Here is a 224,036-nt window from a genome sequence, read left to right as displayed (position 1 = left end):
AAAGCCCAGCCCCTGCCGGAACGGCGGAAGCTGGGCTTTGTATGCATACGCAAACTTAGCCGGCAGATGCATGAAGCATCTGCCGGCTATACATATTTACTGGTTGCGCTCTTCAGCCTCGGCGGCGCGCTTGGCTTCAAGCCAGGCAGCGACTTCGGCTTCCTGCGCGGCCGCGCTGGCGGCTTGTACCTGGGCCTGACGCTCTGCGCGCAGTTCCTCGATCAGGGCGTCGCGGTCGTCGGTCAGACGCTCGTTGGTCGCGTTCTCGTCTTCCTGAATGCCGGCCTTCTTGGCTGCCTTGGCAACCAGGGCGTCCAGTTCGCGCTGCGAGCACAGACCCAGCGTTACCGGGTCCTTTGGCGTGATGTTGTTAATGTTCCAGTGCGAACGGTCGCGAATCGCCGCGATCGTGTTGCGCGTGGTGCCGATCAGCTTGCCGATCTGAGCGTCCGAAACCTCGGCGTGGTTACGCAGGATCCAGGCGATACCGTCCGGCTTGTCCTGGCGCTTGGATACCGGCGTGTAGCGCGGACCCTTGGTACGGCTCGCGTTGACCGGCACCTTGTGCATGCGCAACTTGTATTCGGGGTTGGCCTGCCCCTTTTCGATCTCTTCCATCGTCAGCTCCCCAGAGCGAACAGGGTCGCGTCCGGTGTACTTGCTGGAGGCCAGATCGTCGGCCATGGCCTGAACTTCAAGCATGTGGAGACCGCAGAACTCTGCAATCTGCTCAAAAGTCAAAGAAGTGATGTCGACCAACCACGAGGCGGTTGCGTGCGGCATCAGCGGAGTGGGCTGGCTCATGTCTCTATCCCCGGCGGAAACAATAAGGGCCACCCCTGCGGAGTGGCCGTACCATGCCGATTTAGGGAAATTTTGCGCAATGGGCAAGCGAAAGCCTAGGTTTTTTGCAGGATAGCGCCGGAGGTTCCAGGTGGGACCGCCCAGCGGACTTCCGGCCCGGCCTGCCGCAGTTCAAACCTCCAGAACGATTTTGCCGATATGGTCGCCCGCTTCCATCCGTGTATGGGCTGCTGCGGCCTCCGCCAACGGAAAGCGCGTGTCCATTACCGGGCGCAGCAGGCCTTCCTCCACCAGGGGCCACGCACATTCGACGATTTCCTGTGCGAGCAGCGTCTTGAAATCATCCGAGCGCGGCCGCAGCGTCGATCCGGTAAGCGTGTAGCGGCGGCTCATGACGACAGCCATGTTGATCTCTGCCTTCGCCCCGCCCTGTACCGCGATGGTGACGTGGCGCCCGTCCGGCGCCAGGCACTTGAGATTGCGCGGAACATAACTGCCCGCGACCATGTCGAGCACGAGATCGACCCCCTTGCCGCCGGTGATACGCGCCACTTCTTCGACGAAATCGCTCGTCTTGTAGTCGATCGCGTGGGTGGCGCCGATCTTCAGCGCGGCCTCGCACTTTTCGGCCGAACCGCAAGTGACGATTACCGTCAGCCCGAAATGGCGCCCGAGCATCGCCGCCATCGTGCCGATGCCACTGGTGCCGCCGTGGACCAGCAGCGTCTCGCCCTCACGCGCATGGCCGCGCTCGAATACATTGTGCCAGACGGTGAACAAAGTTTCGGGCAGTGCCGCCGCTTCAGCCATATCAAGGCCTTCCGGCACCGCCAGGCAGTGTCCAGCCTTGGCCAGGCAATATTGCGCATACCCCCCGCCCGACACGAGCGCACAGACCTGCTGGCCGGGAATGAACTCAGTCACCCCTTCACCCAGAGCCGCAATCGTGCCGGAGATCTCCAGCCCCGGAATCGGCGAAGCACCCGGCGGCGGCGGATAATTACCAGTGCGCTGTACGACGTCAGGCCGATTGACCCCGGCAAACGCCACCCGCACCAGCACTTCGCCGGGCCCGGGCTTTGGCACCGAAACGATTTCGGGACGGAGAACTTCGGGGCCGCCAGGCGAATCGTAGCCAACGGCGGTCATGACGACAGGAAGGTCAGCTAACATGAACTTCCCTGTGCCACAGGATGCAGGGAATGGGGAACAGGAAAACAACTAGGCCGAAAGAGGATATTCTTCCGGTCAATGCCGGGACCGCTGGCCGCCATGCTGAATATCGAAAATTTTCAGGGAGTGAGCACCGGCGCGATAGGACCATAGCGGTTCCGCCTTCGCCAGGATAAAGGCCAGGTATTGGCCATGGCTCGGGCCTTGCGACTCCAACATCCACAGCCAAACCAGCGACCCATTGACAGCACACCGTTCCAGTCCGATGCTGCATTGCAATGGACGATAATGATCGACCGCGGCGGCGGTCGTCCGAAGGTGACTTCGGCGCCGCCAGCCTCCTCGCCAGCGAAAGCCTGGAGCGCTATTCGCTGGACGAACTTGACGCACGTATCGTCCTGCTGGAAACCGAAATCGAACGCATCCGCGCGCACCGAACGGCATCCTCCGCGCACCGGCTTGCGGCCGATGCCCTGTTCAGGCCGCGATCATCTTGATCGGCGCAGCCTTCCTTTTACGCCCCGTGCTCAGGTGCCGCACGGACAACCTCGCAACCCTCCCGATCGTTCCTATATCGATCCTGAAACCTCTCACCGCCAAACTCCCTTATACGGAGAGTCGTCCCTCACAATGAAGGTCGCATAAATGCCAAGTTTCGCGCAAAGCCTTGAAAAGACCCTGCACTCGGCTCTGTCTCACGCGTCTGAGCGGAGCCACGAGTACGCGACGCTCGAGCACCTGCTGCTCGCGCTGATCGACGATACGGACGCGGCCCAGGTCATGCAGGCTTGCGGCGTGGACCTTGGCGATTTGGGCGACGTGGTACGCCAGTACCTCGACCAGGAATACCAATCGCTTAAGACCGAGGAAAAGGGCGATCCTGCCCCCACCGCCGGCTTCCAGCGGGTTATCCAGCGCGCCATCCTGCACGTCCAGTCGTCCGGCAAAGACACCGTGACCGGCGCCAACGTGCTGGTCGCCCTGTTCTCCGAGCGCGACAGCTATGCCGTCTATTTTCTGCAACAGCAGGACATGAGCCGCCTCGACGCCGTCAGCTTCATCAGCCACGGCATCGGCAAGGGCGGCAAGCGGATCGAAGACCGCAGCCCCAAGGGCGCGGCCGACGACAACACCCCCACGCCCGAGGACAAGAACGAATCCAAGCCGGCCGCCGGCAACAAGAAGGATTCCGCGCTCGACCAGTTCACCGTCAACCTCAATGAAAAGGCTCTGAACGGCAAGGTCGATCCGCTTATCGGCCGCGGCCCCGAAGTGGACCGCACGATCCAGATACTGTGCCGCCGATCCAAGAATAACCCGCTTTACGTAGGCGATCCTGGCGTGGGCAAGACCGCGATAGCGGAAGGCCTGGCGCGCAAGATCGTCGAGGGCGAAGTGCCCGAAGTGCTGACCGAAGCGGTGATCTACTCGCTCGACATGGGCAGTCTGCTGGCCGGAACCCGCTATCGCGGCGATTTCGAGGAACGCCTCAAGCAGGTCGTCTCGGAACTTGAAAAGATGCCACACGCGGTTCTGTTCATCGACGAAATCCACACTGTAATCGGCGCCGGCGCGACCAGCGGCGGTGCGATGGACGCCTCGAACCTGCTCAAGCCGGCTCTGTCGGGCGGCACGATCCGTTGCATCGGATCGACCACTTACAAGGAATTTCGCAACCACTTCGAAAAGGACCGCGCCCTGCTGCGCCGGTTCCAGAAGATCGACGTGAACGAGCCGACGATCGAGGACACCATCAAGATCCTGAAGGGCCTGCGTACCGCGTTCGAGGAACACCATAAGGTCAAGTACACCCCCGACGCCATCAAGACGGCAGTTGAGCTGTCGGCCCGCTACATCAACGACCGTAAGCTGCCCGACAAGGCGATCGACGTGATCGACGAAGTGGGCGCCATGCAGATGCTTGTGCCGCCTAGCCGCCGCAAGAAGACCATCACCGCGCGCGAGATCGAGCAGGTCATCGCGACGATGGCACGCATCCCGCCCAAGTCGGTCAGTTCGGATGACAAGAAGGCGCTCGGCACGCTTGAGCGTGATCTCAAGCGCGTCGTCTTCGGTCAGGATAAGGCGATCGAGCTGGTTTCGACCGCTATGAAGCTCAGCCGCGCAGGCCTGCGCGATCCCGAAAAGCCAATCGGCTCGTTCCTGTTCTCCGGTCCCACCGGCGTCGGCAAGACCGAAGTCGCCAAACAGCTGGCCCAGGTCATGGGCATCCCGATGCAGCGCTTCGACATGTCCGAATATATGGAGCGCCATTCGGTCAGCCGTCTGATCGGCGCGCCTCCGGGCTATGTCGGGTTCGACCAGGGCGGCCTCCTCACCGATGCGATCGACCAGCAGCCGCACTGCGTTCTGCTGCTCGACGAAATCGAGAAGGCCCACGCCGACCTGTTCAACATCCTGTTGCAGGTGATGGATAACGGCCGCCTGACCGACCACCACGGCAAGACCGTCGATTTCCGCAACGTGGTGCTCATCATGACCACCAATGCGGGCGCTTCGGACATGGCGAAGGTCGGCATCGGCTTTGGTGACGTATCCAAGCAGGATGCCGGCGAGGAAGCGGTGAAGCAGCTCTTCACGCCGGAATTCCGCAACCGCCTCGATGCGATCATTCCCTTCGCCTATCTCGCAAAGGACACGATCAGCCGGGTCGTGGACAAGTTCATCCTCCAGCTGGAACTCCAGCTGGCCGACCAGAACGTCCACATCCAGTTCGATTCGACCGCCCGCGAATGGCTGGGCGATCGCGGTTACGACAAACTCTACGGCGCTCGCCCGATGGCCCGCGTCATCCAGGAGAAGGTCAAGCAGCCGCTCGCCGAGGAACTGCTGTTCGGCAAGCTGGCTCACGGCGGCGAGGTCCATGTCTCGGTCAAGGAAGACGCGCTCAACTTCGAGCTGACGCCGTCCCCGCCCAAGGTGACCAAAGCCAAGAAGAAGGCGCCGGTAAAACGGACAGCGAAAAAGCCCGGTATCCAGCCGGAAACCAGCTCCGACGACTGATCGTTGTAACAAGCAATAAAGATGGGGTGGGAACCGCAGGGTTTCCGCCCCATTTCTTTTTCATGGCCCGCGAATTTTCCTGGATCAGACCCGAACCTTGGGGGATCCACGTCGTCCCTGCCGACTGCTGGATCGATCCGGCGCGGCCCGTCGACCGCGCGCTGGTAACCCACGGCCACGCTGACCATGCTCGCGGCGGCCATGGTCAGACTTTCGCCACCCCCGCCACCCTTGCCATCATGAAGCTGCGCTACGCCACCGAGGAAGGCGCAGTCCCGGTGCCTTACGGGGAGCGGATCGCCCTGCCCGGCGGCGTCCACGCCACCTGGATTCCCGCCGGCCACGTCCTCGGATCCGCGCAGATCCTCCTTGAACATGCGGGCGAGCGGATCGTCGTCACCGGTGATTTCAAGCGCCGCCCCGACCCGACCTGCCCGCCCTTCGAGGTCACCCCCTGCGACATCCTCGTCACCGAGGCGACCTTCGGCCTCCCCGTATTCCGCCATCCGCCGGTCGAGCAGGAAATCGGCAAGCTGCTCACCGCCCTTGTCGCCAATCCCCAGCGCTGCGTACTGGTCGGCGCCTACGCCCTGGGCAAGGCGCAGCGCCTGATCGCCGAACTGCGCCGCGCCGGGCACCGCGATACAATCTGGCTCCACGGCGCAATGGAACGCATGTGCCGCCTCTACGAAGAATGGGGCATCGATCTGGGCGACCTGCGGTTAATGTCGGACGCGAGCAAGGAGGAACTGACCGGAAGCGTGGTCCTTGCCCCGCCCTCTGCCCTGAACGACCGCTGGAGCCGCCGCCTGCCGGACCCGATCACTGCAATGGCCTCTGGCTGGATGCAGGTTCGCCAGCGGGCACGGCAACGGATGGTCGAACTGCCGCTCATCATTTCCGATCACGCGGATTGGGATGAGCTGACGCAGACGGTGGTGGACGTGAACCCGGCGGAAACGTGGATAACGCACGGGCGCGAAGAAGCGATGCTGCGATGGTGTGAGCTGAACCAGCGGAAGGCTCGGGCTTTGGCGCTTTTGGGGTATGAGGATGAAGATGATTGAGACCTGGGGCCATTGCCCCAGATCCCTTTACCGTTGTCCTCGAGCGTGCAGCAGCGCTGAGTTAAAGCCTCCTGCCAATCTCGGCATCGCGCCTACCGCATCGTTTGCCGCACGCAAAAAGCCTGCGGTGCCCAGCGACATAAACTCCGCGTCTCCACGCCGCCGCGTCCCGTCACTCCCACCATGCGCACAAGACCGAAGAACCGCGCACTTCGCTGCCGGTAAAGGGGTCTGGGGCGATGGCCCCCGGTCCTCTCTCCCCATCTAATGAAAGCTTTCGCCGCCCTTCTGGACGCTCTGGTCTACACCCGCAGCCGCAACGCCAAGCTCAAGCTTCTGGCCGATTACCTGCGCGAAACGCCCGACCCGGACCGAGGCTGGGCCCTCGCCGCGCTGACTGACGGGCTGGACTTCCCGGCGGTAAAAAGCGCCACGATCCGCAACCTGCTGACCGAGCGCATCGACCCCATCCTGTGGACCCTCAGCCGCGAATATGTCGGCGATTCGGCGGAGACCGCAAGCCTGCTCTGGCCCGAGCCTGCCGAGTCACCGTCTCCGCCCACGGTGTCCGAGGCAGTGGACGCCTTATCGCACATGACGCGCGCCAACGTCATGACGCAGCTGCCCCGGATGCTGGATCGGCTCGATGCCAACGGGCGCTATGCGCTGCTGAAACTGGCGACCGGGGCAATGCGGATCGGCATTTCAGCACGACTTGCCAAGACGGCCTTCGCGCAGGCTTTCGATGTCGCGGTGGAGGATGTGGAGGAGCATTGGCACGGACAGGCCCCGCCCTATGCCGCGCTGTTCGATTGGGCCGCGCACGGGGCGGAGCCGCCCAGTTCGGAAAACCTGCCGCTGTTTCGGCCCTTCATGCTGGCGCATGGGCTGGAGGACAGCGAGGTCGATCTGGCGGACTATGCGGCGGAATGGAAGTGGGACGGCATTCGGGTGCAGGTGGTCCATGCGGGCGGCGAAACGCGCGTTTATTCCCGGTCGGGCGACGACATATCCGCCACTTTCCCCGAGATCGCCGAGGCATTGGCGATCGACGCGGTGCTGGACGGCGAACTGCTGGTGCGCGGCGCACATCAAGGCGGAGAAACGGGCGGCGCGGCAAGTTTCAACGCCTTGCAGCAACGCCTTGGCCGCAAGACTGTCAGCAAGAAAATGCGCAAGGAATATCCCGCCTTCGTAAGACTTTATGATGCCCTGATCGTCGAGGGAGAAGACCTGCGGCCGCAGCCCTGGACAACGCGCCGCGCCGCGCTGGAGGAGTTGGTGCCCCGGCTCGACCCGCTGCGCTTCGACATCAGCGGCGTGATCCCGGCAGACGACTTTACGCAGCTTGCCGCCATCCGCGAGCGTGCCCGGGACGATGCCATCGAAGGGGTCATGCTCAAACGGCGCGACAGCCCTTATGTGGCGGGGCGCAAGACCGGGCTGTGGTACAAATGGAAGCGCGATCCGCTGCTGATCGACTGCGTGCTGATGTATGCGCAGCGCGGATCGGGAAAGCGCAGTTCATTTTATTCGGACTATACCTTCGGCTGCTGGGACGGCGATCCCGATGCGGGGGCGGAACTGCTGCCGGTGGGCAAAGCCTATTTCGGCTTTACCGACGAGGAGCTGAAATGGCTGGACCGCTACGTGCGTAATCACACTTTGAATCGCTTCGGGCCAGTGCGCGAGACCGATAAGTCATTGGTGTTCGAGGTGGCGTTCGACTCGGTCCATTCGAGCAAGCGCCACAAGTCGGGCGTCGCCATGCGCTTTCCCCGCATCAGCCGCATCCGCGCCGACAAGCCCGCTCATGAGGCAGACCGGATTGAAGCCCTTCGCGCCCTGATCCGCGATTGACCGCGATCACGTTCCACGTGAAACTTTTGGGATAGGACGGACGCGGAAGGAGCCGCGCTTTTAAGCCGAAATCCTGAACTGCTTCTCGCGCGACGTAGCCCCCCGCAGCAGTTCCAGGCGCGACGGTGCCAATCCCAGCGCACGGGCCAGCAAATCGCGCACGGCATCATTCGCCTTGCCATCCTCCGGCTTGGCCCGGACTTTCACCAGCAGGCGATCCTCCACAATTTCCAGCGCTTCGACTTTCGCGCCGGGCGTCACGCGCAGAGCGAGGCGCCCTTCCTGATCGATGAGAACGCGCAAGGCGTCGGCCGACGGCAGTTCGCCTTTCGGCCGCGCCATATCAGCCTTTCAGCCCAAGCGCCTCGGCATGCAGCCGGCCGTTGATGACATAGCCCTTTACACCGGCCTGGTTCGAGGCGACCGCCGCATCGTCAAGGTCACGCAGGTGCTTGGCAGGGCGGCCCATCCAAAGCTGCCGCGCGCCTATGCGCTTGCCGGTAAGCTGCGCCCCGGCGGCAAGCATGCCGTCCGATTCGATGTAACTGCCGTCCATCACGATCGCCCCGAGACCAACGAAGGCCCGGTCCTCCAGCGTGCAGCCATGGATCATCGCCAGATGACCGATCAGTACGTCGTCACCGATAATGGTAGGGAAACCGTCCGGGTTCGACGGTTTTGGACTGTCGCAGTGGACCACGGTGCCGTCCTGGATGTTGGTGCGCGCTCCGATCACCACGCGGTGAACGTCGGCGCGGATCACGCAGTTATACCAGATGCTGGCGTCCGGCCCGATCTCGACATTGCCGATAATCCGGCAGCCCGGCGCGATGAAGGCGCTGGAGTGGATCCTTGGCGCCTTGCCGTTGATCGCGGCCAGGGTGATGTCGGTGCGGTTCAGGCTCATGGGGTTCCCGTCAGATTTTCCCAGCGGACATGCGAGAGGATGGACGCATGGTCGTCCGTCCAAGGCTCCGCCGCCCGTTCTTCGAGCCTCTTCCATGGAGTATCGGGGTGCGCCCGCGCAAGGGCATTGAGCGGGCCCGCATCACGCGACAGGGCGATCCAGCGCGATGGGGTATAGCCCATACCATCCTTGGGGATATCCAGCCGGGACAGCGCGGAAAGTCCGCTGTCCTGCGCCGTGGTGCCGATCACAGGCGCCAGATCGATATAGCGGTTGGAGATGTGCAGCAGCAAAAGTCCGCGCGGGGCCAGCGACCGCAGGTAGACCTGCATCGCTTCCCGCGTGAGCAGGTGCATCGGGATCGCATCAGAGGAAAACGCGTCGATCACCAGAACGTCGAATGCGCCCGGCGAAAGCTCTCCCAGTTCGAGCCGCGCATCTCCGATAATCACCCGTGCGTCCGGCGTACAATCGTGCAGGAAGGTGAAACGGCCGCTGGTGGAGAATTGCAGCATTACCGGGTCGATCTCGAAAAACGTCCAGGTCTGCCCCGGGCGGGCGCGGCAGGCGAGAGAGCCGGTGCCCAGTCCCACAACGCCCACCCGCGCATGCGGACCTTCGATGGCCGGCACTGCACTGAGCGCCAGCCCCACTCCCGATGTCGGTCCGTAATAGGTCAAAGCCTCGTGCGAGCGGGCAGGATCCAGCGACTGTTCGCCGTGCAGGGTCGTGCCGTGAGCCAATGTCCGCATCTTGTCCTCGGCGTGATCGCGGACGGTATAGATACCGAAATAACTGCGGGTACGTTCACCGTCGACGGTCGCGCGGATCGTCCAGATGCCGCCTTGCCCCAGCATCGCCATCAGCACGATAGCCACGAAGGCTCCGCGCCACGCCATGACCATGATCCCGATGCCCATCAGGAAAACGGAAAGCAGCATCGCAGCAAGCGCGCCGCCCGGCTCGAGGAGGTTGCTGCCGATCCACCACGCAAGGAGCAGCGCCAGGGTGAGCAGCACGATGAGCACGGCGCGGGCCACGCCCGGCTCGATGCCATCCCGTTCACGCCAGCCCAGCAGCGGCCGTAGCGGAATGAGAGCGGCAGCAGCTAGGACGAGCAGAGGATGCTCCCAGGCCCAGTCGAATACCAGAGGCGCCAGCAATGCGGTGAACAGCCCGCCAAGGGCGCCGCCCGCCGACATCGTCAAGTAGAAACGGGTGAGATGGCCAGTGCCTGGCCGCAGGTCGTACAAGCGGCCGTGCAGCGCTGCAGCCACGCAGAACAGAAGCAGGCAGGTGCCTCCCACCATCCACAGCGTGCCCGAGCTGTTCGACATCATCGCGTAGCCGCCGGCAAAAAGCACGACTACTGGTGTCACGCAGCTGATGGACGTCACCGCGCCGCGCCGGTCCGAGAAGGCGACAACGAAGCTGAGAAGATAGAGGCCGAGCGGAATCACCCAGAGCAGCGGCATCGCGAAAATGTCGGTGGTAAGATGAGTTGTCGTCGACAGCATGAGGCCGGACGGAACCGCGGACAGCAGCAGCCAGAGCGTGACGGTGCGCCAACCGATCGGCGCCTCTGCGCCTGTGTCGGCAGCGGCGGTGGCAGCTGCTTCGGGAAGGCGCCGCCGGGCCAGCGCAGCGGCCACGACGAGCGCGATCAACACGCCGAAACCGGCGGTCCACGCCAGGCTTTGCTGGCGCAGGGTCAGCAGCGGTTCGGCAAGGAGCGGATAGGCGAGCAGCCCCGTGAAACTGCCGAGGTTCGATGCCGCATAAAGCGCCCAAGGCGCGCCTGACTGCGGATCGGCGGCGAACCAGCGCTGCATTAGCGGGGCCTGAGCGGAAACCACGAAGAAGACCGGCCCTATGCTAAGCCCCAACAGCAGCGGGACCCAAAGCGCTTCGGAAAGGCCGGCGATCGGCGCCAGAGAGACCAGCCCTACCGGCAAGGTTAGCCCGGCAAGGACCAATAGTGCGACGTGGATCATCACCTGCTTGTGCAGCGGCAAGCGGCCCAGCAGGTGCGCATAGGCGTAACCGGCCAGCAGCAGCGCCTGATAGACCAGCATTGCGCTGTTCCATACGTTAGGCGCCCCGCCCAGACGAGGCAGCGCCATGCGCGCGACCATCGGCTGTACAAGGAACAGCAGGAAGCTGCCGACCAGAATCGTGGCTACGAACAGCCCGCGCTGTCCACCGCCGGTTTTGCCGATCGGCGCCGGGCCGGCGGATTCTGAAACGGTCTCAGTCATTTTCGAATTCAGCCCCTGATGCCGATTTGCAGGGTGGCTACTTGCCGAACATGCCCAAGAACAGCCTAACCCGCACGCGGAACGCAGATTATATCGGCTGTTTGCGCCATTCTCCCGCAGAGATCGAATGAACGATTGTTTTGCCCGTGGGTGGGGCAAACCGGGTGTCGACGAAATCGAGATCCTCGCGGCGGACCATGCCGAGGCGGGTCATCAGGCCCCAGCTCGCCGTGTTCTCGATATTGGTGATGGCGAAGATTTCCGCTGCGCCGAAGCGGTCGAAACCGGCATCCAGCGATGCGGCGGCCGCTTCCTTCGCATAGCCCTGCCCCCAGGCGTCATCACGCATACGCCAGCCGATTTCCATCTCACCGGCGAAGGCGGCCCCAGGAGCGTCGATTACCTTGAGACCGCAGAAGCCGAGCATCTCGCCAGAAAGATCGCCGCCGTCTGCCTTGCGCTCCATAATCCAGAAGGTATGACCAAGCCGCTCCTGAAAGCCGATGACGCGTTCCTCGAAAAGCGCGACCTTGTCCGCATCCATTACCCCGCCCAGCCAGCGCATGACGGACGGGGTATTGGTGACCTGCGCAAAGCGGTCGATATCGCCCGCTCTCCAGTCACGCAGAACCAGCCGCGATGTTTCCACGTGAAACATCTCAGCCATTCAGCAGGCGCGCGGCATGGGCAGCGTGATAGGTTAGCACACCGGAGCAGCCCGCGCGCTTGAAGGCGAGCAGCGTTTCCAGGACCATCGTGTCACGATCGGCCGCGCCGGCGGCGACGGCATGCTCGATCATCGCGTACTCGCCCGAGACCTGATAGGCGAAGACCGGAACCTCGAAGCGTTCCTTCACGCGGCGCACGATGTCGAGGTAAGGCAAACCTGGCTTGACCATGACTGTGTCCGCGCCCTCGGCAAGGTCCATCGCCACCTCGCGCAGGGCTTCCTCGGTGTTGCCGGGGTCCATTTGGTAGCTTTTCTTGTCGCCCTTGAGCAGCCCGCGCGAGCCGACCGCATCGCGGAACGGGCCGTAGAAGGCCGAGGCATATTTGGCCGCGTAGCTCATGATCTGCACATTGATGTGGCCGGCGTCTTCCAACGCATCGCGGATCGCGCCGATGCGGCCGTCCATCATGTCGGACGGGGCGATGATGTCCGCGCCCGCGTTCGCCTGGTTGAGCGACTGACCCACAAGCGCTTCCACCGTCTCGTCGTTCAGGACATAGCCAGCATCGTCGATCAACCCGTCCTGCCCGTGACTGGTATAGGGATCGAGCGCGACGTCGGTAAGCAGGCCGATCTTGTCCCCCAGCGCATCGCGTACGCCGCGTATCGCCCGGCACATCAGGTTGTCGGGATTGAGCGCCTCGGCGCCGTCCTCGCTGCGGCGACCGGGCTGAGTGTGGGGGAACAGTGCGAGGCACGGGATGCCAAGCTCGACCGCTTCTTTCGCCCGCGCGACGATGCCGTCGACCGACCAGCGCGAAACGCCGGCCAGCGAGGCGATCGGATCTTCCACGCCCTCGCCCTCGGTGACGAACAGGGGCCAGATCAGGTCAGCGGGTGTCAGCAGCGTCTCGCGGTGGAGAGCGCGGCTCCAGGCCGTGGCGCGCACGCGGCGCAGGCGGGTATGGGGATATGTACCGGTCATAGACGGCTGCTTGCCGCAAAAAACCCTCGCGTTCAATTGTGCCAGGGTTGCGAAGGTCGACTAGGCACCGCCGCCTGGCGCAAGCTTGTCGATCTCGCGCTGGTCTTGCGCCACCTCGCTATGCACAGTGGCCACCGAACCAAGCGCGGCGCCGGGCGCAACATCCAGCACGGCGCGCAGCCTCGCCATGAAAGCGTCGCGCTCCTTGCCGTCGATCTGCGGGCGCGAGACGATGGCGATGCCGGATGGATTGATGGTGCGCCCGCCGCGATAAGCCTCGAAATGGAGGTGCGGTCCGGTGGAAAGCCCGGTCGAGCCGACATAGCCGATCACCTGCCCTGCCCGCACGCGGCTGCCATTGGCCACCGCGATGCGGCTCATGTGCCCGTACCCGGTGTCCAGCCCGCCGCCGTGCTGAAGGCGGACGTAGTTGCCGTGGCCGCCGTGTCGCCCCGCGAAGGTCACCGTGCCATCGGCCACCGCATAGATCGGCGAGCCATAGGGCGCGCCGAAGTCGATACCGGCGTGCATCCGCACATAGCCCAGGATCGGGTGCCTGCGCGCTCCATAGGGCGATGTGATCCGCCCGCCCGCCACCGGCTGGCCGATTTGAACGCTGCGCGCCTGGCCAACCGCGCCGGCAGAGAACATCTCGCCATCCTTGCCCCAGCGCAGCAGTTGCAGGCGGGGCTTTCCGGCGCGTTCGACCCCGGCGTAGAGGAGGTCGCCCGCCTGCCGTTCACCCTTCGCAGAGCGTTTGTAGGCGACGACGAAATCGAACTGGTCTTTCGCGTTCAGGTCGCTTTCGAGGCTGAGATACTTGTCCACTGCACGCAGATACGACTGGATTGCCGTGACCGGAGCGCCGGCGTTACGCGCCGAGCGATAGAGGCTGGAGCCTACCGTTCCGCGAATCCGCAGCGGGGTCTCATCCACGTGGATAGGGCGCCGCGCCAACGCTAGCCCGCCTCCACTGCGCTCTATCGACAGGTCGAGATCGAAACGGGCGCGGAAATCGAGGGAATCCAGGACGCGCGGCACCCCGGCCGCCGGACGCTTGCCCAGAGTTATGTCGAACTGCGTGCCTGCAGTGATGTCATCCACCGGCACCGCCTGCCCGACGAGCTGAGAGACCCGTGCAATGTCGCCGGCACCCAGTCCCGCACGTTCCAGCATCCGCCCAAGACTGTCGCCCTGCCCCAGTGTGGAGACGAGTTGGATTGCCGGACGCTCAGGAACGCTGGCAAGCGGGCGCACCAGCGGCGTTGCCCCCATGTGGCGGCCGCTGTCGGCGCCCAGCGCCAGCGGCGCGATCGACTGGCTGCGGAACTCATCGCGCTCCCGGGTTTGGAGCGGCATCGCGGTGGCTGCCTCCAGCGCCGAAAAGTCAGGGCTCAGGACAATCGCGGCGGCGCTGAGGCCCAGCATCGTGGCAAGGCCGCGCAGCCATGTTCGGCTGCCTATATCGTTAGCCAGGTCGGGGGCGAGGTCCGTGTCCGCGCACCATGTTTCCACCGCCTCGCGGTACTGCGTAAACCGCCCGAGCGACATCGCCGGCTGCTGCACCTGTTCTGCCTTGGCAGGCTGCGCGCGGGCGAACGGCGCGGGGAATGCAAGCACGACTGAAGCCTCGCGCACCTTTGCGGCGCACGCATGGGCGTGAATGACCGGGGCGACCTGCGCGCCCTCGTCACCATACTGGATTTCGGCCCGATCGCTGCTCTCATGCTTGCGCTCGTGCTTAAGCGGCCTGAACAAAATGCCCGGTCCCTATGCCATCACGGGGAGAGCCCCGGCAACCCAACTGCGGGTCTCTTGGTAAATCCCTTGCGCTTACAAGGTTAAGACCCGCCTAAGATTGTGGATTTGTAGGGATGGTTTCGGCGAGGTGACTCTTGCGAGCGGCGGGCCGCAGTGCCACATTCGCTCCAATGGCTAACGATCGGAATGCCTCTGCCCGAAACGATACCCCCACCGGGGTAAAGGCGGTGCTCGGGCCGACGAACACCGGCAAGACCCACCTCGCCATCGAACGCATGTGTGCCCATTCCAGCGGCATGATTGGCTTTCCATTGCGCCTGCTGGCGCGCGAGGTCTACGACCGCGTAGTCAAGATCAAGGGCGAAAACAGCGTCGCGCTGATCACCGGCGAAGAGCGGATCGAGCCGAAAAGCGCGCGCTATCTGATCTGCACGGCCGAGGCGATGCCGGTCATGGAACGCTCGATGGCCTTCGTCGCCATCGACGAGGCCCAGCTCGCCGCCGACCGGGAACGCGGCCACGTCTTCACCGATCGCCTGCTCCACGCGCGCGGCCGCGAGGAGACGATGATCCTTGGCTCCTCCACCATCGAGCCGCTGGTGCGTGCACTGGTGCCGGGGGTCGAGATCGTCACCCGTCCGCGCTTTTCCACGCTTACTCATGCCGGCGCAAAGAAGCTGAGCCGGGTGCCGCCGCGCAGCGCCATCGTCGCCTTCTCGTCCGAGCAGGTCTACGCCATTGCCGAGATGCTGCGCCGCTTCCGGGGCGGCGCTGCGGTGGTGATGGGCGCGCTCTCGCCCCAGACCCGCAATGCGCAGGTCGCGCTCTACCAGTCGGGCGAGGTCGACTACCTTGTCGCCACGGATGCCATCGGCATGGGCCTCAACCTGGATGTCGAGCATGTCGCTTTCGCCGGACTCTCCAAATACGACGGGCGGCGCCACCGCCGCCTCACCACCGCCGAGATGGCCCAGATCGCCGGACGCGCCGGTCGCCACCAGAAGGACGGCACTTTCGGCACCCTGACCGGATCGGGCGGCCACGATTCCGAATTCGAGCCGGACGAAGTCTACGCCATCGAGGAGCACCGCTTCACGCCCCTGACCAAGCTGTTCTGGCGCGAACCGGAACCGCGTTTCGACAGCCTGGGCACGCTCATCGCCGATCTCGAAGTCCGGCCCGACCGTCCCGAACTCGCCCCCGCGCCCGAGGCGATCGACCTTGCGGTGCTAAAACGCCTGGCCGACGAGGGGGACGTGGCGGACACAGTGCGCGGCTTTGGCCAGGTACGCCGTTTCTGGGAAGTGTGCCGCCTGCCGGACTTTCGCCAGCAGGGCATCGAGACTCATTCGCGCTTCGTCGCCCGGCTTTGGCAGGACCTGCGCAGCGGTGAACTCGGGGCCGATTTCGTCGCTGGGCAGATCGCCCAACTGGACCGCACCGGAGGCGATATCGATACCCTGCAGGGCCGCATCGCCGCGATCCGCTCCTGGGCCTATATCGCCCAGCGCCCCGACTGGGTCCTGGCCCGCGATGAAATGGCCGCCCGCGCCCGCGCGGTGGAGGCCCGCCTGTCCGACGCCCTGCACGGCAAGCTGACCGAACGTTTCATCAACCGCCGTACCGCCGTGCTCATGAAAAAGCTGGGCCCGGACGCCGGCCTGCTCTCGGTACGCCTCGAAGACGAGGAAGTGCTGGTCGAGGGTGAGCACATCGGCTCCCTGCGCGGCTTCGCCTTCCAGGTCGATCCGGGCGCGCGCCTGTCCGACCGCAAGCTGCTGCTCGCGGCGGCGGAAAAGCACCTCTCACGCCTGCTCCAGAAACGCGCCGATGCGCTGGTGGAGACGATTGCGGGCAAGGACGGAGCCGCTGCAATCACGCTGGAGGATGGCGCGCTTGTCTGGGATAGCCAGAAGCTGGCCAGCCTGGCGCCGGGCCGCTCGCTCCTGACCCCGCTGGTCGTACCCGACCGCACGCTCGATGCTGTGCCCGCGCCTTCGCGCAAAGCCCTCATCGCCGCCTTGGAAGGCTGGCTGGATACCGCGTTCAGCCCGCTCGCCCCGCTCATCAAGCTGGATGAGGCCAGCCGGGCGGCAGATGCCGGGCCGGATCTTCGCGCCCTGCTCATCACGCTGGTGGAACGCGGCGGCATGGCCCCGCGCGATGACACCGGGGTCGACCGGCTCGACAAGGGGCGCCGCACGATGCTGGCACGTCTCGGTGTGAAGGTCGGCGCGCTAGACCTTTTCGTACCTGCCATGCTGCGCCCTCAGGCTATCGCGCTTTGGCGACAAATGGCGCGGATCGCCGGAAAGCCCGCCGGTCCATTGCCCGAGCCGCATATGGCGCCCACCCTTCCGGCCGAAAACCACCGCGCTGCACCGGGCTACCGCAGCCTCGGCAACCAGCTTGTGCGCCTCGACATAGCCGAAAAGCTGCTGCGCGAGGCCCATGACCTGCGCGCTAGGACAGACCGCGCCGCAGCCGGTTTCCGGCTTGATCCGGCGCGCGCGGTGTCCATGGGGCTGACCACTGCCAGCTATGCCCGGCTGCTGCGCCTTGCCGGCTTTCAGCCCCTCATGCCCCGTTCCCTCGCGGCAGAAGCGCACGGTGCCCCCGCCCCGGTCCGCTGGCGCTGGCGCCCACCGCGCCGTCAGATCGAACCGGAACGCCCTGCACCGCCGCGCCGCGACGGCGCCTTCGCCGCTTTGGCGGAAATGGTGCGATGATGCCTGCAAGAGCGGCCCCATGAGAGTGGACAAGCTACTTTGGTTCCTGCGGCTCGTGAAGAGCCGTCCGCTGGCCTTGGCGATGGCGGAAGAAGGCCACATCCGCCTCAACGGCCGCCGAATTGACCGCGCTCACCAGAAGATCGGCACGGGCGACATATTGACACTGCCGATAGCTACAGGTGTCCTTGTGATAGAAGTCCTTTCCCTGCCAGTCCGCCGCGGGCCTTCAAGCGAAGCGCTGGCCTGCTATAGAGTGCTTGACGGGAGGCCCGCTGATCTCATAGCAGCGCGGCAATCGAATGACGCCTGAAGGAAGGATTGCGCACTCATGACGTATGTCGTCACCGACGCCTGCATCAGGTGCAAGTACATGGACTGCGTGGAAGTCTGCCCCGTGGATTGCTTCTACGAGGGCGAGAACATGCTCGTCATCAATCCCAGCGAGTGCATCGACTGCGGCGTGTGCGAGCCTGAGTGCCCGGCAGAAGCAATCCTGCCAGACACAGACAGCGGCCTTGAGCAATGGATGGAACTGAACGCCAAGTATTCGGCGGAATGGCCTAATATCACCACGAAAAAGGACGCGCCCGACGACGCGGACGAGATGAAGGACGTCGAAGGAAAGTTCGAAAAGTTCTTCTCGCCCGAACCGGGCGAAGGCGACTGATTTTTGTGATACCGCAGCCGGGCACCTACCCGGCTGCGTTGAAATAGCGCGATTTTCACGCGGAAATGCGCCATTCCGGCCGTGAGCGGCCAAGTGCGGAGGCGGAAAACGAAATCGTTTTCGCGCCTCTGGCAATTTTACCAAATCGGTGCTATATAATCGTTCAACTGCCCGGGCCCTCTGCTCGTTCGGCAGGCATTCTTTATTGCGAGGCAGGGTTCGAAAGCAGACGGTTGGGAGAGTAATCTGACCGGGCGGTAGAGGCGTTGACGCGCCTCCGGAGTCGCATCCTTCCGGTTTTTCTCCCAATTCAGAACAATCGGGAACCCTGCAGGTGAAAGGACGATACATGGCAACCAGGGCCGATGCCTTCGATGTTGGAGATTACGTCGTTTACCCTAAGCACGGCGTGGGTCGTGTCATCGAGCTGCAGAAGCAGGAAATTGCCGGGATGCAACTCGAGCTTTACGTTTTGAGGTTCGAAAAAGAGCGTATGACGCTCCGTGTTCCTGTCAACAAAGTCGAATCCATCGGCATGCGCAAGCTGTCGTCGGATAAGACCCTGCGCGAAGCACTCGCTACGCTTACGGGTAAGCCCAAGGTAAAGCGCACCATGTGGTCGCGCCGCGCCCAGGAATACGAAGCCAAGATCAACTCCGGCGACCTCGTGTCTATCGCCGAGGTGACGCGCGACCTGTTCCGCGCCGACGATCAACCCGAGCAAAGCTATTCAGAGCGCCAGATTTTCGAGGCTGCTTCATCGCGCCTCGCCCGCGAACTCGCGGCGATGGAAAAGACGGACGAGCCGGCTGCACTCAAGAAGATCCTCTCGATCCTCAACGAGCACGCACCGAAGTATTACGACACGCCTGAAACCGCCTGATCGGCGTTTCACGTGAAACAATTTGAGGCCGCTTCCGCAAGGAGGCGGCCTTTCACGTTTCAGAACAGAAGCTTTTGCGGTGAGCCGTGCACTGATCACTCGATCATTCGTTGCGCCGTTACCAACCGCGTGTGAACGTGCGCACATGATGAACCGTCCTGCCCTGCTACTGGCAATCGCTGCCCTTCCGATGCTTTCCGGCTGCGTCCGCACCGTTGCCAGCGTCGTGACCGCGCCCGTCCGCGTCGCCAGCAAGGCAGTCGACTGGACCACCACCAGCCAATCGGAGTCCGACGAAAAGCGCGGCCGCCAACTGCGCAAGCAAGAGGAAGAACGCGGTAAGCTGGACCGCCAATACCAGAAGCACCTGCGCGAATGCCGGGCAGGCACGGAATCCTCCTGCGCCAAGGCCCGCGACGATTATTCCGATATCCAGGCGATTAGCCCAAGAGCATACCAGCCCCGCTGAGTTCGTCCTACGCGGCCGCGCGGCGGAGGCGATCGTTAATGGCCGTTCCGATGTCGCTGTCGGGGATCGGGGCGATGGCGATGCGGACGTGCGGCGCAGCGGCCGCTTCATGCAGCAGAGAATAGAGCCGCGCCGCCGCCTCTGCCAGATCGCCGCTGGCTGACAGCGTGGTATGCCCCGCCACGGCGCCGAACCCGATATGGAACTCATCCGCCTCGGCAGAAACGGCTTCGAGCCGTACCGGCTTACCCGGCGCATAGTGGCTCGCGAGTTGCCCCGGCGCCTCGACTTCATGCGAGGTAACCGGCTCGCTCGGCGTGCCCAGGATGGCTTCGATCCGTGTCTCGGTTATCGGGCCCGGCCGCAAGACCTGCCACCGGCCATCCTCGCGCAGCGCCACGATCGTCGATTCCAGCCCCGCTTCGCAGGCCCCGCCATCGACAACAGCATCCACGTTCGCGCCCAGGGAGGCCACGACATGGACGGCATCAGTCGGACTGACCCCGCCGCTGCGGTTGGCCGAGGGACCGGCAAGTGCCAGCCCCGCCGCCTCGATCACCGCCCGCATGACCGGATGGGCCGGGCAGCGCAGCGCCAATGTCGGCAGGCCGGCCGTCACCGCCTGCGCAACGGCGGCGCCTTCACGCAGGGGCAGCACCAAGGTCAACGCCCCCGGCCAGAACGCCTCCGCCAGCTGCAAGGACCTTGCATCGAAACGCGCCAGTTCCTGCGCGGCGGCAAGATCGGAGACATGAACGATCAACGGATTGAAACTGGGGCGCCCCTTGGCACGGTAGATCGCCGCGACGGACGCATCCCGGTCCGCCCGCGCCATCAGCCCGTAGACCGTCTCCGAAGGCACCGCGACCAGCCTGCCATCACGCAGAATGTCGGCCGCCGCCGAAATACCTTCCGGGGACGTATCGAGCATGGCGGGTCGACTGGCGTGGTCCATCCCTCGCCGCTATAGCCGCGCGCGACGATTGCCAAGGAAAAGCGCGCAGATGACCACCGCAACACCCGACGCCGCCCTGCTGACCCGAATCGCCGAAGCCCTCGAACGCCTCGCCCCGCACACCGCAGACCAGACCGACTGGCTTGCCCACCCCGCGTACGTATGGGCCGGAAGCAGCGCGCGCGGCGTCGAGCGGCTCGACGCTCCCGCCCTCACCCTGCTGCGCGGGATCGACAACCAGAAGGACCGCGTCGTCACCAATGTCGAGCGTCTTGCAGCAGGGTACGCCGCCCACGACATGCTGCTCTGGGGTTCACGCGGGATGGGCAAATCCGCCCTGCTGCGTGCTGCCATCTGCGCTGCCGATGCTGCTCACCGGGGCCGCATCGCGCTTGTTCAGGTAGCGCAGGAAGCGCTCTCAGGCGTCTCCGCCCTGTTCGCCGCTCTGGGCAGAGTAGACCGCAGCTTCCTCGTGTTCATCGACGATCTCGGTTTTGAGGAAGGCGACGGCTCAGGCCCGCGCGTCCTGCGCTCCTGGCTCGAAGGCGGCGTCGAGGCGCGCCCTGCGAACGTGCGCCTTGCCGTAACCTCCAACCGCCGCGCTATCGTGGGCCGCTCGATGGCCGAGCAGGACGATCCCATCAATCCGCGCGATATCGTCGACGAACGCCTCGCGCTGGCGGACCGCTTCGGGTTGTCGGTTGGCTTCCACAACTGCGATCAGGACGCATATCTTGCGATTATCGGCGGGTACGCAGGCGCGTTCGGGCTTGAATGGGAACAGGGCGACGCGCTGGAATGGTCCCGCCGCAGGGGCGCGCGCTCGGGACGAGTGGCGTGGCAGTACGTGAATGAACTGGCCGGACGGGCTGGCAAGACGATCTAAGGACATGGCAGGGGAGCATAGCCCCCCTGCGCCCCTTACCCCCTTCAGGGCAGCAGCTTGTCGTCTTCCTTACGGAACCCGCCGGTCATCTCCGGCGCTGCGGTGGGATCCTTGATTTCCTCAAGCGGTTTCATATGCTCCGTGACCACCGGCTTGATCGCCGCCGATGGCTGGGCACCCGGAGCGATCACGCGCCAGACGATTCCAGCCGTATCGTCGCTCACCAGCAGGGCGCCGCCCTTGTCCCAGGCCACCCAGGTCGGGCGGCCGTGGGTATCGCCATTGTCCTTGAGGAAGCCTGTCAACACAGGCTGCGGCTTCACGTCCTTCGGGTTTCCGTTTGCATCGAAGGGTACGAAGACCACATCGTAGCCCGCTGCCGGGCGGCGATTCCAGGAACCGTGGCGGGCGATGAAGACGCCGTTTTCGTAGCCCTTGCCCATGCGGTTGCCGCCGTTTGCGAAGGTGAGGCCCAGCGAGGATACGTGGGCGCCCATCGCGTATTCGGGCTTGCGGGTATATTCGAGCATGTAGGTCTGCATCGGCCATTCGACGCGCTCGTCGAAGGTCGTCTTCCAATAGACCCAAGGCCAGCCGTACTGGGCCCCTACGGGCACGTTGGTGAGGTAATCGGGCACGAGGTCAGGGCCGAGCATGTCGCGCTCCTGCACGGTCGCCCACAGCTCGCCGGTGGAGGGGTTCCAGCCAAGGCCGTTGGGGTTGCGCATACCGGCGGCGAACTGGCGGCGGCGGGCCGTTTCGATATCGATTTCCCAGATCATGGCGCGCCCGGTTTCGGCTTCCATGCCGTTATCGGCGATATTGGTGGCTGATCCCACGGCGACGTACAGGTGCTTGCCATCCTCGCTCATCAGCAGGTTGCGCATCCAGTGGTTACCGGCGGGCGGCAGGTCCATCATCGTGCGCAGTGGCTTGCCTTCGAGCTTGGTCTGGCCCGGCGTGAAGGCGAATTCGAGCACCTTGTCGTGGTTGGCGATGTAGAGCTTGCCGTCGCGATAGGCCATGCCGGAGGGCGAATGCATGTCGGCGGTGCGGAAGGTTTCGCGGGTCTCCGCCTTGCCGTCGCCGTCGCCATCGCGCAGCAGGACGATGCGGTCGGGCGAAGGCGCACCGGCGCCGACGCGGCTCATCATCATGCCCATTATCGTGCCGACCAACCCGCTCGGCTTGTTGCCCGCAGGGGCGTTCGTTTCTGCCACCAGCACATCGCCGTTCGGCAGCGTGAGCATCGTGCGCGGATGATCGAGCCCTTCGGCAAAGCGCGCAACGGCGAGGCCCTTGGCGGCCTTTGGCGCTTCTCCGGCGGCCCAACCCACCGGCTTTGCCAGCGCGATGCTGGGAATCCATTGCTTGGCAGGCTCGACCAGCTGCGGGTCCTTGCCTGCCGTCGCATCGCTGGGCAGGTCGGAACTGTTGGCGTGCAGGCCCCAGTAGACCAGCCCGGCAGCAGCCAGGACGATTACGGTGGAGGCGATGGCGGTCTTCTTGACGATCGGGTGCATGACAACGGGATAAGGCCACGCCGCCTATGCGACAACAAAGAGTTGCGCTAACAGGCATCTATGTACGACTTTGCCGCCCAGACCGACCTCCCCAAGCCCGAACTCTACAGCAGCCTTGCCCGCGCCGCCGATGCGCTGGTGCGCGGTGAGCCCGATCCGGTCGCCAACATGGCGAACCTGGCGGCGACGATCTGGCAGTTCTTGCCCGATCTCAACTGGGCCGGCTTTTACCGGGTGATCGGTGACGAACTGGTGCTGGGGCCTTTTATCGGCAAGCCGGCCTGCATCCGCATTCCCATGGGCGCGGGCGTCTGCGGAACCGCCGCCGCACTGGGATCGACCCAAGTGGTGCCGGACGTCCACGCCTTTCCCGGCCATATTGCCTGTGATGCCGATAGCCGTTCGGAACTGGTCGTGCCCGTTCTGCGCGATGGCCGCGTGATTGCGGTGATCGATCTCGATAGCCCCTCCCCCGGGCGCTTCGACGCCGAAGATGCCGCCGGCATGCAGCTTATCGCGCAGGTTGCCTCACTAACGATCTGAGGTGGGCGCTTCGCCCGCCTGCACCGATTCGGGACATTCATCGATTGCCTGTGCAAGATCCTTGGTCTTGTGCGCCTTACGATGCTAAATTTCGCGTTAACTGACGGGACTAATTGGTCTCTGACACCGCGAAAGGGTTCTCCCGATGCGTCATCTTCTGCGTGTTACCGCCGTTGCGGCAATATCCCTTGCCGCTGCCCCGGCCTTGGCCCAGCAGGCCCCGGCCTATCCGGGCGGGCTGTACCCGGGGGAAGTCTATGACGAAGCGCCCGGATATCAGGACAACGAAGGCTATGAGCAAACCGCCGAGGCTCAGCGTTACGGCGGATACGAACCTGCCGCGCGCGATGCCTGGCTGGCCGATTGCCGCCAGCGTTTGTCCGCACGGGACGCTGGTTTGGGCGGCGCACTGATCGGCGGCGCGGTCGGCGGATTTGCCGGGAACCGCATCGCAGGACGCGGTAACCGGACGGTCGGCACCCTCGCCGGCGTGGCCGTGGGCGCGGCTGCCGGGGCGGTGATCGACAAGGCGGAAGACACCGGCCGTAACCGGGACGAGTGCGAGGCCTACCTCGACGATTACTATGCCCGCTACACCCAGAGCGGGGGCCATCCCGGCTACGGCGGCTATGGGCAGCAAGGCTACTATCCGGCGCAGCCGCAGCCGCGCTGCACCGAGACGGTGGAATACGTCTACGAAGATGCTCCGGTTCGCCCCGCTTTCCGCGCAATCCCGAAACGCCCCAGGGCAGTGCCGGACAAGCGCGTCAGGATAGTTCCCGACAAGCGCATTCAGACGCAGTAGGGCAAACGAAATGGTGGCCGACGAGAAGCGGCCGCCCAGTTCGTTACACGCGTAGGTAATGCGGCAGAGTCAGATGGCGCCGCCGGTCAGCCGCTGGCAAACCAGATCGAGCTGATCCAGGGTTGAATAGCGGATCGTCACCGTGCCCGAAGCCGGGTCTACATCGGCGCTGATCTTCACCGGCAGGCCGAGGAACTCCTCAAGGTGGTTCTGCACCGCCATGATATCCGCATCCGCCGTGGCATTGCGGGCGGCGCGCGCACGGCGCGGGGCAGTATCGCCGCGCTGCTTTTTACGCACCAGCTTCTCGATCTCGCGAACCGACATCTGCTTGGTGACGGCAGCTTCGGCGATATCCTCGGCGTCATCGCAGCCGATCAGTGCACGGGCATGGCCCATGGAAAGCTGGTTCTTTTCGACCAGCGTGATCACGCCTTCCGGGAGTGCGAGCAAGCGCTGGAAGTTGGCGACGTGACTGCGGCTCTTGTCGACCATGCGGGCGATTTCGGCCTGGGTCATTCCTTCCAGTTCGGAAAGGCGGTTGTAGGCGCGCGCCTCCTCGATCGGGTTGAGGTCTTCGCGCTGGAGGTTTTCGATCAGGGCCAGCGCCATGACTTCCCGGTCGGTCAGTTCGCGTACCAGCGCGGGGATTTCGTGCAGCTGGGCCTTCTGCGCGGCGCGCCAACGACGCTCACCGGCGACGAGCTGGTAGCGGCCATTATCACGCGGGCGCACGATGATGGGTTGGATCACTCCGCGCTGCGCGATCGAGGCGGCCAGTTCCTCCAGCGCGGCTTCATCGAAGATGCGGCGCGGCTGCTGAGGATCGGGCGTGATGTCGGCGATCGAGAGGACAGCCAGTCCGCCAACCCGTAGCGGCGCCCTGCCCTCGCCCTCGACATTACCGGCCACCGGTTCCTCGCGCCGAGTCTCGCCCAGCAGAGCGCCCAGGCCCCGGCCGAGGCCCTTGGGCTTCTGCTTGCTGGCGCCGCCTGCGGCACTGGCGGCCGCGGCATTGCCCGGCAGGCTGAAGCGGATGATGGGGTCGTCGTTCATGCCGCAATCCTCTTTTCGGGCAGTCGGGTAATCAGTTCGCGGGCGAGCGCCATGTAGGCGCGGCTGCCGGCGCAGGCGTGGTCATAGATGAGCGCCGGAACGCCGTGGCTGGGCGCTTCCGACAGGCGCACGTTGCGCGGGATCGTCGTTTCGAAGACCAGCTTGCCCAGCACCGAGCGCACGTCTTCGGAAACCTGTTCGGTCAGGCGGTTGCGGCGGTCGAACATGGTAAGGGCGATGCCGATGATGCCGAGGTCCGGGTTGAATCGCTGCTGAACCCGCTCCACCGTCTGGAGCAACTGGCTCAGCCCTTCCAGCGCGAAGAACTCACACTGCAGCGGCACCAAGAGGGTATCGGCCGCGGTGAGTGCGTTGAGCGTCAGCAGGCCCAGCGAAGGGGGGCAGTCGATAAGGCAGACATCATATCCCAGCTCCGGCCCCAACGTGCGTTGAAGGCGGTGGGCTCGGTCCTCTGCATTGACCAGTTCGATCTCGGCGCCGGACAGGTCGACGGTCGCAGGCAGCAAATCGAGGCCGGGTATCTTGGTGGGCATCACACACTGCGATACCGGCACCCGGTCCACCAGAACGTCATAGCAGGAGGCGCCTCGTTCAGAGGCAGACACACCGATACCAGTCGATGCATTGCCTTGCGGATCGATGTCGATCAGCAGCGTCTTCCAACCAGTGGCGGCGAATGCGGTAGCGACATTTATCGCGGTCGTCGTCTTTCCGACGCCGCCCTTCTGGTTGGCAATGGCAATGCGGATCACGCGGTCTTACCCTTCCCGCCGGCAAGTTTGCCGACAATGATGCCTGCCTGCGGATCCGTTAAGGACTGTTCCACGTGGAACACATGCCGCCAGTTGCGAAGGTCGTCCAATTCTTGGCTGGCCGACCGCCCTTTGGGCAACAGCCAAATCGTGTCACTTGTGGAAAATCGCGAAGATAACGCGAGCAATTTGTCCAAAGGCGCAAAAGCACGCGCGGAGATGACGCTGCACGGCTGCGATTCGACAAGTTCGAGACGGCTGCCCACAATTCGCGCGCGCTCAAGGCCCATCTCGATTCGAGCGCAATCGAGCCATTCGATCCTTCGATTGCGCGATTCGACCATGATCACTTCACATTCCGGTCGCAATGCCGCGATGACCAGACCGGGGAAGCCCGCACCGGTGCCGAGGTCCATCCAGGGCAGCGTTGTTTCACGTGGAACATGCGGAAGTAGCTGGGCGCTGTCCACAATGTGCCGCTTCCATACCTGATCGAGACTCGCGGCAGAAACCAGGTTCTGGCGCTGGTTCTCTTGGGCCAGCATCTCCACGAGCAGGCCCAAACGCGCCATCGCCGCATCGTCGCATTCCGGAAGCCCACGCAGCCAGTCGCGTGCTTCGTCTTCATTGGTGATCATGCAGCTTCCCTGCGGGCATGGACCAGCAACGCGGCAAGCGCAGCCGGCGTGATGCCCGGAATGCGGCCAGCGGCCGCGAGTGTGGTGGGCCTTGCCCGGGTAAGCCGCTCAACCATCTCGCGCGAGAGGCCGGGCGTCCGGTCATAAGGAAATTCATCGCCGAGCAGCAATGCCTCGCTCGCCCGCAAATCGCGCAGCTCCCGCTCCTGCCTTTCGAGGTAAGGCGCGTACGCCGCGTCTTCTGCCATCTCCTCGACAAGCGCGGCATCCTCAAGCAGCGCCGACGCGATCCAGGGTGAGAGACCTGCCATGTCGACCCCGCCGAAGCGCAGCCATTCGCGCAGCGGCAGTCGCCCCGCATCGCTGCGCACCGGCAGGCCTGCCGCCGCCATCTCTGTCGCTGGGACGATCGCGTCGAAAGCCTGCGACAGTGCCGCCTGAGATTTCTCGCGCCGAGCGAACCATTCGCGCCTTGCGGGGCTTGCTGCACCGGCAGCGACGGCCAAAGGGGTCAGCCGCGTGGTCGCATTGTTGGCGCGGAGGCGTAGGCGATATTCCGCGCGCGCAGTGAGCATGCGGTAAGGTTCGCTTACGCCGTGCAGCGTCAGGTCATCGATCATCACCGCCATATAGCTGTTGGCCCGGTCAAGCGGCGGCGCCTCGCGGCCCATCACCTTAGCTGCGGCATGAAGGCCTGCCACCAGACCCTGGGCCGCGGCTTCCTCGTATCCCGTGGTGCCATTGATCTGCCCCGCGCAATAGAGCCCGGGAATATCGCGCAGCTCCAGACTGGTGCGCAGTGCGCGAGGGTCGATGTGATCGTATTCGACTGCATAACCCGGCACCGCCATTTCGACCGACTCTAGCCCCTCCATGGTGCGCAGCATCGCCAGTTGGACATCCGCCGGCAGCGAGGTGCTGATCCCGTTGGGGTAGACCAGATGGGTGCTCAAGCCTTCTGGCTCCAGGAATACCTGGTGCCCATCCCGGTCTGCGAAGCGGTGAATCTTGTCCTCGATCGAAGGGCAGTAGCGCGGCCCCTGCGCACCGATCGCGCCGGAGAACAGCGGCGATCGGTGAAGGTTCGCACGGATGACTTCGTGGCTGCGCTCATTGGTGCGGGTGATGGCACAGAAGACCTGAGGCACGGCGCGGACCGAGCCCATGGCAGACATTGTCCAACTCTCACCGTCTGAAGGCTGCTCGCCAAGTCGCGCCCAGTCGATGGTTCGACCATCTAGACGCGGCGGTGTGCCAGTCTTCAGACGCGCCATCGGCAACGCCGCTTCGCGCATCTGGGCAGCAAGGCGCTGCGCCGAATCCTCGCCGATCCGGCCGCCGACAAGACGTTCCTCACCTCGAAACAGCGTGCCGCCAAGGAAAGTGCCCGTGCACAAGACCACCGCCCGCGCATCGAGCCGGGTGCCATCGGCAAGGTCGATGCCCACTGCCTTGCCCCCATCGAGGACAAGCGCCGCCGCCTCTCCGGCAATCAGGGTCAGGTCACCCTGCTCTGCCAACATCCGGTGTATCGCGGCCTTGAACAGTTTGCGGTCAGCCTGGACACGCGGCCCCTGCACCGCGCTGCCCTTGGAACGATTAAGCATCCGGTAGTGGATCGCAGACGCATCGGCGGCGCGGGCAATCAGGCCGTCGAACGCATCGACCTCACGCACGAGGTGGCCTTTGCCCAGTCCGCCGATCGCCGGGTTGCAGCTCATTGCCCCGACCGCGTCCAGATCGAAACTGACGAGCGCGACCCGTGCCCCCATGCGGGCAGCCACAGCTGCCGCTTCGCAGCCGGCATGGCCGCCGCCGATTACGATCACATCGAAGAAATGCATATTCGCGCCTGTACCGCAGTGCGGGATTCGCGTCAAAGTGCGTATGTATGTTTCACGTGAAACATCGGCTTATTTTCCGATGCAGAAGCGTCCAAACAGGGTATCGAGCATATCTTCCGTCGTCGCACGGCCGACCAGACCATCGAACGAGACCCTCACCCGTCGCAGGCGCTCCGCCACCAGCAGAGGATCACGCTCTGCCAATCCGGCTCGTAAGGAAATCTCCGCATCCGCCAGAAGGCCATGCTGCCTGGTATTGAGCGCGACATCACCGGGACGCGGCATCGCGCGGCGCGCCGTCTCAACCAGATCGCGGCGCAATTCGTCGATCCCCTCACCCGTCAACGCTGACACGGCATGACGGGGCGCAGCCTTATCAGCCCCATCGCCCCTGTCGACCTGAGCGGCAATTTCCCAAACACCGGCCGGGCCATCTCCCTCGGCGCCGAGCCAGAGGACAAGGTCAGCCCGGTCCAGTGCAGCACGAGCGCGGTCTATACCGATAGCCTCGATGACGTCGGTCGTCTCATCGCGAAGCCCTGCTGTGTCGGCAAAGAGGAAAGGCACGCCTTCGATCGCCACAGCCCGCGTCAAGACATCGCGAGTGGTGCCCGCAAGCGGCGCCGTGATTGCCGCCTCGTCTTCGACCAATGCGTTGAACAGGGTGCTCTTGCCCGCATTGGGTGGACCCGCCAGCACCACCCGGTAACCTTCGCGCAGCGCTTCGGCGCGGGGCCGAGACAGCCAGGCAGACAGCTCATCGGCAAGCGCTGCGATCCGCTGCCCGAACTCGGGCGGGAGATCGGACACATCATCTTCGTCCCCGAAATCGAGCACGGCCTCTACCGCCGCTGATGATGTTAGAACCCGGTCGCGCCAGTCCTCCACCTGCTTGGAAAAGGCACCGCTCGCCATCGCGATCGCGCTACGCCGCTGAAGCTCTGTCTCGGCGGAAAGAAGATCGGCAAGGCCTTCCGCTTCGGCAAGGTCGATCTGGCCATTGGCGAAAGCACGGCGGGTAAACTCCCCCGGTTCCGCGCGGCGCATTCCAGGTAAATCGCAAAGCGCCGATTCCACGGCCGCGATCACCGCCCTGCCCCCGTGCAAATGCAATTCTGCCAGATCCTCACCGGTTGCGGTGCGCGGCCCGGGAAACCACAAGACCAGTGCCCGATCGAGCACTGTTTCACGTGAAACACGCAAGGTCCGGTAACTGGCGCGTCGCGGCTCCGGCAGGCTCCCTGCAAGGGCGGATAGACACGCGCCCGCACGGGGTCCGCTCAACCGGACAACGGCGATGGCAGCAGGCGGCGAGCCGCTGGAGAGCGCAAAGATCGTATCAGTCATCGGAGGGTCAATAGGGCCGCTGCGCTGAGCGGGCCAGGTGTGATCAGTCGCCGGTCTTCTTGCCGGGCTTGCCGGCCCCGCTCATGGCCATGCCCATGCCGCTTTCCATCAGCTGCTGGAACATCTTGAGCCCAAACTGGCCCATCGGTGCAATCTGTTTGGTCAGTTCGTTGAGCTGATCGAAGTTACCGGCGCCCTGCATCGCCTTGGTCAGGGCGTCGACGTAAACGTCGTTGGCCCGGGTGACGTCGGGTAGACCGAGAAAACGTCGGGCTTCCTCAGGGGAGCATTCGACCTCGACATTGACCTTCATCCCGGCCTCCTCCCGCTAGTTTTCGCAGCATAGCTGACACATGCGCTTGGCAAAGTCCATTGCAACTGCCTAACTCCCGCCACGAGAAACATGGAGAGTCCGATGACCACCAACACCGAAATCGCCACGCTCGACGGCAACGCCATGATCCCGGCCTACGTGGCCCGCCCCGAAGGCACGCCGCGCGGCGCAATCATTGTCCAGCAGGAAGTGTTCGGCGTCGATGCAGGCATCCGCAAAAAAGCTGACGACTGGGCCGCCAAGGGCTACCTCGCGGTCGCTCCGGACAGCTTCTGGCGCCAGAAGCCGGGCATCGAACTCAGCCCCTATATCGAAGCGGAGATGCAGCAGGCACTGGATCACATGATGGCCCACGATTTCGATCTGGGTATCCGCGATATCGAGGCAGTGATCCACTGGATCCGCCGTGAGGAATCGGTCGCGAAGGTCGGTTTCGTCGGCTTCTGCATGGGCGGCAAGGTCGCTTACATGGCCGCCGCGCGCACTGACATCGACGCCTCGGTCGGCTATTACGGGGTGATGATCGACCAGATGCTAGGCGAGAAGCATGCGATTTCCCGCCCCCTCATGCTGCACATTCCCACCGCCGACCACTTCGTCGACGCTGCAGCGCAGAAGGCCATGCATGAAGGTCTGGACGATCATCCGCGCGTCACCTTGCATGATTACGAAGGCCTCGACCACGGCTTCGCTGCCGAGATCGGTGCCCGCCGCGACGAAGCCGGCGCCGCCCTGGCAGATGAACGCACCGAGGCATTCTTCGCCAAGAACATCGGTTGAAGGACCGCACGATGACCAGCGGATACCGCATGATCGTGCGCGCTCACGGCGGGCCGGAAGTAATCGAACGCGACGATTTCCCGGTGCCCTCACCCGGTGCCGGCGAAGTCGTGATCGAAACTGAGGCCGTCGGTCTCAACTTCATCGACACCTACTATCGCAAGGGCCTGTACCCCGACGCGCTGCCGATCAGCCTCGGCTCGGAGAGCGTGGGGCGGATCGTCGCTCTCGGCGAAGGCGTGGACACGTTCGCCATAGGAGACCGCGTCGGCACCACGCAGAACGGCGGCGCCTATGCCACCCACCGCGTGATCCCCGCCGCCAAGGCCATGCGCATCCCAGAAGGCATCGCAGCCGAAATAGCCGCTGCCGTGATGCTCAAGGGTCTGACCGCCTGCTACCTTGCCGAAGATACCTTCCCGGCGAAGGCAGGCGACGTAGCGCTGGTCCACTCGGCCGCAGGCGGCGTCGGTTCGTTGCTGGTACCGTGGCTGCTCGACAAGGGCGTGACGGTGATCGCTCACTCCGGCTCGCCGGAAAAGGCCGCGCAGGTTCCCGGCGAACATTCGCTGTACTGCTCGTTCGAAGATCTGCCCGCAACAGTGCGGGAAATCACCGGCGGAGCCATGTGCCACGTCGCCTTTGACGGCGTTGGCGCAGCGTCATGGGACGCCTCGGTGGCATGCCTGGCAAAGCGTGGGGTCATGGTGAGCTACGGCAATGCTTCGGGCGCTGTGCCGCCGATAACAGTGCTGGACCTGATGCGCGGAGGCTCGCTTTACGCAACGCGGCCTACGCTGGCGGATTACATCGCCACGCCGGAAATGCTGGCGACGAATGCGAAGAAGCTGTTCGACCGAATTGCCTCGGGCGTGCTCGATCCGAAGATCGGACAGACGTTTGCCTTGTCGGATGCGGCTGAAGCGCACCGGGCGTTGGAGGGGCGGGCCACTACCGGGTCTACGGTGTTGTTGCCCTGAAGATGTTGAAGGGGGAGACCTGGGGCCATCGCCCCAGACCCCTCTAACGTCGAGGTAACGCGTGCAGCCTCGACATCGCACGTACTTATCGCCGGAAGACATTTATAGCCTCCGGCGGCAGGACGTCGTCCGGAACGACACGGCATAAAGATACGTCGCTGCACGCGCGGCGACGACAGTTTCGGGGTCTGGGGCAATGGCCCCAGATCTTCCCTTCCTACCAAAAAAGAAACGCCGGCATTTCTGCCGGCGCCCCCTTTTGCGTCTATGCCGCCAGATCCAGCCTTACTGGTTCATGGTAGCGAAGAAATCCTCGTTGCTCTTGGAGTCCTTCATCTTGTCGAGCAGGAACTCCATCGCATCGACGGTGCCCATCTGCATGAGGATGCGGCGAAGGACCCACATCTTCGAGAGCTGATCGCGCGGTACGAGCAGTTCTTCCTTGCGGGTACCGGACTTGCCGACGTCCAGCGCGGGGAAGATGCGCTTGTCCGAAACCTTGCGATCAAGGACGATTTCCGAGTTACCGGTGCCCTTGAATTCTTCGAAGATGACTTCGTCCATGCGGCTGCCGGTATCGATCAGCGCGGTCGCGATGATGGAAAGCGACCCGCCTTCCTCGATGTTGCGCGCAGCGCCGAAGAAGCGCTTGGGGCGCTGCAGGGCGTTGGCATCGACACCGCCCGTCAGCACCTTGCCCGACGAAGGCACAACGGTGTTGTAGGCGCGGCCGAGGCGCGTGATCGAGTCCAGCAGGATGACCACGTCGCGCTTGTGCTCGACGAGGCGCTTGGCCTTTTCGATCACCATTTCGGCAACCTGGACGTGGCGCTGTGCGGGTTCGTCGAAGGTGGAGGAGATGACCTCACCCTTCACGCTGCGCTGCATGTCGGTGACTTCCTCGGGGCGCTCGTCGACGAGCAGGACGAGGAGGAAGACCTCGGGATGGTTGTCGGTAATGGCCTTGGCCATGTTCTGCAGCAGGACGGTTTTACCCGTGCGCGGCGGCGCGACGATCAGCGCGCGCTGGCCCTTGCCCTGCGGCGAGATGAGATCGATGACGCGGGCCGACTTGTCCTTGACCGTGGGGTCGAGGCAATCGAGCTTGAGGCGCTGGTCGGGATAGAGCGGGGTCAGGTTGTCGAAGTTGACGCGGTGGCGCACTGCATCGGGGTCGTCAAAGTTGACGGTGACCAGCTTGGTGATTGCGAAGTAGCGTTCGCCATCGCGCGGGGCGCGGATTTCGCCTTCGACAGTATCGCCGGTACGCAGGCCCCACTTGCGGACCTGGTTGGGCGAGACGTAAATGTCGTCCGGGCCGGCGAGATAGTTCGCCTCAGGGCTGCGCAGGAATCCGAAGCCGTCGGTCAGCACTTCAATGGTGCCCTGGCCAACGATTTCCTCGCCGTCCTCGGACACTTCCTTGAGGATGGCGAAGATGAGATCCTGGCGGCGCAGGGTGGATGCGCCTTCGACGCCCAGTTCCTCGGCCATTTCGACTAGCTCGGCCGACGATTTTTTCTTGAGTTCTTTAAGATGCATTTTGGTTTCCGAATGGAAATGGGAGTATCGGCCGGCGGATCAATGGGCTTGGGGAAAGCAGATCCGGGCACGCCAACGAAAGCAGCGTCCCCTGTGCCGGAACGGAATCGCGATAATCGTTGCCTGCGCAGCGGTCAACGAATCAATCTGCCGAATGGTTTGTGAGCGGGGCGGACGGAAAAACGGCGGCGTCTAGTCCCCCGGGCGCTATTCACCGCCCTCGTAACGCCCTCGCCACTCATCGAAGCGAGTGACGAGGGGATCGAGTTGAACGTGACAGCGCGCCTTGTCGGCCTGGTACGTTTGCGAGCCATAGCCCGGGGCGTGGAGGATTTTTTCCAGCTCCGCGCCGATATCCAGCTGCGGCGAGCGCGATTCAATCCGACCGAAGTAGTAGAGCGCCCCGCCATCGACCTTGCGCCGCTGGTCACCTTCCACCTTGCCCGCCGCAACGGAAAGATAGGCGAGGCACCGCAGATCGTCTTCGTCCGCCCTGGGAAGCCCTGTAAGAGCGGTGACGGCGACAAGTAGGAGGGACATCGCAGGACTCCTAAACGCGGTCTTAGAAGGGCTTAACGACCACTAGAATAACGATCACCGCCGCGGCAAGGCCGGGAACTTCGTTGAGTAGGCGCAGCTTCTTGCCGGTCAGCGGACGCTCACCCCTGGCCAACTTCTTCGAATAGGCCACAAGCCAGCCGTGATAGCCCGAAAGGCCAAGCACGAACAGCAGCTTGGCATGAAGCCAGCCCTCGCTCCAGGCTCCGATGGCGCTGGCGGTGAGCAGGCCCAGTACCCAGACGGCGATCATTGATGGCGTCAGGATGATCTTGCGCAGCTTAGCCTCGCGGTCGATCCAGCGCTGTTCCTCGGCCGAGCCGGGTTCGGATTCCTGATGGTAGACGAAATAGCGCGGCAGCATGAACAGCCCGGCCATCCAGAAGATCACGAAGATGACGTGACCAGCCTTCAGCCACAGATAGGTGGTGGACAAAATCTGCTCCATGAAACCTCTTCTAGCGTGCCTGTGGCCTACCGGTCAGCTACCAAATTGTCTCAGCCACGCCATCCGCGCACGGTGGCGAGCAATTGCTCGACATGGGCGATCGGCGTGAACTGGCCGATACCGTGGCCGAGGTTGAAGACGTGGGGACGGTCCGCGAAAGCCTCAAGTACCGCAAGCGCTCCGCTCTCCAGTTCCGCTCCGCCTGATAGCAGGAGAAGCGGATCAAGATTGCCCTGCACCGGTAGCCCTTCCGGAAGCTCGCGCATAGCCCAGAGGGGGTCGATCGTCTCATCGATGCCGACTGCATCCACGCCCGTCTCGCGGGCATAGGCAGGCAGTTTTTCGCCTGCACCCTTTGGAAAGCCGATGATCACAGTCTCGGGATGGCGCGCCTTCACCGCGGCGGCGATCTTCGCGTTGGGTGCGATGACCCAGCGCTCGAACTGGGAGGGGGAAAGACTGCCGGCCCACGAATCGAAAAGCTGCACCGCTTCCGCCCCCGCCTGAATCTGACCGCACAAGTATTCGATTGTAACCTCGGTCACGGCATCGATGATTGCCTGAAATGCGCCGGGATCGCGGTAGGCCATGGCGCGGGTGTCATGCTGATCGCGGCTGCCCTCGCCTGCGACCATGTACGTCGCGACTGTCCAGGGCGAGCCGGCGAATCCCAGCATCGTCTTGTCGGCCGCCAGCTGCGCGCGGACCTTCCGGACGGTTTCGTAGATGGGAGTCAGCCGTTCGGGCACTGCGACAAGGCTTTCCAGCGCGTGATCGACCAGTTTGGGACTGAGCCTGGGGCCTTCGCCGACAAGGAATTGAAGGTCCTGCCCCATCGCGTAAGGCACGATCAGGATGTCGGAGAACAGGATTGCGCCGTCAAAACCGAAACGGTGAATCGGCTGCATCGTAATCTCGGCCGCAGCGTCGGTATCGTAGACCAGCGCGAGAAATCCGCCCTTTTCCGCGCGCAGTTCGCGGTACTCGGGAAGATAGCGCCCAGCCTGGCGCATCAGCCAGATCGGGCGGCCGGCTGAATCGCCGTTTGAATCACTGCTGGAAACTGTTCTGCGCAGGGTGTCGAGAAGCAGGCCGGGCATCGCGTTTTCGTCCAATCAAAAAAATATAGAGAATTTATATAAGGTTGATGGGAGTAGTTGGTCCTGTGGATATCGGGGACGGCTGCGCATTGCCCGATTTGTACCCCGATGAACAGGCCCTAGCGCTTGATGCGACTCTGGGACTCAGTTGAGTCAACGAAAGCTTGTTCGCCTTCTCCACAGGGTGTTGATGGAATCGTTCGGTCTGTCCACATCCTGACTCGTTGAATCCCGTTAGCGGGCAGGAATTGGTGGCGGCGAGTTGTCACCGGATTGCTCCCGTGGTTTATGCCGGGACATATCCACAAGGCGCGGTGCTCTTCGACAGCATCCGCAAAAAGGGCCTGCGAAAGCCGACCATGGCGCGATTTCACCTACATCTACTGTCCGATTCCACCGGCGAAACGCTGGAGATGATCGCCAAGGCTGCGCTTGCGCAGTTCGACGATTCCGACGTTTTGCGCCATTTCTGGCCGATGGTCCGCTCTCAGCAACACCTCGACCGGATCATGGGCGAGATCGCCGCCAATCCGGGCCTCGTCTTCTTCACCTTGGTGAATGAGGAAACGCGCGGCCGATTGGAGGAACGCTGCCAGTCGCTGGGCCTGCCCGCCATCGCCGTGCTCGATGGCGTAACCGATGCGCTCGAAGCCCTGCTCGGCCAGGAAGCCAAGGGTCGCCCCGGCCGTCAGCACCGGCTCGACGATGCCTACTTCGCGCGCGTCGATGCGATCCAGTTCACGATCGCACACGACGACGGCATTCTGTGGGAGGAATGGGAGGAGGCGGACATCCTGCTGGCAGGCGTTTCACGTACCAGCAAGACACCGACTTCGATTTATCTCGCCAATCGCGGCTACAAGGTCGCCAATATCCCGATCGTGGTGGAAAGCCCGCCTCCGCCTTCGCTATTTGATTTGCGCCGCCCGCTAGTGGTTGGCCTGACCACCGCGCCCGACCGGCTGATTCAGATCAGGCGCAACCGCTTGTTGTCGCTCAGTCAGTCGCCCGACACCGACTATGTCGACAACGAAGCCGTCGACAGCGAACTCAAATATGCCCGGCGCATGTTCGCCGACAACTCGTGGCCGGTGATCGACGTCACCCGCCGGTCGATCGAGGAAACCGCGGCGGCGGTCATCAACCTCTACAACGAGCGCAAGGCCGCCGGTGAAACCGGACAAGTCGGCCCCAAACCGATCTGACGCGCATTTACGGAACAAGCCCCATGATCGTTCTCGCCTCCCAGAGCGCCTCTCGGCGCGCCATGCTCGAAGCCGCCGGGATCGCGTTCCGTGCGCAGCCTGCCCACATCGACGAGCGCGCGCTCGAGGCCACGATGGCCGATGCGCCCCCCGCGCAAGTGGCGCTGGCCCTTGCCTGCGCGAAGGCCGATGTTGTTTCACGTGAAACATCAGGCGAAATCGTGCTGGGCAGCGACTCGCTCGTTTCGGTGGAAGGCCGGCGGTTCGACAAGCCGGCAAGCCGCGCCGATGCCGCCGTGCATTTGCGCTTTTTCTCGGGTAAGGTGATGGAACTGCACAGCGCCGCCGCTCTGGTGCGAGACGGCGAAGTCCTTTGGGCCGACACGGCTTTGGCCCAGCTTCACGTTGCGCGGCTTTCGGATGATTTCATCGAGAGCTACCTCGATGCCGAATGGCCCGAAGTCGCTGCCTGCGTCGGGGTATTCCGCATCGAAGCGCGCGGCGTGCAATTGTTCGAACGCATCGATGGAGATTACTTCACCATCCTTGGCATGCCGCTGCTCATGGTGCAATCGGCGCTGCGTACCTTGGGAGTGATGGGACGATGACCATTTATGCCGAAGTGATCGGCGACCCGATCGCGCAGTCGAAATCGCCTGCGATTCACAATTTCTGGCTGGCGGAACTCGGGCTTCCCGGCCGTTACGACCACCATCTGGTCACCGTGGAAGCCCTGGGCGACTATCTTGCCCAGCGTCGCGGGGATCCGCACTGGCGCGGCTGCAACGTGACGATGCCGCACAAGCTGGCGATCATACCGCTGCTGGACCGGGTCGATCCACTGGCTGCGCGGATCGGCGCGGTGAACACCGTGGTGCGCGAAGCGGACGGCACCCTCACGGGATACAACACCGATGCGCCGGGCTTCCTCGAACCGATTCAGCAGGAAGTCGACAAGATCCACCTGTTCCGCATGGCGCGCGTGCTGGGCACGGGCGGCGCGGCGCGGGCGATCGTGGCGGCGCTGGCCGATGCTAAGTTCGTGATCGTCCTTGCCGGGCGCGATCCAGCCAAGGCGCGCGCGATGCTCGACGAACTCGCCCCGAACGGCGAGCACCACGCAATCGGCCTCGGCCATTTCGCCGATCCGACCGACTTCGCCTTCGATGACCGCGAGCAGTGCTTCGACCTCGTCATCAATGCCAGCCCGCTGGGGATGACCGGGCAGCCGCCCCTGCCCTTCGATTTCAGCCACGCGCCGCCGCGCAGCGTGGTCTATGATATCGTCACCAACCCGCTGGATACCGATTTCCTGCAAACCGCCCGGGCAGCCGGGTTCGAAACTGTGGACGGCCTGTCGATGCTGATCGGCCAGGCGGACAGTGCTTTCACCCGCTTCTTCGGCGCAAAACCCCCGCGTGAGCGGGACGCGGCGCTGCGCGAAATTCTTTTCGCATGAAGATAATGGGCCTCACCGGCTCGATCGGCATGGGCAAGTCCACGGTTGCCGCGATGTTTCGCGATCTGGGGGTGCCGGTGTTCGATGCCGATGCCGCCGTGCATCAGTTGCAAGGCCCGGACGGCCTGCTGCTGCCGCTCATCGAGGAAGCCTTCCCGGGCACCACCGGGCCAGCCGGTGTCGATCGGCCGAAACTGGGCGCCGCCGTCTTCGGCGACAGTGACAGACTCGCCCGGTTGGAGCGAATCGTCCACCCTGCGGTGGCGGCCATGCGCAGTAATTTTCTAAGGGATAATACTCTGGCGCCGTTGGTCGTATTCGATATCCCGCTGCTTTACGAAAAGGGCAGTGACCAGGGGCTGGACGCGGTTGTGGTGGTCTCCGCTCCGGCCGGCATCCAGCGCGCGCGGGTACTGGCCCGCCCAGCGATGACGACGGAAAAATTCGAGCAGATTCTGGGACTTCAATTGCCCGATGCGGAGAAACGCGCCCGCGCCGATTACGTCATCGACACCGGCGTCTCGCTTGAGGAAACGCGAGAACAGGTGGTCGGTATCGTGCGGACGCTGGCCCGAACGTAATAATCCCCCTCAGGCCCTTGCGCTCGGGTGAGACGAGGCAGATATGGAGAGGGATGAGAGAGATCATCTTCGATACCGAAACGACCGGATTTGACCCGAAAAACGGGGATCGAATGGTGGAGATCGGCTGCATCGAAATGATCAATCGCGTGGTTACGGACAAGACCTTCCACGCCTATTTCAACCCCCAGCGTTTGATGCCGGCAGAAGCCGAGGCGGTCCACGGACTGTCCGACGCCTTCCTGGCCGACAAGCCGCTGTTCGCAGATTCGGCACAGGATTTCCTCGATTTCATCGGGGACAGCCCGATGATCGCGCACAACGCCAATTTCGACTTCAACTTCATCAATGCCGAACTGGCGCTGTGCAGCATGCCCATCGTCAGCCGTGACCGGATGGTCGATACCGTGGCGCTGGCCAAGGTGCGCCATCCTGGCGCGAAGCTGTCGCTCGATGCGCTCTGTTCGCGCTACGGGATCGACCGTAGCCACCGCACCAAGCACGGCGCGCTGCTCGATGCCGAACTGCTGGCCCAAGTTTACGTCGAGCTTCGCGGAGGCCGCCAGATCGGCCTCGAGCTCGTCGCCGAAACCACCAAGATCGTGACGGAAATCAAGGTTCTCAACACGAAGGACCGTATATTCCGTCAGCCGCGTCCCCACGCGGCTTCCGAGGAGGAACTCATTGCTCACGCAGGGTTTCTCAAGTCGGTCGATACCCCACTCTGGGGTGCCTGAACTCTAAAAAGGAGAATACGCCCATGGATATCCGCGTCTCCGGTCACCAGGTCGAAACCGGCGAGGCCCTTCAGGTCCACGCCAACGAACGGCTTACGGCGATCATCGAGAAGTATTTCAGCCGGGCGCTGTCCTCGCACGTCACTTTCAGCAAGGCCCCCGCGGGCGCCTTCCGCTGTGACATCATCATGCATGTGATGCAGAACCTCGTCCTCAAGGGTACGGGCAGCGCGCAGGACGCGCACATCTCGTTCGACCAGTCGGCCGAAAAGATCGACAAGCAGCTTCGCCGCTACAAGCGCCGCCTCAAGGATCGCCACGAGCAGGCTGCACACACGGCTGCGGTCGAGGAAGCCGCCTACATCATTTTCGAGGAATCGCAGGCCGCGGAGGATGGCGACGTCGAACCTGACGCACCGATCGTCATTGCGGAAACACGTGTCGATGTTCCTGAAGCAACCGTTTCCGATGCGGTAATGATGCTCGACTTGCGTAATACTACAGCGTTGTTCTTCAAAAATGCTGGAACGGGACGCCATAATATGGTCTACCGCCGTGGCGACGGTTCGATTGGCTGGGTCGAACCACATTGAGGCTCCAGGATTGGTGCCCAGGATTTGCGTCTTTTTGGCGTAACCGCTTCTGATCTCTGAGGAGAAGAAGAAAAACCCCCGGTTCGCCGGGGGTTTTTAGGGGTATGAGGCTTTGGAAACCGGTCGAACGCTAGTATCAGAATCGAAATGAGTGGGCTTTTTGCATTGCTTCCCGACGCCGTGATTACGGCTGCCGCGGACAGCAAGACCGTAATTTTGGATAGGCTCGCGGCGCAGTTCGCGGCGGTTTATGGTCTTGACCATAAGGCCGTGCTGGCGCGCGTCACCGAGCGTGAACAGTTGGGCAGCACCGGCTTTGGGCGTCGTATCGCCATCCCGCATGCCCGTATGCCGGGACTGGGCCGTCCGGTTGCCGCATTCATACGCTTGGAATCCCCGGTCGAGTTCGACTCCGCCGATGGTATGCCGGTAGACCTTGTGTTCGGACTGCTATCGCCTGAGGGCGCCGGTGCCACGCACCTCCACGCCTTGGCGGCGATCTCGCGCATGATGCGGGACGAACGTATGCGCGAGGCCCTGATGGCCGCCCCCGGCCCCGAGGCGCTATACGGCCTCCTTAGCAATGTCATCGACCGCGATGCCGCATGACCTGACGGCTCCCGGTAGCCCTGAAGATATTCCGGGGACTGCCGGCGCGGGATTGCACTGGCGGGCTCTCGAAAGCCTCTATGCCTCTGCGCCGATCAACCATATGTTCCGATCCTCACTGGAAATCACTGGTGAGGGCCGTTCGCGCATCGTTTTCCTGGTCGAACCCGGCAGCTTCCACGCCGCTGGCGCGGCGCATGGCACAATCTACTTCAAAATGCTCGACGATGCGGCCTTCTATGCCGCAAACACTCATGTCACCGATCGTTTCCTCCTAACCACCTCGTTCAACATGCACCTTAGCAAACCCATAAAGGGCGGGCGCATCGTGGCTGAAGGCCGCTGGGTCAGCGGCCGCCGCCGGGTGCTGGTGGCCGAATCCTGGTTGGTCGACGAGGACGGAGACGAATGTGGTCGCGGCACCGGCACGTTCATGCGTTCGCGGATCGCGCTGTCCAGCCTGCCGGGATATTCGATCCCACCGGTTTCGGCCTGAGCCGATGGACGCGCGGCTTCCCGCCCACCTCGAAGTCGCCGCTTTGATCCGCCAGGTAAACGCCGAAGGCGGGTTCGCAGCGGTTCTGGCAAAGGGTGAGCGCGACGCCGGGACGATTCTTGTCGTCCTTGCCCACAACGGCGCAGCGCCCCGCCTGTTCGAACGGATGCCGGAACTGGACGGGACTCGCCCATGGCGCTGCTCCCGTACCCACGATTCGCGGGACCCTTTCGCCTTTCAGGACTACCTGGACCGGCGGAGGGCACAGGACCCCGATTTATGGATCCTGGAACTTGATGTCGCGAAGGGCGAACGCTTCATCGGCGCGTAGGTCGAACAAGGTTGACTTGCACGCCATGCAAGTTAATGGCCGCCCTCGCAAACGCGAAAGCGGCATGGGCGACACTTCGGTCGCCCGGCTAGCACGCAGACGGGGAATCGTCGGCAGGCTCAACGGAATCAGAACGCCCGAATACGGCATTTCGTTCCAGCCTGTGTCGGACCGGTTCACCGCCGTTGATATGATTAAATGCGAACCAAGGTTGAGTGGGCGGGCGTCATGGCGCTGGCCGCAACGGTTTTGACCGCACTGTTGAGCGCCCAGGGCTCGGGCGCAGCTGCATCGGACTTGATTCCGATTCTGACTGAACAGAAGCCCGCCGTGGAATTCGTTTCCCGGCCTATGGTCCAGGCCCTCCCCGCCGAAGACGGCGTCGAGGAGACAGACGGGACCGAGATTTCTCCCGACGCAGATTCGCTTCGAGAACTGGTATCGCAGCAGTCGATGCCGGATGACATGTCGAACGAAATGCGTTGCCTCGCCGGCGCGATCTACTTCGAAGCACGCGGCGAAACACTCGAAGGCCAACTGGCCGTGGGCCGCGTGATCGTCAATCGCTCGAAGTCGGGCCGTTTCCCAACCAGCTATTGCGGCGTAGTGTATCAGCCCTCGCAGTTCTCGTTCGTGCGCGGCCGTTCTATGCCGTCCGTGCGCGAAGGCTCGATGAGTTGGCGCGAAGCCGTCGCCGTGGCGCAGATCGCTGACGAAGGCACCTGGAAAAGCCCGGCAAAGGGCGCCCTGTTCTTCCACGCAACGCGGGTTTCGCCCAATTGGCGCCTGACCCGCTTGGCCCGGGTCGACAATCACGTTTTCTATCGCTGACTTGTTGGCGGCTTAAAGGAAGACCTGGGGCCATTGCCCCAGACCCCTTCGATGCAGAGGTCACGCGAGCGGCTTCGCAAGCGCTTGCAACTTGAGCCGGGCTTGACAGGCTACGGCGCGTGAATGGGTCGGAGCTAGACCCTTTCCTTTCGAATTACTGGCGAAGTTCGACCCAGACCGGAGCATGATCGCTGGCCTTTTCCCGACCGCGATGTTCCTTGTCTACGCCGCAGGCCACAAGCCGGTCGGCCAGTTCCGGCGAGAGCAGCGAGTGGTCGATGCGAAAGCCGTGGTCGCGCTGCCAGGCGCCTGCCTGATAGTCCCAGTACGTCCACACCCCGCCGCGCGGGTTGTGGGTGGCCAGAGCGTCCGTCCACCCATCGCCGAGCAGCCGAAAATACGCATCGCGCGATTGCGGCTGCATCAGGGCGTCTGCGGCCATTGCCGGCGGGGCCCAGATGTCGCGGTCGGTGGGGATGACGTTGTAGTCGCCAGTCACGATCGCGGGCACTTCCTCGGCTTTGATCGCGTCCATGCGGCGGCGCAGGCGCTCCATCCAGCGCAACTTGTAGTCGAACTTGGGGCCAGGCAGCGGATTGCCATTGGGCAGGTAAATGCAAACGACGCGCACCCCGAACACGTCCGCTTCGAGGTAGCGGGAATGTTCGTCCTCAGGCTCTCCCTCAAGGCCGCGCTGAATTTCTACCGGGGCTTCGCCGTCGGCCAGGATGGCGACGCCGTTGAAGCCCTTCTGGCCGTGCCAGATGCCTTTGTATCCCAGCTTCTCGAACTCGGCCATCGGGAAGCCTTCGTCCTGCGTCTTGATCTCCTGCAGGCAGGCGACAGCGGGACGGGTTTCTTCAAGCCATTCGAGCAGGCGGGGCAGGCGCGCCTTGACCCCGTTAATATTGTACGTCGAGATTCTCATACCGAGAAGCTGGACCCGCAGCCGCAGCCTGCCGCTGCATTGGGATTTTCGACCTTAAAGGCCGCGCCGCCCAGCGACTCGACGAAATCGACGACGCAACCCGCGACAAGGTCGAGGCTTACAGCATCGACGACCAGGCGCACGCCGTCCGTTTCGGTGACGCTATCGTCGCCTTCCGGGGCATCGGCGAGGCCGAATTTATACTGGAAGCCCGAGCAGCCGCCGCCTTCTACGGCGAGGCGCAGGATGGCGGGCTTGCCCTGCTTGCTGGCGATCGCGGCAACGCGCGCGGCCGCCGAGGGGCTGAGTGTCAGGCTGTGCTGTTCCATGCCAACGATGTAGGCGCGCACAGCCCCTGCGGCAAGCAGCGGCCGGGGCAATATAGACGGCGCGCAATCAGACGCCGTGAAATCGGGCGATTCAGGCCGTCTGGATATAGTCCCGCATAGCGGCGGCTTCGTGCTCGATCATGTCGATCCGGTGTTTCACCAGATCGCCGATCGAGACGAAACCGATCATGTCCGTGCCGCTCAGCACCGGAAGATGGCGGATGCGGCGGCGGGTCATCAGCGACAGCGCCGCGATTACCGAGGTATCAGTTTCCACCGTTACCGGCGAGGCGGTCATGATGTGGCCCAGCGGCATGTCCAGAACGCCGGCGCCGATCTCGCTGAGCCGGTAGATCACATCGCGTTCCGAGAAAATGCCGACGATCTCGCCGTTCTCCATCACCGGAACGGCGCCGATCCGCCGCTCTGCGAGAATCGCCACGGCTTCGCGCACCGTGGTGGTGATGTCGCAGGTAACGACATCGGTGCGGCCTTCGATAATACGACCAATGGTCATCGTCTTGCGCTCCCTATCTGCAAGGGGCCCCTGTTTTTACCGATTGCCCCGGGGTAAGAGTATCACAGGCCGGCGCCGCCGCCAGCCATGATTTGCTTGCGGGCGCGCTGCGGCGGGGCCAGATGGGGCGGCATGACACGGCGCTCTCCTCTCGACGATCCGGCCAGGGCTGCCTATGCCTGGGCGCGTTACCGGCGCATAATGGGCTGGATGATGACCATTACCGTGGGCCTTGTCGCGGGTTCGGCGATTCTGCTCTATCGGTCGAACGGGATGGTCTCGGTACATTTCTATATCGCGGCGGCGCTGGGAGTGGGCTTCACGATGCTGCTGGCCTCGGCGCTGATGGGGCTGGTATTCCTGTCGAGCGGAAGTGGCCACGACGAGGCGGTGGTCGATCCGCTGGAGGACGATAATGCCGGAGAGTAGGGCTTGTCAGCCTGGCTTCGGGTGCAGACGATATTCCTCCACCGGCTGGCCGCCGATGAGGTGCTGCTGGATGATCTTTTCCAGCGCTTCCTCGTTGCACGAGTGATACCAGACGCCGTCGGGCCATACGACCGCGACCGGGCCCGCGAAACAGATGCGGAGGCAATCTGCCTTGGTTCGGGCCACGCCGCCCCCGGTGCCCGACTTGGGGCCGTCGAGGCCTAGCTGTTTCAAACGCTTCTTCAGGTACTTCCACGCAGTCTGACCAGCCTCGGGTGAGCAGCACTCGCCCTTCTGCGGTTCGGCGCAGATGAAGATGTGGCGTTCGATGCTGTCGCCGCCGGTCTTGGCCAGCGCATTTTGCGCTTTTTCGATCTCGCGGTGTCCTGCAGCGTGGGTGCTCACGGCCTCAACCTCCATTGGTCTATCTGGTCTGCGAAGGAGCCGGGGAGCGGAACGGGTCCGTTCTTGCCGACAATGACCATGACGCTACGGGCAAAGGCGACCACACGTTCGTCCTGCATGAGCAACTGGACGAGGCGGTGGCTGGAGCGGCCGATATCTTCCACCGCGCTGTGGATTGTCACCGAATCAGGATAATGGCCCTCCCCCAGATATTCGATGGCGATGCTGGCGATCATCGAAGACTGGCCGCTCAGCGCATCGCGGTATCCGCTGGCACGGTGGAATCGCACGCGGCCGTCTTCGAGAAGACCGGCCATCGCCACGTTGTTGATGTGCAGGTTGATATCGAGATCGCCAAAGCGCGGCTCAATAGTGCAGGAGAACGGGTAGCGCGCGGGATCGAGCAGCGCGGGATCGGGCTTGGGCATACGCTGAAAGGTAGGGGGCGCGGGGGCCAAGGTCCAGCCCTGCCCCTAATTGAGCGCGACCCCGATCAGCCCTTTTTGCCGACGATCCGCGCGATTTCAGCGGCCACGAGGCGTTCGACCATCGGAGGCAGGTTTTTGTCCAGCCATTCGGCCAGCGCCGGACGCAGAAGTTCGCGGGTCAGGGCTTCGAGCGAGGTTTCGCCGGAGCGGACGATTTGCGGCTGGGCGCCGGGTTCGGACAGCATGGCGAGCGCGGCCAGCGATTCGCGCATGGAATTGCGCGCATCGGGCTGGAGCAGCGGAGATTCTTCACTGTCTTCCGGGGCCTGTGAAGGCAGCTGTGCGGCTTCCTGCAGTTCCAGCACGTCCTCATCGTCCGTGAAGGGGGCGGACCCGAGGAGGGCTTCGATTGCGTTATCACGCAAGGGACGGGCAGGACGCGGATCGGCAAGGGTATCGCGCGCGATGACCTGCTTGATCGACTGGAGAATCTCCTCGACCGAAGGTTCACCGTTTTGCCGCATTGCGAATTCGCCCCCATTGGCGCGCGGGCGCGCCGATTGATTTCAGTAGACTGGATTTCCTACGAAAACCCGGCGCGCACAAGCCTTTTTGCTGAATCAGGCCTTTTTCCTGAATACGGCTTTAAGGTTCCTGCGATCCCGGGATTTCGCCATCCTGCACCGGGGTGCCGGTGGTACGGGTGGAGCGGGCGACCGGGGCAGGATCGTTGTCCCAGTCGTTGAACCTGCTGCGTACGCGGCGGTAGTTGAGGTCCGGGTCGTAAAGCGCGCCGCCATCGAGGTTGAGGTCGCGCGCTTCGCCCCGGCCCATCGCGGCCAGCAGGGTAAAGCCGGCGACATAGGCGTTGCGCCGGGCGGTCACCAACTGGACCTGCGCGTTGAGCAGTTCCTGTTCGGCGTTGAGGATGTCGAGGATCGTGCGGTTGCCGACCGAATTCTCCGCCTTCACGCCTTCGAGGCTCAGCGCGGTCGCATCCACGGCCACCTGCGACGAGCGGATCAGGTCGTTCGAGGCGATATAGGAGGTATAGGCGGACCGCACCTGGGCGATGACGTCGCGTTCGGTGGCGATCTCCTGCTCCAGCGCAGCAGAGGCGGTGGCTGTCGCCTGCCGGCGCTGCGCGGCGGGAAGACCGCCCTGGAAGATCGGAATCGAAAGCTGAGCGCCAGCCTGCGCCGAGCTATCGCTTTGCGATACGGTGGAGTTGGCAACGCCGCGTGCCAGCGTGCCCAGATAGTTGTTGTAGGTGCCCTGCGCGAACAGCCGGACAGTGGGAAGGCGCCCTGCCCCTGCCACGTCGATGTCCTTGTCCGCCGCCTTGGTGCGTTCGCGAGCGCCAATCAGGTCCGGATTGGAATCGAGCGCGATGGCAGCCGCGTCATCGGCGGTTGCGGGAAGGTTGGGGAGCGGCGGCGGGGCTTCGAGTGCCTGGGGCGCTGTACCGACGAGGCGGATATAGGTTTCGCGCGCCGCGGCGAGGTTCGCCTCCGCGGTGCGCAGGTCGCTTTGCGCGACGGCAAGGCGTGACTGCGATTGGGCGACGTCGGTGCGGGTAAGGTTGCCGATCTCGAAACGGTCGCCGGTGGCCTGAAGATTGGTCTGCAGCACGCTGACGTTCTTGCGGTTCAGCCCGACGATCGCCTCGGTGCGGATTACGTCCATGTAGGCGGCGACCACGGAGGAGAAAAGCGAGCTTTCGGTCCCGCGCAGGTCGGCCTGGCCGGCTTCAACGCGAATCTTGGCAGCCTTGACCCGGTTCTTCACCGCGCCGCCGGAATAGATCGGCACGCCCAGGTCCGCGCCCGCGTTCACGGTGCGCGAAGGCGCGTTGAACGAATTCTCGCTCTGTTTCAGGAATTCCGTGTAGGTCCCGTTCGCGCTGGCCGATGGCAAGCCGGCGGCGCGCGCAATGGGGACGTTCTCGTCATTGGCGCGCTGCTGGGCGCGTGCCGATTCGAGCGTGGGGTTGGACCGATATGCAGTGACCAGCGCGTCGCGAAGGGTATCCGCCCACACAGGTGAGCCGGTCGTCAGTATCAGACATCCCCCTGCGAGCAGCCCGGCACGCTTTGCGAACCGGGCCATGCTCAGAAGCTCCAGCGTTTGGGCGCTGCAAACTCCGTCAGTAGCGGAATGCCTATTTCGGCCAACGGCAGCAGCGAAACCGCGCCGGCAGCCTTGCGGCCGGCGGCAAGGCGGGTGACGCCGCGTTCCACCAGGCCGGTGACGATCCGGCCACCGTCGACGAGCCGCGCCCCCAGGGCTTCGGGCAGGACTTCGGCCGCGCCGTCGACGATGACGAGCGAGTAACCGCCCTCACCGGCATTCCCGGCATCGGCCGGAGCAACGGCGTCGAGCGAACCGGCCAGCGGACGCAGCAACGCCGCGAGATAGCCTTCGCCGTCACCGACCAGCAGGACCTTGTCGGTCTTGGCAGGTTCCGCTTCGGCCAGCATCCGGCCGTGGACCAGCGGGGCGGCCAGGAAGCGGCCTTCGCCCAGCGGGATCGCACGGTCGATATAGGCGGCATCCCGCATGGAGGCAGGCACGAAGTCCTCACGCGCGATCCCGGCCATGGCTTCGAGCACCCAGGGCTCGTTCACGCCGCTGGTACGCAGCTGGCTGGAAATCATCGCGCGGCGCGCTACGGAGATGGCGGCGCCGGTCGGTGCCGACCGTTCCTCGGTCAAGGTCATCAGGTGCATTTCCCTAATTCGTTCGCAGGTCCGGCTGGCGCGTGGGGCAACGAAGCCTTGCGAAGACGGCACTAATAGGGCGCTTCTAGGCGAAGCCGCCGGTCAGGCCAAGCCATTTGCGTATACGCCGGTCGATCAGATCAAGCACTTTGACGATAGGCCCCTCGCGGCCTATGGCACCGGAAAATTCACGTTATCCGCCAGAACCGGGAGCGAAAATTCCATGACAGATATGGTAACCATCCGCGAAGACGACCTGATCGATTCCGTCGCCGACGCGCTGCAATACATCAGCTATTATCACCCGATGGATTATATTCGCGCCTTGGGCGATGCCTACGACGCAGAAGTCGGCCCGGCCGCCAAGGATGCCATCGCGCAGATACTGACCAACAGCCGCATGTGCGCGGAAGGCCACCGGCCGATCTGTCAGGACACCGGCATCGTCAACGTCTTCATCGAGTGGGGCCAGAACTGCCGCCTCGAATCCGACAAGTCGCTCCAGGACGTGGTCGATGAAGGCGTGCGCCGCGCCTACAACCACCCGGAAAACAAGCTGCGCGCCTCGGTGCTGGCCGACCCCGCCTTTACCCGCCGCAACACCAAGGACAACACGCCCTGCGTGCTCTCGGTGGAGATGGTGCCGGGGTCTAAGATTTCGGTAGACGTCGCGGCCAAGGGCGGCGGGTCCGAGAACAAGTCCAAGTTCAAGATGATGAATCCCAGCGATTCCATTGTTGACTGGGTGGTAGAGATGCTGCCGCAGATGGGGGCCGGCTGGTGTCCGCCGGGCATGCTGGGCATCGGCATCGGCGGCACCGCCGAACACTGCGTCAAGCTGGCCAAGCAGAGCCTGATGGAGCCGATCGACATGGCCCAGCTCAAGCTGCGCGGCCCCCAGAACGATATCGAAGCGCTGCGCATCGAAATCTTCGACAAGGTCAACGCACTGGGCATCGGCGCGCAGGGCCTGGGTGGCCTTGCCACTATCCTCGACGTCAAGATCCTTGACTGGCCGTGCCACGCTGCCGGCAAGCCCGTCGCGATGATCCCCAACTGCGCCGCGACCCGGCACGCGCACTTCACCCTTGACGGTTCGGGGCCGAGCTTCCTGGAAACCCCCAACCTCGACGAATGGCCCAAGGTCCACTGGGCGCCCAGCAAGGAAGCGAAGAAGGTCAACCTCGACACGCTGACCCCGGAAGAAGTGCAGAGCTGGAAGCAGGGCGACCGCCTCCTCCTCAACGGCAAGATGCTGACTGGCCGCGATGCCGCGCACAAGCGCATTGCCGACATGCTGGCGAAGGGCGAGGAACTGCCCGTCGATTTCAAGGGACGGGTGATCTACTACGTCGGCCCGGTCGACCCGGTTGGCGACGAGGTCGTCGGCCCCGCAGGTCCGACCACCGCGACGCGCATGGACAAGTTCTCCGATACGATGCTCGACCTTGGCTTGCTCGCCAGTGTCGGCAAGTCGGAGCGCGGACCGGCCGCCACGCAGTCGATCGCCAATCACAAGTCGGCCTATCTGATGGCCGTCGGGGGCGCGGCATACCTCGTTGCCCGCGCGATCAAGGAATCGAGGGTCGTGGGCTTCGCGGACCTTGGGATGGAGGCGATCTACGAGTTTACCGTGCAGGACATGCCGGTGACGGTCGCGGTCGACAGCGAAGGGGCCAACGTCCACACCCTCGCCCCGCAGCAGTGGAAGGCGAAGATCGCGGAAGAACATCTGCTGGCGAACTGAAGAATACGGTGAAGGGGAAGCGTAGGGGGCGCAGCTAGGACGTGCGCCCCCTGCCGCCGGCAGGCTATATGCAATGAAGTGTGCGCGGTGCCGGAGCTGCTCGTGCAACCTCCACATAAAAGGGGTCTGGGGCGATGGCCCCAGGTCTTCTACCCTTTTCGATAATGCTCTTTCAAAAGCCCGACGAACGGACTGGAAAGCCCCTGCGCTGCGGCCTCTTGGCCTGCGTGCAGTAACCCCACCTCCCGCGCCAGTTCGAAGTCCCGCACCGGCACGAACCGCTCGGGCCCAGCGGCGAAGCATTCGGGCATCATGCCGATCCCGGCACCGCTACGCACCACCGCCAGTACGCGTTCATCGCTGGTGGTCTTGAGGACGAAGCGGGGGCGCACGCCGCGTTCCACGAAGAAACGGTTGATCTCCGGCAGCGCTTCGCAATGACGGCGCAGGGCCATACGGTTACGCGCGAGGTCTTCGGCCTGCACCTCGCTTTCGCCGGCAAGCGGGTGCGCCGGGGGCAGCACCATCATGTAGCGTTCGCGGGCGAGAACCTCAGGATGGAAGCGAGCGTGATGCGGGCGGATTACCGTGAGGGCGATGTCTATGCGGCCGCGCTCCAGGCGTTCGGCAATGTCACGTTCGGTGCCGTCAAGGATCTCCAGCGCTTCGCCTGAACCCTGCGCGCGGTGGCGGGTGAGCCAGTCTTCCACGAAGCGGGCCGGGATGGTGTTCAGGACGCCGATACGCAGAAGGGTGGGGTCGGTAACCTCGCTCAGTTCGACCAGCGCGTGTTCGTATTCCGCCGCGATGCGCCTTGCCCGCACCAGAAAACGGCTGCCTGCGGGGGTCAGGGCCACGCCCTGGCGGTCCCGGTCGAACAGGCGCGCGCCCAGTTCGCGCTCCAGCTTGGCGATGCCGGAGGACAGTGTGGGCTGCGTAACGCTCACCCGTTTGGCAGCGCGGCTGAAGCTGCCGGTTTCCGCCACGGCCAGGAAATAACGCAGAAGGTACTGGTCGATCATAGACAGTGTCTATGCCAAGACGCGGAAACTTTCAATTTTCGCCCGCGTTGCAGCTGGGTTAGATAGACGTCGCAAATCCAGAGGTGGCCTTTCGCGCCGCCCGGAGTGAGAAGGAAGATGCATGAGCGCGCCGGTCCTGCAGACCCAGATCAACCTCGACAGTCCCGAGGCCAAGGCGCGTGATGCCCACAACCGCGCGCTCGCCAGTGAGCTTCGTGCGCGGGTTGCGGTAGCCGCGCTAGGCGGGGACGAGCGTTCGCGCGAAAGGCACCTGTCGCGCGGAAAGCTGCTTCCGCGTGACCGGGTGGAGCGGCTGCTGGATGCAGGCTCCGCCTTTCTCGAGATCGGCCAGCTTGCCGCCAACGGCCTTTACGGCGACGAAGTGCCGGGCGCGGGGCTGATCGCCGGGATCGGGCGGGTTTCGGGGCGCCAGTGCATGATCTTCGCCAACGACGCGACGGTGAAGGGCGGCACGTACTTTCCTCTGACCGTCAAGAAACACATACGCGCGCAGGAAATCGCCGCGGCCAACCGCCTGCCCTGCGTCTATCTTGTCGACAGCGGCGGCGCGAACCTGCCCAACCAGGCGGAAGTCTTTCCCGACCGCGACCATTTCGGCCGTTTCTTCTTCAACCAGGCGCAGATGAGCGCCGCGGGCATCCCGCAGATCGCCAGTGTCATGGGCAGTTGCACGGCCGGCGGCGCCTATGTCCCCGCCATGAGCGACGAGAGCGTGATCGTTAAGGAGCAGGGCACGATCTTCCTCGCCGGGCCGCCGCTGGTGCAGGCCGCGACGGGCGAGATCATCAGTGCCGAGGATCTCGGCGGCGGCGACCTGCATAGCCGCAAGTCCGGCGTCACCGACCACCTCGCCGAGGACGACGAGCATGCACTGACTATCGTGCGCGACATAGTCAGCCATCTCGGCCCGGCGCATCGCCACCAGTTGGACGTGCGCAATGCGCGGCCGCCGAAATATGCGGCGGAGGAGCTGTATTCCATCGTGCCCGAGGACGTGCGCGCGCCGTACGACGTGCACGAGGTGATCGCCCGCATCGTCGACGCCAGCGAATTCCATGAATTCAAGGCGCTTTACGGCGCCACGCTGGTCTGCGGTTTTGCGCATATCCATGGGATTCCGGTGGCGATCCTTGCCAACAACGGGGTGCTGTTTTCGGAGAGCGCGCAGAAGGGGGCGCACTTCATCGAACTGGCCTGCCAGCGCGGTATTCCGCTGCTGTTTTTGCAGAACATTTCCGGCTTCATGGTCGGCGGGAAATACGAGACGGAAGGTATCGCCAAACACGGCGCCAAGCTGGTCACAGCCGTCGCCACCGCGCAGGTGCCCAAGCTGACGGTGCTGATCGGCGGTTCGTTCGGCGCGGGCAACTACGGCATGTGCGGGCGCGCCTACGACCCGCGCTTTCTTTTCACCTGGCCCAACGCGCGCATTTCGGTGATGGGCGGCGAACAGGCGGCAAGCGTGCTGGCGACCGTCCACCGCGATGCCGCCAAATGGACGCCCGAGGACGCCGAAGCCTTCAAGGCGCCGATCCGCCAGAAGTACGAGGATGAGGGCAACCCCTATTACGCCACTGCCCGCCTGTGGGACGACGGCGTGATCGACCCGGTCCAGACGCGGGACGTGCTGGGGCTGGCGCTGTCGGCCTGTCTTGAGGCGCCGATTGCCGACAGGCCCCAGTTCGGCGTGTTCAGGATGTGATGGAGATGGCCGTGAAAGACCGACTGTTCGTTCTCGACCTCGACTACCCCGATCCCGATTTCGCGCCTCGCCGGTTCTACTGCAAGGATTGCGTGACGGTGGAGGGATTGCTGGCGCTGTTCCCCAAACGCGCCGCCAATATCGAGCTTGTGCGCGTTCCCTGGCCCCGCCCGCGCACCGCTGTCGTGGCTGCATTGGGCGAGGACAACCAGAACCTGCCCTCTCTGGCTTTCGCCGAGGGCGGCTTCGTCAACGAAATCGAGGCGCTGCTGGCCGCGCTGCACACCCGCCACGGATTTCCGGAGCGTCACCCATGATCACGTCCCTCCTCATCGCCAATCGCGGCGAGATCGCCTGCCGCATCATCCGCACCGCTCGCGAAATGGGTATCCGCACAATTGCGGTCTATTCCGATGCCGATGCGCAGGCCCTGCACGTGCGGCAGGCCGACGAGGCGGTTCACATTGGGTCCTCGCCCACGCGCGAGAGCTATCTGGTGGGCGAAAAGATCCTCGCCGCCGCGAAGGAGACGGGGGCCGAGGCCATTCACCCCGGCTATGGTTTCCTTTCCGAGAACGCCGAGTTCGCGCAGGCCGTGATCGACGCCGGGATCGTCTGGGTCGGGCCGAATCCTGGCTCGATCACCGCGATGGGGCTCAAGGATGCCGCCAAGACGCTGATGGCTGCGGCCGGCGTGCCGGTGACGCCCGGCTACATGGGCGCGGAGCAGGCCCCCGAATTTCTTGGCGCAGAGGCTGCGAAGATCGGGTATCCGGTGCTTATCAAGGCGGTCGCCGGCGGCGGCGGCAAGGGTATGCGGCTGGTCGAGGCCCCGGCCGATTTCGCCGATGCGCTCGCCTCGTGCAAGCGCGAGGCGGCGGCTTCGTTCGGTAACGACCATGTACTGATCGAAAAGTACATCGCCTCTCCCCGCCACATCGAAGTGCAGGTGTTCGGCGACAGGCACGGCAATGTCGTCCACTTGTTCGAGCGCGACTGCTCGCTCCAGCGCCGCCACCAGAAGGTGATCGAGGAAGCGCCTGCTCCCGGCATGGACGCCGCCACGCGCGAGGCGCTTTGCGGCGCGGCGGTGCGTGCGGCAAAGGCCGTTGATTACGTGGGCGCGGGCACCATCGAGTTCATCGCCGATGGCTCCGGTGCGCTGAGTGCGGACCGCATCTGGTTCATGGAAATGAACACCCGCCTGCAGGTGGAGCACCCCGTCACCGAGGCGATCACCGGCGTCGATCTGGTCGAATGGCAGCTGCGCGTCGCCAGCGGCGAGCCGCTCCCCTGCGCGCAGCATGACCTGACGATCGACGGCTGGGCGATGGAAGCGCGCCTCTATGCCGAAGACCCCGCGAAGGGCTTCCTGCCCAGCATCGGCCGGCTGGAACTCCTCCAGTTCGGCGAGGCCGAGTGTGGCCGCATCGATACCGGCGTTTACGAAGGCGGGGAAGTTTCCCCCTTCTACGACCCGATGATCGCCAAGGTGATCGCCTGGGGCGAGGACCGCGAGGAAGCCCGGACGCACCTTGGTGAAATGCTGGACGATACCGCCGTCTGGCCAGTCAGGACCAACGCCTCGTTTCTTGTGAAGGCGCTGCAGCATCCCGATTTTGCTGCGGGCAACGTCGATACCGGCCTGATCGGCCGCGACGGCGAGGCGCTGGCCCGGCCACCTGTGCCTTCCGCCGAATCCCTGCGTATTGCCGCGCGGTCGCTGGTCCCGGCCGCGCTGGCACAGGGCCTGCGCCTCAACGCTGCGCCGGTGCGCTCCGCATGGTTCCTTCTGGATGGCGAGAAGATCGAGATAGAGATCGACGCGCACGGCAGCGACGAGCCTGTGCCGGGTGTACTGGTGACCGAACAGGGGCAGGCCTGGCTGCTGTCCCCTTGGCGGCGCAACGGATCGCACGGCGCTGCGGCGGGATCGGGCGCGATCCTGGCGCCGATGCCGGGCAAGGTCATCGCGGTGGAAGTGACGCAGGGACAGGCGGTGACCAAGGGGCAGAAGCTGCTCACGCTGGAAGCCATGAAGATGGAGCACACGCTGACCGCTCCGTTCGACGGTATCGTCGCGGAACTGGGCGCTTCGGCAGGCCAGCAGGTGCAGGTCGAGGCCCTGCTCGCAAAGATCGAGGAAGCCGCGGCGCACTGACATGGCGCGATGATGTTTCGTTCTTCGCCGATGCTGGGGCTCGGCGGGGACACTACCAGAAGGAATGAACAGACGTGCCCGGACGCTTTTTCGACGAATGGCAGGTGGGGACACGGATCACCCACCAACCCAGCCGCACCGTAACCGAAACCGACAACCTGCTGTTTTCGGCAATGACGCACAACATGCAGCCGCTCCACCTTGATGCTGAAACGGCCAAGGCCAGCGAGTTCGGACAAATCCTGGTCAATTCGACCTTTACCTTCAGTCTAGCGGTAGGGCTGTCGATCGCGGATACGACGGTCGGCACGCTGGTGGCCAATCTGGGTTTCGACAAAGTGGTCACGCCAAAGCCGACCTTCATAGGCGATACCGTCACCTGTTCGAGCGAAGTGGTGGAGATGCGCGAAAGCAAGTCGCGGCCTGGCCAGGGCATCGTCGTATTCAAGCACGAATTGACCAACCAGCGCGGGGAAATTGCCCTGTCGATGCTGCGCACAGTGCTGCTGAAGAAGAAGGACGGGTAGAAGCAGGCGGCGGGGGGGGAACGGCGAATGCTCCACGTGGAACATTCCGCCCCCTGTCCTGCTCGACGAACTGCTGACTGCCACCGATCGGCGAACTGGCGCGGTCCGCCCGTTTCGCGCTATTCGTCAAGATAATGGCGCCTGACCTTTCCAACCCTCGTGTTCCCGCGCGGCTCGTCCTGCTTTCGCTTGCCGCGCTATGGGCCTGTTATTTCATCGTCGCGACCTTGCGCGGTGCGGTCATGGGGTTCGACCTCGCCTGGCCGATCATCTCGCGCAGGCTGACGATCTGTATCGTGTCGATGCTGGTGATGGCGGCGGTATGGCCGCTGTTGCAACTGCTCGACCGCAAGTCCGGGGGGATGCGCCTCGGTATCGTACTGGTGGGCGCCTTGCCGCTGTCGCTGGCGCTGAGCGTCATCAACGACGTCATCTTTGCCGATATCGACATGCCGGCCGCTTATGGCGACGAGGAGGACGCGGCCGCGATCAAATCGGGCAACGTGCGCATTTCGCGCGATGAGGCCGGCAATATCCTGGTTGACCTGCCCAAGATCGAGCCGCCTGCCCCGCCCGCTCCGCCTCAGCCCGGAGAGGCCGCGACCGAGAGCGTGCCCGCGGCCCCTGCTTCCCGCAGCGAGACGACGAGCAGCTCGGGCATCACCATCAACACCGGTGAGGCGCTGGGCGAAGGCCTGGGGCGCTGGGCGGCCATCGCCGACACTGCGTTCGGCCGCTACTTTCTGGTGCTGGCCTGGGTCGCACTCTATTTCGCGCTCGCCAAGGCCGAGGAAGCCCGCGGGGCGGAGCGGCGCGAGGGGGAATATCGGCGTGCGGCCGAGGCGGCCGAACTGCGCTCGCTGCGCTATCAGGTCAATCCGCACTTCCTGTTCAATACGCTCAATTCGTTGTCGGCTCTGGTCATGACAGGGCGACAGGACGATGCCGAGGAGATGATCCAGACGCTTTCGACGTTCTATCGGCGTACTTTGTCGGGCGACACGACCAACGATATTTCGTTGGAAGACGAGATCGAGCTGCAACGCCTGTACTTCGCGATCGAGGCCATTCGCTTTCCCAATCGATTGCTGGCGAACATCGATGTTGACGACGCTGTCCTCGATGCGAAAGTCCCGGGCATGATTTTGCAGCCCCTTGTCGAAAATTCCGTGAAATATGCCGTTGCCGCTACGCAGCGGCCGGTCACCATATCCATCGAGGCCCGCCGCGAAGGCGGTCAACTGGTGATCGCCGTCCACGACGACGGCCCGGGCGAGCCACTTGCCAACAAGGCGCAGGGCTGCGGCATCGGCCTAGTCAATGTGCGCGACCGATTGCGGACCCGCTACGGCGATAGCGCCACCATCGTGAACGGCAAGCAGGGCAACGGCGGTTACGCAACGATCCTGCGGCTTCCCCTGCACACTGGCGCGCTGGAACTGGGTCTTGCGGAGAACGGGCGTGGCTGAGACTGACGGCGCCCCCCCTTCCCCGCCGCTGCGTACGCTCATCGTCGACGATGAGCCGCTGGCGGTGGAGCGCATGCAGGTGATCTGTTCGCGGATCGAGGGAATCACGGTAATCGGCACCGCCAGCGACGGCCAGGCCGCCCTGCGACTGATCGAGGCGCTGGGCCCGGATCTCGTCCTGCTCGATCTGACGATGCCTGAAACCGACGGGCTGACGGTGGCGCGGCAATTGGGCGGACAGGCCAACGCTCCGGCAGTGATCTTCGTCACCGCCCACGATGAATTTGCGGTCGAGGCGTTCGATCTCGATGCCGTGGACTATGTGCTCAAGCCTGTGGCGCCGGATCGGCTGCAGCGCGCCGTCGTGCGCGTGGTGGCGCGGCGTGGCGAACGCGCGCAGCCGCCGGCTAGTCGCTGGCTGGACGAATTCTGGGTGCCACACCGCTCCGAACTGGTGCGTGTGGCGGCGGCCGAGGTGCACCGCATCGATGCCGAGCGCGATTACGTGCGGCTCCATGTGGGCGGCCAGGCTGCGGGAGGCCAAAACGCAGGGGGGCAGAGCTATCTACTGCTCCAGACCATCACCAGTCTGGAGGAACGCCTTGATCCCAACCTGTTTATTCGCATCCACCGCAGCTGCATTGTGCAGCGCAGTCACGTCTCGGGGCTTCGCCACGAAGGGCTTGGTGTATGGTCGGCGGAAACGGCGGACGGCGAAGCGCTGCGGATTGGACGCACATACCTTCCGGCGGTGAAGAAGATGGCGGGCCGTTAGGGCTTGCCGCTCTGACCGGACCACAAATCGTGGGCCACTGGGCCCGCCCCTCCCTCACCGAAAAAGAAATGGCGGGCCACTAGGGCCCGCCCCTCCCTCACCGAAAAAGAAATGGCGGGCCACTAGGGCCCGCCAGGCGTTGTCCGGGTCTTTTCTTCTTATGGGACCTGGATGGAAGGGGTTGGCCTGGGCCGGGGTCAGCCGCCGAGACGGGTGTCGTTCGATGCGGTGTCGATCACGGTGGCGACGCGCTGGCGAACCTGGGCAAGCGCCTGCTTGTAGCACTTGCGGTCGACGTTCTCGTGAATGTGGGTGCCGGTGGTGGGGCGCTCGATGCGGCATACGTTGCGTGCGGCCTTCTCGATGCGGGTCTGCAACTGTTGCTGGCCGTCGCTTGTCGCCAGGTCGAGGTCCTTGAAAGTTACCTCGGTGGACTTGGCGAAGGCGGCCGGAGCGGAGAACAGGCCGACGGTGCAAAGGGCGGCGACGATAATGGCGTTGGTCTTGATCATGGTGTTTTCCTCCTCAAAGTGAGCCTTGGGGAAGAAACTCTCCGTCCGGCTCGATGAGTGTGATGTGCACCCGAACCCGGCCCCGATCACGCGGGGGTCGACTGCCCGCCATGCCAGGTCGACGAAGGCATCGGCCGCATGATCAGCGACATCTGTAGTCGACGAACGACTTGCAACAAGGATGCGCGCATCCAACCCCTGCACTTTGCGATTCGTGCGCCGCGAGATAGGATCGCGTCCGATGTTGCCGCTTCTGTTCGTATTTTGCTTCGGGGTTCTCAACTTCGCCGCGCACAAGGCGGTGATAGATAGCGGCCATCAGATGCTGGCCCAGATTCCGTGGTTCTTCCGGCCGCTTGCCGGACGACTAAGCCTGGTGGTCGAGTTCGTGATGCTGGTGGGCGCGATGATCATGGCCGGGCACGGATGGGATGGGTGGACCTGGACTTATGCCTTTTACACGGGGCTACACAGTGTTTCCGCCTGGCTGATCTTCAGCGGGCGCCTTTGACGGGAACCCCCCGGCGTTTCGAGGACTATTGCGGGCATGGAACAAGCAAGCAGCGATACGGCGGCCAAGGTCTGGCTGGTATGCAACCCGGCCAGCGGCAGCAATGACGAGGCGGCGGTGGAGGCATTGGCGAGCGCCATCGCCGATGCCGGGCTCGATCTGGCCCGAGTAGTCCGTTTCCCGGATGATGCCGCCCCAAAGCCCGCCGATCTCGATGCTGCCGGCGTGGATATTCTTGCCGTGTTTGGCGGCGATGGCACGACCCACTCCATCGTTGCTGCTGCCTATGGCTGGCGCGGCGCGGTCCTCGTCCTGCCCGGCGGCACGATGAACCTGCTCGCCAAGCGCATGCACGGCGATGCCCCTGCCCCGGATATCGTTGCGCGGCTTAGGGGTAAAAAGCCAAGCACTACACGCCCCAACGTCATCCGTTCGCGGCACGGTATCGGCCTGACCGGGGCGCTTGCGGGGCCCGGCACGGTCTGGAACGAAGTGCGCGAGGCGATGCGCAGCGCCAACGTCCTGGATTTCATCGCCACCGCGCGCGAGGCGATCGCCGAGTCCGCGAATGGTCCCCGCGTGGTCTGCGCCGAGGTCGACTGCGGCCGCGAGGACGGCTATGCCGCGATTACGGTGGTCCCGCGGGAAGACGGCCTCAAGGCTAACGGATACTATGCCGAATCGCTGGCCGATTATGCGGGACAGGGCATCGCTCTGCTCAACCGGGACTTTCGAAACGGCCCGCATGACGAACTGGGCCGCCACGAACGGTTGCGGCTGCTTAGCCCGACGGGTGAACCGATGGGCCTGCTCATCGATGGCGAACCGTTCGATGGCGCGGCCGAAGAAATTTTCGAACTAGGCGCTTGCGAGGTCGACCTGGTGACGACGAAGGAGTTAGACGGATAATGCACGGAAAGTCCGCCTCGATGCACAGCGGCCCGCTGCGGTTGTTCCATCTGAGCGACATCCACTTCGGGCTGGAAGATACCCGCGCGATCGCTTGGGCCAAGGAGTGCATAGAACGCGAAAAGCCGCACGCCGTCGCCATTACCGGCGATCTGACCATGCGCGCCCGGCACCCTGAATTCCGCGCCGCCTGCGAATGGATCACAGCGCTGGACGTGCCGGTCACGGTCGAAGTCGGCAACCATGACATTCCTTATTTCAACCTCTACGAACGCTTCTTTGCGCCGTATAAGCGGTTCAAGGCGATCGAGCGCATGGTGGAAAGTCGGCTCGATCTGCCCAACCTGGCGATCGTGCCGCTTCGTACCACCACTCGCGCACAGTGGCAGCGTTTCCCCTGGTCAAACGGCTGGGTGACGCAGGAAGCGCTGGCCCAGACGCTGGCGGCGATCGACGAACTGCCGAAAGGCACGCGCATCCTGATCGCGTGCCACCACCCGCTGACCGAACGGCGCGAACGCGATGGCAAACTGCTGACGATCAACGGCACCCGCACGATGGAAACGCTCGCCAGCCGCGGCGTGATGGGCGTGCTTTCGGGTCACATCCACGACCCCTTCGATCTGACCAAGGCAACGCCCGCAGGCCCGCTGCGAATGATCGGCGCGGGTACGCTGTCGATGCGCATTCGCTCGACCCCGCCCAGTTTCAACGAAATCGTGATCGACGGGGACGAGATCCGCGTCACTGCACGCAATCTCGAACAGGTGGCGACGCGCGACATGCAGATTGACGAGGTCCCGGAGAACGCCCTGCCGCCGCGCACTCCCCAGGAGCCGGTTTCTCCGGTCGGTGCAGTGCCGCCGGTCGATCCGCCGGTGCATTGAGCTTGAGGTAAGACCTGGGCCACCGCCCCCGGTCTTACTTGCCCTTTTCTTCCCGAAGCACAGCAAAAGACCGCACTGTCTTTCGACAGCGCGGCCCTTCGCTCTCCTCCCGAAAGTTACCTCAGTAGTCGTGGTCGATATCGCCGATCCCGTGCATGCGGCTGCGCAGGGTGGCGGGCTTGCGGATCAGCGTGACATTGCCTGCGCCGTTGATTTCGACGTCGACAGTGCCGGTGGCGCCGATGGTCACGTCGCCCACGCCGTCGATGCGGATGGTGGCGTCGCGGCCCTGGACCTTGCCGAGGTCGATGTCGCCTGCACCTGCGGAATTGACGAACATGCGGTTCACCTTGCCCGAGGCTTCCAGGTCGATCGCGCCGCGCGAGTTGAGGCGCAGTTCTTCCTGATCGAGGCCGTTGAGCGTCACGTCGCCGGGGGCGTCGAGGTCCAGTCCGGCGATCTCGGGTGCAGTGATGCGCACCTTGACGCCGTGGTGGATCGACTTCGATCCGGTGACCGAAAGGTGCCCCCCCTGCCAGACCAGACGGTCTACGACATCAGCGGGGCCTTCCACGGTCATTCCTGCTTTTTCTCCGCGTGTGAATACGAGTTCCACGGGGATTTCCATGGCGATCTGGCTGCCGGACTGGATGGCGAAGCTGCGGGTCTTGCGCGGTCCCTTGTGGTCATGGTCTTCGTCGTCGAAGTTCATGTACCAGCCGTGGCCGTTGTTGAATTCCTGGCGCAGCTTATCTCCGCCGACGATCCAGGCCGCGCTGAAGGCGACGATCGAAAGGATCACGCCGCTGGCGAATACGATGAGCAGTTTCCTGAGCATGTCTTGGTCCTCCTTCTTTCGTCTTCAGGTTTCGGAATGGATGGCGGGTTCGATCACGCGGTAGTGCAGGCGGCCGAACCACATCAGGGCGTTCACGATCCAGATGCTGACCAGAGTGAGCAGTGCAGCCGCTGCGACCGATGCGCTCATGGTGCCCAGCCCCGCCAGGATGGCGACAAGCGCGCCGCCTGGGAAACCGCTGAACGGTCCTGCGATGAGCATGAACCCGCCGCCGATGAAGCAGGCAACCACGGCCACGAACAGGCCGAACATCACGCCCAGCATGGGCAGTACGATGGGCAGCAGGATCAGGATGTCGATCGTTGCCAGGCCCATGAAGGCCAGGATCGCGCTCCAGGCCGAAGAGGGTGTGCCCTCTGTCTTCCAGTTGCGCATGCCTGCCTCGAAGCGCAGTTCGCGCGCTAGCCGGCCAGGATTGCCGAGGGCGGAGGCTACCTCCTCTTCGCTGCGGCCTTCTGCAAGACCGGCTTCAAAGTGCTCTTCGTAGTCGGCGACGATCTCGTCGACCACGTCCTGCGGCACGCCCTTGAGGCCCGCCTTCAGGCGCTTGATGAATTCGTTACGCTTCATGGCTGGGTTCCCCTTCCTGCAATTGCGCTGCGGTATCTGCGGTTTCGGGTGCGGACGCGGCGGCATCGATCATTGCGTCGACGGCGGCGGTGAACCCGCGCCATTCGGCGGTCTGCTCGGCCAGGCGCGCGTGCCCGGTTGCGGTGATGCGGTAATACTTGCGCGAAGGACCGGAGGGCGATTCCTCCAGATATGTCGCGACAAGGCCTTCGGACTGCATACGGCGCATGAGCGGATAGATCGTCCCTTCACCCATATCGACCGCGTCGGCCATGCGGCTCGCGATCTCGTAGGCATAGCTGTCACCGCGTGACAGCAGGGCGAGCACGCAAAGCCCGAGCACCCCTTTCTTCAACTGAATTTCGATTTCGGACATCGAACCATCTCCTCGATGACCGAGTGTATATCGACAGCTACTGTGTGATGCAAGATACCTTGCGGTGAAAAGTACAGTGCGCGGCAAGATACCTTGTTATGGCCAGGTATCTTGCGGTGTGCTGACTTCTACAACGGCGCAAAGGTGGGAGAAATAGGGAAGAATTGGGATATGATAGCTTGGGGCGTCACGGACGCGCCCGGCGCGCCCGCGCTCGCAGCAATTGCATTTCCGGGGTCTGAGACGATGACCGCAGGACTTTCTTTCGCCCCCTGCCCCCACCCGCTAGATCAAGGCGATGACAACCCCCTACCACCCGCCGATAAAGCGCTCTGTCGAGATTGCCGGGCACAAGACTTCCATCAGCCTTGAGCCAGTATTCTGGACATGGCTGAAGCAGGTTGCCGCGCAGGAAGGCATGCCGATCAACGCGCTGGTGGCACGTATCGATGCGGAACGGCTGGAAGCGGAGACGCCGCCAGGGCTGGCGAGTGCGATCCGGGTGTGGCTGGCGACTTCGGGCCTGCGCTAAGGCTCAGGCTGCGTGGCGGAGGTCAAGCGGCCCGCGCAGGATTTGGTCGAGGCTTACAGGCCCCCAGCCGGTCTGCTCGGCGGCGACGCAGACGAACCCCTCGCGCGTCCATGCCTGCCCAAACCCTCGGCCATGGAGGACGAGGCCGTCTGTCTCGGGAGCGGCAGAGGGATCGCTGAACAGCGCTACCTCGCCATATTCAGTCTCGAGGCGGCGGAAGTCGCAGACGCTGGCGTAGCGGCCGGTCGCGAGGCAGTTCCATGGCTGCGGGTCCAGCGCCCCGCGCACAAGGTGCTTGATGCCGGGCAGCATGGCGAGGTGAACCGGATTACCGACGTTGCCGAGAATCCACACAGTATCGGCCGGGTTGACGCGGGCGCACCATGTTTCGCAGATGCGGCGAGTCATTTCTGCGCTGTCGGCGAAGCCGTAGGGATGGGCGTGGCGTGCGTTGTCGCCGTTGAAATGCAGGTCCGCGACAAAATGGATCGCCATCGCTCAACTCCAGGGCCCAGAACCGGCTCTCCCGCCGTTCTCGGAACACTTTCAACGGCTTGGCAGGGCGATTCGTTCCAGCGTGCGGCCATGATAACGGGCGTTCGCGACGATTTTGCGACCAATGGTGGAGCGGACGCGAAAAGGGCGGAAGAAGCGCTGCTCCTTCCGCCCTTTTCGCGGTCTTTTGGGGGTCAGTAGGTGGACGGCGGATCACTGGCCGGGAAGCTCTCATCGATGGCTTCGTCGGTCTTGCTCCAGTCTTTCGGCGGAGAGGTCATGTGATCCGGCCCGGAACCGCGCACATTGGCGCGATCGCCGCCGGCGAAGACCTCCTCCAGCTTTTCCTTGTTCACGTACTTGTAGAGCGCATAGCCAACGGCACCGGCCGCAGCCAACTTGATCAGGCCCATAACGGTTCTCCTCTCGGTATCTCGAAAGAAGAACGCGCCATGTCTGCGGAAGGTTTCAGTCCCCGCCGACCCGTTCGATCTGTGCGCCAACCAGTGCGAGTTTCTCCTCAAGCCGCTCGTAACCGCGGTCGAGGTGGTAGAGGCGGTGGACCTGGGTCTGTCCTTCGGCAGCGAGTCCGGCGATCACGAGGCTCATCGAGGCGCGCAGGTCGGTCGCCATCACATCGGCGCCGGTCAGCTTGTCGACGCCGTGGACAATGGCGGTGCGGCCTTTGGTCTCGATGCGCGCGCCCATGCGGTTGAGTTCGGGAACGTGCATGTAGCGGTTCTCGAAGATTGTCTCGGTCAGGACGCTGGAGCCTTCGGCGCGGCACAGCAGCGCCATGAGCTGGGCCTGCATGTCGGTGGCGAAACCGGGGTACGGCGCGGTGGAAAGGGTGACGGGCTTCAGCTTGCCCTCGGCGGCGACATAGATGCCGTCCGCCTTGGGTTCGACATGGACACCGGCATCGCGCAGGGCCTGCACGGTGGCTTCCATGTCCTCGATCCGGGCGCCCTTGAGCAGGACTTCGCCGCCGGTGATGGCAGCGGCGCAGGCGTAGGAGCCAGCCTCGATACGGTCGGGCATGACCATGTAGGTCGCGCCGTGCAGGCGGGGTACGCCGTGGATGGTGATGTCGGAAGTGCCGATGCCTTCGATCTGGGCGCCCATGGCGACCAGCAGATTGCACAGGTCGACGATTTCCGGCTCGCGCGCGGCATTGTGCAGGGTGGACTTGCCGTTGCACAGCACGGCGGTCATCAGCGCGTTCTCGGTCGCGCCGACAGACACGACGGGGAAGGAATAGCGCCCGCCCGGAAGGCCGCCGTCAGGGGCGATGGCGCGCACGTAACCGGCTGCCATCTCGATGGTCGCGCCCAGCGCTTCGATCACCTTGAGGTGCAGGTCGATCGGGCGGTTGCCGATGGCGCAGCCGCCGGGCAGCGATACGGTCGCCTCGCCCATGCGGGCCAGCATCGGGCCCAGCACCAGGATCGAGGCGCGCATCTTGCGCACCAGATCGTATGGGGCGACCGAGCTGGTGATGCGGGTCGCCTGCAGGGTCATCACCCGGCCGAAGTCTTCGGGGCGGCTGCCGGCGATCGCGGTGGAAATGCCGAACTGGTTCATCAGGTGCTGAAAACCGTCAATGTCGGCCAGACGCGGCAGATTGCGCAGCGTCAGCGGCTCTTCGGTCAGCAGCGCGCACGGGAGCAGGGTCAGTGCCGCGTTCTTGGCGCCGGAAACGGGGATGGTGCCGGAAAGGCGCTTGCCGCCCTCGATGATGATCTTGTCCATGGCCCCGCTTTAGCGCGAATCGCGGCAGGGGCAACGGGAGGCCGATCAAAAGAACGACGGATTAAAGTAGGAACAAGATTAACGCCCTTTGGTTGCGCTACGGCGGTTTAGCCGCTTTAACCGCAATGCAACATGAGCGAGGCAATATCCGGTTCCATGAGTGACAACACCTTCCGCAAGCCCGTCCGAAAGGCCGTCTTCCCCGTCGCCGGTCTAGGCACTCGTTTTCTTCCCGCCACTAAGGCGATTCCGAAGGAATTGTTGCCCGTCGTCGATCGTCCGCTGATCCAGTACGCGGTGGATGAAGCGCGAGAGGCGGGGATCGAGGAATTCGTCTTCGTGACCGGCCGCGGCAAGACCGCGATCGTCGAGCATTTCGATACCGCCTACGAACTCGAAGCGACCATGACTGCGCGCGGCAAGTCGCTCGATCCGCTGGAGCCGACGCGTATCCAGCCGGGCAACCTCGTCACCGTGCGCCAGCAGGTGCCGCTGGGTCTGGGCCATGCGGTGTGGTGCGCCCGCGCCGTGATTGGCGACGAGCCTTTCGCGATCTTCCTGCCGGACGAACTGATGTATGGCTCGCCCGGCTGTATGAAGCAGATGGTCGAGGCCTATAACGAAGTGGGCGGCAACCTCGTCTCGGTGCTGGAAGTGCCGATGGAAGAAGTATCCAGCTACGGCGTGATCGCGCCTGGCGCCGTCAATGGTGCGCTGACCGAGGTCAAGGGCCTGGTCGAGAAGCCCAAGGTAGAGGATGCGCCTTCGAACAAGATCGTCTCGGGCCGTTATATCCTCCAGCCCGAGGTCATGAGTCTGCTGGAAACGCAGGGCAAGGGCGCGGGCGGCGAGATTCAGCTGACCGATTCGATGGCCAAGCTGATCGGTCAGCAGCCGTTCCATGCAGTGACGTTCGCGGGCCGCCGGTTCGACTGCGGTTCCAAGCTGGGCTTCGTCGAGGCAACCTTGGCCATCGCGCTCGACCGTCCCGACCTGGGCGACGATGTGCGCGCCATGGTGCAGAAAATGCTCGGCTGATTTCAGCCCGACCTCGCGTTCAAAAAGAGCGCGCTGCCTTCAGGGCGGCGCGCTTTTTTTGGTTTTTGGTGCGGTGCGGTGCGGTGCGGTGCGGGGGCTTCGACAGGCTCAGCCTGAGTGGAGGTAGTGTATATCGGGGGGCTATATCCCCGCGCTTTGGCTTTTCGATTTAAGCCGACATCCGCTCATGCTGAGCTTGTCGAAGCACCGCCACAGCGCTTGCCCGGTCTTCAAACGAACTTCGCCAGCAGTTCCTTGGCGCGGTCGCAGTCGCGGCCCATCTGGTCGATCAGCGCGTCGAGCGAATCGAACTTCGCCTCGGGCCGCAGGAAGTGGTGGAACGCCACCTCGATCTCCTGCCCGTAGAGGTCGCCCGCGAAATCGAAGAAGTGGGGCTCCAGCAGCTCCTTGGGCGGGTCGAAGGTGGGGCGAATGCCGATGTTCGCAGCCCCCGTCACCACGCGGCCGTCGGGCATGCGCCCGGTCACTGCGTAGATGCCGTAGAGCGGTCGCAGATAAGTCGCCATGTCGATGTTGGCGGTGGGGTAGCCGATGGTGCGGCCCAGCTTGTCACCATGCTGCACGCGGCCCCGGATGGAGAACGGGCGGGTCAGCAGGCGCGCCGCCGTCTCGCAATCGCCTGTCTTGAGTGCATGGCGGATGCGGCTGGAGGAGATCGTGCCCTCCCCGTCGCTGACCGGGCCGACCGTGCGGCCTTCCATGCCGTTGCGCGCGCCGATTTCGCTCAGCACCTGCGGGTTGCCGCCGCGCGCCTTGCCGAAGGTGAAGTCATCGCCGGTTACGACGCCGGCCGCACCCATGTGGCGCACCAGCATTTCCTCGGCCCAGGCCGGTGCGGTCATCGCGGCCATGGCGGTGTCGAAATGCAGCACCAGCATGGCGTCTGCCCCGGCGGCGGCGAACAGCTCCTGCCGCTGGTCCAGCGTGGTCAGGCGGAAGGGTTCGGCATCGGGCTTGAAATGACGCACGGGATGCGGATCGAAGGTGGCGACGATGGCCGGACGGCCTTCCGCTCTGGCCCAGCGGATCGCTTCGCCGACGACGGCCTGATGGCCCTGATGGAACCCGTCGAAGTTGCCCAGCGCCAGCACGGCACCGCGCAGCGAATCGGGAACAGGCAGGCGGTTGTCGAGGCGAATCATGAGTGCCAGAGCCTATAGGTCGCGCAGGAGCGTCACGAAAGCATACGCTGGAAATGTACCTTCGGCCGGATGTTCCTCGCGCGCCGTTTCGCGCCATTCGGGGCCGGGCTCGGGTACATACGTATCGCCTTCGTAAATACCATGGATTTCAGTCAGCTCGATTCGGGCAGCGTGGCTCGCGAACAGTGCGTAGATTTCCGCGCCGCCGATCACTGCCACGTCACGGCCTGAAAGTGCCAGGGCTTCGTCCACCGAATGCGCGGTTTCGGCGCCGGGCGCGCCCCAGCCGGTATGGCGGGTGAGGACAATGTGGCGGCGGCCGGGCAGCGGCGCAGGAAAGCTGTCGAAGGTCTTGCGGCCCATGATCATCGGCTTGCCGGTGGTCATCGCCTTGAACCGCCTGAGGTCGGCGGGCAGGCGCCACGGCAGCGCGCCGTCGCGGCCGATCACGCCGTTCGCCGCGCGGGCGTAGATGAGGAAGATGCCCTGCATCGCGCGGCCTTTATCCGTCAGCCCAGCGTCAGCCGGGTGACGTGGCCCATCTTGCGGCCGGGGCGCGCCGCGGCCTTGCCGTAAAGATGGAGGTGATTGGCGGGATCGGCCAGGATCGCCGGCCAGTCATGCGCGTCATCGCCGATGAGGTTGCGCATCTCCACGCCCTTGGCGGCGAGGCCGGTGCCGCCGAGCGGCAGTCCGCAGATGGCGCGCACGTGGTTCTCGAACTGGCTGGTGACCGCGCCCTCGATGCTCCAGTGACCGGAGTTGTGGACGCGGGGGGCCATTTCGTTGAACACCGGGCCGTCCTGGGTGGCGAAGAATTCCAGCGTCAGCACGCCGACGTAGTCCAGCGCCTGTGCCACTTTTGCGGCGAGTTCGCGGGCGGCAGGCACCTGTTCCAGCAGTGCGGCGGGCGCCGGCAGGGTGCTGAGCGCGAGGATGCCGCTTTCGTGGACGTTGTGGGCCGAATCGAAGTAGCGGATGTCGCCGTCCGCGCCCCGGCACAGTATCACCGAGAATTCGGCAAAGAAGGTGATGAAGCCTTCGTAGACCAGCGGCGTGGCCGGAAGGTCGAGGCCGTCGGCATCGGCGGGTGTCATGATGCGCCACTGGCCCTTGCCGTCGTAGCCGTCGCGGCGGGTCTTGAGGATGCCGGGCACGCCGATCGCGGCAATGGCCTCAGCAAGGTCGGCGGCGCTGTCCACGGGGGCGTAGGGGGCAGGATTGCCGCCCAGCTGCGACACGAAGTGCTTCTCGCTCAGGCGGTCCTGCGCGGTTTCCAGCGCGCGGGGGTGCGGCAGCAGCGGGGTATCGCCCAGCGCCGCAAGCGGGCCGACGGGCACATTCTCGAATTCATAGGTGACTACCGCGCAGTCGGCGGCGAAGCGGGCCATGGCCTCGGCGTCATCCCAGGCGGCGCAGGTGAACTCGGCGCAGACGTCGGCGGCGATCGAATCGGCTTCGGGCGCATAGACGTGGCAGCGGTAGCCAAGCTGCGCCGCCGCGACGGCGATCATGCGCCCGAGCTGGCCGCCGCCGAGAATGCCGATCGTTTCGCCGGGGGGTATCATCGTTATGCCAATTCGCCTGCTTGGGGTGCCGGCCCTTTGACAAGCTCAGGGCGAGCGGGCTTCACTATAGTCTGTGACAACCCCCGCCTGCGCAGGGGTTGTCGTAACACGTCAGACCGGCCGTTCGGCCACACTGGCGGTCTGCTCGCTGCGGAACGCCTTGAGCCGCCCGGCCAGCGCCTCGTCCGAGGTGGCGAGGATCGCGGCGGCGAGCAGACCGGCATTTGCTGCGCCTGCCTCGCCGATCGCCAGAGTGCCGACGGGAATACCCGCAGGCATCTGGACGATGGAGAGCAGGCTGTCCTGGCCCGAAAGCGCCTTGGACTGCACCGGCACGCCCAGTACCGGCAGATGTGTCATCGAGGCGATCATGCCGGGAAGGTGGGCTGCGCCCCCTGCCCCGGCGATGACGACCTTGAAGCCCTCACCGTCCGCGCCCTTGGCGAAATCGACGAGGCGCTCCGGCGTGCGGTGCGCCGAGACAATCCGCGCGTCGTAGGCTATTTCCAGCTTGTCGAGCATCTCGGCGGCGCGGATCATGGTCGGCCAGTCGGACTGGCTCCCCATGACGATCGCTACCGACACCGGCGTTTCAGCCATGCTTCAACGCTCCGAAAGGTAATAGCGGTCGAGCACTGCGAGATCGTCGTCGAGATCGTAAACGATCGGCTGGCCGGTCGGGATTTCAAGACCGGTGATCTCGTTATCGGAAATGCCCGACAGGTGCTTCACCAGTGCGCGCAGGGAATTGCCGTGCGCGGCGACCAGCACGGTCGAGCCGGTCTTGAGGTGGGGCACGATCGAGCCTTCGTAATAAGGCAGGACGCGTGCGATGGTGTCCTTGAGGCTTTCCGTCATCGGCACGTCGATCCCGGCGTAGCGCGGGTCGGTGGACAGGTCGAACTCGGTGCCGCGCTCCATGACGGGGGGCGGGATGTCGAAGCTGCGCCGCCAGATCTTGACCTGGTCCTCGCCGTGCTTGGCGGCTGTTTCGGCCTTGTCCAGACCGGTGAGGCCGCCATAGTGCCGCTCGTTCAGGCGCCAGTCCTTGGTTTCAGGGATCCACAGAATGCCGGCGGCTTCCAAAGCAAGGTGCAGCGTCTTGATCGCACGGCTCTGCAAGGATGTGAAAGCGACGTCGGGCAGCATGCCCTTGTCCTTCAGCAGGGCGCCGGCGGCGCGGGCCTCGGCCTCGCCTTTCTCGGTGACGTCCACGTCCCACCATCCGGTGAAGCGGTTTTCCAGGTTCCACTGGCTCTGGCCGTGGCGGAGAAGGATCAGGCGAGGCAAGGCGTAGCTCCCTTTTTAGAATGGGACGGGACGGATGCAGTCTGGTGGCAGGCCCTAGCTTTCCGAGGGCGATTTGGGAAGCCTGACCGATTCGTCATCCTTATCTAAAGGCGCCGCCCCCTGTCTGCCGCTTTCGTCAGGTGATGACATCGCGCGTGCCTGCGTCTTTCTTCTACGCAGATTTTCTCGCAACTTGGCCGCCAGCCGCTCCTCACGCGTCAGCTTTTCCGGGGGTTTCCCGCCTGAATTTACGCCCTGCCCTGACTTTGTCCGCTTATCATTCATGACGCTGGCAATGCAGCCACCTCAGATAAAGCGCAAGCGGCGCTTGACAACCTGCCCGCCTCCAGACAATAGCGCGCCCCTGCCCCGGGTGACCGGGGCTTTGGAACGGCGCTGCTGTAGCTCAGTGGTAGAGCGCGTCATTGGTAATGACGAGGTCGGGAGTTCAATCCTCCCTAGCAGCACCATTCCGCCGTTCTCTACATCGTGACATGTTCGGAGCGCTCGCAACCACAGAGGTTGCGCGCGTAATTTTGCGTGTTGGTGCGTCTCGATGCACCGGACATTGGGATATCCCAATTGTCATCAAACTGTCTTTGCACTCTCACCGGAGTGTCATGAAACCCGCCTAGGGGCGCCTGCAAGACTTACAACGTCGCAACAGGGAACCTCTCCAGTCATGACACGTTCGATCCAGCTCCTTGCGGGGCTGCTCGCCTCGGCCTCGTTCGCCACCATCGCCCACGCGGGCGAGGTTGCCGGCCACGTCAGCGATTCCACCGGCACGCGCGCCCTGCAGTCGGCCGCCGTGCGCATCGTCGAACTTAACCGAACCGCCGAAACCGACCGTGCGGGCAGCTATGTGTTCGGCGACGTCCCCGCGGGCACTTACACCCTGGAAGCCCGCTATGTCGGTGCGGAAGTCACCACGCAGACGGTCACCGTCGCAGCGACCGGCACGACCCCGGGTGACTTCGACCTTACCGCAATCGGCGGCGCCGACATCCTCGTCACCGGCCAGACCGCGAACCTGACCAGCGCCTTGTCACGCCAGAAGGCCGCCGACGGCATCGAATCGGTCCTGACGCGCGATGCCGTAGGCCAGTTCCCCGACCAGAACGTGGCCGAATCGCTGCGCCGCCTGCCGGGCGTCAACATTCTCAACGACCAGGGTGAAGGCCGTTACGTTTCCGTTCGGGGCCTCGACCCGGACCTTAACGGCACCTCGGTCAACGGCGTGCGCATGCCTGCACCCGAATCGGATGCCCGTTCGGTCGCGCTCGACGTGATCTCCTCGGACACGATCGAATCGATCGAAGTGAAGAAGTCCTTCACCCCCGACATGGACGGCGACTTCATCGGCGCCTCGGTCGAGATCAACACCACCAGCGCCTTCGATTCGAAGAAGAACCGCTACTCGGTCAGCGCTGAAGGCAGCTACAACGACTACTCGGGCAAGGTCATGCCCAAGGGCGCGTTCGACTTCACCCAGAAGATCGGCGACGATTTCGGCGTCGCCGGTTCGGTCAGCTACTACAAGCGCAAGTTCGAGACCGACAACGTCGAGACCGGCGGGTGGCAGACCAACGACGATGGCCAGGCCTGGGCAGAAAGCGTCGAGTACCGCGACTATGACGTCGAGCGTACCCGCATCAACGCCGCGCTTTCGGCTGACTGGCGTGCCTCGGACACGACCAAGGCCTATATCCGCGGCAACTGGGCGCAGTTCGACGACCATGAATATCGCCGCCGCACCACTCTCGACTTCGGCGACTTCGGGGACGGCCCGAGCAGCATCTCCGACACCGGCGCCAGCTTCGACGGCAGCGACGAGCGCATTACCGTCGAGCGCGACCTGAAGGATCGTTTCGAGCGCCAGCGCATCCGCTCCGTCTCGATCGGCAGCGACACCGACACGGGCACGCTGAAGTTCAACTGGCAGGGCAGCTACGCCAAGTCTTCCGAGAAGGAGACTTTCTCCATCGACCCGACCCGCTTCCGCGCCCGCTTCCGCGCCGGCACGACGGTCGATATGGATTACTCGAACACGTACTATCCGACCTATTCGGTTTCCGAGGGCGCAGACACGTTCAACGATGCCTCCGAGTACGAATTCGACAAGACCGAGCTGACCACCCTGTCCGACAGCCAGGACGAGGAATGGGCGATCAAGGCCGACCTCGCCCGCACTTTCGCCGGTTCGGACGGTGACTTCACCATTCAGGCAGGCGGCAAGGCGCGCTGGCGCAAGAAGTCCTACGACTTCAACATGACCTACTACGAAGCGGCCGACGACACGGACTATACCCTGGCCGACGTGCTGGGTTCGCAGACTTACCGCCTGCTCGACATGGGGCCGGTGTCCAGCAAGGGCGGCCCGGCCGACTATCTGCTGGCGAACCCCGGCGACTTCGTGGTCAACGACTATGAAAGCGCGCTCAATTCGGCCGTCAGCGACTACTCGGTGCGTGAAGACATCCAGGCCGGCTATGCGATGGCCCGCTGGGACAGCTCGACGCTGCGCGTCATTGGCGGCGTGCGCATGGAGCGCACCCACAATGAGCTGAACGGCTTCCTGACCACCGACAACGGCGATGACACCATCACCGTCGACCCGGTCCAGTACAAGCGCAACTACACCAACTGGCTGCCCAGCCTGACCCTGCGCTACAGCCCCGAGCAGAACCTCGTTGCCCGCTTTGCCGGCTACAAGACGATCGTGCGTCCCAAGCTCTCGCAGCTGGCGCCGCGCTTCACCGTTAACGAGGACCTCGAGGCGGAATTCGGCAACCCGAACCTCAAGCCCTACCAGGCATGGAATTTCGACGCTGGTTTCGAGTACTATTTCGCCAACAACGGTGCGTTCTCGGTGGGCGGCTTCTACAAGTCGATCAAGGATTACTCGGTCGACCGCCGCTTCTACGATTACACGATCGACGGCGTGACCTATGACGAAGTGCTGATGCCGGTGAACGGCGACACGGCCGAGATCGCCGGCGTGGAAGTCAGCTACAGCCAGGTTTTCTCGATGCTGCCCTCGCCCTTCGACGGCCTGCTGACCCAGCTGAACTACACCTACACTTATGCCCGTGGCACCGTGTTCGACAGTGACGACGTCGCTCGCCGGATCTCGCTGCCCAACGCATCGAAGAACACCTTCAACGTCGTGCTCGGCTACGAGAAGGGCCCCGTCAGCCTGCGTGCTGCCGGCACCTTCCGCGACAAGTACCTGGACGAGGTGGGCGATTCGGCTGACACCGATCGCACCGTCAACCAGCACTTCCAGCTGGACCTCTCGGCCAAGTACAAGATCACCGACAACATCCGCATCTTTGCGGATTGGGTGAACGTCAACAATGCCAAGTACTTCGCCTACCAGAACCTCGCAGATGCCAAGCGCGTCCTGCAGTACGAGGAATATGGCTCGACCGTGAAGTTCGGCGCGCGGGTTACCTTCTGATGCACGCACGCGACATCCTGAAGGTTGCCGCGAAGGTTGGGCCGGGAGCATTGCTCCCGGCGCTCCTGCTCTCGGCCTGCACAACCACTGCGGCTGGCACCGGAGCAGAAACCGAAGCTGCGCGCCCCCGTTATCCCGCAACCGACATTCCTGCCGAGGCGGAGACCGTCCCGGTCGGCACCGGCGATGCCGATGCCGCGGACGATCCGGCGATCTGGCGCAACGCCGCCAACCCCGCCGCCAGCCTGCTGCTGGGCACCGACAAGAAGGCCGGTCTCTACGTCTACGGCCTCGACGGCACGGTGCGCGATTTCTCGCCCGCAGGCGCGCTTAACAACACCGACCTGCGCGAAGTGCGCTTGGCTGATGGTTCGACGCGCATCCTCGTGGGCGCCAGCGACCGTACCGACCGTACCGAGCCGCGCATCGCGCTGTTCAGTCTCGACGGCGCCACCGGCAAGCTGACCGTGCTGGGCTCCGATTCGTTCCTCAAGCCGGGCCATGCCCCGGCCGAGGCTTACGGCTTCTGCATGGGCGCTCCCCTCGCCGCCGGTGAACTGGCGCGCGCCTATGTCGTCCTCAAGGACGGCACCGTGGCGGAAAGTCGCCTCGTCGAAAACGGTGGCAGGATCGTGCCCCAGCACCTGCGCGACGTGAAGTTCGCGACCCAGTCGGAGGGCTGCGTCGTCGATGACGTATGGAAGACGCTTTACGTCGCCGAGGAGGACGTGGGCATCTGGAAGGTGCCGCTTTCCGGCGCCGCCCTCACCGCGCAGCCTTTCGCAAAAGTCGGTGCGGCGGACGGTCTCGTCGATGATGTCGAGGGGCTTGCCATAGCGCGTAAAGCGAACGGCCACACCTGGCTCGTCGCCTCCAGCCAGGGCGATAATGCCTATGCGCTGTTCGACGCCGAAACCGGCAAGCCCGCTGGCCGCTTCCGCGTCGAAGGCGGCGCGATCGGCGGCACCAGCGACACCGACGGCATCGAAGTCGTGCTCGGCGATTTCGGCCCGGCCTTCCCCGAAGGCGTGTTCATGGCGCAGGACGGCAACAACGCCCCCAAGGCGCAGAACTTCAAGCTGCTGTCCTGGCGTTCGATCCGCACCGCCATGGGCATCCGGTAAGGCCACTCAGATGCGCGCCGCCCTGCCTTCATCCGGCTGTGAATTTCACCCGGTATGCGGTAGGGCGGCGCCCATGGTGAGGGAAACGAATCGGTGAGGCGGATCGACGCGCTATGGAGCATCCTGGTGCTTGCAGGTGCTGTTCAGCCTGGCCTTGCCCGCGCAGACGTGCTGCAGATCGGCGCGTCCGGCGCTGAATGGGTCGCGGGCGGCCCTATCACTTTCGCCGCGCCGGAATTGACCCAGATCGACCCGGGCTCGGGCGTCGGCTTCATCGGCACCACTGTGGCCAGCGCGCCCGAACAGGTGGAGGAAGCGCCGCTTTCGGTCGATGCGAACCTGCACCCACTCTCCTTCACCCAGGCGCTCGATGCGGCCGGGCCCAGTCGCTGGCGTGACCGGGTGGCCCTGCTCGCGGCCAAGTACGACATCAGTCCGGCGCTGCTGGAAGCGGTGGTCTGGCAGGAAAGCCGCTGGAACGAACTGGCCGTATCCCCGGTTGGCGCGCGCGGCCTTGCCCAGCTGATGCCCGGCACTGCCGCGCAGATGGGAGTCAATTCCGCCGATCCGATGGCCAATCTCGAAGGCGGCGCGCGCTATCTGCGGATGCAGCTCGACGCGTTCGGCGGTAATATCGAGAAGGCGCTTGCCGCCTACAACGCCGGCCCCGGGCGCGTGGTGAAAGCCGGCGGCATTCCCAACATCCGCGAGACGCGCCTCTATGTTGCCGCGATCATGGCGCGCCTGACCGACCCGGTACGTCAGTAGGCCGCCCCTCATCCTGGAACAGCACCGGGATGATGATCTGCACGTCCGGGCGCAGGTAAGGAGCACTTCCAACCAACCCGTATTTGCTCTAGTGCGCGTGCCGTTATGACCGAACAGCGTGATTATAGATCGACCGTCTTCCTGCCGAAGACCGATTTCCCCATGAAGGCCGGGCTCCCCCAGAAGGAGCCGGGTATTCTGTCGCGCTGGCAGGCCGAGGATATTTACCGCAAGACCCGCGATGCGCGCAGCGACCGCGAAAAATTCATCCTCCATGACGGCCCTCCCTACGCCAATGGCGACATGCACATCGGCCATGCGCTCAACCACATCCTCAAGGACATGGTGGTGCGCACGCAGACGCTGCTGGGCAAGGACGCGCCCTACGTTCCGGGATGGGATTGCCACGGCCTGCCCATCGAGTGGAAGGTCGAGGAAGAATACCGCAAGAAAAAGAAGAACAAGGACGAGGTTCCCGCCGAGGAATTCCGCGCCGAATGCCGCGCCTATGCCCAGAACTGGGTCAACGTGCAGCGCGAGCAGCTCAAGCGCCTGGGCATCAACGGCGACTGGGACAACCCGTACCTGACGATGGATTTCCAGGCGGAAGCCACCATCGTCGGCGAACTGCTGAAATTCGCCGAGAACCGGATGCTCTATCGCGGCGCCAAGCCGGTGATGTGGAGCCCGGTCGAAAAGACCGCGTTGGCCGAGGCCGAGGTCGAATACGAGGACATCGTCTCGACCCAGATCGACGTGGCGTTCGAGATTGTCGAATCGGCAGTGCCGGAACTGGTCGGCGCCTACGCGGTGATCTGGACGACCACGCCGTGGACGATCCCGGTGAACCAGGCTTTAGCCTACGGGCCTGAGGTCGAATATCACCATTACCGGGCCCACGACGGGCGGCGCTTCATCGTGGCAGTGCCCCTGCTCGAAGCGTTCTTCGCGCGGACCGGGCTTGGCCCCGTCGCCGAAAACGTCGAAGGCGATGCGGATATCTCCGAATATGCCCTCGGCACCTACAAGGGCTCCGACCTCGCCGGCACCGTCGCGCGGCACCCGATGCATGCGTTGGGCGGTTTCTTCGCCGAGCCGCGTCCGTTCCTCAGCGGCGATTTCGTCACCACCGAGAGCGGCACCGGGCTTGTCCACATGGCGCCCGATCACGGCGAGGACGACTTCGACCTTTGCAAGGCCAATGGCCTTGGCCCGAAGTTCGTGGTCGAAGCCGATGGCAAGTACCGCGAGGACTGGCTGTGGCTGGCGGGCCAAGGCTCGGTCATCAACCCCAAGTTCAACGCGCCCGACGGCCCGGTCTGCACTGACCTGCGCGAAGCGGGCGGCCTGCTGGCTGCTTCGGCTGATTACAAGCATTCCTACCCGCATTCGTGGCGTTCCAAGGCCAAGGTGATCTATCGCTGCACCCCGCAGTGGTTCGTGCCGATGGACAAGGCGATGACCCATATCTCGCCCAAGTCCGCCGGCGAGAACTGCTGGGAAGCCGAAGGCGGCGCGGTCAATCCCGCCGAGGAGGGCGAATTCGATGCGCCCACGCTGCGTGCCGCCGCCTTGAAGGCCATCGCAGAAACCCGCTTCGTCCCCGAAAAGGGCCGCAACCGTATCGGTGCGATGGTGGAAGGACGCCCTGACTGGGTGCTCTCGCGCCAGCGCGCGTGGGGCGTGCCGATCACCCTGTTCGTGGACCGCAAGACCGGTGAGTACCTCGTCGACGAGGCCGTGAACGCCCGCATCGTCAACGCCGTTCTCGCCAAGGGCGTCGATGCCTGGTCGGACGAAACCGCGCAGGACTTGTTAGGCCCCGACTACGATGCCGAGGACTACGAGCGCGTCGCTGACATTCTCGACGTCTGGTTCGATTCGGGTTCGACCCATGCCTTCGTGCTCGAATCTGGCCGCTGGCCCGACCTCCTTCGCCCCGAAGGTTATGTCGGTCCCAAGGCCGACCTGTATCTGGAAGGTTCCGACCAGCATCGCGGCTGGTTCCAGTCCTCGCTGCTGGAATCGTGCGCGACGCGGGGCCATGCGCCTTACAAGACGGTCCTGACCCACGGCTTCACGATGGACGCCAAGGGCTTCAAGATGTCGAAGTCACTGGGCAATACGATCAGCCCGCTCAAGGTCATGGAGACCAACGGCGCCGACATCATCCGCCTCTGGGCTCTGTCGGTCGACTTCACCGAAGACCACCGCATCGGCGACGAGATCCTCAAGGGCGTGGCCGACCAGTACCGCAAGCTGCGCAACACCTTGCGTTACCTGCTGGGCGCGCTGGACGGGTTCGATGAGGCCGAGCGCCTGCCGGTGGCCGAAATGCCCGAGTTGGAGCGCTACGTGCTGGCGCTGCTGGGCAATCTGGACACTACCTTGCGCGGCGCGGTCGATGCCTTCGACTTCAACACGTATGTCCGGTCGCTGCTGGACTTCTGCAACGAAGACCTCTCGGCGTTTTTCTTCGATATCCGCAAGGACTGCCTCTACTGCGATGCGCCCGCGGACCCGAAGCGCCGCGCCTATCGCACCGTGCTGGACACCCTGTTCCACGCGTTGATCCGCTACGCCGCGCCGGTGATCGTCTTCACCGCCGAGGAGACCTGGCAGAGCCGCTATCCGGGCGAGAGCGTCCACCTGCTCGAATGGCCTGAAGTGCCCGCTGCCGAAGCCGATCTTCTCAAGTGGCAGGCGCTTCGCGCCCTGCGCGCCGCCGTGACCGAGGCGATCGAGCCGCTGCGCCGCGAAAAGATCATCGGCTCCAGCCTTGCGGCCGAAGTCACCGTGCCGGCATCGGCGCCTGATGCCGACCTGGCGGAACTGTTCATCACCGGGACAGTCACGCGCGGGCAGGCAGAAGGCGTGAGCGTCACCCCTTCCCATGACCACAAGTGCGGCCGCTGCTGGCGCCACCTTCCCGAAGTGACCGAGGACGGCGACTTGTGCGCGCGCTGCGATGACGTTGTCGGCGCCGTGGAGGTGCAGGCGTGAGCGCTGCGACAAACCCCTGGCGCAATCGCCTGATCGGCCTGCTGATCGCGGCGATGGTTTTCGCCATCGACGTCGGCATCAAGGATTGGGTGGTTCACGGCCTGCGCCTGCAGGAGATCGGTCAGGTTTACGTGCTGCCGTTCTTCAACTTCACCTGGACGCAGAACTTCGGCGTTTCGCTGGGCCTGTTCACCGCCGGCTCGCCCGAGGCGCGCTGGGCGCTGGTGGCGATGACCGGCGCGATTGCCGCCTTCGTTTTCGTCTGGCTGCTGCGAGAGCGCAAGTTGGCCGAGATCGCCGCGCTTGGCATGGTGCTGGGTGGCGCTGCCGGCAACATCCGCGACCGTTTCGCGGTTGGCTATGTGATTGACTATGCTGACTTGCACATTGGCGGGTTTCGCCCTTTCCTCATTTTCAATCTCGCCGACGCGGCCATCACCATCGGCGTCCTGATTATCCTTGCCCGATCCCTGCTTTCGCGCGAAAAGCCCGATGCAGAGGCGGATTCCGCCCCCGAGGCTCAAAAGAATGCGAGTTGAATTGATGCGCATGAAGAAAACCGGTGCCTTCGTCCTTGTTGCGACCGGCGCCGTCCTGTTGTCGGCTTGCGGCAGCACCGGCCTGTTCAACCGGGCCGGACCTGATGAATTTGCCGTGCAGCGCCAGACGCCGCTGGTCGTGCCACCAGACTTCTCGCTGAGCCCGCCCAAGGAAGGCCAGCCCCGGCCCGCCGACGATTCGCTCCAGCAGCAGACGCTCGATGCGCTGTTCGGCGGCCCGCAGGCCCGCAGCGACATCGAGAAGTCAGCGCTGGCGCTGGCCGGCACGTCGGAGCCGGCTATCCGTTCCACCGTGGGCGATCCGGGGACTTACGCCGTCGCCAAGGGGCAGGTGACCCGCGCGATCCTCGCCGCGCCGGAAGGCGACGGCCGCGACGCGCAGACCTCCGTCGGCACCTGAACTTTCGGGTTCGCAGAACAGAAAAAAGGCCGGGCGCAAGTCCGGCCTTTTTCGTTGTGGATGGAGGAAGGCTGCCGGAGTGCTACCGCCGACGTCAGCCGTCGCCGGAGACCCCGTCGTCGCCGTCCTCGTCGATGAGTTCGTTCACCAGGATCTTGTCGATCTTGAGGCCGTCCATGTCGATGACCTCGAAGCGCCAGCCCTGCTCGATGAAGTGTTCCCCCTCACGCGGGACCTTCTTGAGCACCGCCAGCACATAGCCCGCCAATGTCGCGAATTCGCGATCGTCGGGCAGGGTGATGGCCAGCCGGTCGGCCAGTGCATCGGCCGGCATCGCGCCGGAAACGAGCAGCGAGCCGTCTTCGCGCACGACGATCATCGGCTCGTCGCCCTCGTCCTGATGCGCGACGAAATTGCCCGCCAGTGCTGCCAGCACGTCAGAAGGCGTGACGAGGCCTTCCAGGTGACCGTATTCGTCGTGGACCACAGCCATCGCCACTTCGGCGGTCTGCAGCTTGCGCAAGGCGTCCATGGCGTCGAGCTGGTCCGGGATGACCTCGGCCTTGCGCATCATCGCGCGCACGTCGACCGGCCGGCCGGCCACCCAGCAAGCCAGCACTTCGCGCACCTTGAGAATGCCGATGACGTTGTCGGCGGAACCGTCGCCGGCTACCGGCAGCAGCGAGTGCGGTGACGCCTCGATCCGGGCGCGCAGTTGGGCTTCGTCGGCATCGACATCAATCCAGTCGATCTGGTTGCGCGGGGTCATCAATTCGCGAACGGGACGTTCGGCAAGGCGCATGACGCCGGTCATCATCGCGCGCTCCTCCTCCTCGATCACGCCCGAGCGGGTGGCCTCGGCGAAGATCATGTGCAGTTCTTCGGCGGTGAGCTGTTCGGAATCGCCGCGCCGAATCGAGAAGAGGCGCAGGATCACCGCGGAAGACCGGTCGAGCAGCCAGACGAACGGGCCCATGATCGTGGCCAGCAGGCTCATCGGCCGCGCCATGATCAGCGCCACCGGTTCCGCCATGCGCAGGGCCAGCTGCTTGGGCACCAGTTCGCCTACCACGACGCTGGCATAGGTCGTGGCGATGATGACCAGCGCAAAGCCGGCTTCCCCGCCGAAACGCAACGGCAGGCCCATTGCGGTCAGCCGTTCGCCGACCGGGCCGCCCAGGCTGGAACCCGAGTAAGCACCGGCGATGATGCCGATCAGGGTAATGCCGATCTGCACCGTGGAAAGGAAGCGGCCCGGGTCGGCGGCCAGGTCCAGCGCGGTTTGCGCCGCGCGGCTTCCCTTGTCGGCCAAGGCCCGGAGGCGCGCTGCGCGCGCGGAAACGATGGCCAGTTCGGACATCGAGAACAGGCCATTGATCAGGATCAGGCCGGCGATGATGAGGAGGTCAGTCCAGGGAAAGGGCGTCACAATGCGCTATCGCTAGCAGAGATTGCGGCATTCGCGAAGGGCCCGTGATGCGGCGCAATGCTTTGCAATGTACTGTGCCTTGGGAACACAAGCGCGGGACGGGGGTTGAGCGGGCATTATCCATTTGCCATTCATGATCACTAGAGCACACAGATGCCCGTAAGGCATGTCTCAAGGGCACATAGAGGAGGGCCATACTATGAAGAATTCGCGCCTCGTTACATCGGCAGCGGCAGTGTTCGCGCTGGTCGCCGTTTCCGCCTGCGTCACCGACCCCAACACCGGTGAGCGCAAGGTCTCACGCACCGCGATCGGCGGCGCCGGCGGCGCCGGCCTTGGCTATCTGCTGGGCAGTGTCATCGGCGGCAAAACCGCGCGTATCGTCGGTGCGGGCATCGGCGGCGTGGCTGGCGGCGTCGTCGGCTATCAGATGGACAAGCAGATCAAGGAACTGAAGGAGCAGACCGCAGGTTCTGGCATCGATGTAACCCAGCAGGGCGATGGCATCCTGGTGAACCTGCCCGACGTGACCTTCGCCGTCGATTCTACGGTCATCAGCCCCTCGTTCCAGGCTTCGCTGGACAAGGTCGCGCAGTCGATGGTCCAGTATCCCGACAGCCTCGTCGATGTGTACGGCCACACCGATTCGACCGGATCGGCGGCGCACAACATGGACCTGTCCAAGCGCCGTGCCGATTCGGTGGGCCGCTATCTGATCAGCCGCGGAGTTTCCTCTTCGCGCATTCAGACGCAGGGTATGGGCATGAACTACCCGGTCTCTGACAATACCACGGCCGAAGGCCGCGCGCTTAATCGCCGTGTCGAAATCAAGATCACCCCGGTGACGACGGACGACGCTTCCCGCGCCAAATAATATCGTCTCCTGCAAGGAATGCCGATATCAGGGAAGGGGCTGGTGCTGAGAAGCGCTGGCCCCTTGTCTTCGTATAGAGGCAATAACGTCTTGAATTGTCATGCCGACCGCTTAGCCTGAATGGCGAACGGGGTTCGGGGGACCTGATGCAATTCAAGATGTTGGCTGCGGCTCTTTCCGTATTCCTATGGCCTGGCCTTGCCCAAGCCGCCTGGCTCGAAGCGTCCAGTGAACACTTCGTCATCTACGCCGATGATAATGAGCGGGACATCACCCGCTTCTCGCAACAGCTTGAACGCTATCATGCGGGAATGGCGCTGCTGCTGGCTTCCAAGTCGACGGTACCCAGCCCCTCGAACCGGGTCACGGTCTATGTCGTGCGCAACAAGCGCGAGGTGCAGGAACTGCATGGCGGCGACAACAAGTTCCTCGGCGGTTTTTACGTCCCGCGTGCCGGCGGCTCGCTGGCCATCGTACCCAAGGTCGATTCGGGCAATGGCGCGGTCACTATGTCGATGGTTGTGCTGCTGCACGAATATGCCCACCACTTCCTGATCTCGTCGAATTCCATGCCGATGCCGCGCTGGTTCAGCGAAGGTGCGGCCGAATTCTTCGCCTCGGCCAAGTTCGAGCCGGATGGCGCGGTATGGCTGGGCCGTCCGGCGCAGCACCGCGCGGGCGAGCTGTACTTTGCCAAGGACGTGAAAGCAGCTGACCTGCTCGACCCCGCCGAATACGACAAGAGCAAGCACACCACCTACGATGCCTTCTACGGCAAGAGCTGGCTGCTCTATCACTACCTGACGTTTGATGTCGCACGCAGAGGCCAGCTCGGGCGCTACATTGCGCTGCTTCAGGATGGGAAGGCCCAGCGTGATGCTGCGCTGGAAGCGTTCGGGGATATCGACACGCTGGAAAAGGACCTCGACAAGTACCTGAGCAAGAACCGGATGTCGGCGCTTAAACTGACGGCGGATAAGGTGCCGATCGGTGCGATCAGTCTTCGTGTCCTGCCAGCGGGGGAATCGGCAATGATGCCGGTGCGCATTCGCTCGAAGCGTGGTATCTCACGCGAGGAGGCGCCCGCGCTGCTGGTTGAGGCCCGCGCCGTCGCGGCGCGCTACCCGGGCGACAGTGCCGTCCTGTCCGCTCTGGCCGAGAGCGAGTACGATGCCGGCAACGACAAGGAAGCGATCGCCGCCGCCGATGCGGCGCTGGCGCTCGATCCCAAACAGGTCAACGCCTATGTCCAGAAGGGGCTGGCGCTGTTCCGCATCGCGTCCGAGGCCGATGATAGCGCTGCGGCCTACAAGGCGGCACGCGCGCCGTTCATTGCTCTCAACCGCATCGAGAACGACCATCCGCTCCCGTTGATGTACTTTTATCGCAGCTTTGTGGAGCAGGGCGAGAAGCCGCCGACGCTGGCGCTCGATGCGCTGATTCGGGCAATGCAATTGGCTCCTTTCGACCTTGGGCTGCGCATGAACCTTGGCCAGGCATTGATACTACTCGGCCGGCGGGACGACGCCCGCATCGTCCTGCTACCCGTGGCCTATAGCCCGCACGGCGGCGGCATGAGCGACTTTGCCCGCAAGATGGTGGAACGGATGGACAAGGACCCGGCCTGGAAGGGTGAGGGGGATTTATCGGAAGAAGGCAGCGAGGGCGTTTCCGAATGAAGCCTAGGCGGAGTAGCGCACCGCTCGTTCCGCCAGACGTTCCACTGCGGCTTCATGAATGCCGGTCGAGGCGACCATCACTCCGAAGGCACGCGGGTCGTGCTTGTTGTAGTTGAGCGGCTTGCCGAAAGCATCAGTCACAACCGCTCCTGCCTCGCGCGCGATCAGCCCGGCGGCGGCGATGTCCCATTCATAGCCCCAGCGCAAGGTGACGAGCAGGTCCGCCTCGTCGGCGGCGATCATCGCCATGCGCAGGGCAATGGAATTGGGCTGGTCGACAAGGGTGAGGTCGGCATCTTCGGCCGCCAGCTTCAGGGCGGGCACGCGCGAGCCGGCCAGCGAATCGCGTCGACTGGCGACAAGCTGCTCGCCATTGCGGCAGGCGCCTTTGCCTGCTTCGGCGAACCAGAACTCGCCGCCATGCTCGCGCCGCCGCACCGGGGCATAGAGGTAGCCCAGCAGTGGGCGCCGCATGTTCACCAGCGCCACAGAGATCGCCCAGCCCGTGCGGCCGCGGATGAAGTCGCGGGTGCCGTCGATCGGGTCGACCAGCCAGACCAGTTCGTGGTTCTGACGTTCGAGGCTGTCGGTCGTCTCTTCGGAAAGCCATCCGGCCGCTGGCAACAGGGTGTGAAGTTCGGCCTTGAGAAAGGCGTCGACCTCCAGATCGGCAGTGCATACCGGACTGCCGGGGGTCTTTTCCCACGATTCGAGGCTGTGGCCATCACCCGGCCAGCCTGCCAGCGCGATGCGCCCGGCTTCTCGAACGATGGCTTCCAGTCTGTTCCGGTCAATCATCTACCGACTTTCGTTGCTGCATTCATTCTGGCATTGCTATTGCGTATTCATATCAATTAGGTTCGAACAAATCGTTCTCTCCTATGAAATTGCGCAGGCTACGGGACTTTTCAAGCCAGCGGGGATGTGCTTATGCGGCGGGGCATAACTATGGCTACGGCGCCTTCCCAAGGAACCTCCAGCAGAAAGCGATTTGAGCGATGAACATTCACGAATATCAGGCCAAGGAACTGCTGTCGAAGTATGGCGTGGGCATCCCCGCCGGCATCGCCGCGCTGACCGTAGAGGAAGCGGTTGCCGCCGCCAGGCAGCTCCCCGGGCCGCTCTACGTCGTGAAGGCGCAGATCCACGCTGGCGGACGCGGCAAGGGCAAGTTCAAGGAACTCGCCGCCGACGCCAAGGGCGGCGTGCGCCTCGCCAAGTCGATCGAGGAAGTCGAGGCATTCGCCAAGGAAATGCTCGGCAACACCCTCGTCACCATCCAGACGGGTGATGCCGGCAAGCAGGTGAACCGCCTCTACGTGACCGACGGCGTCGACATCGAGAAGGAATACTATCTCTCGATGGTCGTCGACCGCGCAACCAGCCGCGTCGCCCTGATCGTCTCGACCGAAGGCGGCATGGACATCGAGGAAGTCGCCCACTCGACGCCTGAGCGCATCACCACCATCACCGTCGACATCGCCACGGGCTTCCAGGCCCATCACGGCCGCGCCGTCGCCTTCGCGCTCAAGCTCACGGGTGAGCTGAACAAGCAGGCGCAGAAGATTTCCAAGCAGCTTTACGAGGCGTTCGTCGCCCTCGATTGCGACATGCTGGAAATCAACCCGCTGGTGGAAACCAAGGACGGCAACCTGCTGGTCCTCGACACCAAGATGAGCTTCGATTCGAACGCCCTGTACCGTCACCCCGACGTGATGGCCCTGCGCGACGAGACCGAAGAAGATCCCGCTGAAGTCGAAGCGTCGAAGTACGACCTTGCCTACATCAAGCTCGATGGCGACATCGGCTGCATGGTCAACGGTGCCGGCCTTGCCATGGCGACGATGGACATCATCAAGCTCAACGGCATGTTCCCGGCCAACTTCCTCGACGTTGGCGGCGGCGCCAACAAGGAGAAGGTGACGGCGGCGTTCAAGATCATTCTCGCGGATCCTGCCGTAAAGGGCATCCTCGTGAACATCTTCGGCGGCATCATGAAGTGCGATGTCATCGCCGAGGGCATCGTTGCCGCGGCGAAGGAAGTGAACCTGCAGGTTCCGCTGGTGGTTCGCCTCGAAGGCACCAACGTCCAGCAGGGCAAGGACATCTTGGCCGGCTCGGGCCTGCCGATCGTCGCCGCCAACGATCTGGGCGATGCCGCCAAGAAGATCGTCGCCGAAGTGAAGAACGTGGCCTGATCGGGCTGCGTTCGCGCGGGCGACGAAACGTCGTGCGCGCGATCACATGACGAATATTGAGACGGCGGGGGTTTCGCGACCCCCGCCGTTTTGCATATGTAGCTCAGCTATCTGCCGGCCAAGCTCTTAGCGCTATGTGAGACTTGACGCGGTGGACTAGGAACGCGATAGCTCCCCCACCAGTTTAATCGCGCGGTTAAATTTTGCCGTCCCAGCAGTGAGAGGACAGATCGCATGAAGATCATCGTGCCCGTAAAGCGGGTCATCGACTATAACGTGAAGCCGCGGGTCAAGGCCGACGGCACGGGTGTTGACCTTGCCAACGTCAAGATGAGCATGAACCCGTTCGACGAGATCGCGGTGGAAGAAGCCATCCGTATCAAGGAAGCGGGCAAGGCTGAAGAGATCATCGCGGTCTCGGTCGGGCCGGCCAAGGCTGCCGAAACCCTGCGTACCGCGCTTGCCATGGGCGCCGACCGGGCGATCCTGATCGAGACCGACGCGGAGGTCGAGCCGCTGGCCGTCGCCAAGATCCTGAAAGCCATCGTCGGCGAAGAAAACCCCGGCCTGGTGATCCTTGGCAAGCAGGCGATCGATGACGATTCGAACCAGACCGGCCAGATGCTCGCCGCGTTGCTGGGCCGCCCTCAGGGCACCTTCGCCAACAAGATCGAGATCGACGGCGAGCAGGTTGTCGTCACCCGCGAAGTCGACGGCGGTCTCGAAACGGTGAAGCTGACGCTTCCCGCCATCGTCACCACCGACCTTCGCCTGAACGAGCCGCGCTATGCTTCGCTGCCCAACATCATGAAGGCAAAGAAGAAGCAGCTCGATACCAAGAGCCCCGCCGACTACGGGGTCGACATCACGCCGCGTCTCAAGACCCTCAAGGTTTCCGAGCCGCCGGTGCGTTCCGCAGGTATCAAGATCGCTGACGTCGACGCCCTCGTCGCGAAGCTCAAGGAAATGGGAGTAGCCTGAAATGAAGACTCTTGTTTGGGTTGAGCACGACAACGCTGTCGTCAAGGACGCCACCCTCGCCGTCGTCACCGCCGCTGCCAAGCTGGGTGAAGTGCATCTGCTGGTTGCAGGGTCTGGCTGCCGCGCCGTGGCCGATGCCGCTGCGCAGATCGCCGGTGTGGGCAAGGTCCACCTCGCCGACAACGCCGCCTACGAGCATGGCCTGGCCGAAAACGTCGCCCCGCTCGTCGCCGAGCTGATGGGCCATCACGATGCCTTCGTGGTGCCCGCCACCACCACCGGCAAGAACATCGCGCCGCGCGTTGCCGCGCTGCTCGATGTGATGCAGATCTCGGACATCCTCTCGGTCGAGGGCGAGAAGACCTTCACGCGTCCGATCTATGCCGGTAACGCCATCGCCACCGTGGAATCGAGCGATGCCAAGCTGGTCATCACCGTGCGCGGCACCGCCTTCGCCAAGGCGGAAGCCACGGGCGGTTCGGGCACGGTCGAAGACGTGTCGGGCGCCGGTGATGCCGGCCTGTCCGCGTTCGTTGGCGCAGAGCTTGCCAAGTCCGAGCGTCCCGAACTGACCAGCGCGAAGATCATCGTTTCCGGCGGCCGCGCGCTGAAGGATTCGGAGACTTTCGAATCGATCATCCTGCCGCTGGCGGACAAGCTGGGCGCCGGCGTTGGCGCATCGCGCGCCGCGGTCGATGCGGGTTATGTGCCCAACGATTATCAGGTTGGCCAGACCGGCAAGATCGTCGCACCGGAAGTCTACATCGCCGTCGGCATCTCGGGCGCGATCCAGCACCTTGCCGGCATGAAGGACTCCAAGACCATCATCGCCATCAACAAGGACGAGGACGCGCCGATCTTCCAGGTCGCCGATATCGGCCTGGTCGCTGACCTGTTCACTGCCGTACCGGAGCTTACCGGCAAGCTTTGAGCTTTTCCTTGCCGTCACAAAGATTTAACCCCCGGATGCAAGTCCGGGGGTTATTTCGTATGGACGGCGTTCACGGGCGCGCCGAAGTGAAGGGGCAGGTCAGACGTGATCCATCGGTATTTTCTCGCGCTTTTTGTTTTTGGCGGACTGACGGCTGCCGCCTCGCCCGTCCATGCGAAGACCAAGGAAACGATCCTGCCGAAAGCGTCGAACTGGCTCCTCGACGCGGGCGAGAAAAGCTGTCTGCTGGCGCGCAAGTTCGGCACCGATGACAAACCTGTGCTGCTTGGCATGCGGACCTATGCGCCGGGCTATCATTTCGAAATCACGCTGTCAGGCGCGCCGGCCAGAATTCTGCAGACCGCGCACAGGTTCACTATCGCCTACGGAGGGGGAGAACCGCTGCCGGTCCGTTCGCACCAGATGGGCAAGAACGAAGACTACGGCGCCGCTGTGGTCTTCTCCAACACGCTTTCGATGACGGCACCTCCGCAGGAGAAAACGGAATTGGAAGAGGAGGACGACATTCGGCCGGTAGCGATTGATCTGGCTGTCGAGGCGCAGATCGACACCATCTCGATCGCCACTTCCGGCCAGCGTTTCATCCTCAAGACCGGCCCCATGGCGAAAGCGCTGGCGACCATGCGTCAATGTACCGATGGCCTGGTTACCCGGTGGGGACTTGATCCGGTCGCCCAGTCCAAGCTGAGCCGCCGGGTAAGGGTGGGGGATGTTTCGTGGATCGAGCACATCCAGCGGATATATCCGGCCGAACTCATGTTAAAGCGCAGGGAAGCGCGTGTGAACATGCAGATCGTGGTGGACAAGACAGGCGCGGCGACGCGCTGCGATACTGCGCAGGCTTTCGCCAACACGGATTTCAAGGTCCGCGCCTGCGGCATTGTTCTCAAGGAGGCGCGCTTCCAGCCTGCCCTCGACCAGAGCGGGCAGCCTATCGATTCCTATTATACGGCGACGATCCTGTACAAGATGGGCTGATCGTATGTGCCCGCGTCAGGGCCTCAGACGTTCGTACAACCCCAGAACTACCGGAACAGGGCCATCGGTTACCTCATGGGCGCCATAGTGCGCGAAGCCGAGCTTGGCTGCGAGCCGCTGAGATGCGGTGTTGCCATCCTCGATCATGCAGGCGATGCGGCGGGAGCCGTGAGCCTCGTCGAACCATGAGAGCACGGCCTCCATGACCTCGCCGGCGATGCCCTGTCCGCAATGGTCGGCGCGCACGATCCAGCCGGCTTCGGGCACGTCGTCCAAGCCCAGCGCTTCTCCATAGCCGCGGTAGGAATGGAAAATTCCGCCGCTCGCGATGATCTCGCCCTCGCCCCGGAATCGCACCATGAAGCTGCCGTAGCCATATAGTGCCCAGGACCCTGCATTGCGCAGCAGGCGCTCGAACTGGGGCTGGGGATCGGCGCTGGCGGGGCCGAGGTAGCGGCGTGTTTCCTCGTCCGCGATCAGGCGGCACAGGCCGGGGAGGTCGCCGGGGGCAGGGCGGTACAATTCCAAACGCTGCGTCGTCAGTATCGGTTTTCCGCTCATAGCCACCGGTCGACCGCGTGGATGCAGACCCCGAACAGTCCGCCTACCAAGGTACCGTTGATGCGGATGAACTGGAGGTCGCGGCCGACCGCGCCTTCGATACGGTCGCTAACGGTGCGGGCGTCCCAGCGTTTTACCGTTTCCGAGACCAAGCGAACGATCTCGTCGCCGTAGCGCGCGGTCACGCCGACCAAAGTGCGGCGTGCAAAGCGGTTGATCTGGCTTTGCAGGCGAGGGTCGTCACGCAGGGCGTTGCCCAGTTCGCCCAGCATCGTCGTCAGCTGGCCGCCCAACGCCGTGTGCGGATCGCGCGCGGCGGCGATGAGCTGTTGGCGCAGACGTTCCCACACGCCCTGCCACCACTGGCTTACGGCCGGGTTGGCGATGAGCTCGCGCTTGGCGTTCTCGACGCGCGCGCGCAGGGCCCCGTCGTGCTGGAGGTCGTGGGCCAGACCCTGCAGCATCTGCTCGACTTTGGCTTTGAGCGGGTGGTCGGGCTGGACGATCATTTCCGCCAGCAGCTTGTAGAGGCCGTCCAGCACCGAATTGGCGATGCGGCTGTCGAGACCGGTGAAGCGCAGCAGGCCGTGCGCGCGCTCGCGGATCATGGTACGCACCAGCTCCTCGTTTGCCTCCAGCGCCTCGCCCGCCCAGCGGATCGCCCCATCCAGCAGGGGTAGGTGGCGGCGGTCGGCAATCGTGGCCGAGAGCATTTGGCCAAGCAGGGGGGCGATCTCTACCCGCTCCAATTGGCGCGCCATCCCGGCGCGGATCTGATTACCCAGCCGGTCGGGGTCGAGCGATTCGAGCACGTCGGCAACGAGGTTGGCGGCGCCCGCGCGCAGGCGCGATTCGCCGCCCCGACCGGGGTCGGACAGGAAACCGCCAGCGGAACTGGCGAAGTTGAAGGCGTTTACCCGGCGGGCGACGACCTGAGGGGTGAGGAAATTGTCACGCAGAAATGTCGCCATCGAATCGGCGATACGGTTCTTGTTCTCGGGGATGATCGCGGTGTGCGGGATAGGAAGGCCAAGCGGGCGGCGGAACAGCGCGGTTACCGCGAACCAGTCCGCCAGACCGCCGACCATGGCCGCTTCGGTGAACGCAATGGCATAACCCCAGCCAGGGTGTTCACCCCCGAAGCGCCGAAGCAGGATGAACGCGACCGCCATCGCCAACAGCAGGCCAGTGGCGAAAAGGCGCATGCGCTGTGCCCGGTCCTGCGGGATGCCCTTCAATGCGAGACCTGCTGAACTACGCCCGGCTGGCGGCAATGTGCGTTCTTCCTATTCGGCCGGGTGCGGCTGGTGATCGTCCCCGGTATGGGCCTGCGCGGGGGCCTTTGGCCCATGCTCGGTGGGGTCGTATGTCAGGAGCGACTTGCGCAGCTTCGGTCCGACCCTCTTTTCGAAACCATCGGCGAGGCTGAAGGCTGCCGGCACGATGACAAGGGTGAGCAAGGTGGATAGCACCAGGCCCCCGATCACGGTGACGCCCATCGGCGCACGGAACGCGCCGTCACCCGAGAGGGAGAGGGCGGTGGGCACCATGCCGGCGGTCATCGCCACTGTGGTCATGACGATGGGCTGGGCGCGCTTGTGGCCTGCGTCCATGATCGCAGTCAGCTTGTCGACGCCCTTGGCCATCTCCTCGATCGCGAAGTCGATCAGCAGGATGGAGTTCTTGGCGACGATGCCCAGCAGCATCAGGATGCCGATGTAGACCGGCATCGAGATCGGCTGGCCCCACGCGGTCAGCGCCAGCATACCCCCCAGCGGTGCGAGCAGCAGCGACGCCATGTTCACCAGAGGCGAGACGAAGCGCTTGTACAGCAGCACCAGCACCGCGAAGACGAGGAAGATGCCGCTGACCACCGCGATGATGAAGTTGCTGATCATCTCGGCCTGCCACTTATCCTCGCCCACGGGTGCGTTGGAGACGCCGGCGGGAAGGTTCTTCATGATCGGCAGTTGCTGGATCGCGGCCATCGCTGGGCCCTTGATCTGGCCCTGACCAAGGTCAGCGCCCACGAAGATGCGGCGCGATTGGTTGTAGCGCTGGATTTGCGTGGGACCGGCGCCGAAGCGGATTTCGGCCACGCGGCTGAGCGGCACCGAGCCGCCGCTCGCGGTGGCGACCGGGAGGTTCTCGATGGTCGAGAATTCACGGCGCGAGGTGCGGTCGAGGATCACCCGGATCGGAATCTGGCGATCCGAGAGCGAGAACTTGGCGGTGTTCTGGTCGATCTCGCCCATTGTCGCGATGCGGATCGTCTGGCTCAGCGCGCCGGTGGTCACGCCAAGCTGGGCGGCCAGGTCAAGGCGGGGGACGATGACCAGTTCGGGGCGCTGCAGGTCGGCCGCGATACGCGGGGCGACAATGCCGGGAATTGCGCGCATCTGTTCGACCAGGGTCTGGGCGGTCTTGTTGAGCAGCTCCGAATCGCTGCCCGACAGCATGACCGAAATATCGCGCCCGCTGCCGAAGCCGCCGGATTGGGTGGCAAAAGTGACGCGCGCATCGGCGATGCCCTGAAGCGTGGGGGCAAGGCGGCGCTCGAACTCGATGCTGGTGGCTTTACGCTCGTTCGCCGGCTTGAGAGCGATGTGAAGGTTCGCCGAGCCTTCGCCGGCAAATTCGAGTACCCGCTCAACCTCGGGCTGCTTTTCGAGCAGCTTCGTGACGCGGCCGGCAACTTCCTCGCTCTGTTCAAGGGTTGTGCCGGGCACCATCTCGATCTTGACCTGGCTGGTGTCGTCGTTGGTGTTCGGCTGGAACTGCTGAGGCAGACCGGCGAGCAGCGCGAAGGTAACGACCAATGCGTAGATACTGGCGCAGAAGGCGTAGAACCTGTGGTCATGCATGCGCGAGATCACGCGGTCGGTGAAATACCGATACCACCGGCCCAGCGCGCCCAGGGCGCCAGCAATCGTGCGCAGCAGCCAGCCCAGCGTCCAGATTGCCGCGGGAATGCCGAGTGGGGCGAGGACAGCGGCCAGGACGAAGGCCGCCTTGGCTAGGCCGATCTTGGCAAGGCCCCCCTGCAGCGCCGAGAACAGCAGGACGGCAAGGCCGAGGCCCGCACCGATAAGCAGGGCGAATGCCAGCGTCGCTATGACCACATACCACCAGGCACGCGGCTGCGGCACCAGCGCTGCCTTGCGGCGGTGCGCGTCGCGGCTGTCGAGCGTCCAGGCGAGGACCTTCATGTAGAAGTCCATCGCCTTGCCGCCGCCATGTTCGGCATGGCCGTGCGACTTGAGGAAATAGGCGGCGACCATCGGGGTGATGATGCGCGCGACGGCCAGGCTCATCAGCACTGCCGCGACGACGGTGAGGCCGAAAGCCTTGAAGAACTGGCCGGGAATTCCGGGCATCAGGCCCACCGGCAGGAAGACCGCGACGATCGAGAATGTGGTCGCCACGACAGCGAGGCCGATCTCGTCCGCGGCGTCGATCGAGGCCTGATAGGCGGATTTGCCCATGCGCATATGGCGCACGATGTTCTCGATTTCGACGATGGCATCGTCGACCAGCACCCCCGCGACAAGGCTGAGGGCCAGCAGCGACAGGAAGTTCAGCGAGAAGCCGAGCATGTCCATGAACCAGAAGGTCGGGATCGCGGAAAGCGGGATGGCCAGCGCCGAGATCATCGTCGCGCGCCAGTCGCGAAGGAACAGGTAGACGATCACGATCGCCAGCACCGCGCCCTCGACCAGCGCCTCCATCGAACTGGTGTACTGGCCGCGCGTATAGGTCACTTGGCTAAACAGCCGAGTGATGTGGATATCGGGGTGGGCCTTGCGGATGACGTCGAGCTTCTTCTCGGCCTCGTCGTAGACCGAAACGTCGGAAGCGCCGCGTGCGCGTTCGAATCCGAAGGTCACCACTTCGCGGCCGCCAACGCGGGCAATGTCGGTACGGTCGGAATAGCCGTCAGATACGCTGGCGATGTCGGCCAGTTTGACCTGGCGGCCGCCGCCCAGGTTGATGCGGGTCTGCGACAGGGCATAGGCATCCTGCGCATTTCCCAGCACCCGGACTGACTGGCGCGATCCGGCGATTTCCGCCTGGCCGCCCGCCGCGTCGACGTTGACCTGACGCAGCACGTTGTTGAGGTCGTTCGCGCTGACGCCCAGCGAGATCATCCGGGCTGGGTCGACCACGACGCGGATCTCGCGGGTGACGCCGCCGTCCCGGCTTACCGTGGCCATGCCCGGGACCGAAAGCAGCGATTTGGAGATGGTGTCGTCGACGAACCAGCTCAGCTGCTCGATCGTCATGTCGTCGGCCGCGACCGCGAAATAGGCGAGGCTGCCGCCGCCGCCGGCCTCGACTTTGGACACCTGCGGTTCGAGGATGCCGTCGGGCAGTTCTCCGCGCACCTGGTCGACCGCGTTCTTGACCTGCTGGGTCGCAACGTCGGCATTGGTGCCGACCGAGAAGAAAACGAGGGTGGTTGAGCGTCCTTCGGACGCGGTCGACTGGATTTCCTCGACGCCGGGGATGGAGCGCACCGCGCCCTCGACGATCTGGGTGATCTGCGTCTCGATCTCGGTAGGCGCTGCGCCCGGCTGCGAGACCGCGACGTGAACACCGGGGAACTCGATGTCCGGCATGTTGTTCACGTCCATCCGATTGAACGAGACGATGCCCGCGATCATCAGGCCGATGAAGAAAACGATGGGAATGATCGGATTGCGGATCGACCAGGCCGACATGTTACGCATGGCTGAGGGTCCGTCCGTTACTTGGCGGTGGCGGAAACGAGCCGGGTCTTGACCTTGTCCCCGTCGTTGAGGAACCCGCCGGCGCGCAGCACGACCTTTTCGGTGCCGGTCAGCCCGGACGGGACGGTGATTCCATTGGCGGTGACCAGTCCGGTCTTGACCGGGCGGCGGTGGACTTTGCCGGTATCGTCGACGACGTAGACGAACGAGCCCTTGGCATCGCTCTGAATCGCGGATTCGGGTAGCATCGGCGCCACTACCGCGCCGCTTTCGATCACGGCGCTGGCAAAGCCGCCGGGCCGCAGCGCGGCGTCGTAGGGGAGGGCGATGCGGGCAGTACCCTGACGGGTGGTGGTGTCGATCACCGGGGAAAGCTGCCAGACCTGGCCCGTGAAGGTGCGGCCTGAGCCGACCGGCGTCACCTTGGCCTCCACACCTACCGACAGGGAAGAAAGATCGGCTTCGGAAAGGTTGGCGAGCAGTTCCATCTCGCCGCCCTTGGCAAGGCTGAACAGGACGCCGGTGCCGCCGCCGACGACCTGTCCGAGCTCGACGTTACGCTCAAGGACGAGGCCGGCAGCGGGCGCGACGATGTCGAGGCGGGCGTTCTGAGCGCGGAGCTGGCCGAGCGTTGCGCGTGCGACGCCGACCCGTGCCACGGCTGCATCGCGTGTGGCGGTAAGCTGGTCGATATCGGCCTTGGAGATGAACCCGCGGTCGACAAGCTTGAGGCCGCGATCGAGGTTCGACTGGGCGATGCGGGCATCGGCCGCGGCGACCTGGATCTGGGCGGACTGGCTGGCTGCCGCCTGTGACTGCACCGAGCGATCGATGACGGCGAGAACTTGGCCCTGCTTGACCCAATCCCCCGCTTCGACGCGGATTTCGCGCACTTCGCCGCCTTCACCTACTGAGCCGACCGGCATCGTCCGGCGCGCGGCCAGCGAGCCGGTGGCGCTGATCTCTCCGGCGACTGTAGACCGGCCGGGCACGACGACCGTGACCACGGGAACCTGCGCGGCGTCCTTGCCGGCTTCGCTCACGCCCTTGTCGCCGTCATGGACCACGAACCAGATGCCCACGACGAGCATGGCCACGACGATCGCGACTAGCCAGATCCAGCGGCGCGAGCGGCGATCCTGTTCGGTGTCGCCGGTCAGCGGGTTGTGGCCCGCCTCATAGGTTTCGGGTTCCCCGGCGGTCATCTGGCCGGGCTCAATCCTGCTGTCGTAGTTCATCTGGTCACCGCAAGCACCACACGCGCGTCTTGGGCGGCGTGCTTTCCCCCGCCACACGGCTTCCCGGCCCTTTTGGGGGGCACGCTGCCGACGTGGCTCAAATCCGCTTGTTTCATATACCTGCGCAAACAGCGAGGCAATCTTCAGTGGGATCGCGGTCGACTTGCATCGACGAACGACTTCATCACGGCAAGTTTGGGCAAGAGTGTTATATTATTGCGCAAAAATACAAAAAGGCGACCGTGAAGCCTTGTTCACGGTCGCCTTTTGAGTGTTGCCGGACTTGCCGGACGCGGTCAGTACTTCTGCTGGCGCTCGTAAAGATCGCGATAGTGTTGGATTCGGGTCACACGAAGGCCCTGCATGCCCGAGCGATCGACAGCCCGCTGCCACGAGGCGAACTCTTCAAGCGTGAGATGATAGCGTTCGCACACATCGTCGATCGACAGCAGGCCGCCATTTACAGCCGCGACGACTTCCGCCTTGCGGCGGACGACCCAACGCGTGGTGTTGGCGGGCGGAAGGGAATCGACAGTCAGCGGTTCGCCAAGGGGGCCGATTACCTGGGCCGGACGGATTTTTTGGTTCTCGATCATATCACCCTCGCTCGCCGTTATCGTTCGCGTCGGCGGCAGTGCTGGTAGTGCCATCCGCGGGCTTGCCATTGCTTGAACCATCAAGGTTAACGGGCCTTAACGATGTCTGATAGGTTGTCAGCCTGTTGGCGGCATAGCCGTCGAAGCTACCCCGCAGATGTAGCCGTGACGCGGCTGAATCCGTTGTCATCACGGCAAGCGTGTCGCGTGATGCGAAGAGGCGCGAACGCAGCGCCTGCCAATCTATGTGTGCAAGATCGGCAGGGAACTGGAGATCGACGAACTCGTCACCAGCGCGACCCTGCGCATCCCCTGTGTTCGGGGCTAAATGGTTACGTGCGATATTCATGAGGCTGACTATAGACCATGCTTGGTCAAGGGATCGTAAAGGCGTCTTTTACCCTCTGTTCACCATTGACCTTGTGGATGCCCGAGCCGGCGGAAATCCGGTGCCATCAAGGCGCAGGTAGGAAATCGGCGCATTTGCCTGTAAGGGGCGCGGGTGATGACTGTGCTTCCCGAGCTTCTTTCCGGCCTCGATGCCGCTGAACTGTTCCAGCTTTCCGGCCCACTTGCGCAGCGCAAGATCGTGGTCGCCATGTCCGGCGGGGTCGACAGTTCGGTCGTTGCCGCGCTTGCCGCTGCCAGCGGGGCCGAAGTTATCGGCGTCACGCTCCAGCTTTACGACTACGGCGCTGCGACGGGCCGCAAGGGCGCCTGCTGCGCCGGCGACGATATCCGCGACGCGCGCGCTGTGGCCGATCGCCTGGGCATCGCCCACTACGTATTCGACCATGAAAGCGCCTTCCGCGAGGAAGTGGTCGAGCGTTTCGCCGACGATTACCTCAATGGCCGTACCCCGATCCCCTGCATCCGCTGCAACATGGGTCCAAAATTCACCGATCTGCTGGCGATGGCGCGCGAACTGGGCGCAGACTGCCTTGCCACCGGCCACTACGTCCGCCGCGAGATGGGTCCGGCGGGCGCAGAGCTGCACCGCGCTTTCGATCCCGCGCGCGACCAGAGTTATTTCCTCTACGGCACCACCGAGGCGCAGCTCGATTTCCTTCGCTTTCCGCTGGGCGGTCTGCCCAAGAGCGAAACGCGACGGATTGCCGAGGCGGCGGGCCTGAGGAATGCCGCCAAACCCGACAGCCAGGACATCTGCTTCGTGCCCGACGGCGATTACGCCAAGATCGTGCGCGCTGTGCGCCCCGAAGGCGAAGCGCCCGGCGAGATCGTCCATGCTGAGACCGGCGACGTGTTGGGCAGCCATCGCGGCGTGATCCACTACACGGTCGGTCAGCGCCGGGGTCTGGAGATCGGCGGCCAGCCCGAGCCGCTCTACGTTACTGGTATCGACGCTGAAACGCGCCGAGTGCGAGTCGGCCCGCGCCGCCTTCTCGCCACCGGCTCGGCCCGGGTGGTGGAGACGAACCGCATCGGTCCGCTGCCGCATGGTCCGCTGACCGCGAAGGTCCGTTCACTGGCAAAGCCGGTGCCGGTCACGCTGGAAGGTCCGCTGGGCGAGAGCGCCGGGGTGACGATTCGGTTCGAGAACCCTGAATACGGCGTCGCGCCCGGCCAGGCAGCGGTTATCTACGCAGGTGAGCGAGTAGTCGGTGGCGGCTGGATCGATTCGACGGAGAGTGCCGTTTCGGCAGCAGCCTGATCCATAGCTCGCCATGACGGCGCGGTGCGCGGGGTCAGTCCTGCCACGGTTCCAGCTGGCAGCCGCGACTCTCTTGGAAATCGGCGTTCTGGCTTGCCAGCAGCGGGACCGAACCGGTGATCGCCTGCTTGCCCGCGTCTTCCGAAAGCGAAACCCGGCGCGCGATACCGCCGAGGCCCGCAACCTTGAGGTCGGCCTCGCAGGCGGCCAGCGGGCGCTTCGAGACGTAGCGGCACACACAGCCCACTCGCGCTCCGTAAGCGGCGCCGACCAGTGCTTCTTCGCGCAGGCCTTGCCACGCCCAGGTCAGCCAACCAGCCAGAACCAGTATCACCAGCAGGATCAGGTTGCGGCGCCACCGCGAGGGCTGCCGGATCGGATGGGACGCCCAGGGGTCGGGAGTACCAACCTTGTCCCCCGCTGCGGATTTCCCGCCTGTTGCCATTCTTCAGCGCCTCGCACATCACACCGCGCGTCATGCCGGTGCGCCGCCTCCCCCTTATCCTCGCCCTACGCGCGCTGCCAGCCCTTGCCCTGCTGGCAGGCTGTGGACAGTCCGCGCCCGAGGGGCCGCCGCCGCCAAGCGCCAGGTCGCAGGCCGCCATCAGCGATGACGGCGGCGCCCCGCGCGAGGCGTTGGGCCGTGCGATCGACACGATTTTCGATGATGAGGCGGTAGGCCGCACCGACGCTCTGGTCGTGATGAAGCGCGGCGCCGTGATCGCCGAACGCTACGGCGACGACATCAAGCCCGAAACTCGCCTGCCCGGCTGGGGTGTGGGCCAGTGCGTCACGGCGCTGATGATCGGCCAGCTGGTCAGCGACGGCCGGTTGCGCCTGAACGAATCGGCCCCAGTGCCTGAATGGCAGCGCCCGGGCGACCCGCGCGGCGCGGTGACTCTCAAGCAACTGCTCCAGATGCGCTCGGGCCTGCGTCACGACGAATCGGCGGTTGCCGGTACCGGTATGCTCGAACGCGAATCGGACCGGATGCGAATGCTCTTCCTTGATGGGCGCGACGACATGGCCTCCTACGCCGAGGCGCAGCCGCTTGAGGCTCCGGCCGGCAAGGTGTTCGAGCATTCCTCGGCCAGCGCGGTGATTCTGTCAGACCTCGCGGCGCGGGTGCTCTCGCCCGACCACGATCCGGGGCGGCGGCGTCAGGCGGTGAGCGATTATCTCAAGAACCGCGTGCTGCTGCCGATCGGCATGGGCTCGACGATTGTGAGCTATGACCGGGCCGGGACGATGATCGGCTCCGGCATGATCGCCTCTTCCGCGCGCGACTGGGCGAAGCTGGGCGAATTCCTGCGTCATAATGGCTCGGTTGGGGGCGCGCAGATCCTGCCGCGCCGTTGGATCCAATTCATGCTGGAGCCGTCCCCGCGTGAGCCGGGCTACGGCGCGGGCGTATGGCTGAACCGCGCTGCAGCGGGGGAGGGGGCCAAGCTCTATCCCGGTACGGCGCCGAAGAACGTGTTCGGGTGCGTGGGCGAATATGGCCAGTACGTGATCGGCTCGCCCGACCAGTTGTTGACCATCGTGCGCATCGGCCATAGCGACGCCGCGCAAGAGCGGGAGGTCCACGATCGTCTCGGCTCGCTGCTTGCACTTTTTCCAGGCGGCAAGAGCTGAGAAACTCTGTCGTCCCGGACGTGATCCGGGACGACGTGCCTATCAGACCGTGAAGCTTTCGCCGCAACCGCAGGCGCCCTTGGCGTTGGGGTTGTCGAAGACGAAACCGGCGGTGAAGTCGTCTTCCTTCCAGTCCATCACGCTGCCGATCAGGTACAGGACGGAGGCGCTATCTATGTAGAAAGTGCCGCCGGGCGTCACGATCTTCTCGTCGAACTTTGCCTCTTCGCTCACATAGTCGACCGAGTAGGCAAGGCCCGAACAGCCCCGGCGCGGGGTGGACAGTTTGACGCCGATCGAACCCTCGGGTGCCTCGCCCATGAGCTTGGTGATACGGGCCTCGGCGTTGGCCGTCAGGATTACGGCGGCAGGGCGCACCCGTGCGGTTGTCGTGGTCATAGTTTCTTTTCCCAGAACAGCGCGGTCCCAGACTGCGGGTCCAGCGCATAGTCTCCATAGCCAAGGGCTGCGTAAAGCCCCTTTGCGGGCGCATTACCGCTCAGCACTTCGAGGGTGATCTTGCAGGCGCCGCGCGTTTTCGCCTCCGCCTCGACCGCCAGCATTAGCGCGCGGCCTACGCCCCGACCGCGCTGACCGGGCAGTACCGCCATGTCGTGAATGTTCACGAGCGGGCGGGCCGCGAAAGTGGAGAAGCCAGTGATGCAGTTGGCCAACCCCACCGCTTCCTCGCCGGCAAAGGCGAGTAGCGAGAAGGCGCCGGGATGCGCGGCAAGCCCGGGAACCAGCCTTGCGCGCACGTTGTCGGTAAGCCCCTGCCCGCCGCCCATCGGATCGCGGGCATAACTGTCCAGCAGAGCGACCACACGCGCGGCATCGGCCGCATCGGTATAGTCGGCAAGGCGTACAGCCACTTTGGCGGTCACAGTAGGGGCGAGCAGGCCGCTCACAGCATTCCCAGTTCCAGCTTGGCCTCGTCGGTCATCTTGGCCATGTCCCATGGCGGATCCCAGACGAGGTTAACTTCGCAGTCGCGCACGCCGGGCACCGCCGCGACGCGCATTTCCACTTCGCCCGGCATCGATTCGGCGACCGGACAATTCGGCGTGGTCAGCGTCATCTGCACCATGACCGAAGCCTCTGGCGAAACGTCGACGCCGTAGATCAGGCCCAGATCGTAGATATTGACCGGGATTTCCGGGTCGAAAATCTCCTTGAGCGCGAAGATCACGCCTTCGTAGATCGCGCCGCCGGGACCGGACGGGTCAGCGGCAAGCGGCTTTTCGGCAAGGAAGCCGTCGAGATAATCGCGCTTGCGCTCCAGCTTTTCTCCCGCGCTTTCGGCAGGCGGGGTCACGTCGTCGACGCGAGCGCGCGGCGGGGGCGGCGCGGCATCGATTTCCTCAACGCGGAAAGAGGGGGTCTCGTCACTCATCCGAAAATTCTCCGTGTGCGCTCGATTCCCTTCAGGAGCGCCTCGATATCGCCTTCGTCGCTGTAGAGACCAAAGCTGGCCCGTGCCGTTGCCGGCACGCCCAGATGCTCCATCAGCGGCTGTGCGCAGTGGTGTCCGGCGCGGATCGCCACGCCTTCCTCGTCCAATATGGTGCCGAGGTCGTGCGGATGCACCCCGTCGAGCGCAAAACTGACGATGCCAAGGCCATTTTCCGGCCCGAACAGGGTCACGTCGTTGCGCTTGCGCAATTCAACACGCAGCAGGGCGGCAAGGTCGCGCTCATGGCGTTCGGCGCGGTCGAGGCCGATGTCCGAAAGCCAGTCCATCGCCGTCGCCATGCCCAGCGCCTCGATGATGTTGGGCGTGCCGGCTTCGAAGCGCTGCGGCGCAGGAGCGTAAGTGGTCTTCTCGAAGGTCACGCGGTCGATCATCGCGCCGCCGCCCTGCCAGGGCTGCATGCTATCGAGGATCTCCTTACGCGCCCACAGCACGCCGATCCCGGTAGGACCATAGAGCTTGTGCGCCGAGAAGGCGTAGAAGTCGCAACCGAACGCCGCCATGTCGAGCGCCAGGCGCGGGGCAGCCTGGCAGCCGTCGATCAGCAGCTTGGCGCCGACCGCATGGGCCAGCCTGGCCGCATGTTCCACGTGGAGCACCGAGCCAAGCACGTTGGACACATGCGCGAAGGCGACCAGCTTATGGGCCGGGGTCAGGATGCGTTCGGCGGCTTCAAGGTCGATCTGGCCATCGTCGGTCAGCGGGCAGACGTCGATCTCGACGCCGGTTTTGTCCCGCAGCATCTGCCAGGGCACGATGTTGGAGTGATGCTCCAGCACCGAGAGCAGGATGCGGTCGCCGGCCTTGAGATTGGCCGCGCCCCAGGTCTGGGCGACGAGGTTGATCGATTCGGTGGCGCCGCGCGTGTAGACGATCTCGTCCTCATGCGCGTTCATGAAGGCGGCGACGCGGCGGCGGGCCGCCTCGAACGCCAGCGTCATGTCGGCAGAGCGGGCGTAGACGCCGCGGTGCACCGTCGCATAGTCATCGCCCATCGCGCGCACGGTAGCCTCGATCACGGCGAGGGGCTTCTGCGCGGTGGCGGCGGTGTCGAGATAGTGCCAGTCGCCTGCCAATCCAGGGAACTGATCCTTGATGACAAGGGTGTCCGTGGTCACAGTATGGCCTCCAGCCGCGCCAGTGCCGCCTCGCTCAGCGTCTCTTCGCCGGGCGCGCCGGTGAAGGCTTCCGCGATGAAGGCCTGAAGCATCAGGCGCTTGGCCTGCGGCGGAGTGAGCCCGCGCGACATCAGGTAGAACAGGCCCTGCGCATCGAGTTCGCCCACCGCGCAGCCATGCGCGGCCTTGACGTCGTCGGCGTAGATTTCCAGCTCCGGGCGGGCATTGGCGGTGGCGGTGCGTTCCAGAAGCATGGCGCGCACCGATTGCTCGGCGTCGGTGCCATCGGCCCCGCGCTCCACCGCGATACGGCCCAGGTACGTGCCGACCGACGCGCCCGCCAGGACGGTGCGGATGATCTGCGCGGACGTCGCGTTCAGCCCAGCGTGCGTCACTTGCGTGACGACTTCCAGCGTTTCGCTGCCGGTTGCCAGTTGCGCCGCGCCCAGCGTGAAGTCGGCATCTTCTCCCAGCTTCACGTCGACGGCGATGCGGCCATAGGCCGGCCCGGCAGTCAGCACGCGAAGGTCGAACTTCGCGCCCTTGCCCAGCGTGATCGCGACATGGCGCGCCACCGCGCCGGCGCCGGTCTCGACGATTTCCAGCGCGCCTTCAGCATCGGCCGCGACCTCGATCTCCTCGGTCACGATCGGCCAGACGGAGCGCAGTGCCTCGATGTCCGAGTAGCGGAAGTCTTCGTCCTTGCGGGTGGGCAGGGTCAGTTCGAGGGTCATGCGGCGGTCTCTTGCACCACCGCCTCGTAGCCTTCTTCCTCAAGGCGCAGGGCAAGGTCGGCGCCGCCCGACTTGACGATGCGGCCCGCCGCCAGAACGTGCACGAAGTCCGGCTTCACGTAGTCCAGCAGGCGCTGGTAATGGGTGATGAGCAGCACGGCCTTGTCGCTCTTGCGCATGATGGCGTTGATGCCTTCGCCGCAGACGCGCAGGGCGTCGATGTCGAGACCGGAGTCGGTTTCGTCCAGGATCGCCAGCTTTGGGTCGAGGATACCCATCTGGACCATCTCGGCGCGCTTTTTTTCGCCGCCGGAGAACCCGACGTTCACCGGGCGCTTGAGCATGTCCATATCCATGCGCAGCAGTCCGGCCTTTTCACGCGCCAGCTTGAGGAATTCGCCGCCCGAAAGCGGGGCCTCTCCGCGGCTCTTGCGCTGGGCGTTGGCCGATTCGCGCAGGAACTGCACAAAGGAGACGCCGGGAATCTCTACCGGGTACTGGAAGCCCAGGAACAGGCCGGCGGCGGCGCGCTCGTGCGGGGCCAGTTCGAACAGGTCCTGACCGTTGAAGGTGGCGCTGCCGCCGGTCACTTCATAGCCCGGACGGCCGCCGAGGGTGTAGCCCAGCGTCGACTTGCCGGCGCCGTTCGGGCCCATGATCGCGTGAATCTCGCCCGCGTTGATGGTGAGCGAGAGACCCTTGAGGATCGGCTTGTCGGCGACGGTCGCCTGCAGATTGTTGATTTCGAGCATGATTATACCTCGTCGCTCTGGAACGTGTTGGCCCCGTATGAACCGGGCGCGCGTGAGGCGACTTTCTTGCGGGCGTTGCGCTTGTCGAACGGCACGGCCAGTTCGGTGCTGATCTCGCGCAGGACGCTGGCGACGTTGTCCACCACTTCCTCTTCCGAGAAGCGCAGCACGCGGATGCCGACTTCGATCAGCTTGCGGTCCTGCAACTCGTTGACGTCGGGATTGGCATCCTCGGCGCTCAGCTGGATCACAATCCAGCGCGAGGGGCAGGCGAAGTCGACGATTGCCGAGCCGACGATCGACTGGCGAATGAACTTCACGCCGGACAGCTTCGAGCCGGACAGTTCCGCCCATAGCGCCTTCTGCGCTTCGGTGGGGTTGCGGCGCTGGTCCCTGGCACGCTCCTTAAGCGTTTCCAGACGGGCGCCGGTCACGGCGAAATTGGCCTTTACGTCGCCTTTGGGCGCCCCTGTCGCGAGGCTTATGCCCAGGGTTTTGCGGGCGGCGGTCATGGATTTTGTCCTTCGATACGGGTGAAGGGGAGCGCGGGTGTTATCACCCTACGCTGCCCTCGAGACTGATACCCAGCAGCTTCTGCGCTTCGACGGCGAACTCCATCGGCAGCTGCTGCAGCACTTCCTTGGCGAATCCGTTGACGATCAGCGCCACGGCGCTCTCGGTGTCGAGGCCGCGCTGCATGGCGTAGAACAGCTGGTCGTCGCTGATCTTGCTGGTGGTCGCCTCGTGTTCGATCTGGGCGCTGGGATTGCGAACCTCGATATAGGGCACGGTATGGGCGCCGCATTCCTTGCCCAGCAGCAGCGAATCGCATTGGGTAAAGTTGCGTACACCCTCAGCGCCCGGCGCCACGCGCACTAGGCCGCGGTACGTGTTGTTCGACTTGCCGGCCGAAATACCCTTCGAGATGATCGTCGAGCGGCTGCCTTTGCCATTGTGGATCATCTTGGTGCCGGTATCGGCCTGCTGGTAGTTGTTGGTGACGGCCACCGAGTAGAACTCACCCACCGAATCCTCGCCGTTGAGGACGCAGGAGGGGTACTTCCAGGTGATCGCGGAGCCGGTCTCGACCTGGGTCCAGCTGATCTTGCTGCGTGCGCCCTGACACAGGCCGCGCTTGGTGACGAAGTTGTAGATGCCGCCCTTGCCCTCGGCATTGCCGGGATACCAGTTCTGGACGGTGGAATACTTGATCTCGGCATCTTCCATCGCGACCAGTTCCACCACGGCGGCGTGAAGCTGGTTTTCATCGCGCATCGGGGCGGTGCAGCCTTCCAGATAGGAGACGTAGCTGCCCTTCTCGGCGACGATCAGAGTGCGTTCGAACTGGCCGGTATTTTCGGCGTTGATGCGGAAATAGGTGCTCAGCTCCATCGGGCAGCGCACGCCCTCGGGGATGTAGACGAAAGTGCCGTCCGAGAAGACCGCGCAGTTCAGCGTGGCAAAGTAGTTGTCGTTCATCGGCACGATCTTGCCGAGCCACTTCTTTACCAGCTCGGGGAATTCGCGGATCGCCTCGGAGATCGAGCGGAAGATGACGCCCGCCTGCTCCAGCTCCTTGCGGAAGGTGGTGGCGACCGAAACCGAATCGAACACCGCGTCCACGGCGACCTTGCGCGCGCCCTCGACGCCGGCGAGCACTTTCTGCTCTTCCAGCGGAATGCCGAGCTTTTCGTAGACCCGCAGGATTTCGGGATCGACCTCGTCCAGGCTGGCCAGCGTGTCCTTCTTCTTGGGCGCGGCCCAATAGTAGGCGTCCTGGTAGTCGATCGGCGGCACGTTCAGCTTCGCCCAATCCGGCGGGGTCATCTGCAGCCAGCGGGCATAGGCCTTCAGCCGCCAGTCGAGCATCCACTGCGGCTCGTCCTTCTTGGCCGAGATGTAGCGAACGGTGTCTTCGGACAGGCCCTTCGGGCCGTATTCCTGCTCGATGTCGGACGACCAGCCATGCTCGTAGTCGGCCGCACGGGCGGCGGCATCGTGTGCAGCCTGGTCACGAAGGGGGGCCTCACGCTCGGCCATGCGGATGTTTTCCTCGGTCATCTCAAACTTCCTCGACGAGCTGGGTCAGCACGACCTGGGCAAGCGCGCCGCGAACGGCGGCATTCACCTGCGGCCAGTGGCCCTTCACGTTACAACCTTCTTCCAGCGTGCAGTCGCTTTTGACGCGGTCGAGGCAGGAGGTGAGCGCGATGGGCCCTTCTACCGCCTCGACGATGTCGGCAAGCGAAATCGCCGCCGGTGGCCGGGCCAGTTTCAGCCCACCGCCCACGCCCCGCGACGAACGCATCAGGCCGGCGGCGGTCAGCTTGCTGACCAGTTTCTGCACGGTCGGCACCGGCAGGCCGGTTTCCTCCGCCAACTGGGCGGCCGATATGCGCGCGCGTTTCCCGCCGGCCTGCTCTATCAACGAACAGGTACCGCAATGCCGCGCTGCGGCGGACATGATGATGACCGCATAATCGGCCATGCTGGACAGGCGCATAACGGTGGTTTTCCGAACCTGTGACTAAATCGGATCAAATCATTCCGATTTCACCTAGTGCAGCACGGCTCCGGTTTCAATGGGCGTTTCGCATAGGAATTGAGGGTTGAGGCGCGCCCCCTTAGCGCGCCTCAACCGACTCGCAAACAATGGAAAATCTGTCCCGGCAAAAACTGGGCCCGCTGCCGGCCTGTGCGAATCGCAGAAAAAAGGCGGTTCCCGGCCGAAGCCGGAAACCGCCATCAAGGTAATAAAGAACTCGAACGCATCCGCGACGAGCCCTTCGGGTCGCAGGGATCGTGTATGCCCCGGCCCGGGGGATTTATTGTATAAACGCGACACGGTTAGCTTCTGGGAAAGGCTAACGGACTTTTTCATCTCGCAACCGCAGCGGGAAGAAGCGTTTGAGCAACACCTCATGTCCCGTTATGCGACAGCGGTGCTGTACTCCCTCATAAAGCCCGCCCTTTTCCGAATCGACGCCGAGAAAGCGCATGGCCTGGCGCTTTCCGCGCTCAGGCTTGCCGCCCCCGCGCGCGCACCCGCCTACCCACCGTCGCTGGCGAGCGTGGTGGCGGGAATCGCTTTCCCCAACCCTGTCGGCATGGCCGCCGGGTTCGACAAGGACGGCGAAGTGCCCGATGCGCTGCTGCGGATGGGTTTCGGCTCTGCGGAGGTCGGCTCGATCACCCCGCTACCGCAGGCCGGCAACCCCCGCCCGCGCCTGTTCCGGCTGGTGGAAGACCGCGCGGTCATCAATCGCATGGGCTTCAACAACAGCGGCGCGCAAGTCGCGGTGGACCGCCTTGAAGCGCGCGCGGATACGTCCGGCGTGGTGGGCATCAACATCGGTGCGAACAAGGATTCGACCGACCGCGTGGCCGACTATGCGATCATGGCGAAGCTGATGGCGCCGATTGCGAGCTATCTCGCGGTCAACATTTCCAGCCCTAACACGCCAGGCCTGCGCGCCCTGCAGGACGAATCGGCGCTGACCGGCCTGCTGGATGCGGTGATCGAGGCGCGCGATGCTGCCTGCCCCCCGGCTAAACGCCCGCCGGTGTTCCTCAAGGTGGCGCCCGATCTTGAGCCTGCGGACATCGACGCGATCGCCCGCATCGCCATCGACAAGCGTCTTGGCGCTTTGATCGTATCCAATACGACGATTTCGCGCCCTGCGCTTGCATCGGTACACAAGGGCGAATCCGGAGGATTATCCGGCGCACCGCTGCGCGATCTTGCCCAGCAGCGCCTGCGCGATTTCCGCAAGGCGACCGGCGGCGCGGTGGCGCTGGTGGGTGTGGGCGGCATTGCCAATGCCGAAGACGCGTGGGCGCGCATCCGGGCCGGGGCCAGCCTTGTCCAGCTTTACAGCGCGATGGTCTACGAAGGGCCGACGATCGCGCGCAAAATCTGCAAGGGTCTGATCGAATTGATGAAGCGCGATGGCTTTGCGTCGATTGCAGAGGCGGTGGGAAGCGAATAGGCATTCCCGCAATGTCCAGAAGCCTGACCCTGGGGCTGCTTGCCTCGCTCGCCCCGATTGCACTGACCCTGGGCGGCTGCGCCGCTACCACGGCCACCGCCCCTTCGTCCGTTTTGGCAGCGAACCAGCCTGCGGTTTTCGATGCGGGCATGGTCAGCGCTGCTGATCGGCGCGCGGCCGACGCCGGGGCAGAGATCCTGCGGCAGGGCGGCACTGCCACCGACGCGGCGATCGCGACGATGCTGGCGCTGAACGTGGTCGAACCGCAAAGTTCGGGCATCGGCGGCGGTGGTTTCCTTCTGCTGGCAGACGAGCAGGGGCACGTCGAATCGTGGGACGGGCGCGAAACGGCGCCAAAGGCCGCTACCCCTTCGCGCTTCCTCGATGCCTCCGGCCAGCCGTTGCCGTTCCGCACGGCGGTGATCGGGGGGCTCAGCGTGGGCATTCCGGGCAATATCGCCATGGCCGCCAAGGCCCACGCCGCGCATGGCCGGTTGCCTTGGGCGCAGCTTTTCCAGCCCGCCATTCATCTGGCCCGCGAAGGCTTCGTGCTGTCGCCGCGCGGCTATGCCTCGCTCGCCCGTTCAGCTGACACCGGCGCGCACGATCCGCAGGCCCGTGCGATCTTCTACGGCGTGGACGGCAAGCCGCTGCCGCAGGGCACCACGATCCGCAACCCCGCGCTTGCCAGCACGCTGGAGATGCTTGCCGCAAAGGGGCCTGACGGATTCTACAAGGGCGAACTGGCCCGCGAGATTGCTGCCAAAGTAGCCGCCGAAACTCCGTCCGATGGCAAGATGACCGCCGCCGATATCACTGCCTTCACCGCGAAGCAGCGCCCCGGCGTCTGCGCGCAGTACCGTGTTTACAAGATTTGCAGCATGGGTCCGCCGTCCTCCGGCGCGACCACGGTGCTGGCGACGCTGGTGCAGCTGGAAAACTTCGATATCGGCGCGCTCGGGCCCGATTCGCCGGTCGCCTGGCACCTGATCGCCGAATCGCAGCGCCTCGCCTATGCCGACCGCGAGCTGTTCCTTGCCGACCCGGATTTCGTGACCGTGCCGGTCAAGGAACTGCTGGACCCCTCCTACCTCCACCAGCGCGGCGCGCTGATTGCGGCGGACAGGACTATGGCCAAGGTCACCGCCGGGCTGCCCGCGCCGCATCTGGCGCTGGGCAAGGGCTATGAGGAACACGGGACCTCGCACTTCGTCGTCATCGACCGGCAAGGCAATGCCGCCTCGTGGACCTCGACGGTGGAGAGCGCTTTCGGGTCCGGCATCATGGTTGGCGGTTTTTACCTCAACAACGAGCTGACCGACTTCAGCTTCATCCCCGAAAAGGACGGTGCCAAGGTTGCCAATCGGGTCGAGGGCGGCAAGCGGCCGCGCAGTTCGATGGCGCCCACGCTGGTCTATGGGCCGGACGGCAAGCTGCTGCTGGTCGTCGGCGCGGCGGGCGGAGCGACGATCCCGGTGCAGGTGATCCGTGCGCTGATCGGCGTGCTCGACTGGAAGCTGCCTGTCGACAAAGCGCTGGCGCTGCCGGTCCTCTTCGCGCCCACCGATACCATCAACGTCGAGAAGGGATCCCGGCTTGAGGCGATGATCCCGCAGCTCACCGCGCTTGGCCATGGTTCGGTGCGGGCGCTGGAGATGCCGCTCAAGACCAATGCGGTTGCGGTGGTGGATGGCCGCCTCGTCGGTGCGGGCGATCCGCGTAGCGAAGGTGTCGCAGTCTCTCAATAGAGCGCGGGCGCCAAGGCTGTTGTCGCAACCCGCGCATCCCCCTAGACGTTGCACAACTCGGAACGCTGAGAGGATTTAGGGGCCGCCATGGAAATTGCCGACTTCGACAGGAGCGCGAACATCGTGTCGCTCTTCCTGTCCCGCGCCGATGCGCTGGGCGATGCGCCGATGCTGAGGGCCAAGCAGGGCGGGCAGTGGACCGCGATCAGCTGGGCAGAGGCCGCGCGCCGCGTGTGCCTGATGGCCGCTTCGCTGCGCCGGCTGGGCCTCAGGCCGGGGGAGCGGGTGGTGATTGTGTCCGAAAACCGGCCTGAGTGGTGCATCGCGGACCTCGCGATCATGGCTGCGGGCTGCGTGACGGTGCCGACCTACACCACCAACACCACGCGCGATCACATCCACATTCTTGAGAATTCGGGTGCCCGCGCGGCGATCGTCTCTACCGCCAAGCTGGGTAGGGCGTAACCGCTGCACCCGCCCCACGTATTCCGAGAGCTTGCTGATGGTTAGGCTCGCCCGAGACGAGGAGGAGATCGGGCAATGTCGGATGAAATTGATGCAGGGTCAAACGGCGGTTTGACGTGTGCGTCGCACAGTACAACTGCGCGTTTGACCGTCAGTTTGCCGCCCGGACGTCGGCGCTACGAGCGTTGGCCGGATGACGTACGCGACCGCATTCTGGCTGAGAGCTTTGTGCCAGGAATGACTGTGGCGCAGGTCGCCCGCGATAACGGCGTCGGCCTTGGCCTTTTGCACTATTGGCGTCGGCAAGCGCGAGCAGCAGGAGCCGTCGAGGAATTGCGGTTCGTACCCGTCACGCTGGCTCAGGAGAAGCAACTCGAACCTGGCGGCTTGGAGTTGGTGGTACGAGACGTGACGGTTCGGATCATGGGCGCGGTCGAGATGGACCACCTGCGCGCGGTACTGGCGGCGATCCGGGAATGATCCCGATCGACGGAAGCGTACGGATCTTCGTGGCGACACAGCCGGTCGACTTCAGAGCCGGGATTAACCGATTGATGGGGCTGGTGACGCACGTGCTGGGGCATGATGCCTGCGCGGGCGATGTCTTCGTGTTCCGCAACAAGGGCGCGGATAAGGTGAAGTTGCTCCGTCATGACGGGTCAGGCGCGGTTATGGCGACGAAATGGCTCGACCGAGGAAGGTTTTACTGGCCTGCCGTGCAAGGCGGCACGATGGTCCTGAGCGGACCGCAATGCACGGCATTGCTGTCGGGTCTGGATTGGAAGAAACTGCCCGCACCCGAGGTGCGCAGACCCCTGATTTTTGGCTGATATCTGCGGTTTTCTGTGGCGACGAGGAGTCGGTGTGGTATAGTCAGGCATGCCCGCCCAAGCCGACGATCTCCCTGAAGATATGGAGCAAATGGCGGCTCTGGTGCGTGAACTGCAGGCAGAAAACGCCCAACTGCGCGCACTGCTCAAAGGCATGGCCCACCAGGCCTTCGGCAGCCGTTCAGAACGCGCCAGCGTCATCCTGGGTGATCAAGGTCTCCTTGATCTCGGCGACCTCGTAACCACGCCGGCTACCGCAGCCAACGACGATGGCGACGCCGAAGACAAGCCTGCCGTCGGTCGCCCACGCCGCAAGCGCGGCCTGATGGCACTGCCGGCCCATATCGAGCGCGTGGAGCGCGTGATTGATCCCGACACGCTGGATTGCCCCTGCTGCGCCGGCAAGCTCCACAGGATCGGCGAAGATGCCAGTGAGGCACTCGACTGGGTGCCGGCCATCGTTCGCGTCATCCGCACAGTGCGCCCTCGTTACGCCTGCCGGGAATGCCGGGAGGGCGTCGTTCAAGCGCCGGCGCCGCGCCGCGCGATCCCAGGCTCGATGGTCACTACCTCGACGCTGGCCTGGATGGCGACGGCGCGCTACGCCTGGTCGATCCCGCTCAATCGGCAGTTGCAGATGCTCGCAGGCCAGGGCGTCATCCTCGATCGGGCGTTACCGAGCCGCTGGATGCGTAAGATCGCATGGTGGGTGAAGGCGCTCTATGATCGCCTGCTTGCCTACATCCACAGCCAGTCCCGGATCTTCTGCGATGAGACCCGCATGCCGGTCCTCGAGAAAGGGCGAAGACGAACCCGCACGACACAGTTCTGGGCGCACGCTTGTGATGACGGACCGTGGTCAGGCCCGGCCCATCCGGCAGTGGTGTATATCCATGCTCGCGGACGGCGGCATGCCGAGGCGTTCGAACAACTCGCCCGCTACCAGGGCGTTATCCAGGTCGACGGCTATGGTGCCTACAAGGCGCTTGTGCGCGGTGGTCCGGGCCGAGGCAAGATCACACTCGCCTTCTGTCTTGCCCACGCCCGGCGCAAGTTCGTCGATGCCTTCCGCAAATCGCCATCGCCGGTGGCAGCGGCGATCCTTACCCTGATCGGTGAGGTCTACGCGATCGAGGCGCGTGTGCGCAAAGGCACCGCCGCACAGCGCCTCCAGGCTCGTCTCGCCGAAACCGCCGACGTCATGGCGAAGATCAAGGCGCAGATCGACATCATGCTTCCAGGTCTGTCGCCCAAGTCCGACCTGGCCAAGGCGATGCGCTACACGCTCAACCACTGGAAGGGGCTAACCCTGTTCCTGGAAGACGGCCGGATCGAGGTCGATACCAACACCGTCGAGCGCGGCATGAGAAATGTGGCCCAGGGCCGCAAGTCCAGCCTCTTCGCTGGTAGCGAGGAAGGAGCTCAGACCTGGGCCGTCATGGCATCGCTTCTCCAGACGGCTCGCCTGGGGGGCCTGGATCCCTACACCTGGCTGAATGACGTGCTGGAGCGTATCGTCACGGGCGCTGTGAAGATCAACGAACTGGACATCTTGCTCCCATGGAACTGGCGGCCGGCGGCAGAACCGGTAAAAGCGCTGGCGGCATGAACTTCAAACCTCGCACATCGCAGGGCCGGACCCTCTCGCTCGAACAGCTCGAGATATGGCTCGACGAGCTTGATCCCCCCGTAGCTGGCGTCTCATCGATCGACGGCTTCCTGGCCGCAGTCGCCGCAGGCCCCAGCGTCATTGACCCCGACGTATGGATTAAGAGCATCCTGCGCGAGCACGCTCTCAACGCGCGCTCGGCGCCTGCGCGCCGAACGATCCTCAAGCGGTATAACCGCATCTGCATCGAGCTTGCCGAGAAGCCCGAGGCGTACGCGCCGATCTACATGCGCACCGAGGAAGGCGAGGTACTGCTCGAGGACTTCGCCAACGGGTTCTTCACAGCCATGCATCTCGACATGGAGGCGTGGAAGCCCTTCATCGCCGACCCGCAGTTCGGCTACCCGCTCGCGGCACTGCTTGGCCACAGCACCATTACAGGTGGCCCGTCATGGATCGAACAACTGGGTGATCCGAGCGCCAATCTGGCACTAGTCGATACGTGGCGCATGGTCCCGCAAATCATCTCGCTGATCAATGACCAGTGCGCCTTCGCGCGCATGACGCCAGCAGCCTGATATAAATCCCGCCACCACCAATGCGTGGGACAGGATCAGCGGTTACGGTAGGGCGCTGCTGCCCGCGATCGTGCAGACCGACATGTGCCGCCACGTCATCGGCATGGAGCCGCTCGTGCCGATGCAGGGCGGGGCTTACGAGACACAGTTGTGGGACGAATTGCTGCAAGGCGACGCTGCCGCCGCACGCGCCGATGTCGATGCGCGCATGGCGAATGTCGGGCGCGGTGATCTAGCCTGCATCATCTACACCAGCGGCACCGGCGGCGCTCCGCGCGGAGTGCGCCAGCACCACGGGATGCTGCTGTCCAACGTGGCCGGCGCGGCGCAGATCATCGACCAGGACTTCGGCTGGGATCAGGGCCCGGAAAAGCGGGAGATATTCCTCTCGTTCCTCCCGCTCAGCCATGCCTACGAACATACCGGCGGACAGCTTCTGCCGATCGGTCTGGGCGGCGAGATCTATTATTCCGAAGGGCTGGACAAGCTGGCCGCCAATATCGAGGAAGTGCGCCCGACCGTGATGGTCGTCGTGCCGCGTCTGTTCGAGGTGCTGCGCACGCGCATCATGCGCCAGATTGAAAAGCAGGGCGCGACTGCGAACCGATTGATGGACTGGGCGATCGCAGGCGCGCAGCGCAGCCAGGCCGGCAAGCGCCGACTCATCGATTATCCGGTCGGCATGGTGATCGAACGCACCCTTCGCCCCAAGGTCCGCGCCCGTTTCGGCGGGCGGATGAAGGCGCTGGTTTCGGGCGGCGCGCCGCTCAATCCCGAGATCGGCGTGTTTTTCGATGCGATGGGCCTCACCCTGCTGCAGGGCTATGGGCAGACCGAGGCGGGGCCGATCATCAGTTGCAATCGCCCGGCGGCGGGCGTCAAGTTCGATACTGTGGGCCCGCCCCTGCGCGGCGTCGAGGTGCAGATCGCCGCGGACGGAGAGATTCTCGTGCGCGGCGAGGTGGTGATGGCCGGCTACTGGCAAAACGAGGCGGCCAGCATCAACGTGCTCAAGGATGGCTGGCTGCACACCGGCGACATCGGCCACTTCGACGACAAGGGCCGCATCGCCATCACCGATCGCAAGAAGGACATGATCGTCAACGACAAGGGCGACAACGTCTCGCCCCAGAAGGTCGAATCGATGCTCACCCTTCAACCCGAGATTGCCCAGGCGATGGTTTCCGGTGATCGGCGGCCCTACATCGTCGGACTGGTCGTGCCCGATGCCGACTGGGCGCTGGAATGGGCGCGAAGCAACGGCGAACTCTTCGATTTCCGCCGCTTGCAGACCATGCCCTCGTTCCGCGCGGCGATCCGCACCGCGATAGACCGCGTGAATGCCGACCTCTCGGTGATCGAGAAGGTGCGCCAGTTCGCTTTTGCGGACGAGCCGTTCTCGATCGAGAACGAGGAGATGACTCCCAGCCTCAAGATCCGCCGCCACAAGGTGAAGGAACGCTACGGCACGCGGCTGGATGGACTCTACAAGTAGGAGTGGCCGTACCTGTTCACGGCACCAAGGTCGTGAACAGATAGGTCGCGAAGATGACCAGGTGGATCGTGCCCTGCACCACCGTGGTCCGGCCCGTCCCCAGCGTCATCGAGGCGACCAGCAGGGTCAGCGCCAGCAGTACCACGCCGCGCATCGACAGGCCGAGTTCCAGGTCCAGCCCCATCATCAGCGAAGTGACGGCGACTGCCGGGATGGTCAGGCCGATCGTCGCCAGCGCCGAGCCGATTGCGAGGTTGAGGCTGGTTTGCACCCGGTTGGCCCGCGCTGCGCGCAATGCGGCGAAGCCTTCGGGTGCGAGGACCAGCGCGGCGATGATGATGCCCACCATGGCCTGAGGGGCGCCTACCGCGGCGACACCCGCCTCGATCGAGGGCGAAAGCATCTTGGCCAGCAGCACCACCGCAATGAGGGCAAAGCCCAGCAGTACTGCCGAGGCCGCCGCCTGCGCCTTGGGCACAGGCGCTTCATGGGCGTGGTCTGCTTTCTCGGGGTGGAGGAAATGGTCCTTGTGGCGCACCGTCTGGGCAACCACGAAAGTGCCGTAGATGATGAGCGAGATCACCGCGACGAAGCCCAACTGCAAGCCGGAGTAGAACGCGCCGCTCTGGGTGATGGTGAAGTTGGGCAGCACCAGTGTCGCGACCGAGAGCGTCGCCAGCATCGACAGCCCGTGGGTGACCCCGCTCTGGGTATAGCTTTGTTCGTGGTGCCGCCCGCCGCCGGCCAACAGGCAGATGCCGACGATGCCGTTGATGGTGATCATGATCGCCGCGATCAGCGTATCGCGCGCGAGCGCCTGTGCGCCGCTGCCCTCGCTCATCATGATCGAGACGATCAGCGAGGTTTCGATCACGGTTACCGCGAAGGCCAGCAGCAGGGTGCCGAACGGCTCGCCAAGGTAATGGGCAAGGACTTCGGCATGGTAGACTGCCGAGACGATCGCCGCGCAGAGTACCAGCGCCAGGACCACCACCAGACCGACACCTGCCGGTTTTCCCAGCGCCAGCGCCGCCAGTGCCAGCAGCGGTACGGCGATCGACCAAGGCGCAAGGCCGAATGTCGGAAAGCGCGCGGTGGGGGCCGGGGTGTGAGCCGGCGGGGGCCGGTCGGTGGTCTCGGTGGGCTGGGTCATCGATTGACTATAGGTGTGATCCGCCGCAGGGCCAGTCTTGCGCGGGTCTGATTGCGACTTTGTGCATGAAGGGCAACCCATCGACACGGAGTGGAAACCCTTCGGCCGTCATCGCTGATCTTCACCGTCCAGGCGTTGATCTTTACCCGGGACGCGTTTTTTCATTCAGCGTTACGAAACGCTTTCGGGGGTTTCGGCGTTGTCTGCCGCAGGTCCACTCGAATACTGATACGGAAAATCCCCAAACATGCGCGCTTTCGCCTGTCCCAACTGCCGCCGCCTCAACCATTTCGAGGTCCGTGTATGCCCCGGCTGCAAAGCGACTCTCGGCTACGATCCTGCGGTCGACGCTTTCCGCTTCCTTGCGGACAAGGCCACCGTCTGGCGTGACAGCAAGGGTGGGACCGCCGATGTCGTAGTCTGCGCCAACAACAATGCGTACCAAATCTGCAACTGGCTGGTGGGGACGGGCGATGCCACGCCCATGTGCCGGGCCTGCCGCCACAACCGCACGATCCCCGACTTGTCCGAGCCTTCGGTGCCGCCGCGCTGGGCCAAGATCGAAGCCGCCAAGCGGCGCCTGTTCCATTCGCTGCTGAAGCTGGGCCTGCCGCTGGAGACCAGGGCCGAAGCAGGGCCGGGCGCGCAGGGCCTTGCCTTCGATTTCCTCTACGACGCGGCCGCCGAGAAGGCAGGTACGCCCCGGATCACCACCGGCCACGACGGCGGCCTCATCACGCTGAACCTGATCGAGGCGGACGATGCCGAGCGCGAACGCATGCGCCACGCCATGGGTGAGCCATATCGAACCCTGTTGGGCCATTTCCGCCACGAGGTGGGGCACCATTACTGGTCGCGGCTGATCGAACCGGATGCGGCAGAATGCGAGGCGTTCCGCAAGGTCTTCGGCGATGAGCGGGTCGATTACCAGCAGAGCCTGCAGGCCCACTATGCCGACGACGGCGGCAAGATCTGGACCGATGCCTACGTCAGCTTCTACGCCACCTCGCACCCGTGGGAGGACTTCGCGGAGACTTTCGCGCACTACCTGCACATCGTCGACGTGCTGGCGGCGGCTGGCGGTTTCGACCTGTCGCTGGCGGCCTTGCCGGGCGAGGCGGAAGGACTGGAAGTCGAACTGGACTTCAACCCCTATACGGCCGACACGCGGGCGCTGGTCGATGCGATGGGGCCGCTATCCTTTGCGGTGAACGCGATCAACCGCTCGATGGGACTGCCCGACCTGTACCCCTTCCACCTTTCCGACGCGATCGTCGCCAAGCTGGATTACGTCCACACCCTCGTCGACAAAGCGCGCGAGGGAACGAAGGCGGGAGCACCGGTCGCCGCCTGAGCGGCAAGGTTCAAGCGGCTTCCTTCTCGATGAATTCGGGGTAGAAGCTGGGTTCGCGGTCGGACCAGCCGGGCGCGGTGGCGGCGGCTTCGCTGATCGAATGGAGCAACGTCTTGCGCTTGTCCGGGCGGATCTGCGGCAGCGCGGCGGCGCCGCAGAAGGCGCCGGGCAGCCAAGGCCGCGCCCAGGCGCCCAGCAAGCGCTCATACAGAAAGCGGAAGGCCGAAAAGCTCTCGATCTTGTCCTGTGCGAGGTCGAAAGCGGCGATGCGGACGAGCTTGCCCATGAACACGTCGATATCTTTGAAGGCGATGTCGTAAGGGCGCATGGTGCGCAGGCGCTTCAGGTCCTGATAGGCGGCATACTGATTTCGGATCGAGGCCATTTCATCCGCGTCGCGCGCCCAGATCTTGAAGGCATCCTGGCGGCCAAGCCCGATATCCAGGCTGCGGCGGATGTAGCGCTGTTCGCACGAAGTGAAGCTCGCAAACTCGCGGAGTTCGCCGATCGTCAGAGTAGCCGTTCCCATGTAGGCCATTGTCGCATTTCCCGTTTCGCAAAGGGTGCTCCGTAACCGCTGATCCTGTCCCACGCATTGGTGGTGGCGGGATTTATATCAGGCTGCTGGCGTCATGCGCGCGAAGGCGCACTGGTCATTGATCAGCGAGATGATTTGCGGGACCATGCGCCACGTATCGACTAGTGCCAGATTGGCGCTCGGATCACCCAGTTGTTCGATCCATGACGGGCCACCTGTAATGGTGCTGTGGCCAAGCAGTGCCGCGAGCGGGTAGCCGAACTGCGGGTCGGCGATGAAGGGCTTCCACGCCTCCATGTCGAGATGCATGGCTGTGAAGAACCCGTTGGCGAAGTCCTCGAGCAGTACCTCGCCTTCCTCGGTGCGCATGTAGATCGGCGCGTACGCCTCGGGCTTCTCGGCAAGCTCGATGCAGATGCGGTTATACCGCTTGAGGATCGTTCGGCGCGCAGGCGCCGAGCGCGCGTTGAGAGCGTGCTCGCGCAGGATGCTCTTAATCCATACGTCGGGGTCAATGACGCTGGGGCCTGCGGCGACTGCGGCCAGGAAGCCGTCGATCGATGAGACGCCAGCTACGGGGGGATCAAGCTCGTCGAGCCATATCTCGAGCTGTTCGAGCGAGAGGGTCCGGCCCTGCGATGTGCGAGGTTTGAAGTTCATGCCGCCAGCGCTTTTACCGGTTCTGCCGCCGGCCGCCAGTTCCATGGGAGCAAGATGTCCAGTTCGTTGATCTTCACAGCGCCCGTGACGATACGCTCCAGCACGTCATTCAGCCAGGTGTAGGGATCCAGGCCCCCCAGGCGAGCCGTCTGGAGAAGCGATGCCATGACGGCCCAGGTCTGAGCTCCTTCCTCGCTACCAGCGAAGAGGCTGGACTTGCGGCCCTGGGCCACATTTCTCATGCCGCGCTCGACGGTGTTGGTATCGACCTCGATCCGGCCGTCTTCCAGGAACAGGGTTAGCCCCTTCCAGTGGTTGAGCGTGTAGCGCATCGCCTTGGCCAGGTCGGACTTGGGCGACAGACCTGGAAGCATGATGTCGATCTGCGCCTTGATCTTCGCCATGACGTCGGCGGTTTCGGCGAGACGAGCCTGGAGGCGCTGTGCGGCGGTGCCTTTGCGCACACGCGCCTCGATCGCGTAGACCTCACCGATCAGGGTAAGGATCGCCGCTGCCACCGGCGATGGCGATTTGCGGAAGGCATCGACGAACTTGCGCCGGGCGTGGGCAAGACAGAAGGCGAGTGTGATCTTGCCTCGGCCCGGACCACCGCGCACAAGCGCCTTGTAGGCACCATAGCCGTCGACCTGGATAACGCCCTGGTAGCGGGCGAGTTGTTCGAACGCCTCGGCATGCCGCCGTCCGCGAGCATGGATATACACCACTGCCGGATGGGCCGGGCCTGACCACGGTCCGTCATCACAAGCGTGCGCCCAGAACTGTGTCGTGCGGGTTCGTCTTCGCCCTTTCTCGAGGACCGGCATGCGGGTCTCATCGCAGAAGATCCGGGACTGGCTGTGGATGTAGGCAAGCAGGCGATCATAGAGCGCCTTCACCCACCATGCGATCTTACGCATCCAGCGGCTCGGTAACGCCCGATCGAGGATGACGCCCTGGCCTGCGAGCATCTGCAACTGCCGATTGAGCGGGATCGACCAGGCGTAGCGCGCCGTCGCCATCCAGGCCAGCGTCGAGGTAGTGACCATCGAGCCTGGGATCGCGCGGCGCGGCGCCGGCGCTTGAACGACGCCCTCCCGGCATTCCCGGCAGGCGTAACGAGGGCGCACTGTGCGGATGACGCGAACGATGGCCGGCACCCAGTCGAGTGCCTCACTGGCATCTTCGCCGATCCTGTGGAGCTTGCCGGCGCAGCAGGGGCAATCCAGCGTGTCGGGATCAATCACGCGCTCCACGCGCTCGATATGGGCCGGCAGTGCCATCAGGCCGCGCTTGCGGCGTGGGCGACCGACGGCAGGCTTGTCTTCGGCGTCGCCATCGTCGTTGGCTGCGGTAGCCGGCGTGGTTACGAGGTCGCCGAGATCAAGGAGACCTTGATCACCCAGGATGACGCTGGCGCGTTCTGAACGGCTGCCGAAGGCCTGGTGGGCCATGCCTTTGAGCAGTGCGCGCAGTTGGGCGTTTTCTGCCTGCAGTTCACGCACCAGAGCCGCCATTTGCTCCATATCTTCAGGGAGATCGTCGGCTTGGGCGGGCATGCCTGACTATACCACACCGACTCCTCGTCGCCACAGAAAACCGCAGATATCAGCCAAAAATCAGGGGTCTGCGCACCTCGGGTGCGGGCAGTTTCTTCCAATCCAGACCCGACAGCAATGCCGTGCATTGCGGTCCGCTCAGGACCATCGTGCCGCCTTGCACGGCAGGCCAGTAAAACCTTCCTCGGTCGAGCCATTTCGTCGCCATAACCGCGCCTGACCCGTCATGACGGAGCAACTTCACCTTATCCGCGCCCTTGTTGCGGAACACGAAGACATCGCCCGCGCAGGCATCATGCCCCAGCACGTGCGTCACCAGCCCCATCAATCGGTTAATCCCGGCTCTGAAGTCGACCGGCTGTGTCGCCACGAAGATCCGTACGCTTCCGTCGATCGGGATCATTCCCGGATCGCCGCCAGTACCGCGCGCAGGTGGTCCATCTCGACCGCGCCCATGATCCGAACCGTCACGTCTCGTACCACCAACTCCAAGCCGCCAGGTTCGAGTTGCTTCTCCTGAGCCAGCGTGACGGGTACGAACCGCAATTCCTCGACGGCTCCTGCTGCTCGCGCTTGCCGACGCCAATAGTGCAAAAGGCCAAGGCCGACGCCGTTATCGCGGGCGACCTGCGCCACAGTCATTCCTGGCACAAAGCTCTCAGCCAGAATGCGGTCGCGTACGTCATCCGGCCAACGCTCGTAGCGCCGACGTCCGGGCGGCAAACTGACGGTCAAACGCGCAGTTGTACTGTGCGACGCACACGTCAAACCGCCGTTTGACCCTGCATCAATTTCATCCGACATTGCCCGATCTCCTCCTCGTCTCGGGCGAGCCTAACCATCAGCAAGCTCTCGGAATACGTGGGGCGGGTGCAGCGGTTACGGTGCTCCCTTCACGAATCGAAGTAAACCACGATTGCAGTTACCAAGCCGTTTACTATGCAAACGATTGTTTGCGGGGTTTCACCTGGTCGGACGGGGAGCGGTAAATATCCTTCCCGTTGTGCGGGTAAAAGGCGCGTCAGATCAGCCCTGCAAGCGGGCTGGAGGGGTCTGCATAGCGGCGGATCTGCATGCGCCCGGCAAGATAGGCATCGCGTCCGGCGGCAACCGCCAACTTCATAGCGCGGGCCATGCGGATGGGATCGCGGGCCTCGGCGATGGCGGTGTTCATCAGCACGCCGTCGCAGCCCAGTTCCATCGCCACGGCGGCTTCCGAGGCCGTGCCGACGCCGGCATCGACCAGCACCGGTACCTTCGCGCCCTCGACGATGAGGCGGATGGTGACCTTGTTCTGGATACCCAGGCCCGAGCCGATCGGCGCGCCCAGCGGCATCACCGCAACGGCGCCGCATTCTTCCAACTGCTTTGCCGCGATCGGATCGTCCACGCAGTATACCATCGGCGCGAAGCCCTCTTTGGCGAGGATTTCGGTGGCCTTCAGCGTCTCGCGCATGTCGGGGTAGAGGGTACGCGCCTCGCCCAGCACTTCCAGCTTCACCAGATCCCAGCCGCCCGCCTCGCGCGCCAGGCGCAGGGTGCGAATGGCGTCGTCGGCGGTGAAGCAACCGGCGGTGTTGGGCAGGTAAGTGATATTCTTCGGATCGATGAAGTCGGTCAGCATCGGCGCCTTGGGGTCCGATACGTTGACGCGGCGCACCGCCACAGTGACGATCTCGGCGCCCGATGCCGCCACGGCGGCGGCGTTCTGCGCGAAGTCCTTGTACTTGCCGGTGCCGACGATCAGGCGCGAGGTAAAGGTACGGCCCGCAACCGTCCAGGTGTCGGGGGCCAAGGTTTCAGCAGCAGAATCGATCACGAAGCGCGTCCTTTCGAGGCAGCGGTAAAACAGGGCAGTGGAGGCGCGGCGTTCAGCCGCCCCCCACGAAATGGACGATCTCCAGCACATCGCCGTCGGCCAGGATCACGTCGGCCAGCGTAGAGCGCGGGGCGATCTCGGCATTGCGTTCGACCGCGACTTTAGCCGGGTCCAGCCCAAGACCGATCACGAGATCGGCGATGCTGGAGCCGGGCGCAGCGCGGCGCGGTTCCCCGTTTACGGTGAGCAGGAGTTCGTCAGCCATGCAGCGCAGATAGCGTTCAGCAGGCGCCGTGCAAGTTCCGAATGTGCGCGAAGGCGACAAGGCTGACGCCCATGATCGTCAGCACCGCCTCGGGAAAACCGTGGCCGACGAGGATCGCCCCGCCCATCAGCGCAAGTCCCAGACCGCCGATCAGCAGCGGGGCGATGCGGCCGTGCCGGGCAACGCCGAAGCCCAGCGAGACGAGGCCCACCACCAGCGCGAGACCCAGCCCGACGCGGTGGATTTCAGGCGAGAGGAGCACTTCGCCGCCGAGGCCGAGAAACCCGACCAGAACGACACCCAGCACGCAATGCACCGCACATAGCCCGCTCAGGATGATCCCGGCACGGTCCAGACGGCTTCGAATCGCGATGATGGCAGTACGCATAGGCGCCCATTTATGTAATGTTGTAACATCTATCAAGCCCTAACCGCGTCTGGCCACGTCCGGTCGACGCAGGCCTTGCGCAATTCGCCGCGAAAACGCAGGGAACACGTTCATGACAAAAGAAGATCACGGATGAGAGTGAACGACGGCCGCCCGATCATCGGGACCATGGACGACATCGCGCCGATGGTGCGCTGGCTGCTGAGCGTTGCGGTGCTGGTGATGCTGATCGTCGCCGTCGGCGGGATCACTCGCCTGACTGAATCGGGCCTGTCGATTACCCAGTGGAAGCCGCTGACCGGCGCTCTTCCGCCGATCACCGACGCGCAGTGGCAGGCCGAGTTCGCCGGCTACAAGCGCATTCCGCAATACGTCGATGTCAACGGCCCTGCAGGCATGACCCTGGCGCAGTACAAGTTCATCTACTTCTGGGAATGGCTGCACCGCCTGCTCGGCCGGGTGATTGGGTTGGCCTTTGCAGTGCCGCTGGCATGGTTCTGGTACAAGCGCACGATCCCCGGCGGCTACAAGCCGCGCCTGTTGGCGCTGCTGGCGCTGGGCGGCCTCCAGGGCGTCGTCGGCTGGTGGATGGTGTCCTCGGGCCTCAGCGCCGAGGCGCTGGACCGGGTGAGCCATTTCCGCCTCGCCGCGCACCTTTTGGTCGCGCTGTTCACGCTGGGCGGCCTTGTGTGGACCGCGCTGGACCTCAAGGCGATGGAGCGCGGCGAACCGCGCGCGCGGCTGACTCGTTTCGGCTTGATCGCGCTGGGTATGCTGGCGATCCAGCTGTTCATGGGCGCCATGGTGGCCGGCCTGCGCGCTGGCGTGGTGGCGGGCGGCGGCTGGTTCAGCTGGGACGCCTGGCCGCTGATGCAGGGCACGTTCTTCCCCCAAGGCGTGGAATGGGCCAGGGGCGCGCTCCATGCGCTGGTGAATGATCCCTACCTTACCCATTTCGTCCACCGCTGGTGGGCCTGGGCCGTAGTGGCCGTGCTGATCGTGATGGGCCGCAAGCTGAAGGCCCGGCACGAGCGGCTCGTCTCAGTCGCCGTGCATGCGGCCTTCGGCACGCAGGTTCTGCTGGGCATCTTTACCGTCTGGTCGGGCGTCACCCTGTGGATCGCGGTGGCGCATCAACTGTGCGGTGCGCTTCTGGTGGCGGCCACCGTATGGGGGGCGCACGCTCTTGGCCGTCGGAGCTGAAGCGGTCAATTGCTATGAGGTATTATTTTACCTCTCTGGAATCCCGCACTCTGCTTGACTTACGGGCCGGTTTCGACGAATTGCCCGCCTTCTCGTGCATCCGGGGATTCGCAAGGGCGACCATCCGGCACGGCACGAACGAACACATAGGGATAGACCAGCCATGAAGGCTCTCACGAAGGTCACCCGGTCGATCAAGCCGGCCGAGGTGGAAAAGAAGTGGCATCTTATCGATGCTGACGGTCTGGTGGCTGGGCGTCTCGCCGTCATCATCGCCGACCTGCTGCGCGGCAAGCACAAGCCGAGCTACACCCCCCACGTTGATTGCGGCGACCATGTCGTTGTCATCAACGCTGAAAAGGTGCGCTTCACCGGCAACAAGCTGAAGCAGAAGACCTACTACAAGCACACCGGTTACGCCGGCGGCATCAAGGAAGTCACCGCTGACAAGGTCCTCGCGGGCCGCTTCCCCGAGCGCGTGCTCGAGAAGGCTGTCGAGCGCATGGTTCCCCGTGGTCCGCTTGGCCGCGACCAGATGCGCGCCCTGCACCTCTATGCAGGCACCGAGCATCCGCACGGTGGCACTCAGCCCGAAGCGCTCGACGTCGCTTCCATGAACCGCAAGAACAAGGTGGGCGCATAATGTCCGAGACCGAAACCGTTCAGAGCCTGTCCGACCTCAAGGACATCACGGGCGAAGTCACCGCTGACGACAACTTCGTTGCGGCTCCCGTTTCGAATGCTCCGCTGCGCGAGCAGCAGATCGACGCCCAGGGCCGCGCTTACGCGACCGGTCGCCGCAAGGACGCGGTTGCCCGCGTTTGGGTCAAGCCCGGTTCGGGCAAGATCATCGTCAACGGCCGTGACCAGGAAGTGTACTTCGCACGTCCGACCCTGCGTCTGGTCATCAATCAGACCTTCCAGGTCGCTGGCCGCGAAGGCCAGTACGACGTGATCGCCACCGTCAAGGGCGGCGGTCTGTCGGGCCAGGCCGGCGCTGTGAAGCACGGTATCGCCCAGGCACTGTCGAAGTACGAGCCTGCGCTGCGCGCAGCCGTCAAGGCAGCCGGCTTCCTCACCCGCGACAGCCGCGTGGTCGAGCGTAAGAAGTACGGCCGTGCCAAGGCACGTCGTAGCTTCCAGTTCTCGAAGCGTTAATCGCTTTCGAAAGCTTCGGCTTACAAAAAGGGGTCGCGGGAAACCGCGGCCCCTTTTTGATTCCGGCATTGCGGGACCGCGATTACCTTCAGGCTCTGAGCGGACGGCGCGAGATCAGGGTGTCCACCACCGGGCGTATCGAGATCAATGTCTTGAAGTCGCGCACGTGCGACTGTTCGCTCAGTTCCTCGCGCGTGAAGGCGTCGTATGCCTCCATCGAGGGGACCTGCACGATAAGCACGAAATCTTCGTCCCCGGCCACGTTCCACGCCGCGACCACTTCCTCGCGCCGGGCCATGTTGCGGGCGAAGGCATCGGTGCGGATGTGGCCGTCATTATAAAGCTGCACCAGTACATGCATCGTGATCGCCCCGCCGGTGAGCGCGGGATCGACCAAGGCGATGTCGCCGATGATGATTCCTTCCAGCCGCATCCGGCGCAGGCGCCGCAGCACGGACGATTCGGACAATCCCACCTTTTCGGCAAGACTGCGTGCCGGTTCGAGGTTGTTGCGCCGCACGCATTCGAGCAACTTGCGGTCGAAAGAATCGAGATTGGCGGATTTCATCGCTTTACGGACCATGATGACGAATTCCGTCACCAGGATGCCTAATTTCGGCGGCACCCGCAATCGCCTTTGGACTATCTCTTCGCGCCATGCATACCCCAACTCCACTTTCCTCGCCCCGTAACAATCTTTCCGCGCTGCTGCCTTATGCGGCGCTGCTTGCGGCCATGGTGGCCTTTGCGACCGGGAGTTCGGCGGCGAAGCAGCTTTTCCCAATGGTCGGCGCGGCGGGGACCACACTGTACCGCGTCGGCTTCGCGGCCATTCTGCTCACGGCGATGTGGCGCCCCTGGCGGCGGCGCTGGACGCGCGGCGAACTGCTGTCGCTGGTCCGGTACGGCGCGGTGCTGGGCCTGATGAACCTGAGCTTCTATCTGGCATTGCGGACGGTCCCGCTGGGACTGGCGATCGCCATCGAACTGCTTGGCCCGCTGAGCGTGGCGCTTTTCAATTCGCGGCGGCTGCTCCATTTCGTCTGGATCGCCCTGGCGCTGGGAGGGCTGGCGCTGCTGCTGCCCGGCGGCGACGTGACGGGCGGCCTTGATCCGGTAGGCATCGGTTTCGCGCTTTGCGCGGCGGTGTGCTGGGGGCTTTATATCGTCTGCGGCAAGAAAGTGGCACACCTTCACCCCGGACAGACCGTGGCGATGGGAATGGTGTTCGCGACACTGGCGGTCGCGCCTTTCGGCATCGCTTCGATGGGCGAGGGCCTGCTCAATATCCATGCGGCCATGCTTGGGCTGATCGTGGCGGTGCTATCCAGCGCCATTCCCTATTCGCTGGAGATGATCTCGCTCAGGCACATCCCGGAGCGGACTTACGGCGTGGTGCTCAGCATCGATCCGGCGATCGGTGCGCTGGCTGGCTATGTACTGCTGGGCGAAGTGATGACCGGGCGGCAGATGGCCGCGCTTTCATGTGTGATCTTCGCTGCCGTGGGCGCCGTGCTGACGCGCGGTCCGGAAGCCAGGCCGGCGCCGGTCGAGGCGTTGATGACGCCTTAGAGACCGTTTGAGAATGGGCTTTGCCCGTTCTGCCGCACCAGCCCACTCCCCCACCCGGCCACCCAACGGCAGTATTCTATGGGTGGCCGGGTGGGGGAGTGGGCTGGTGCCGCATTCAAAATGCCCTCTTATGCGCATTTTTAAACGGTTTCTTAGGGTGCGAGGAGGGCGTGCGGCGAGGGTCGTGCAATTAAAAAGGCGACGGCAGAGCCGCCGCCATTACATCGAACGGGTTCGGCGGAGTTGAAGGTCCGCCGCCGTCCGTGTCGGTCCGCGCCTTGCGGCGCCGCGGACCAGCTTGCCGTCCCGAAGAAAGGCAAGCTGGTCTGCCCTTACCGTCAGTACATATGCTGCCCACCGTTGATGCTCAGCGTGGACCCGGTAACGAACGCGGCATTCTCCGAGCACAGGAACGCACAGCCGCGCGCGATCTCGTAAGCGCTGCCGAGGCGGCCGACAGGGATCTTGGCGACGATCTTCTCCAGCACCGGCGCAGGCACGGCCGCGACCATGTCGGTGTCGATGTAACCGGGTGCGATGGCGTTGACTGTGACACCGTACTTGGCGCCTTCCTGGGCCAGCGCCTTGGTGAAGCCGTGGATGCCGGATTTGGCCGCCGCGTAGTTCACTTGGCCGTACTGGCCGGCTTGGCCGTTGATCGAACCGATGTTGACGATGCGGCCCCAACCGCGCTCGCGCATACCGGCGAAAGTGGCCTTGGCGGTGTTGAAGCAGCCGCCCAGGTTGATGCGCATGACGTCGTTCCAGTCGTCGAAGCTCATCCGCTGCAGCACGCCATCACGCGTTATGCCCGCGTTGTTGATGACGATGTCGATCGGGCCGATTTCCGCCGCGATGCGCGCGCAACTTTCCTGCGTCGCCTCGTGGTCGCCCACGTCCCACCGATAGGCGGGAATGCCGGTTTCTGCGGTGAAGGCGAGGGCCTTCTCCTCGTTGCCTGCGTAATTTGCAACCACGGTATGACCACGCTCGTGAAGCGCCAGTGATACTGCCTTGCCGATGCCCCGGGTTCCGCCGGTAACAATTGCTACGCGCGCCATATCAAGCCTTTCCCATTTCAATACATCCACCGTTTACAGTGCTATGAAATGAATATGACGACCGCAAGGCCGACTATTGACCTAAACGCGCTTGTAATCGAACATTTTGAGTGCAGAAATTGCAACCGTGGTTGCCGGTTTCAAAACTTGAATTGTGTTCCGACGTAAACCGCCTGCCCGTCGAGCTTGCCATCGGTGAGGGGGACCAGCCGCTCACGGTCCTGGGAATAGCGCACGCCGGCCGTGACATCGAGGTTTTCGGTGACGCGGTAGGCGCCGCCCAGTTCCACCTCGCCAGCCTCACCCGAGAACGTGCGCGGTGCGCGTCCGGGCGTGCGCTTCTCATCGATCGAGATGCGCGGTGAAAAGCGTGAGGGATCCTTCGCCGTCGTACCCGGCGCAAGGCTAAACTTCTTGAGGTCGGGCAGTTCCGCGATCGGGCGTGCCGGAGTCTGCGGCACAAGGTTCTGCGCGAAATTCTGGTACCCGCGCGATACGCCCAGGTTGAAGGCAGTGGAGGCGATCCGCAGCGGCGCGGCATCCTGCGCCGCCTGCGCCATCGGCGACCGCCCGTGGACAATTATGGCCTGCGCCGCCTCGGGATCTACCCGCACGGCGACTGTCACAGCGCGGTCCTGCCGGTTCGGCGTACCTGCGGGCGTGAACGGAAACTGCTGGCCCTTGGCGAGCGAGCGCATTGCTATCGCACGCGAGAGGTTTTCGGGACTTGTCTCGGGATCGAGCGAATCAATCTGACCCGGCGCGCCGGAATGCGACTGGAAGTTTGTGGAGAAGGCCAGGACCGCGCTGGGCAGGGCAAGCAGACCAACGCAGCCCGCCAGCAGCAGGTTGCTCGTTATACCACCCCTTGATGCGGAAACCTGCTCGGTAACCATGGTAACGCCTTGTTGCCTCTCGCAAATCTTCTGGAAACCGGTTTTGCTCACATTCGCTGCAGCATGGCTCCACATAGTGCGCAGCGAGATTAACACGTCCTGAGCGCCATAGGGAAGGGCTTCCCTTCACGGCGCGGAGCCGCGACACCGTTCAGCAAGCGCTCAGCGTCGTTTAGCTTAGGAACGTCCACGGCTGGCGCAAAGGCTTCGGGCGCACTTGCCGCCCGCACTGCGGCGGTTATAGAGGCTTTTGACGATGGGTTCGCCCGCGCGTCCATTTTTGTGGGACCGCACCGACGAACCTGGCATGAAACTGGGAATTACAATGACAGGCAGCACCGATACCGGCCTTCTTACCCTGCGTAATGTCGCAGCCGCAGGTTTCTGCGCCGTGGCGGCGCTTGCGCTGGCCGGTTGCGGCGGCGGACGCGAGAAGGCGAAGGCCACGCTCGCGCCCTCGCAGGTGACCACGATCGGCGTGAACAGCTACTTGTGGCGCGCCAGCCTCGATTCGGTTTCGTTCATGCCGCTGCTCCAGTCGGACAGCGCCGGCGGCGTCATCATCACCGACTGGTACGTGAACCCCAAGACACCGACCGAGCGGGTCAAGGTCTCGATCATGATTCTCGACCAGAATCTGCGCGCCGACGCGCTCAAGGTCACGGCCGTGCGTGAAGTGTCGCAGGGCGGCGGCTGGGCGCCGGCTCCGGTCCAGGCGGCTACCGTGCAGAAGCTGGAAGACATCATCCTCACCCGCGCCCGCGACCTTCGTCGCGATTCGATCGGCGGGTAAGCAGTTTTATCGGGCGGCTGAAGCGCCGCCCGTTTTCCTTTTGGCGGGCCTGGTCCCGCAGGAGTTTCGACAAAGATGACCGAGCGGTTCGATCCGGCTCAGGCCGACACGCGCTGGCAGGCTGCGTGGGACGAAGCGCAGAGCTTCCGCGCCGACGACACATCCTCCAAGCCCCGCAGCTATGTGCTTGAGATGTTCCCCTACCCCTCGGGGCGCATCCACATCGGCCATGTGCGCAATTACACGATGGGCGACGTGCTGGCCCGCTACAAGCGGATGCGCGGCTTCGAGGTTCTCCACCCGATGGGGTGGGACGCCTTCGGCATGCCGGCCGAAAACGCCGCCATGGAAAAGGGCGTACACCCCGGCGGCTGGACGCGCGAGAATATCGCGAACATGAAGGCCCAGCTCAAGCGCCTGGGCTTCGCGCTCGACTGGAGCCGTGAACTGGCGACCTGCGAGCCGGAATATTACGGTCACGAACAGGCGCTGTTCCTCGACCTTTACGCTCACGATCTGGTCTACCGCAAGGAATCGGCAGTTAACTGGGACCCGGTCGACCATACAGTGCTCGCCAACGAGCAGGTGATCGACGGACGCGGCTGGCGCTCGGGCGCACTGGTCGAGAAGCGCAAGCTCTCCCAGTGGTTCCTCAAGATCACCGACTTCGCCGACGAACTGCTCGAAGGCCTTTCCAGCCTCGACAAGTGGCCCGAGAAGGTCCGCACGATGCAGGAAAACTGGATCGGCAAGTCGCAAGGCCTGCAGTTCAGCTTTGCGCTGTCGACGGGCGGCAGCGTGGAAGTCTACTCGACGCGCCCTGACACCATTTTCGGTGCCAGTTTCGTGGCCGTCGCCGCCGATCACCCGATCGCGCAGGCCGCCGCTGTGGGCCGCCCCGAGGTCGATGAATTCATCGCCCTGTGCAAGCAGGGCGGCACCACCGCCGCCGAGCTGGAAACAGCGGAGAAGCTGGGCTTCGACACCGGGATCACCGCCAAGCACCCGTTCACGGGCGCCGAGCTGCCGGTGTTCATCGCCAACTTCGTGCTGATGGACTACGGCACCGGCGCTGTCATGGCCGTTCCCGGCCACGACCAGCGCGACTTCGAGTTCGCCACTAAATACGATCTGCCGATCCTGCGCGTGGTCGCCGCCAGCGCCGCCGACGCCGACAAGCCTTTCGACGGCGAGTCGGAGGCCGGTGACGGCATTCTGGTGAAATCGGACTTCCTCGACGGGATGAGCGTGGCGGATGCCAAGGCCGCCGTGATCGCCCGCGCCGAAAGCGAAAGCTGGGGCGAGGGCAAGACCGTATGGCGCCTGCGCGACTGGGGCGTTTCGCGCCAGCGCTACTGGGGCACGCCGATCCCGTTCATCCACTGCGAGGTCTGCGGCGTCGTGCCGGTGCCCAAGAAGCACCTGCCCGTCACCCTGCCCGAGGATGTCGATTTCCAGACGCCGGGTAACCCGCTGGTGCGCCACCCGACCTGGAAGCATGTCGACTGCCCGCAGTGCGGCGCGCCCGCTCGGCGCGAAACCGATACGCTCGACACCTTCGTCGACAGTTCGTGGTACTTCCTGCGCTTTGCCAGCCAGCCCGGCGACCGCCCGTTCGACCCTGTCAAGATCGCCGAATGGCTGCCGGTGGAACAGTACATCGGCGGCATCGAGCATGCGATCCTGCACTTGCTCTACGCCCGCTTCTGGACACGCGCGCTGGCCCGGATCGGCAAGATCGAGGTGAAGGAGCCGTTCGGCAGCCTGTTCACGCAAGGCATGGTCACGCACGAGACCTACTTCCGCATCAACGACGCAAACGGCCAGCCGGTGTATTTCACACCCGGCGAGGTCGAGCGCAGGTCCGACGGCGCGACGCTCAAGGCGGATGGCGCGCCGATCGAAGTCGGCCGCGTCATCAAGATGTCGAAGTCGAAAAAGAACGTGGTCGATCCCGATGAGATCGTGGCCAATTACGGCGCCGACGCGATCCGCTGGTTTATGCTCTCCGACAGCCCGCCCGAGCGCGATCTGCCTTGGTCCGAAGCCGGTATCGAGGGCTGCGGCCGCTTCGTGCAGCGCCTGTGGCGCCTGTTCGGCCAATTCGACGCTGCCGCAACGGGCGAGGACAAGGCGCTGGACCGCAAGGCCCACCAGACAGTCGATGCCGCCGCGCGCGACATCGAATCGCTGGGCTTCAACAAGACCGTGGCGCGCATTTACGAGCTGACCGGTGCGATCGAAAAGGCGGCGCCTTCCGCCAGCCGTTCGACCGCGATTCGCACGCTGCTTCTGCTGGTTTCCCCGATGATGCCGCACCTCGCCGAAGAGGCCTGGTCGAGCATCGGCGAGGGCCTGATCGCCGACGCTGCCTGGCCGCCGGTCGACCCGGCCCTACTGGTCGACGACGAGGTTACCGTCGCAATTCAGGTCAAGGGCAAGCTGCGCGATACCGTGACCGTTCCCAAGGGCATGCCCAAGGAAGAGCTGGAGGCGCTTGCCCTTGCCAGCGAGAAGGTGCAGCGTGCTCTTGATGGAGCTGAAGTGCGCAAGGTAATCGTCGTGCCCGACCGCCTGGTCAATATCGTCGCGTGAGGGTTTTCGCAGTCCCCCTCGCCGCCCTTGCTGGCACCCTGGCGCTTGCCGGTTGCGGATTGCAGCCGATGTATGCGGGCGGCGGCAATGCCGCCGTCGCGCGGGGGCTTGCCGGTGTGCAGGTCTCCGCGATCGAGGGGCGGGCTGGCTGGCTGGTGCGCAATGCCCTGGTCGACGAACTGGGCATGGCCGGCAAGGCTACGCCCAAGTACCGTCTGGACATCCGCCTCGACGACAAGCTGGAAAGCTTCGCGCTACTCTCGGACGATACCGTGGGCCGTGAACGCCGGACCCTGCGCGCGCGTTACCAGCTGGTCGATGTGGGCAGCGGCGAAATCGTGCTGGATGCCACCGCCGGTTCCGATGCGGGCATCGACGTGGTCTCGTCCGACTACGCGACGATCGCGGCCGAGCAGACCGCGCTGGAAAATATGGCCAAGGACGTTGCAAACCGCATCGTCACCAATGTCGCGCTGCGCCTGCGCGGCGATACGAATCAGTAAGGACCCGTGAAGGCCAGTCAGAAGGAGTTCGCAGGGCTAGCTGCCCGGGCTGCCCGAGAGGCGCGCGTGTTTTTCTTCTGCGGGCCAGACGAATCGAGCGCTTTCGATGCGGCCACCCGCATCGTCTCGCTGCTGGATGATCCTGGAGAGCGGATAGAACTGTCCGGCGCCGACTTGCGCCGCGACCCCGTCCGCCTCGGCGACGAAGCCCGCTCCAACTCACTGTTCGGCGGCCCCCGCCACATCTGGGTTCGCGCAGCCGGCGACGAAGCCCATGACGCCGTTCAGACCCTGCTCGAAAACGACGTGGCGGGCTGCCCGGTCCTCATCGTCGCAACGGGAGCGACCGACAAATCGCGCACGGCCAAGCTGCTGGCGACGCGCCCGGACGGTCTTGTTGCGATGTTCTACCCCCCCGACCTCGGCTCGGTTGCGGCGTTGGTACGCACCATGGCCAATGCCGCCGGGCTCAAGCTGGGCAGCGAGATCGCCGAGCGGATAGCGCGCGGGGCAGGGCTCGATACCCGCATCGCCCGCTCGGAAGTGACCAAGCTGGCGCTCTATCTCGACGCCTCACCGGAAACGCCGCGTCCTGTCGCGATGGCGGATCTCGATGCGATTGGTGCCTCGACCGAGGACGAGGGATTCACCACGCTTGTCGACGCCGTCCTGGGCGGCCGCCGCGAGGCGGTCGGGCCTGAACTGCGCCGCATGCGCGAACAGGAAATGAATCCGGTTGGGTTGCTGCTGGCGTTCGAGCGCCGGGCAGCGCAGTTGGCCGGCCTCAACGCAAGGCTGGGCGATGGGCGGGACGTCGCCGGGTTCCTGAAGGTCGAAGCGGGCGCACGGCGGGTCTTCTGGAAGGACCAGCAGGCGCTGACCGTTCAATTGCAACTTTGGCGCGGTCAAAGGCTCGAACGGCTCGTTGCCCGCCTCATTGCATTGCACCAGTCACTGCTCACCAACAGTCAAGATGCAGAAATTCTGTTGGCTGACGGTTTACTGACAATTGCCCGGTCTGCCCGTCCCAATACCAGACAACGGACCATCACAACGGCCTGACGGATTTCTCTGTTCCAGTTGCCTGCAATTTCCGGCGGCGGGTATCTGTGAAGAGACGGACCAGAACGACTTCCCTGCATTCCGGATGCGCAGGCTCTGAAACTGGGCGTGACGAATTGCCACGCCTTGGGGTTGCCCCGGCGGCAGTTACAATGGGTGGGTACCGATCCCGCAGTCAACGGTCTGTAAGGGACGCGGGCGGGCACCGTCGACCAGGGAAACCATCGTGCTCTCAGCATCGGCGAAACCAACAGCGAACGCCGGAATATATCCGTGGGGCAAAAAAATCGGATTATCGGGCGTCCGCTTGCAGCGGGGAAACCCGAATCCAGACATGCAGGTCAGTGCATGCTTTAATCGGCGAGGCCCGGCGTCAGTTGCCGTTCTGTTTGGGCACGCTGAAGGTGCCCGAAACACGTCCGCCCTGTCCGCCCGAGGCCGATGACACGCCGCTCTTGAGGTCGACGACCAGGCGGCCGCCGCGCAGGGTATCGCCATTGCCGCGCTTGATCGTTGCATTGCCGGTCATCGTGATGATCTTCTGGTTGAAGTCATAGATACCGACGTCGCCCGTCGCCACTTCGTCGGAGCGGGTGACGACGACGCCACCGGATGCGGTAATGCGCTGGATCTGCATCGAACCGGCATTGGTGAAGTTCACCACCGTGCGCGCAGCGCGCAAGCGCAGTTCGGCCTGCTTCACGTCGACATTGCCGGTCAGGACCACGCGGTTCTGCTTGTCCTGAAGCTCGATACGGTCGGCCGCATAGTCCACCGGCGCGTCGGAATTGTGGCCCGAAAGGACCTGTGCGTCGATCTGGGGGGATGCGCCAAGGGCGGCCAGCCCCAGTACCGGCACGGCCAGCGCTACGCGGAAGAGCTTCTTGCGGGCGGGGGTCATTGGGGTATCCTCAGCTTGCCGGGCGTCATGCGCAGCCGGGCATTGCCCTCAAGGGTCACGGTACGGCTTTCAAGGTCCGCCCTCATCGAATCGGAGCGGAACGTGCCGGTCGGCACTGTTCCGTCCACTCCGCCGGAGCCGACGGCGACTTTGCTCTTCACGTCGATGTCGACCCGGCTGGTAGTCATCTTGTAGCCGTCGGGGGCGGCGAAGTTCACCGGGCCGGCCACCGCGATCTTGTCGGTGTCATAGTTGTAGGCGCCCTTGGGCGCGACGATTTCGGCCGGGCCGTCGTTTAGGCGGAGCAGGGCCCGCAGCTTCTGCATCTGGACGACCGGAATGGCAGCGGCGCGCTGCACGGCAGTACCGGCAGTGACCGTGAAGCCGCGATTCTTGTCGTCTTTGCCGCGATAGGCGGCGTCGTTCACCACGAGGCGCTCGTTGGTGATGGCCACCTTGTTGCGGTCCAGCAGGAAGCTGATCTCGCCGCGCGGTGAGAGGGGCACCAGGATCATCACCGCCGCCACCACGCCGATCGCGGCAGGAAGCGCCTTGGCCAGGAAGCCCACGAGTCGATCGTGCGAGCCACCGGGCGCGGCGAAGTGCCGGCGGCGGTTGCGGATCTCTACGGCTTCTACGGACATGTCTGGTTACGCAACTCTCTTGGAGCGATCAGGCTGCTTCGTGGCTGAAGATGTCGTGGTCGGGCCAGCCGGCCAGGTCGAGCCGGGCACGGGCGGGCAGGAAGTCGAAGCAGGCCTGGGCGATCTCGGTGCGGTTTTCACGGGCGAGGCGCGTTACCAGGATGGTGTGCATGGCGTGCAGGTAACGCACGTCCGACGCGGCATAGTCCTTTTGCGCGTCGGTCAGTTCCGGGGCGCCCCAGTCGCTCGACTGCTGCTGTTTGGAAACTTCCTTGCCGAGCAGTTCACGCACGAGGTCCTTGAGGCCGTGGCGATCCGTGTAGGTGCGCACCAGCTTGCTGGCGATCTTGGTGCAGAACACCGGCGCGGCGGTGACGCCCATGTAGTGTTCAACCGCAGCCAGATCGAAGCGCGCGAAGTGATAAAGCTTTAGGCGCGCCGGGTCGGCCAGCACGGCCTTCAGGTTGGGCGCGTCGTAAGCGCTGCCGGGAGCGAAGCGGACGAGATGCTCGTCCCCCTTCCCATCCGAGATCTGCACGAGGCAGAGCCGGTCGCGAGGGGTGATGAGACCCATCGTTTCGGTGTCGACAGCGACGGGTCCCGGCGCGAGCACGCCTTCGGGGAGATCTTCTTCGTGGAGATAGACAGCCATATGCCGGAAATGCTTAGGGACTGGGCCGGTGTTTCGCAATGGCCGCAAGCCCTGCCATGCGCCGGTGCGCAGGTTTTTCGGGAGGGTGAGGGCATCATGGCAACACAGGACTCCCAGAGTGTACCGGCAAGTTGGGCTCCGGCGCTCGATCCGGTCCTTGCCACGGCCGAGGCGCGCAACCTCGGCAACTGGCTCAAGGAGGAGGAAGCCGCGGGCAAGCACATCTTTCCGCCGCGCGGCAGCCGGCTGCGCGCTTTCGAGCTGACGCCGCTGGATGAAGTGCGCGTGGTGATTCTGGGTCAGGACCCCTACCACGGCGCCGGGCAGGCCCACGGGCTGTCGTTTTCAGTACCCGAGGGCGTCAGGGTGCCGCCCTCGCTGGCGAACATCTATAAGGAGTTGGCCAGCGACTGCGGCGTGACCGCGCCAAGGCACGGAAATCTGGAGCATTGGGCGCGGCAGGGTGTGCTGCTCCTCAACAATGCCCTCACCGTCGAGGAGGGGCGGGCCGGATCGCACCAGAACCGGGGCTGGGAAGCGGTCACCGACGCGGCCGTCGCTGCCGTGGCGGCCAAGGCCCAGCCTTGTGTCTTCATGCTATGGGGCAACCACGCGAAGAAAAAGGCCATGCGCGTGGCGGGACTGGCGGAAAGCCACCACCTTGTGCTGACAGCCCCGCATCCCAGCCCGCTTTCGGCTTATGCCGGCTTCTTCGGTTGCCGGCATTTCAGCCGCGCGAACGCGTTCCTCAGCGAGAACGGGCGCGGCACGATCGACTGGTAACGGTCAGGCCGCAGGGCCGGTGAGCGCCGGGTCCATCCGGTAGTGGCTCATCACGCCGCTTACGGACATGTCGCCGAAGCAGGCGCGGAACTTTCCGAAGTCTTCGAGCGTGCGGGCGGCCTCATGGGCTTCGATCGACGTCCAGACGACGTTGAAAGTGAATTTCGAGGGGTTTTCGACGCCGCGTCCGAAGCTGGCCGTGACCACGCCCTCGCAGGCGGCGAGGTGGGCGATACCGGTTTCGCGCATGGCGGCCGCGAACTGGTCTTCGGTGCCGGGGCGCACTTCGATCTCGGCAATTTCCAGCAGCATTCCTGATCTCCCTGTCGCAGGCAGTGAACCGGCGGGCAGGGGGCTGGTCAAGCTGCACGAGCAAGTGATCGCCTAGGCGGGCGACATCCCTGACTCCACGAAAAAGGGCGCACCTCGCGGCGCGCCCTTTCCTTGTTCAATATGGCTGAAGATCAGCGCGGCAGCAGGCTGGCCCCCATCAGCACCTCGTCGACCGAACGGGCGCACTGACGGCCCTCGCGGATCGCCCAGACGACCAGCGACTGGCCGCGCCGCATGTCGCCGCAGGCAAAGATCTGCTCGTCGCTGGTCTGGTACTTGAGCATGTTGGCCTTGACGTTGCCGCGCGGGTCCAGCTCGACGCCCGACTGGTCGATCATACCGGTCTTGCGCGGGCCGGTGAAGCCCATGGCGAGAAAGATCAGGTCCGCCTGCAGCGTGAACTCGCTGCCGGGCACTTCCGTCATCTTGCCGCCCGCCCACTCGACGCGGACGCATTCCAGGCCGGTGACGTCGTTATTACCCACCACGCGCTTGGTCAGGATCGACCAGTCGCGCTCTGCGCCTTCTTCGTGGCTGGAGGACGTGCGCAGCTTGAGCGGCCAGAACGGCCACGACATTGCCTTGTCTTCCATCACCGGCGGCTTGGGCATGATTTCCAGCTGGGTGACCGAGGCCGCGCCCTGGCGGTTGGAGGTGCCCACACAGTCCGACCCGGTGTCACCGCCGCCGATCACGATGATGTGCTTGCCGTTGGCGGAGATGGTGCCGCGCGGGGCGGCGCGCAGTTCGTCGTCGCCGGCATTGCGCTTGTTCTGCTGGGTCAGGAATTCCATCGCCGGACGCACGCCCGGCAGTTCCGCGCCTGGGATGTCCAGACGGCGGGCTTCCTCGGCGCCGCCGGCGAAGACCACGGCGTCGAAGTTCTCCTTCAGCGAGGCTACCGAGACGGTCACGCCCACTTCGGTGGAGGTCTTGAACACCACGCCTTCGGCTTCCATCTGCGCCGCGCGGCGGTTGATGAGGTGCTTCTCCATCTTGAAGTCGGGGATGCCGTAACGCATCAGCCCGCCGACCCGGTCGTTCTTCTCGAACACCGTGACGGAGTGGCCGGCGCGTGCAAGCTGCTGGGCGCAGGCGAGGCCCGCCGGGCCCGAACCCACTACCGCAACCGACTTGCCGGTGCGCTTTGCGGGCACCTGCGGGGTGATCCAGCCTTCGGCCCATCCCTTGTCGACGATGGCGCATTCGATCGACTTGATGGTGACCGGCTCGTCGATGATGTTCAGCGTGCAGGCCGCCTCGCAAGGCGCGGGGCAGATGCGACCGGTGAACTCCGGGAAGTTGTTGGTCGAGTGGAGAACCTCCAGCGCATTGCGGAAGTCGTCCTCGTAGACCAGGTGGTTCCAGTCCGGGATGATGTTGTTGACCGGGCACCCGGTATGGCAGTGCGGCACGCCGCAGTTCATGCAGCGCGATGCCTGGTCCTTAAGCGCCTGGGGTGCGAGCGGGATGACGAACTCGTTGTAGTTCTTCAGCCGCGCGTCGACCGGACCGTACTTGCGGTCGTGGCGGTCAAGCTCGAGAAAGCCGGTTTCCTTACCCATCGTATGCGTATCCCAATTATTCTGCTGCGACCGAGGCGGCTTCGAGGCGTTCAGCCTCAAGCAGCCTGAGTGCCTTCGCGTAGTCGCGCGGCATCACCTTGACGAACTTGCCCAGTGCGTTGCTCCAATCGTCGAGCAGGGCGCGGGCGCGTTTCGAGCCGGTGTGCAGGTGGTGGCGTTCGAGCAGGATGCGCAGGCGCTCCGCATCGTGGCGCAGCGGATCGCCCATGCCCAGGTCGTTGACCGAGACGGTGCGCTGCTGCGGACGGCCTGTCCCTTCGTCCTCGTCCGCATCAGGCGAGATCGGCAGCAAGTCTACCATCGAGCCGTTGACCAACTGTTCGAACTGGCCGTCCTCGTCGTAGACATAGGCGATGCCGCCGGACATGCCTGCCGCGAAGTTGCGGCCGGTCTTGCCAAGAACGGTGACGACGCCGCCGGTCATGTACTCGCAGCCGTGATCGCCGCAGCCTTCGACCACGGTGATCGCGCCCGAGTTGCGGACCGCGAAACGCTCACCGCCGACGCCATTGAAGAACGCCTCGCCGGAAACCGCGCCGTAAAGCACGGTGTTGCCGACGATGATGTTCTTGAGCGGATCACGGTCGACGTGGGCCGGCTGGCGCACGATCACGCGGCCGCCCGACAGGCCCTTGCCGACATAGTCGTTGGCATCGCCGGTCAGGTCGAGCGTGACGCCGTGGGCAAGCCAGGCGGCGAAGCTCTGGCCGGCGACGCCGGTGAGCTTCACGTTGATCGTGTTGTCGGGCAGGCCGGCATGGCCGTAGCGCTTGGCGACTTCGCCCGAAAGCATCGCGCCGACCGTGCGGTTGACGTTGATGATGGACTTTTCGATGCGCACGGCTGCGCGGTTTTCCAGAGCGTCGGTCGCCGCTTCGATCAGCTGGTTGTCGAGCGCGTGCTCAAGCCCGTGATCCTGCGTCTGCGACCAGTTGAGCGAGGGACCGTCGCCCAGCGGCGCCTGGTAAAGCAGCTTCGACAGGTCGACGCCCTTGGCCTTCCAGTGGGTGACCGCCTTCTTCATGTCGAGCATGTCAACGCGGCCGACCATCTCTGGGATGGTGCGGAAGCCCAGCTCGGCCATGATCGCGCGCAGTTCTTCGGCGACGAAGAAGAAGTAGTTGATCACATGCTCGGGCTGGCCGGTGAAGCGGCCGCGCAGGATCGGGTCCTGCGTCGCCACGCCCACCGGGCAGGTGTTGAGGTGGCACTTGCGCATCATGATGCAGCCCGCCGCGATCAGCGGGGCGGTGGCGAAGCCGAACTCGTCCGCGCCCAGAAGCGCGGCCACGGCAACGTCGCGCCCGGTGCGCAGGCCGCCGTCGGCTTGCACGACCACGCGGCTGCGCAGGTTGTTGAGCAGCAGCGTCTGCTGGGTTTCGGCGAGGCCGATTTCCCAAGGGCTGCCCGCATGGGTCAGCGAGGTCAGCGGCGAAGCGCCGGTGCCGCCTTCATAACCCGAGATCGTGATGTGATCGGCGCGGGCCTTGGAGACGCCCGCAGCGACCGTGCCCACGCCCACTTCGGACACCAGCTTGACCGAGACGCGGCTGGTCGGGTTCACGTTCTTGAGATCGTGAATGAGCTGGGCGATGTCTTCGATCGAGTAGATGTCGTGGTGCGGCGGCGGCGAGATCAGGCCGACGCCCGGCGTCGAGTGACGGGTGGCGCCGATGGTCTTGTTGACCTTGTCACCGGGCAACTGGCCGCCTTCGCCGGGCTTGGCGCCCTGCGCCATCTTGATCTGGATGTCGTCGGCGTTGACCAAGTACTCGGTGGTGACGCCGAAGCGGCCCGAGGCAACCTGCTTGATCGACGAGCGCATGGTGTCGCCGTTGGCCATCGGCTTGAAGCGGCTGGGGTCCTCGCCGCCTTCGCCGGTGTTCGACTTGCCGCCGATGCGGTTCATCGCCACGGCCAGCGTGGTGTGCGCTTCCCAGCTGATCGAACCGTAGCTCATCGCGCCAGTGGCGAAGCGCTTGACGATCTCGGCGGCCGGTTCGACCTCGTCGATGTCGATTGCTTCACCGGCCTTGAATTCCATCAGGCCGCGGATCGTGAGCATGCGCTCCGACTGGTCGTTGATGGTCTGCGCGAACTGGCGGTACTTTTCAGGCACATTGCCGCGCACGGCGTGCTGTAGCAGGCCGATGTTCTCGCTCGTCCAGGCGTGTTCCTCGCCGCGCACGCGCGCGCCGTAGATACCGCCCACGTCGAGCATCGACTTGTAGATCGGGTCGTTACCGTAGGCTGCCGAGTGGCGGCGCACGGTTTCTTCCGCGATCTCTGCCAGGCCGGCACCTTCGATGGTGGTGGCGGTGCCGTTGAAGTACTTGTCGACGAAGGCGGTGGACAGGCCGACCGCGTCGAAGATCTGCGCGCCGCAGTACGACTGGTAGGTCGAAATGCCCATCTTGGACATGACCTTGCGGATGCCCTTACCCACGGCATAGACGTAGTTCTTCGCTGCCTGCTCCGCCGAAACCGGCAGGTTCTTGCGCACGCGGATCGATTCGATCGTCTCAAGCGCGAGGTAGGGGTTGATCGCTTCGGCGCCGTAGCCGGCCAAGGCGCAGAAATGGTGCACTTCGCGCGCTTCGCCGGTTTCCACGACGAGGCCGGTCTGCATGCGCAGACCCTGGCGGACGAGGTGGTGGTGCACCGCCGCCGTCGCCAGCAGCGCCGGCATCGGCACGCGGTCCGGTCCCTGCGCACGGTCGGACAGGACAAGAATGTTCTTGTCCGCCAGCACGGCTTCAGTCGCGGCCCAGCACATTTCCTTGATCGCCTGCTCAAGGCCGGCGGCCCCGCTCTTGGCGTCCCAGGTCATGTCGATCGTGCCGGTGCGGAAGGCGCCGTCGAGCGCGGCTTCCACCGAGCGGATCTTGGCAAGGCCAAGGTCGGTCAGGATCGGCTGGCTGGCTTCCAGGCGCTTGTGCGTGCCGGCATCGTGACCGAGCAGGTTCGGGCGCGGGCCGATCATCGTGACCAGGCTCATCACCAGTTCCTCGCGGATCGGGTCGATTGGCGGGTTGGTGACCTGCGCGAAGTTCTGCTTGAAATAGTCGTACAGCAGGCGCGACTTCGACGACAGCACCGGGATCGGCGTGTCGGTGCCCATCGAGCCAAGCGGATCGTCGGCGTTGACGGCCATCGGTTCGAGGAAGCGGGTAACGTCTTCCTGCGTGTAGCCAAAGGCCTGCTGGCGATCGAGAAGCGTGCCGGTAGCCTTGGGCAGTTCGGCCAGTTCCGGCTCGATCACATCGAGGTCGGCCAGCTTGTACTGCGCCTGGGTCAGCCACTTTTCATAGGGCTCGGCCTCGGCCAGCTTGGTCTTGATCTCCTCGTCCTCGATGATCCGGCCTTCTTCGAAGTCGATCAGCAACATGCGGCCGGGCTGGAGACGCCACTTGCGCACGATGTTGTCTTCCTTGATCGGAAGGACGCCGCTCTCGGACGCCATGACGCACAGGTCGTCGTCGGTGACGAGGAAGCGCGCCGGGCGCAGGCCGTTGCGGTCCAGCGTGGCGCCGATCTGGCGGCCATCCGTGAAGGCGACGGCGGCGGGGCCATCCCACGGCTCCATCAGGGCGGCGTGGTATTCGTAGAATGCGCGGCGTTCCGCGGTCATCAGCGGGTTGCCCGACCATGCCTCAGGGATGAGGATCATCATCGCGTGGGCAAGGCTGTACCCGCCCGCGAGCAGCAGCTCGAAAGCGTTGTCGAGGCAGGCGGTGTCCGACTGGCCGTGCGGGATCAGCGGCCACATCTTGTCGAGATCGGCGCCGAGCAGTTCCGATTCCATGGTGCGGCGGCGCGCGTTCATCCAGTTCACGTTGCCGCGAACCGTGTTGATCTCGCCGTTGTGCGCCATGAAGCGGAACGGGTGCGCCAGCTTCCAGCTCGGGAAGGTGTTGGTGCTGAAGCGTTGGTGAACGAGGCCCAGTGCCGAGACGAATTCGGGGTTGCGCAGGTCGTCGTAGAACGAGCCGACCTGGGTTGCCAGCAGCAGGCCCTTGTAGACGATCGTGCGGCTGGAGAAGCTGGGCATGTACAGCTCGGTCAGGCCGGGCATGTCATGCTTCACGGCCAGCGCCTTGAGCGGGTTCTGCGTCTGCTTGCGGATCGCCAGGATCTTGCGCTCGAAAGCGTCCTGGTCGGCGCAGCTTTCACCGCGTCCCACGAAGCACTGGCGGATCACCGGCATCGATTCGAGCACGGTCTTGCCCAGGCCGTCCAGCGTCAGCGGCACATCGCGCCAGCCGATCAGGATCTGGCCTTCCTTCTTGATGAACTTCTCGAAGATCGCGACGATCATCTCACGCGAAGCGTCGTCCTGCGGCAGGAAGCACATGGCCACGCCGTAGTCGCCCGCCTGCGGCAGTTCGAGGCCTTCGCTGGCCGCCCATGTGCGGAAAAGCTGGTCGGGAAGCTGCGTCAGAATGCCTGCACCGTCGCCCAGCAAGGGGTCGGCGCCCACCGCACCGCGGTGGTCGATGTTTTTCAGAATTTCCAGTGCCTGGGTAATGATCGCGTGGTTTTTCTGGCCTTTGATATGGGCGACGAAGCCCACACCGCATGCATCGTGTTCGTTACGCGCGTCATAGAGGCCCTGGGGCTTAGGAAATCCCATCGATATAAACCCATCCTGTCACATTTTTTCAAATGGGGTGCACCGCGCTTGCCCGCAGTCGCGCACGAATCGTGCGACGACCTCACGTAGTCTCGCGCGGCACATGACCCCACCGTCCCCATGACGATTGAAGGACGGTTTTGCAACTGCGAACGCAGCCTGCGCGCAGGATTGAGTGCTTGATCGGCGGAATCTACGGCATTTTATTATATACAAACCCCGCCCGGGCCTCGTCTGAAAGGGCTCGGACGGGGTTTGTCGCGTCCTGTTCGTGTGGCATTGACCCGATCGAACGGGTCGCGGGTGAGATCAGGCCGCGCCGCTCATGCGCTGGAGCGTGGCGAGGGCGGCGCGCAGGGCCTTTTCCGTGGTTTCCTGATCGGGGCGGGCGTCGGGGCTGTCGAACAGGCGTTCCGGAGCCGGGGCGTCGTTGACCGGGGCAGGGGCCAGCGCCGGGCGCGAGAAGGGCACCGCTTCGCGCGCTTCCTGGCCGAGCAAATCATGGACGGTACCGCGATGATCGGTTTCTTCCTCGAAGGTCTCCACCTCGGCGAAGCGGCGCTGCGGGGCGGCGGCGTGGCGCGACAGGTTGAGGAGTGAGGAATAGCCCTCCTGCAGCACGACATCCTCGTCGTTTTCGCCTTCCTCGTCGGCCGTGAACGGGCTTGCCGGGAAGGATGCTGGGGCAAATGAAGCCTCCACATCGTGCTGGCGGTCCTGTTCGAACGGAGTGTCGAGCGAAGTCAGGCCGATATGACGCGGGGGGATATAGCCGGGCAGGGCCTCGTCGCTGCCGTAATCCTCGGCATAATCCTCGAAGGTGACGGGGCGCAGGGCGGCCGGGATCGACCGGTGCGGGTCGAATCCGGCGTCGAAGTTTTCCTCGGAAGGCGCGTCCGGCACTGGCGCGAACGCCGCTTCGCTTTCGATCCCCGGCTGAGTGAATTGGGGGGAAGCGGCGGCGACCGGCGGCACTTCGCGCAAGGGCGCGAATTCCGCCGGGATGGCCGCAGCGGCGATTTCGGCAGCGCGGCGGGCCTGCTCGCGGCGCTCGCCCATGGCGAGGGCGAGCCGCTCAAGCAGTTCGACGTGCGACAGATCGTCGAGGTTGGCCTCTGCGATTCGGCCAGATGCCTGCTGCTCGGACGAGACGGCAACTGCCTGCAAAGGGGCTGTGTCTTCGCGTGTCTCGTCGGGCTGGAAAGCCTCTTCAGCGAAAGTCGTTTCGGCGAAGGGCGGTGCGAAGGCCTGCGGGGCGAAGATGTTTTCCTCGAAGGCTACGGGTGCATCCTCGATGGCGGATATGATCGTTGGCGCATCGAAGGCGTTTTGCGCCCAAGTGCCGAGTTCGGCCACGGTTTCGGGCTCGCGTGCTTCAACTTGGCCCGCTTCGATCTCTGCGCAGAACGGCGCTGGCTTCGGCGCCTCTTCCTTGCTCCAGGCGCCCGAATGCAGGCGCGGCAGCAGCTTGAAGCCGGGCTCGGCAGTGGCAGGGTCTGCGGTGACGCTGGAGACTTCGCGTGAATAGGCTTCGAACAGGCGGTTGGTGACCGGCGCAAAGGGATGGCCGATGGGCAGTTCGGCGTCGGTCGTCTCGACTGTACCCTCGATGTCGTCGGCTTCACGGTTGAGCTGGGCCTGGAACACCTGCTGGAAGACCTGTGCATCCGCCGGGACGGAGGGTGCGAAGTTGACGCGGTCGTCCTGTTCAGGTTCGTGCCAGGCAGATTCGGCATCCAGCCAGGCCGGCAGGTCGCCGTCGTCCTCGGTTTCGATGCTCGGCGCGCGCGGAGTAGGCCGGAAAGCGGGATCGGCGTGATCGAAACGGTCGAGGTCGAATTCGGCGACGTTCAGGATCTGGGCGTCGAGGATCGGGGTATCGCGGCCGGGAATCGGTGCGCGGTCCTCGTAGGGGACGACGTCGTCCTCCGTGTTGAGCGCCAGTGCACGGCGGCGGCCGGGTATGCGGCCCGGACGGATGACTTCTGTCGGCTGTGCTTCGGCCGGAGCGGCCCCGGCCGTCTCGGCGGCGTCCGCCAGGGAGGGTTCGGCGGCTTCGAAGCCGTCGGAAGCAAGCTGCTGCGCGGGGCGGCTGCGTTCATGCGCACCCTTGGGGTGGACGATCCGGCGGGCGACGACCGCGCCGATCGCGGCGCCAAGGCCGGTCATCGCCAGGGCCAGCAGGATGCGCGTGGTGGTGCCCAGCGGCGGCGCGGCCATCGGGATCACCTTGTGGAGGCCGGTGGCCAGGACCAGACCCTCGATCGCCTGTGGGCTGACCATGATGCTGCCGAGCCCGAACAAGGCCCCGCACCAGAGTGCCACGATCACCGGGAACAGCGGGTGACGGCTGATCGGCTCTGCGCCTGCGTTCCTGCGTTTTTGCTCGGCCACTGATCTTACCTCGTTATGTCTTTTTCGTTGGACCCGCTTGCTTGTGCCATCCCTTCGGTCAGGCGGCGGCTTCGAGCCCACTTTGAGCGGACTGTGGTGCCAGCATTTGGTAAACGGGAGGATAACGACGGGCATTGTACGCCCAATCGTGGCGGGTTTCGACATGTTCTCGGCCTGCGCGGCGGTATGCGTCCCACGTCCCGCGCTCTTTCAGCAGCCGCGCCAGCGAATCGGCGCAGGCTTTCGGATCGTCCGGGGTGAAGAGTACACCGGTCTTGCCGTCGGTCACCAGTTCGCGGTGGCCGCCTACGTCGCTTGCCGCCACCAGCTTGCCCTGCGCCATCGCCTCAAGCGGTTTGAGCGGGGTCACCAGATCGGTCAGCCGGCTGCGTTTGCGCGGGTAGGCCATCACGTCGCACAGGGCATAGTAACGGTCCACCTCATGATGCGGCACTCGGCCGACGAACCGAATCGCCTCCGCCGCGGGAGACGCCGCCGCCTGCGCGCGCAGAGATTCTTCGCGCGGGCCGCCGCCTACCAGCAGCAGCCGGGCATCGGGCTGACGCGCGACGAGATGGGGCATCGCCTCGATCAGGTCATCCAGCCCCTCGTAGTCGTAGAAGCTGCCGATGAATCCGATCACCGGGCAGGGACCGTTGGGGCCGTCGAAGCCCAATTCGCGGGCCAGTTCCGGGTCGCGCGGCAGGGGGCTGCCGAACAGTTCGAGGTCCACGCCGTTGGGCATGACCGTGATCTTGCTTTCCGGCGTGCCGCGCAGCGCAAGGTCGCGGCGCAGGCCCTCGCAGATCGTCACCACCGCATCGGCGCTGCGCACCACATGGCTTTCGAGCATCCGCGTCAGCCGGTATTTCAGGGAACCTTCGCTGCCGGTGCCGTTGCCGACCGCCGCATCTTCCCAGAAGGCGCGAATCTCGTAGACCAGCGGAATCCCGTACTTTCGCGCCACGCGCAGGGCTGCCTGACCGCACAGGACCGGGGAGTGGGCGTGAATCACGTCCGGTCGCCATTGCTTCACGACGCGCTCTATCGCCCGCGCGAATAGGGCGATCTCGCGCCATTCCCGCAGCCCAGGCAGGCCAGAGGCGCTGCCGCCGGTGCGATGGAAAAGAAGGCTGTCATGTTCCTCAACCGCGGCTTCGTCGGCGGCGTCCACCTTGTTGTAGCGCGGGCCGGTGACGCTGCGCACCTCAAGCCCCAGTGCCTGCTGCGCTCTGAGGATCGCGCGGGTGCGAAAGGTGTAGCCGCTGTGGATCGGCAGCGAATGGTCGAGTACGTGGAGAATGCGGGTCATGGCGTAATTCCTAGCTTGCGAACGCTTAACGCGCCGTCAACTCGAGTTTGCTATTGCACCGCCCAGATGGTCGACATCCTTGCCCTTGCCCTGTCCCACGGACTGCTGCTGCTTGCTGCCTGGCGGCTGCTAAGGCGTGCTGATCTCGATGTCGAAGTTCCGGGGGAGCGGCAAGGCGAAGTGCCGAAGCAGACCGGACGCACCCTGATTCGCAGGGGCCCCCGGATCATGCGGACCGGACGGCCTGCCGATGGCGAATCGGGGGAAAGCGATGCTTAACCTCGGCCTGACCGCGTTTTTCGGGACCATGATCCTGCTGGGCTTCAAGCGGCCGTTCCTGTGGGTACTGTGCTACCTCTACGTCGATATCGTTGCGCCGCAGCTCATCTCGTGGGGCTTCCTCACGCAGATGCCGACTTCGCTGATCGCCTTCGCGGCCGCGTTCCTGGGCTGGCTGATCTTCGACGACAAACGCGATTCGCGCTTTACCTGGCGGCAGGGCCTGCTGGCCGCGCTGCTGGTGTATTGCGGCATAACTACCCTCACCGCCGATTATCCGGTCGAGGCGCTGACCAAATGGTCGTGGGTGTGGAAGGCGCTGGTCTTCGCGATGTTCCTGCCGCTGACCCTGCGCACCCGTCTGCGGATCGAGGCGGTGGCGCTTGCCATGGTGCTCTCTGCCAGCGCGCTGATCATCGACGGCGGTCTGAAGACCGCGATGGGCGGCGGCGGCTATGGTTCGCTCATCATCTTCATCGAGAACAACACCGGCCTGTACGAAGGCTCGATCATTTCCTGCGTCGCCATCGCCATCATCCCGATCGCGATCTGGCTGGCGAAATATGGCACGATCTTCCCGGCCGACTGGCGGGTCTGGACCTTCACCATCGCGCTGATCTTCGCCTGTTCGCTGATCCCGGTGGGGACGCAGGCGCGCACCGGCCTGATCTGTCTGGGCATTCTTTGCGTGCTCTATCTCAGGACCTCGAAGCATCGGTTCGTCATCATGGCCGGCATGACGCTGGTGCCGATGCTGGCGGTGCCGTTTCTCCCCGCCTCCTACCTTGCCCGCATGAACACGATCGAGAATCACCAGTCCGACCAGTCGGCGGGAACCCGAATCGGCGTGTGGAAGTGGACCATGGGCTATGCCAAGGACCACCCGCTGGGCGGCGGTTTCGAAGTCTACATGTCGAGCAAGGTCGAATACGACACTGTCTCCAGCCAGTCGAACGGCAGCAATGTGACGATTTCGCGGACACGCGTGGTCGAGGAAGGCCGCGCCTTCCACTCAAGCTACTTCGAGATGCTGGGTGAACAGGGCTTCCCAGGCCTGGCATTGTGGCTGACGCTGCAGATATCGGGCATCGTCCAGATGGAGATGATCCGCCGCCGCTGGAAGGACCGCACCGGCCCGGACGAGGCCTGGGCCGCCCCACTCGCCGTTGCGCTGCAGCTGGCCCAAGTGGTCTATCTGTTCGGCTCGCTGTTCGTGGGCATCGCCTTCCAGCCTTTCATCCTGATGCTGATCGGGCTGCAATGCGGGCTGTGGAGCTACCTGAAGCGGATATCCGGGCCCGAGCGTACTCAGCGCCAGGGCGTTCGCAAGATGCAGGTCAGGGTTCGCGCTGCTGGGTAAGTTTCGGATTGCCTCAAAACGATTGCGCTTTCTTGCCTGCCATCCTTAACATTAACCAGCATCGGCCGTTATTGTCTGCAATGGCGCGGTTCGCGCGACATGACGCAGGTTCCTTCAGTACAAAGACTTACGGGACAATCCTGCGTTTACGGCAAATTAACCTTTAATGATCATTGGTCATATGGTTAATACACGGCAATGTCCCTAAAGGTCGCGAAAGCGCCGTGGACATCGGGGCAAGAAGGACACTGACCCATGCGAGTGCTGCTGATCGAGGATGAACCGACCACGGCCCGGGCTATCGAGCTCATGCTGACGGCGGAGGGTTTCAACGTCTACTCCACCGATCTTGGCGAGGAAGGCCTCGATCTGGGCAAGCTGTATGATTACGATATCATCCTGCTCGACCTGAACCTGCCTGACATGCACGGCTATGACGTGCTCAAGAAACTGCGCGTCGCCAAGGTGCAGACGCCGGTGCTGATCCTGTCGGGCATCTCGGAGATGGACAGCAAGGTCCGCTCGTTCGGCTTCGGCGCGGACGACTATGTGACCAAGCCGTTCCACCGCGAGGAACTGATTGCCCGCATCCACGCCGTGGTGCGCCGCTCGAAGGGCCACTCGCAGTCGGTCATCCGCACCGGCAAGCTGGTCACCAACCTCGACGCCAAGACGGTCGAAGTCGATGGCGCCCGCGTGCACCTGACCGGCAAGGAATACGCGATGCTGGAACTGCTCAGCTTGCGCAAGGGCACCACGCTGACCAAGGAAATGTTCCTCAACCACCTTTACGGCGGCATGGACGAACCCGAACTCAAGATCATCGACGTCTTCATCTGCAAGCTGCGCAAGAAGCTGGCCCACGCCTGCGGCGGCGCCAACTACATCGAGACTGTATGGGGCCGCGGCTATGTGCTGCGCGATCCTGACGAGGCTGCCGAAGCGGCCTGATCGCTACGAAACGACCCTGCACCCTAGCAGGACAACGACGGCCTGCCCTTACGAGGGGCGGGCCGTTTCTGTTTGAGGTCAGAGCAATAGCGCCGCGATGGAAAGCAGCGTTGCCGTGACCACAGCGTTAAGCGCCATGCCCAGGCTGGCCAGCGCCCCGGCGGTGGCATCCACTTGAAACGCCCGCGCCGCGCCGATCCCGTGCGCCGCTACGCCGATGGCGAAACCCCGCGCCCGGTAGTCGCTCAGGCCCAGCGCATTGAGCAGCGGCGTTGCGATCATCGCGCCCACTACGCCAGCGAACAGCACGATCACCGCCGCCAGCGCTGGAATCCCGCCCAGTTGCCCGGCCACGGCCATGGCTACCGGCGTCGTCGTCGCACGCGGAGCGATAGAGGCGAGGATTTCGCGGGGGGCCCCGAACAGAGCGAGTATGCCCACCGCACTCACGATCGAAGTCACCGCCCCCGCCAGCAGCGCCAGAGAAATGGGCACGACAAGACGGCGGATGCGTACCCGTTCCGCCCAGATCGGCACAGCAAGGCCAACGACCGCCGGGCCGAGCAGGAAGCTCAGCGGCATCGTCGCGGCCTTGTACGCCGGATAGGGCGTGCCCGTCGCCATCAGCACGCCGATCAGCACCGGCGTGGACCACAGCACCGGATGGCACAGCGGATGCCGGCCGCTGCGTTTCGAGGCGGTGTCGAAAAGCTCGAACACTCCCAGCGTCACGGTCAGCCAGAACAGCGGCGCTGCCAGCAGCGCGGCGTTGCTCATACCCCGTCCTCGGCCACAAAACGGGCCAGCGCCCAGCGGAAGACGACCGCGGTGACCACCAGCGTCAGCACCGTCGAGACGACAGTCGCTATCACCAGCCCGATGCCATAGGCGGAAAGTGCCGCCCCCTCGTCGATCAACCCTACCGCCGCTGGCACGAACATGACGGAAAGATGGGCGGTGAGCCAGCCCGCCACCGCAGCCAGTCCCGGCCGCTCACGCGGGACGAGCGCCAGCCAGCAGACCAGCAGCACCATCCCGATCACCGATCCCGGCAGGGCAAGCCCCGTCGCTCTGTGAATCGCCTCACCGGCAAGTTGGCAGACAAGCAGCAGGAAAATCGCGCGTAGCATTCCTGCGGTAAAGCAGGGCCGCGCCGATGCTGGCAATCGGCAATTTGGTCAAGCGCAGTTGCGCCGCGCAACTTCGCTGGCCTTAAGCGGCGTATCGCCCCTCTTTATTGACTGGCGCGTCCATGAGTGTCAGTGGCGCGCGCCATGACGGCACACAAATCCGGCGATCCGACCACGCTCAACCGCCTCTACGGCCGCGCCAAGGGCAAGCCCCTGCGCGCTGCGCAACAGGGCTTGGTCGACGACCTGCTCCCGCGCATTTCCGTACCCGAAGATGGTCCGGTGACGGCGACTGCCCTGTTCGGCAGCGATCGTCCCTTCCACTTCGAGATCGGGTTTGGTGGCGGGGAACACATGGCCGCCCGCGCCGACATGCTGCCCGACCACGGCTTCCTCGGCGCCGAACCATTCCTCAACGGTGTGGCGCAGGCCCTGACCCACGTCAGCGGAGACAACGGCGCTCACCCGCCGATCGGCAACGTGCGGATCCACCATGGCGATGCGCTGGAAGTGCTGGCACGAATTCCCGACGGATCGCTGTCGTTTCTCTACCTCCTTCACCCGGACCCCTGGCCCAAGGCCCGCCACGCCAAGCGCCGGATGATGAACGACGGCCCGGTGGACATGTTCGCCGCCAAGCTGAAGCCGGGCGGAGAATTCCGCTTTGGCACCGACCACGCGGTTTATGTACGCCACGCGCTGATGGTCATGCAGCGGCATACGGGTCAGTTCGAATGGCTCTGCGAAAAGCCCGGCGACTTTCAGGTCCGGCCCAGCGGCTGGCCCGAAACGCGCTACGAGACCAAGGCGCGGACCGTGTACGGACATGAGGTCTGGTACTTCCGGTACAGGCGCAAGTAGGGGAAAGATCTGGGGCCATCGCCCCAGACCCCGGTACTGTCGGCGTCGTGCGTGCGGCAGCGTAGCACAGTGTCGAGGACGCGGGCTCGCGGCGAGGCAGCCGTTTTTCGAAGCTGGTTGCATGCAGGATATGGCCTGCGGCGCAGAGGCAGGAGCGCTGCGTGAATAGCTCGGCTTATCTGCGCGCACTGCAATAACGGGATCGGGGTGCAGGGGCGTTGGCCCCCGCATTTCTCCCCTTTAACCCCAAGGCGCCAAAGTCAGCCGGTGATCCCGGCCGCTGCCAGCACGGCGCTGGTCAGCACATCGGGCGCAAGCGCCGTCATCGGTACGATCTGCACGGGCTTTTCCATACCCAGCAGCATCGGCCCGATCGAGGTCGTGCCGCCGATCTCGCGCAGCAGCTTGGCCGAGATATTGGCCGATTGCAGGCCCGGCATGATCAGCACATTCGCCGGAGCCGTCAGGCGGCTGAACGGGTAAAGTGCCATCACCTTCGGATTCAGCGCCGCGTCCGGTGCCAGTTCGCCCTCGTACTCAAAGTCCGGCTGCTGCTGGTCAAGGATATGGATCGCCTCACGCGTTGCATCCAGCCACTTGCCTGCGGGGTTGCCGAAGGTGGAATAGCTGAGGAACGCGACGCGCGGTTCGTGGCCGAGCTTGCGGGCCACGGCTGCCGTCTCGGTGGCGATGACGGCCAGTTCCTCGGCGCTAGGGCGTTCGTTGATGGTGGTATCGGCCATGAACACCGTGTGGTTCTTGCCCACCAGCATGTGGATACCGAAGGGCAGTTTGCCCTCAGCCGGGTCCAGCGCGCGGCGCACTTCCTTCATGGACTGCGCGAAGGGGCGGGTCATGCCGGTAATCATTGCATCGCCTGCGCCGAGCTTGAGCAGGCCGGAAGCGAAGATGTTGCGGTCGGTGTTGACCATGCGCTGCACGTCGCGCTTCAGGAAGCCGCGGCGCTTGAGGCGCTCGTAAAGCATTTCCACCATCGGGGCGACGTGTTCAGAGACCATCGAATTCTCGATGTGGTAGCTCTCCGGGTTGGGCACGCCCAGTTCGGCCATCCGGTCGAGGATGACCTGGGTGCGCCCCACCAGCACGGGTTCGCCGTAGCCGAAATCGCGGTACTGGATCGCAGCGCGCAGAACGACCTCGTTGTCCGCCTCGGCGAAGATGACCCGCTTGGGGTTGGCTTTCACCTCGTCGTAAACGCGCGTCAGCACCGAAGTGGTGGGGTTGAGGCGGGCCTTCAACTGGTGGCGATAGGCTTCAAAGTCCTCGATCGGCTTCTGCGCAACGCCCGATTCCATCGCCGCCTTGGCGACGGCCATCGGCACCACCTCCATCAGGCGCGGGTCGAACGGCGCCGGGATGATGTAGTCGCGGCCGAACACCTGGGTTTCACCGCCGTAGGCTGCGGCCACGTCCTCGTGAACCTGCTCTCGCGCCAGTTCGGCGATCGCCGTGGCGGCGGCGATCTTCATCTCTTCGTTGATCGCGGTGGCCCGCACGTCGAGCGCGCCGCGGAAAATGAAGGGGAAGCCAAGCACGTTGTTGACCTGGTTGGGATAGTCCGACCGGCCGGTGGCGACGATGGCGTCGGGACGCACGGCCTTGGCTTCAGGCGGGGTGATCTCCGGGTCGGGGTTGGCCATCGCGAAGATGATCGGTTCCGGCGCCATGCGCTTGACCATGTCCTGCGTGATCGCGCCCTTGGCCGACAGGCCAAGGACCACGTCGGCGCCTTCGATGGCTTCGAGCAGGGTGCGCTTGTCAGTCATGACGGCGTGGGCCGACTTGAACTGGTCGACGTTCTCGCGGCCCGGATAGATCACGCCGCGCGTGTCGCAGACCAGGACGTTTTCGTGGCGCACGCCCATCGACTTGATGAGCGAGGTGCAGGCCAACGCGGAAGCGCCCGCACCGTTCACCACCACCTTGACTTCATCCAGCTTGCGGCCGGTGATGAGGCAGGCGTTGATCAGGCCGGCGGCGGCGATGATCGCGGTGCCGTGCTGGTCGTCGTGCATGACCGGGATGTTCATGCGTTCGCGCAGTGCCTGCTCGATGATGAAGCACTCAGGCGCCTTGATGTCTTCCAGGTTGATGCCGCCGAAGCTCGGCTCCATCATCGCGATGGCTTCGATCAGGGCGTCTGTGTCTTCGCTGGCAAGTTCGATGTCGATCGAATCGACGTCGGCGAAGCGCTTGAACAGCACGGCCTTGCCTTCCATCACCGGCTTGGATGCCAGCGCGCCCAGATTGCCCATGCCCAGGATCGCCGTGCCGTTCGAGATGACGGCCACGAGGTTGCCCTTGGCGGTATAGTCATAGGCGGTGGCGGGATCGTCGGCGATGGCCTGCACCGGCACTGCAACGCCCGGCGAGTATGCCAGGCTGAGGTCGCGCTGGGTCGCCATCGGCTTCGAGGCGATGATTTCGATCTTACCCGGACGGATGGTGCTATGGTAGAACAGCGCTTCGCGATCGGTAAACTGGACCTTGGACTTCTCGGACAAGTGTAATCTCCCCGGATTTTCTAGGCGCCGTAACGAATGTTCGCGCGACGCGATAGGGGAAAGGATGGCGCCCGCGCTTCCCAAAATGCGCGCCGCGGCGCTAACGCGTACGATATGAGTTCCCCTGCGACCCCGATGATGACCCAGTACCTTGCTCTTCGCGAGGTGGCGGACGACTGCCTGCTGTTCTATCGCATGGGCGACTTTTTCGAACTCTTCTTCGATGATGCGAAGACCGCCAGCCAGATCCTCGACATCGCCCTGACCACGCGGGGTGAGCATCAGGGCCAGCCGATCCCGATGTGCGGCGTGCCGGTTCACGCGGCGGAAGGCTACCTTGCACGCCTCATCAAGGCGGGCTGCCGAGTCGCCATTGCCGAGCAGACGGAGACCCCGGCCGAGGCGAAGAAGCGCGGCGGCTCCAAGGCGCTGGTGGCACGCGACATCGTGCGCTTCGTCACGGCGGGAACGCTGACCGAGGAATCGCTGCTGGAGCCGCGCCGGGCCAACGTGCTGGCGGCGGCCTGCGAAGTGCGCGGCGTGGTGGGCATCGCCTCGTGCGACATCTCCACCGGCAGGATGGAACTGGAGGAATGTGCGCCCGACCGTCTGGCGGCGGCGCTGGCCCGGCTGGGGCCAAGCGAACTGGTGGCGCCCGATGGCTGGGACGCGGCGCCGGACGGGGTGATCGCGCGGGGGACGCACGAATTTTCCTCCGATGGCGGCGACGGACGGCTCAAGCTGATCCACGGCGTTTCGACGCTTGACGGGTTCGGCACGTTCAGCCGCGCCATGCTGGCGGCGGCGGGGGGCCTTATCGCCTATCTCGACCATGTCGGGCGCGGCAACCTGCCGCTGCTGCTTCCGCCCGAGGCCCGGTCCGGCGATGCAGCGCTGGCAATGGATGAGGCGACGCGCGCCAGTCTGGAAATCCTCGAATCGTCGCAAGGCGGGCGCAGGGGAAGCCTGATCGACGCCATCGACCGCTGCGTGACCGGCGCCGGTGCGCGCCAGTTGGCGGACGATCTCTTCGCCCCCCTGACCGACCGCATGGCCATTGCCGAGCGGCTGGAACTGGTCGAATGGCTTCACGGCGATGCCCTGCTGCGCGAAGACCTGCGCGCCGCGCTGCGGGCGCTGCCGGATGTGGGCCGCGCGCTGGGCCGGGTCGTGGCGGGGCGCGGTTCTCCGCGCGATCTCGGCCAGCTTCGAGACGGGCTTGCGGGAGCCCGGACCACTGGCGAGCGGCTGGCGACCATGGATAATCTGCCCGTGCTGCTGGAGCGGCTGCTTCCGGCGCTGGGGGGGCACGCCGAACTGGTCGATCACTTCGCCCGCGCGCTGGTCCAGAGCCCGCCGACCGAGCGCGGACAGGGCGGCTACATCGCCAGCGGTTACGACGCCTCGCTCGACGAACTGCGGGTGATGTCCGGCAATGCACGGCGCGCCATCGCCGCGCTGGAGGCGAAGTACCGCGAGGAAACCGGCGTCGCCTCGCTCAAGATCAAGCACAACAATGTGCTGGGTTACTTTATCGAAGTGGCGCAGCGCCACGCCGATAAACTGATGGAGCCGGACAGCGGGTTTTCGCACCGACAGACGATGGCCGGCGCGATGCGATTCAACGCCGTTGCCCTGCACGAAGAAGCCGCGCGCATCACCGAGGCCGGGGGCCACGCCCTCGCCGCCGAGGAGGGGCACTTCGAAACGCTGGTGGCCGAGGCCGTCGCCGCGCGCCAGACCATCGCCCGCACGGCCGCCGCGCTGGCCCGCATCGACGTTGCAGCCGGGCAGGCCGAACGCGCGGCGGAAGGCGGCTGGAGCCGGCCGCAGGTGGTCGAAGGCATCTCGCTCGATATCGAGGGCGGGCGCCATCCGGTGGTCGAATCTGCGCTGAAGGCACAAGGCGAGCGCTTCGTCGCCAACGACTGCCGCCTCGCCAGTCACGACCGGCTCTGGCTCATCGGCGGCCCCAACATGGGCGGTAAATCGACCTTCCTGCGCCAGAACGCGCTGATCGTGCTGCTGGCGCAGGCGGGCGGTTTCGTTCCCGCCAAGTCTGCGCGGATCGGCATGGTCGACCGCCTGTTCAGCCGCGTCGGCGCTTCCGACAACCTCGCGCGGGGCCGCTCGACCTTCATGGTGGAGATGGTGGAAACCGCTGCGATCCTTGCGCAGGCAACGGACCGCAGCTTCGTCATCCTCGACGAGGTGGGGCGCGGCACTTCGACCTACGACGGCCTCGCGCTTGCATGGGCGGTGGCCGAGGCGGTGCACGAAACCAACCGCTGCCGCTGCCTTTTCGCCACTCACTACCACGAACTGGCGCGGCTGGCGGAAACCTGCGAGGCGCTCTCGCTCCACCATGTCCGCGCGCGCGAATGGAAGGGTGATCTCGTCCTGCTCCACGAACTGGCGAGCGGCCCGGCGGATCGCAGCTACGGCCTTGCCGTCGCGCGGCTTGCCGGCGTGCCGCCCAAGGTCATCAGCCGCGCCAAGTCGGTACTGGAAAAGCTGGAGAAGGCCCGCGCGGAAACCGGCGGGCTGGCGGCTGGGCTTGGCGATCTTCCGCTGTTCGCCGCGGTTCAGGAAGCCCGCCAGGCCCCGACCGATGCCCTGCGGGACAAGCTGAACACGCTGGACGTCGATGCCATGTCACCGCGCGACGCGCTCGAAATCCTGTACGATCTCAAACGCGAGGCGGGCACGGAGTCTTAACCTTGGGCGGGGTATTCTTGGGCTCATGATAGGTCCCAAGATCACCACTGTCTTTCGCAGCCGCTGGAATGCGCTTTTCTGGTCCGCCGGGGTTCTGCTGACGGCTTATTGCTCGATCCCGTCACCGGATGATGACGATGGGCAGGATAAGGCCAAGACGATGCAGCAGATTACCGAGGCGCTGAAAACACCGGCGACCACCGGGAATTGAAATCCGTGGACGACGATCAGGAATCGTCGTTCGCGAAATCCTCGTCTGCGGCATTGTTCTTGCCATAGCGGCCTTCGAGGTCGTCCATCGTCTCTTCGCCGTCATAGGCGGACATGTCGATGGTGCCGCTGGTGTCCATCTGGTTCATGTGATCGACGACATCCTCGATGTCATCCTCGTCCCGGATGCCGCCCTTGACCTTCTCGGTATCGCTGAGGCCGGGGTTGCCTGAGGTACGGCCCTGCGCCTGTTCGGCTACGGACTGCGCCTGCGCTTCTTCGTCTTCCTGCTCGTCGTTCACCGTTTCGGGGGCGACGTCGTCGGGGCGTTCGGTCATCGGGAAATCTCCTTTGAAAGGAGAACGAGCCGGGAGAGCAAGGGGTTCCGAAAACAGAAGACCTGGAGCCATTGCACCAGACCCCGGGAATGTCGGGGTCGCGTGTGCAGGGGGGCTTCCTTCCCCCCTTGCACCCACCTTTTACTTGCTGGGAACGGGCACTTCGCCGGAATAATCGTAGAAGCCCTTGCCCGACTTGCGGCCGTACCAGCCTGCCTCAACGTATTTCTGCAGCAGCGGCGCGGGGCGGTACTTCGGATCGCCGGTGGTCGCCTGGAACACCTTCATGATCTCGTACAGCGTATCGAGGCCCACGAAGTCCGCCAGTGTCAGCGGGCCCATAGGGTGATTGAGACCGATCTTGCAGCCGGCGTCGATATCCTCGACCGAACCGATGCCCGCGCCCAGAACGAAGATCGCCTCGTTGAGCATCGGGCACAGGATGCGGTTTACGACGAAGCCGGGTTCATCCCCGGCGAGCACCACGGTCTTGCCCAGCTTTTCACCGAACGCCTTCATGCGGTCGATCGTGTCCTGCGAAGTGGCGAGCCCGGGGATGACTTCGACCAGGCCCATGACCGGCACCGGGTTGAAGAAGTGCAGACCGCAAAACCGCGCCGCATCGGGCGAACTGGCCGCCATGCGCGTGATCGGGATCGAGCTGGTGTTCGATGCCATGATCGAATTGGCGCCCAGCACCTTGCCGGCGGCCTCGAAGATCTTGTGCTTGATATCCTCGCGCTCGGTGGCGGCCTCGATGATGAGGTCGGCGCCCGACATCGCGGAGTAGTCGGCAGCGGGGGTGATGCGGGCCAGCAGCGCGTCGGCGTCGGCCTGGGTGATCTTTTCCTTGGTGACCAGCTTGGCGAGGCTCTTGGCGATGCCGGCCTTGCCCTTTTCGGCATTTTCCAGGCTCACATCGGTCAGGACTACGTCCATGCCCTTGCTTGCCACGGTCTGGGCGATGCCTGCGCCCATGATGCCTGCGCCGATGATGCCGACTGTCTGCACTGCCAAACTCCCTCTAGAATTTAACCGGGCGCTTAACAGGTTGCGCCGTGAGAGGGAACCTAGCGATTATATCTATCGGTTCTGGCCGGGCACCCAAAGCACGTCATCGGCGCCGTTGGCATTCACCGCACGGGCAAGGACGAAAAGGTAATCGCTCAGCCGGTTTATATAGGCGAGCGCGGCGGGGTTGACCGGAGTGTCCGCCGCCAGCGCGGTGGCGCGGCGTTCGGCGGAGCGGGCAGAGGCGCGGGCGATGTGCACGCGCGCCGCCGCCTCGCTGCCGCCGGGCAGGATGAAGCTGCGCAGGGGCGAGAGGTGATCGTTCACCGCATCGATCGCGGTTTCCAGCCAGTCCACCTGCGCGGGGACGATGCGCAGGGTCATCTCGCCGGGGGCGAAATCGTCACCCGGAGTCGCAAGGTCCGCGCCAAGGTCGAACAGATCGTTCTGGATGCGGGTGAGGTTCGCGGCGTGGGGGCTGCCGGACAGGGCGCAGACGGCGAGGCCGATGGCGCTGTTGGTTTCGTCCACCGCGCCGATCGCTTCCATGCGCGCGGCGTGCTTGGGCAGGCGCGATCCGTCGACCAGACCGGTGGAGCCGTCATCGCCGGTGCGCGTGTAGATCTTGTTAAGTCGGACCAAGGGAGTTCCTTAGGTTTTTGGGGGATGGCGGCGGGGCTTCGACAAGCTCAGCCTGACCCTTCGACAGGCTCAGGATGAGCGGAAGCTGCTGTATGCTTCCGAGCCCGCTCAGGCTGAGCTTGTCGAAGCCCCGCCGCAAACCTCTGCTTCAGCGCGCCATCGCCAACAGCAGCGCACAGACCAGCACGGCGGCGGCCTGATATTTGATGCGGTTGAACATCATCTTGTTCTGCAGCAGTTGGTTGGCGGTCGGCCCGGTCGCGTTGGGATCGCGGTTCAGGTCTTCCTTCGTGCTGTTCAGGAAGGCGACGATGCCGCGCACGAGGCTGATGACGACCATGATCACCAGCACGACGATGATGGGGACAAGGATGTAGTTCATGGCGTTTGATGTACGCCTTGCGAAAGCGAAAGGCCAGTGGGCAGGACGCCATCGCGCAGCGCACGGATGATGGCGGGCCCGTCCTCTCCCGCGCGGCGCCGGTCGGCCAGCGAGGGGGCGCCGCGCCGCTTGGCCATCTTGCGGCCATCCGGCTCGATCAGCAGCGGATGGTGAAGCCAGGTCGGCACCGGCAGGTCCAGCAGGGCCTGCAGCAGGCGGTGGACATGAGTGGCGGGGAACAGGTCCATGCCGCGCGTGACCACGGTGATGCCGTCCGCCGTATCGTCCAGCGTCGCGGCAAGGTGGTAGCTGGCGGGCAGGTCCTTGCGCAGCAGCACCGCGTCGCCGAACACCTGCGGAACTGCGGTCTGCGGACCAGCTTCCTCGTCCACCCATTCGAGCGGGCCGGTGAGCGCCATCGCCTTCGCGACATCCAGGCGCCATGCGGCCTGCGCGGGATTGACCTCGCGCCCCCGGCAGGTGCCGGGATAGACCGGGCCGTCAGGGCTGGTTTCATGGGCGGCGGCGGCGATCTCGGCGCGGGTGCAGGTGCAGGGGTAAAGCAGGCCCATGGCCCTCAGCCGGTCTCCCGCCGCTGCGTAGCTGGCCAGCCGGTGCGACTGGAACACCGCGTCCCCGTCCCATGCGAGGCCGAGCCATTCGAGGTCGCGGAAGAATTCCTCCACGAACTCGGGGCGGCTTCGGGCGCCGTCGATGTCCTCGATGCGCAGGACGAAGGTGCCGCCCCGCGCGCGGGCAGTATCGTGCGCCACCATGGCCGCATAGGCGTGGCCCAGATGGAGCGGGCCGTTGGGGCTGGGTGCGAAGCGGGTGCGCGTCATGTCCGCCCGTCCTAGCGCCCAAGGCGGCAGCCGCAAGCGATCCTGTGGATTGCACAAGCGTCTCTGCAAACTGCCACCTTGACGCGGGCTCGCGCAAATGCTGCAAAAGCACTTATGCGTTGCCATCAAACAGCAATGAGAGCCTGCGACAGGAGGCCATGCTCAGGTCGGACCTGATCGAGCGCGCGGCCCGTTTCCGCAGCGCAGAGGGAGATCCCTCTCGTAGTCTTTCCGACTGCCCTGCACTTGTTCTCAACGCAGATTACACGCCGCTTTCCTATTACCCGCTCAGCCTGTGGCCGTGGCAGACCGCGATCAAGGCGGTGGTGCTGGAACGGGTGGACATCATCTCCAGCTACGAACGCGCGGTGCACAGCCCCAGCTGGACGATGCAGATCCCTTCGGTGATCGCGCTGCGCCAATATGTGAAGCCCAGCGAGTTTCCCGCCTTCACCCGCTTCAACCTGTTCCTGCGAGACCGGTTTTCCTGCCAGTATTGCGGCAGCACGCACCAACTGACCTTCGACCATGTGCTACCCCGCCGTCTGGGCGGGCGCACCTCGTGGGAAAATATCCTGACGGCCTGCGCGCCGTGCAACCTCAGGAAGGGGGGGCGCACACCCAAGCAGGCGAACATGCCGCCGCTGGTCCCGCCGATCCGGCCAACCAGTTGGCAATTACAGGAGCGCGGGCGGGGCTTTCCGCCCAATTTCCTCCACGAAACCTGGCGCGACTGGCTCTATTGGGACATCGAGCTGGAGGAATAGCGCGCGCCCGAACGCGCGAAGTTGCCTTCCCGCGCGGCGTTTCGTTCAGTGGATGGTTTCGATTGTTTGAGGGTCTTTCACACCGGTATCGACCGCGCAGGTCACAGCCACGTCCATGGTCACGTTGCCAACCGTGCGCATGAGGTCGGGCAGCACTTCCACCGCCACCAGCACACCCAGCGGCCACAGCGGCACGCCCATGGCTGCTGCGATCGGGCCGATCGAGGACACGAAGCTGATCGTGCCCGGCAAGGATACGGCGCCGAAAGTTGTGGCGAAGGCCACGAAGGCCCCTGCCATCAGCGCCCCGGTGGTCAGTTCCAGCCCGGCCAGCTTCGCGGCGTAGATGGCGACGGCCATGTTCATTGCCGGGCCGGTCGCGCGGAACAGGGTTACCGCCAGCGGCAGCACGAATTCCGATGTTGTTTGCGCAGTGCCCAGCTTGCGACTGGAGGCGAGCATGGCCGGCAGCGTGGCGATCGACGACTGGGTCGAGATCGCGACGACCTGCGCGGGCAGGATCGCGGCGGCAAAGGCCCCCAGCTTGCGGCGGCCCACCAGCACGGCGATGGCATAGCCCGCGATCATCACCACGGTGCCCACTGCCGTCACCAGCACGATGTAGTGCGCCAGCGCTCCCAGTGCTGCACCGCCGCTGCGCACGCCCAGCGTCAGGCCCAGCGCGAAGACGCCGATCGGCGCGAGCATCAGTACCCAGCCAATCACTACCATCATCGCGCCAGCCAGCCCTTCGAAAAGCACGGCAAGGCTGCGGCGCGGTTCGTCGGCAAGCCTGGTGGAGGCCAGCGCGAAAAGGCCGACGAAGACGATCACCGGCAGCATCGCGCTGGATGCCGCCGCCGAGACGACGTTGTCAGGCAATAGCGAGGACAGGAAATCGGCGAGGCCGGGGACCTTGCCCGGATCGGCGCGGTGGTCGAAGCTGACGCCGGCCGGCACCGGGAACAGTTCCAGCAGCAGTGGCATAAGCGCCGCGCCCAGAACAGCGCTGAAGGCCAGGAAGCCAACGATGATCCCCAGCGTCCGGCGCGCCATGGCTCCAGCGCGGGCAGCGGCGACGGTCTCGACGATGCCTGAGAACAGCAGTCCGGCAACCAGCGGCAGGATCGTCATCTGCAGACCCTGCAGCCACAGCGAGCCAACCGGGCCTGCCACCGCCAGCGCGGTGTCCGCGATCGGCTTGCCCGCGATCATCAGGCCGATCAGCAGTCCCGTGACCAACCCCGCCAGAGTGAGCATCCCCGGCACCTTGATTTCAGGAATCCGCGAAGGGCCGCCGGGGCCGGAGGTCGAGGCGGATGCAGGGGGGGAGGAAGGTGCGCTCATCGTGCCCACAAATAGGCGGGCACGCGCCCGATGGCAATTTGCCTGGCTTGGGTTTAGGAGGCCTTTGCAAAATCCGCATCGGATGTGTTTCTGACCGAAGTTTAAGAACGCGTTCAGTCGGCGGTAACGGCCGTAGTCTAATGGCAGGGCGGCATTCGCAAGCAGGGTTTCCAAGAGGGTCAGGTGATGGGCAAGCAGTTCTTCGGCACCGACGGCATTCGCGGCCGCACCAACCAGGGCGCGATGACTGCGGCCATGGCGATGAAAGTCGGCCAGGCGGCCGGCACACGGTTCCTGCGCGGCACGCACCGCCACCGCGTGGTCATCGGCAAGGACACCCGCCTGTCGGGCTACATGCTGGAGAATGCGATGGTCGCGGGCTTTACCAGCGTGGGCATGGACGTGGTCCTGCTGGGCCCGATGCCCACCCCTGCTGTTGCGTTGCTGACCCGCGAACTGCGCGCCGACGTGGGCGTGATGATATCAGCCAGCCACAACCCCTATGAGGACAACGGCATCAAGCTGTTCGGCCCCGACGGCTTCAAGCTATCGGACGAGGACGAACTGGCGATCGAGGCTATGCTGGGCCAGGACCTTGACCTTGCTGCCTCGGCCGAGATCGGCCGTGCCCGCCGCATCGACGATGCGCGCGGCCGCTATATCCACGCGGTGAAGGCATCGCTGCCCTCTACGGTGCGGCTGGACGGGCTGAAGATCGCGGTCGATTGCGCCAATGGCGCCGCCTACCAGGTCGCCCCTTCAGCCTTCTGGGAGCTGGGCGCCGAGATCGTCGCGGTGGGCGTGAACCCCAACGGCAAGAACATCAACGAGCGCTGCGGCTCCACCCATGTCGAACTGCTTCAGGAAACCGTGGTGTCCTCCGGCGCGGATATCGGCATTGCGCTGGACGGCGATGCCGACCGCCTGATCGTGGTGGACGAGAAGGGCAAGACGGTAGACGGCGACCAGATCATGGCGCTGATCGGTAGCCAGTTCGCGGCGCAGGGTATCCTGCGCGGCGGCGGCGTGGTGGCCACGGTGATGTCCAACCTCGGGCTGGAGCGCTACCTGAACGGCCTTGGCCTGAACCTGGAACGTACCGCCGTGGGCGACCGCCACGTGCTGGAGCGGATGCGCAGCGGCGGCTACAACGTCGGCGGTGAACAGTCCGGCCACATGATTCTGCTGGACCATGCGACCACCGGCGACGGCACCGTAGCGGCGCTGCAGGTGATTTCCGCGCTGGTCCAGTCGGGCAAGCGGGCGAGCGAACTGCTCCACTTGTTCGACCCCGTACCCCAGCTTCTGCGCAATGTCCGCTTCTCCGGCGGCAAGCCGCTGGAGGCAGGCAGCGTCAAGGCGGTGATCGCCGATGCCGAGGCTTCGCTTGTGGGCCGCGGGCGACTGGTGATCCGCCCCTCGGGCACCGAGCCGGTCATCCGCGTGATGGCCGAAGGCGACGATGCCAGTGAGGTCGAAGCTGTCGTGGCGTCGATCTGCGACGCAGTGGCGGAGGTAGCGGCATAATGGCTCTGGAAATGCGCCCCGACTGCGAACGCTGCGGCACCGACCTTCCCGCCGAGGCCCCCGGCGCCTTCATCTGCAGCTTCGAATGCACCTTCTGCGCGACCTGCGCCGACGATGTCGACGATATGTGCCCCAACTGCGAAGGCGAACTGGTCGACCGACCGACACGGGCGCGCAGGCATCAGGATTCGGCCCCGCCTTCGAAACTGCGCCGCTTCAAATCTTGATGCCATCTCGACTCGCCATACCGTAACCGGGTAGAGGGCTGGGATGAATCAGGCTCCTCGCATTCTTTCCATTGCCGGCTCAGACAGTTCGGGCGGCGCCGGCATCCAAGCCGACATCAAGACCGTGACGCTGCTGGGCGGCTATGCGATGACTGCGATCACCGCGATCACCGCGCAGAATACCAAGGGCGTGACGGCAGTGGAAACGCTGTCTGCGGCGATGGTCGCCGCACAGATCGACGCCTGCATCAGCGACATTGGCGTCGATGCGATCAAGATCGGCATGCTGGGCAGCGCCGAGATCGCGCACATGGTTGCCGACCGGCTGGCCGGCCTTGACCTGCCGGTGATCTTCGATCCGGTGATGGTTTCCACCGCAGGCTCGGTGCTGGCGGACGCGGATACGGTTGCCGCTTTCGAGCGGCTGATGGCAATCGCCTGCCTCACCACCCCCAATGTCGACGAACTGGCGGCACTGGGCGGCGACGAGGTACTGATGGCCAAGGGCATCGGCTATATCGCCAAGGGCGGCGATGCGCCGGGCGAGACAGTGATCGACCGGCTGGTCCTGCCCGGCCAGGAGCCGCAGATATGGACCGCCCCGCGTATCGAAACGCGCCACACCCACGGCACCGGCTGCACTCTGTCGAGCGCGATCGCGACGTTCCTGGGCCAAGGCGCTCCGCTGGCCGAGGCGATCGAGGATGCGCGCGATTTCGTGCGTGCCGCCTTGCTGGCCGCACCCGGCTTTGGCGAAGGCCACGGACCGATGGGGCACCACGCCGTTCGCTAGGTTCCCACCCCCTCCCCGCAAGCGGAGAGGGGAATAGGCGCCTCAGTCGACGTCGAGTTCGTAGAACTTGCTGATGTGTGCCCAGCCTTCCTCGGCCGTTTCGCACCAGCGGAACAGGTCCAGGTCGCCGGGGTTGATCGTGCCTTCCTCGGCCAGAGCCTCGAAATTGATCACCCGCTCCCAGAATTCACGGCCGTAGAGCAGGATTGGGATCGGCTTCATCTTGCCGGTCTGGATCAGCGTCAGCAGTTCGAAGAACTCGTCGAACGTGCCGAACCCGCCGGGGAACACCGCCACCGCGCGGGCGCGCAGCAGGAAGTGCATCTTGCGCAGCGCGAAATAGTGGAACTGGAACGAGAGGCGCGGCGTGACATAGCGATTGGGCGCCTGCTCATGCGGCAGCACGATGTTGAGGCCCAGCGATTCCGCCCCCACGTCGGCAGCCCCGCGATTGGCCGCTTCCATGATCGAGGGCCCGCCGCCCGAGCAGACCACGAACTGGCGCATGCCCTTCTCGACGATCGCGCGGCTGCTGGCGAGGCGGGCAAGTTTGCGCGCCTCGTCGTAATACTTCGCCTTGTCGGCGAGGTTTCCTGCGACCTTCTTCTGATAATCGGTGGCAGCAGTCTGTATCAGCGCGTCGGCCTTTTCAGGCGAGGGAATGCGGGCGGAGCCGTACATCACCAGGGTCGAGCCGATATTGGCCTCCTCCAGCAGCATTTCGGGCTTGAGCAGTTCAAGCTGGAAACGCACCGGGCGCAGTTCGTCGCGCAGCAGGAAATCGGTATCGCGGAAGGCCAACTGGTAGGCGGGGTGCCCGGTCTGGATCGTGTCGGGCTGCTGTTCGGCGAAACCCGCCTCCTGCTCGGCCTTGTAGAAACGGCGCTGGGTGAGGTCTTTGTCTTCTTCTTCGGTCATTGGAACTCCATGGCCCGGCCCCTTTGTGTTGCCGGGCAGAGATGGGACGCACCCGGCTGCATGGTCTTGCAGGGGGGCGAACAGGCTGTAGGTTTGCGGTGATGACTATCGGGCAAACCCTGACGCGCAGGCGCGCGCTTGTGAATCTTGGCGCCGGGCTGTGCGCGCTGCCTGCCCTCGGGGCTTTCGCACGCACGGCGCCGACGCCGGTTTCAGGGAATATGGTTCGCCCGCCGCGCCTGCGCAATGGCGACGTGCTCGGACTGGTGGCGCCGGCGGGTTTCATCGCCGACCGTTTCGGCCTGGACGAGATCGCGGCGACCGTGCGGGCGATGGGGCTGGAGCCGCGCTTTGCCCCCCATATTACCGCGCGGGAGGGATATCTGGCCGGCTCCGACGAGGCGCGCGCGCGCGATCTCATGACGATGTTCGCGGACGATACGGTGCGCGGGTTGATGGCCGTGCGCGGCGGCTGGGGATCGGCGCGGCTGCTGCCCCACCTCGATTTCGCGAGCATTGCCCGCAAGCCCAAGCTGTTCGCCGGTTTCAGCGATAATACCGCGCTTTGCCTGGCGCTGGCCAGGGCCGGGGTTGTTTCGATCCACGGCCCCAACGCTGCCGCCTCGTGGCCGCCTTCGGCATGGGATGCATTCCGGCAAGTTGCTTTCGAAGGCGCCATGCCGACGTATTCGGTCGCGGCCTATGCCGGCCCGAACCTGGGCGGGCGGGTTTCTCCGACCAAGACCTTTCATGGCGGCAAGGCGCGGGGGCGCTTGCTCGGCGGCAATCTGGCGGTATTCACCGCGCTGGTGGGAACGCCTTGGCTGCCGGATTTCGACGGGGCGATCCTGTTCCTGGAGGAAACCAACGAATCCGAGTACCGTGTCGACCGGATGCTCACGCAACTGGCGCTGGCGGGCATTCTGGGCAAGGTCGCGGGCGTGGTGTTCGGCCAATGCACCCACTGCGAAAACCCCGACGGCGGCTTTTCCAACTTCACCGTCTACGAAGTGCTCGACCGGCGATTCGCCGCGCTTGGCGTTCCGGCGTTTCAGGGGGCGATGATCGGGCATGTGGCGGGCCAGATCAGCATCCCGGTCGGCGCCATGGCCGAGATCGACGCGGATGCCGGTACGATCCGGCTGCTGGAACCGGCGGTGATCTGAGCCTTCAGGCCGCCGCCGAATCCTCCTTGCCGCCGCTCAGTCCGTAGCGGGCGACCAGATCGTCGAAGCGATCGGCAGACAGCGGCTCGATGAATTCCAGACCGGCGCCGTGGGCATTGGCCCAAGCGACGAAGGCCAGCGATGGACGGCAGCCGGGGAGTGAAATGGTCACCATTTCGTCGATCTCCAGCGCGCCTACCCCCTCCACGCGGGCGCCGAAAGGCGTCAGGTCCTTGAGCATCACCGTGCTGCTGGCGATGTCACGGCGGAAGCGGGCCATCATCTCCACATCTTCTCGCGGAAACAGGCGTCCGCACGACTGATCGGCGGATGGCCGCAGGGCAGGATAGCGGGCGGCCTGCAAGAGGGTCGCACGGGGCGATGGTCCATTCATCCAGCAAATCCTTCAGCGGAATTAACCAGTTCCATTGAGCGCGCAGGATACCGGCAAATTGTTGCCGGATTGGCAGAATCACCCCGCGTATTTCTACCGATTCGCGAGGAAGGCGGCGGGTTTTCGCGGTTACGCGGCATGGTAAATATGCAAAGGATTGCAAAATAGCCTGTGGCGTTAAGGCATCGGTATGGGTTTGAATCCACAAAAACGGCGGAAATCCGTGGGTCACAAGGGGGATGAAGCGACGAGCCGTTCCTGCCAACAACCCTTTCTTAACCATTGTTTGTGCAGGAAATACGTGTTGATACAGGGGTTCGTATGCGCATTGATGCCAGACATCTGCTCGACCGACTGGGCAAGAACGATTTTGCCTACAAGGAATTCGAGGACCGATTCACCGAGCTCGAGCTTTGGCCGATTCTCGAAGCCCTGTTGCGCGATCCGCGCCTGCAGGCGATCGACCAGGTCGAGACCGCTGCGCCGGAACCTGTCGTCAATGAAACGGTCGGAACCAGCGCGCCCGAACCGCTGAGCGCGCTGTTCAGCCGTTACGGCCGCGGACCGGCGGAGCCTACCGACGTTGCTGCCGAGCGGCGCGGTGCACAGGCACAGGACGTGCGCGCGATGCTGCGCCACTTGTCCGATCTCGGCTCGCGGGGAGAAATCTGATGGCCGTCATCGTCTGCCATGGCCTCAAGGGCGGGGCCGGTATCACTTTTGCCGCCGCGCATCTGGCCATGACTCTCTCCGAAGCCGGAGCCGAGGTCACCGTCCTCTCCGTCGCCCAGCGCGATACCCTGCCGCTTCACTTCGGATTGCAGCCGGCGTTGACGCTGCCATCGCTGTTCGCGCCGGCCGAGGATGCCGTGCTGGCCAGCGGGATCAACCTGCGCAGCCATACCAAGGCGGTCGATGACGCGGACTTCGTGCCCACGCTGCTCGATCTCGGTTACTTCGAAGCCGGTCCCGACCGAGTCATGGTCATCGACGTGCCGGCCAGCGAATTCGCGTTTGCCCGCCGCATCATCCCCCATTCCAGCGCGAACCTGTGCGTTCTCAACGCCGCACCCGACACGCTAGCGCTGCTCCCCCAGGTGCTGGGCGATGCCAGCGCCGAGACGATCGCGCGCACCACTTTTGCGATCAACGCGCTGGACGAGACGCGCCGCCTTTCGCGCCACAGCGCCGCCTTCATCCGCGAACTGGTCGGGCCGCGCCTGATTGGCCGCATCCGTCTGGACGAGGCCGTGCCCGAGGCGATCGCGATGCTCCAGCCGCTCGCCCGCTATGCGCCTTCCAGCGCTGCCTTGGCCGACGTGCGCGCCATCGGTGCCGCTATGGTCCCCGCGCTTGAAACGCCGGGCCGTCCCTGGGTGGCCCGCGGCGAGATTGCCGCCGCTTCGTCGAGCCGCGCCGCATGATCGCACGGCTCACTTCGAACCGGGCGCTTCGCTACCTTGCCATCGTGCCGATCGTGCTGATCGCCGCGCTGGTGATAGGCGTGCCGCTTGACGGCGCCTCGCAGTGGGCCTGTGCGGGCGTGACGATGTTCGGCGCGCTGATCCTCAAGCGCTGGAAGGGCCGCAAGGGCGCCCTCGCGCTTGGCCTGCTGGCGATCATGGTGTCGACCCGCTACATCTTCTGGCGCACCACCCAGACGCTGGCCTTCAACACCTTCCCCGAATTCATGTTCGGCGGGATGCTGTACCTGGCCGAGCTTTACGCCTGGGTCATCCTGCTGCTGGGCTTCCTGCAGACCAGCTGGCCGCTCGACCGTCCGGTCATCGAGCCCGAGGGCGAGCCCGATACCTGGCCCACCGTCGATATCTATATCCCTACCTACAACGAGAGCCTCGAGATCGTGCGCAACACGGTCTTCGCCGCGCAGGACCTCGACTATCCGATCGACCGTTACCGCGTGTTCATCCTCGACGACGGCAAGCGGGCCGAATTTCGCGCCTTCGCCAAGGAAGCGGGCTGCGGCTACATCACCCGCGACAACAACCTGCACGCTAAGGCGGGCAACCTCAACGCGGCGATGAAGAAGACCGACGGCGAACTGATCGCGATCTTCGACTGCGACCACGTGCCGACCCGCGCCTTCCTCCAGCTGGTTGTCGGCTGGTTCCAGAAGGACCCGCGCCTGGCGCTGATCCAGACCCCGCACCACATGTATTCGCCCGACCCGGTGCAGCGCAACCTGGCCTCGACCATGGGCGACATGCCGGGCGAGGGCGACCTGTTCTACGGCGCCGTGCAGGGCGGTAACGACCTGTGGAACGCCACTTTCTTCTGCGGTTCGTGCGCGATCATCCGCCGCGAAGCGCTGATGGAAACCAACGGCTTCGCGGGCGAGACCGTGACCGAGGACGCGCACACCGCTTTGAAGCTGCAGCGCACCGGCTGGAACACCGCCTACATCAGCGCGCGACTGTCCGCCGGCCTTGCGACCGAGCGCCTTGTCCTCCACGTCGGCCAGCGCATCCGCTGGGCGCGCGGCATGACGCAGATCCTGCGTATCGACAATCCGCTGATGGGCCGCGGCCTGACCTGGCAGCAGCGCCTCTGCTACCTCAACGCGATGCTGCACTTCCAGTATCCGCTGCCGCGCATCGTGTTCCTTACCAGCCCGCTGGCCTACCTCATCTTCGGGCAGAACATCGTCCAGGCCTCGGCCTCGCTGATCTTCGCCTATGCGATGCCGCACCTGTTCTGCTCGTCTGTCGCCAACGAGCGCACGCAGGGCGGAGAGCGCCGTCCGTACTGGGGCGAAGTCTACGAAACGATCCTGGCCTTCCACCTGGTCAAGCCCACGGTCATGACCTGGTTCCAGCCGCGCAAGGGCAAGTTCAACGTCACCGACAAGGGCTCTTTGCTCGACAAGACCTACTTCGACTGGGAAGTGGTCAAGCCGCACCTGATCTGCATCGGCCTCGTGGTCGGCGGGATCGCCATGGCGGTCGTGAAATGGGCGTTCTTCCCCTACCTGTTCAACATCCAGACCGATACGCTGGTGCTGAACGTCGCTTGGGCCACTTTCAGCCTCATCATCCTGCTGGCCGCCGTCTCGGTCGCCCGCGAGACGGCGGCCAGCGTCGACATCCGCATTCCGGTCGACCTGCCGGTTACCGCCTACCTTAATTCGGGCCACGCGGTGCCCGCCCGCACCATCGACATCTCGATGGGCGGCGCGGCGCTGGCTCTCCCCGCCGAATTGCCGACCAAGGACCGTACCGTGCGCCACATCACGCTGGCCATGGGTGACGAAGTGCTGTCTATCCCGGTGGAGACGATGCGTACGACCGCTGAAAACGCTTATGTGCGCTTCGAAAAGCTCGACATTCTTGCCGGGCGCCACCTCGTGCGGGCCGTGATGGGCCGTGCCGATGCGTGGCAGCCTGCCGCGCCCTACAAGCAGGTTTCCAGTCTGCGCTCGCTCGCAGACATTATCCGGGTGGACATGGTCACTTTGAAGCGCATTCTCGGGCTGAATTTCGCTGAACGCCGCGCCTCGCGCAGCTTCGATCTGGCAAGGAAGAAAGCCGCCGCCGAAGAGGCCAAGCTGGCCAAGGCCGGCGACAAGGCGGCAGACAAGGCCGGCGGCAAGTCGTGGGTGCCCTTCGCCAAGGCGGCGGCGATTGCCGGCGCGGTGGTGATCGGTGCGGCCGGAGTGTTCCTGGGCACCACCGAAGTCCATGCCCAGCCAGGCCGTGCCGCTGCTGCTGCTGCTGCCGCGCCCGCCGCTGCCGCTCCTTCGGGCGGCGTGGCCGAGCGCCTGACCCTCAAGGACCTGCGCCTCACCCGCCCGATCCGCCTTCAGGGCACGCGGGGCGAGATCGGCATCCCCTTCGGCATGCGCCAGGACCGTGTCGTCACCGGTGCTGTGCTGCGCCTGCAACTGGCATGGTCCCCCGCGATGCTCGACGATCTGAGCCAGATGGTGGTGATCGTGAACGGCGAGGTCGTCCAGACCATCCCGCTGACCCGCGCCAATTCGGCCGGGCAGGTGATCGACGTGCCGGTGAACCCGGCCCTGTTCCTCCCCGGTGACAACCAGCTCAACCTGCGCCTGATCGGCCACTACGCCCGCGACTGCGAGGACCCGTTCCACTCCTCGTTGTGGGCGAATGTCAGCAACGTGCGTTCGTGGTTCGATTTCAATTACCAGCCGCTCCCTTACGGTCCCGACCTGTCGCGCCTGCCGCTGCCGTTCTTCGACAAGGGACAGAACGTGCCGCTGCGCATGCCCTTCGTCTTTGCGAGCCAGCCGCGCAGCGGTGAACTGCAGGCCGCTGCTGCCACCGCCAGCTGGCTGGGCGCCCAGGCCAGCTACAGGGGCTTCTCGTTCAAGCCTGTGGTGGGATCGATCCCTCGCGGCAACGCCGTGGTCTTCCTCAAGGGCGGCCAGTCGATCCCCGGCCTCGACATTCCAGGCCCGTCGGGCGCCTCGGCCGCTGCCGTGCGCAACCCCAATGATCCCAACGGCACGCTGCTGGTCATCATGGGCCGCAACGACGACGAGCTGCGCACCGCTGCCGCCGCCATCGCCCTGGGGCGCGGCGTCTTCGGCGGGCAGCGCATGTCATTCGACGGCGTGCGTATCCCCGCCTGGCCGCGCTACGGCGCACTGCGCTGGCTCTCCACCGAAAAGCCGGTCCAGCTCGGCTCGATCATGGAGCCTTATGCGCTCCAGGGCATGGGTATCCCGCCGGGCCCGCTTTCTACGCGCTTTCGCGTATCGCCCGACTTGTTCTTCTGGCCGCGTGAAGGCGGCAAGCTGAACCTCACCTACCGTTACCCGATCGCGCAGTGGCTCGATCGCCGCGCTTCGCGCCTCGACGTTTCGATCAACGGCCAGTACCTCAAGACCCTGCCGCTCGGCGCCACCTGGTGGGGCGAGCTGTTCGGGGCCAGGGGCGCCAAGAGCTACGATTCCAACGCCTCGGTAATCCTCCCTCGCTACAACCTGTTCGGTCAGAACGAGTTGACGATGGACTACAACCTGATCATCGCGGACAAGAAGAAGTGCACCGGCACCCTGCCTGACAACGTGCGCGTCTCGATCGATCCGACCAGCACGATCGACCTTACCAGCGCCTACCACGCGATCATGATGCCGGACCTTGCGACGTTCGCGGGCGCCGGTTTCCCCTTTACCGCCAGCCCGGACCTTGCCCAGACCACGGTGGTCCTGGCGCAGAACCCGTCAATGGCTTCGGTTGAGGCATTCCTGACGCTGATGGGCCGCTTCGGCGACTCCACCGGGGTTCCGGTCACGGCGGTGACGGTCACCTCGACCATCGATCCCGATCAGCTTTCGACGCAGGATGTCCTCGTCGTCGGCGGCACCGGCCTTGCGGGCGCGGACATGTTCGCAGGCGCCCCGGTGCGCTGGGAAAACGGCCGCCTGCGCGTGGCAGAGCGGTCTGCGCTCCAGTACGTGACCTCGCTGTTCGGCGGCACCCAGGAGGATGACCCGATGGCCGCCGCCCCGGTCGTTTATGACGCGCGCGGCTTCTCGGGCATCGTCAGCTTCCGTTCGCCCTATGCTTCCGACCGCACCGTGGTCGCGCTGCTGGCCGACGATGGCGGCGCGCTGCCCGCGCTGGTCGATGGCCTGACCGACGCCAAGATCAACGCCGCGATCCAGGGCGACCTTGCGGTCACCCGCGGCGACGGCATGACCAGCTTCGCGATCAGCGAGCGGTACTGGGTCGGCTCGCTGCCGATCTGGATGAAGCTTGCGTACTGGACCAGCCAGCGCCCGATGCTGCTGGGTCTGTTCACGCTGGTGCTGGCTGTGATCCTTGCAGGCCCTGCCTACCTCTATTTCCGCCGACAGGCACATAAGCGCCTCGGCCGTCAGGACGACCACGCATGACAGATCCCATGACGTCGAAGCGCTCTTCCCGCCCGGTCACGCGGCTGGGCCTGGGGCTGCTGCTTTCGACTGCCGTCACCGGATTGGCACCGATGGCCATGCCGGCGGCGCAGGCGCAGAGCGCCGGTGTCGACGCGCTGGTCAAGCAGGCCCAGTACTGGCGTTCGAAGGGGCGTGAGGACCTGGCCCAGCAGGCGCTGCGCCGCGCCCGCGCGCTCGATCCGAATAGCCCCGCGCTGAAAGGTGCGGCGGCTGCTCCCAAGCCTGCGCCGGCCGCCAAGCAGGCGGCGCCCAAGGCAGCGGCGGCAAAGCCCCGGCCCGCGCCCGCCCCCGCTCCGGCGAAAGTAGCGGCCCCTGCGCCGCGCCCGGCATCGCCCAGACCGGCCGCTGCGGCGTCTGCTCCCGTTTCCGCTGCGGACCGCGCCGGCCGTGCCCGCATGTCTGGCTTCGATGCGCTGGACGATGGCAATCTGGCTTCGGCCGCCTCGCAGTTCCAGCGCGCGCTTGGCGTTAATCGCCGCGATCCCGATGCGCTGGGCGGTCTTGGCCTCGTGCGGCTGCGTGAAGGCAGTTTTGCCGAAGCTACCAGCCTGCTCCAGCAGGCATCGCAGGCTGGCAAAGCCAGCCAGTGGGCCGAAGGACTTGCCTCGGCGCGCTTCTTTGCCGGGGTTGAGGAAACCCGGACACTGGTCAGCCAGAACCGTCTCGCCGACGCCCAGGCGAAAGCCGAGGGCCTTGTGCGCTCAGGCTACAAGGAGCCCGGCCCCGCGCTGGAAATCCTGGCCGACGTTTATGAAAAGCAGGGCCGCTATGCCGACGCGGCCGACCTCTACCGTCAGGCCAGCAATGGCGGCAGCGCGGCAGACGACAAGCGCCTGCAACTGCGCGCCGCGCGCGGCCGGGCACTGGCCGCCGCCGAAAGCGGCGACGATCTGGGCGCCACGCGGGAGTTCCAGAACGGCCTCGTGCTCGACCCGACTGACCCGTGGATTCGCTACGAATTCGCGGAATTCCAGATCAGGCGTGGTCGCGTACCGGAAGCGGAATCGCTGCTCCGCTCGCTTGCCGCGAACGGACAGCCGGATTCGCTTTATGCCGCCGCCCTGCTGAGCAACGACATGGGCCGCGCCGCCGATGCCGACCGCCTGATCTCGATGATCCCGGAGGCCCAGCGCACCGCGCCGATGCGCAGCCTGGCGATCAGCGTGAAGACCGATTCGGCGATCGCCCGTGCCCGCTCCATGGCCGCCACCGGCCAGCAGGGGCAGGCGGTTTCCGCGTTGCGCCAATTGGGCGCGATGGCCTCGGTACCGGCCGGCAAGCAGGCGTCCGTCGCCAACGCCCTGTTCGACCTTGGCGATACTCAGGGCGCCGCGCAGGTGGCGGAAACGGCGATGAACGGCCGGATCGACAATATCGCCGACTACGAAGGCCTGATCGGTGTGCTGGCGCGCACGGGCCGCGACGACCTTGCCCAGCTCGCGCTCCAGCGCGCCGGGCAGTTGGCGGGCACTTCGGCCGATGGCCAGCGCGCTTATGCCCGCATCAGCGCCGGGTTGATGGTCAGCCAGGCCGATGCCGCCCGCGCCGGCGGCCGCTACGCTGAGAGCTTTGACATCCTCCAGCAAGCCTATTCGGCCGCGCCGGACAATACCGAGATCCTCTCCGGCCTTGCCCGTCTTTACCAGACCGGCGGGATGCCCGCGAAGGCAGCGCAGAGCTATCAGCTCGTCCTTGCCCGCAAGCCGGGGGACAAGGACGCGCTGCTGGGCCTTGCCGCCACTGCGCAGGCGGCTGGCGACAGCGATCTGTCCAAGCAGGCGCAGCGGCAGGTCCTGCAGTCCTACGGTCAGGATTACCGCGTGCGCATGGGACTTGCCGATGTGGAGCGCGCGCGCGGAAACGAGCGTGCTGCGGTAAGCTTCCTCAAGGAAGCGCGAGAACTTTATGCTCGTCAGGGCGGCGCGGGAACGGCGATGGGCGGTAATCCCTTCGCCAACGCCAGCGTGGCCGGCGCGGGCAGCGCCAACCCGTTCCGAGGCCAGGCGCAGGCCGCCGCGCCGCAGGTCAATCCCTTCGCCCTGAGCGGCGGAACTCGCCTGCCGGCCGCCTATCCGCAGGCTTCTGCGGCGCCTTCCGGCTACGGCTACGCCGCGCCTCAGGGTAGCTTTGCCGGTGGGCAGGGCAGCTTCGCCGCCGCCGCGCCTGCGCCCCAGAGCGGTTTTGGCGGCTATGCCGGCCAGCAGACTTCCTTCGCCGCACCGGACCGGTATTCTTCCCCGACGACCGCCACCGCGCCTGCTCAGGAATGGGGCGCATCGGCATCACCGATGCCTGGCGGCTCCGCCGGTTTCGGTGGTCCGCAGGTTCCCGTCGCGTATGCCGGGGACCCGGTGATGACCCAGATCCAGTCCCAGATCGACGAACTGGCGCAGGACAGCGGCCCGCGCGTAGACGTGCAGACCGCCTACCGCGCCCGCTCGGGCGAGACCGGCCTGTCGCAACTCGACGAGATCAAGGGCTCGGCCAAAGTTTCGACCGGGGCCCTGCGCGGCCGCGTTTTCGTCAAGGCGGAAGCCACGGTGGTCGACGCCGGCAAGCCCAGCGGCTCAGGCCTCGCCCGCTTCGGCCGCAACGGCACGCCCGAAGCACAGGGCATCGTTGCGGAGGAACCCTCGACGCTGGTCAATGCAGACAGCCAGCAGGCCTCGGGCGTTGCCTTCTCGGCAGGCTACGAGAGCGATTCCGTCCAGCTTGAGGCCGGGACCACGCCGGTCGGCATGGGCAAGACCAAGTTCGCAGGGCGCCTCGCCGTCTCGCCCGAACTCAGCCCCGGCCTGCGTGCGACAGCCTTCGCGGAACGCAAGCCGGTCACCGATTCGGTCGTCTCCTATGCCGGCACCCGCGATCCCGTCACCGGCGAGCGTTGGGGCCAGGTCATGCGCGATGGTGCAGGCGCGGGCATGTCCTATGACGAAAACGGCAGCGGCGTGTACGGGGAAGGCCGCTATTACCGTTTCCGCGGCACCAACGTAGCGAAGAACGACGGCTTCGAGGCCAACGTCGGCGGCTACCTGAGGGCCTACAAGGGGCAGCGCTCGGCGGTGACCGTGGGCCTGAACGTGAACTACCAGGGCTATGACAAGAGCCAGAACTATTTCACCTTCGGCAATGGCGGCTACTTCAGCCCCAAGAGCTTCATCTCGGTGGGCTTCCCGGTGAACTACACGATGCAGGACGAGCGCTGGGATGCATCCGCCTCGTTCACGCCGGGCTTCCAGAGCTACAAGGAAAACGAGAGCCCGCTTTATCCGACGGACCTCATCGCCCAAGCCGAACTGGACAACCTCAAGGCGCTCAACGACGACGTGCGTTCGAACTACGACAGCCTGAGCAAGACCGGCTTCGCGCTCTCGGCGCAGGGCTCGCTCTATTACAAGATCACGCCCGGCACGCGCATCGGCGGCGACATGAGCTACAACACCTTCGGCAGTTACGATGAATTCCGCAGCATGCTCGGCGTGCGGCAGAGCTTCGGGAGCAACAAGTAAATGAAGATGAACGCTTTTCCTCAATCGCGACAGGATGCCGGCGAAACTGGGTTAGGCGGTCTTGCGCTGATGGCCATGTCGATGGCGTCCGAAATTTGCGAGGGCGTGCCCGAAGCGCAGGCGCGCGGCTTCTTCCTGGCGATCGGCCGGCGCATGGCCGACCTGGAGCCGCTGGAAGGCGTCAACGACGCCTCGGTCCTGTGCGCGCGGATCAATACGTTCTGGCAGGCGCTCGACTGGGGTGAGATCGAACTGGCGGTCGGCAAGGATGCGATCGTCGTGCGCCACCGCGACTTGCCCAATAAGATCGCGCCGGACCCGCAGGGACACTGGGCGACGATGCTGCTCGGCGTGCTGGAAGGCGCCTATGACAACTGGTTCCGGGTGCTGGGCAGCGGCCCGGCGCTGCGCACCGTCGCCGAGTGGCAAGGGGACACGCTCGAGCTTCGCCATGGTCGCTGAAAACAAAATGCATGTGCCCAGGGTATCCTTGCCCGTCGACCGCCGTACTTTCTCGCTGGGAATGCTCATGGCCTTGACCGCAGCGTGCAACACCGGCGCCAGCCAAGGCCGCGCGCAGGCCGTGACCGACGGTTTCTGGACCGCGTGGCGCGACCGTTTCGTGGCGCCCGAAGGACGGGTGGTGGACACCGGCAACGGCGGCATCAGCCATTCCGAAGGCCAGAGCTACGGCATGATCCTGGCCCTGCGCGCCGGTGACCGTGACGCGTTCGAGCGTATCGCGAAGTGGACGCAGGACACCCTGGGCCGTCAGGACATGGCGCTCCATTCCTGGCGCTACGACCCGCGCGAAGCGATCCGCGTCTCCGATCCGAACAACGCCACCGACGGCGATCTCGTCATTGCCTGGGCGCTGGGGCAGGCCGGGGAGCGCTGGCAGCGTTCAGACTGGACAAAGCGCGCGCAGGAAGTGCGCGAGGCGATCCACACGCACTGCGTCGAGCAGCGCTATGGCCGCAGCCTGCTGCTGCCTGGCGTAGTCGGCTTTGCCGAACCGGCGCAGGTGCTGGTGAACCCTTCCTATTTCGTGTGGCCCGCGCTCGATCATTTCGTGCAGATGGACGGCGACTCCACCTGGGGCCCGGTCATCCGCGACGCCGAGGTGATCACCCGGCTGGCGCGGTTCGGACCGCACCACCTGCCCTGCGACTGGGTTTCGATCACTGGCAAGAACGACGTCGCGCCCGCACCCGGCAAGCCGCCGCGCTTTGGATACGATGCGATCCGCGTGCCGCTCTATGCAGTGCTCGGGGGGCGGCCGGACCTTGTCCAGCCCGTTGCCGAGTGGTGGCGTTCATGCCTTTCGCAGCACCGCCCGATCCCTGCGTGGATCGACGTGGTGACGGGCGAAGAAGCGAACTATCCGCTGTCGACCGGCGGCGCGGCCATCGCCGGGCGCATTATCGCTACACCGGCGCCAGCCGCGCTGGATACGGATTACTTCTCCGCATCGTTGCAAATGCTGGCGCGGCTGTAGAAAGGGATTTCTGCCCGGGGCGGTCTCGGGGAGCGATTTTGGTCAGCGTTTCGCACTGAGCGAGAGCAGGCCGAAAAGGCTGAGCAGCGCCGCGCCCGAGATATATAGCCCCACGAACAGCACGCCGCCGTTGTCGGCCAGCCCCTGCGCGATGACGGGCGCGAAGCCGCCTCCGAAGATGCCGCCTACATTGAAGGCAATCGAGGCGCCGGTATAGCGCACGCGCGGTTCGAACAGGCGAGGCAGCAGTTCGGCGAGCGGACCGTAGACCAGCCCCATCGTGAACAGCGCAAGGCACAGGAACGCCCCGATCATCCACAGCGATCCGGCCGCGAACATCAGTCCCATGATCACGCCGACGACGATCGCACAGAAACACCCGAAGATGAGCACGCTGCGCGAACTGCGGCGATCCGCGGCATAGCCCGAGATCAGGATGCCCAGCGCCATGAACAGGATGGCGAAAAGCTGGACGCCCAGGAACGTCTGCCGGTCATAGCCCAGGGTGCCGGTGCCGTAACCCAGCGCGAACGTGGTCGCGAGGTAGTAGATAGCGAAGCAGGCGATGACCGCGAAAGTGCCGGCCACGGTTTCGCGCAGGTGCGTGCGGAACAGCTCCACCACCGGGATGGAGCGGTGGCGGTCCTCCTCCACGGCCGCGACGAAGGTTGCAGTCTCGCCCAGGCGGAAGCGGATCCATAGCCCCAGGCCCACCAGCATCGAACTTAGCAGGAAGGGAATGCGCCAGCCCCAGCTTGCGAAATCCTCGTCGCTGAGGGTGGCGCTGATGACGAGGAACAACCCGTTGGCGGCCAGGAAGCCGACCGGGGCGCCCAGCTGCGGGAACATGCCGAAGCGCGCGGCATAGCCCGGCGGTGCGTTCTCGACCGCCAGCAGCGCCGCGCCGCCCCATTCGCCGCCAAGACCCAGCCCTTGCGCAAAACGCATCGTGCACAGCAGCAACGGAGCCAGCCAGCCCACCTGCTGGTAGGTCGGCAAAAACCCGATCAGCACAGTTGCTCCGCCCATCAGCAGCAGCGAGGCGACCAGCGTGGACTTGCGGCCCACCCGGTCGCCGAAGTGGCCGAACAGGGCCGCGCCCACGGGACGGGCGATGAAGGCGATGGCGAAGCTGGCATAAGCGGCCAGATGCTGGACGGTCGCGGAATCCGCCGGGAAGAACAGCGGCCCGAAAACCAGCGCCGCAGCGGTGGCGTAAATGTAAAAGTCGTAGAACTCGACCGCCGTGCCCACGAGGCTGGCGGTGAGCACACGCGCGTTCTGGCGGTAGACGTTCACGGCTCAGGCCCCTCGTTGCAGTATCGATTCCGGGCACTCCCCTAACGAGGCGCGGCGACATTGGCGAGAGGGTCTTGATTGTCGCCCCGGCCCTGCCAGCGGGGGGCAGGCAAGGCCGGGGCGACCGAAGGATCGCGCGGGGACACGAAATGAGGGGTCGGTCCCCGCGCGCGAAAGGGATCAGAACCGCGCGGTGACGCCCATCCACACGCGCGCAGGGTCGATGACGTAACCATAATCGTCATAGCTCAGCCGCTTATCCAGCAGGTTCTGGATGCCGGCATGGAAGGTGAAGCCCGGTGAGACCTTGTACGATCCGCCCAGATCGACCGTGGTATAGGACGAGGCAACGATGTTGTTGCCGCTTATCTGTGCCTCGGTAACCGCTTCCTCACCGCGATAGACAGCGCGCACGTAGGTGGACAGGCGATCGTCCGGACGCCAGTTCAGCGAAGCGCTGGCCTGCTGCTTTGGGGTATCGTTCAGAGCCTGTCCGGCATTGGCGCCGGTAAGCTGCTTGGAATCGGTGAGGGTGCCGGTGGCATTGAAGCGCAGGGCCTGCGTCAGCTTGACGTCGATGGTCGCTTCTATGCCGCGCACCTTGGCCTTGTCGACGTTGACATAGGTCGTCGGCGGACGGCCGATCGAGCTGAGCGGCTCGTCGATGCACCACGCGGCAGCCACCAGGCAGGTGACCCGGGTGATCTTGTCGTTGAAGCGGGTGTCGTAGACGGTCAGGCTGGTCTGGAAGCCATCGCCTTCGTACATGGCCACCGCCTCGATCGTGCGGGAGGTTTCCGCTTCGAGATCCGGGTTGCCGTAGATTGTGCCGCCCCGGCTGGACTGGCCCCAATCGGGAAGGGTCTGACGCAGGTTCGGTGCGCGAAAGCCCTTCGAATAACCGCCCTTGAAGGTCAGGCTCTCCAACGCGTTCCAGACGAGGTAGACGCGCGGCGTCCAGTGTTTCCCGTATTGTTCGTCGTTGTCCAGGCGGATGCCGCCGGTGAGGCGAAGGTTGTCGACGATCGACAGTTCGTTCTCCGCGAACAGCGCCCAGTTGGTGCGGCTGGCCCCGGCGCGGGTCGAGCCGGCCAGCAGGTTGCCGGTCGTGTCGATCAGGTCCTCGTTGCGGAAGAAGCCGCCCAGGCTCAACATGTTGGAAGGCAGCGCCACCGACCAGATCGACTGGGCGACGGTGTTCTTGATCCGCTTGGTGGTCTCAAGGTTCTTCGCGTCCTCGTACTGCACGTAGCTGTCGGAATTGGCGAAGCCCCAGCGGCCTTGATGGCTGAGCGCGGCGACATACCGCTCCTGCGTCTGCACATTGAGCGTGCCGTCTGGCACGGTCGCGGTCACTTCCACGGTCTTGCCAGCGGTGGAGGTCACTTTCTGGCTGTAGAACCCGCCTTCGATGAGGAAATCGTGATCGGGTCCGGCGGAAAAGCCGATTTTGCCCGCCAGGCTCTCGTCCTTGCGCTCGGGCGTGCCGCCGACGACTTGGTCTTCGGTACGGCGGTTGAGCGAGCCCTGGACCTGCAGGCCGATGCCCTTGGTGATCGGGCCGGACAGATAGAAGTTGCCGTCGTAGAAATTGCCGTAGTCGTCGCCCAGCTGCATCGTGCCGTTCATGCGCACGCTGCCGCGCCAGGTGGGGGCGATGCGCCGGGTGATGACATTGACGACGCCGCCCATCGCGTCCGACCCGTAGAGCGAAGACATCGGGCCGCGCACAACTTCGATGCGCTCGATCGATTCGAGCGGGGGCAGCAGGCCGCCTTCGGACGTGTTTCCGCCGTTGGTGCGCGTCTCGCGGCTGCTCAGGCGCTTACCGTCGACAAGGATCAGGGTGTACTGGGGCGACATCCCGCGGATCGAGATGTCGCGGCTGTTGCCCTCGCCCGGAGTGACGGTGACGCCGGGGATTTCCATCAGCGCGTCGGTGACTTCGCGATAGGGCAGGCGCTCCAGGTCCTCGCGCGTGATGACGCTGATCGAGGCAGGTGCATCCTTCACTTCCTGCTCGCGGCTGGTAGCGGTGACGACGATGGTGGAGCGGTCGGTCGCTTCCGCCGCTTCGTCAGCGATGGCCGGCGCCTGATGCATGGCTATAGCGAAAGCCAGCGCTCCCGCGCCCGTACGCAGGCTGTTCTTGTTGGACACGATACCCCCTTGAAATCTTCCGAGATGCTAATGCAAATGGATTGCAAGAAGGTCCTTTGCCGCGCGCGCCGTGCAGGCCAACAGTCAATATCGGATAACGACTATTCGCCGGGAACCCGGCAGGCTTGTTGCAGACGGTCGCGAAGCCAGGCGCTGGCCGCGTCGCGGTGGCTGCGCTCGTGCCAGAGCAGCCAGTAGTCGAGTTCGCCCAGTGCCTCGGGCGCTGGCCGGGTTGCCAGCTCGCCCATGCGCGCGGACCGGGGCATCGCACGCGAGGGGACCACCATCAACAGATCGCCCGCAAGCAGCAGGTCCGGCGCGAGGGTGAAGTAAGGCACGCTGGCTGCGACCCGCCGGCTGCCCGCTTCTGCCCCCAGCGAAGTCGCGACGCGGTCCAGTTCGGCATCGCTGACGGTGAGGCCGAGGTGGGGATGGGCAAGAAATTCGACGACCGGCAGCGGCTCCTCGCTCGTGCTGGCCAGCGGGTGGCCGGACGCGGTCACGCACACGAAACGATCGCTGAACAGATGCAGACGGTGAAGCTGCGAGGGATCGTGTTCCAGGCCCGAGACGGCGAAGTCTATATCGCCCTCTGCCAGCGAACGGTGGGTCGCGTGGTTGAGCGGCAGGATGTCGATGGCGATCCCCGGCGCCGCCTCGCGCAGCGTGGGCAGAGCTGGCAGGAGGACGGACATGACGCCGAAATCGGTCGAGGCGATGCGAAATCGGCGCTCCACCCCGGCGGGGTCGAATGTCCGCTCGGTCAGCAGCGAGGATGTAGCGGCCACCCAGTCCGCCAGCTTGCCGACCAGCTCGTCGCCGCGGTGCGTGCGGATCATGCCGGCGCCGGACCGCACCAGCAAGGGATCGCCCAGCGCCTCGCGCAGGCGGGCCAACGAACGGCTGATGCTGGGCTGGCTAAGGCCAAGCATCACTGCCGTGCCGCTGACGCTCCTGGTCTTGAGCAGCATGGCAAGCACCAGCAGCAGGTTCGGGGAGAGCGAGGGGATCATGGTCAAAGCGATTTGTTGCAAAGAAATCGCATTAGCAATCAATCCCTGAAGCCGCCACTGCTGCGGGTCTGCGCAACAATTTGCAACGATCGCCCCGGAGAGCTTCGCAGCGGAGCAGACGTCGAGGGTTTTGGCTTGCGCACCATACCGGGTTGGGCCGATATGCCGACCACAAGCACGGGCGACCGAAATTGACGCGCCGCCAATTCAGGCAAGTACCATGACAAGCGCTACCGTCCGTTCCCACGGCCTCTCCAAGTCCCGCATCACCGCCTTCGAACAATGCCCCAAGCGCCTGTGGCTGGGCGTTCACCGGCCTGAAGTCGCCGAATACGACGATGGCGCCAAGGCTCGTTTCGATGCCGGACATTTCGTCGGGGAGGTGGCCTGTTCGCTTCATCCCGACGGCGTGATGATCGAGGCAGAGCCTGATTTGTCCGCCGCCCTCGCTGAAACCGCGCGGCTGATCGGGGAAGGGCATCCCGGCCCGCTGTTCGAGGCGACGTTCCAGCACGGCGGTGTGTTGATCCGCGCCGACATCCTCGAACGCACGGCAGAGGGCTGCGGCTGGACGCTGGCCGAAGTGAAGAGTTCTGCGCGCGCCAAGGATTATCATCTCGGCGATGTCGCAACGCAGCTATGGGTCATGGAAGGCGCCGGGCTACGTATCGACGGTGCGGCGGTGCGGCACATCGACACAGGCTTCGTGCTAGAGCGGGAAGGCGACTATGCGGGCCTGTTCGCCGACGACGAACTGCTTGGCCCCGCGCGCAAGATCGCGGCGGCGCGCCCGGCTCTGGCCGCGCAGGCGCGTGCGGTGCTCGCTGGTGAGGAGCCGGCGCGCGAACCGGGTCCGCACTGCGCCGACCCGTTCGCCTGCGAGTTCACCGCCTACTGTACGCGCGGCCTGCCGCAGGGGCCGGAGTGGCCGGTGACGGTGCTTCCAAACGGTGCCTGGAAGAAATGGGCTCGGCAGGGCGTGACCGACCTTCTAGACCTCGACGAGACAGCGATGACCAAGCCGCGTGAGGCGATGATCGTCGCCGCGACCCGCACCGGCATCCCGTTCCACGACGGCGATGGCGCGCGCGCGGCCATGGCCGAATGGTCATACCCCCGAGCCTGGCTCGATTTCGAGACGATCTCGGCCGCCGTGCCCCGCTGGCTGGGGGTGCGGCCGTATCAGCAGATCCCCTTCCAGTTCTCACTGCATCTTGAACAGAGTGACGGCACCATCACCCATCACGAATTCCTGCAATGCGACGGGTCCGATCCGCGCGGGCCCTGTGCGCAGGCGCTGGTCCAGGCGATCCCGGCAGGGGCCACGGTGATCGCCTATAATGCCGGGTTCGAGCGAGGGGTGCTGCGCGCCCTGGCCGGGCAGGCGCCGGTACACGGCGCCGAACTGCTGGCCATGGCCGAGCGTACCGTCGATCTGCTGCCGGTCGCCCGCAAGCACTGGTATCACCGCGACCAGCGCGGTTCGTGGTCGATCAAGGCGTTGCTGCCGACGATTGCCGACCTCGATTACGCCAGCCTGGAGGTGAAGGACGGCGGCATGGCGCAGGACAGTTTCCTGGAGGCCATCGACCCCGCAACCACGCCTGAACGCCGCTGGGCACTGGAAGAAGCACTGAAAGCCTACTGCATGCGCGATACCTGGGCGATGGTGCTGGTGGCACGCAGGCTGGCAGCGGCGGAGTAGAGGTCCTGCGACGGACGTTTCTGTTATCAACGCATAGTTTCACGGGCGTGCTTTTTTATGCGCGGGGCTCGTATAGAGAGAAACGGTCGCGTGACTGATGAATTTGGGGTTCATCGTCTGGCGATGCGGGGGCGATTTCACCTCTCGGGTCCGGGGGCACGGACTGTAGCGATTCGGTCTGAAGTACTTTGAGAGCGCGATGGCGGAAAAATCATATTGGGGCCTGGACAGCGGGAATGTCCAAGCCTCCGGGGCGCAACAGGAATACTGGTTTTCACTCAGGCTGCGGGTCGATTCTGCGGCCCAGCTCTGGCAGGCGGCTGCTTTGCGCTGCCTTAGCCAGTCGGACCTGAGCCAGGACGAGGTCGAGGACCTGATCGGCCCGGCCGGCGACCCTTCCATTGCTGACTGCCTGATGGTCCTGGCCCTGCCTGAGCGCCTGCCCGGTTGCACCAGGCTGGATACCGCGCTGCAGCCGGTCCGGTCGGCGCAGGACGGCGCACAGGCCGATCGCGAAGCCAGCGACGCGCTTGGCCGGGGATAGCAGCGAAGCTTGCGAAGCGCTTGGCCGGGGATAGCAGCGAAGCTTGCGAAGCGCTTGGCCAGGGATAGCCCGCCTGGACTGGCCCCGGCTCGCTCCGGTCAGTCCGCCGTAGGGGCGGCCAGCGCGACAAGCCCGGCAGCGGACAGACGGATGCCGTTCACACCCAGCATGATGTCGGTGCCATCTGTCACCACGTCGTTCACCACACCGATCGAATTGATGGTTGTGCCCAGGCTCGACCCGCTCGCATCCTTCGCGTCGACCGACAGGGTATAGGCGCCCGCCGCTGCCTTGCTGCCATCCGTCTTGGTGCCATCCCATTCGTAGGAGCCCTGAGCTTCAGGATCGAGGTTGACCGTGGCCACGGTGGCGCCCAGCGAATCCTTGATGGTCGCGGTGATCGTGCCGGGCGTGCCATCGACGTAATAGGTCCAGCGGGCCGGGCTATTGGTATCCAGACCTGCCACGGGCGAATCGAAGCGTGCCTCGCGGCCGATGTAGCTCGATGCCTGCGCCATCTGCTGCGAGAGCAGCTGGCTGAGGATATTTCCGAGCGCGCCGGTCTGCTGGATCGACTGTTCCACCTGCGAATACTGCACCAGCTGCGCGGTATATTCCGAGGTGTCCATCGGATCGAGCGGGTCCTGGTTCGTCATCTGCGTGGTCAGCAGCTTGAGGAACAGGTTGTAGTCCGTCAGCAGGCCCGACGTCGACGCGGCAGTGGTGGCGCTCGTCGTGCTTTTGGTCGAGGCGGTGTCGGTAACCGTCGTCATGTTCGCGCTGCCTTATGCCATGAGATCGACATGGCCGCTGCCCCGCAGCGACCTGTGGATGGGAATATCGTCGCCGCTACCGGCCAAATCGAAGCCGCCGCGATAATCTGGTCCCTGCGCCTGCGTGCGCTGGCCCTGCCGGGACTGGCCGCCTGCACTGCCGCCCGCGCTGCTGTCGAAGCGCAGCGATTGCGGGTCCGACCGCACCCCGGCATCGGTCAGCGCGCGGCTAAGGTCGGCACTTTCGCGGCGTAGCATATCGAGCGCTGCGGGACTGTCGGCCGAGACCACCGCCCGCAAGACGCCGTCGTGGTCGAACGACATCCGCACGTCGATGCGGCCCATGTGTCGCGGGTCGATGCGGATCAGCAGGTCGCGGCCTTCGCCATTCTGCCCGCCGCCGAGAGCCCGGGCGATGCTGACCCCCACGTCCGCGCCGAAGCGCCCTTCGCGCAGGGCCACGGTAGTGCTGCTCGTCTCGGCCTGCGCCGGCGCGTAAGGCAGCGCGGCAGGGCGGGCGTTCGCGGTTTCCAGCGTCTGGGAAAAAAGTGGGGCGGAGACGCGCGTCTCGGGGGCAGGAGCCTCGCCATTGGGCCGCGCAACTTGATCCGGTCCCGTATGGTCGACCGGCTTGGACGCAGTTTCATGCGGTGCGGCGGCGACGAACGAAACGACTTCAGCTGCGACCGGCATCAAAGCCGGAGTAACTACCGGCTGCGGCGGAACTGCCGCTGTGATCACCGGCTGCGCCATGTCCTGAAGCCCTGTCGGCACCGACGGGAGGATGTGGCCATCCTCATGCTTCGTGCGGCGGGGCTCCTGCGTCTTGCCGTCGGCCGTGGCCTCGGGGGGGGCGGCTACGGGAGCTTTCGGCGCGGTAACAGCAATCTCTGCCGCAGCTTGTGGGAGCTGAAGCTGAGGTTGCGGCTTTGCCGCCGCCTCCACCTCTGCACCGTCGGCGGGGGTGGGTGGAGCCGGCACCAAAGCGGCCGGATCGGTGTTTGTCGTCGCCTCGGGCTTGGGCTCAGGCAGCGCAGGCGCGGGGTTGCCGGGCATAGCCACGTCTTCAGCCGGTATGGGAAGTGCAGCATCTTTTGCGGGCGCCGGCTTTAGTGCAGGCGTGGCCGCGGGGGCTTGGCCAAGGGCAGCCGTCTGCATGGCGGCCTTGTCGGCATTTTCCAGCGCGGCGCCGAAAGAGCCCTGCGCTGACCCTTCACCGCCAGTTGCCGCGCGGGGGGGCACCGCCTCGGCTACCTTGGGCGTCTTGATCGGGGAAAGGGGCATCGCGGGAACAGCCATCAAGTCTATCATAGAGCGATCGGGCTTGATGCGGTCGCGCGGGCCAACCTTGCCGGTCGAGAATCCGGCATTCTGCCTCGGTCCTCGTCAGCGGGGCTCGGGGGCCCGGTCAGTTGATGGCACCAAGGCTGCGCAGTCGCGCGCGCGGGTGAATCTCGTTCTGCGAGAGGACGACCGTGGCCGGCCGCACCCGCTCGATGATCGAGCGCACGAAGGGACGCAGGCCCGGGCTGGTCAGGAGGCACGGAATCTCGCCCTGCCCGGCGAGGCGGTCGTAAGTCTCGCGCACGGCGGCGATGAAGGCCTGAAGCTGCGAGGGAGCCATTGCCAGATGCCGATCATCACCCTGGCCGATGATCGCCTCGCCGAAAGCCTCGTCCCACACCGCGCCCAGCGAAACGATCGGGATGGTCCCGTCCAGTGTGTGCTGCGCCGAAATCTGCCGGGCAAGGCGCGCGCGGACATGCTCGCTCACCTGGGTGAGGTTGGAGGTCACCGCGCAGGCCTCGGCGATGCCTTCAAGGATGGTGGGCAGGTCGCGGATCGAGATGCCCTCGCCGAGCAAATTCTGCAGGACCCGCTGAACGCCGGAAATCGAGATGCGCGAGGGGACCAGCTCGGCGATCAGCTTGGCGGATTCCTTGTGGACCTCGTCCAGCAGCTTCTGCGTCTCTGTGTAGGAGAGCAGGTCGGCGATGTTGTCCTTGACGATTTCGGTCAGGTGGGTGGTCACCACGGTGCCGCAATCGACCACGGTAAGGCCCCGGAAACCCGCCTCCTGCCGCATCTCGCGTTCGATCCACAGGGCGGGCAGCTGGAACACCGGCTCCTTGGTGGCCTCGCCGCGCAGGCCGGTGTCGCCGCCGCCGGCATTGATGACCAGCAGCTTGCCGATGCGCAGCTCGCCCCGCGCGATCTCGGTTTCCTTGACGTAGACCACGTATTCGTTGGCCTGCAGCGCCATGTTGTCGAGGATGCGCACCGAAGGCAGGACGAAGCCGTAGTCGATCGCCATCTGGCGGCGCAGCGCGCGCACCTGATCGTCGAGGCGCGGCTCGGCCACTGCGTCGTTGATGAGGGGGAGCAGGCCGTAGCCCAGCTCGATGCGCAGGGCGTCGATCGCCAGCGTGCGCGAGATCGGCTCCTCTGCCTGCGCGGCGGACTGGCGGGCCTGTTCGGCCGCATGTTCCACCCGCGCGGCGGCGGCTTCGCCTTCGGCGCGTTTGGTCATCGTCCAGGCAAGCCATCCGCACAGGCCGCCGAACACCGCGAAGGGCAGGAACGGCAGGCCCGGCACCAGCGCCAGCGCGCCCATCAGCGCGCCCGCAATGCCGAACGCCTTGGGATAGCGGCCCAGCTGATCGCCCAGCGCCGCGCCGGTCTTGCCGACGACGCCGCCCTTGGACACCAGCAGGCCCGCCGCCGTCGAGACGATCAGCGCCGGGATCTGGCTGACCAGCCCGTCGCCCACGGTGAGCAGGGTATATGTGTGGAAGGCTTCTCCGAACGGTACGCCGTGGATCGCCACGCCCACGATCAGGCCGACCACGATGTTGATCGCGGTAATGAGCAGCGCCGCCACGGCATCGCCCTTCACGAACTTGGATGCGCCGTCCATCGCGCCGTAGAAGCCGCTTTCGGCCTCGATCTCGGCTCGGCGTTCGCGGGCCTGCACTTCGGTGATGGTGCCGGCGTTGAGGTCGGCGTCGATCGCCATCTGCTTGCCCGGCATGGCATCGAGGCTGAAACGCGCCGCCACTTCGGCGATGCGGCCTGCGCCCTTGGTGATGACCACGAAGTTGATGACGATCAGGATCGCGAAGATAGTCAGGCCAATGACCGTCTCGCCGCCCATCAGGAATTCGCCGAAGGCCGCGATGACGCCGCCCGCCGCTTGATGCCCCTCGTGCCCATGGCCCAGGATCAGGCGGGTGGAGGCGAGGTTCAGGCCAAGGCGCAGCATCGTCACGATCAGCAGGATCGTCGGGAAGCTGGATAGCTGGAGCGGCTTTTCGATGAACAGCGCCGTCATCAGGATCAGCACCGAGGCGGTGATCGACAGCGCCAGCCCCATGTCGAGCAGCCAGCCCGGCATCGGCAGGATAAGCATCGCGATGATCGCGCCGACGCCCAGCGCCAGCGCCAGATCGCGCCCCGGACCCAGCCGGGCGAGGATCGGAGCGATCCTGCCGGAAAGCGGTGTGTTCGGAGTGGAGGCCATGGGTTAGGGCGCGGCTATGTGGGCGGGGGGCTTCGACAGGCTAAGCCTGAGCGGGACGAGAGGTAACTTTTCGCTTTTTTGGAAGCGAGGTAACCCCTCCATGCCGCTCAAGCTGAGCCTGTCGAAGCCCCCTGCGCGTGGCACGAAGCGCATCACGCCCCGGCTGCGATTTCGTGGCGCACCGCGCCGCCTGCCAGCGAGGGCGTCACCGCCATCCCGTCCGCCAGGAAGCTGCGCAGCTTGTTGCGCATGGTCCGTACCGAAATGCCCAGCATCACCGCCGCCGCGCTGCGGTTGCCGCCGCAGTGGCGCAGGGTCTGCAGGATCAGTTCACGCTCGACATCGGCAATGTTCTGCCCAACCAGCCCGGATACAGAGGCGGGCACCGATTGCAGATCGCGCCGGTCGCCGCGCAGCCGGGCCAGCACGTCCTTGAGGTTCACCGCAAGGTCCACCACCACGACATCGCCGTCCGGCTGCTCGCCCGGCTCGGCCCATGCTTCGAGGGCTGCGGGGCCTGCCGTCTCCACACCGATACGGGCGGCGGACCCGCGGACCATCTCGGTCGCCAGCCCCACCGCGTCGCCCAGTTCGCCTACAAGCATGAGACGGGTGGCCATCATCCTTCCTTGCGGATGATTTCGGTGAGCGTGATCCCCAGCGTGCTGTCGATCAGCACCACCTCGCCGCGCGCGATCAGGCGGTTGTTGACGAAGATGTCGACCGGCTCGCCCACGCGGCGATCCAGTTCCACCACCATGCCGGGCTTGAGCCGCAGCAGGTCGCCGATATCCATGCGCGAGCGGCCCAGTACCGCCTGTACTTTCACCGGCACGTCGAACACGGCCTGGAGATCGTCGGGTGAGGGCGGCGCCGAAGGGCGCGGCGGCAGCGAGGTCGCACCAAGGCCTACCGCCGCATCGCTGGCGGCGGCGTCTTCGGGCAAGTGCACAGGGGCGAGCTGCCGGGTCTCTGGCTCGTCGCTCATCGGATACCTTTCACGTGTTCATCCACTGGCGGATTACGGAGGCGGATTCGGCCGGGTTGGCCGAGATCGTGTCGCCGATGCGCCGCAGCGCGGAGAGTTTTATCCGCCCGTCGACATGGGCGAGCGCCACTTCCTGATCGAGCAGCCCGCCAGCTTCGAGCGCGCCGTCCTCGCCGGGTTCGAGCTGCGCATACGTCAGCCCGCTGCCCGGTTCGCGGCGATCGTCGTCGTCCAGCCGCTCGCCGGGGGGCGGCAGCAATGCCGGGGCATTGGGACGGCGCAGCATGCGGATGGCGAACAGCACGATGCCGCCCACCAGCAGGATTTTCAGCACGTCGAGGATGCGGTCCACGGTCAGGCCAAAGGGCAGGCCGCCGTCGATCCCGTCAAGGTCGCCGGGCGCGGCGAAGGGCATGTTCTCCACCACCACGCTGTCGCCGCGCTGGCCGTCGTAGCCGACCGCGTTCTCTACCAGGCGCTGGAGCCTCTCGATCTGTGGCGCAGGCAGGCCCTTCTCGCCGCCGTCGACCATTACCGCCACGGTCAGGCGCTTGATCTGGCCGGGGTTGCGCACCGCGACCTTCTGGGTGCGGCTGTTCTGGTAAGTGACGTCCTCGGACGTCTCGTTCTGGGCGGAGCGGCGGTTGTCACCGGGTGTACCGGCAGGCGCGGCCTGATTGTCGGGGAGCTGCGCGGCCACGCTGGCGCCTTGCGCGCCGGGGTCGTTCTCGTTGCTCTGGCTGCCCGATTCGACGGTGACCTGATGCTGGATGACCTGGGCATCGGGATCGAAGGTTTCGGATTCCTCGCGCACCTGATCGCGTTCGAGCAGGGCGGCCACTTCAGCGCGGACCTTGCCCCGGCCGACGATCGGCTCCACCATCGTCTCGATCTGATCCCGCAGACGGGCCTCGACGGCCTTCTGGCGGTCTTCCAGGTCGCTTGCTGCGCCTTCGCCCTCGCCAGCGCGGGCCAGGAGCGCGCCGGTCTGGTCGACCACCGAAACCGCTTCGGGCGACAGGTCCGGCACGGCCGAGGCGACAAGATAGCGGATCGCCTGCACTGCTTCCGCGGGCAGGCGGCCATTGGTCTTCACGGTGACGGAGGCGGTGGCCTTGCGCGCTTCTGTCTCGAACATCGCACGCTCGGGCATGACGACGTGGACGCGGGCGCGGGCCACCCGGTCCAGGCTCTCGATCGAGCGAACCAGTTCGCCCTCGACCGCGCGTGTCTCGTTCAATCGTGCGCGCGAGGAGGAAATGCCGAAGGGCTCCTCGCTGTCGAGCACTTCATAACCGATCTTGCCGCCGAGTTGTTCGGACGCCATCGACATGCGCAGTTCGGGCAGTTTGTCGACCGGGGCCATGATGGCCGATCCGTCCGCGGAAAGCTGGAACGGGACGCCCTGCGCCTTGAGCTTTTCGGTGATCGTGGCGGCTGCGGCGGGGTCAAGGTCAGTATAGAGATAGCCCATCGCACTTTGCGGCGTGCGCGTGGCCATCCAGCCCAGCCCCAGCAGCAGTGCCAGTGCGACACCACCCATCGCCAGCGCCCGGCGCATCCCGATCTGCCCGATGAAGTTGCGTAGCGCGTTCAAGCCCGGCCTCTAAGGTCAATGGCGCCGCGCCCCTGCGTCGCCCCCGGGCATTATAGGATAAGAACTAGGCAAGACTTGCCGGGCGATGGAAAAATCTGTCGCCCGGCAAGTCTTGCGGAAAAACGGAAGGTGAGGGCGGGTTGAACCCGCCCCCAGACGCCTTACAGCCCGTCGAGGCCCTTGCTGACCAGAATGTTGACCGCGACGCGGCGGTTCTGTGCCTTGCCTTCTTCGGTGGTGTTGTCCGCCAGCGGGTCAGCTTCGGACATACCGGTGGGGGTCAGCATCCGGTAGGGCTTCCAGTGGCAGGCCTGCTGGAGGAAGTTGACGACGCCGCCGGCCCGCTTTTCGCTGAGCACCTGGTTGAATTCCGGGTTGCCGGTGGAATCGGTGTAACCCACGACGAGCAGCAGGGCGTTGTCCATGCCCTCGGCGCTCGAAGCAGCCGCGCAAAGGCTCTGCTTAGCCTCTGGGGACAGGGCATATTTGCCGGTATCGAAGTTCACGTTGGTCGTGCCCTTGATATTGTACTTGCCGATATCGCCCATTCGGCCGCGCAGCGCTTCGGTGGCCGCCGTCTGTTCGGCAAAGCCCTGGTCGGTGCCGTTGCGGATCATGGTGGCGGTCTTGAGATCCTTGTTCTGCAGCTTGATCTCGCTCGCCAGCAGGGTGCCGCCGCCTTGCAGCGTCTTGATGGTCACCGGCAGGCCGTTGAGCAACGAGGTTGCCGCCAGCTTGTTGCTGCCCATGCCGAACAGGCCCTTGCTGGCGGTGATCTTGGTGGCATCGTCGACGGTGACGACGGTGCGGTTGCCGTCGTCGGAAGTGACTTGCACCTTGGCGCCGCTGCGTGCGGAAATGATGCCCTTCACTTCGGGGCCTTCGGTCATCGCGGACCGGTCGGTGGGGCTGGTGTCGGAAACGGTGACCGCGAGGCCGCTATCGGACGAATCCTGCGTCTGCGCGGACACGGTGCCCGCCGCCGTGCCGGCAAGCAAGGCTACCATCAAAAGAACGCGGGGGCTCTGGGAAATGACACTCATTGGGCTACTCCTTCAAACTCGACCTGTCGGGCCTGCGAGATCGCAGCTTGTCGTCCAACTGCCGCCGCCGGGAGGGCGTATCGGGCTGTCGGAACCCCTCCATCTGGCTTCATGAGAAGTGCGGCATGGAGCTGCACCTGAACCTGAACATCATGGACGTCCTGCGTGTTCACCCCAACCTTGCGGATACATGAACACCCCCCGTAACACAGGTGGCTGTCAGGCTAATTCGAGTGGATCGTGCGGTGAACCGATGCAGGCCGCCCCACACCGACGCTGATGCCTGGGTAGAATTATCAGGTGAAATTTGCTGACGCTACCTCAATTGGCAGCCAGTTGTTCCGAAAGGCGCAAGGGGTGTGTGTTGAGAAAGAACCTGCATCAGATTTTCAAATAATTTGAAGAATTTGTCCGATAGCGTCTTTAGCGCTGCTTGTGGTGATTCTCAGATATGCATTGAATTACCGGGATTATCCGCAAAGAAGGCCCTTTGCGTATCAATACCCTGCAATTGCGGATCAGAGCGCCCACATCAGGCGTCTATGCGGCGCCCAGCGTACCGTCCAGTTCCGCCATCACCGCTGCCCGCCGCGCCTCGGCATCGACGTTGAGGCCGCCCGCGCTCCATTCGATCCGCGCGTCGCCTTCCGGCACCCCTGCGTCATCCACCACAGTAACCGCCAGATTGCGTCCTGCCCGGGCTCTGCGTTCGGCGACCAGCGCCTCGATCTCAGCGCGCATCGCGGGGTTGGCGCGCACCACCATCGCGGTTCCCTGTGCCACCTGTTCAAGCGCGCGGCCCAGCGCTTCATCCACGGCGCGCGCGGGCGCCGCGTCGATAGCGTGGCCAGCGAGTAGCTGCGCGGCGTGCAGGACGACGGCGCCGGCTTCTGCCAGCATGGCGCGCGCAGCCGCGTCGAAACGGGCATCAATGTCGCCCAGCCCCGCATGGAGCGCGTCGGTGGCCGAAAGCAGCGCCTCGGCTCGTTCGGAGCGGGCCTGTGTGGCCCCCGCCTCGAAACCATCGGCGCGGGCGCGGGTCAGTTCGGCGCAGTGGTCTGCGTGAAGGCGCTCGATCCGCGCTTCCAGTTCAGCCACCTTTTCGTGAAGATCCTCAGGCGGCAGGACAAGCCCGGCTTCCCCGGCCGCCTGCGGTTCCGGCGCATGGGTGTCCACAAGCTGGAACACCCGGTCGAAGCCGAATGGCTGTATCGTCGCAAAGCCGTCCATTGCTGCCTTCACTCAAGACCCCATCAGTAGATCATCGCATCGTCGCTCTTGGGGTCCGCCAGCATGATCTCGCCGCGTTCGCCCAGTTCCTTGGCGAGGCGCACCAGGTTGCCCTGAGCCGCTTCGCATTCGCGTGCGCGCACCGGACCCATCGCCTGCATGTCGTCGCGCATCAGCTTGGCCGCGCGTTCGGTCATGGCGCCGAAGAACAGCTTCTTCATTTCCTCCGGCGATCCCTTGAGCGCCAGCGCCAGTTCGCGCTTGTTGCAGTTGCGCACGATCACCTGGATCGCGGAGGGCAGCAGGTTGCCCAGATCCTCGAAGGTGAACATGAGGCCGCGAATACGCTCCGCCGCTTCGGGCGCGCGTTCGTCCAGCGCGCCAAGCATGTCTTCCTCGGTCGACCGGTCGAGCGCGTTGAACAATTCGGCCATACTCTCGTGCGGATCGCGGCGCTGCGAGCGCGAGAGGTTGGTCATGAACTCGGTCTTGAGCGTTTGCTCGACCTGGACGATGACGTCCTTCTGCACCGTCTCCGTCTTGAGCATCCGCATCACCACTTCAGTGCCGAAGTCGCGCGGCAGCGATGCCAGCACGCGCGCGGCATGGTCGGGCTTCAGCTTCTGCAGGATCACCGCCACGGTCTGCGGGTGCTCGCTCTTGAGATAGCCGGCCAGCACGCCCTCGCTGACATTGGAGAGCTTGTCCCACATCGTGCGGCCCGAAGGACCGCGGATGTCCTCCATGATGTCCTTGACCTTATCGGGCGCAAGCACGCCTTCAAGCAGGCGCTCGGTCGTCTCGTAGGAGCCGTGCAGCGTGGTGATGCTGGACACCTCGCCCGAGAACTGGGCCAGCAGATATTCCACGACGACGGCAGGCACGCGGCCGAGCTGGGAGATGCTGCCCGAAAGCTCCTTGATCTCCTCGTCGCTCAGTTGCTGCCAGATCGGGATGCCGTGCTCCTGACCCAGCGCCAGCAGCAGCGCGGCCGCGCGCTGGAGGCCCGAGTACTTCTTGAGCTCCGGTGGTTCGCCCACCGCGGTCATCATGTTCACCTGCGAGACCCTTCGAAAATTGTCCGATTCAATCCGATCCCGGAGAGTTCCTTCTATTTATAGGAGGAACACCCGCGCAACCGGCCCAGGAGGCACAATTGACGATAAGTCTGAATAACGGGTTGATAGGATTATCTGTCCTGGGCGGAAGCACGGCCTATTCCTCCTACCTCAGCAATGCCTCCGCGACCGACAGCCCGGCGGTGATCGCGGCCAAGAAGGCTTTCACCACACCTGCCACCACACCCCCGTGGCAAGGCTTGACGGAACCCACCGGCAGCACTGCGGCGCAGATCGCCGCGATCAAGCGCCTGTCGACTATCATCGATGCCAAAGGCGACAGCGCGCTGGAGGACCTGCCCGATGTGCAGACTGCCTTTACCGCATACAAGGCATTGGAAAAACTTCGTATTCTGGCAGACGCAGCAACCTCGAGAACGATCTCCGATACCGAGCGCGCGGCCCTTCAGAAGACCTTCGCCAAGGGCATGGCGGACCTGCAATCCTACCTCGGATCGGCCGATACGGACCTGCTGACGCTGGCCTTTGGCAACACTACGAGCAGCACCCGCACGCTTGGCGTCGAGGCGCGTTACTCCACCAGCGCGACGGTCGGGACCGGCGTTTCCAAGACCCGCGCGGCGGCGATCGAGGGACTTTCCGGGAGCGAAATTCTTCAGGTCACCCTCTCGAAAGGCGGTGCCAGCGAGGTCGTCCAGGTCGATCTGGGGCAAACCAGCCAGCCGCCGACGCTCGATTCGGTCGCCGCTGCGATCAATGCCGCGATCGGCGCTCGGCCCGCGCTCGACGCGCAGGGCAATCCCGTGCTTGATGCCGATGGCAACGCGACCAGCCACTGGAAATCGAATTTCACGGTCGAGAAGACCGATGGCAAATGGGGCCTCGTGTTCAATCCCGCCGGGATCGAGCAGGTGTCGATCGACCAGGTCGATGCCGGCGACGCGCTGATGGTGGCCAGCGGGGTGACCGGGCCATCCTCCCCCACAGGCGCCGACATCTACCGTATAGAGGACCTCGAAGGGTCGCTCACCTGGGAGCGGCTGAACAAGATCAACGCGGTGGACACCGCTGCCACTGCCCGCGCCAAGGCTGCGGCGAGCAAGGACGACGCCGAGGGCAAGGATTACACCGTCCTCGCCGACACCGCCGCGAACGGCATCGTCACCGATGCGCAGGGCTACAGCTACATCGTCGGCACCACCGACGGCGATCTTGGTTCGCAGATCACCGATGGCAAGGACGACCTGTTCCTCAGCAAGGTCGACAGCGAAGGCAATGTTGTCTGGCAGCGCGGCCTTGGCGCGGCGGGCAGCGCGAAGGGCGCGGCGGTGGGCATCGCGCCCAATGGCGAGATCGTCGTGGCCGGCACCGTCAACGGCGCCTTTGGTGGCAGCGACGACACCCAGACCGACCTCGTCGTCACCCGCTTCAACGCCAAGGGCGAGGAACTTTCCAGCACGGCGATCCGGCAAGTTGGTAACGAAACCGCCTCGGCGCTGACGGTGGGTAACGACGGTTCGATCTACGTCGCCGGGCGTGCCTCCAGCGGGGGCGGCGATGCGGTGATCGTCAGGCTGGATGCCAGCGGCAAGCTGGCCGAGCGGCGCACGATCGACACCGGGGGATCGGATTCGATCTCTGCGCTGGCCATCGACAACGACGGCAACCTGCTGGCCCTCACCAACGAAAGCGGCGTGGCCACCCTGCGCAGGATCGCTGCGGGTTCGCTGACGCAGGACCTGGGCTCCGCCGTCTTGGGCAACGCGTCGGCGCGGGCCATCGCGGTTTCGGAAAACGGCCAGATCGCGGTCGTCGGTGCGACCGGCGCCATGCTGAACGGGCCGCAGATCAATGCCCCCAGCGGAGGGCAGGACGCCTTCGTCACTCTGATCGGCGCCGACCTGGCCATGGCTGGCACCAGCTATATCGGCACGGCCGCCAGCGATCAGGCGGACAGCGTCGCCTTCCTCAATGGCGCGCTCTACGTGGGCGGGCGCACGGCGGGAACGCTCAGCGGCGACAAGGTGGGCAAGGTCGACGGCTTCGTCGCGCGGATCGATGCGGCCGACGGAACGGTGCAGACCGTCTCGCAGTGGGGCCGCCTGACCTCCTCGGTCGAGCCGGTGCGCCTGACCGCCGTGGCCGGCGGGGCAACCGCGCTGGGCGCGCTGGGGCTTCACCGCGGTCTGCTCAACCAGCAGACCACCGGCGACCTCGTGGACGAAACCGCCCTGCGAGTCGGCGACAGCTTCAAGATCAGCGTCGATGGCGAGAACGCCCGCTCCGTCACCATCGAGGAGGGGGAGACCATGGTGAGCCTGGCGCAGAAGATTCGCAGCATTACCGGCGCCGACGCCAAGATCACCACGCCGTTCGCCGATGGCCGCTCCAGCCTGAAGATCGAGGTTATGTCCGGCCACACGCTGGAACTCGTCGCCGGAGCGGACGGGCGCGATGCGCTGGGCAAGCTGGGCCTCGACCCGGTGCGTCTGGTGCCGCCCAAGGTCACCGCGAAGAACGCCGCGAAAGTCACGCCGGGCGGGCGCTACAATCTGGGTCTCGGCAGCGACCTGACCCTGCTCGATGCCAAAACGGCGGCAACGGCGCTGGCGAAGATAAAGTCGGCCGTCTCGATGACGCAGTCGGCCTACCGCTCGCTTTACTGGGATACCACCAAGGCCTCGCTGGTGGACGGGGTGCAGCCCACCGGCGGCGGCTCGGCCTATCAGAAGGCCCAACTCGCCAATTACCAGGCCGCGCTTTCGCGGTTGACCGGCTCGTGACGGCCGGCTCGTAAAGGAACGCCATGTCCTCCTCCCTACCCCCCATCTTCGACGGCATGGGCCGCGCGATGAAAGCCATGGCCGAGCACCAGCGCGTGATCTCGGAGAACATCGCGAACAGCGAGACCGCCGGATATAAAGCCCGCACGGTCGAGGCGCCGGACTTCTCCGCGTTGGTCGAAAGCCAGGCCGGTGTGGGCGGCGCGCCCCGGGTCGCGCGGCCGCGTGTCGAACTGTCGGGCGGGATGGCTGCCCTTGGCGCCAGGCCGCCTCAGGCCGGCGGGCGGGTCATCCTCGATAGTGAGACCAGCGAAACCAAGCCCGACGGCAACAACGTGACGCTGGAAGACCAGCTCCTGTCGCTCGGACAGGTGCAGTCCGACTATGCGGCGATGACCAACCTCTACCGCAAGCAGATCGGTCTGATGAAGACGGCCATCGGCAAGGGCTGAGGCGAGAGCTTCTCCCCCTACATCGAGTCGCCCCCCGCAAAGGCATCTGCGGGAACCGTGATCGTGCGCGCGAGTTTAAAGGATTGATCCTCGAAAAATGCGGGGGCGCGCATCAGGGCAGACCAGTGATCCACAAATTTGCATCCATTTCGGCACCGCAAACGGGCCAGTCGACTTATCGGCGGCGGTCTTAGAAACTGCCGTTTTCCTTACTTTTGCGTGGCTCAGACCCCTCTTTGCGGATTAACGGCCGGCTTTTGCGTAACATATCCGTAATTTTAAGGAGATCGAAGCAGGATAGCGGCCACGTTGCCAAGTCACCAGGATCGCGGCCTGGGGCAGTGAAAAAGACCCGATTCGGAACAGCCCCGATTGGACGCATTGACCGCCCGGGACAGGCATGAAAAAGCCTGCCCACCCCATGAATGGACTTGAAACACGATGAGCGAGAAATCGCCAAAGTTACGGCTGCAACCCGCGCAGGAACAAGTAACGGGCACTGCCTTGACTGAGATCGATTGCCATCGCGCTCTGGTCTTCCCGAACCGTATTCGCAAGTTCCGTAAGCAACTCAATATCGGCTCGCTGCTCGAACTGTCGGAGCGGCTCCCGACGATCACTTATATCCGCCTCTCCAAGATCGAGCGGGGAGAGATCTTCGCCCGTGCCGACGAACTGCGCGCGCTGGGCAAGGCGCTGGGCGTCGAGCCGGACGACCTGCTGGTCGATGTGGATGACCCCGCCTTCGATATTGGCGCATGGGCCGAACCGCTTCACGGCGCCGCTCCTGCCGATGCAGAAGAAGAACTTGGCGCGGTCCTGCTGGCTGCCGCCCTGCGCGCGCGCCGCGGCGGTGATCCGGCACTGACGATCGCTGTGCTGGAACAGGACTACGGTATCGCCCCGGTCGTGCTGTCGCGCATCGAGAACGCCCTGAAGCCGCTAGGTCGCTGGAACGAGGATGTGCGCGCCGCCCTGCGCCGTCTGTTCGGCGCGGCCGACGACGCGGCGCTGGCGGCCCAGGTTGAAGCGATGCACGCGCGAGGCGACCTTGCCTCGGTGCTGCCGCTGGTCGCCAACCCCGAAATCCGCCTTGCCAAGTCGCGTACCCGCATTGCCGCCCTGCATGAGGAACTGGCCGTGCCTGCCAAAGCGGCACCGGTCCCGGAAAAGCCCGTACCGTTGGCCGAAACGGCCGCTGAGCAACCTGCTAAGAGCGAAGCGGGAACCGCGCGAATCCGCCTGCTGCCCGTTTTCGGCACCCCGCTGCCTGAGGGCCTGATCGCCCAGACGCCTACCGGCGCCGTAGTCGAGGCCCCGCGCGGCGCTGGCCCGCGCGCTTACGGCCTGCGCCTTGGCCGCCCCACGCTGGGCGCCGGCCTGCCCGGGCGCGCAACGCTGGTCGTCGACCCCGACCGTTATCCCGCAACCGGGGGCCTGGCCGTCGTCCGCGAGGAGGGCGGCCTGCGGGTGCTCTCGGTAGCCGCCGACCGCCATGGCAGGATGCTGGGCTATAGCGAAAGCCCGGACCTCGAAGTTGCGATCGACGCACTGGACCTCGCCTGCGTGGCCGCCGTGCTCTCCGCCGTGTTCGAGTAGCAGGTCGGTCGCCGGCTCCGGCCGGAATCGGAAGACGTTCCTAAACGGGGCTTGCGCATCCCATTTCCGATGATCATCAAAGCCGATATCCGGCTCTTTGACTGTGCGCGCTTTGCGAGCCGCGAACTATATCTATGGTTGAACAATGTTAATCATTGCAAATCGTTAACTTTTGATATTCAGCCGAGGTTCGGATGCGAAATACTGTCCTTTGGCAGGGCGCAAGGGTCGCACGATGCAGGAATGGAGTGAGGCCGAGCTTCGGCAGAAGCTCTCGGCTAGACAGTATGAGGTTTTGTCACTCGTGGCGCGGCATCTGTCGTCCAAGGAGATCGGTGCGCACCTGGGGCTTTCGTATAAAACGATCGACAATCATGTCGCAGACCTCCTGATCAAGCTCGGCGTTTCCAGCCGCGCCGACGCGGCTCGTATTTTCCTGGACATTTCAAAGCCTAGGGAGCGACTACCTAGTACCTCGCAAGGCCTCGACCTTGCCGCTCATCCCGGTGCACAAGCAGGTCAGCCGGAGCAAATCCCAACATTCGGCGAGGCTCAGGCGCAATCGTCCGTATCGCGGACAGCGCTCTCCTCGCTGTTGAGGCTTCCTCCGGTCGGGGGGCCACGTCATGATCTGACGCTGGTGCAACGCATAACGGCGATGGGTCAGATCGGACTTGTCTCCATTGCGGTGCTCGCAGCCATCGTCACGATCATGATCGGCATTCTCAACCTGCTGGGCAGGTGAACTCCATCACAGAGCAACCTCAGCGTGCCTCACGCAACGGAGAAGTATTATGCGCCTTTCGGATGCTGGCGGCCGTGCCGTCGCCGCAGATATTTCGTGCATGTTTAAGAGCGTAGACACCGCACTGTTCGACGTGGCCCGCCTTGCGGCGACGATCATGGAAGCCAACGCCGCCTCGTCGGTCCTGCCTGCCCGCCTTCAGGGCGCGCTGGATTCTACTGCCGCGAGCTTTTCCAAGCTCGTCGAAAGCCGCAAGGACATGGTGCAGATGCACCGCAAGCTTGCCGTCATCAAGGGCGAGTCGCAGCAGCGCGAGACGGACTGGGGTTGTCTGGGCGACGATAAGCCCAGCGGCGTACTGAAAACAGTAGAGATCGCACGCGCCTGATCCGATCCGGTTGAAGAAGGTGACCTTGACGCAGGCCCTCAAAGGTTAAACGCAAGGTCATGCTTCTCAACCTCGCCTTTTCGCTTCTGATGATCGCCGCTTGCGTGCCCGCGCTCGTCTGGGGCGGGCTGGAAGGACGCAAGATATGCCTGATGTTTCTTGTCGCGGCGCTGTCGACATTCTTCGGCGCCACCACGCTGAAGGAACTGGTGACGTTGCCGGCCGCGACGATCATCGTCGACCTTATCCTGCTCGGCGGGCTCGCGCATGTGGCGGCCCGGACGGACCGGTACTGGCCGCTGTGGATCTGCGCCTTCCACATGCTCAGTGTCCTGTCGTTCCTGGCCTGGCAGTTCGCGCCGAACTCGCCGCTGCTGTTCAAGGCGATATCGGGCATCTGGAGCATACCGGAACTTATCGTGCTGTGCGTGGGTCCGATCCTGGACCTGCGGCAGTCCTCTTCGCAGGAGCTGCGCAGTGCTGAAAATCGAAGAATTGAGGGATGAACTGCATACGGCTCTGGGCGACCATGCCCGGATCGAATGCGAGATCGACAACGTCCAGGTCTATCTGGATGCTATTGCCGTCAGGCGCCGGGTCGCGCCGGAAGTAGAGGAATGCGGCTGGCTGATGCTGCTGGATCTCTATCGGAACCACGGGCGCGGCAGCATCACCGTTTCGCGTGCCTGCGCGGCCTCTACATATCCGACGACGACCGCGATCGACCACGTTTCCAAGCTCTCCAGAAAAGGGCTGGTCGCCTATGTGAAGGACAGCGCGGATCAACGCCGGGTCTATCTGGTGCTGACGCAGCAGGGCATCAACGTCATCAGCGAATGGCTGGCGCTGATGCACCTGGAAGCGCGCAGGCAGGTTGAGGTCACGGCAGGTTCGATCGTTTCAGCACTCCGCACGCTGCCCCGCCATACTCCGTCCTGAGGGTGCTTTTTCTCCCCCATCGCGCGGCGATGGGGGCTGCGCCTTAGAATTCGCCGTTGAGCGAGATCGGCGTCGTCAGGTCGGTGCGGGCAAGGTTGCCGCTGGCGCCGTAGGCATATGTGCGGTTGCCGGTGAGCCGCTTCGCCTCGGCGGAGATGGCGGACATCATGTCGGCGGACAGTTCGATCTGGCGTTCCAGCAGTGCGGCGTTGACCAGGGAGGCGGCGCGCAGTTCGCCCAGCGCATCGGCGAACCGTTCACGCAGTGCATCGTCCATCTGGGCTGACCAGCTCGGCTCCTGCCGGCCAAGGCGGGCCAGCCGCTCCTCCAGCGCACCGACAAGCCGGGCCTTGGCGTTTGCCAGTTCGGCAAGGTCCAGCGCCCGCTCGTGCGCGTTCAGCCGCGCGGTTTCCTCACGCATGACCGCTGAGAGCGAGGTCATGATCTCGATCACGTCACTTGCCATCGGCTGCTCCGGCATTGTGGCCTCCTTGCAGGCGGATGATCTGCGCCTCCACGGCTGAGGCTATGCCCAGGCCTTTGCCTTGTGCGATCTGGTTGCCGATCTGTTCGGCCAAGATGCCGCGAAACATCTCCTCGCCGTGACCGCCGGAGAATTCATCGCCCTGGTCCACCGTTTCCATCATGATCTTGGTGATCTGCCCGGCGAACACGCCCTCGAACTGGCGCGCGACGCCTGCCGGGCTGCGGTCCGGGGTGACGACCTGAGGCTTCGGCCTGACCGGAGCGGCAGTTGGGGAAACGACGGGGTCGGTCATGTCACTGCACCGCTATTTCGGCCTGTAGCGCGCCGGCTGTACGCAGGGCCTGCAGGATTGTGATGAGATCGCGCGGGCTGACGCCCAGCGAATTGAGCCCGGCGACCAGCGTCTGCAGCGAGGTGCCGCTATTGAGCACCGCCAGCGAGGCGCCGCTGCCGTCGTCGGCCTGAATGGTGGTGCGCGGGACAATGGCGGTCTGCCCGCCCGAAAGCGGTCCGGGCTGCGAGACCATCGGTGTTTCGGTGACGCTGATCGTCAGTCCGCCCTGCGCGATGGCGACCGGGCTGACCCGCACGTCCGCGCCCATGACCACGGTGCCCGCCGCCTCGTTGATGACGATCCGTGCTGGCTGGTCGACCTGCACCGGCAGGTTCTCTATCCGCGTGATGAGGTCGATGATCGAGGCGCTGCCATAGGGGCGCAGCTCCACCGTGCCCGGGTCCAGCACTTCGGCAGAGCCGGGCGCCTCGCGGTTGATGGTGGCGGCGATCTGGCGCGCGGTGGTGAAATCGGGGTTCTTGAGTGCCAGCTTGAGCGAGTGGGCACTGCGCAGGTCATAGGCGACCTCGCGCTCGATGATGGCGCCGCCGGCGATGCGCGCGGTGGTCATCACGCCGCGGCTCAGCTTGGCCGCCGCGCCCTGCGCCTTGAAGCCCGAGACGGCGACGGGGCCCTGCGCCACGGCGTAGATTTCACCGTCGAGCGCGCGCAGCGAGGAAACGAGCAGGATGCCGCCCTGAAGGCTGGTGGCATCGCCCAATGCGGAAACCTGTACGTCCACGGTCGAGCCGGAGCGCGCGAAGGGCGGCATGGTCGCCGTCACCGTCACCGCCGCGACGTTTTGGGTAAGCATCTGGGTGCCGCGAATGTTCACGCCCATGCGCTCCAGCATGGCCTGCAGCGTCTCCTCGGTGAAGGGGACGTTGCGGATACGGTCGCCGGTGCCTTGCAGGCCCACCACTAGGCCGTAGCCGACCAACTGGTTGGTCCGCACGTTTTCGACGTCGACGATGTCCTTGATGCGCGGCTGCGGCCCGGCGAGCGCGCTCGCAGGCGTGAGCAGCCATGCCGCGAGGGCGGCCAGAAGCATCGAGAGCGTAAGCCTGGGCATCGTGGTCATTATAGGACGAACCGGGCGCAGACCGGGCGCGCGTCATGCGGTTTTCTCGCCGTGCAGAACTTTAGGGGCGGCGGGGCCCCGCCCGGCAGGTTTTGGTGCGGTAGCATGGTGCCAAATACCGGGCGCGCAAGTGGGGCAATTCCACCTCCCTGCTTTCGGACGTTGATCCTGATTATTGCCGAACCTCAAATAGTTAAACACACTATCCGGGGCGGGGCAGCGGCGGGCCAGCCTTGGGGGTATAGCATGAAATCCGTGCATATTGGAGCACTGCTGCTGGGAGCGGCTACCGCCTTGAGCGGGTGCAAGAACGAGGTCGAGGAGGCCGTGAAAAGGAACCTCGTCGCAGGCGCTTCGGCGGAATTCGAATCCGTCGAACAGTGCTCCGGCGACAGGAAGATCTATCACGGACGGGTGAAGGCGGTGAACGAGCGGGGGCCGTTCACCGGCACCGAAACCTTCTTCTACGGCGGCGGCGAGGTGGCCTTTGCCGGCAGCCCATCCTTCACCCGCCTGATGAAATGGTGTTACGGCACCGGAGACCTGGCTGCGGACGAAAGCCAGGACCAGGGCCAAGTCGCACCAGTGGAAGCCGTCGCCGCATCCTTGCAGCACAAGGCTATCCACCAGTAGCGCGGGCGGCTGGGGAGCACGCCCGCGCTGTTACTGCCCCTTTTCGCGGGCGATACGCATCACATAGCCGATGATCTCGGCCACGGCGGCGTAGTGTTCGATGGGAATGGGGTGGTCGATCTCCACCGCCGCGAACAGCGCGCGGGCGAGGGGAGGGCTTTCGAAGATGGGCACGTTCGCCTCGCCGCCTACTTCGCGGATGCGCAGCGCAACCGCGTCGACGCCCTTGGCCACCACGGTAGGCGCGGCGGTGACGCCGTGCTCGTACTTCAGCGCTACGGCGTAGTGCGTGGGGTTGGTGACGATCACGCTGGCGCCGGGCACGGCCGACATCATCCGCCTGCTGGCGCGCTGCATCTGGATCTGGCGGATCTTGGCCTTGATCTTGGGATCACCGTCGGCCTGCTTGTGCTCGTCCTTCACTTCCTGCAGCGTCATGCGCATCCGCTTCAGAAAGGCGCGGCGCTGGTAGATGAAGTCGAACAGTGCCAGTGCCGCCACCAGCAGCACGACCGCGCGCAGCGCCTCGAACGCCAGCCCCGCCGCCGCCGCGCCGATCGCGCCGGGCGCGCGGCCGACAAGCCCGTCCACGCCTTCGAGACGCGGCGCCAGCACCATCCACACGACCAGGCCGATGGCGCTGATCTTGGCCAGGGTCTTGGCGAATTCCACCAGCGCGCGGGTGCCAAACAGGCGCTGGGCTCCGCTGGCGGGAGAAAGCTTGGACCACTTGGGGGTCACCCGCGACCAGCTCAGGGTGGCGCGGCCCTGCAGGAACACGGTGGCGAGCGCCGTGGCCAGCAATACCGCGAAGATCGGAAGCAGCGACAAGGCCGCGTGCCACACCACTCCGGTGGCAAGGTTCTGGGCGCCATCCGCGTCGAGCGGATAGTCATCGGCATTGCCCCAGAGGCGCTTGAGCATGGTGCCCAGCCGCTGCATTGCCGAAAGGCCCAGCCAGCCGGTAACCGCCAGCGCGCCCGCCATCATCGTTGCGTGGCGCATCTCCGGCGCCATCGCGGTTTCGCCGCGTTTGCGCGCATCCTCCAGCTTCTTGGCCGTAGGTTCGTGCGTGCGCTGGTCCTTGTCGGCTTCGTCGGCCATCCTACAGCTTCCACCCGTCCTGCATGAACGTCGCCATCGCGGCGGCAAAGGCGGTCAGCATCGCCCCGATCGACATCGCCAGCACCGATAGGCCCAAGAGCAGGTTGAGCGGCTGGGAGATGAAGAACACCTGGATCGAAGGCGCCACTCGCGCCGCCAGCCCCAGCCCAAGGTTGAACAGCATCCCGTAGAGGATCAGCGGCGCGCAAAGGCTTAGACCCAGCGCCAGCGCCTGTCCCATCACCGAGACGGCGAGGTGCGCGAAGTCCGCCGCCGGGGGCATGCCGCCCACCGGAAACGTCGCGTAGGAGCCGAAGATCGCGGAAATCCACAGGTGATGGACACCGGTGCCCATGCACACCACCACGGCGGCCAGCCCGATCAGGCGGGAGAGCAGAGGGGCCTGGCCGCCCATCGCCGGATCGTTGACCAGTGCCGAGGACAGTCCGACCTGCTGCGCGGCGATGGCGCCGGCGATGGCGGCGGCGCTGAACATGATGCGCACCACCATGCCGATGGCAAGGCCCACCATGACCTCGCCCATCACCAGCAGCGGCAGCGAGATGTCGGACTTCACCGCCGGAGCCACGCGGCCCTCCAGCATGCCGTACATCCCGAAGGTGAAGGCCAGCGCCATCACCAGCCGGATCTGCGGCGGCACCGATTCCTCGGAAAAGGCAGGCAGCAGCATGAGCACCGCGCCGACCCGGCAGAACAGGATCAGGAAGGTCGCCGTATCGATCGGCAGCCGCAGCAGCGTGGCCAGATCAAGCGCGTCCACGGTCTCAGCCCGAGACGATGACGTCGGCGATGCGGTCCATGAAGGCGCCCAGCGCATGGCCGATCATCGGCAGGCTGATCAGCATGACCACGCCCAGCACCAGCAGCTTGGGCACGAAGGTCAGTGTCATTTCCTGTACCTGGGTCAACGCCTGAAGCAGACCGATCACAACGCCGACGATCAGTGCCGCGATCAGCATGGGACCGGCGATGGTCAGCATCAGCATCAGCGCCGCGCGCGCCAGTTCGATGGCCTGTTCGGGATTCATGGCTTGGCTGCGCTCGCAATGACGCGGGACGAGAGCATCGCCCTAGATCTGCATCCGCATGATGTCGGAATAGGCCGAGACGACCCGGTCGCGCACGGCCACCACGGTATCAAGCGCCGTTTCCGCCGCGCCGATGGCGGTGACGACGTCGATCAGGTCGCCCTTGCCGCCGATCTGCTTCACGCTCTGGGTCTCGGCGTTGCGAAGGGAGCCTGCCGTTTCGGAGACCATGGATTCGATCATGCCGCCAAAGCTGCTGCCGCCGGTCTGGGCGCCCAGCGTTCCGCCAAGGCCGCCGATCCCGGGCGCAAGGCCCGGCCCGATGCTGGTAAGGCCCGCGCTTCCGCCGGTAGCTGAACCGGCGCCAAGGCTGGCTGCGCCCAATCCTGCGGCCCCCTGCGTGCCGCCCGAAAGCGGCGAGGCGGCGCGCATGGCCCGGCCATAAGCCGATGCTGCGTCAAGTGCTCCGATCGACATCGCCGGTTATCCTTACTTCAGCAGGTCGATGGTGCGCATGGTCATGCCGCGCGCGGATTCGATGGCGTTGAGGTTGGCTTCGTAGGAGCGCTGGGCGGCCTTCATGTCGGCCGCCTCGATCAACGGGTTGACGTTGGGCTGCTCGACATAGCCTTGCCCGTCCGCCGCCGGATTGCCGGGCTGGTAGATGCGTCCGAAGGCACTCTTGTCCGCCTCGATCGACTTGACTGAGACTTGCGTGGCGCCGCTGGCGCGGTCGACTTCGGCAGCGAACGTGGCAACGCGGCGCCGATAGGGATCGCCTTCCGGCGTCTTAGCAACGGAATCCGAGTTGGCGAGGTTCTCGGCGATCACGCGCATGCGCAGCGCCTGCGCCCGCAGCCCCGATGCCGAGACGTCGATCGAATTGCCCAGTTCCGCCACGAACGCGCTCCTGCCCGCAAATGCCCGCCTACCCTTGGCGGGACCCCTCTCATCCTTATAGGCAATTTTTTCCTAGTGGCGGATCGCTCCTATAAATTATTTCCTATAATCCGCCATGAAAGGAGACGCGCTGTGTCCGTCCTCGAAGGCATTCCCATCGACCTGCAGATCGTGCTCGGATCGACGAGCATTCCGATCCGCCAGGTGCTCAAGATGAGCCGCGGTGCGATGATCCCGCTCGACTGCGGGCAGGACGATCCCACGCGCGTCTACGTCAACGACCGCCTCGTCGCCGAGGGCCGTATCCTCGTCAACGGCGAGGCGATGTCGCTGGAGATCACCCATGTCGTCGAGCGGGAACGCTGAGGCGTGGATGCATGGCAGCTTTTGCGCACGCTGGGCGCACTCAGCGTCGTTCTCGGCGCGCTTTGGGGCGCGCTGTGGGCGGTGCGCCGTTTCGACCTGACGGTGGATGGCAAGGGTCTTGGCAAGTGGCTGGAAAAGTTTGGTAATGCTGGACCTGAGCGTCGTCTCAAGGTGGTCGAAAGGCTGTCGATAGACCAACGCCGCTCGGTCGTCCTGCTGCGCCGCGACGATACCGAGTTCAGCCTGATGATCGGCCCGGAAGGCGTGGTGGTGCTGGACACCGCCCGCGCCCCGGCGGCGCCCGCCCTTGCGGCGCCGAAACAAGAAGAGGCGACTTTCGCTTCGCGGGTTCCCGCTCTGCCCGAGGTCGGGTTCGCACAAGGCGACATCCCCGATCCCGCGCCGTCCAGGTTCGGCCTGAAGGCCGCCGCCGCCCTGCATCGCTTCGCGCGCACGACCGAGATTACCCCCGATGTCTGAAGCCTTTGCTCGCCCATTCCGCTCGGTCCGGAGTGTGAAGCGCTGCGCCGCGCTTGCCGGGGCGGCGCTGCTCCTCGCCCTGCCGGAAGCCGCTTTGGCACAGGCTGCGGCGGCGCTTACAGGCGGCGGAGCGGGCGGCGGCGGCATGACGAGCCGCGTACTCCAGCTCGTCATGATCATGACGGTGCTTAGCCTCGCGCCGGGCATCCTGATGACGATCACGTCGTTCACGCGCATCGTCGTCGCGCTGTCGCTGCTGCGTTCGGGGCTGGGCGTGCAGGGCGTGCCGCCGAACCCGATCGTGATCAGCCTGGCGCTGTTCCTGAGCTTCTTTGTCATGGCGCCGACCTTCGATGCTGCCTGGAAACAGGGCATGGAGCCCTACAACGCGGGTACCATCAACGAGACGCAGGCGCTGGAACGGGCAAGCAGGCCGTTCCACTCCTTCATGCTCAAGCAGGTGCGCGAGGACGACGTGAAGCTGTTCGTGCGCCTGTCCGGCAAGACGCCGCGCACTCGCGCCGAACTGCCGATGACGACGCTGATGCCGGCCTTCATGATCTCGGAACTGCGCCGCGCCTTCGAGATCGGCTTCCTGCTGCTGCTACCGTTCCTGGTGATCGACCTTGCCGTGGCCGCCGTGCTGATGGCGATGGGCATGATGATGCTGCCGCCCGCCACGATATCGCTGCCGATGAAGATCATCTTTTTCGTGCTGGTGGACGGGTGGGCGCTGGTCGCCGGATCACTGGTGAAGAGTTTCGGCGGACCGGGCTAAGCCGGGGAAGGGCAGTTCGGAAGTCCTCGCATCGCGGTAGTCAAAAGGCCCTGTTTCGTCCATTCTGTATGGCCCCACCATGAGGGAATGGCGGATGACGGCGATGCATGACTTCAGGCAGGAGCAGCGCGGTGTTGCATGGGCGATGGCCAGCGCGCTCGTCCTGACGATCGGCATAATGGGCGTTGCCCTGATGATGGATCATGGCGCGGCAGTGCCGTTCGTTTCCCGTTTGCAGTTCGCCATCCGTGCCGATCTGCTGGTGGTCGCCTGGCTGGCGGCGGGGGTCGCGAATGTTGCCCGTCTGCGCTTCTTTTCCGAAAGCGACATTGCCGGCAGCGGCGGTGGACCGGGGTCGGACAAGGTTCGGGTCGCCGGAGCGATACTGCAGAACACGTTCGAGCAGGCCAGCCTTGCCGTCGCCGCCCACCTGATCGTCGCGGCAAGTTTCGATCGCTCCAACGCGCTGATCGCGGCGCTGGCTGGTCTTTTCGCCGTTGGGAGGCTTCTGTTCTGGCTGGGCTACAGGCATGGCGCCAAGGGCCGGGCCTTTGGGTTTGCGCTTACTTTCTACCCCAGCGTCCTTGCCTTGCTGGCTTCGGCTGCCGTGATCGCGCGCGGGTGATCCGCGCCGCGAAATAGCCGCTGGCGCTTACGCCGGAGAAGCCCGCGTCACCGCCACCGAACGCACCACATCCTTGCCGTATACTTCGAGCGCTGCGTCCATCACCACCTTGCGAAACGCGGCAAGCCCGGGGACCAGCCCGTCCGGCCCGCTGGCGAGCGGGCTGCGGTAAGTGCGCAAATTGATCGCGTTGAGCAGCAGGGGCAGTTTCGCGCCGACCTCGTCACTCGCGTCCTTGGGCACTTCCAGCTGGCATTCGAAGGTGACGTAGCCCGACAGGCGCCCGTCCGCGAAGACGAGCGGGGCCAGGATCTCGCCAGCCGGCACGAACGCAGTCTCGACTTTCGTATCGGCCTTGCCATGCGCGGCGCCGCCCGCAAACTGCGGTAGATAATGCGAGACGCCCCATGCCCCGGCCCCGCCGACGCCAAGCCCCGCGATCACCGCAACGACGCCGATACCTATGCGTTTTATCATGGCCTCAGAACTTGAAACTGGCGTCGCGGGGCAAAGCGCCCGCCTGCGCCATGACGACGATGGTGATGCGGCGATTTTCCGGGCGGTCGGGCGCCTCGGGATAGACTGGCTCGGTGCCCGCCTTGGCGACGACTTCGGAGAAGTGGTCCGCCGGCAGTCCGGCCGCCACCATCGCCGACCGCGCGGCAAGGGCGCGCTGGGCCGAAAGGTTCCAGTTGGCCTCGCTGTCGCCGCCGCTGCCATCGGTGTGGCCTTCGATGGCGATGCGGGCGTCGATGCCCGCCAGCTTGCGAGCCGCACGGGCCAGCATGGCCTTGGCGAAATCGTTGAGCTGCGCGGTGCTGCCCTTGAACATCGAGCGCTGCGGGCTGTCGATCAGGTGGATGCGCATGCCTTCGCGGCTGGGCCGCACGTCGATGTTTTGCTTGCCCTGATCGGAATCGAGCGGGGGTTCCAGTTCCACCCGCATCTCTTCCGCCATGACGCGCAGCGCCGCTTCGGGCACGTCGGCCGTGCCCCCGCGCGATACGCCTTCGGCGCCCGCTTCTGCGGCAGGCTGCCCGCGTGCCTCGCTGTCGGAGGACTGGTCGTTGCGGCCATGGCCCCCCGCGCCCGGCTGCGCACCGGGGCGGTCGCTCAGCGTGGTCGAAAGGCTGTTCTTCTGGGTCTCGGGCGTGAAATATTCGGCCAGCCCCTTGAGCTGGACTTCGTCGGGGTTGGCCAGCAGCCACAGCAGCATGAAGAAGGCCATCATCGCGGTCACGAAGTCCGCATAGGCGACCTTCCACGCACCGCCGTGATGGCCGCCGCCGACCACCTTCTTCACCTTGCGGATTACGATCGGGCGTTTGTTGGGGTCTTTTCCAGCCATGGCCTAGCGCGCCGGGTCAGGCCGGAGCGGCATTGAGCTGTTCCTTCACCGCCTCCAGCGCCGCTTCCATCTGCTGGAAGCTGGGCGCGTAAGTCGACGGCGTCATGCGGCGGGCCAGTTCGATGGCCACTTCGGTGGGCTGCTCCTGCGCATGGCCGATGATCGCGGTCTTGACGATAAGGAAGGGCTTGAAGTCGGCGTCGATGATCTGCTGCAGCTTCTGCGCGATCGGGCCGACCAGGCAGTAGGCCAGCAGCACGCCCAGGAACGTGCCGACCAGCGCGCCGCCGATCATCGCGCCCAGCACTTCGGTGGGCTGGTCGATCGAACTCATGGTCTTGATGACGCCCAGAACGGCGGCGACGATGCCGATGGCGGGCAGGCCGTCGGCCATCATCTGGATCGCGTGCTGGGGGGCCATTTCCTCGTGGTGATGGCGCTCCATGTCGCCTTCCATGGCCTCGGCCAGCTGGTGCGGGTCCTCGAAGTTGACGGTCATCATGCGCAGGTAGTCGCAGATGAACTCAATCAGCTCATGGTCCTTCAGCAGGCTGGGATAGCGCGAGAAGATCGGGCTTTCGGCAGGCGCGTCCAGATGCGGTTCGATGGCATTGGCGCCGCCTTTGCGGAACGTCGCCAGCAGCGTGTAGAGCAGGGCCAGAAGGTCGCGAAAGTCGGCCTCCTTCCAGCGGTTGCCCTTGAACACGCGCACCACGCCGGCCCAGCTCTTCTTCAGCGTCGTCATCGAATTGCCGAGGACGAAGGCGCCCAGCGCGGCGCCGGCGATCGCCATCATCTCATGCGGAAGCGCATGGAAGATGACCGTCATGCTGCCGCCCGACATCAGGAAGCTGCCGAAGACGCACAGCAGGATGACGACAAGGCCGACGATGTTCAGCATGAAAAGGAAGTCCGCAAATTGGGGACCGCGCGCGCGGTCTATGGCTTAGTTATAGGACGCTGCGCCGGGATGCGGTGCGATGGGCGCATTTTCCGCCGCCGGTGTTTGAGACGCGACCGGTTCGCCTTCGATCGTCCTATATGAGAAAGGCGCCCGGCCGAGTGCCCCTCTCGGCCATGGTGCATCGAAGCCGGAGCCTGCCCGCGATGTCCGTCAATGCCTATGTCCGCGCCCAGAAAGTCGCCGCCACGCCGCGCAGCACGGAATACCGGCTGATGAGCGAGATCACCGGCGAGATGATCGCCGCGCGCGATGCCGGGCTTTCCGGCGTGAAGCTGGCCCCCGCGCTTCACCGCAACCGGCAGGCATGGACAATCTTTCGAAACTTGTGCCAGTCCCCCGAAAACGGTTTGCCAGACGAGCTGCGGGCCGGGATCATCTCGCTGGGCCTGTGGGTGGACAAGTACACTTCGCTGGTGATTACCGGGCGCGAGGCGATCGACGAACTGATCTCCGTCAACCGCGCCGTTATCAGCGGTCTTTCAAACGAAAACGGCGGTACACCGGCCTGAGATCTGGCCTGATACCGGCACCCGCGGAAAGTCAGTGCGCGGCGAGCATCGCCTGCCGGTATTCGGCCATGAGCGAAAAGCGCGGGTCCATCACGGCAAGGTCGCTCATGGTCTTGGCTGCTCGTTTGGCCACCTGACGCACGCGTTCGCGGGCCAGCCCGGTTTCGTCCTCGCCCAGATCGAGCGGCGGAGCGGTTTCGAAAAGGCGGCCTTCGACGACCTGCCGGTTGTGTTCGAGGCGCTGCTCCAACTCCGTCAATTCCGCCGGATCGAGGGGCGCGCGGCCCGGACGACGCACTGGCGGCGCTGCGGAGGCGTTGTCGGGGCGCTTTACCTTCAGCGGTTTGGGCTGAGAGTTGTGGGCACGGCGGCGAATGCGTTCGAGGCCGGAATTGCGCAGATGTTCGACGTAGCTTTCGGTCAGCGCATTCATCGCCGCCTTGGCAAGGTAGTCGGACGCCCCGGCCTCCGTGCGACCCAGCGCGTCTTCGTCGGCGATGGCGGAAAGGATCGAGAGGCCCTCGCCGTCCTCGCCGCCGGTGATCGCGTCGAGCGAGACGGTGGTTGCCTCGACCTTGCGGGCCGACGGGCGCTGGTCGGTCATGACGCGGAAGCGCAGGCTCTGCAGTTCGCCGCGGATTTGCCAGTTCACGAAGGTCGTGAACTGGGCCTTTTCAGGCTCGTAGCTTTGGATCGCGCGATGGACGGCGATGGCGCAGCATTGCTCCGCATCGTCCCAGTGCCCGGCAAGGCCGTACTGGCGGATGAAATGGCGGATACGCGGCGCGATCAGCTTGAGAATCCGGGCAAAGGCATGATCGACACAGGCGCGCTGGCGGCGGGTCTGTGCAGTGCCTTCCGGCGGCGTGTTGTCCCTGACCGTCGCGACTGATGCCTCGAGGGCGGCAGTGATCTTAGACATGACGAACCCCTGCGGCGCGCGGGGCCCCTTGCACCACGTCCACTAAACGAGAATCTATTCCTATAATTTGGGAACCAACAATCCTATATCGGAGTTATCCACTAGCGTGCGATGACGTGCTGATGCGCCAGTGCGGTCGCGGGCGTCGGATTTTGCCCGGGCGTTGGCCCGGTTTGCCTTCAATCAAAGGCTTTTTTGCTCATCGCCAAGGCGGATTTCGCGTTCCGGTCCGGCCCGCGAAAAAAGTAGGGCCTCACCCGTCAGCCAAATTTTTCAGGGCGCACATGGCGGCCCACGTAATCGAGCAGCCATGTGCGGTGCGCTGTGACCGCGCTGCCCGCCTTGGCAATGCGGCGTTCGGCATCCGCCCCGCCGACTTGCGCATTGAGCAGCCGGCGCGCGCGCTCAGGCTCAAGCCCGCCCGCAAGGAAGCGCCGCGCATCGCCGAGGCCCAGGTGATGACCAAGATAGGCGGCCCGCGCTACTTCCGAAACCTCGCCGCCGATCCGCAGGCCCGATCCGCGCAGTGCTTCGACATTGGCGCTGGCATAATCGGCCACGGCCTCGATCGAGGCGCGCGGATCGTACCGCAGCGCCAGCAGGGCCGAGCGGTTTTCGGACTTTACCTGCCCTTTCGTATTAAGCCACCCGTTGGCCTGCGCCGTAGTGTTGAGCCAGGTGCCGGCGCGTTCGGCCTCGCCCTCCCAGCTCTTGCTCAGGAATTGGCCAAGTCCTGCCGCGCTCGATCGGGGGTTGCGTGAATAGGGTTGCCAGGTGCCCCCGGCGCCCTTGGCCGCCTCGGCGTCGACAATCGCGGCGAGCGCGGAAGCCGGGATTCCACTGCGCGCGGCGGCGGTGTCCAGCATCCCGGCATAGCGCGCATTCGGGCCGTCCTGCATAGCGGTCACGGCCTCGTCTCCGACGGAAAGGGCAGAGGGATTGTCCGCAGCCTCGCTCGCAACGGGCGTCGAAGCGGCTGACACGGTATGCGCCGCGGGATCGAGCATTGCCAGAAGCCGGTCCAGCCCGATTGTTTCGCCGGCCGGTCCCACCGCCACCTGCCCGGCCACCGACTGCGCACGGCTATCGTCCTCGGCCGAACCGAGGGCAGCGCGCCAGAGCCGGCCCGAAAGCTGGCCTCGCGCCTCATTGTAGATGAGGTTAGCCTTTTGCGCTGCCGTCAGGTTGGCCGCGCCGACGCCGGGGGACTGCGGCCCGTCGATCATCGCGGGTTCTCGCGCCTGATCGACCGGCGCGCCTTGATAAACGCCACTGCGCCCAGATCGTCGCTCGCGGACTGTTCTGCGCTGGCCTCGAGCCGGGCGGCGTCGCGGCGGTAGTCTTCCGCCGCCGTTTCGATGCTGCGCAACGTGCCGTAAGCATCGATGGCCACTTCGCGAAGTTGCTCGATCCTTTCCTGCACCTGAGCCTGAAGGACGCCAAGTTCGCGTCCTTGCCCGCGCATCCGGCCCTGCCATGCCAGCGAACACAGCGTGAGTTCCGCCGCGACCTGTGCCTCGCTGCGCAGCGCGGCGCGCAGCCTTTCGCGCTCATGTTCCAGCACGCTCAGTGTGCCGGTTTCAGTGCGGATTGCGGTGCTGACTTCGTCGAGTTCGCGTTGGCGCACGCGCATCGCGGCGTCGTAAGGCGTCTTCATGGCGAACCTTCCAGAATGGCGGCCAGCGCTGCAAAGTCCTGCGCGGCGAAACTGCGTGCCAGGCGGTCCTGCTGGAGCAGGCCTTCGATACGCGGGGCGATGGCGACGGCGCGGTCTACTTCGGCGCTGGAGCCCGCACGGTACGCGCCGAGGCGCACCATCTCCTCCATGTCCTTCCACGTCGACAGTTCGCGCCGGGCGGCCAGGCGCAGGGCGTTGTCCTCCGCGCTCAGGCAATGGGGCAGCGTGCGCGAGACCGAGCGCAGCACGTCGATCGCGGGATAGCGCCCACGCTCGGCGATCTGGCGGGTGATGACGACATGGCCATCGAGGATGCCGCGCACCGCATCGGCGACCGGCTCGTTGTGGTCGTCGCCGTCCACCAGCACCGTGAACAGCCCCGTGATCGTGCCTTGCGGCGCCGATCCTTGCACAGCGGCGCCCGGCCCGGCCCGCTCCAGAAGGCGCGGCAGTTCGGCGAAGACGGTGGGGGTATAGCCCTTGGTCGCGGGCGGCTCGCCCCCGGCCAGGCCGATCTCGCGCTGGGCCATGGCAAAGCGAGTGACCGAATCCATCAGGCACAGCACTTCGCAGCCTTCGTCACGGAAATGCTCAGCCACCGCGAGCGTCGTCCATGCGGCCTGGCGGCGCAGCAGGGCCGGCTCGTCCGAGGTGGCGACGACGACGACGCTGCGAGCAAGGCCCTCCTCGCCAAGGTCGTCCTGAATGAATTCCTGCACTTCGCGGCCGCGTTCGCCGATCAGGCCGATCACCGCGACGTCGCATTCGGTCCAGCGCGCCAGCATCGACAGCAGGGTTGACTTGCCCACGCCCGATCCCGCGAACAGGCCCAGGCGCTGGCCCCGGCACAGCGGTGCGAACAGGTCGAGCGCGCGTACCCCGGTTTCGATGCGCGACCCTACTCGTGCGCGCGAGGACGCGGGCGGCGGTGCGGCCTTGATGCGGCGCTGTACCGGGCCTTGCGGCAATGGCCCCTTGCCGTCGACCGGCCGGCCCAGCCCGTCCACAACCCGGCCCAGCCATCCGGCCGAGGGGCGCAGGCCCGCCTGTCCGGCGGAAAGATCGGCGCGAGAGCCGGAGGCGATGCCCTCCGGTTCGTTGAAGGGCATGCAGTGGGCGATACCGTGGTCCAGCCCGATCACCTCGGCCTCGACGTTGCCAGCTTGCGAACGCAGCGTCACGCGGGAGCCGATGCGGGCGGCGCCGGCAAGGCCGTCCACCTCGATCAACGCGCCGCGCACCGCGACGACCCGGCCGTAGCGCTGGTCGGGTGTCTGCATGCGCAGGCCTTCGGCGGCGGAGGCAAGGCTGCTCATCGCGCCTGCGTAGCCGTTTGCAGTGGCGAAAAGGGGATCATTCCCGCGCGCCCTCCCGTCAGGCGGCGGGGGTGGTTGCTTCGGGGGGCTGCGCGGCGGGGAGGCGGGCCAGAGCATCGGCCTCATAGGCTATCAGCCAACGGCATTCCGCCAGTGCCTGATAGAACTGGCCGGTCGCGACCTTCTGCGCGAAGTGAACGCATACCCCCTTCGCTTCCGGCGATTCCAGCGCCGTCATCAGCGCTTCGAGGCGTTGGAGCAGGGTCTGCTGGTGGCGGGCGATGTCGGCCGGGTCGATATAGGCCATCATGCAGGCGAAATAGAGCTGCTTAGCCGGAGTATCGGCGTCCTGCGGCTTCATCACCTCGCGCCCGCGCAGGATCGTCGCCTCGTTTTCGAGGACGAGATCGGTGCGGCCGACCGCGCGCAGGACCGCGCCGTTAACGATCACCGGCTCTCCGTTGCGAAGCGAAATGCGAAGCGTCATGTCCAGCCCAGCCCTATTTTAGACCCGTGCATTATAGGATGAAAAACGCGTCCGCGCGCGGCAGGTGGGCAAATTTTGCCGCCTCCTTCATTTTCCTGCGGGCAGGGACCGGCGGATGAGATTTCTTCCTACAATGCCTGTGTCCGGTCCCGCGAGGCTGCTGCCCGTCCGCACGCACAGGAGAATACAGATGAGCCTCTATTCCGCTCTTTACGCCGGCGTTTCCGGTCTCAGCGCGCAGTCGAGCGCCATGGCAACGGTTGCGGACAATATCACCAACGTGAACACGATCGGCTACAAGGGCGTCTCCGCGCAGTTCGAGACGCTGGTCACGGGCGGCAGCCTGAGCAGCAGCTATTCCGCCGGCGGCGTCACCGCGACGCCCAAGGCGCTGATTTCCAAGCAGGGCCTGCTCCAAGCATCGAGCAGCCTGACCGATATCGGCATCGACGGCTCGGGCTTCTTTGTCGTACGCTCCAGCCCGGATGCGGGCGGCACCACCGCTTACACGCGCGCCGGATCGTTCACCACGGATTCCTCGGGCTATCTGCGCAACACCGCCGGGTATTACCTGATGGGCTGGCCGCTCGATGCGACGGGCTCCTACGTCAACAACGGTAGCGAGGCATCGTTGCAGCCGATCCGCCCCAACGCGCTGACCGGCGCGGCAACCCCGACCACCGCTATCCAGCTGCGCGCGAACCTCGATTCCACTGCGGAGCCGGTAACCGGCTACACCGCAGGCGATATGAGCGACGGTACTCTCTCCCCGCAGTTCTCGCGCTCGGTGGTGGTCTATGACGCGCAGGGCACCTCGCACTCGCTGACGTTCAACTTCGCCAAGACCGGCGCGAACACCTGGGCCACCGAAGTGACGGGCGACCCGGCCGAGATCGCCACCATCGGCGGCGGCAATGCCGTCCCCGCTTCCGGCCTGCTTGCCAGCGGCACGATCAGCTTCAATGCCGATGGCAGCCTCAACCTGGGTACCGCGCAGTCGCTGCTGGGCGATCTCGACATCACCTGGTCCAACGGCGCCGGCTCCACCCCGATCAGTCTCGACATGGGCAGCAATGCCGGGCTCGACGGGCTGACCCAGTTCGGCAGCACTTCGGCGCTGCTGTCCTCGACCGTCGACGGCGGCATGCTGGGCACGGTTGCCTCGGTGAAGATCTCCGACAAGGGCGTGGTCAGCGCCGTGTTCGACGATGGCACCTCGCGTCCGATCTACCAGCTTCCGCTGGCAACCTTCCAGAACCCGGACGGGCTGACGCGCATCAGCGGCAATGCCTATCTCGTTTCCGAACAGTCGGGCAACGTGGCCATCAACGAGCCGGGCACGGTCGGCGGCGGCACGCTTTCGGCCAGCATGCTCGAAGCCTCGAACGTCGATCTGGCGGCGGAGTTCTCGAACATGATCCTGTTCCAGCGCGCCTACTCGGCCTCGTCCAAGATCATCACCACGGTCGACGACATGCTCCAGGAAGTGAGCAACCTGAAGCGCTGAGCCCGGCGGCGATCAAGGCGGCCTGACCCGTGTCCATCAACTCGATCCTCAGTTCCGCCATTTCGGGGCTCTCGGCCTCGCAGGCCGGGATGCAGACGGTCTCGACCAACATCGCGAACGTCAACACCCCCGGCTATGCGCGGCAGAAGCTGGCGCAGAGCGCATCGGTCGCGGGCGGCAACGTCAATGGCGTGGTCGTCGGCGAACCGGCGCGTGTGGCGGACAAGTTTCTCGAGAACTCGGTGTACCAGCGCGCGGGAACGGCCGGGCGAACGGACGCGGTGTCCAACTATCTCGACCGCCTGCAGTCGCTGCTTGGCTCGCCCAGCAGTGATTCGGGACTGGCGGCTCGGCTGACGGCGATCTCCAGCTCGGTTTCCGCGATCGCCGGCTTGCAAGGCTCGCCCGAGGCGATCGCCCAGTTCACGGGTACCGTTTCCGATACGATCGATACGCTGAGCGGATTGCAGGGCGACGTGGCCAACCTGCAGGCGGATGTCGAGAGCGAGGTTTCGGACACGGTCGGCCGGGTCAACGTGCTGCTGAGCAAGATCCACGATCTCAACAACGAAGTCTCGCGCCTGCAGGGCCTCGGCCTCACCACGTCCGGCCCGGCGGATTCGCGCATGTCGGCGCTGGAGGAACTGAGCGGCCTGGTCGACGTCAGTGTGCGCGAGCAGCCGGACGGGCGCGTCACCATCGACACCGCCTCGGGCCAGGTACTGCTCGACAAGCGCCTGCGTCAGTTGAACTATGCCTCGGGGGTCGCCGTTTCCCAGGCGAGCTATGCCCCGATCGACATCCGCTTCACGAATGCCGATGGTTCGATGGGCGCTTCCACCGGCGAGAAGATCGATTCCACGGCCGTCGGCGGCAAGCTGGGCGGCCTGCTCGACATGCGCGACCGCGCGCTGCCGAATTTCTCCGAGCAGCTGGGCCAGTTGTTCAGCGGCCTTGCTGAAACACTCAACAAGGTCTCCAACGAGGGCACCACGCTGCCCCCGCCGCAGACCCTGACCGGGCAGGCCAACGGGTTGGTCGGCAGCGACCGGCTCGGCTTCACCGGCAAGGCGACGTTCGCGGTGCTGGCGAAGGACGGCACGCTGGTGGCCAGAACCACCGTCGATTTCGGCGAGCTGGGTTCAGGCGCCACGGTGGATGACGCGGTGGCCGCGATCAACGCCGGCCTCTCGCCCATGGCGAGCGCCAGCATCGAGGACGGCGTTCTGTCCATCGCCGCCACGTCGAGCGCTTACGGCGTCGCCGTTGCGCAGGATGCCGATGCCCCGAGCGACCGCGCCGGGGTGGGATTTTCGCAGTTCTTCGGCCTCAACAACCTTGTCCGTTCAGGCGACAGTGCGCTGGGCCCTTCCGGCTTCACCGCCGAAGATCCCCACGGCTTCGGCGCAGGCGAAACCGCGCAGATCGTGCTGCGCGACGCCGCCGGCAAAGTGCTCGCCACCCAGACGCTGAGCGGGGACACCGGCTCGACCTGGGGCGAACTTGTCGGCGCGCTGAATTCCGGCGCGCTGGGCGCCTTTGGCAGCTTCGCGCTCGACGAGCGGGGCCGCGTCGCCTTTACACCCAAGTCCTCCAGCGCCGGGGCGACGATATCGATCCCCTCGGATTCGACGGATCGCAATGGCACCGGCCTGTCGTTCTCCGCGCTCTCGGGCCTCACCGGCGCGGCAAGCGGGCTGCGTACCGCCGAAGTCCCCGCCGCGATCCTGAACGATACCACGCGCCTGCCGCTGGCCCGGCTGCAGCTGGACGCGGCGATCGGCACGAAAGCGATCGGCGCGGGCGATATCCGGGGCGCCAACGCCTTCGTCGACGCGCTCGCCGCCACCGCCGATTTCGGCAAGGACGGCAGCTCCACGATCTCCAGCTTCGCCAGCCGCCTGCTGGGCAGCGCAGGCTCTGCCGCCTCGCTGGCGAAGACCGCCGCGGACGATGCCTCGGCCCGCCTGAGCGATACGGTGAACCGGCGCGATTCCTACTCCGGCGTCAATATCGACGAGGAGCTTGCGCAAATGGTGGTGCTGCAAAACAGCTATTCCGCCGCGGCGCGGGTGATGACCACCGCCTCGCAGATGTACGACACCCTGCTGAACATGCTCTGAGGACACGACGATGACCCGCGTAGCCACCGTTCCGCTGCAACAGACGCTTTCCAGCGCGATCCAGCGTTCACAGCAGAGCCTCGCCACCAGCCAGTTGCAACTGGCGACCGAGAAGAAGGTGAACGACTACGCCGGTCTCGGCCTGGATGCCGTGCGCACGCTTTCCGCGCGCTCGATGCTGGCGACCCAGGAAACCTACAAGACCAACATCAGCCGCGTCTCGACCACGCTTTCGCTATACCAGGCGAATCTCGAGCAGATCGACGGTTCGATGGCGGACCTGCGCGAGGAACTGTTCAGCGCGGTGGGCACGGGCAATTCCCCAGGCCTTCAGGAAATGATCGAAGACGCCTTTTCAGGCCTGCGCGCCTCGCTCAACGCCGAGGAGGGCGGCGTGCCCCTGTTTGCCGGTTCGCAGACCTCGGACACCCCGTTCATCCCGCAGACCCTCCAGGACACCGTCGGGCTCGACGCGGCGGACGCATTCGGCAACGACGGCGTGCGCCAGTCGACGCGGGCAGGCGAAGGCGTGGACGTGGCATATGGCATCGGCGCCAGCGACGTGGCAGGAAAGCTCATCCCCGCTTTCCGCGCTTTGGCGGAAGCCGGCCCCTTCGGCGAAACCCTGACCGACGACCAGAAGGCAGCCATTACTGCCGCGCTTGACCTGCTGGACACCGGCATCACCGGCGTGCGCTCGGTCAATGCCTCGAACGGCCGCAAGCAGGCGCAGGTCGAAACGCTTGCCACCCGCGCGGAAGACCGGGTTGACCTGCTGACCAGCGTGATCGGCTCGGTCGAAGATGCCGACCTGGGGCAAGTCGCCATCGACATCACCCAGAGGCAGACGATTCTTCAGGCGAGCTACTCGGTCTTTTCGCAGCTCAGTTCGATGTCGCTGGTGAACTTCCTGGACTGATCCGGGTTGGGCTGAGGCATAAGGAGCAGGGGGCATGGGTTCGAATCCATCTTCCCTTAACCCTTTGGCCCCTTGGCCGGCACCTGCTCCAACAAGTCCGCGAATTCGCCCGCCGGACTGGCCGAGGGGATCGCCGCCATCGCCTGCGCCAGCTTTCCGGGATCCGCCGCGCCCGGCGCCCCGGTAAGCATCTCGAAAACTGGCGCCGAGGGCAGCCCCTTGAACACCGCACCGTAGCGTTTGTGCAGCCCGGCAAGGGCATCCTCGCGGCCCAGCATCGCCAGCGAGATCGCGTGGCGCAGCACTTTCGCCTGCGCCACCGTATCGAGCCCGCGGCCATTCGGCAGCGCTCCGGCGGACATTTCGGCGTAGCGCGCCCAGTTGCGCTGTTGCCACAGGATCTCGGCCTGCATCGCCCCGGCGTTCGGCAAGTCCTGCAATACCGCGAGCGCTTCGTCGACGCGGCCGACCTGGGTGAGCGCGGCGGCTTCCACTTTCGCGCGTTCGGCCAGCATCGTATCGGGCAGGTTCGGATCGTTCGTATCACGCAGGGCCTTGAGCGCACGCTCCGGCCGGCCGGCGAGGATGTAGAGGCTGGCCACCCGCGCCGAGAGCGGCCCGCGTGCAAGGTCTCCTGCACGCACGGTCAGCTGATAGGAGAGCAGGTCCGCGGCCCGTTCGAACAGCCCTGCTTGCTGCAGGCGTTCGGCGAGACGGCTGGCCATGAGGTCGCCCTCGGCGCCGGAGGGGGCCAGGTCGCGGTAGTCCCAGTAAAGGCCCGCCGCGCGGTCCAGCGGGAGCTTGCGGGCAGGATCCAGTGCGTCGGAAAGCTTGGCTCGCAGGGACGGAAGGAAGCCCGGCGCCTGTTTGGACGGATCATGATAACGGATCAGCGCTGAACCGGCGGAAAGCGCCGCGGGCAAATCGCCCCGTGCATCGGCAAGGCTGTAGCTGAGCCGCAGTGCGCGCTCCTCGATTGCATCTCCGCGCCATGTGTAGCGGATTGTGTCGAGTTTCTTGAGCGCCGCTTCGGGGCGGATGGTCTTGCGGGCGACTTCGCCTTCCAGTTCGCTGAGCTGTGCGTCCATGCGCTGCTCAGGCGTGCCTGAACGGGCGACGCGGGCAAAGCGCAGGCGGGCATCGTCGACTTTGCCGAGCGCCAGTTGTGCCCGGGCGCGCAGGAGATTGGCGGCGGGATCGCGGTCCGGCAGCCAGGACAGCCAGTGCAGCGCCTTGTCGGGCGCGCCGCCTTCGACCCCGGCGCGTGCGGCGGCAAGGACGAAGGGCGCGGCGCGCGGCTTGGCCAGCGCAGGCCCGGCGCAGGCAAGCTGCTGGAGCGCCTGTTCGGCGAGCCCCGCCTGCGCCAGTGCACGCAGGCGCCACAGGCAGGCTTCGGGATCGGCGCGAAGGCCCGGCATATCCAGCGCGGTCACCGCATCCTCGGCGCGGCCAAGCTGGGTGAGGGCCGCTCCGCGCGCCAGGCGGTAGGCATCGACCATGCCCAGGTCAGGGTCGTCCAGACGCATCACGTCCAGCACGCCGAGGGCCTCGGGCCCCCGCTCGTCCGCGATCAGGCTGCGGGCAAAGTCCCAGCGCACACCCTGCCGCTGGGGCGTGGGAGCGGCGGCGAGGCGCTTCCACGCCTCCGCCTCAGCCATAGGTGCCCATGCCGAAGGACCGGCAAGCGCGGGACGCTGGGCCAGTTCGGCCGCGAAACCGGGCAGGCGCGAGGCGTAATTGGGGGCAGGTTCCGGGGCTGGTTCGGTAACCGCGGACAGCATCACCGCACCAGGCAGCAGAGCGGCGCAGGCAAGCAGGCGCGCGCGGCTCACAGCTGCGCCCCCGCAGCGAAACCTGACAGCACGAACAGCGCGCCGCCGATGGCGCAGCCGGCAAGGAACAGCACCACGCTGCCGACGACCCACAGCGGGCTGCCCCCCTGGCGCGCCGGAGCGGCGGCTATGGCGGATGTCGCCTGATCCCCGTCGTCCTGCGCGATGTCGCTGCGGCGGCGGGCGGGTACGGCCTGCACGGCGCTGGAGTTAACGACCCGCACTTTCGCCGGACGCCGATCGCTGCTCATTGGTACGCGATTCCTTAAGTTTCATCCTATTATAGAAGGGCGGCACGCCTTGCGGACAAGGCGAAGCCTATCTGCGGAGTCCTCGATGCCCTCTTGCGTCCCCTATCGCCGTGCTGCCGCGGTACTGCTGCTGGCGGCGGCGGTGCCGGTTCATGGCGCCAACACCGAGCCGCGCAAGGCCGCCGAAGTGCCTCCAGCCGACGCCAGCTTCGTTGCGATGCAATCGATCGACGCGCCGATCGTCGACGGTGGTCGGGTGGACGGCGTGCTGCACGTCACCATCACGGTACAGGCCAAGTCCGAAGAGGAGGCCGCCGCCCTGACCAAGCGCATCCCCGAACTGCGCGCCGCCGCGCTACCCGCAACGATCGAGTTCGCCCGCCTGCGTGCCTCGCGCTTCGCCCCGGTGGACGTGGAACGCCTTGCCGCAACGATCACTCAGCCGGTCAAGCGGGTGGACGCTACGGTGGACAAGGTTCTGATCGTGAAGGTTTCCGCGACGGAGGCGTGAGGGCGCGGCCCGGTGGGTGCGGGTGATTGGCCGGATCGTATCTAACCCTGCGGCCTGCCTTGGCCCTACTTCGCCGCCTGCTTCGCGCCGCCGACGGCCTTGATCACCTTGCGGCCCGCAAGCGCCATCGACAGTTCCACGGCGCCTGCCGGTGACATGTTGGCCATGATTTGCGCGGTGGCGCGTTCACGCATGCGGGTGGCCACTTCCTTCTGCACTTCGATGTCGAGCTTTTCGAAGATCGGCCCGGCGCGGTTCGGCTTCATCGTCTGGTATATTCGCGCAAGGTTGTCGTAGGGCACCGACGGCGCCCCGGTTCCGCCGGCCGCATCCGCGCCGGCGGGCTTGGCGGCCGCTTCGGCCTGCTGCTGCTTCACCTGCCCGGCAAGGCGCGCCTCTCCCGCGCGGACGGCCTGTTCACGCATTTCCAGCTTGCGCCGGTTCGCCGCCGCCGTGCGATCCCGCTGGGCCGCTGCGTCCTGCAGCGAAGCGCCCAGACGGCTGGTTTCCGGTCCGGCGGCACTGGCGATTTCCGGCGGGGCGGCCAGCGCGATCGCATTGGCGACCGCTGCCACCGCCGCGACGCCCAGCATCAGCCGCGTCGGCCGGGTCAGGGCCTTGAGGCCTATCATGCCACGGCGCTGCCACGCGGAACGTGTGCGGACAGGATGTCGAACACCCTGCTGCTCAGTTCCGTGGTCCGGGCGGAGGCCAGGGCTTCCGCGCTCGCCCGACTGGCTTGCCCGGCAAGGCTTTCCGCAGCCTCGATCTGCGCGGTCCGGGGGCTGCGCGACCTTGCGGCCACTTCTGCGGCCTGGGCCTCGCTGGCGGCGTCCGATATCCTCTCAGCCACCGAATTGCCGATATCGACCATCATCGCCAGTTCTTCACGCAGAGCCTCGGCCGCAGCGGCGCCTTCCGCGCGCGCGGCAACGTCGTTGGCGAGAACGGACCGCAGGTCGTCCAGCACCAGCCGGGCCTGCTGGGTTGCGCGGTCCAGCCGGAATACCGCTTCGCCCAGATTGTTGTCGCGCAAGGTGCGGATGCGGCGGTCCATGCGCACGCTCTGCACCAGCACGCACAGGCACACCGCCACGAGGACAAGGTTGATCGCGGCGGCGGCAGTCAGTCCTGCGGTCATTTCGGATACCCCTTGGATATGTCGGTGGCCATGCGAATGGCGATGTTGCTGGAACGCTGGCCGATATGCGCGCGGCCCAGCGGCACGCCGCCGCAGTGAACATGCAGCGCGTCTTCCGGGCTATGGCTGAGGGCGATGGTCTGTCCCACCACAAGGCTGCGCACTTCGCGCAGGGACATCATTTTTTCGCCCAGCACGACGTCGACGGTGACC

At 64.9% G+C, this 224,036-nt stretch carries 226 protein-coding genes, 1 tRNA gene and 2 pseudogenes (1 of these 229 running past the window's edge); 106 read left to right on the top strand and 123 right to left on the bottom strand.

Features of this window, described 5'->3' with window-relative positions; all coding sequences use genetic code 11:
• Positions 1-96: 96 nt before the first annotated feature.
• Both V474_RS18645 and V474_RS18640 read right to left on the bottom strand, forming a co-directional pair.
• The gene (locus V474_RS18645; RefSeq protein ID WP_059152889.1) at positions 97-804 is read right to left on the bottom strand and encodes a DUF1013 domain-containing protein; all 708 of its coding nucleotides are present in this window, start codon (positions 802-804) and stop codon (positions 97-99) included.
• 171 nt (positions 805-975) lie between these two features.
• Positions 976-1,977 (bottom strand): NAD(P)H-quinone oxidoreductase, encoded by a 1,002-nt coding sequence (locus V474_RS18640; RefSeq protein WP_059152888.1) that lies wholly within the window; start codon positions 1,975-1,977, stop codon positions 976-978.
• Between the two features lie 278 nt (positions 1,978-2,255).
• Between V474_RS18640 and V474_RS18635 the strand changes: the two genes are divergently transcribed.
• The 4 genes from V474_RS18635 to V474_RS18620 all read left to right on the top strand — a co-directional run bounded on the left by V474_RS18635 (position 2,256) and on the right by V474_RS18620 (position 7,928).
• Positions 2,256-2,474: a DUF1192 domain-containing protein gene (locus V474_RS18635; protein ID WP_059152887.1), complete on the top strand. Its 219-nt coding sequence runs from the start codon at positions 2,256-2,258 to the stop codon at positions 2,472-2,474.
• Between the two features lie 148 nt (positions 2,475-2,622).
• Entirely contained in the window at positions 2,623-5,001 is a 2,379-nt protein-coding gene (gene clpA, locus V474_RS18630) for an ATP-dependent Clp protease ATP-binding subunit ClpA (RefSeq protein ID WP_059152886.1), read from the top strand.
• A 62-nt stretch (positions 5,002-5,063) separates the two neighbouring features.
• Positions 5,064-6,068, top strand: coding sequence for a ligase-associated DNA damage response exonuclease (locus V474_RS18625; RefSeq protein ID WP_059152885.1), 1,005 nt, complete (start codon positions 5,064-5,066; stop codon positions 6,066-6,068).
• Between the two features lie 267 nt (positions 6,069-6,335).
• Positions 6,336-7,928 (top strand): cisplatin damage response ATP-dependent DNA ligase, encoded by a 1,593-nt coding sequence (locus V474_RS18620; RefSeq protein ID WP_059152884.1) that lies wholly within the window; start codon positions 6,336-6,338, stop codon positions 7,926-7,928.
• A 60-nt stretch (positions 7,929-7,988) separates the two neighbouring features.
• Here the strand turns inward: V474_RS18620 and V474_RS18615 are convergent, their stop codons facing one another.
• From V474_RS18615 to V474_RS18590, 6 genes are all read right to left on the bottom strand, one after another.
• Positions 7,989-8,270, bottom strand: a complete 282-nt coding sequence (locus tag V474_RS18615) for a DUF167 domain-containing protein (RefSeq protein WP_059152883.1) — start codon at positions 8,268-8,270, stop codon at positions 7,989-7,991.
• Position 8,271: 1 nt separating this feature from the next.
• Positions 8,272-8,835: a gamma carbonic anhydrase family protein gene (locus tag V474_RS18610; protein WP_059152882.1), complete on the bottom strand. Its 564-nt coding sequence runs from the start codon at positions 8,833-8,835 to the stop codon at positions 8,272-8,274.
• Entirely contained in the window at positions 8,832-11,093 is a 2,262-nt protein-coding gene (locus tag V474_RS18605; protein WP_169795093.1) for a spermidine synthase, read from the bottom strand. Before V474_RS18605 ends, V474_RS18610 begins: the two co-directional genes overlap by 4 nt.
• An 88-nt stretch (positions 11,094-11,181) precedes the next feature.
• Positions 11,182-11,751 (bottom strand): GNAT family N-acetyltransferase, encoded by a 570-nt coding sequence (locus tag V474_RS18600; RefSeq protein ID WP_407938353.1) that lies wholly within the window; start codon positions 11,749-11,751, stop codon positions 11,182-11,184.
• Between the two features lies 1 nt (position 11,752).
• Positions 11,753-12,748, bottom strand: coding sequence for a porphobilinogen synthase (gene hemB / locus V474_RS18595; protein WP_059152880.1), 996 nt, complete (start codon positions 12,746-12,748; stop codon positions 11,753-11,755).
• A gap of 60 nt (positions 12,749-12,808) precedes the next feature.
• The gene (locus V474_RS18590; protein WP_236711325.1) at positions 12,809-14,506 is read right to left on the bottom strand and encodes a M23 family metallopeptidase; all 1,698 of its coding nucleotides are present in this window, start codon (positions 14,504-14,506) and stop codon (positions 12,809-12,811) included.
• Positions 14,507-14,679: 173 nt separating this feature from the next.
• Here V474_RS18590 and V474_RS18585 point away from each other — a divergent pair, with 173 nt between their 5' ends.
• From V474_RS18585 to V474_RS18565, 5 genes are all read left to right on the top strand, one after another.
• On the top strand, positions 14,680-17,238 hold the full coding sequence (locus tag V474_RS18585) for a helicase-related protein (RefSeq protein ID WP_059152879.1): 2,559 nt from the start codon (positions 14,680-14,682) through the stop codon (positions 17,236-17,238).
• A gap of 19 nt (positions 17,239-17,257) precedes the next feature.
• Positions 17,258-17,551, top strand: coding sequence for an RNA-binding S4 domain-containing protein (locus tag V474_RS18580; RefSeq protein ID WP_059152878.1), 294 nt, complete (start codon positions 17,258-17,260; stop codon positions 17,549-17,551).
• A gap of 18 nt (positions 17,552-17,569) precedes the next feature.
• Positions 17,570-17,908 (top strand): ferredoxin FdxA, encoded by a 339-nt coding sequence (fdxA, locus tag V474_RS18575; RefSeq protein ID WP_059152877.1) that lies wholly within the window; start codon positions 17,570-17,572, stop codon positions 17,906-17,908.
• 349 nt (positions 17,909-18,257) lie between these two features.
• The gene (locus tag V474_RS18570) at positions 18,258-18,791 is read left to right on the top strand and encodes a CarD family transcriptional regulator (RefSeq protein WP_043974307.1); all 534 of its coding nucleotides are present in this window, start codon (positions 18,258-18,260) and stop codon (positions 18,789-18,791) included.
• A gap of 145 nt (positions 18,792-18,936) precedes the next feature.
• Positions 18,937-19,260, top strand: coding sequence for a hypothetical protein (locus V474_RS18565; RefSeq protein ID WP_059152876.1), 324 nt, complete (start codon positions 18,937-18,939; stop codon positions 19,258-19,260).
• A 7-nt stretch (positions 19,261-19,267) separates the two neighbouring features.
• Here V474_RS18565 and V474_RS18560 read toward each other — a convergent pair whose 3' ends face one another.
• Positions 19,268-20,215, bottom strand: coding sequence for an L-threonylcarbamoyladenylate synthase (locus V474_RS18560; protein WP_059152875.1), 948 nt, complete (start codon positions 20,213-20,215; stop codon positions 19,268-19,270).
• Between the two features lie 49 nt (positions 20,216-20,264).
• On the opposite strand from V474_RS18560, the gene V474_RS18555 reads away from it, so the two are divergent.
• Positions 20,265-21,101: a DUF815 domain-containing protein gene (locus V474_RS18555; protein ID WP_059152874.1), complete on the top strand. Its 837-nt coding sequence runs from the start codon at positions 20,265-20,267 to the stop codon at positions 21,099-21,101.
• A 44-nt stretch (positions 21,102-21,145) separates the two neighbouring features.
• On the opposite strand, the gene V474_RS18550 is transcribed toward V474_RS18555, so the two are convergent.
• The gene (locus tag V474_RS18550) at positions 21,146-22,624 is read right to left on the bottom strand and encodes a PQQ-dependent sugar dehydrogenase (RefSeq protein ID WP_059152873.1); all 1,479 of its coding nucleotides are present in this window, start codon (positions 22,622-22,624) and stop codon (positions 21,146-21,148) included.
• A 60-nt stretch (positions 22,625-22,684) separates the two neighbouring features.
• Between V474_RS18550 and V474_RS18545 the strand changes: the two genes are divergently transcribed.
• Both V474_RS18545 and V474_RS18540 read left to right on the top strand, forming a co-directional pair.
• Positions 22,685-23,167: a GAF domain-containing protein gene (locus V474_RS18545; protein ID WP_059152872.1), complete on the top strand. Its 483-nt coding sequence runs from the start codon at positions 22,685-22,687 to the stop codon at positions 23,165-23,167.
• Positions 23,168-23,312: 145 nt separating this feature from the next.
• On the top strand, positions 23,313-23,972 hold the full coding sequence (locus tag V474_RS18540; protein WP_059152871.1) for a glycine zipper 2TM domain-containing protein: 660 nt from the start codon (positions 23,313-23,315) through the stop codon (positions 23,970-23,972).
• 69 nt (positions 23,973-24,041) lie between these two features.
• Here V474_RS18540 and V474_RS18535 read toward each other — a convergent pair whose 3' ends face one another.
• From V474_RS18535 to V474_RS18510, 6 genes are all read right to left on the bottom strand, one after another.
• Complete coding sequence (locus V474_RS18535) at positions 24,042-25,028, bottom strand: ParB/RepB/Spo0J family partition protein (protein WP_059152870.1); 987 nt, start codon at positions 25,026-25,028, stop codon at positions 24,042-24,044.
• The gene (locus V474_RS18530; protein ID WP_043974285.1) at positions 25,025-25,801 is read right to left on the bottom strand and encodes a ParA family protein; all 777 of its coding nucleotides are present in this window, start codon (positions 25,799-25,801) and stop codon (positions 25,025-25,027) included. The genes V474_RS18535 and V474_RS18530 overlap by 4 nt, the downstream gene beginning before the upstream one ends.
• Positions 25,798-26,439, bottom strand: coding sequence for a 16S rRNA (guanine(527)-N(7))-methyltransferase RsmG (rsmG, locus tag V474_RS18525; protein ID WP_059152869.1), 642 nt, complete (start codon positions 26,437-26,439; stop codon positions 25,798-25,800). Before rsmG ends, V474_RS18530 begins: the two co-directional genes overlap by 4 nt.
• On the bottom strand, positions 26,436-28,283 hold the full coding sequence (mnmG, locus tag V474_RS18520) for a tRNA uridine-5-carboxymethylaminomethyl(34) synthesis enzyme MnmG (RefSeq protein WP_059152868.1): 1,848 nt from the start codon (positions 28,281-28,283) through the stop codon (positions 26,436-26,438). Before mnmG ends, rsmG begins: the two co-directional genes overlap by 4 nt.
• A gap of 69 nt (positions 28,284-28,352) precedes the next feature.
• Positions 28,353-29,630 (bottom strand): tRNA uridine-5-carboxymethylaminomethyl(34) synthesis GTPase MnmE, encoded by a 1,278-nt coding sequence (gene mnmE / locus V474_RS18515; RefSeq protein WP_059152867.1) that lies wholly within the window; start codon positions 29,628-29,630, stop codon positions 28,353-28,355.
• 43 nt (positions 29,631-29,673) lie between these two features.
• Complete coding sequence (locus V474_RS18510; RefSeq protein ID WP_059152866.1) at positions 29,674-29,943, bottom strand: DUF6489 family protein; 270 nt, start codon at positions 29,941-29,943, stop codon at positions 29,674-29,676.
• A 102-nt stretch (positions 29,944-30,045) separates the two neighbouring features.
• On the opposite strand from V474_RS18510, the gene V474_RS18505 reads away from it, so the two are divergent.
• A complete protein-coding gene (locus V474_RS18505) occupies positions 30,046-30,744 on the top strand; it encodes a dienelactone hydrolase family protein (protein ID WP_059152865.1) in 699 nt (232 codons plus the stop codon).
• Positions 30,745-30,755: 11 nt separating this feature from the next.
• On the top strand, positions 30,756-31,724 hold the full coding sequence (locus V474_RS18500; protein ID WP_059152969.1) for a quinone oxidoreductase family protein: 969 nt from the start codon (positions 30,756-30,758) through the stop codon (positions 31,722-31,724).
• A gap of 285 nt (positions 31,725-32,009) precedes the next feature.
• On the opposite strand, the gene rho is transcribed toward V474_RS18500, so the two are convergent.
• The 4 genes from rho to hemE form a co-directional block, all read right to left on the bottom strand.
• On the bottom strand, positions 32,010-33,266 hold the full coding sequence (gene rho / locus V474_RS18495; RefSeq protein ID WP_043974266.1) for a transcription termination factor Rho: 1,257 nt from the start codon (positions 33,264-33,266) through the stop codon (positions 32,010-32,012).
• A 207-nt stretch (positions 33,267-33,473) separates the two neighbouring features.
• Positions 33,474-33,806: a hypothetical protein gene (locus V474_RS18490; RefSeq protein WP_059152864.1), complete on the bottom strand. Its 333-nt coding sequence runs from the start codon at positions 33,804-33,806 to the stop codon at positions 33,474-33,476.
• 22 nt (positions 33,807-33,828) lie between these two features.
• Complete coding sequence (locus tag V474_RS18485; protein WP_059152863.1) at positions 33,829-34,272, bottom strand: CopD family protein; 444 nt, start codon at positions 34,270-34,272, stop codon at positions 33,829-33,831.
• Between the two features lie 50 nt (positions 34,273-34,322).
• Positions 34,323-35,372: a uroporphyrinogen decarboxylase gene (hemE, locus tag V474_RS18480; protein WP_059152862.1), complete on the bottom strand. Its 1,050-nt coding sequence runs from the start codon at positions 35,370-35,372 to the stop codon at positions 34,323-34,325.
• A 359-nt stretch (positions 35,373-35,731) separates the two neighbouring features.
• Here hemE and V474_RS18475 point away from each other — a divergent pair, with 359 nt between their 5' ends.
• The 10 genes from V474_RS18475 to V474_RS18430 all read left to right on the top strand — a co-directional run bounded on the left by V474_RS18475 (position 35,732) and on the right by V474_RS18430 (position 42,214).
• Positions 35,732-36,577, top strand: a complete 846-nt coding sequence (locus V474_RS18475) for a pyruvate, water dikinase regulatory protein (RefSeq protein ID WP_059152968.1) — start codon at positions 35,732-35,734, stop codon at positions 36,575-36,577.
• Positions 36,578-36,600: 23 nt separating this feature from the next.
• A complete protein-coding gene (locus V474_RS18470; RefSeq protein WP_059152861.1) occupies positions 36,601-37,185 on the top strand; it encodes a Maf family protein in 585 nt (194 codons plus the stop codon).
• Entirely contained in the window at positions 37,182-38,036 is an 855-nt protein-coding gene (aroE, locus tag V474_RS18465) for a shikimate dehydrogenase (RefSeq protein WP_059152860.1), read from the top strand. The genes V474_RS18470 and aroE overlap by 4 nt, the downstream gene beginning before the upstream one ends.
• Complete coding sequence (coaE, locus tag V474_RS18460) at positions 38,033-38,617, top strand: dephospho-CoA kinase (protein ID WP_059152859.1); 585 nt, start codon at positions 38,033-38,035, stop codon at positions 38,615-38,617. Before aroE ends, coaE begins: the two co-directional genes overlap by 4 nt.
• 53 nt (positions 38,618-38,670) lie before the next feature.
• Entirely contained in the window at positions 38,671-39,354 is a 684-nt protein-coding gene (gene dnaQ, locus V474_RS18455; protein ID WP_059152858.1) for a DNA polymerase III subunit epsilon, read from the top strand.
• 23 nt (positions 39,355-39,377) lie between these two features.
• On the top strand, positions 39,378-39,947 hold the full coding sequence (hpf, locus tag V474_RS18450) for a ribosome hibernation-promoting factor, HPF/YfiA family (protein WP_059152857.1): 570 nt from the start codon (positions 39,378-39,380) through the stop codon (positions 39,945-39,947).
• Between the two features lie 147 nt (positions 39,948-40,094).
• A complete protein-coding gene (locus V474_RS18445; protein WP_059152856.1) occupies positions 40,095-40,556 on the top strand; it encodes a PTS sugar transporter subunit IIA in 462 nt (153 codons plus the stop codon).
• Positions 40,546-41,052, top strand: coding sequence for a PaaI family thioesterase (locus V474_RS18440; protein ID WP_059152855.1), 507 nt, complete (start codon positions 40,546-40,548; stop codon positions 41,050-41,052). The genes V474_RS18445 and V474_RS18440 overlap by 11 nt, the downstream gene beginning before the upstream one ends.
• A 4-nt stretch (positions 41,053-41,056) precedes the next feature.
• Entirely contained in the window at positions 41,057-41,383 is a 327-nt protein-coding gene (locus V474_RS18435; protein WP_059152854.1) for a DUF1491 family protein, read from the top strand.
• 198 nt (positions 41,384-41,581) lie between these two features.
• Complete coding sequence (locus V474_RS18430) at positions 41,582-42,214, top strand: cell wall hydrolase (RefSeq protein WP_059152853.1); 633 nt, start codon at positions 41,582-41,584, stop codon at positions 42,212-42,214.
• Between the two features lie 154 nt (positions 42,215-42,368).
• Here V474_RS18430 and xth read toward each other — a convergent pair whose 3' ends face one another.
• The 3 genes from xth to V474_RS18415 all read right to left on the bottom strand — a co-directional run bounded on the left by xth (position 42,369) and on the right by V474_RS18415 (position 43,988).
• Entirely contained in the window at positions 42,369-43,142 is a 774-nt protein-coding gene (gene xth, locus V474_RS18425) for an exodeoxyribonuclease III (RefSeq protein WP_059152852.1), read from the bottom strand.
• Positions 43,139-43,471: a HesB/IscA family protein gene (locus tag V474_RS18420; protein WP_043974583.1), complete on the bottom strand. Its 333-nt coding sequence runs from the start codon at positions 43,469-43,471 to the stop codon at positions 43,139-43,141. The genes xth and V474_RS18420 overlap by 4 nt, the downstream gene beginning before the upstream one ends.
• Before the next feature lie 91 nt (positions 43,472-43,562).
• Positions 43,563-43,988 carry a CBS domain-containing protein gene (locus V474_RS18415; RefSeq protein WP_059152851.1) on the bottom strand — a complete coding sequence of 142 codons (426 nt, stop codon included), beginning with the start codon at positions 43,986-43,988 and terminating at the stop codon, positions 43,563-43,565.
• Between the two features lie 132 nt (positions 43,989-44,120).
• Between V474_RS18415 and V474_RS18410 the strand changes: the two genes are divergently transcribed.
• Positions 44,121-44,417 carry a hypothetical protein gene (locus tag V474_RS18410; protein ID WP_059152850.1) on the top strand — a complete coding sequence of 99 codons (297 nt, stop codon included), beginning with the start codon at positions 44,121-44,123 and terminating at the stop codon, positions 44,415-44,417.
• A gap of 6 nt (positions 44,418-44,423) precedes the next feature.
• Here the strand turns inward: V474_RS18410 and V474_RS18405 are convergent, their stop codons facing one another.
• The 5 genes from V474_RS18405 to V474_RS18385 all read right to left on the bottom strand — a co-directional run bounded on the left by V474_RS18405 (position 44,424) and on the right by V474_RS18385 (position 47,970).
• Positions 44,424-44,822 carry a (2Fe-2S) ferredoxin domain-containing protein gene (locus V474_RS18405; protein WP_236711324.1) on the bottom strand — a complete coding sequence of 133 codons (399 nt, stop codon included), beginning with the start codon at positions 44,820-44,822 and terminating at the stop codon, positions 44,424-44,426.
• Complete coding sequence (locus V474_RS18400) at positions 44,819-45,250, bottom strand: acyl-CoA thioesterase (protein ID WP_059152848.1); 432 nt, start codon at positions 45,248-45,250, stop codon at positions 44,819-44,821. Before V474_RS18400 ends, V474_RS18405 begins: the two co-directional genes overlap by 4 nt.
• A 65-nt stretch (positions 45,251-45,315) precedes the next feature.
• On the bottom strand, positions 45,316-45,774 hold the full coding sequence (locus V474_RS18395; protein WP_059152847.1) for a DUF2497 domain-containing protein: 459 nt from the start codon (positions 45,772-45,774) through the stop codon (positions 45,316-45,318).
• A 121-nt stretch (positions 45,775-45,895) separates the two neighbouring features.
• Positions 45,896-47,359, bottom strand: coding sequence for a TolC family outer membrane protein (locus V474_RS18390; RefSeq protein WP_059152846.1), 1,464 nt, complete (start codon positions 47,357-47,359; stop codon positions 45,896-45,898).
• 2 nt (positions 47,360-47,361) lie between these two features.
• The gene (locus V474_RS18385; RefSeq protein ID WP_059152845.1) at positions 47,362-47,970 is read right to left on the bottom strand and encodes a protein-L-isoaspartate O-methyltransferase family protein; all 609 of its coding nucleotides are present in this window, start codon (positions 47,968-47,970) and stop codon (positions 47,362-47,364) included.
• 223 nt (positions 47,971-48,193) lie between these two features.
• Here V474_RS18385 and V474_RS18380 point away from each other — a divergent pair, with 223 nt between their 5' ends.
• Entirely contained in the window at positions 48,194-49,717 is a 1,524-nt protein-coding gene (locus V474_RS18380) for a fumarate hydratase (RefSeq protein WP_059152967.1), read from the top strand.
• A 149-nt stretch (positions 49,718-49,866) separates the two neighbouring features.
• On the opposite strand, the gene V474_RS18375 is transcribed toward V474_RS18380, so the two are convergent.
• Positions 49,867-50,739 (bottom strand): LysR family transcriptional regulator, encoded by an 873-nt coding sequence (locus tag V474_RS18375; protein ID WP_059152844.1) that lies wholly within the window; start codon positions 50,737-50,739, stop codon positions 49,867-49,869.
• Positions 50,740-50,860: 121 nt separating this feature from the next.
• Between V474_RS18375 and V474_RS18370 the strand changes: the two genes are divergently transcribed.
• The 6 genes from V474_RS18370 to V474_RS18345 all read left to right on the top strand — a co-directional run bounded on the left by V474_RS18370 (position 50,861) and on the right by V474_RS18345 (position 57,394).
• Positions 50,861-52,462, top strand: a complete 1,602-nt coding sequence (locus tag V474_RS18370; RefSeq protein ID WP_059152843.1) for a carboxyl transferase domain-containing protein — start codon at positions 50,861-50,863, stop codon at positions 52,460-52,462.
• Positions 52,463-52,467: 5 nt separating this feature from the next.
• Complete coding sequence (locus V474_RS18365) at positions 52,468-52,779, top strand: DUF3088 family protein (protein ID WP_059152966.1); 312 nt, start codon at positions 52,468-52,470, stop codon at positions 52,777-52,779.
• Positions 52,776-54,623 carry an acetyl/propionyl/methylcrotonyl-CoA carboxylase subunit alpha gene (locus V474_RS18360; RefSeq protein ID WP_059152842.1) on the top strand — a complete coding sequence of 616 codons (1,848 nt, stop codon included), beginning with the start codon at positions 52,776-52,778 and terminating at the stop codon, positions 54,621-54,623. The genes V474_RS18365 and V474_RS18360 overlap by 4 nt, the downstream gene beginning before the upstream one ends.
• A gap of 74 nt (positions 54,624-54,697) precedes the next feature.
• Positions 54,698-55,150, top strand: coding sequence for a MaoC family dehydratase (locus V474_RS18355; protein ID WP_059152841.1), 453 nt, complete (start codon positions 54,698-54,700; stop codon positions 55,148-55,150).
• Between the two features lie 134 nt (positions 55,151-55,284).
• Complete coding sequence (locus V474_RS18350) at positions 55,285-56,619, top strand: sensor histidine kinase (protein ID WP_059152840.1); 1,335 nt, start codon at positions 55,285-55,287, stop codon at positions 56,617-56,619.
• On the top strand, positions 56,612-57,394 hold the full coding sequence (locus V474_RS18345; RefSeq protein ID WP_059152839.1) for a LytR/AlgR family response regulator transcription factor: 783 nt from the start codon (positions 56,612-56,614) through the stop codon (positions 57,392-57,394). Before V474_RS18350 ends, V474_RS18345 begins: the two co-directional genes overlap by 8 nt.
• Before the next feature lie 197 nt (positions 57,395-57,591).
• On the opposite strand, the gene V474_RS18340 is transcribed toward V474_RS18345, so the two are convergent.
• A complete protein-coding gene (locus V474_RS18340; protein WP_059152838.1) occupies positions 57,592-57,906 on the bottom strand; it encodes a UrcA family protein in 315 nt (104 codons plus the stop codon).
• Positions 57,907-58,147: 241 nt separating this feature from the next.
• Here V474_RS18340 and V474_RS18335 point away from each other — a divergent pair, with 241 nt between their 5' ends.
• The 3 genes from V474_RS18335 to V474_RS18325 are packed head-to-tail and all read left to right on the top strand — an operon-like array spanning position 58,148 to position 60,213.
• The gene (locus V474_RS18335; protein WP_059152965.1) at positions 58,148-58,417 is read left to right on the top strand and encodes a hypothetical protein; all 270 of its coding nucleotides are present in this window, start codon (positions 58,148-58,150) and stop codon (positions 58,415-58,417) included.
• Positions 58,418-58,453: 36 nt separating this feature from the next.
• Positions 58,454-59,326, top strand: coding sequence for a diacylglycerol/lipid kinase family protein (locus V474_RS18330; protein WP_059152837.1), 873 nt, complete (start codon positions 58,454-58,456; stop codon positions 59,324-59,326).
• Positions 59,326-60,213, top strand: coding sequence for a metallophosphoesterase family protein (locus V474_RS18325; protein ID WP_236711323.1), 888 nt, complete (start codon positions 59,326-59,328; stop codon positions 60,211-60,213). Before V474_RS18330 ends, V474_RS18325 begins: the two co-directional genes overlap by 1 nt.
• Positions 60,214-60,334: 121 nt before the next feature.
• Here the strand turns inward: V474_RS18325 and V474_RS18320 are convergent, their stop codons facing one another.
• Genes V474_RS18320 through V474_RS18310 form a run of 3 tightly spaced genes read right to left on the bottom strand, consistent with a single transcriptional unit; the run spans position 60,335 to position 62,018 of the window.
• Positions 60,335-61,051 (bottom strand): GIN domain-containing protein, encoded by a 717-nt coding sequence (locus V474_RS18320; RefSeq protein ID WP_059152836.1) that lies wholly within the window; start codon positions 61,049-61,051, stop codon positions 60,335-60,337.
• Positions 61,052-61,075: 24 nt separating this feature from the next.
• Positions 61,076-61,642 (bottom strand): DUF1700 domain-containing protein, encoded by a 567-nt coding sequence (locus tag V474_RS18315; RefSeq protein WP_059152835.1) that lies wholly within the window; start codon positions 61,640-61,642, stop codon positions 61,076-61,078.
• Positions 61,632-62,018, bottom strand: coding sequence for a PadR family transcriptional regulator (locus V474_RS18310; RefSeq protein ID WP_059152834.1), 387 nt, complete (start codon positions 62,016-62,018; stop codon positions 61,632-61,634). Before V474_RS18310 ends, V474_RS18315 begins: the two co-directional genes overlap by 11 nt.
• Before the next feature lie 298 nt (positions 62,019-62,316).
• Between V474_RS18310 and V474_RS18305 the strand changes: the two genes are divergently transcribed.
• Positions 62,317-62,550, top strand: a complete 234-nt coding sequence (locus V474_RS18305) for a ribbon-helix-helix domain-containing protein (RefSeq protein ID WP_059152833.1) — start codon at positions 62,317-62,319, stop codon at positions 62,548-62,550.
• A gap of 3 nt (positions 62,551-62,553) precedes the next feature.
• Here V474_RS18305 and V474_RS18300 read toward each other — a convergent pair whose 3' ends face one another.
• The 3 genes from V474_RS18300 to murA form a co-directional block, all read right to left on the bottom strand.
• Positions 62,554-63,045 (bottom strand): metallophosphoesterase family protein, encoded by a 492-nt coding sequence (locus V474_RS18300; protein ID WP_059152832.1) that lies wholly within the window; start codon positions 63,043-63,045, stop codon positions 62,554-62,556.
• Between the two features lie 194 nt (positions 63,046-63,239).
• A complete protein-coding gene (locus V474_RS18295) occupies positions 63,240-63,458 on the bottom strand; it encodes a hypothetical protein (RefSeq protein ID WP_059152831.1) in 219 nt (72 codons plus the stop codon).
• 55 nt (positions 63,459-63,513) lie between these two features.
• Complete coding sequence (gene murA / locus V474_RS18290; protein WP_059152830.1) at positions 63,514-64,797, bottom strand: UDP-N-acetylglucosamine 1-carboxyvinyltransferase; 1,284 nt, start codon at positions 64,795-64,797, stop codon at positions 63,514-63,516.
• A 156-nt stretch (positions 64,798-64,953) separates the two neighbouring features.
• On the opposite strand from murA, the gene V474_RS18285 reads away from it, so the two are divergent.
• Positions 64,954-65,835: a UTP--glucose-1-phosphate uridylyltransferase gene (locus V474_RS18285; RefSeq protein ID WP_059152829.1), complete on the top strand. Its 882-nt coding sequence runs from the start codon at positions 64,954-64,956 to the stop codon at positions 65,833-65,835.
• A 230-nt stretch (positions 65,836-66,065) separates the two neighbouring features.
• Here the strand turns inward: V474_RS18285 and V474_RS18280 are convergent, their stop codons facing one another.
• The 5 genes from V474_RS18280 to gpmA all read right to left on the bottom strand — a co-directional run bounded on the left by V474_RS18280 (position 66,066) and on the right by gpmA (position 69,856).
• Positions 66,066-66,998, bottom strand: a complete 933-nt coding sequence (locus tag V474_RS18280) for a bifunctional riboflavin kinase/FAD synthetase (RefSeq protein WP_201786065.1) — start codon at positions 66,996-66,998, stop codon at positions 66,066-66,068.
• Between the two features lie 12 nt (positions 66,999-67,010).
• The gene (locus tag V474_RS18275) at positions 67,011-67,490 is read right to left on the bottom strand and encodes a dihydrofolate reductase (protein WP_059152828.1); all 480 of its coding nucleotides are present in this window, start codon (positions 67,488-67,490) and stop codon (positions 67,011-67,013) included.
• Positions 67,491-67,507: 17 nt separating this feature from the next.
• Complete coding sequence (locus V474_RS18270; RefSeq protein ID WP_059152827.1) at positions 67,508-68,566, bottom strand: 5-(carboxyamino)imidazole ribonucleotide synthase; 1,059 nt, start codon at positions 68,564-68,566, stop codon at positions 67,508-67,510.
• A gap of 111 nt (positions 68,567-68,677) precedes the next feature.
• Positions 68,678-69,166, bottom strand: coding sequence for a 5-(carboxyamino)imidazole ribonucleotide mutase (gene purE / locus V474_RS18265; protein ID WP_059152826.1), 489 nt, complete (start codon positions 69,164-69,166; stop codon positions 68,678-68,680).
• 3 nt (positions 69,167-69,169) lie between these two features.
• On the bottom strand, positions 69,170-69,856 hold the full coding sequence (gene gpmA / locus V474_RS18260) for a 2,3-diphosphoglycerate-dependent phosphoglycerate mutase (protein WP_059152825.1): 687 nt from the start codon (positions 69,854-69,856) through the stop codon (positions 69,170-69,172).
• Between the two features lie 395 nt (positions 69,857-70,251).
• Here gpmA and V474_RS18255 point away from each other — a divergent pair.
• The 7 genes from V474_RS18255 (at position 70,252) to V474_RS18225 (ending at position 79,174) form a co-directional block, all read left to right on the top strand.
• Positions 70,252-70,326, top strand: a tRNA-Thr gene (locus tag V474_RS18255).
• A gap of 212 nt (positions 70,327-70,538) precedes the next feature.
• Positions 70,539-73,319, top strand: coding sequence for a TonB-dependent receptor (locus tag V474_RS18250; protein WP_059152824.1), 2,781 nt, complete (start codon positions 70,539-70,541; stop codon positions 73,317-73,319).
• A complete protein-coding gene (locus V474_RS18245) occupies positions 73,319-74,443 on the top strand; it encodes a phytase (protein ID WP_059152823.1) in 1,125 nt (374 codons plus the stop codon). The genes V474_RS18250 and V474_RS18245 overlap by 1 nt, the downstream gene beginning before the upstream one ends.
• A 93-nt stretch (positions 74,444-74,536) precedes the next feature.
• On the top strand, positions 74,537-75,211 hold the full coding sequence (locus V474_RS18240; RefSeq protein WP_082699860.1) for a lytic transglycosylase domain-containing protein: 675 nt from the start codon (positions 74,537-74,539) through the stop codon (positions 75,209-75,211).
• Between the two features lie 105 nt (positions 75,212-75,316).
• A complete protein-coding gene (gene ileS / locus V474_RS18235) occupies positions 75,317-78,214 on the top strand; it encodes an isoleucine--tRNA ligase (protein WP_059152822.1) in 2,898 nt (965 codons plus the stop codon).
• Between the two features lie 53 nt (positions 78,215-78,267).
• Positions 78,268-78,753, top strand: coding sequence for a signal peptidase II (gene lspA / locus V474_RS18230; protein WP_059152960.1), 486 nt, complete (start codon positions 78,268-78,270; stop codon positions 78,751-78,753).
• A gap of 4 nt (positions 78,754-78,757) precedes the next feature.
• The gene (locus V474_RS18225) at positions 78,758-79,174 is read left to right on the top strand and encodes a DUF3035 domain-containing protein (RefSeq protein ID WP_059152961.1); all 417 of its coding nucleotides are present in this window, start codon (positions 78,758-78,760) and stop codon (positions 79,172-79,174) included.
• Between the two features lie 94 nt (positions 79,175-79,268).
• Here the strand turns inward: V474_RS18225 and V474_RS18220 are convergent, their stop codons facing one another.
• Entirely contained in the window at positions 79,269-80,603 is a 1,335-nt protein-coding gene (locus V474_RS18220) for a hemolysin family protein (RefSeq protein ID WP_059152821.1), read from the bottom strand.
• A 199-nt stretch (positions 80,604-80,802) separates the two neighbouring features.
• On the opposite strand from V474_RS18220, the gene V474_RS18215 reads away from it, so the two are divergent.
• On the top strand, positions 80,803-81,477 hold the full coding sequence (locus V474_RS18215; RefSeq protein WP_059152820.1) for an OmpA family protein: 675 nt from the start codon (positions 80,803-80,805) through the stop codon (positions 81,475-81,477).
• A gap of 146 nt (positions 81,478-81,623) precedes the next feature.
• Entirely contained in the window at positions 81,624-83,156 is a 1,533-nt protein-coding gene (locus V474_RS18210; RefSeq protein WP_059152819.1) for a DUF1570 domain-containing protein, read from the top strand.
• A gap of 3 nt (positions 83,157-83,159) precedes the next feature.
• Here the strand turns inward: V474_RS18210 and V474_RS18205 are convergent, their stop codons facing one another.
• The gene (locus tag V474_RS18205; RefSeq protein WP_059152818.1) at positions 83,160-83,954 is read right to left on the bottom strand and encodes a 3'(2'),5'-bisphosphate nucleotidase CysQ; all 795 of its coding nucleotides are present in this window, start codon (positions 83,952-83,954) and stop codon (positions 83,160-83,162) included.
• Positions 83,955-84,154: 200 nt separating this feature from the next.
• On the opposite strand from V474_RS18205, the gene sucC reads away from it, so the two are divergent.
• From sucC to V474_RS18185, 4 genes are all read left to right on the top strand, one after another.
• A complete protein-coding gene (sucC, locus tag V474_RS18200; protein ID WP_059152817.1) occupies positions 84,155-85,354 on the top strand; it encodes an ADP-forming succinate--CoA ligase subunit beta in 1,200 nt (399 codons plus the stop codon).
• A gap of 234 nt (positions 85,355-85,588) precedes the next feature.
• Positions 85,589-86,335 carry an electron transfer flavoprotein subunit beta/FixA family protein gene (locus V474_RS18195; protein WP_059152816.1) on the top strand — a complete coding sequence of 249 codons (747 nt, stop codon included), beginning with the start codon at positions 85,589-85,591 and terminating at the stop codon, positions 86,333-86,335.
• 1 nt (position 86,336) lies between these two features.
• Positions 86,337-87,266: an electron transfer flavoprotein subunit alpha/FixB family protein gene (locus V474_RS18190; protein WP_059152815.1), complete on the top strand. Its 930-nt coding sequence runs from the start codon at positions 86,337-86,339 to the stop codon at positions 87,264-87,266.
• A 105-nt stretch (positions 87,267-87,371) separates the two neighbouring features.
• A complete protein-coding gene (locus V474_RS18185; protein ID WP_059152814.1) occupies positions 87,372-88,265 on the top strand; it encodes an energy transducer TonB in 894 nt (297 codons plus the stop codon).
• Positions 88,266-88,280: 15 nt separating this feature from the next.
• Here the strand turns inward: V474_RS18185 and V474_RS18180 are convergent, their stop codons facing one another.
• The 6 genes from V474_RS18180 to V474_RS25725 form a co-directional block, all read right to left on the bottom strand.
• Positions 88,281-88,826: a GNAT family N-acetyltransferase gene (locus V474_RS18180; protein ID WP_059152813.1), complete on the bottom strand. Its 546-nt coding sequence runs from the start codon at positions 88,824-88,826 to the stop codon at positions 88,281-88,283.
• Positions 88,823-90,031 (bottom strand): DUF445 domain-containing protein, encoded by a 1,209-nt coding sequence (locus tag V474_RS18175; protein WP_059152812.1) that lies wholly within the window; start codon positions 90,029-90,031, stop codon positions 88,823-88,825. Before V474_RS18175 ends, V474_RS18180 begins: the two co-directional genes overlap by 4 nt.
• 81 nt (positions 90,032-90,112) lie before the next feature.
• Positions 90,113-93,556 (bottom strand): efflux RND transporter permease subunit, encoded by a 3,444-nt coding sequence (locus tag V474_RS18170; protein ID WP_059152811.1) that lies wholly within the window; start codon positions 93,554-93,556, stop codon positions 90,113-90,115.
• Positions 93,557-93,573: 17 nt separating this feature from the next.
• Positions 93,574-94,794: an efflux RND transporter periplasmic adaptor subunit gene (locus V474_RS18165; RefSeq protein ID WP_059152810.1), complete on the bottom strand. Its 1,221-nt coding sequence runs from the start codon at positions 94,792-94,794 to the stop codon at positions 93,574-93,576.
• 296 nt (positions 94,795-95,090) lie between these two features.
• Positions 95,091-95,390, bottom strand: a complete 300-nt coding sequence (gene sciP, locus V474_RS18160) for a CtrA inhibitor SciP (RefSeq protein ID WP_043974112.1) — start codon at positions 95,388-95,390, stop codon at positions 95,091-95,093.
• 1 nt (position 95,391) lies between these two features.
• Positions 95,392-95,739: a hypothetical protein gene (locus V474_RS25725; protein ID WP_148649454.1), complete on the bottom strand. Its 348-nt coding sequence runs from the start codon at positions 95,737-95,739 to the stop codon at positions 95,392-95,394.
• Between the two features lie 156 nt (positions 95,740-95,895).
• On the opposite strand from V474_RS25725, the gene mnmA reads away from it, so the two are divergent.
• Positions 95,896-97,062, top strand: a complete 1,167-nt coding sequence (mnmA, locus tag V474_RS18155) for a tRNA 2-thiouridine(34) synthase MnmA (protein ID WP_059152809.1) — start codon at positions 95,896-95,898, stop codon at positions 97,060-97,062.
• A gap of 34 nt (positions 97,063-97,096) precedes the next feature.
• Here the strand turns inward: mnmA and V474_RS18150 are convergent, their stop codons facing one another.
• Positions 97,097-97,507: a hypothetical protein gene (locus V474_RS18150; protein WP_201786064.1), complete on the bottom strand. Its 411-nt coding sequence runs from the start codon at positions 97,505-97,507 to the stop codon at positions 97,097-97,099.
• Positions 97,508-97,539: 32 nt separating this feature from the next.
• On the opposite strand from V474_RS18150, the gene V474_RS18145 reads away from it, so the two are divergent.
• Positions 97,540-98,697 carry a serine hydrolase domain-containing protein gene (locus tag V474_RS18145; RefSeq protein ID WP_059152808.1) on the top strand — a complete coding sequence of 386 codons (1,158 nt, stop codon included), beginning with the start codon at positions 97,540-97,542 and terminating at the stop codon, positions 98,695-98,697.
• Positions 98,698-98,739: 42 nt separating this feature from the next.
• On the opposite strand, the gene V474_RS18140 is transcribed toward V474_RS18145, so the two are convergent.
• From V474_RS18140 to V474_RS18100, 9 genes are read right to left on the bottom strand one after another with little or no spacing between them, the layout of a single operon-like run.
• A complete protein-coding gene (locus tag V474_RS18140) occupies positions 98,740-99,096 on the bottom strand; it encodes a HesB/IscA family protein (protein ID WP_043974103.1) in 357 nt (118 codons plus the stop codon).
• The gene (locus V474_RS18135; RefSeq protein ID WP_059152807.1) at positions 99,093-99,605 is read right to left on the bottom strand and encodes a GNAT family N-acetyltransferase; all 513 of its coding nucleotides are present in this window, start codon (positions 99,603-99,605) and stop codon (positions 99,093-99,095) included. The genes V474_RS18140 and V474_RS18135 overlap by 4 nt, the downstream gene beginning before the upstream one ends.
• Positions 99,602-100,090 (bottom strand): SUF system Fe-S cluster assembly protein, encoded by a 489-nt coding sequence (locus V474_RS18130; protein WP_059152806.1) that lies wholly within the window; start codon positions 100,088-100,090, stop codon positions 99,602-99,604. Before V474_RS18130 ends, V474_RS18135 begins: the two co-directional genes overlap by 4 nt.
• On the bottom strand, positions 100,087-101,286 hold the full coding sequence (locus V474_RS18125) for an aminotransferase class V-fold PLP-dependent enzyme (protein ID WP_059152805.1): 1,200 nt from the start codon (positions 101,284-101,286) through the stop codon (positions 100,087-100,089). The genes V474_RS18130 and V474_RS18125 overlap by 4 nt, the downstream gene beginning before the upstream one ends.
• On the bottom strand, positions 101,283-102,020 hold the full coding sequence (locus tag V474_RS18120) for a SufD family Fe-S cluster assembly protein (protein WP_059152804.1): 738 nt from the start codon (positions 102,018-102,020) through the stop codon (positions 101,283-101,285). The genes V474_RS18125 and V474_RS18120 overlap by 4 nt, the downstream gene beginning before the upstream one ends.
• Complete coding sequence (sufC, locus tag V474_RS18115; RefSeq protein ID WP_059152803.1) at positions 102,017-102,772, bottom strand: Fe-S cluster assembly ATPase SufC; 756 nt, start codon at positions 102,770-102,772, stop codon at positions 102,017-102,019. The genes V474_RS18120 and sufC overlap by 4 nt, the downstream gene beginning before the upstream one ends.
• 2 nt (positions 102,773-102,774) lie before the next feature.
• Entirely contained in the window at positions 102,775-103,284 is a 510-nt protein-coding gene (locus tag V474_RS18110; RefSeq protein WP_059152802.1) for an endonuclease domain-containing protein, read from the bottom strand.
• 43 nt (positions 103,285-103,327) lie between these two features.
• A complete protein-coding gene (sufB, locus tag V474_RS18105) occupies positions 103,328-104,833 on the bottom strand; it encodes a Fe-S cluster assembly protein SufB (protein ID WP_059152801.1) in 1,506 nt (501 codons plus the stop codon).
• A 1-nt stretch (position 104,834) separates the two neighbouring features.
• Positions 104,835-105,275, bottom strand: coding sequence for an SUF system Fe-S cluster assembly regulator (locus V474_RS18100; protein WP_059152800.1), 441 nt, complete (start codon positions 105,273-105,275; stop codon positions 104,835-104,837).
• A gap of 418 nt (positions 105,276-105,693) precedes the next feature.
• Between V474_RS18100 and V474_RS18095 the strand changes: the two genes are divergently transcribed.
• The 8 genes and pseudogenes from V474_RS18095 to V474_RS18060 form a co-directional block, all read left to right on the top strand.
• A complete protein-coding gene (locus V474_RS18095) occupies positions 105,694-106,761 on the top strand; it encodes a quinone-dependent dihydroorotate dehydrogenase (RefSeq protein ID WP_059152799.1) in 1,068 nt (355 codons plus the stop codon).
• Between the two features lie 11 nt (positions 106,762-106,772).
• Positions 106,773-108,509: a gamma-glutamyltransferase gene (gene ggt, locus V474_RS18090; RefSeq protein WP_059152798.1), complete on the top strand. Its 1,737-nt coding sequence runs from the start codon at positions 106,773-106,775 to the stop codon at positions 108,507-108,509.
• Between the two features lie 87 nt (positions 108,510-108,596).
• Positions 108,597-108,968 (top strand): annotated as a pseudogene (locus V474_RS18085) (AMP-binding protein); the annotation flags it as partial.
• Positions 108,969-109,049: 81 nt separating this feature from the next.
• Entirely contained in the window at positions 109,050-109,454 is a 405-nt protein-coding gene (locus V474_RS25070) for a transposase (RefSeq protein WP_082058011.1), read from the top strand.
• On the top strand, positions 109,451-109,804 hold the full coding sequence (gene tnpB / locus V474_RS18075) for an IS66 family insertion sequence element accessory protein TnpB (RefSeq protein WP_043980823.1): 354 nt from the start codon (positions 109,451-109,453) through the stop codon (positions 109,802-109,804). Before V474_RS25070 ends, tnpB (V474_RS18075) begins: the two co-directional genes overlap by 4 nt.
• Before the next feature lie 49 nt (positions 109,805-109,853).
• Positions 109,854-111,413 (top strand): IS66 family transposase, encoded by a 1,560-nt coding sequence (tnpC, locus tag V474_RS18070; protein ID WP_059150576.1) that lies wholly within the window; start codon positions 109,854-109,856, stop codon positions 111,411-111,413.
• Entirely contained in the window at positions 111,410-111,991 is a 582-nt protein-coding gene (locus V474_RS18065) for a UPF0149 family protein (RefSeq protein ID WP_059150816.1), read from the top strand. Before tnpC (V474_RS18070) ends, V474_RS18065 begins: the two co-directional genes overlap by 4 nt.
• 49 nt (positions 111,992-112,040) lie before the next feature.
• Positions 112,041-113,486: pseudogene (locus tag V474_RS18060) on the top strand (AMP-dependent synthetase/ligase); the annotation flags it as partial.
• A 16-nt stretch (positions 113,487-113,502) separates the two neighbouring features.
• On the opposite strand, the gene V474_RS18055 reads toward V474_RS18060, so the two are convergent.
• Complete coding sequence (locus V474_RS18055) at positions 113,503-114,639, bottom strand: calcium:proton antiporter (RefSeq protein WP_082699859.1); 1,137 nt, start codon at positions 114,637-114,639, stop codon at positions 113,503-113,505.
• Positions 114,640-114,886: 247 nt separating this feature from the next.
• Between V474_RS18055 and V474_RS18050 the strand changes: the two genes are divergently transcribed.
• Positions 114,887-115,993 carry a zinc-binding metallopeptidase family protein gene (locus V474_RS18050; RefSeq protein ID WP_059152796.1) on the top strand — a complete coding sequence of 369 codons (1,107 nt, stop codon included), beginning with the start codon at positions 114,887-114,889 and terminating at the stop codon, positions 115,991-115,993.
• A gap of 10 nt (positions 115,994-116,003) precedes the next feature.
• Here the strand turns inward: V474_RS18050 and V474_RS18045 are convergent, their stop codons facing one another.
• The 8 genes from V474_RS18045 to V474_RS18010 form a co-directional block, all read right to left on the bottom strand.
• On the bottom strand, positions 116,004-116,531 hold the full coding sequence (locus V474_RS18045; protein WP_059152795.1) for a hypothetical protein: 528 nt from the start codon (positions 116,529-116,531) through the stop codon (positions 116,004-116,006).
• 78 nt (positions 116,532-116,609) lie between these two features.
• Complete coding sequence (locus V474_RS18040) at positions 116,610-117,191, bottom strand: UPF0149 family protein (RefSeq protein ID WP_059150816.1); 582 nt, start codon at positions 117,189-117,191, stop codon at positions 116,610-116,612.
• Positions 117,188-118,747: an IS66 family transposase gene (tnpC, locus tag V474_RS18035; RefSeq protein ID WP_059150576.1), complete on the bottom strand. Its 1,560-nt coding sequence runs from the start codon at positions 118,745-118,747 to the stop codon at positions 117,188-117,190. Before tnpC (V474_RS18035) ends, V474_RS18040 begins: the two co-directional genes overlap by 4 nt.
• A 49-nt stretch (positions 118,748-118,796) precedes the next feature.
• Positions 118,797-119,150, bottom strand: a complete 354-nt coding sequence (tnpB, locus tag V474_RS18030; RefSeq protein ID WP_043980823.1) for an IS66 family insertion sequence element accessory protein TnpB — start codon at positions 119,148-119,150, stop codon at positions 118,797-118,799.
• On the bottom strand, positions 119,147-119,551 hold the full coding sequence (locus tag V474_RS25065) for a transposase (protein WP_082058011.1): 405 nt from the start codon (positions 119,549-119,551) through the stop codon (positions 119,147-119,149). The genes tnpB (V474_RS18030) and V474_RS25065 overlap by 4 nt, the downstream gene beginning before the upstream one ends.
• 217 nt (positions 119,552-119,768) lie before the next feature.
• Positions 119,769-120,566 (bottom strand): thiazole synthase, encoded by a 798-nt coding sequence (locus V474_RS18020; RefSeq protein ID WP_059152794.1) that lies wholly within the window; start codon positions 120,564-120,566, stop codon positions 119,769-119,771.
• A 52-nt stretch (positions 120,567-120,618) separates the two neighbouring features.
• Positions 120,619-120,831 (bottom strand): sulfur carrier protein ThiS, encoded by a 213-nt coding sequence (gene thiS / locus V474_RS18015; protein ID WP_059152793.1) that lies wholly within the window; start codon positions 120,829-120,831, stop codon positions 120,619-120,621.
• A 16-nt stretch (positions 120,832-120,847) separates the two neighbouring features.
• Positions 120,848-121,219 carry a MerC domain-containing protein gene (locus V474_RS18010; RefSeq protein WP_059152792.1) on the bottom strand — a complete coding sequence of 124 codons (372 nt, stop codon included), beginning with the start codon at positions 121,217-121,219 and terminating at the stop codon, positions 120,848-120,850.
• Positions 121,220-121,351: 132 nt separating this feature from the next.
• Here V474_RS18010 and V474_RS18005 point away from each other — a divergent pair, with 132 nt between their 5' ends.
• The 3 genes from V474_RS18005 (at position 121,352) to rpsI (ending at position 123,580) form a co-directional block, all read left to right on the top strand.
• Complete coding sequence (locus V474_RS18005; protein ID WP_148649453.1) at positions 121,352-122,422, top strand: COX15/CtaA family protein; 1,071 nt, start codon at positions 121,352-121,354, stop codon at positions 122,420-122,422.
• A gap of 163 nt (positions 122,423-122,585) precedes the next feature.
• The gene (gene rplM / locus V474_RS18000; protein WP_043974066.1) at positions 122,586-123,065 is read left to right on the top strand and encodes a 50S ribosomal protein L13; all 480 of its coding nucleotides are present in this window, start codon (positions 122,586-122,588) and stop codon (positions 123,063-123,065) included.
• A complete protein-coding gene (gene rpsI, locus V474_RS17995) occupies positions 123,065-123,580 on the top strand; it encodes a 30S ribosomal protein S9 (RefSeq protein ID WP_043974064.1) in 516 nt (171 codons plus the stop codon). Before rplM ends, rpsI begins: the two co-directional genes overlap by 1 nt.
• Positions 123,581-123,668: 88 nt before the next feature.
• Here rpsI and V474_RS17990 read toward each other — a convergent pair whose 3' ends face one another.
• Positions 123,669-124,181, bottom strand: coding sequence for an Lrp/AsnC family transcriptional regulator (locus tag V474_RS17990; RefSeq protein ID WP_236711322.1), 513 nt, complete (start codon positions 124,179-124,181; stop codon positions 123,669-123,671).
• A 56-nt stretch (positions 124,182-124,237) separates the two neighbouring features.
• Here V474_RS17990 and V474_RS17985 point away from each other — a divergent pair, with 56 nt between their 5' ends.
• Positions 124,238-125,152, top strand: a complete 915-nt coding sequence (locus V474_RS17985) for an EamA family transporter (RefSeq protein WP_059152791.1) — start codon at positions 124,238-124,240, stop codon at positions 125,150-125,152.
• Between the two features lie 338 nt (positions 125,153-125,490).
• Here V474_RS17985 and phbB read toward each other — a convergent pair whose 3' ends face one another.
• A complete protein-coding gene (gene phbB / locus V474_RS17980) occupies positions 125,491-126,213 on the bottom strand; it encodes an acetoacetyl-CoA reductase (protein ID WP_059152790.1) in 723 nt (240 codons plus the stop codon).
• A gap of 140 nt (positions 126,214-126,353) precedes the next feature.
• On the bottom strand, positions 126,354-127,109 hold the full coding sequence (locus V474_RS17975) for a hypothetical protein (protein WP_059152789.1): 756 nt from the start codon (positions 127,107-127,109) through the stop codon (positions 126,354-126,356).
• Between the two features lie 325 nt (positions 127,110-127,434).
• On the opposite strand from V474_RS17975, the gene V474_RS17970 reads away from it, so the two are divergent.
• The 4 genes from V474_RS17970 (at position 127,435) to holA (ending at position 132,062) form a co-directional block, all read left to right on the top strand.
• Positions 127,435-127,902 (top strand): DUF3576 domain-containing protein, encoded by a 468-nt coding sequence (locus tag V474_RS17970; protein WP_059152788.1) that lies wholly within the window; start codon positions 127,435-127,437, stop codon positions 127,900-127,902.
• A 75-nt stretch (positions 127,903-127,977) separates the two neighbouring features.
• Positions 127,978-130,497 carry a leucine--tRNA ligase gene (gene leuS / locus V474_RS17965; protein ID WP_059152787.1) on the top strand — a complete coding sequence of 840 codons (2,520 nt, stop codon included), beginning with the start codon at positions 127,978-127,980 and terminating at the stop codon, positions 130,495-130,497.
• Positions 130,498-130,565: 68 nt separating this feature from the next.
• A complete protein-coding gene (gene lptE / locus V474_RS17960) occupies positions 130,566-131,000 on the top strand; it encodes an LPS assembly lipoprotein LptE (protein ID WP_169795094.1) in 435 nt (144 codons plus the stop codon).
• Between the two features lie 6 nt (positions 131,001-131,006).
• Complete coding sequence (gene holA, locus V474_RS17955) at positions 131,007-132,062, top strand: DNA polymerase III subunit delta (protein ID WP_059152785.1); 1,056 nt, start codon at positions 131,007-131,009, stop codon at positions 132,060-132,062.
• Positions 132,063-132,435: 373 nt separating this feature from the next.
• On the opposite strand, the gene V474_RS17950 is transcribed toward holA, so the two are convergent.
• The 3 genes from V474_RS17950 to V474_RS17940 are packed head-to-tail and all read right to left on the bottom strand — an operon-like array spanning position 132,436 to position 134,259.
• Entirely contained in the window at positions 132,436-132,963 is a 528-nt protein-coding gene (locus tag V474_RS17950; RefSeq protein ID WP_059152784.1) for an LptA/OstA family protein, read from the bottom strand.
• Entirely contained in the window at positions 132,960-133,607 is a 648-nt protein-coding gene (gene lptC, locus V474_RS17945) for an LPS export ABC transporter periplasmic protein LptC (protein ID WP_059152783.1), read from the bottom strand. Before lptC ends, V474_RS17950 begins: the two co-directional genes overlap by 4 nt.
• A gap of 28 nt (positions 133,608-133,635) precedes the next feature.
• Positions 133,636-134,259 (bottom strand): ribonuclease D, encoded by a 624-nt coding sequence (locus V474_RS17940; RefSeq protein ID WP_059152782.1) that lies wholly within the window; start codon positions 134,257-134,259, stop codon positions 133,636-133,638.
• A 96-nt stretch (positions 134,260-134,355) separates the two neighbouring features.
• Here V474_RS17940 and V474_RS17935 point away from each other — a divergent pair, with 96 nt between their 5' ends.
• On the top strand, positions 134,356-135,042 hold the full coding sequence (locus V474_RS17935) for a uracil-DNA glycosylase (RefSeq protein ID WP_059152955.1): 687 nt from the start codon (positions 134,356-134,358) through the stop codon (positions 135,040-135,042).
• A 3-nt stretch (positions 135,043-135,045) separates the two neighbouring features.
• Here V474_RS17935 and V474_RS17930 read toward each other — a convergent pair whose 3' ends face one another.
• From V474_RS17930 to V474_RS17910, 5 genes are all read right to left on the bottom strand, one after another.
• A complete protein-coding gene (locus tag V474_RS17930; RefSeq protein ID WP_059152781.1) occupies positions 135,046-135,354 on the bottom strand; it encodes a putative quinol monooxygenase in 309 nt (102 codons plus the stop codon).
• A gap of 152 nt (positions 135,355-135,506) precedes the next feature.
• Positions 135,507-136,940 carry a glutamate synthase subunit beta gene (locus tag V474_RS17925; protein WP_059152780.1) on the bottom strand — a complete coding sequence of 478 codons (1,434 nt, stop codon included), beginning with the start codon at positions 136,938-136,940 and terminating at the stop codon, positions 135,507-135,509.
• Between the two features lie 16 nt (positions 136,941-136,956).
• A complete protein-coding gene (gltB, locus tag V474_RS17920) occupies positions 136,957-141,594 on the bottom strand; it encodes a glutamate synthase large subunit (protein ID WP_059152779.1) in 4,638 nt (1,545 codons plus the stop codon).
• Between the two features lie 309 nt (positions 141,595-141,903).
• Positions 141,904-143,988, bottom strand: a complete 2,085-nt coding sequence (locus V474_RS17915) for a hypothetical protein (RefSeq protein ID WP_059152778.1) — start codon at positions 143,986-143,988, stop codon at positions 141,904-141,906.
• Positions 143,989-144,046: 58 nt separating this feature from the next.
• A complete protein-coding gene (locus V474_RS17910; RefSeq protein WP_059152777.1) occupies positions 144,047-145,300 on the bottom strand; it encodes a TIGR04063 family PEP-CTERM/XrtA system glycosyltransferase in 1,254 nt (417 codons plus the stop codon).
• Positions 145,301-145,366: 66 nt separating this feature from the next.
• On the opposite strand from V474_RS17910, the gene V474_RS17905 reads away from it, so the two are divergent.
• The 3 genes from V474_RS17905 (at position 145,367) to ctrA (ending at position 147,890) form a co-directional block, all read left to right on the top strand.
• The gene (locus V474_RS17905; protein ID WP_059152776.1) at positions 145,367-145,579 is read left to right on the top strand and encodes a hypothetical protein; all 213 of its coding nucleotides are present in this window, start codon (positions 145,367-145,369) and stop codon (positions 145,577-145,579) included.
• The gene (locus V474_RS17900) at positions 145,572-146,939 is read left to right on the top strand and encodes a putative O-glycosylation ligase, exosortase A system-associated (RefSeq protein WP_059152775.1); all 1,368 of its coding nucleotides are present in this window, start codon (positions 145,572-145,574) and stop codon (positions 146,937-146,939) included. The genes V474_RS17905 and V474_RS17900 overlap by 8 nt, the downstream gene beginning before the upstream one ends.
• Positions 146,940-147,194: 255 nt before the next feature.
• Positions 147,195-147,890: a response regulator transcription factor CtrA gene (gene ctrA / locus V474_RS17895; protein ID WP_008832472.1), complete on the top strand. Its 696-nt coding sequence runs from the start codon at positions 147,195-147,197 to the stop codon at positions 147,888-147,890.
• Positions 147,891-147,968: 78 nt separating this feature from the next.
• Here the strand turns inward: ctrA and V474_RS17890 are convergent, their stop codons facing one another.
• Together V474_RS17890 and V474_RS17885 are read right to left on the bottom strand one after the other, a co-directional pair.
• Positions 147,969-148,667: an LrgB family protein gene (locus V474_RS17890; protein ID WP_059152774.1), complete on the bottom strand. Its 699-nt coding sequence runs from the start codon at positions 148,665-148,667 to the stop codon at positions 147,969-147,971.
• Positions 148,664-149,020 carry a CidA/LrgA family protein gene (locus tag V474_RS17885; protein WP_059152773.1) on the bottom strand — a complete coding sequence of 119 codons (357 nt, stop codon included), beginning with the start codon at positions 149,018-149,020 and terminating at the stop codon, positions 148,664-148,666. The genes V474_RS17890 and V474_RS17885 overlap by 4 nt, the downstream gene beginning before the upstream one ends.
• Positions 149,021-149,164: 144 nt before the next feature.
• Here V474_RS17885 and trmB point away from each other — a divergent pair, with 144 nt between their 5' ends.
• Positions 149,165-149,881 carry a tRNA (guanine(46)-N(7))-methyltransferase TrmB gene (trmB, locus tag V474_RS17880; protein ID WP_059152954.1) on the top strand — a complete coding sequence of 239 codons (717 nt, stop codon included), beginning with the start codon at positions 149,165-149,167 and terminating at the stop codon, positions 149,879-149,881.
• 260 nt (positions 149,882-150,141) lie between these two features.
• Here the strand turns inward: trmB and V474_RS17875 are convergent, their stop codons facing one another.
• A complete protein-coding gene (locus V474_RS17875) occupies positions 150,142-152,406 on the bottom strand; it encodes an NADP-dependent malic enzyme (protein WP_059152772.1) in 2,265 nt (754 codons plus the stop codon).
• A 114-nt stretch (positions 152,407-152,520) separates the two neighbouring features.
• On the opposite strand from V474_RS17875, the gene mutS reads away from it, so the two are divergent.
• Together mutS and V474_RS17865 are read left to right on the top strand one after the other, a co-directional pair.
• On the top strand, positions 152,521-155,124 hold the full coding sequence (mutS, locus tag V474_RS17870) for a DNA mismatch repair protein MutS (protein WP_201786062.1): 2,604 nt from the start codon (positions 152,521-152,523) through the stop codon (positions 155,122-155,124).
• Between the two features lie 25 nt (positions 155,125-155,149).
• Positions 155,150-155,335 (top strand): hypothetical protein, encoded by a 186-nt coding sequence (locus V474_RS17865; RefSeq protein WP_059152770.1) that lies wholly within the window; start codon positions 155,150-155,152, stop codon positions 155,333-155,335.
• Between the two features lie 16 nt (positions 155,336-155,351).
• Here the strand turns inward: V474_RS17865 and V474_RS17860 are convergent, their stop codons facing one another.
• The 5 genes from V474_RS17860 to gluQRS form a co-directional block, all read right to left on the bottom strand.
• On the bottom strand, positions 155,352-155,672 hold the full coding sequence (locus V474_RS17860; protein ID WP_059152769.1) for a hypothetical protein: 321 nt from the start codon (positions 155,670-155,672) through the stop codon (positions 155,352-155,354).
• Positions 155,673-155,813: 141 nt separating this feature from the next.
• Complete coding sequence (locus tag V474_RS17855) at positions 155,814-156,683, bottom strand: 3-hydroxyacyl-CoA dehydrogenase family protein (protein ID WP_082699858.1); 870 nt, start codon at positions 156,681-156,683, stop codon at positions 155,814-155,816.
• 72 nt (positions 156,684-156,755) lie between these two features.
• Positions 156,756-157,325, bottom strand: coding sequence for a cob(I)yrinic acid a,c-diamide adenosyltransferase (locus V474_RS17850; RefSeq protein ID WP_059152768.1), 570 nt, complete (start codon positions 157,323-157,325; stop codon positions 156,756-156,758).
• A 148-nt stretch (positions 157,326-157,473) separates the two neighbouring features.
• Positions 157,474-157,707, bottom strand: a complete 234-nt coding sequence (locus V474_RS17845; RefSeq protein WP_043973982.1) for an HIG1 domain-containing protein — start codon at positions 157,705-157,707, stop codon at positions 157,474-157,476.
• Positions 157,704-158,549, bottom strand: a complete 846-nt coding sequence (gene gluQRS / locus V474_RS17840) for a tRNA glutamyl-Q(34) synthetase GluQRS (RefSeq protein ID WP_059152767.1) — start codon at positions 158,547-158,549, stop codon at positions 157,704-157,706. The genes V474_RS17845 and gluQRS overlap by 4 nt, the downstream gene beginning before the upstream one ends.
• 158 nt (positions 158,550-158,707) lie before the next feature.
• Here gluQRS and V474_RS17835 point away from each other — a divergent pair, with 158 nt between their 5' ends.
• Complete coding sequence (locus V474_RS17835; RefSeq protein ID WP_059152766.1) at positions 158,708-159,316, top strand: HNH endonuclease; 609 nt, start codon at positions 158,708-158,710, stop codon at positions 159,314-159,316.
• 45 nt (positions 159,317-159,361) lie between these two features.
• Here V474_RS17835 and V474_RS17830 read toward each other — a convergent pair whose 3' ends face one another.
• Complete coding sequence (locus tag V474_RS17830) at positions 159,362-160,663, bottom strand: dicarboxylate/amino acid:cation symporter (protein WP_059152952.1); 1,302 nt, start codon at positions 160,661-160,663, stop codon at positions 159,362-159,364.
• Between the two features lie 186 nt (positions 160,664-160,849).
• Between V474_RS17830 and glmM the strand changes: the two genes are divergently transcribed.
• From glmM to thiD, 3 genes are read left to right on the top strand one after another with little or no spacing between them, the layout of a single operon-like run.
• On the top strand, positions 160,850-162,190 hold the full coding sequence (gene glmM, locus V474_RS17825; protein WP_059152765.1) for a phosphoglucosamine mutase: 1,341 nt from the start codon (positions 160,850-160,852) through the stop codon (positions 162,188-162,190).
• Complete coding sequence (locus V474_RS17820; protein WP_059152764.1) at positions 162,190-162,417, top strand: DUF1272 domain-containing protein; 228 nt, start codon at positions 162,190-162,192, stop codon at positions 162,415-162,417. The genes glmM and V474_RS17820 overlap by 1 nt, the downstream gene beginning before the upstream one ends.
• Positions 162,418-162,460: 43 nt before the next feature.
• Positions 162,461-163,210, top strand: a complete 750-nt coding sequence (gene thiD / locus V474_RS17815; protein WP_059152763.1) for a bifunctional hydroxymethylpyrimidine kinase/phosphomethylpyrimidine kinase — start codon at positions 162,461-162,463, stop codon at positions 163,208-163,210.
• Positions 163,211-163,252: 42 nt separating this feature from the next.
• Here thiD and V474_RS17810 read toward each other — a convergent pair whose 3' ends face one another.
• Positions 163,253-164,128, bottom strand: coding sequence for an LOG family protein (locus V474_RS17810; protein WP_059152762.1), 876 nt, complete (start codon positions 164,126-164,128; stop codon positions 163,253-163,255).
• 101 nt (positions 164,129-164,229) lie between these two features.
• Here V474_RS17810 and V474_RS17805 point away from each other — a divergent pair, with 101 nt between their 5' ends.
• Positions 164,230-165,294 carry a S66 peptidase family protein gene (locus tag V474_RS17805; RefSeq protein ID WP_082699857.1) on the top strand — a complete coding sequence of 355 codons (1,065 nt, stop codon included), beginning with the start codon at positions 164,230-164,232 and terminating at the stop codon, positions 165,292-165,294.
• A gap of 4 nt (positions 165,295-165,298) precedes the next feature.
• Here the strand turns inward: V474_RS17805 and V474_RS17800 are convergent, their stop codons facing one another.
• On the bottom strand, positions 165,299-165,688 hold the full coding sequence (locus V474_RS17800) for a hypothetical protein (protein WP_236711321.1): 390 nt from the start codon (positions 165,686-165,688) through the stop codon (positions 165,299-165,301).
• A gap of 321 nt (positions 165,689-166,009) precedes the next feature.
• Here V474_RS17800 and V474_RS17795 point away from each other — a divergent pair, with 321 nt between their 5' ends.
• The 6 genes from V474_RS17795 to V474_RS17770 all read left to right on the top strand — a co-directional run bounded on the left by V474_RS17795 (position 166,010) and on the right by V474_RS17770 (position 176,621).
• Positions 166,010-166,360 (top strand): hypothetical protein, encoded by a 351-nt coding sequence (locus V474_RS17795; RefSeq protein ID WP_059152761.1) that lies wholly within the window; start codon positions 166,010-166,012, stop codon positions 166,358-166,360.
• On the top strand, positions 166,360-167,112 hold the full coding sequence (locus V474_RS17790) for a cellulose synthase operon protein YhjQ/BcsQ (protein WP_059152760.1): 753 nt from the start codon (positions 166,360-166,362) through the stop codon (positions 167,110-167,112). The genes V474_RS17795 and V474_RS17790 overlap by 1 nt, the downstream gene beginning before the upstream one ends.
• A complete protein-coding gene (gene bcsA, locus V474_RS17785) occupies positions 167,109-171,572 on the top strand; it encodes a UDP-forming cellulose synthase catalytic subunit (protein ID WP_059152759.1) in 4,464 nt (1,487 codons plus the stop codon). Before V474_RS17790 ends, bcsA begins: the two co-directional genes overlap by 4 nt.
• Positions 171,569-175,123: a cellulose biosynthesis protein BcsC gene (locus V474_RS17780; RefSeq protein ID WP_059152758.1), complete on the top strand. Its 3,555-nt coding sequence runs from the start codon at positions 171,569-171,571 to the stop codon at positions 175,121-175,123. The genes bcsA and V474_RS17780 overlap by 4 nt, the downstream gene beginning before the upstream one ends.
• Before the next feature lie 81 nt (positions 175,124-175,204).
• Complete coding sequence (gene bcsD, locus V474_RS17775) at positions 175,205-175,585, top strand: cellulose biosynthesis protein BcsD (protein WP_236711320.1); 381 nt, start codon at positions 175,205-175,207, stop codon at positions 175,583-175,585.
• A 61-nt stretch (positions 175,586-175,646) separates the two neighbouring features.
• Positions 175,647-176,621, top strand: a complete 975-nt coding sequence (locus V474_RS17770; protein ID WP_407938352.1) for a glycosyl hydrolase family 8 — start codon at positions 175,647-175,649, stop codon at positions 176,619-176,621.
• A gap of 42 nt (positions 176,622-176,663) precedes the next feature.
• Here the strand turns inward: V474_RS17770 and V474_RS17765 are convergent, their stop codons facing one another.
• From V474_RS17765 to V474_RS17755, 3 genes are all read right to left on the bottom strand, one after another.
• The gene (locus V474_RS17765) at positions 176,664-177,920 is read right to left on the bottom strand and encodes an MFS transporter (RefSeq protein WP_059152756.1); all 1,257 of its coding nucleotides are present in this window, start codon (positions 177,918-177,920) and stop codon (positions 176,664-176,666) included.
• Between the two features lie 180 nt (positions 177,921-178,100).
• The gene (locus V474_RS17760) at positions 178,101-180,080 is read right to left on the bottom strand and encodes a TonB-dependent receptor domain-containing protein (RefSeq protein WP_236711319.1); all 1,980 of its coding nucleotides are present in this window, start codon (positions 180,078-180,080) and stop codon (positions 178,101-178,103) included.
• Positions 180,081-180,181: 101 nt separating this feature from the next.
• On the bottom strand, positions 180,182-181,093 hold the full coding sequence (locus V474_RS17755; protein WP_059152755.1) for a LysR family transcriptional regulator: 912 nt from the start codon (positions 181,091-181,093) through the stop codon (positions 180,182-180,184).
• 220 nt (positions 181,094-181,313) lie between these two features.
• Between V474_RS17755 and V474_RS17750 the strand changes: the two genes are divergently transcribed.
• Positions 181,314-182,798 carry a DUF2779 domain-containing protein gene (locus V474_RS17750; protein WP_059152754.1) on the top strand — a complete coding sequence of 495 codons (1,485 nt, stop codon included), beginning with the start codon at positions 181,314-181,316 and terminating at the stop codon, positions 182,796-182,798.
• 199 nt (positions 182,799-182,997) lie between these two features.
• Positions 182,998-183,342 (top strand): hypothetical protein, encoded by a 345-nt coding sequence (locus V474_RS17745; protein ID WP_059152753.1) that lies wholly within the window; start codon positions 182,998-183,000, stop codon positions 183,340-183,342.
• Between the two features lie 98 nt (positions 183,343-183,440).
• Here V474_RS17745 and V474_RS17740 read toward each other — a convergent pair whose 3' ends face one another.
• The 9 genes from V474_RS17740 to V474_RS17695 form a co-directional block, all read right to left on the bottom strand.
• Positions 183,441-184,115 (bottom strand): flagellar hook assembly protein FlgD, encoded by a 675-nt coding sequence (locus V474_RS17740; protein WP_059152752.1) that lies wholly within the window; start codon positions 184,113-184,115, stop codon positions 183,441-183,443.
• A 12-nt stretch (positions 184,116-184,127) separates the two neighbouring features.
• Positions 184,128-185,414, bottom strand: a complete 1,287-nt coding sequence (locus V474_RS17735; protein WP_059152751.1) for a flagellar hook-length control protein FliK — start codon at positions 185,412-185,414, stop codon at positions 184,128-184,130.
• Positions 185,415-185,523: 109 nt separating this feature from the next.
• The gene (gene flhA, locus V474_RS17730) at positions 185,524-187,635 is read right to left on the bottom strand and encodes a flagellar biosynthesis protein FlhA (protein WP_059152750.1); all 2,112 of its coding nucleotides are present in this window, start codon (positions 187,633-187,635) and stop codon (positions 185,524-185,526) included.
• A gap of 152 nt (positions 187,636-187,787) precedes the next feature.
• A complete protein-coding gene (locus V474_RS17725) occupies positions 187,788-188,255 on the bottom strand; it encodes a helix-turn-helix domain-containing protein (RefSeq protein ID WP_236711318.1) in 468 nt (155 codons plus the stop codon).
• Complete coding sequence (gene fliN / locus V474_RS17720) at positions 188,255-188,623, bottom strand: flagellar motor switch protein FliN (protein WP_059152748.1); 369 nt, start codon at positions 188,621-188,623, stop codon at positions 188,255-188,257. The genes V474_RS17725 and fliN overlap by 1 nt, the downstream gene beginning before the upstream one ends.
• 10 nt (positions 188,624-188,633) lie before the next feature.
• The gene (fliF, locus tag V474_RS17715) at positions 188,634-190,220 is read right to left on the bottom strand and encodes a flagellar basal-body MS-ring/collar protein FliF (RefSeq protein WP_059152747.1); all 1,587 of its coding nucleotides are present in this window, start codon (positions 190,218-190,220) and stop codon (positions 188,634-188,636) included.
• Positions 190,221-190,381: 161 nt separating this feature from the next.
• Positions 190,382-191,263 (bottom strand): OmpA family protein, encoded by an 882-nt coding sequence (locus V474_RS17710; RefSeq protein ID WP_059152746.1) that lies wholly within the window; start codon positions 191,261-191,263, stop codon positions 190,382-190,384.
• Between the two features lie 540 nt (positions 191,264-191,803).
• On the bottom strand, positions 191,804-192,505 hold the full coding sequence (locus V474_RS17700; protein ID WP_059152744.1) for a FliH/SctL family protein: 702 nt from the start codon (positions 192,503-192,505) through the stop codon (positions 191,804-191,806).
• 11 nt (positions 192,506-192,516) lie between these two features.
• Complete coding sequence (locus V474_RS17695; RefSeq protein ID WP_043974535.1) at positions 192,517-193,545, bottom strand: flagellar motor switch protein FliG; 1,029 nt, start codon at positions 193,543-193,545, stop codon at positions 192,517-192,519.
• Between the two features lie 104 nt (positions 193,546-193,649).
• Between V474_RS17695 and V474_RS17690 the strand changes: the two genes are divergently transcribed.
• From V474_RS17690 to V474_RS17660, 7 genes are all read left to right on the top strand, one after another.
• Positions 193,650-196,355: a ligand-binding sensor domain-containing protein gene (locus tag V474_RS17690; protein ID WP_059152743.1), complete on the top strand. Its 2,706-nt coding sequence runs from the start codon at positions 193,650-193,652 to the stop codon at positions 196,353-196,355.
• A 23-nt stretch (positions 196,356-196,378) separates the two neighbouring features.
• The gene (locus tag V474_RS17685; protein WP_043973931.1) at positions 196,379-196,807 is read left to right on the top strand and encodes a flagellar basal body rod protein FlgB; all 429 of its coding nucleotides are present in this window, start codon (positions 196,379-196,381) and stop codon (positions 196,805-196,807) included.
• 504 nt (positions 196,808-197,311) lie between these two features.
• On the top strand, positions 197,312-198,406 hold the full coding sequence (locus V474_RS17680; RefSeq protein ID WP_059152947.1) for a helix-turn-helix domain-containing protein: 1,095 nt from the start codon (positions 197,312-197,314) through the stop codon (positions 198,404-198,406).
• A gap of 235 nt (positions 198,407-198,641) precedes the next feature.
• Positions 198,642-199,151: a response regulator transcription factor gene (locus V474_RS17675; RefSeq protein WP_059152742.1), complete on the top strand. Its 510-nt coding sequence runs from the start codon at positions 198,642-198,644 to the stop codon at positions 199,149-199,151.
• Positions 199,152-199,251: 100 nt separating this feature from the next.
• Complete coding sequence (locus V474_RS17670) at positions 199,252-199,539, top strand: hypothetical protein (protein ID WP_148649452.1); 288 nt, start codon at positions 199,252-199,254, stop codon at positions 199,537-199,539.
• An 89-nt stretch (positions 199,540-199,628) separates the two neighbouring features.
• A complete protein-coding gene (locus tag V474_RS17665) occupies positions 199,629-200,045 on the top strand; it encodes a hypothetical protein (protein WP_148649451.1) in 417 nt (138 codons plus the stop codon).
• Positions 200,017-200,478 (top strand): MarR family winged helix-turn-helix transcriptional regulator, encoded by a 462-nt coding sequence (locus tag V474_RS17660; RefSeq protein WP_148649450.1) that lies wholly within the window; start codon positions 200,017-200,019, stop codon positions 200,476-200,478. The genes V474_RS17665 and V474_RS17660 overlap by 29 nt, the downstream gene beginning before the upstream one ends.
• Positions 200,479-200,521: 43 nt before the next feature.
• Here V474_RS17660 and V474_RS17655 read toward each other — a convergent pair whose 3' ends face one another.
• From V474_RS17655 to V474_RS17645, 3 genes are read right to left on the bottom strand one after another with little or no spacing between them, the layout of a single operon-like run.
• Positions 200,522-200,959, bottom strand: a complete 438-nt coding sequence (locus V474_RS17655) for a flagellar biosynthesis protein FlgN (RefSeq protein ID WP_236711317.1) — start codon at positions 200,957-200,959, stop codon at positions 200,522-200,524.
• Positions 200,934-201,257: a rod-binding protein gene (locus tag V474_RS17650; RefSeq protein WP_059152738.1), complete on the bottom strand. Its 324-nt coding sequence runs from the start codon at positions 201,255-201,257 to the stop codon at positions 200,934-200,936. Before V474_RS17650 ends, V474_RS17655 begins: the two co-directional genes overlap by 26 nt.
• 1 nt (position 201,258) lies before the next feature.
• A complete protein-coding gene (locus V474_RS17645; protein WP_059152945.1) occupies positions 201,259-202,371 on the bottom strand; it encodes a flagellar basal body P-ring protein FlgI in 1,113 nt (370 codons plus the stop codon).
• A 264-nt stretch (positions 202,372-202,635) separates the two neighbouring features.
• Between V474_RS17645 and V474_RS17640 the strand changes: the two genes are divergently transcribed.
• Positions 202,636-203,013 (top strand): hypothetical protein, encoded by a 378-nt coding sequence (locus V474_RS17640; protein WP_059152737.1) that lies wholly within the window; start codon positions 202,636-202,638, stop codon positions 203,011-203,013.
• A 30-nt stretch (positions 203,014-203,043) separates the two neighbouring features.
• On the opposite strand, the gene flhB is transcribed toward V474_RS17640, so the two are convergent.
• The 5 genes from flhB to flgC are packed head-to-tail and all read right to left on the bottom strand — an operon-like array spanning position 203,044 to position 206,066.
• Positions 203,044-204,117 carry a flagellar biosynthesis protein FlhB gene (flhB, locus tag V474_RS17635; protein WP_059152736.1) on the bottom strand — a complete coding sequence of 358 codons (1,074 nt, stop codon included), beginning with the start codon at positions 204,115-204,117 and terminating at the stop codon, positions 203,044-203,046.
• A gap of 1 nt (position 204,118) precedes the next feature.
• On the bottom strand, positions 204,119-204,898 hold the full coding sequence (gene fliR / locus V474_RS17630; RefSeq protein WP_059152735.1) for a flagellar biosynthetic protein FliR: 780 nt from the start codon (positions 204,896-204,898) through the stop codon (positions 204,119-204,121).
• Positions 204,899-204,902: 4 nt separating this feature from the next.
• Positions 204,903-205,166 (bottom strand): flagellar biosynthetic protein FliQ, encoded by a 264-nt coding sequence (locus V474_RS17625; protein ID WP_043973912.1) that lies wholly within the window; start codon positions 205,164-205,166, stop codon positions 204,903-204,905.
• Positions 205,167-205,208: 42 nt separating this feature from the next.
• Positions 205,209-205,643, bottom strand: coding sequence for a flagellar hook-basal body complex protein FliE (locus tag V474_RS17620; RefSeq protein ID WP_059152734.1), 435 nt, complete (start codon positions 205,641-205,643; stop codon positions 205,209-205,211).
• Between the two features lie 12 nt (positions 205,644-205,655).
• Complete coding sequence (flgC, locus tag V474_RS17615) at positions 205,656-206,066, bottom strand: flagellar basal body rod protein FlgC (protein ID WP_059152733.1); 411 nt, start codon at positions 206,064-206,066, stop codon at positions 205,656-205,658.
• A 132-nt stretch (positions 206,067-206,198) separates the two neighbouring features.
• On the opposite strand from flgC, the gene V474_RS17610 reads away from it, so the two are divergent.
• The 4 genes from V474_RS17610 (at position 206,199) to V474_RS17595 (ending at position 208,315) form a co-directional block, all read left to right on the top strand.
• Positions 206,199-206,432 (top strand): FliM/FliN family flagellar motor switch protein, encoded by a 234-nt coding sequence (locus V474_RS17610; protein WP_043973906.1) that lies wholly within the window; start codon positions 206,199-206,201, stop codon positions 206,430-206,432.
• Positions 206,433-206,435: 3 nt separating this feature from the next.
• Positions 206,436-206,912, top strand: coding sequence for a FliO/MopB family protein (locus V474_RS17605; protein WP_082699853.1), 477 nt, complete (start codon positions 206,436-206,438; stop codon positions 206,910-206,912).
• Complete coding sequence (gene fliP / locus V474_RS17600) at positions 206,905-207,690, top strand: flagellar type III secretion system pore protein FliP (protein WP_407938349.1); 786 nt, start codon at positions 206,905-206,907, stop codon at positions 207,688-207,690. Before V474_RS17605 ends, fliP begins: the two co-directional genes overlap by 8 nt.
• Before the next feature lie 94 nt (positions 207,691-207,784).
• Positions 207,785-208,315, top strand: coding sequence for an MAPEG family protein (locus tag V474_RS17595; protein WP_059152731.1), 531 nt, complete (start codon positions 207,785-207,787; stop codon positions 208,313-208,315).
• Between the two features lie 27 nt (positions 208,316-208,342).
• Here V474_RS17595 and V474_RS17590 read toward each other — a convergent pair whose 3' ends face one another.
• The 3 genes from V474_RS17590 to motA are packed head-to-tail and all read right to left on the bottom strand — an operon-like array spanning position 208,343 to position 210,564.
• Positions 208,343-208,792: a hypothetical protein gene (locus tag V474_RS17590; protein WP_330219650.1), complete on the bottom strand. Its 450-nt coding sequence runs from the start codon at positions 208,790-208,792 to the stop codon at positions 208,343-208,345.
• A gap of 4 nt (positions 208,793-208,796) precedes the next feature.
• Positions 208,797-209,663, bottom strand: coding sequence for a flagellar motor protein MotB (locus tag V474_RS17585; RefSeq protein ID WP_059152730.1), 867 nt, complete (start codon positions 209,661-209,663; stop codon positions 208,797-208,799).
• Between the two features lie 16 nt (positions 209,664-209,679).
• Entirely contained in the window at positions 209,680-210,564 is an 885-nt protein-coding gene (gene motA / locus V474_RS17580; protein WP_059152729.1) for a flagellar motor stator protein MotA, read from the bottom strand.
• Positions 210,565-210,770: 206 nt separating this feature from the next.
• Between motA and flaF the strand changes: the two genes are divergently transcribed.
• Positions 210,771-211,136: a flagellar biosynthesis regulator FlaF gene (flaF, locus tag V474_RS17575; protein ID WP_059152943.1), complete on the top strand. Its 366-nt coding sequence runs from the start codon at positions 210,771-210,773 to the stop codon at positions 211,134-211,136.
• 31 nt (positions 211,137-211,167) lie between these two features.
• On the opposite strand, the gene V474_RS17570 is transcribed toward flaF, so the two are convergent.
• From V474_RS17570 to V474_RS17550, 5 genes are all read right to left on the bottom strand, one after another.
• The gene (locus V474_RS17570; protein WP_059152728.1) at positions 211,168-212,058 is read right to left on the bottom strand and encodes an RNA polymerase subunit sigma-70; all 891 of its coding nucleotides are present in this window, start codon (positions 212,056-212,058) and stop codon (positions 211,168-211,170) included.
• Positions 212,059-212,318: 260 nt separating this feature from the next.
• Complete coding sequence (locus tag V474_RS17565) at positions 212,319-213,284, bottom strand: hypothetical protein (protein WP_059152727.1); 966 nt, start codon at positions 213,282-213,284, stop codon at positions 212,319-212,321.
• Positions 213,281-213,715: a hypothetical protein gene (locus V474_RS17560; RefSeq protein ID WP_059152726.1), complete on the bottom strand. Its 435-nt coding sequence runs from the start codon at positions 213,713-213,715 to the stop codon at positions 213,281-213,283. Before V474_RS17560 ends, V474_RS17565 begins: the two co-directional genes overlap by 4 nt.
• On the bottom strand, positions 213,712-215,052 hold the full coding sequence (gene fliI, locus V474_RS17555; protein ID WP_059152725.1) for a flagellar protein export ATPase FliI: 1,341 nt from the start codon (positions 215,050-215,052) through the stop codon (positions 213,712-213,714). Before fliI ends, V474_RS17560 begins: the two co-directional genes overlap by 4 nt.
• A 58-nt stretch (positions 215,053-215,110) precedes the next feature.
• Positions 215,111-215,539 carry a flagellar biosynthesis repressor FlbT gene (locus tag V474_RS17550; protein WP_059152724.1) on the bottom strand — a complete coding sequence of 143 codons (429 nt, stop codon included), beginning with the start codon at positions 215,537-215,539 and terminating at the stop codon, positions 215,111-215,113.
• Between the two features lie 190 nt (positions 215,540-215,729).
• Between V474_RS17550 and flgE the strand changes: the two genes are divergently transcribed.
• From flgE to V474_RS17535, 3 genes are read left to right on the top strand one after another with little or no spacing between them, the layout of a single operon-like run.
• Positions 215,730-217,046 (top strand): flagellar hook protein FlgE, encoded by a 1,317-nt coding sequence (flgE, locus tag V474_RS17545; RefSeq protein WP_059152723.1) that lies wholly within the window; start codon positions 215,730-215,732, stop codon positions 217,044-217,046.
• 29 nt (positions 217,047-217,075) lie between these two features.
• Positions 217,076-219,169, top strand: a complete 2,094-nt coding sequence (flgK, locus tag V474_RS17540) for a flagellar hook-associated protein FlgK (RefSeq protein WP_059152722.1) — start codon at positions 217,076-217,078, stop codon at positions 219,167-219,169.
• A 10-nt stretch (positions 219,170-219,179) separates the two neighbouring features.
• The gene (locus tag V474_RS17535; RefSeq protein ID WP_059152721.1) at positions 219,180-220,088 is read left to right on the top strand and encodes a flagellin; all 909 of its coding nucleotides are present in this window, start codon (positions 219,180-219,182) and stop codon (positions 220,086-220,088) included.
• Between the two features lie 56 nt (positions 220,089-220,144).
• Here V474_RS17535 and V474_RS17530 read toward each other — a convergent pair whose 3' ends face one another.
• Positions 220,145-221,920: a hypothetical protein gene (locus V474_RS17530; RefSeq protein WP_082699852.1), complete on the bottom strand. Its 1,776-nt coding sequence runs from the start codon at positions 221,918-221,920 to the stop codon at positions 220,145-220,147.
• Positions 221,917-222,171 carry a hypothetical protein gene (locus V474_RS17525; protein ID WP_059152720.1) on the bottom strand — a complete coding sequence of 85 codons (255 nt, stop codon included), beginning with the start codon at positions 222,169-222,171 and terminating at the stop codon, positions 221,917-221,919. The genes V474_RS17530 and V474_RS17525 overlap by 4 nt, the downstream gene beginning before the upstream one ends.
• Before the next feature lie 85 nt (positions 222,172-222,256).
• Here V474_RS17525 and V474_RS17520 point away from each other — a divergent pair, with 85 nt between their 5' ends.
• The gene (locus V474_RS17520; protein ID WP_059152719.1) at positions 222,257-222,682 is read left to right on the top strand and encodes a flagellar basal body-associated FliL family protein; all 426 of its coding nucleotides are present in this window, start codon (positions 222,257-222,259) and stop codon (positions 222,680-222,682) included.
• A 65-nt stretch (positions 222,683-222,747) separates the two neighbouring features.
• On the opposite strand, the gene V474_RS17515 is transcribed toward V474_RS17520, so the two are convergent.
• The 3 genes in view from V474_RS17515 to fliM are tightly spaced (each overlapping or abutting the next) and all read right to left on the bottom strand, a layout consistent with a single transcriptional unit that may run on beyond the window.
• Positions 222,748-223,314: a MotE family protein gene (locus V474_RS17515; RefSeq protein WP_059152718.1), complete on the bottom strand. Its 567-nt coding sequence runs from the start codon at positions 223,312-223,314 to the stop codon at positions 222,748-222,750.
• Positions 223,311-223,823, bottom strand: coding sequence for a hypothetical protein (locus V474_RS17510; RefSeq protein WP_236711316.1), 513 nt, complete (start codon positions 223,821-223,823; stop codon positions 223,311-223,313). The genes V474_RS17515 and V474_RS17510 overlap by 4 nt, the downstream gene beginning before the upstream one ends.
• A protein-coding gene (gene fliM / locus V474_RS17505; protein ID WP_059152717.1) for a flagellar motor switch protein FliM crosses the window boundary here: on the bottom strand, positions 223,820-224,036 show its final stretch. 761 nt of this gene lie beyond the right edge of the window; only the last 217 of its 978 coding nucleotides appear in the window; the start codon falls outside the window, past its right edge; it ends in the stop codon at positions 223,820-223,822. Before fliM ends, V474_RS17510 begins: the two co-directional genes overlap by 4 nt.

Source organism: Novosphingobium barchaimii LL02 (assembly GCF_001046635.1).
Classification (GTDB): Bacteria; Pseudomonadota; Alphaproteobacteria; order Sphingomonadales; family Sphingomonadaceae; genus Novosphingobium; species Novosphingobium barchaimii.
The sequence above is the reverse complement of the archived record's forward strand: the minus strand, read 5'-3'. Positions and strand labels throughout refer to the sequence as shown.

Coding starts and splice junctions, on each gene's coding strand:
- V474_RS18645 (WP_059152889.1), bottom strand. CDS start 804: ATGAGCCAGCCCACTCCGCTGATGCCGCACGCAACCGCCTCGTGGTTG.
- V474_RS18640 (WP_059152888.1), bottom strand. CDS start 1,977: ATGTTAGCTGACCTTCCTGTCGTCATGACCGCCGTTGGCTACGATTCG.
- V474_RS18635 (WP_059152887.1), top strand. CDS start 2,256: ATGGACGATAATGATCGACCGCGGCGGCGGTCGTCCGAAGGTGACTTC.
- clpA (WP_059152886.1), top strand. CDS start 2,623: ATGCCAAGTTTCGCGCAAAGCCTTGAAAAGACCCTGCACTCGGCTCTG.
- V474_RS18625 (WP_059152885.1), top strand. CDS start 5,064: ATGGCCCGCGAATTTTCCTGGATCAGACCCGAACCTTGGGGGATCCAC.
- V474_RS18620 (WP_059152884.1), top strand. CDS start 6,336: ATGAAAGCTTTCGCCGCCCTTCTGGACGCTCTGGTCTACACCCGCAGC.
- V474_RS18615 (WP_059152883.1), bottom strand. CDS start 8,270: ATGGCGCGGCCGAAAGGCGAACTGCCGTCGGCCGACGCCTTGCGCGTT.
- V474_RS18610 (WP_059152882.1), bottom strand. CDS start 8,835: ATGAGCCTGAACCGCACCGACATCACCCTGGCCGCGATCAACGGCAAG.
- V474_RS18605 (WP_169795093.1), bottom strand. CDS start 11,093: ATGACTGAGACCGTTTCAGAATCCGCCGGCCCGGCGCCGATCGGCAAA.
- V474_RS18600 (WP_407938353.1), bottom strand. CDS start 11,751: ATGTTTCACGTGGAAACATCGCGGCTGGTTCTGCGTGACTGGAGAGCG.
- hemB (WP_059152880.1), bottom strand. CDS start 12,748: ATGACCGGTACATATCCCCATACCCGCCTGCGCCGCGTGCGCGCCACG.
- V474_RS18585 (WP_059152879.1), top strand. CDS start 14,680: ATGGCTAACGATCGGAATGCCTCTGCCCGAAACGATACCCCCACCGGG.
- V474_RS18580 (WP_059152878.1), top strand. CDS start 17,258: ATGAGAGTGGACAAGCTACTTTGGTTCCTGCGGCTCGTGAAGAGCCGT.
- fdxA (WP_059152877.1), top strand. CDS start 17,570: ATGACGTATGTCGTCACCGACGCCTGCATCAGGTGCAAGTACATGGAC.
- V474_RS18570 (WP_043974307.1), top strand. CDS start 18,258: ATGGCAACCAGGGCCGATGCCTTCGATGTTGGAGATTACGTCGTTTAC.
- V474_RS18565 (WP_059152876.1), top strand. CDS start 18,937: ATGATGAACCGTCCTGCCCTGCTACTGGCAATCGCTGCCCTTCCGATG.
- V474_RS18560 (WP_059152875.1), bottom strand. CDS start 20,215: ATGGACCACGCCAGTCGACCCGCCATGCTCGATACGTCCCCGGAAGGT.
- V474_RS18555 (WP_059152874.1), top strand. CDS start 20,265: ATGACCACCGCAACACCCGACGCCGCCCTGCTGACCCGAATCGCCGAA.
- V474_RS18550 (WP_059152873.1), bottom strand. CDS start 22,624: ATGCACCCGATCGTCAAGAAGACCGCCATCGCCTCCACCGTAATCGTC.
- V474_RS18545 (WP_059152872.1), top strand. CDS start 22,685: ATGTACGACTTTGCCGCCCAGACCGACCTCCCCAAGCCCGAACTCTAC.
- V474_RS18540 (WP_059152871.1), top strand. CDS start 23,313: ATGCGTCATCTTCTGCGTGTTACCGCCGTTGCGGCAATATCCCTTGCC.
- V474_RS18535 (WP_059152870.1), bottom strand. CDS start 25,028: ATGAACGACGACCCCATCATCCGCTTCAGCCTGCCGGGCAATGCCGCG.
- rsmG (WP_059152869.1), bottom strand. CDS start 26,439: ATGATCACCAATGAAGACGAAGCACGCGACTGGCTGCGTGGGCTTCCG.
- mnmG (WP_059152868.1), bottom strand. CDS start 28,283: ATGCATTTCTTCGATGTGATCGTAATCGGCGGCGGCCATGCCGGCTGC.
- mnmE (WP_059152867.1), bottom strand. CDS start 29,630: ATGACTGATACGATCTTTGCGCTCTCCAGCGGCTCGCCGCCTGCTGCC.
- V474_RS18510 (WP_059152866.1), bottom strand. CDS start 29,943: ATGAAGGTCAATGTCGAGGTCGAATGCTCCCCTGAGGAAGCCCGACGT.
- V474_RS18505 (WP_059152865.1), top strand. CDS start 30,046: ATGACCACCAACACCGAAATCGCCACGCTCGACGGCAACGCCATGATC.
- V474_RS18500 (WP_059152969.1), top strand. CDS start 30,756: ATGACCAGCGGATACCGCATGATCGTGCGCGCTCACGGCGGGCCGGAA.
- rho (WP_043974266.1), bottom strand. CDS start 33,266: ATGCATCTTAAAGAACTCAAGAAAAAATCGTCGGCCGAGCTAGTCGAA.
- V474_RS18490 (WP_059152864.1), bottom strand. CDS start 33,806: ATGTCCCTCCTACTTGTCGCCGTCACCGCTCTTACAGGGCTTCCCAGG.
- V474_RS18485 (WP_059152863.1), bottom strand. CDS start 34,272: ATGGAGCAGATTTTGTCCACCACCTATCTGTGGCTGAAGGCTGGTCAC.
- hemE (WP_059152862.1), bottom strand. CDS start 35,372: ATGCCCGGCCTGCTTCTCGACACCCTGCGCAGAACAGTTTCCAGCAGT.
- V474_RS18475 (WP_059152968.1), top strand. CDS start 35,732: ATGGCGCGATTTCACCTACATCTACTGTCCGATTCCACCGGCGAAACG.
- V474_RS18470 (WP_059152861.1), top strand. CDS start 36,601: ATGATCGTTCTCGCCTCCCAGAGCGCCTCTCGGCGCGCCATGCTCGAA.
- aroE (WP_059152860.1), top strand. CDS start 37,182: ATGACCATTTATGCCGAAGTGATCGGCGACCCGATCGCGCAGTCGAAA.
- coaE (WP_059152859.1), top strand. CDS start 38,033: ATGAAGATAATGGGCCTCACCGGCTCGATCGGCATGGGCAAGTCCACG.
- dnaQ (WP_059152858.1), top strand. CDS start 38,671: ATGAGAGAGATCATCTTCGATACCGAAACGACCGGATTTGACCCGAAA.
- hpf (WP_059152857.1), top strand. CDS start 39,378: ATGGATATCCGCGTCTCCGGTCACCAGGTCGAAACCGGCGAGGCCCTT.
- V474_RS18445 (WP_059152856.1), top strand. CDS start 40,095: ATGAGTGGGCTTTTTGCATTGCTTCCCGACGCCGTGATTACGGCTGCC.
- V474_RS18440 (WP_059152855.1), top strand. CDS start 40,546: ATGCCGCATGACCTGACGGCTCCCGGTAGCCCTGAAGATATTCCGGGG.
- V474_RS18435 (WP_059152854.1), top strand. CDS start 41,057: ATGGACGCGCGGCTTCCCGCCCACCTCGAAGTCGCCGCTTTGATCCGC.
- V474_RS18430 (WP_059152853.1), top strand. CDS start 41,582: ATGCGAACCAAGGTTGAGTGGGCGGGCGTCATGGCGCTGGCCGCAACG.
- xth (WP_059152852.1), bottom strand. CDS start 43,142: ATGAGAATCTCGACGTACAATATTAACGGGGTCAAGGCGCGCCTGCCC.
- V474_RS18420 (WP_043974583.1), bottom strand. CDS start 43,471: ATGGAACAGCACAGCCTGACACTCAGCCCCTCGGCGGCCGCGCGCGTT.
- V474_RS18415 (WP_059152851.1), bottom strand. CDS start 43,988: ATGACCATTGGTCGTATTATCGAAGGCCGCACCGATGTCGTTACCTGC.
- V474_RS18410 (WP_059152850.1), top strand. CDS start 44,121: ATGACACGGCGCTCTCCTCTCGACGATCCGGCCAGGGCTGCCTATGCC.
- V474_RS18400 (WP_059152848.1), bottom strand. CDS start 45,250: ATGCCCAAGCCCGATCCCGCGCTGCTCGATCCCGCGCGCTACCCGTTC.
- V474_RS18395 (WP_059152847.1), bottom strand. CDS start 45,774: ATGCGGCAAAACGGTGAACCTTCGGTCGAGGAGATTCTCCAGTCGATC.
- V474_RS18390 (WP_059152846.1), bottom strand. CDS start 47,359: ATGGCCCGGTTCGCAAAGCGTGCCGGGCTGCTCGCAGGGGGATGTCTG.
- V474_RS18385 (WP_059152845.1), bottom strand. CDS start 47,970: ATGACCTTGACCGAGGAACGGTCGGCACCGACCGGCGCCGCCATCTCC.
- V474_RS18380 (WP_059152967.1), top strand. CDS start 48,194: ATGACAGATATGGTAACCATCCGCGAAGACGACCTGATCGATTCCGTC.
- V474_RS18375 (WP_059152844.1), bottom strand. CDS start 50,739: ATGATCGACCAGTACCTTCTGCGTTATTTCCTGGCCGTGGCGGAAACC.
- V474_RS18370 (WP_059152843.1), top strand. CDS start 50,861: ATGAGCGCGCCGGTCCTGCAGACCCAGATCAACCTCGACAGTCCCGAG.
- V474_RS18365 (WP_059152966.1), top strand. CDS start 52,468: ATGGCCGTGAAAGACCGACTGTTCGTTCTCGACCTCGACTACCCCGAT.
- V474_RS18360 (WP_059152842.1), top strand. CDS start 52,776: ATGATCACGTCCCTCCTCATCGCCAATCGCGGCGAGATCGCCTGCCGC.
- V474_RS18350 (WP_059152840.1), top strand. CDS start 55,285: ATGGCGCCTGACCTTTCCAACCCTCGTGTTCCCGCGCGGCTCGTCCTG.
- V474_RS18340 (WP_059152838.1), bottom strand. CDS start 57,906: ATGATCAAGACCAACGCCATTATCGTCGCCGCCCTTTGCACCGTCGGC.
- V474_RS18335 (WP_059152965.1), top strand. CDS start 58,148: ATGTTGCCGCTTCTGTTCGTATTTTGCTTCGGGGTTCTCAACTTCGCC.
- V474_RS18330 (WP_059152837.1), top strand. CDS start 58,454: ATGGAACAAGCAAGCAGCGATACGGCGGCCAAGGTCTGGCTGGTATGC.
- V474_RS18325 (WP_236711323.1), top strand. CDS start 59,326: ATGCACGGAAAGTCCGCCTCGATGCACAGCGGCCCGCTGCGGTTGTTC.
- V474_RS18320 (WP_059152836.1), bottom strand. CDS start 61,051: ATGCTCAGGAAACTGCTCATCGTATTCGCCAGCGGCGTGATCCTTTCG.
- V474_RS18315 (WP_059152835.1), bottom strand. CDS start 61,642: ATGAAGCGTAACGAATTCATCAAGCGCCTGAAGGCGGGCCTCAAGGGC.
- V474_RS18310 (WP_059152834.1), bottom strand. CDS start 62,018: ATGTCCGAAATCGAAATTCAGTTGAAGAAAGGGGTGCTCGGGCTTTGC.
- V474_RS18305 (WP_059152833.1), top strand. CDS start 62,317: ATGACAACCCCCTACCACCCGCCGATAAAGCGCTCTGTCGAGATTGCC.
- V474_RS18300 (WP_059152832.1), bottom strand. CDS start 63,045: ATGGCGATCCATTTTGTCGCGGACCTGCATTTCAACGGCGACAACGCA.
- V474_RS18295 (WP_059152831.1), bottom strand. CDS start 63,458: ATGGGCCTGATCAAGTTGGCTGCGGCCGGTGCCGTTGGCTATGCGCTC.
- murA (WP_059152830.1), bottom strand. CDS start 64,797: ATGGACAAGATCATCATCGAGGGCGGCAAGCGCCTTTCCGGCACCATC.
- V474_RS18285 (WP_059152829.1), top strand. CDS start 64,954: ATGAGTGACAACACCTTCCGCAAGCCCGTCCGAAAGGCCGTCTTCCCC.
- V474_RS18280 (WP_201786065.1), bottom strand. CDS start 66,998: ATGATTCGCCTCGACAACCGCCTGCCTGTTCCCGATTCGCTGCGCGGT.
- V474_RS18275 (WP_059152828.1), bottom strand. CDS start 67,490: ATGCAGGGCATCTTCCTCATCTACGCCCGCGCGGCGAACGGCGTGATC.
- V474_RS18270 (WP_059152827.1), bottom strand. CDS start 68,566: ATGATACCCCCCGGCGAAACGATCGGCATTCTCGGCGGCGGCCAGCTC.
- purE (WP_059152826.1), bottom strand. CDS start 69,166: ATGGCTGAAACGCCGGTGTCGGTAGCGATCGTCATGGGGAGCCAGTCC.
- V474_RS18250 (WP_059152824.1), top strand. CDS start 70,539: ATGACACGTTCGATCCAGCTCCTTGCGGGGCTGCTCGCCTCGGCCTCG.
- V474_RS18245 (WP_059152823.1), top strand. CDS start 73,319: ATGCACGCACGCGACATCCTGAAGGTTGCCGCGAAGGTTGGGCCGGGA.
- ileS (WP_059152822.1), top strand. CDS start 75,317: ATGACCGAACAGCGTGATTATAGATCGACCGTCTTCCTGCCGAAGACC.
- lspA (WP_059152960.1), top strand. CDS start 78,268: ATGGTTTTCGCCATCGACGTCGGCATCAAGGATTGGGTGGTTCACGGC.
- V474_RS18225 (WP_059152961.1), top strand. CDS start 78,758: ATGCGCATGAAGAAAACCGGTGCCTTCGTCCTTGTTGCGACCGGCGCC.
- V474_RS18215 (WP_059152820.1), top strand. CDS start 80,803: ATGAAGAATTCGCGCCTCGTTACATCGGCAGCGGCAGTGTTCGCGCTG.
- V474_RS18210 (WP_059152819.1), top strand. CDS start 81,624: ATGCAATTCAAGATGTTGGCTGCGGCTCTTTCCGTATTCCTATGGCCT.
- V474_RS18205 (WP_059152818.1), bottom strand. CDS start 83,954: ATGATTGACCGGAACAGACTGGAAGCCATCGTTCGAGAAGCCGGGCGC.
- sucC (WP_059152817.1), top strand. CDS start 84,155: ATGAACATTCACGAATATCAGGCCAAGGAACTGCTGTCGAAGTATGGC.
- V474_RS18195 (WP_059152816.1), top strand. CDS start 85,589: ATGAAGATCATCGTGCCCGTAAAGCGGGTCATCGACTATAACGTGAAG.
- V474_RS18190 (WP_059152815.1), top strand. CDS start 86,337: ATGAAGACTCTTGTTTGGGTTGAGCACGACAACGCTGTCGTCAAGGAC.
- V474_RS18180 (WP_059152813.1), bottom strand. CDS start 88,826: ATGAGCGGAAAACCGATACTGACGACGCAGCGTTTGGAATTGTACCGC.
- V474_RS18175 (WP_059152812.1), bottom strand. CDS start 90,031: ATGCGCCTTTTCGCCACTGGCCTGCTGTTGGCGATGGCGGTCGCGTTC.
- V474_RS18170 (WP_059152811.1), bottom strand. CDS start 93,556: ATGCGTAACATGTCGGCCTGGTCGATCCGCAATCCGATCATTCCCATC.
- V474_RS18165 (WP_059152810.1), bottom strand. CDS start 94,794: ATGAACTACGACAGCAGGATTGAGCCCGGCCAGATGACCGCCGGGGAA.
- sciP (WP_043974112.1), bottom strand. CDS start 95,390: ATGATCGAGAACCAAAAAATCCGTCCGGCCCAGGTAATCGGCCCCCTT.
- V474_RS25725 (WP_148649454.1), bottom strand. CDS start 95,739: ATGAATATCGCACGTAACCATTTAGCCCCGAACACAGGGGATGCGCAG.
- mnmA (WP_059152809.1), top strand. CDS start 95,896: ATGACTGTGCTTCCCGAGCTTCTTTCCGGCCTCGATGCCGCTGAACTG.
- V474_RS18150 (WP_201786064.1), bottom strand. CDS start 97,507: ATGGCAACAGGCGGGAAATCCGCAGCGGGGGACAAGGTTGGTACTCCC.
- V474_RS18145 (WP_059152808.1), top strand. CDS start 97,540: ATGCCGGTGCGCCGCCTCCCCCTTATCCTCGCCCTACGCGCGCTGCCA.
- V474_RS18140 (WP_043974103.1), bottom strand. CDS start 99,096: ATGACCACGACAACCGCACGGGTGCGCCCTGCCGCCGTAATCCTGACG.
- V474_RS18130 (WP_059152806.1), bottom strand. CDS start 100,090: ATGAGTGACGAGACCCCCTCTTTCCGCGTTGAGGAAATCGATGCCGCG.
- V474_RS18120 (WP_059152804.1), bottom strand. CDS start 102,020: ATGACCCTCGAACTGACCCTGCCCACCCGCAAGGACGAAGACTTCCGC.
- sufC (WP_059152803.1), bottom strand. CDS start 102,772: ATGCTCGAAATCAACAATCTGCAGGCGACCGTCGCCGACAAGCCGATC.
- V474_RS18110 (WP_059152802.1), bottom strand. CDS start 103,284: ATGACCGCCGCCCGCAAAACCCTGGGCATAAGCCTCGCGACAGGGGCG.
- sufB (WP_059152801.1), bottom strand. CDS start 104,833: ATGACCGAGGAAAACATCCGCATGGCCGAGCGTGAGGCCCCCCTTCGT.
- V474_RS18100 (WP_059152800.1), bottom strand. CDS start 105,275: ATGCGCCTGTCCAGCATGGCCGATTATGCGGTCATCATCATGTCCGCC.
- V474_RS18095 (WP_059152799.1), top strand. CDS start 105,694: ATGTCCCGTTATGCGACAGCGGTGCTGTACTCCCTCATAAAGCCCGCC.
- ggt (WP_059152798.1), top strand. CDS start 106,773: ATGTCCAGAAGCCTGACCCTGGGGCTGCTTGCCTCGCTCGCCCCGATT.
- V474_RS25070 (WP_082058011.1), top strand. CDS start 109,050: ATGTCGGATGAAATTGATGCAGGGTCAAACGGCGGTTTGACGTGTGCG.
- tnpB (WP_043980823.1), top strand. CDS start 109,451: ATGATCCCGATCGACGGAAGCGTACGGATCTTCGTGGCGACACAGCCG.
- tnpC (WP_059150576.1), top strand. CDS start 109,854: ATGCCCGCCCAAGCCGACGATCTCCCTGAAGATATGGAGCAAATGGCG.
- V474_RS18065 (WP_059150816.1), top strand. CDS start 111,410: ATGAACTTCAAACCTCGCACATCGCAGGGCCGGACCCTCTCGCTCGAA.
- V474_RS18055 (WP_082699859.1), bottom strand. CDS start 114,639: ATGACCCAGCCCACCGAGACCACCGACCGGCCCCCGCCGGCTCACACC.
- V474_RS18050 (WP_059152796.1), top strand. CDS start 114,887: ATGCGCGCTTTCGCCTGTCCCAACTGCCGCCGCCTCAACCATTTCGAG.
- V474_RS18045 (WP_059152795.1), bottom strand. CDS start 116,531: ATGGCCTACATGGGAACGGCTACTCTGACGATCGGCGAACTCCGCGAG.
- V474_RS18040 (WP_059150816.1), bottom strand. CDS start 117,191: ATGAACTTCAAACCTCGCACATCGCAGGGCCGGACCCTCTCGCTCGAA.
- tnpC (WP_059150576.1), bottom strand. CDS start 118,747: ATGCCCGCCCAAGCCGACGATCTCCCTGAAGATATGGAGCAAATGGCG.
- tnpB (WP_043980823.1), bottom strand. CDS start 119,150: ATGATCCCGATCGACGGAAGCGTACGGATCTTCGTGGCGACACAGCCG.
- V474_RS25065 (WP_082058011.1), bottom strand. CDS start 119,551: ATGTCGGATGAAATTGATGCAGGGTCAAACGGCGGTTTGACGTGTGCG.
- thiS (WP_059152793.1), bottom strand. CDS start 120,831: ATGGCTGACGAACTCCTGCTCACCGTAAACGGGGAACCGCGCCGCGCT.
- V474_RS18010 (WP_059152792.1), bottom strand. CDS start 121,219: ATGCGTACTGCCATCATCGCGATTCGAAGCCGTCTGGACCGTGCCGGG.
- V474_RS18005 (WP_148649453.1), top strand. CDS start 121,352: ATGAGAGTGAACGACGGCCGCCCGATCATCGGGACCATGGACGACATC.
- rplM (WP_043974066.1), top strand. CDS start 122,586: ATGAAGGCTCTCACGAAGGTCACCCGGTCGATCAAGCCGGCCGAGGTG.
- rpsI (WP_043974064.1), top strand. CDS start 123,065: ATGTCCGAGACCGAAACCGTTCAGAGCCTGTCCGACCTCAAGGACATC.
- V474_RS17985 (WP_059152791.1), top strand. CDS start 124,238: ATGCATACCCCAACTCCACTTTCCTCGCCCCGTAACAATCTTTCCGCG.
- phbB (WP_059152790.1), bottom strand. CDS start 126,213: ATGGCGCGCGTAGCAATTGTTACCGGCGGAACCCGGGGCATCGGCAAG.
- V474_RS17975 (WP_059152789.1), bottom strand. CDS start 127,109: ATGGTTACCGAGCAGGTTTCCGCATCAAGGGGTGGTATAACGAGCAAC.
- V474_RS17970 (WP_059152788.1), top strand. CDS start 127,435: ATGACAGGCAGCACCGATACCGGCCTTCTTACCCTGCGTAATGTCGCA.
- leuS (WP_059152787.1), top strand. CDS start 127,978: ATGACCGAGCGGTTCGATCCGGCTCAGGCCGACACGCGCTGGCAGGCT.
- lptE (WP_169795094.1), top strand. CDS start 130,566: ATGTATGCGGGCGGCGGCAATGCCGCCGTCGCGCGGGGGCTTGCCGGT.
- V474_RS17950 (WP_059152784.1), bottom strand. CDS start 132,963: ATGACCCCCGCCCGCAAGAAGCTCTTCCGCGTAGCGCTGGCCGTGCCG.
- lptC (WP_059152783.1), bottom strand. CDS start 133,607: ATGTCCGTAGAAGCCGTAGAGATCCGCAACCGCCGCCGGCACTTCGCC.
- V474_RS17940 (WP_059152782.1), bottom strand. CDS start 134,259: ATGGCTGTCTATCTCCACGAAGAAGATCTCCCCGAAGGCGTGCTCGCG.
- V474_RS17935 (WP_059152955.1), top strand. CDS start 134,356: ATGGCAACACAGGACTCCCAGAGTGTACCGGCAAGTTGGGCTCCGGCG.
- V474_RS17930 (WP_059152781.1), bottom strand. CDS start 135,354: ATGCTGCTGGAAATTGCCGAGATCGAAGTGCGCCCCGGCACCGAAGAC.
- V474_RS17925 (WP_059152780.1), bottom strand. CDS start 136,940: ATGGGTAAGGAAACCGGCTTTCTCGAGCTTGACCGCCACGACCGCAAG.
- gltB (WP_059152779.1), bottom strand. CDS start 141,594: ATGGGATTTCCTAAGCCCCAGGGCCTCTATGACGCGCGTAACGAACAC.
- V474_RS17910 (WP_059152777.1), bottom strand. CDS start 145,300: ATGACCCGCATTCTCCACGTACTCGACCATTCGCTGCCGATCCACAGC.
- V474_RS17905 (WP_059152776.1), top strand. CDS start 145,367: ATGGTCGACATCCTTGCCCTTGCCCTGTCCCACGGACTGCTGCTGCTT.
- V474_RS17900 (WP_059152775.1), top strand. CDS start 145,572: ATGCTTAACCTCGGCCTGACCGCGTTTTTCGGGACCATGATCCTGCTG.
- ctrA (WP_008832472.1), top strand. CDS start 147,195: ATGCGAGTGCTGCTGATCGAGGATGAACCGACCACGGCCCGGGCTATC.
- V474_RS17890 (WP_059152774.1), bottom strand. CDS start 148,667: ATGAGCAACGCCGCGCTGCTGGCAGCGCCGCTGTTCTGGCTGACCGTG.
- V474_RS17885 (WP_059152773.1), bottom strand. CDS start 149,020: ATGCTACGCGCGATTTTCCTGCTGCTTGTCTGCCAACTTGCCGGTGAG.
- trmB (WP_059152954.1), top strand. CDS start 149,165: ATGACGGCACACAAATCCGGCGATCCGACCACGCTCAACCGCCTCTAC.
- mutS (WP_201786062.1), top strand. CDS start 152,521: ATGAGTTCCCCTGCGACCCCGATGATGACCCAGTACCTTGCTCTTCGC.
- V474_RS17865 (WP_059152770.1), top strand. CDS start 155,150: ATGATAGGTCCCAAGATCACCACTGTCTTTCGCAGCCGCTGGAATGCG.
- V474_RS17860 (WP_059152769.1), bottom strand. CDS start 155,672: ATGACCGAACGCCCCGACGACGTCGCCCCCGAAACGGTGAACGACGAG.
- V474_RS17845 (WP_043973982.1), bottom strand. CDS start 157,707: ATGAACTACATCCTTGTCCCCATCATCGTCGTGCTGGTGATCATGGTC.
- gluQRS (WP_059152767.1), bottom strand. CDS start 158,549: ATGACGCGCACCCGCTTCGCACCCAGCCCCAACGGCCCGCTCCATCTG.
- V474_RS17835 (WP_059152766.1), top strand. CDS start 158,708: ATGCTCAGGTCGGACCTGATCGAGCGCGCGGCCCGTTTCCGCAGCGCA.
- V474_RS17830 (WP_059152952.1), bottom strand. CDS start 160,663: ATGAGCGCACCTTCCTCCCCCCCTGCATCCGCCTCGACCTCCGGCCCC.
- glmM (WP_059152765.1), top strand. CDS start 160,850: ATGGGCAAGCAGTTCTTCGGCACCGACGGCATTCGCGGCCGCACCAAC.
- V474_RS17820 (WP_059152764.1), top strand. CDS start 162,190: ATGGCTCTGGAAATGCGCCCCGACTGCGAACGCTGCGGCACCGACCTT.
- thiD (WP_059152763.1), top strand. CDS start 162,461: ATGAATCAGGCTCCTCGCATTCTTTCCATTGCCGGCTCAGACAGTTCG.
- V474_RS17810 (WP_059152762.1), bottom strand. CDS start 164,128: ATGACCGAAGAAGAAGACAAAGACCTCACCCAGCGCCGTTTCTACAAG.
- V474_RS17805 (WP_082699857.1), top strand. CDS start 164,230: ATGACTATCGGGCAAACCCTGACGCGCAGGCGCGCGCTTGTGAATCTT.
- V474_RS17800 (WP_236711321.1), bottom strand. CDS start 165,688: ATGAATGGACCATCGCCCCGTGCGACCCTCTTGCAGGCCGCCCGCTAT.
- V474_RS17795 (WP_059152761.1), top strand. CDS start 166,010: ATGCGCATTGATGCCAGACATCTGCTCGACCGACTGGGCAAGAACGAT.
- V474_RS17790 (WP_059152760.1), top strand. CDS start 166,360: ATGGCCGTCATCGTCTGCCATGGCCTCAAGGGCGGGGCCGGTATCACT.
- bcsA (WP_059152759.1), top strand. CDS start 167,109: ATGATCGCACGGCTCACTTCGAACCGGGCGCTTCGCTACCTTGCCATC.
- V474_RS17780 (WP_059152758.1), top strand. CDS start 171,569: ATGACAGATCCCATGACGTCGAAGCGCTCTTCCCGCCCGGTCACGCGG.
- bcsD (WP_236711320.1), top strand. CDS start 175,205: ATGGCGTCCGAAATTTGCGAGGGCGTGCCCGAAGCGCAGGCGCGCGGC.
- V474_RS17770 (WP_407938352.1), top strand. CDS start 175,647: ATGCTCATGGCCTTGACCGCAGCGTGCAACACCGGCGCCAGCCAAGGC.
- V474_RS17755 (WP_059152755.1), bottom strand. CDS start 181,093: ATGATCCCCTCGCTCTCCCCGAACCTGCTGCTGGTGCTTGCCATGCTG.
- V474_RS17750 (WP_059152754.1), top strand. CDS start 181,314: ATGACAAGCGCTACCGTCCGTTCCCACGGCCTCTCCAAGTCCCGCATC.
- V474_RS17745 (WP_059152753.1), top strand. CDS start 182,998: ATGGCGGAAAAATCATATTGGGGCCTGGACAGCGGGAATGTCCAAGCC.
- V474_RS17740 (WP_059152752.1), bottom strand. CDS start 184,115: ATGACGACGGTTACCGACACCGCCTCGACCAAAAGCACGACGAGCGCC.
- V474_RS17735 (WP_059152751.1), bottom strand. CDS start 185,414: ATGGCTGTTCCCGCGATGCCCCTTTCCCCGATCAAGACGCCCAAGGTA.
- flhA (WP_059152750.1), bottom strand. CDS start 187,635: ATGGCCTCCACTCCGAACACACCGCTTTCCGGCAGGATCGCTCCGATC.
- V474_RS17725 (WP_236711318.1), bottom strand. CDS start 188,255: ATGGCCACCCGTCTCATGCTTGTAGGCGAACTGGGCGACGCGGTGGGG.
- fliN (WP_059152748.1), bottom strand. CDS start 188,623: ATGAGCGACGAGCCAGAGACCCGGCAGCTCGCCCCTGTGCACTTGCCC.
- V474_RS17710 (WP_059152746.1), bottom strand. CDS start 191,263: ATGAGTGTCATTTCCCAGAGCCCCCGCGTTCTTTTGATGGTAGCCTTG.
- V474_RS17695 (WP_043974535.1), bottom strand. CDS start 193,545: ATGATGACCGCGGTGGGCGAACCACCGGAGCTCAAGAAGTACTCGGGC.
- V474_RS17685 (WP_043973931.1), top strand. CDS start 196,379: ATGTCCTCCTCCCTACCCCCCATCTTCGACGGCATGGGCCGCGCGATG.
- V474_RS17675 (WP_059152742.1), top strand. CDS start 198,642: ATGCAGGAATGGAGTGAGGCCGAGCTTCGGCAGAAGCTCTCGGCTAGA.
- V474_RS17670 (WP_148649452.1), top strand. CDS start 199,252: ATGTTTAAGAGCGTAGACACCGCACTGTTCGACGTGGCCCGCCTTGCG.
- V474_RS17665 (WP_148649451.1), top strand. CDS start 199,629: ATGATCGCCGCTTGCGTGCCCGCGCTCGTCTGGGGCGGGCTGGAAGGA.
- V474_RS17655 (WP_236711317.1), bottom strand. CDS start 200,959: ATGCCGGAGCAGCCGATGGCAAGTGACGTGATCGAGATCATGACCTCG.
- V474_RS17650 (WP_059152738.1), bottom strand. CDS start 201,257: ATGACCGACCCCGTCGTTTCCCCAACTGCCGCTCCGGTCAGGCCGAAG.
- V474_RS17645 (WP_059152945.1), bottom strand. CDS start 202,371: ATGCCCAGGCTTACGCTCTCGATGCTTCTGGCCGCCCTCGCGGCATGG.
- flhB (WP_059152736.1), bottom strand. CDS start 204,117: ATGGCCGACGAAGCCGACAAGGACCAGCGCACGCACGAACCTACGGCC.
- V474_RS17625 (WP_043973912.1), bottom strand. CDS start 205,166: ATGAATCCCGAACAGGCCATCGAACTGGCGCGCGCGGCGCTGATGCTG.
- V474_RS17620 (WP_059152734.1), bottom strand. CDS start 205,643: ATGTCGATCGGAGCACTTGACGCAGCATCGGCTTATGGCCGGGCCATG.
- fliP (WP_407938349.1), top strand. CDS start 206,905: ATGTCTGAAGCCTTTGCTCGCCCATTCCGCTCGGTCCGGAGTGTGAAG.
- V474_RS17595 (WP_059152731.1), top strand. CDS start 207,785: ATGACGGCGATGCATGACTTCAGGCAGGAGCAGCGCGGTGTTGCATGG.
- V474_RS17590 (WP_330219650.1), bottom strand. CDS start 208,792: ATGATAAAACGCATAGGTATCGGCGTCGTTGCGGTGATCGCGGGGCTT.
- V474_RS17585 (WP_059152730.1), bottom strand. CDS start 209,663: ATGGCTGGAAAAGACCCCAACAAACGCCCGATCGTAATCCGCAAGGTG.
- motA (WP_059152729.1), bottom strand. CDS start 210,564: ATGCTGAACATCGTCGGCCTTGTCGTCATCCTGCTGTGCGTCTTCGGC.
- flaF (WP_059152943.1), top strand. CDS start 210,771: ATGTCCGTCAATGCCTATGTCCGCGCCCAGAAAGTCGCCGCCACGCCG.
- V474_RS17570 (WP_059152728.1), bottom strand. CDS start 212,058: ATGTCTAAGATCACTGCCGCCCTCGAGGCATCAGTCGCGACGGTCAGG.
- V474_RS17565 (WP_059152727.1), bottom strand. CDS start 213,284: ATGATCGACGGGCCGCAGTCCCCCGGCGTCGGCGCGGCCAACCTGACG.
- V474_RS17560 (WP_059152726.1), bottom strand. CDS start 213,715: ATGAAGACGCCTTACGACGCCGCGATGCGCGTGCGCCAACGCGAACTC.
- fliI (WP_059152725.1), bottom strand. CDS start 215,052: ATGAGCAGCCTTGCCTCCGCCGCCGAAGGCCTGCGCATGCAGACACCC.
- V474_RS17550 (WP_059152724.1), bottom strand. CDS start 215,539: ATGACGCTTCGCATTTCGCTTCGCAACGGAGAGCCGGTGATCGTTAAC.
- flgE (WP_059152723.1), top strand. CDS start 215,730: ATGAGCCTCTATTCCGCTCTTTACGCCGGCGTTTCCGGTCTCAGCGCG.
- V474_RS17535 (WP_059152721.1), top strand. CDS start 219,180: ATGACCCGCGTAGCCACCGTTCCGCTGCAACAGACGCTTTCCAGCGCG.
- V474_RS17525 (WP_059152720.1), bottom strand. CDS start 222,171: ATGAGCAGCGATCGGCGTCCGGCGAAAGTGCGGGTCGTTAACTCCAGC.
- V474_RS17520 (WP_059152719.1), top strand. CDS start 222,257: ATGCCCTCTTGCGTCCCCTATCGCCGTGCTGCCGCGGTACTGCTGCTG.
- V474_RS17515 (WP_059152718.1), bottom strand. CDS start 223,314: ATGATAGGCCTCAAGGCCCTGACCCGGCCGACGCGGCTGATGCTGGGC.
- V474_RS17510 (WP_236711316.1), bottom strand. CDS start 223,823: ATGACCGCAGGACTGACTGCCGCCGCCGCGATCAACCTTGTCCTCGTG.